The organism is Nocardia sp. NBC_00881 (genome assembly GCF_045207455.1).
Classification (GTDB): Bacteria; Actinomycetota; Actinomycetes; order Mycobacteriales; family Mycobacteriaceae; genus Nocardia.
This window is the reverse complement of record NZ_CP108798.1, coordinates 2,013,701-2,244,386: the sequence shown is the minus strand read 5'-3', so window position 1 is coordinate 2,244,386 and position 230,686 is coordinate 2,013,701. Positions and strand designations below refer to the sequence as shown.

General features: G+C 66.3%; 114 protein-coding genes and 4 pseudogenes (2 of these 118 cut by a window edge). 56 read left to right on the top strand and 62 right to left on the bottom strand.

Annotated features, from left to right (window positions below):
• Nucleotides 1-419: the 3' portion of an FIST N-terminal domain-containing protein gene (locus tag OH799_RS08675; protein WP_406277618.1), read on the top strand. Its footprint begins 736 nt before the window's first position; 419 of the gene's 1,155 nt are visible here — the last part of the coding sequence; its start codon lies off the left edge, out of view; its stop codon occupies nt 417-419.
• Entirely contained in the window at nt 416-1,165 is a 750-nt protein-coding gene (locus OH799_RS08670) for a Mut7-C RNAse domain-containing protein (protein WP_406277615.1), read from the top strand. The genes OH799_RS08675 and OH799_RS08670 overlap by 4 nt, the downstream gene beginning before the upstream one ends.
• Before the next feature lie 219 nt (nt 1,166-1,384).
• Here OH799_RS08670 and OH799_RS08665 read toward each other — a convergent pair whose 3' ends face one another.
• The 3 genes from OH799_RS08665 to OH799_RS08655 form a co-directional block, all read right to left on the bottom strand.
• A complete protein-coding gene (locus OH799_RS08665; protein WP_406277612.1) occupies nt 1,385-2,644 on the bottom strand; it encodes a hypothetical protein in 1,260 nt (419 codons plus the stop codon).
• A gap of 523 nt (nt 2,645-3,167) precedes the next feature.
• Complete coding sequence (locus OH799_RS08660; protein WP_406277609.1) at nt 3,168-3,473, bottom strand: hypothetical protein; 306 nt, start codon at nt 3,471-3,473, stop codon at nt 3,168-3,170.
• A 433-nt stretch (nt 3,474-3,906) separates the two neighbouring features.
• Nucleotides 3,907-4,875: a TIGR03557 family F420-dependent LLM class oxidoreductase gene (locus OH799_RS08655; protein WP_406277606.1), complete on the bottom strand. Its 969-nt coding sequence runs from the start codon at nt 4,873-4,875 to the stop codon at nt 3,907-3,909.
• Between the two features lie 733 nt (nt 4,876-5,608).
• Here OH799_RS08655 and OH799_RS08650 point away from each other — a divergent pair.
• Nucleotides 5,609-7,174 carry an MFS transporter gene (locus OH799_RS08650; protein WP_406277603.1) on the top strand — a complete coding sequence of 522 codons (1,566 nt, stop codon included), beginning with the start codon at nt 5,609-5,611 and terminating at the stop codon, nt 7,172-7,174.
• 438 nt (nt 7,175-7,612) lie between these two features.
• Here OH799_RS08650 and OH799_RS08645 read toward each other — a convergent pair whose 3' ends face one another.
• The gene (locus OH799_RS08645) at nt 7,613-8,203 is read right to left on the bottom strand and encodes a hypothetical protein (RefSeq protein WP_406277600.1); all 591 of its coding nucleotides are present in this window, start codon (nt 8,201-8,203) and stop codon (nt 7,613-7,615) included.
• 412 nt (nt 8,204-8,615) lie between these two features.
• Between OH799_RS08645 and OH799_RS08640 the strand changes: the two genes are divergently transcribed.
• From OH799_RS08640 to OH799_RS08615, 6 genes and pseudogenes are all read left to right on the top strand, one after another.
• Nucleotides 8,616-10,232 carry a hypothetical protein gene (locus OH799_RS08640; protein ID WP_406277597.1) on the top strand — a complete coding sequence of 539 codons (1,617 nt, stop codon included), beginning with the start codon at nt 8,616-8,618 and terminating at the stop codon, nt 10,230-10,232.
• Nucleotides 10,229-10,672: a hypothetical protein gene (locus tag OH799_RS08635; RefSeq protein WP_406277594.1), complete on the top strand. Its 444-nt coding sequence runs from the start codon at nt 10,229-10,231 to the stop codon at nt 10,670-10,672. The genes OH799_RS08640 and OH799_RS08635 overlap by 4 nt, the downstream gene beginning before the upstream one ends.
• A 64-nt stretch (nt 10,673-10,736) precedes the next feature.
• Nucleotides 10,737-11,921, top strand: a complete 1,185-nt coding sequence (locus OH799_RS08630) for a hypothetical protein (RefSeq protein ID WP_406277591.1) — start codon at nt 10,737-10,739, stop codon at nt 11,919-11,921.
• Complete coding sequence (locus tag OH799_RS08625) at nt 11,918-12,463, top strand: hypothetical protein (RefSeq protein ID WP_406277588.1); 546 nt, start codon at nt 11,918-11,920, stop codon at nt 12,461-12,463. Before OH799_RS08630 ends, OH799_RS08625 begins: the two co-directional genes overlap by 4 nt.
• Before the next feature lie 386 nt (nt 12,464-12,849).
• Complete coding sequence (locus tag OH799_RS08620; protein WP_406277585.1) at nt 12,850-13,473, top strand: hypothetical protein; 624 nt, start codon at nt 12,850-12,852, stop codon at nt 13,471-13,473.
• Nucleotides 13,474-13,491: 18 nt separating this feature from the next.
• Nucleotides 13,492-13,606, top strand: a pseudogene (locus OH799_RS08615) (ATP-binding protein); the annotation flags it as partial.
• A 118-nt stretch (nt 13,607-13,724) separates the two neighbouring features.
• On the opposite strand, the gene OH799_RS08610 reads toward OH799_RS08615, so the two are convergent.
• Nucleotides 13,725-14,105, bottom strand: a complete 381-nt coding sequence (locus OH799_RS08610; protein ID WP_406277582.1) for a CHAP domain-containing protein — start codon at nt 14,103-14,105, stop codon at nt 13,725-13,727.
• 149 nt (nt 14,106-14,254) lie between these two features.
• On the opposite strand from OH799_RS08610, the gene OH799_RS08605 reads away from it, so the two are divergent.
• Complete coding sequence (locus tag OH799_RS08605; protein WP_406277580.1) at nt 14,255-14,563, top strand: hypothetical protein; 309 nt, start codon at nt 14,255-14,257, stop codon at nt 14,561-14,563.
• Nucleotides 14,564-15,264: 701 nt separating this feature from the next.
• Here OH799_RS08605 and OH799_RS08600 read toward each other — a convergent pair.
• The 13 genes from OH799_RS08600 to OH799_RS08540 all read right to left on the bottom strand — a co-directional run bounded on the left by OH799_RS08600 (nt 15,265) and on the right by OH799_RS08540 (nt 27,894).
• Nucleotides 15,265-16,017 (bottom strand): FadR/GntR family transcriptional regulator, encoded by a 753-nt coding sequence (locus OH799_RS08600; RefSeq protein WP_406277577.1) that lies wholly within the window; start codon nt 16,015-16,017, stop codon nt 15,265-15,267.
• Between the two features lie 5 nt (nt 16,018-16,022).
• A complete protein-coding gene (gene denD, locus OH799_RS08595) occupies nt 16,023-17,066 on the bottom strand; it encodes a D-erythronate dehydrogenase (protein WP_406277574.1) in 1,044 nt (347 codons plus the stop codon).
• Complete coding sequence (gene otnI / locus OH799_RS08590; protein ID WP_406277571.1) at nt 17,063-17,866, bottom strand: 2-oxo-tetronate isomerase; 804 nt, start codon at nt 17,864-17,866, stop codon at nt 17,063-17,065. The genes denD and otnI overlap by 4 nt, the downstream gene beginning before the upstream one ends.
• A 33-nt stretch (nt 17,867-17,899) precedes the next feature.
• A complete protein-coding gene (locus tag OH799_RS08585; RefSeq protein WP_406277568.1) occupies nt 17,900-19,207 on the bottom strand; it encodes an MFS transporter in 1,308 nt (435 codons plus the stop codon).
• Between the two features lie 75 nt (nt 19,208-19,282).
• Nucleotides 19,283-19,957 (bottom strand): aldolase, encoded by a 675-nt coding sequence (locus OH799_RS08580; protein WP_406277565.1) that lies wholly within the window; start codon nt 19,955-19,957, stop codon nt 19,283-19,285.
• Nucleotides 19,954-21,237, bottom strand: a complete 1,284-nt coding sequence (gene otnK / locus OH799_RS08575) for a 3-oxo-tetronate kinase (RefSeq protein ID WP_406277562.1) — start codon at nt 21,235-21,237, stop codon at nt 19,954-19,956. Before otnK ends, OH799_RS08580 begins: the two co-directional genes overlap by 4 nt.
• A 1-nt stretch (nt 21,238) precedes the next feature.
• Nucleotides 21,239-22,168: an L-threonate dehydrogenase gene (gene ltnD, locus OH799_RS08570; protein ID WP_406277559.1), complete on the bottom strand. Its 930-nt coding sequence runs from the start codon at nt 22,166-22,168 to the stop codon at nt 21,239-21,241.
• 245 nt (nt 22,169-22,413) lie between these two features.
• Nucleotides 22,414-23,703: a PepSY-associated TM helix domain-containing protein gene (locus OH799_RS08565; protein WP_406277556.1), complete on the bottom strand. Its 1,290-nt coding sequence runs from the start codon at nt 23,701-23,703 to the stop codon at nt 22,414-22,416.
• Nucleotides 23,704-23,788: 85 nt separating this feature from the next.
• Nucleotides 23,789-24,178 (bottom strand): D-ribose pyranase, encoded by a 390-nt coding sequence (rbsD, locus tag OH799_RS08560; RefSeq protein ID WP_406277553.1) that lies wholly within the window; start codon nt 24,176-24,178, stop codon nt 23,789-23,791.
• 25 nt (nt 24,179-24,203) lie between these two features.
• A complete protein-coding gene (locus tag OH799_RS08555; RefSeq protein ID WP_406277550.1) occupies nt 24,204-25,148 on the bottom strand; it encodes a ribokinase in 945 nt (314 codons plus the stop codon).
• The gene (locus OH799_RS08550) at nt 25,145-25,915 is read right to left on the bottom strand and encodes an ATP-binding cassette domain-containing protein (RefSeq protein WP_406277546.1); all 771 of its coding nucleotides are present in this window, start codon (nt 25,913-25,915) and stop codon (nt 25,145-25,147) included. The genes OH799_RS08555 and OH799_RS08550 overlap by 4 nt, the downstream gene beginning before the upstream one ends.
• 9 nt (nt 25,916-25,924) lie before the next feature.
• On the bottom strand, nt 25,925-26,902 hold the full coding sequence (locus OH799_RS08545; protein WP_406277543.1) for an ABC transporter permease: 978 nt from the start codon (nt 26,900-26,902) through the stop codon (nt 25,925-25,927).
• Entirely contained in the window at nt 26,899-27,894 is a 996-nt protein-coding gene (locus tag OH799_RS08540) for a substrate-binding domain-containing protein (RefSeq protein ID WP_406277540.1), read from the bottom strand. The genes OH799_RS08545 and OH799_RS08540 overlap by 4 nt, the downstream gene beginning before the upstream one ends.
• Before the next feature lie 165 nt (nt 27,895-28,059).
• On the opposite strand from OH799_RS08540, the gene OH799_RS08535 reads away from it, so the two are divergent.
• A complete protein-coding gene (locus tag OH799_RS08535) occupies nt 28,060-29,064 on the top strand; it encodes a LacI family DNA-binding transcriptional regulator (RefSeq protein WP_406277536.1) in 1,005 nt (334 codons plus the stop codon).
• Between the two features lie 34 nt (nt 29,065-29,098).
• On the opposite strand, the gene OH799_RS08530 is transcribed toward OH799_RS08535, so the two are convergent.
• A complete protein-coding gene (locus OH799_RS08530; protein WP_406277533.1) occupies nt 29,099-30,388 on the bottom strand; it encodes a cytochrome P450 in 1,290 nt (429 codons plus the stop codon).
• Between the two features lie 439 nt (nt 30,389-30,827).
• Here OH799_RS08530 and OH799_RS08525 point away from each other — a divergent pair, with 439 nt between their 5' ends.
• Nucleotides 30,828-31,592, top strand: a complete 765-nt coding sequence (locus OH799_RS08525) for an SDR family NAD(P)-dependent oxidoreductase (RefSeq protein ID WP_406277530.1) — start codon at nt 30,828-30,830, stop codon at nt 31,590-31,592.
• Between the two features lie 34 nt (nt 31,593-31,626).
• Here the strand turns inward: OH799_RS08525 and OH799_RS08520 are convergent, their stop codons facing one another.
• From OH799_RS08520 to OH799_RS08455, 14 genes are all read right to left on the bottom strand, one after another.
• Complete coding sequence (locus OH799_RS08520) at nt 31,627-32,646, bottom strand: MBL fold metallo-hydrolase (RefSeq protein ID WP_406277527.1); 1,020 nt, start codon at nt 32,644-32,646, stop codon at nt 31,627-31,629.
• Nucleotides 32,643-32,978: an EthD domain-containing protein gene (locus tag OH799_RS08515; protein WP_406277524.1), complete on the bottom strand. Its 336-nt coding sequence runs from the start codon at nt 32,976-32,978 to the stop codon at nt 32,643-32,645. The genes OH799_RS08520 and OH799_RS08515 overlap by 4 nt, the downstream gene beginning before the upstream one ends.
• Before the next feature lie 70 nt (nt 32,979-33,048).
• A complete protein-coding gene (locus OH799_RS08510) occupies nt 33,049-33,672 on the bottom strand; it encodes a TetR/AcrR family transcriptional regulator (protein WP_406277521.1) in 624 nt (207 codons plus the stop codon).
• 40 nt (nt 33,673-33,712) lie between these two features.
• Complete coding sequence (locus tag OH799_RS08505; RefSeq protein ID WP_406281925.1) at nt 33,713-35,227, bottom strand: class I adenylate-forming enzyme family protein; 1,515 nt, start codon at nt 35,225-35,227, stop codon at nt 33,713-33,715.
• Between the two features lie 59 nt (nt 35,228-35,286).
• Nucleotides 35,287-36,339: an NAD(P)-dependent alcohol dehydrogenase gene (locus tag OH799_RS08500; RefSeq protein ID WP_406277518.1), complete on the bottom strand. Its 1,053-nt coding sequence runs from the start codon at nt 36,337-36,339 to the stop codon at nt 35,287-35,289.
• On the bottom strand, nt 36,339-37,118 hold the full coding sequence (locus OH799_RS08495; protein ID WP_406277515.1) for an SDR family NAD(P)-dependent oxidoreductase: 780 nt from the start codon (nt 37,116-37,118) through the stop codon (nt 36,339-36,341). The genes OH799_RS08500 and OH799_RS08495 overlap by 1 nt, the downstream gene beginning before the upstream one ends.
• A gap of 13 nt (nt 37,119-37,131) precedes the next feature.
• Nucleotides 37,132-37,890, bottom strand: coding sequence for an SDR family NAD(P)-dependent oxidoreductase (locus OH799_RS08490; protein WP_406277512.1), 759 nt, complete (start codon nt 37,888-37,890; stop codon nt 37,132-37,134).
• Nucleotides 37,887-39,089 carry an acyl-CoA dehydrogenase family protein gene (locus OH799_RS08485; RefSeq protein ID WP_406277509.1) on the bottom strand — a complete coding sequence of 401 codons (1,203 nt, stop codon included), beginning with the start codon at nt 39,087-39,089 and terminating at the stop codon, nt 37,887-37,889. The genes OH799_RS08490 and OH799_RS08485 overlap by 4 nt, the downstream gene beginning before the upstream one ends.
• A gap of 30 nt (nt 39,090-39,119) precedes the next feature.
• Nucleotides 39,120-40,076 carry a phosphotransferase family protein gene (locus OH799_RS08480; RefSeq protein WP_406281922.1) on the bottom strand — a complete coding sequence of 319 codons (957 nt, stop codon included), beginning with the start codon at nt 40,074-40,076 and terminating at the stop codon, nt 39,120-39,122.
• The gene (locus OH799_RS08475) at nt 40,076-41,305 is read right to left on the bottom strand and encodes an acyl-CoA dehydrogenase family protein (protein WP_406277506.1); all 1,230 of its coding nucleotides are present in this window, start codon (nt 41,303-41,305) and stop codon (nt 40,076-40,078) included. Before OH799_RS08475 ends, OH799_RS08480 begins: the two co-directional genes overlap by 1 nt.
• A 7-nt stretch (nt 41,306-41,312) precedes the next feature.
• Complete coding sequence (locus OH799_RS08470) at nt 41,313-42,464, bottom strand: thiolase family protein (RefSeq protein ID WP_406277503.1); 1,152 nt, start codon at nt 42,462-42,464, stop codon at nt 41,313-41,315.
• Nucleotides 42,461-42,835 (bottom strand): Zn-ribbon domain-containing OB-fold protein, encoded by a 375-nt coding sequence (locus tag OH799_RS08465; protein WP_406277500.1) that lies wholly within the window; start codon nt 42,833-42,835, stop codon nt 42,461-42,463. Before OH799_RS08465 ends, OH799_RS08470 begins: the two co-directional genes overlap by 4 nt.
• 37 nt (nt 42,836-42,872) lie before the next feature.
• Nucleotides 42,873-43,661, bottom strand: coding sequence for an enoyl-CoA hydratase/isomerase family protein (locus OH799_RS08460; RefSeq protein WP_406277497.1), 789 nt, complete (start codon nt 43,659-43,661; stop codon nt 42,873-42,875).
• A gap of 111 nt (nt 43,662-43,772) precedes the next feature.
• Nucleotides 43,773-44,915 carry an acyl-CoA dehydrogenase family protein gene (locus OH799_RS08455; RefSeq protein WP_406277494.1) on the bottom strand — a complete coding sequence of 381 codons (1,143 nt, stop codon included), beginning with the start codon at nt 44,913-44,915 and terminating at the stop codon, nt 43,773-43,775.
• A gap of 93 nt (nt 44,916-45,008) precedes the next feature.
• Between OH799_RS08455 and OH799_RS08450 the strand changes: the two genes are divergently transcribed.
• Nucleotides 45,009-45,392 carry a nuclear transport factor 2 family protein gene (locus OH799_RS08450; RefSeq protein WP_406277491.1) on the top strand — a complete coding sequence of 128 codons (384 nt, stop codon included), beginning with the start codon at nt 45,009-45,011 and terminating at the stop codon, nt 45,390-45,392.
• Nucleotides 45,389-45,763, top strand: coding sequence for a hypothetical protein (locus tag OH799_RS08445; protein WP_406277488.1), 375 nt, complete (start codon nt 45,389-45,391; stop codon nt 45,761-45,763). Before OH799_RS08450 ends, OH799_RS08445 begins: the two co-directional genes overlap by 4 nt.
• Before the next feature lie 4 nt (nt 45,764-45,767).
• Here the strand turns inward: OH799_RS08445 and OH799_RS08440 are convergent, their stop codons facing one another.
• On the bottom strand, nt 45,768-46,229 hold the full coding sequence (locus OH799_RS08440) for a hypothetical protein (RefSeq protein WP_406277485.1): 462 nt from the start codon (nt 46,227-46,229) through the stop codon (nt 45,768-45,770).
• Between the two features lie 529 nt (nt 46,230-46,758).
• On the opposite strand from OH799_RS08440, the gene OH799_RS08435 reads away from it, so the two are divergent.
• From OH799_RS08435 to OH799_RS08425, 3 genes are all read left to right on the top strand, one after another.
• The gene (locus OH799_RS08435) at nt 46,759-47,388 is read left to right on the top strand and encodes a GNAT family N-acetyltransferase (RefSeq protein WP_406277482.1); all 630 of its coding nucleotides are present in this window, start codon (nt 46,759-46,761) and stop codon (nt 47,386-47,388) included.
• A gap of 69 nt (nt 47,389-47,457) precedes the next feature.
• Nucleotides 47,458-53,871: an SDR family NAD(P)-dependent oxidoreductase gene (locus OH799_RS08430; RefSeq protein ID WP_406277479.1), complete on the top strand. Its 6,414-nt coding sequence runs from the start codon at nt 47,458-47,460 to the stop codon at nt 53,869-53,871.
• The gene (locus tag OH799_RS08425) at nt 53,868-55,250 is read left to right on the top strand and encodes an aminotransferase class I/II-fold pyridoxal phosphate-dependent enzyme (RefSeq protein ID WP_406277476.1); all 1,383 of its coding nucleotides are present in this window, start codon (nt 53,868-53,870) and stop codon (nt 55,248-55,250) included. Before OH799_RS08430 ends, OH799_RS08425 begins: the two co-directional genes overlap by 4 nt.
• Before the next feature lie 141 nt (nt 55,251-55,391).
• Here OH799_RS08425 and OH799_RS08420 read toward each other — a convergent pair whose 3' ends face one another.
• The 5 genes from OH799_RS08420 to OH799_RS08400 all read right to left on the bottom strand — a co-directional run bounded on the left by OH799_RS08420 (nt 55,392) and on the right by OH799_RS08400 (nt 59,924).
• Nucleotides 55,392-55,718 (bottom strand): hypothetical protein, encoded by a 327-nt coding sequence (locus OH799_RS08420; RefSeq protein ID WP_406277473.1) that lies wholly within the window; start codon nt 55,716-55,718, stop codon nt 55,392-55,394.
• A 377-nt stretch (nt 55,719-56,095) separates the two neighbouring features.
• The gene (locus OH799_RS08415; RefSeq protein WP_406277470.1) at nt 56,096-57,307 is read right to left on the bottom strand and encodes a cytochrome P450; all 1,212 of its coding nucleotides are present in this window, start codon (nt 57,305-57,307) and stop codon (nt 56,096-56,098) included.
• A gap of 268 nt (nt 57,308-57,575) precedes the next feature.
• Entirely contained in the window at nt 57,576-57,728 is a 153-nt protein-coding gene (locus tag OH799_RS08410; protein ID WP_406277467.1) for a hypothetical protein, read from the bottom strand.
• Between the two features lie 61 nt (nt 57,729-57,789).
• Nucleotides 57,790-58,968 (bottom strand): serpin family protein, encoded by a 1,179-nt coding sequence (locus OH799_RS08405; RefSeq protein ID WP_406277464.1) that lies wholly within the window; start codon nt 58,966-58,968, stop codon nt 57,790-57,792.
• Between the two features lie 38 nt (nt 58,969-59,006).
• Nucleotides 59,007-59,924 (bottom strand): MHYT domain-containing protein, encoded by a 918-nt coding sequence (locus tag OH799_RS08400; RefSeq protein ID WP_406277461.1) that lies wholly within the window; start codon nt 59,922-59,924, stop codon nt 59,007-59,009.
• Between the two features lie 1,731 nt (nt 59,925-61,655).
• Between OH799_RS08400 and OH799_RS08395 the strand changes: the two genes are divergently transcribed.
• From OH799_RS08395 to OH799_RS08350, 10 genes are all read left to right on the top strand, one after another.
• Nucleotides 61,656-67,829: a type I polyketide synthase gene (locus OH799_RS08395; RefSeq protein ID WP_406281919.1), complete on the top strand. Its 6,174-nt coding sequence runs from the start codon at nt 61,656-61,658 to the stop codon at nt 67,827-67,829.
• A gap of 130 nt (nt 67,830-67,959) precedes the next feature.
• The gene (locus tag OH799_RS08390) at nt 67,960-84,510 is read left to right on the top strand and encodes an SDR family NAD(P)-dependent oxidoreductase (RefSeq protein WP_406277458.1); all 16,551 of its coding nucleotides are present in this window, start codon (nt 67,960-67,962) and stop codon (nt 84,508-84,510) included.
• Between the two features lie 25 nt (nt 84,511-84,535).
• Nucleotides 84,536-95,452 (top strand): SDR family NAD(P)-dependent oxidoreductase, encoded by a 10,917-nt coding sequence (locus OH799_RS08385; protein ID WP_406277454.1) that lies wholly within the window; start codon nt 84,536-84,538, stop codon nt 95,450-95,452.
• Nucleotides 95,449-107,340 carry an SDR family NAD(P)-dependent oxidoreductase gene (locus OH799_RS08380; RefSeq protein WP_406277451.1) on the top strand — a complete coding sequence of 3,964 codons (11,892 nt, stop codon included), beginning with the start codon at nt 95,449-95,451 and terminating at the stop codon, nt 107,338-107,340. The genes OH799_RS08385 and OH799_RS08380 overlap by 4 nt, the downstream gene beginning before the upstream one ends.
• A gap of 1,609 nt (nt 107,341-108,949) precedes the next feature.
• Nucleotides 108,950-110,008, top strand: coding sequence for a ParB/RepB/Spo0J family partition protein (locus OH799_RS08375; protein ID WP_406277448.1), 1,059 nt, complete (start codon nt 108,950-108,952; stop codon nt 110,006-110,008).
• 88 nt (nt 110,009-110,096) lie between these two features.
• Nucleotides 110,097-127,748 carry an SDR family NAD(P)-dependent oxidoreductase gene (locus OH799_RS08370; protein ID WP_406277445.1) on the top strand — a complete coding sequence of 5,884 codons (17,652 nt, stop codon included), beginning with the start codon at nt 110,097-110,099 and terminating at the stop codon, nt 127,746-127,748.
• Nucleotides 127,749-127,859: 111 nt separating this feature from the next.
• Nucleotides 127,860-138,218, top strand: a complete 10,359-nt coding sequence (locus OH799_RS08365) for a type I polyketide synthase (RefSeq protein ID WP_406277442.1) — start codon at nt 127,860-127,862, stop codon at nt 138,216-138,218.
• Between the two features lie 25 nt (nt 138,219-138,243).
• The gene (locus tag OH799_RS08360; protein ID WP_406277439.1) at nt 138,244-150,132 is read left to right on the top strand and encodes an SDR family NAD(P)-dependent oxidoreductase; all 11,889 of its coding nucleotides are present in this window, start codon (nt 138,244-138,246) and stop codon (nt 150,130-150,132) included.
• Nucleotides 150,129-161,051 carry a type I polyketide synthase gene (locus OH799_RS08355; protein ID WP_406277436.1) on the top strand — a complete coding sequence of 3,641 codons (10,923 nt, stop codon included), beginning with the start codon at nt 150,129-150,131 and terminating at the stop codon, nt 161,049-161,051. Before OH799_RS08360 ends, OH799_RS08355 begins: the two co-directional genes overlap by 4 nt.
• Nucleotides 161,052-161,068: 17 nt before the next feature.
• The gene (locus tag OH799_RS08350) at nt 161,069-161,593 is read left to right on the top strand and encodes a PaaI family thioesterase (RefSeq protein ID WP_357269104.1); all 525 of its coding nucleotides are present in this window, start codon (nt 161,069-161,071) and stop codon (nt 161,591-161,593) included.
• 149 nt (nt 161,594-161,742) lie between these two features.
• Here OH799_RS08350 and OH799_RS08345 read toward each other — a convergent pair whose 3' ends face one another.
• The 3 genes from OH799_RS08345 to OH799_RS08335 form a co-directional block, all read right to left on the bottom strand.
• A complete protein-coding gene (locus OH799_RS08345; RefSeq protein ID WP_406277431.1) occupies nt 161,743-163,773 on the bottom strand; it encodes an FAD-dependent oxidoreductase in 2,031 nt (676 codons plus the stop codon).
• A gap of 112 nt (nt 163,774-163,885) precedes the next feature.
• Complete coding sequence (locus OH799_RS08340; RefSeq protein WP_406277428.1) at nt 163,886-164,047, bottom strand: hypothetical protein; 162 nt, start codon at nt 164,045-164,047, stop codon at nt 163,886-163,888.
• 221 nt (nt 164,048-164,268) lie between these two features.
• A complete protein-coding gene (locus tag OH799_RS08335; protein ID WP_406277425.1) occupies nt 164,269-164,850 on the bottom strand; it encodes a hypothetical protein in 582 nt (193 codons plus the stop codon).
• 562 nt (nt 164,851-165,412) lie between these two features.
• Between OH799_RS08335 and OH799_RS08330 the strand changes: the two genes are divergently transcribed.
• Together OH799_RS08330 and OH799_RS08325 are read left to right on the top strand one after the other, a co-directional pair.
• Nucleotides 165,413-165,679, top strand: a complete 267-nt coding sequence (locus tag OH799_RS08330) for a hypothetical protein (protein WP_406277422.1) — start codon at nt 165,413-165,415, stop codon at nt 165,677-165,679.
• 147 nt (nt 165,680-165,826) lie between these two features.
• On the top strand, nt 165,827-166,579 hold the full coding sequence (locus OH799_RS08325) for a glutamine amidotransferase (RefSeq protein WP_406277419.1): 753 nt from the start codon (nt 165,827-165,829) through the stop codon (nt 166,577-166,579).
• A gap of 61 nt (nt 166,580-166,640) precedes the next feature.
• On the opposite strand, the gene OH799_RS08320 is transcribed toward OH799_RS08325, so the two are convergent.
• The 5 genes and pseudogenes from OH799_RS08320 to OH799_RS08300 form a co-directional block, all read right to left on the bottom strand.
• Nucleotides 166,641-167,990, bottom strand: coding sequence for a family 1 glycosylhydrolase (locus OH799_RS08320; protein ID WP_406277416.1), 1,350 nt, complete (start codon nt 167,988-167,990; stop codon nt 166,641-166,643).
• Nucleotides 167,991-168,161: 171 nt separating this feature from the next.
• Entirely contained in the window at nt 168,162-168,671 is a 510-nt protein-coding gene (locus OH799_RS08315) for a hypothetical protein (protein ID WP_406277413.1), read from the bottom strand.
• A complete protein-coding gene (locus OH799_RS08310) occupies nt 168,661-169,488 on the bottom strand; it encodes an alpha/beta fold hydrolase (RefSeq protein WP_406277410.1) in 828 nt (275 codons plus the stop codon). Before OH799_RS08310 ends, OH799_RS08315 begins: the two co-directional genes overlap by 11 nt.
• A gap of 531 nt (nt 169,489-170,019) precedes the next feature.
• Nucleotides 170,020-170,505 (bottom strand): hypothetical protein, encoded by a 486-nt coding sequence (locus OH799_RS08305; protein ID WP_406277407.1) that lies wholly within the window; start codon nt 170,503-170,505, stop codon nt 170,020-170,022.
• Nucleotides 170,506-170,693: 188 nt separating this feature from the next.
• A pseudogene (locus tag OH799_RS08300) lies at nt 170,694-171,376 on the bottom strand (hypothetical protein).
• A gap of 155 nt (nt 171,377-171,531) precedes the next feature.
• Between OH799_RS08300 and OH799_RS08295 the strand changes: the two are divergent.
• Nucleotides 171,532-172,551, top strand: a complete 1,020-nt coding sequence (locus OH799_RS08295) for a hypothetical protein (RefSeq protein WP_406281916.1) — start codon at nt 171,532-171,534, stop codon at nt 172,549-172,551.
• A gap of 79 nt (nt 172,552-172,630) precedes the next feature.
• On the opposite strand, the gene OH799_RS08290 is transcribed toward OH799_RS08295, so the two are convergent.
• The 7 genes from OH799_RS08290 to pcaH form a co-directional block, all read right to left on the bottom strand.
• A complete protein-coding gene (locus tag OH799_RS08290; RefSeq protein WP_406277404.1) occupies nt 172,631-172,777 on the bottom strand; it encodes a DUF1059 domain-containing protein in 147 nt (48 codons plus the stop codon).
• A 229-nt stretch (nt 172,778-173,006) separates the two neighbouring features.
• Nucleotides 173,007-174,218, bottom strand: a complete 1,212-nt coding sequence (locus OH799_RS08285; RefSeq protein WP_406277401.1) for an acetyl-CoA C-acetyltransferase — start codon at nt 174,216-174,218, stop codon at nt 173,007-173,009.
• Between the two features lie 28 nt (nt 174,219-174,246).
• Nucleotides 174,247-175,026, bottom strand: a complete 780-nt coding sequence (locus OH799_RS08280; RefSeq protein WP_406277398.1) for an IclR family transcriptional regulator C-terminal domain-containing protein — start codon at nt 175,024-175,026, stop codon at nt 174,247-174,249.
• Nucleotides 175,023-176,210: a 3-oxoadipate enol-lactonase gene (gene pcaD, locus OH799_RS08275; RefSeq protein WP_406277395.1), complete on the bottom strand. Its 1,188-nt coding sequence runs from the start codon at nt 176,208-176,210 to the stop codon at nt 175,023-175,025. Before pcaD ends, OH799_RS08280 begins: the two co-directional genes overlap by 4 nt.
• Nucleotides 176,207-177,592, bottom strand: a complete 1,386-nt coding sequence (locus tag OH799_RS08270) for a lyase family protein (RefSeq protein WP_406277392.1) — start codon at nt 177,590-177,592, stop codon at nt 176,207-176,209. Before OH799_RS08270 ends, pcaD begins: the two co-directional genes overlap by 4 nt.
• A gap of 94 nt (nt 177,593-177,686) precedes the next feature.
• Nucleotides 177,687-178,313, bottom strand: a complete 627-nt coding sequence (pcaG, locus tag OH799_RS08265) for a protocatechuate 3,4-dioxygenase subunit alpha (protein ID WP_406277389.1) — start codon at nt 178,311-178,313, stop codon at nt 177,687-177,689.
• Nucleotides 178,306-179,025 (bottom strand): protocatechuate 3,4-dioxygenase subunit beta, encoded by a 720-nt coding sequence (gene pcaH / locus OH799_RS08260; protein ID WP_406277386.1) that lies wholly within the window; start codon nt 179,023-179,025, stop codon nt 178,306-178,308. Before pcaH ends, pcaG begins: the two co-directional genes overlap by 8 nt.
• A 154-nt stretch (nt 179,026-179,179) precedes the next feature.
• Here pcaH and OH799_RS08255 point away from each other — a divergent pair, with 154 nt between their 5' ends.
• The 13 genes and pseudogenes from OH799_RS08255 to paaZ form a co-directional block, all read left to right on the top strand.
• The gene (locus OH799_RS08255) at nt 179,180-179,926 is read left to right on the top strand and encodes a CoA transferase subunit A (RefSeq protein ID WP_406281913.1); all 747 of its coding nucleotides are present in this window, start codon (nt 179,180-179,182) and stop codon (nt 179,924-179,926) included.
• Nucleotides 179,923-180,549 (top strand): annotated as a pseudogene (locus OH799_RS08250) (CoA transferase subunit B); the annotation flags it as partial. The gene OH799_RS08255 and the pseudogene OH799_RS08250, both read left to right, overlap by 4 nt.
• Nucleotides 180,550-180,814: 265 nt before the next feature.
• The gene (locus OH799_RS08245) at nt 180,815-181,579 is read left to right on the top strand and encodes an enoyl-CoA hydratase/isomerase family protein (protein WP_406277383.1); all 765 of its coding nucleotides are present in this window, start codon (nt 180,815-180,817) and stop codon (nt 181,577-181,579) included.
• A gap of 181 nt (nt 181,580-181,760) precedes the next feature.
• Entirely contained in the window at nt 181,761-182,585 is an 825-nt protein-coding gene (locus OH799_RS08240; RefSeq protein ID WP_406277380.1) for a PaaX family transcriptional regulator C-terminal domain-containing protein, read from the top strand.
• A 494-nt stretch (nt 182,586-183,079) separates the two neighbouring features.
• The gene (gene boxC / locus OH799_RS08235) at nt 183,080-184,816 is read left to right on the top strand and encodes a 2,3-epoxybenzoyl-CoA dihydrolase (protein WP_406277377.1); all 1,737 of its coding nucleotides are present in this window, start codon (nt 183,080-183,082) and stop codon (nt 184,814-184,816) included.
• Nucleotides 184,817-184,822: 6 nt separating this feature from the next.
• A complete protein-coding gene (gene boxB, locus OH799_RS08230) occupies nt 184,823-186,244 on the top strand; it encodes a benzoyl-CoA 2,3-epoxidase subunit BoxB (protein ID WP_406277374.1) in 1,422 nt (473 codons plus the stop codon).
• A gap of 12 nt (nt 186,245-186,256) precedes the next feature.
• Complete coding sequence (locus tag OH799_RS08225) at nt 186,257-187,858, top strand: benzoate-CoA ligase family protein (RefSeq protein ID WP_406277371.1); 1,602 nt, start codon at nt 186,257-186,259, stop codon at nt 187,856-187,858.
• Between the two features lie 4 nt (nt 187,859-187,862).
• Nucleotides 187,863-188,924, top strand: a complete 1,062-nt coding sequence (locus tag OH799_RS08220) for an NAD(P)/FAD-dependent oxidoreductase (protein WP_406277368.1) — start codon at nt 187,863-187,865, stop codon at nt 188,922-188,924.
• Nucleotides 188,925-188,942: 18 nt separating this feature from the next.
• A complete protein-coding gene (gene fdxA, locus OH799_RS08215) occupies nt 188,943-189,284 on the top strand; it encodes a ferredoxin (RefSeq protein ID WP_406277365.1) in 342 nt (113 codons plus the stop codon).
• 4 nt (nt 189,285-189,288) lie between these two features.
• Nucleotides 189,289-189,582 carry a hypothetical protein gene (locus tag OH799_RS08210; RefSeq protein WP_406277362.1) on the top strand — a complete coding sequence of 98 codons (294 nt, stop codon included), beginning with the start codon at nt 189,289-189,291 and terminating at the stop codon, nt 189,580-189,582.
• 20 nt (nt 189,583-189,602) lie between these two features.
• Nucleotides 189,603-190,442, top strand: coding sequence for a 3-hydroxyacyl-CoA dehydrogenase family protein (locus tag OH799_RS08205; RefSeq protein WP_406277359.1), 840 nt, complete (start codon nt 189,603-189,605; stop codon nt 190,440-190,442).
• A gap of 12 nt (nt 190,443-190,454) precedes the next feature.
• Nucleotides 190,455-190,637, top strand: a complete 183-nt coding sequence (locus tag OH799_RS08200; RefSeq protein WP_406277356.1) for a hypothetical protein — start codon at nt 190,455-190,457, stop codon at nt 190,635-190,637.
• Nucleotides 190,637-192,181, top strand: a pseudogene (gene paaZ, locus OH799_RS08195) (phenylacetic acid degradation bifunctional protein PaaZ); the annotation flags it as partial. The gene OH799_RS08200 and the pseudogene paaZ, both read left to right, overlap by 1 nt.
• A gap of 277 nt (nt 192,182-192,458) precedes the next feature.
• Here the strand turns inward: paaZ and OH799_RS08190 are convergent.
• The 7 genes from OH799_RS08190 to OH799_RS08160 form a co-directional block, all read right to left on the bottom strand.
• On the bottom strand, nt 192,459-193,925 hold the full coding sequence (locus OH799_RS08190) for an aldehyde dehydrogenase (RefSeq protein WP_406277353.1): 1,467 nt from the start codon (nt 193,923-193,925) through the stop codon (nt 192,459-192,461).
• A gap of 28 nt (nt 193,926-193,953) precedes the next feature.
• On the bottom strand, nt 193,954-195,054 hold the full coding sequence (locus OH799_RS08185; protein WP_406277350.1) for an NAD(P)-dependent alcohol dehydrogenase: 1,101 nt from the start codon (nt 195,052-195,054) through the stop codon (nt 193,954-193,956).
• Nucleotides 195,055-195,140: 86 nt separating this feature from the next.
• Nucleotides 195,141-196,778 carry a sigma-54-dependent Fis family transcriptional regulator gene (locus tag OH799_RS08180; RefSeq protein ID WP_406277346.1) on the bottom strand — a complete coding sequence of 546 codons (1,638 nt, stop codon included), beginning with the start codon at nt 196,776-196,778 and terminating at the stop codon, nt 195,141-195,143.
• A 310-nt stretch (nt 196,779-197,088) separates the two neighbouring features.
• The gene (locus OH799_RS08175; protein WP_406277342.1) at nt 197,089-198,798 is read right to left on the bottom strand and encodes a (2,3-dihydroxybenzoyl)adenylate synthase; all 1,710 of its coding nucleotides are present in this window, start codon (nt 198,796-198,798) and stop codon (nt 197,089-197,091) included.
• On the bottom strand, nt 198,795-201,002 hold the full coding sequence (locus OH799_RS08170; protein ID WP_406277339.1) for an acetate--CoA ligase family protein: 2,208 nt from the start codon (nt 201,000-201,002) through the stop codon (nt 198,795-198,797). Before OH799_RS08170 ends, OH799_RS08175 begins: the two co-directional genes overlap by 4 nt.
• Nucleotides 200,999-202,705 carry an FAD-dependent monooxygenase gene (locus tag OH799_RS08165; protein ID WP_406277336.1) on the bottom strand — a complete coding sequence of 569 codons (1,707 nt, stop codon included), beginning with the start codon at nt 202,703-202,705 and terminating at the stop codon, nt 200,999-201,001. The genes OH799_RS08170 and OH799_RS08165 overlap by 4 nt, the downstream gene beginning before the upstream one ends.
• A gap of 99 nt (nt 202,706-202,804) precedes the next feature.
• Complete coding sequence (locus OH799_RS08160; RefSeq protein WP_406277333.1) at nt 202,805-203,620, bottom strand: PaaX family transcriptional regulator C-terminal domain-containing protein; 816 nt, start codon at nt 203,618-203,620, stop codon at nt 202,805-202,807.
• A 233-nt stretch (nt 203,621-203,853) separates the two neighbouring features.
• Between OH799_RS08160 and OH799_RS08155 the strand changes: the two genes are divergently transcribed.
• From OH799_RS08155 to OH799_RS08095, 13 genes are all read left to right on the top strand, one after another.
• The gene (locus OH799_RS08155) at nt 203,854-204,585 is read left to right on the top strand and encodes an alpha/beta fold hydrolase (RefSeq protein WP_406277330.1); all 732 of its coding nucleotides are present in this window, start codon (nt 203,854-203,856) and stop codon (nt 204,583-204,585) included.
• Nucleotides 204,586-204,703: 118 nt separating this feature from the next.
• Nucleotides 204,704-205,312: a TetR/AcrR family transcriptional regulator gene (locus tag OH799_RS08150; protein ID WP_406277327.1), complete on the top strand. Its 609-nt coding sequence runs from the start codon at nt 204,704-204,706 to the stop codon at nt 205,310-205,312.
• 66 nt (nt 205,313-205,378) lie between these two features.
• Entirely contained in the window at nt 205,379-206,269 is an 891-nt protein-coding gene (locus OH799_RS08145) for an alpha/beta hydrolase (RefSeq protein ID WP_406277322.1), read from the top strand.
• Nucleotides 206,270-206,626: 357 nt separating this feature from the next.
• Nucleotides 206,627-208,792, top strand: a complete 2,166-nt coding sequence (locus OH799_RS08140; RefSeq protein WP_406277319.1) for an acyltransferase family protein — start codon at nt 206,627-206,629, stop codon at nt 208,790-208,792.
• Between the two features lie 293 nt (nt 208,793-209,085).
• Nucleotides 209,086-209,415, top strand: coding sequence for a hypothetical protein (locus OH799_RS08135; RefSeq protein WP_406277316.1), 330 nt, complete (start codon nt 209,086-209,088; stop codon nt 209,413-209,415).
• Between the two features lie 198 nt (nt 209,416-209,613).
• On the top strand, nt 209,614-211,041 hold the full coding sequence (locus OH799_RS08130) for an amino acid permease (RefSeq protein ID WP_406281910.1): 1,428 nt from the start codon (nt 209,614-209,616) through the stop codon (nt 211,039-211,041).
• 566 nt (nt 211,042-211,607) lie between these two features.
• A complete protein-coding gene (locus OH799_RS08125; RefSeq protein WP_406277313.1) occupies nt 211,608-218,177 on the top strand; it encodes an acyltransferase domain-containing protein in 6,570 nt (2,189 codons plus the stop codon).
• Entirely contained in the window at nt 218,170-223,476 is a 5,307-nt protein-coding gene (locus tag OH799_RS08120) for a type I polyketide synthase (protein WP_406277310.1), read from the top strand. Before OH799_RS08125 ends, OH799_RS08120 begins: the two co-directional genes overlap by 8 nt.
• The gene (locus tag OH799_RS08115; RefSeq protein WP_406277307.1) at nt 223,473-226,460 is read left to right on the top strand and encodes a type I polyketide synthase; all 2,988 of its coding nucleotides are present in this window, start codon (nt 223,473-223,475) and stop codon (nt 226,458-226,460) included. The genes OH799_RS08120 and OH799_RS08115 overlap by 4 nt, the downstream gene beginning before the upstream one ends.
• On the top strand, nt 226,457-227,122 hold the full coding sequence (locus OH799_RS08110) for a glutathione S-transferase family protein (protein WP_406277304.1): 666 nt from the start codon (nt 226,457-226,459) through the stop codon (nt 227,120-227,122). The genes OH799_RS08115 and OH799_RS08110 overlap by 4 nt, the downstream gene beginning before the upstream one ends.
• Nucleotides 227,119-228,327 (top strand): cytochrome P450, encoded by a 1,209-nt coding sequence (locus tag OH799_RS08105; RefSeq protein ID WP_406277301.1) that lies wholly within the window; start codon nt 227,119-227,121, stop codon nt 228,325-228,327. The genes OH799_RS08110 and OH799_RS08105 overlap by 4 nt, the downstream gene beginning before the upstream one ends.
• 67 nt (nt 228,328-228,394) lie before the next feature.
• On the top strand, nt 228,395-229,036 hold the full coding sequence (locus OH799_RS08100; protein ID WP_406277298.1) for a hypothetical protein: 642 nt from the start codon (nt 228,395-228,397) through the stop codon (nt 229,034-229,036).
• Nucleotides 229,037-229,379: 343 nt separating this feature from the next.
• Nucleotides 229,380-230,267 (top strand): class I SAM-dependent methyltransferase, encoded by an 888-nt coding sequence (locus OH799_RS08095; protein ID WP_406277295.1) that lies wholly within the window; start codon nt 229,380-229,382, stop codon nt 230,265-230,267.
• A 54-nt stretch (nt 230,268-230,321) separates the two neighbouring features.
• Here the strand turns inward: OH799_RS08095 and OH799_RS08090 are convergent, their stop codons facing one another.
• Nucleotides 230,322-230,686: the end of an MDR family MFS transporter gene (locus OH799_RS08090; RefSeq protein WP_406277292.1), read on the bottom strand. It continues 1,252 nt past the right edge of the window; only the last 365 of its 1,617 coding nucleotides appear in the window; its start codon lies beyond the right edge, outside the window; it ends in the stop codon at nt 230,322-230,324.

The following is a 230,686-nucleotide window of genomic DNA, read 5'->3' as shown; positions in this document are numbered from 1 at the left end:
AGATCGGAATCGTGGTCGACGAGCATTTGGCAGCGCCCGGGCAGGGCGATTTCCTGATCCGTGGGCTCCTCGGTGCCGACCTGTCGAGCGGCGCGATCGAAATCGGCGAGGTCGTCGAGGTTGGCACGACCGTACAGTTTCAAGTCCGCGACGCGGTCGGCGCGGATAGAGATCTGCGTGCGGCCCTCGAGCATGCTAGCTCGGACCTGCCCGGGCGTCCGGCCGGCGCTTTGCTGTTCACATGCACCGGACGCGGCAGGCAGATGTTCGGTATCGCGAATCACGACGCCGCGACCATCGAGGACTTGCTCGGGGGCATTCCGCTGGCGGGTTTCTTCGCCGCCGGCGAGATCGGCCCCATCGCGGGCCGCAATGCGCTGCACGGATTCACGGCATCGATGGCGCTGTTCGTCGAATGAGCGTCGACATCCGGGTCTACGCCGAGCTGAACGACTTCCTGCGGCCCGACGAGCGCTACACGGTGCTGCGCCGACTGTTCCGCCCGCACCAGACCGTGAAGGACGTCGTCGAGGCCGCCGGCATCCCGCACACCGAGGTCGACCTGGTTCTGGTCAACGGGCAACCGGTCGAATTCGACCATCACCCGCAGGTCGGCGACCGTATCACGGCGTATCCCGTGTTCGAGACTCTCGACATCGGCCGGGTTACCAGGGTGCGCCCACGCCCGCTGCGCGAGCCGCGCTTCATCGCCGACGTCAATCTCGGCAGACTCGCCAAGCTGATGCGGCTGATGGGCCTCGACGTTCACTGCCGTTGGGACGCCGACGACGCCCAGCTCGCCGAGGTGTCGGCCGACGAGCACCGGATTTTGCTCACCCGCGACCGCGGACTGTTGAAGCGGCGCAATGTCACTCACGGCGTATATGTCCGGTCGGACCAGCCGATCGACCAAGTCGTCGAGGTGATCCGGCGGCTCGACCTCGTCGCGTGCTTGGCGCCGTTCACCCGCTGCCTGCGCTGCGGCGGCGCCACAGCCGCGGTCGCAAAAGCCGAGGTCGAAGATCGGCTGGAACCGCTCACCCGCCGCTATTACGACACATTCCGGCAGTGTCGCGACTGCGGCCGGATCTACTGGCCGGGTTCGCACCAAGTCCGGCTCAACGCGACGGTGGAGGCGATCCGCGCTGGGTTGGACCAATTGTGACCGGCGTGCCGAGCGGGCTCCGGTGGCGCAGTCAGGTCTGGTGCGCGGCGACCGGTGAGGTGGAGCCAGGCTCGATCGACCGATCCGGATGACGGGCCGCGTCAGCCCATTTCCGGAACGTCGTGGTAGCCGCCGGTCGGACGGTGCGGTGAGACTCTGTGACCCGCACGTGCGCGGCGCCGAGGGTTGTCTCGGCGCAGGCGCGTCCGATCAGGTTTCTCATCTTCGTTGGCGTGCGCGGCGTCGGCGAGGCCGTTGGACGAGCTTCAGACCGAACAGCAGGTCGGTGTTGCGAACGGGTGATGGTTGCTCGGACATCCGGAGAAGCCCAGCTTGTCGAATCCAGCTGTGGTGCCAGTGGTACAGGTCCGGGATGGTCAGCCCGCAGGCCGCCGCGATCTTGCGCAGGCGGAAGCCTGCTCCGCCGATAGCTCCAGCGAACAGTTTGCTGTCGGGTGTGTCGTGCATCTCCCGGTACACGCGCGCGGAGTGGAGCAGCGGCCGTGCCAATGGCGGTATCACCCACACGTATAGGTCGGATGCGTGTGTGTAGCCGATCGGACCGTTGAAGATCAGCGCATCTGCGGTGAGCGCGACGCAAGGAACCGCGTTGAGCTCGATCGCGGTGGCGCCGGTGAACAGCACGGTGGCGATCGCGGCCGCGTCGGCCGGGTTGGCCGTCCCAGCATGGATACGGGAGATGACCTTGTGATCGATCGGGATGGTGGTCAGTCCCGGCCCGACCGAGTACGCCAGATCCGGCGGCAGGTCCAACCGCAGACCGTGAAGTAGAAACGCTGCTTGAGCACCGCGAAGGCGGGTGATGGTATGTCCGCGGCTGGGACTGTCAGCGACGAGACCGCCGAGGAACCGGTACAGGCCCAGGATGTCGTTCCATTCCTCGACCAAGCCGGCGCCGCGGCCGCTACGCAGGTGATCTGCGACGGTGAGACGAGGTTGAAGAACCGTGAGCATGTACTGGGCGAGGTCGGTATGCGTGCCGAGTCCACTCCAATCGCCGTTTTGGTCCAGGTCGTGGTGGCATGGATGACCGCTGTTTTCAGCCAGCCATCGGCAGGTCGCTCGGATTCCTTGGGTGTATACGGCGTCGATGCGTGCGAACTCGGCAGGCGGCAAGCTCCGGTAGGCATCCGCTCGAAACGTCGTGACGTCACCATCGGATATCTGCGGCAACGGCTCGTCTCCGGCCGTCTCCGGCAACGTGACAATGCGTGACTGTCGGACTCTGATTTGTCGGTAGCCGACCTGCTTAGTCGGTGCGTCGGTGAGTTCGTCGAGATCGGCCGGTATGGAACCCGCCCGGCGGGCCTCCAGCCACCGCCATAAGGTTTGCTCGGGCACACCCAGTTTCTGCGACGTCGATCGCACTTGGTCGGCAGAGAGAATCTTGTGCTCGTCGAGCTGGCCCAGTCTGTCCAGCTCGGACAGACGCAGCGTAGGTACGCTTGCGTCGACCACAACTACAACCTCCTGGATCCGTGGACCCGCAACTGAATTCGGGGGTTTCGACATCAGTTGGAACGGGTTCCAGAGCATTCGATCACGTACCCAGCGGTAGTGACGCAATATTTACCGAGTTTTGATGTTGCCTACCTCACCCCTTTACTCTGCGTCGACCGAGGTTTCGGTGAACTCTGGACAACCATCGGGCGTCTCATGCCGCGGCTGATCCGGCTCCAACTCGGCCCGGGCGAACAATACCGGGACAGCGGAGTTCGTCGCCCTCCGGCCAGGCGGGAATGGCTCACCTACTCCGCGACGGCTCCAGCGCGAGAAGGACCGATGGTCGAATGGCCACTCTCCGCAACTGTCGGTATAGGCGGCAGCGTGAGCTACGCTCGCTCGCCCCTACGGGCACACCGAGCCGAGGTTGTTGCCGGTGACAATGTTCACCGTGGTCGAGCCTTCCGATTCCGGCGTGTAGTCGCCGCCGACGTACTTGGCACGTACGACGTGATTTCCGCTGGTAGTCGGCTTCCAATCAATGATTAAGAGAGACCCCGGTCGTCGGCGTCGCGCGATTCACCGTGGGGGTGACACTTCCGAGCAAATTCCAGTCGTCCCAAAACTGCACCGGCGGAATGTCGCTGCCCAGCCCGAGTGCGGAACTGCCCGCCACCGTGGCCGTCACCTGCACCGTGCAGCCGGTAGCCGCTCTACCCGACAGCGCCACCGTGGTCGTGACATCACCAGGAGTCCCGACGGCCGCACCCGGCGACTCGACGAAACGGCCCCGTCGCGACAGCCGCCACAAAAATCGAGGATCCAGCTCGACAACAACGAGCAACTGCCTCAAAACGTTTGACGGACAACGTGTTCAGCTCCTGCACTCGCGAAACTGTCGACCCGGATCAGTGTCAGCGTCGCGCCACCCCGCCGCAAAGTTTCCGATTCGATGAGTAAGCCGGATCTGTACTCTATTTCCCGTCCCTGCGCGGACAGAGAGCAGTTCGCCGCCGCCGAGGTCAGCGCCAAAACTGTCAAGGCCCCTGACGGTCCGTGCGTCCGAGTCGGTCGGAGGGCCGACCTCGGCGACCAGCTGCGATCCGCGGGCGAGGTCGGGGTCGGCTTGCCTGGGGAAGAAGGATGTGGGCCGACCGCAGCTGGCTCGGATATAGCACCCACCTGCCGTCAGGGGTGTGTGCGGCGGATGCCCCGGTTGCCCATGGTCGGACTGGCGGTGTGCATCGAGGTGACGACTCCGGGCAATCGCGCGGCGCTCAGCTTTTCGGGGTGAGTGTGCGGAGGGTCTCGTCGAGTTCGCGGCGGTAGAAGTCCAGGAAGCCGTCGGGGTCGGGTCCCGCGTTCTGCATGACGAGATGATCGAAGCCGGCATCGGTGTACTGCTTCGCTGCGTCCAGATAGCGGGCGGGGTCTGGGCCGCAGGCGAAGTTGTCGTAGATGTCCTCCAGGCGGACCGTGGTGGTCGCCGCGGCGAAATTGGCGGGGTTCGGCAGTTCGCTCATCACCTTCCATCCGGTGACTGCCCAGCGCGTCGTGTCCAGTACTGCCCGTGCTGCCGTCTCCTCGTCCCGAGCCCAGGCAATGCCGACCTCGGCGTAGCGAGGGCCCGCGCCGCCGGCTGCGCGGTAACGGTCGACGAGGTCGGGCTTCGGATCGGTGGCGAACAGGCCGTCACCGAGTTCGGCGGCGATCCGGGCCGCCTCCGGACCACCCCCGGCGACGGCGATCGGCGGAAGCGTGTCGGGCAGGTCGAATACCCGAGCCTCGGAGACGGTCAGAAACTCGCCATCGTAGGAGTGATAGCCGCCGCGCCAGAGCAGCCGGATGATCTCGAGCGCCTCGCGCAGCATCCGCTGTCGGACGCGTACGGGCGGGAACTCACGGCCGACAACATGCTCGTTGAGGCGTTCGCCCGAGCCGACACCAAGGGTGAATCGGCTATCGGAAACGATCGCGATGGTGGCGGCGGCCTGAGCGATGATCGCGGGGTGGTATCGCAGGATGGGGCAGGTCACGCCGGTGGCCAGACCGATACGCTCGGTCTTCGCGGCGATCGCGCCGAGGACTGTCCAGGCGAAAGGTGAATGCCCCTGGTTATCCAGCCACGGATGAAAGTGATCGCTGATCTCGACGAAGTCGAATCCGACCTCTTCCGCCCGAATCGCTTGGCGGACAAGTTCTTTCGGACCGAATGCCTCGGCCGCAAGTTTGTATCCGACGCGCATCGCCACCTCCTGGTTCGGTAGGGAGACGCCGGTCGCCTCGGGGGACCGGCTGTTGGCGGGCGTACCCGGCATCCGGTATGGAAAACCGACTCGGCGAATCCACGCCGCTCGGCGGAGCCCAGGTCGGTCGCGGACTCCACCACAATGACGGTATGGATGACGCGCTGCGTGCGCGAGGAGGGCAGCCCGCGACGGTCGGCACCGGGGCAGCTGGGATAATACGCGTTACGCCCTGTCACATTGAACTCCCAAGTAACGGCACGTTAAATAGTGAGCCAATGCACATGTAACAACAAATGTAACCGGTTCCAGGCTCGCGCGGGGTGATGACGGATGCGACTGCACGTGTCGAGCCTTGACCTGGAATCCTGGCGTTGCTGGTCCAGGACGTCGGACACGGCGTATAGGGGGCCGCGCGCCATGCTGGTGCGATGTCGATACTGGGCCAACTCCTCTCCCGTGCGGCGGATTGCCGTCCGGCTACTGGTCAGCGCGCAGGTTCTGCTGATGGTCTGTACCGCCGCCGGCGGGGTAGCCCGTCGGCGGCGCCGACACGATCACCCGAGACGGAAATATGTCCACGAACCTGGAACGAACTTCGTTCGCAAGGTTCAAAATTTCACCGATGCGATGAGGATCAAGAACAGGGCGGTGATATTGACATGATCCTATCGAATACCCATGCAGGCCCGTGGACGAACTAGAATTCTTACGAAAATGAGGTGATCGCAAGGTGTCGACAGCGCAAACAAAGGTAATTCGAAGTCTGGTCCCCGCCAGGATGGACAGGCTTCCGTGGACGAAGTTCCACTGGCTCATCGTCGTAGGTCTGGGCGTCTCCTGGATTCTGGACGGGATCGAGATCCAGATCGTCAGCAGCATGGCCGGACCGCTGCAGAACGCCGGAACTCTGCATCTGACGAGTGGTCAGGTCGGCGCGATGGCGTCGTGGTATCTGGCCGGCCAAGTCGTCGGCGCACTCGTCTTCGGTCGGCTCACCGACAGGCTCGGTCGCAAGAAACTGTTCATCCTGACCCTGGCGATCTATCTGATCGGCAGTGGATTGGCCGGATTCTCCTGGAATGCCTGGTCACTCTACTTCTTCCGCTTCATCGCCGGCACCGGAATCGGTGGGGAATACACGGCGATCAATTCGGCGATCGATGAAATCATGCCATCGAAGTATCGGGGCCGAGTCGACATCGCGATCAACGGCACCTATTGGGGCGGCGCGGCGTTGGGAGCGGCGGCCAGCCTGGTCCTGTTCAACGAAAGTCTCATCCCGACCGGCTGGGGATGGCGAATCGGCTTCTTCATCGGACCTGTTCTCGGGCTCGTCATCATCTTCCTGCGCAGGCACATCCCCGAAAGTCCACGCTGGTTGCTCACCCATGGGCGGGCCGCGGAAGCCGATCGGACCGTCGACGAGATCGAGGCGCAGGTTCGAAGTCAAGGAGTCGAACTTCCTCCGGTCGACGAGAGCAAAGCTCTGGATATCGTGGATACGGATCGACTCTCTTATGTGCAGATGGGTCGGATATTCTTCGGTCGGTATCCTTCTCGTTCCTTCCTCGGATTCACGATGATGGCCACGCAGGCCTTTCTGTACAACGCGATATTCTTCACCGTAGGATTGGTGCTGATCCACTTCTACAATGTGCCGGATCATCACACTGGTTACTATTTCTTCCCGTTTGCCGTCGGCAATCTGATCGGACCATTGGTACTCGGCCCGCTCTTCGACAGCATCGGCCGTCGGAAGATGATTTGCGCGACATACGTAGGATCCGGTATCCTACTTTTCGTTTCCGCATGGGCGTTCAACGCGGGTATCCTCAACGCCACCACTCAGACTTTGTTCTGGTGTGTCATCTTCTTCTTCGCCTCGGCCGGTGCGTCCTCCGCCTATCTCACGGTCAGCGAGATTTTCCCGCTGGAACTGCGCGGTCAAGCCATCTCGTTCTTCTTCGCCATCTCGCAGGGCGTCGGTGGTGTCATCGCACCGTTCCTCTTCGGTCACCTCGTGGGCGGCGCCGAGAACCCGAGCCCCGACCGGTTCCCGCTCACGGTGGGGTACCTCATCGGCGCGGGGTTCATGATTTTCGGTGGCGTTGTCGCCTGGTTCTTCGGCGTGAACGCCGAAGGTCAATCCCTGGAGGACATTGCGGAACCACTGTCGAAGGCGGAATCGCCGGAAGCCGGTCCCGTTTCGGCGGAATCGCCACAAAAGGCTTCCGTATCCGAACTTGTGGTGGTGACCGAGCCGCTCGAAGAGGAAAATTCTGCCAGCACACTATGAGTGGCCCGTCAGGCGGCAGGCTCCGAACTCTCGGATTCCTCCGCTGTGCGGGAGCGTCGAACTCGTCGAGAACCGTCGGGGCCGCGGTATATCGGGTCCCGGCGGTTCGCTTCGGTACCGACTCGATAGTGCCGGCCCCGGCCTCGGTCGGTAAATGGTTGTTCGACCGCCGAGTGATTTTGCGAATGACGGAGGCGGTCATCGTGGTGGCCTGACCGTACCGACACCGGTTGCCACTGGTCCGGGGCGATGCGCCGGGTGAGTCGTACACCGAATGCCACGGCCGCGATTGCTGGATCGGTGTACAGCGATGACCCGGGCTCGCGGACCTGGTTCCTCCGGGCGTAAGAGATGCTCGCCGATGGTCGCCGCAGACATGCCGCGGTTCACGGGTCGTGAGCGATGGTTCTCGCCTCCACCGTCGCGGAGGCAGATCGTTCAGAACTTGCCCATTTGATGGTCGATTCGGTGTCCCAGTCGCGCACCGAACTCGGTGATGAAACTCTCGGTGAGCGGTGGCCAGCCCCAGAAATCGAAGGCGAGCGCGCCGAGGGCGAACCCGGACGGCCAGCGCCACTCGGTGACCGGAACGGCATCGCCGCAGCAATTGCAGCCGGCAGCCCCGACACCGGTCTGCTTCCATGCGTCGATGCCGTCCCGGAATGGCTGCCAAGCCTCGGGATCGGCCTCCCACTGTTGCGGGTAGTCGATGATCAGAGTCTTCGCCTGGCAATGCGGGCACACGGCCGAGTCCGGCTCGATCGCGCCTTGTCCGCCGAAGTGATCGGCGCGCCCGACAATCACGGCTACCGGGCCAGGAATCCAGTCACCCCATTCCTGGGTGATCTGTGCCCAATCAGGTCCGGGCACATAACCTTTGTCCACGCTGAGGCTGTACATCGCCTCGTCGGACATCTCCCGCGAGAGCAGCCGTCGGGAAATCATCCAATCCAGCATCCGTGCCGCCAGCACGTCCGCCTCCGCAGCGGTCACCTCGACGTCGACGATTCGTTCGAAGTAGTCACCCACGAGTGTCGAGCACCTCCTAGAGCAGTCGTGGACACTCTGTCAGCACTATCCGACAGCGTTATCTGGTGACGGACCCGTACGGCGGTCAGGGCGTTCATTCGAGCGGGTCGTCGAGCACCTGCTCTCAGATCCCGCTGGGTAGGAGGCGCACCGGTAACCGCTCCGCCGCCGCTCGGTGTATAAGGACCAGCCATTTTTCGACAGCCACGCATTATCGGGGGCCACCTTCCGTTCTACACCCACTCCAGCGCCGTCTGTGGGACCGACCCGTGCCCCCAGTGCAGGCGCGTCTATGCACTGGGGCCGCTCAGGGATTCTCCGGTACTTCCGGTGTCGCGGCATCACTCCAGCGGGGGCGGAATCCCCTCTGGAGGTGATGATCTCGTAGATTCCGATCCCTAATATGGCGGTCGTGACTGTTGCCGTCCGCTGCCGCGCTCTGCTCGCCACGGGGCTGTGTACCCTGTTCCTGGCGGCCGGGATCGCTCCCGCGTTCGCCGACTCCCCGTTCTCCGGAGCGGATGTCTCGGTCGCACAGACCCTTGGTGATCGTGAACTCACGATCGTGCTGCGCCAGGTCACCAGCGTGCCTGGACCGCTGCGCGTAGACGTCGTCACCCATGCCGGTACCGCCGCCGGACAGCTCAGGCTCGCGGCGACACCGACGGGGGTGACGACGCAGTCGGCATTGCCCGCACCGGGGGAACCCACTGCCGAGGCCGTTGTCGAGCTCGGCGGCACACCCGGGATGTACTCGACTACCTTGCCAATGGACCGGGCCGGGCCATGGGAACTGACCATTGGTGACGGCGTGCGGGTCGCGCGGCTTCCGTTCATCGTGTCGAAGCAGGTCACCTCTCCACCAGAGCGTCTGGTCTACGGCGGGTTTCTGGTGGCAGGCGTGCTGCTTCCGGTCGCTGTGCTGATGGCAATGCGCGCCCGGCGCAGCGTGTGGGCGTTGCTTCCGGCGGGGGGAATGGTGGCAGGAATTGCCGTGTCGGTGACCGCCGCGTTGCTGTCGGCATCATTGCCGCTGCCCCCGCAGCCCGGTAGCCAGCTCGACCCCTCGATGGACAACGTCACAGATCCGTACACCCTGAATCAGCCGTTGATCTCGGACTTCTCGCGTCCACCTGTGCTGCTCACCGTCGAGGGTGTACCCGTAACCGCCGGGCAGCCAGGCGATCTCGATCTTGCCCTGATCGACGCGGCCACCGGCACACCCGTCGACGATCTCCTCGTCCACGACAGCGCCCTGATGCATCTGCTGGTGATCGGACCGACGGGCCGCTTGTCGCATCTGCACCCGATCCGGACCGGGCCGGGCCGCTATCAGATCCATCTGGCATCACCCGAGCAGGGACGCCATGCACTGTCCGCCGAGTTGGCCCGGCGCGGCGGCGGGGTTCAAATGGTTCGCGTCGTAGCCGGTTTCACTGTGGCACCCAATCAAGCGTCTGGCGTGGCACCGCCACGCCCGGATGTACCGCTGCATCTCGGCGCCGGTGACCGAACCGGGTCGACCGTCATCGAGGCAGTTCCCGTCACCATCAGAACGACGACCCCGTTGGCTGGAACACCCACCACCATCACCGCCGAAGTCGGTGACACCGCCGACCTGCAACCGTGGCTCGGCATGGTCGGGCATATGATCATGGCAGGCCCGCTGCCGGACAGCAGTGCCGCGGATACCGCGGTGGCCGTGCAGAACTCGCCCATATGGGGGCACGCCCACTCGATGGGTTCGACAGCGATGCAAGGCATGTCCGACATGCCGGGGATGAGCATGCCGGAGATGAATGGCATGACCGACACCGCAGCGGGACGGGGAGTCATGCTCATGCCGCCGGTCAACGGTGACAGTGTCCCCGACGAGACTGTGGCCGCGTACGGACCCGATGTTCCTTTCACCTACACCTTCCCCATCGCGGGCCGGTACCGGCTCTGGATCCAGGTCGAACGGCATTACACCGTGCTCACCGTTCCCGTCGTTATCGACGTCGCGGCGGCCTCGGGGGCGCATCGATGAGCGCGTCGACCTCCGCGGAAGGGGCACCCGATCACCGCTCTCGTCCCCGTCGTGTTCTCGTCGCGGGCGGTGTAGTGATCGCCGCCATCGTGTGGCTGGTATGGCCGAACCCGCCCGGCCCACTCGTGCTGAACACCGGTACTTCCCACCACCTCGTCATCGTCACCATCGACAGCCTTCGGGTCGGCCACAGTGACATCGACATCGACATCACCGACCGTGCCGGTGCCCCGATAGACCATGCGGCAGTGCGGATTCAGGCCAATCAGCCGCTCATGGGCTACGCCGGACAGCCCGTCGCGGCGGTACCCGCTGGACGGCATCGCTTCCACGCCGCGGCGCTGCCTTTGATGATGACCGGCCCGTGGGAGCTTCGACTGTCGATCGAAGCGCACGACGGCGTCGACCAACTCATGCTGCCGCTCTGGGTCGGTGGATGAGACCAGGCCTGGCCGTACATCAGCAAGAACCGTCGGAGCACGACCAGAGGAAGGACCGTCCGCCATGAGCACTCCAGCATCGTCCGACGCGACTGAAGGCCGCGCCGGACCGGCAGCGCCTATCGCCCAAGGCGAATCGGCGGCCGCGTCCGCCACCGAATCCGACAACGGCACAGCGGCCCGCGTCGGCGCCTGGGTCGTATTACTGGGCACCGCCGTCACATTGGTGGGTCTCAGTTGGGATATCCAGTGGCACAACGACGTCGGCCCAGACACCTTCTTCACCCTGCCGCACCTGTTCCTGTATTCCGGCAGCGCCATATCGGGGTTCGCCAGCCTCGCCATGGTGCTCATCACCACCTCCGCCCAACGTGCCGGGCGGCCCGTGCCTCGGATGGGCGGTACACCCATCCGTGTGTTCGGCAGTAACCTCGCCGCCCCGATCGGCTACATGATCGCCGGAGCGGGCGCGGCGTTGTTCCTGCTCTACGGCCTGCTCGACCTGGAATGGCACTCGATCTACGGCTTCGACGCGGTGCTGAACACCCCTTCGCATGTGGCGCTGTTCTTGTCGATCACGCTCACTATGATCGGCAGTATCATCGTCTTCGCAGCCCACCGCGACCATCTCTGGGGCAGGATCGGCATTGTCCTCGCGATCCCGATCCTGATCACCTTCGCGCCGATTCCCACCAACGCGTTGAACAACCTGCACTTGCCCGCCGACCCGACCATCCTCGGGATCGTCTTGTTCGGGCCGATGCTGCTCATCCTCGGTGGGGCGTTGCTGGCCCGCTTGGGCGCCACCATCGCCATCGCGGCGGCGCTCGGCGCCATGCAGGCCATCCTGTGGTGGTTCTCGCCGTGGGCCGCGGAAACCTACGCCTCGGCAATCGGGCTCCCGCTGCGTGACGGTCTCACGTCACGTCCGCCGGAACTGCCCGCCATCATGCCGATGTTCCTGATCGTCGCCGCGGCCGCCGTCGAGGGTTTGTTCTGGCTGGTTCGCGCCCGCGGTTTCGACGCGAAGAAAATCGTGTTGGTGGCAGGTGTAGTGACCGGTGTCATCGTCGGCGCGACGTTCCCACTGCAAATGAACCTCACTCATGCCATGCCGCACATCGCGTTCGGCGACATCATGACAATCACGATTCTCGGGGTGCCACTGGGGCTGCTCGCCGGGTTCCTCGGTAGCCGATTCGCCACCATGCTCCCCGTGTTCGCACCCGCGACGACGGCCGTCCGATGACCGTGCTGCGCAGGCTCGTCTTCACTGTGCTGGCGACGGTCACACTCTCCCTGGTGGCGATCGCCCCAGCGTCGGCATACGCGCCGGTCGACATCGTCCACACCGAGCGTGTCCAGGCCGGTCCCTATGGCATCACCGTCGGGTTCTCCACTTGGCCCATCCGCGCGATGAAGTCGCTGGACTTCACGTTCATGCCCGACGGCGGCATCGCCGACAGTTCCGGGACGCTGCGGTTGACCGGACCGGCAATCAAACCCGGCAGACGCGTCAGGCCGCTGGTGCGCCATCCCCGCAAGCGCGACTCCTGGGGCCTGGATGTCAAGGCCTTCGATTCTCCGGGCGTCTACACCTTCACCTTCGCGATCGACGGCCCGCTCGGACACGGGGAAGGGACCCTGGGCAGCGTGGAGGTACTCGACCAGCCAGGACCGCCACTGCCGCTGAGTTGGACGATCGGCACTCTGCCGCTGTTCGGCCTTGTCCTATTCCTCGCTGTGGCATGGCGTCGGACCCGGCCCGGTCGACAACCACTGACTCTTTGACGCGTCACGGCGATCTTGTCGTCGCACGGCCTGAAGTCGTGCCGGCACGACCTCCCGGGGTGGGCTCCTGCCGTACTCCGGGCCCGGGTCTCAGGGAGGCGGAAGCATGCAGGGGTCGCTGAGGGCTCTATCGGAGGTTGGTCGATCGTTCGCGGGCGTGCCGGCGTTCCGCAACGACTTGCCTGTCCGAGGGTTCACCGCCCCAGACGCCGGATCGCCTGGTCGACGGCGTTGCCGCTGAGGAGCCAGCCCATTGCCACGGCGAGTGTGATGTAGCGCACGCCGCGATGATGGCGCACCGGGTGAACCGGTGGTCGCAGCAGTTCGTAGTACGAGTGACGAGATGCACTGTGCGCCTCATCGAACAGCGACGGAAGGTCCGAAACATGAGCTCAGCCCAACGATTCCAGCGTGCCGCAGTGCCGGTCGCGGCGACCGCGGTCGTTCTCGCGGGCCTGCTGAGCGCCTGTGGTGGCGACAAAGGTGGCCAGCCCGAGCCGGCGGCCGCGCCGGCGTCGCAGGTGGCATCGTCGACCATGGCCACCGCTGCGCTGGCGCCCGCCGCGGGGCAGGCCCCCGCAGTGGCGAAGACGCAGGGCTGGCTGAAGATCTACGGCGGAGCAGCCCCGGCCGGGACCGCGAATACGGTGCAGCTCAATGTGACCAGCAATCCGAGTGTCGGACAGTACGTGTCGGACGGGTCGGGCCGGTCGCTGTACCGGTTCGACAAGGACACCGCGAAGCCGTCGGTATCCAACTGTGCCGGTCAGTGTGCGGTGACCTGGCCGCCACTGACCGTGGCCCGTGACCAATCGGTCTACGCGTCGAGCGTCGACCCCCAGCTCGTCGGATTCATCGAACGGGCTGACGGTACATGCCAAATCACCATCGGCGGTTGGCCGGTGTACTACTTCTCGAAGGACCAGAAGCCGGGGGATCTGCTTGGACAGGGTGTCGGCGGGACGTGGTTCGCGGTGGCTCCGAATGGCGGCAAGGCGCTGACGAAGTGATCCGTATGCCGCTGGATCAGCCACCGGCCGTTCGGTCGGTGGGGCGACGTGTTCGGCGATGACATCGTCGCCGCCGCTGATCGACCGGCTGGTCCACCACACGGAAGTTATTTCCCTCAGCGGTAGTTCGTGACGGCAGCCGAGTAGTGTCTCTCGCCGCACTCCGTTGTATCGAGCTCCGATGTCAACACGAGGCTGGTAGCTGCCGCAGATCGCCGGCGCCGACCAGCGGGCATGCCGTTCGAACTCCGCTAGACCGCGACGTTTTGCGCCTGGGTTCCCGCGGGCGGCGGCTTTACGACACCGACGAGACTCGAGGTGCCCACACGATAGTTGTTGCGCCTTATGGCGTCGCTGGAGTTACCTTCGATGGTGGTGATCGAATTGCCGTTGACGGATTCCACGATTCCGACATGGTCGGGGTTCCCGTCACCCTGCCAGTCGAAGATGATCATATCGCCGGGTTGGGCGTTTGCCGCGTTTGCCGCCAATCCCATCCTCTTGGCGTCCGACCAGATGCTGGGCACATAATTCTTGTTGGTCCAGTTGACCTTGTAACCGGCTTTTTCCCACAACCAGCTGGCGAAGGAGGCACACCAGGCGTCGGATATGTTGTACGGCCTCTTCTCCACGAGCCGGCCGTATTTGTCGTATATCCCGGCGACGTTGTTGCCGCCGCTTTCACGGACACCGAGATCCAGCTCGTGCCGTGCTCTGCTGAGGATATCGTCGACAGTGCCGTTTCCGGTCGGGTCATAGCTGGCCTTGCTCGTGGTCCACGGTGTCGAAAGAGTTGGCGTGGAAGAACCATTACCGCGCGGTGCGCTCGCGAAGGACGGCGCGAGCCATCGATGTCGGCCGCTTGATTCCGGATCTGGTCGGACGCACCTTCGACCGCGTCGTGCACGTCCTCGACGGCTTGCAGTACGTAGCGCATCGCACGTGTTTCTTCCGCAAACGTCAGGGGCAGATACGCTCCGCCCTCGTCCGTGCGCTGGTTGATATCACGAAGATCTTTGTCGAGTTTGCCGACCCTTTCCTTGATCGACATGTACGTATCGTTCGAGAGACTGAAGGTCTTGAACGCTGAGTCCTTGACTTTGTGACTCTGCTGATCCATTTCGTCTTTTTTTGTGTTGACTTCGGATTGGCGCGAGCTGTAATTCTCGGCCATCACAGACTCACCCGGTGGCTCGTCGAGTCCGTCGTCGCTGAGCAGGTTCCGCTTGTCCAGCCAACCCACCAGATCCGGTTGTTCGCCACCTTCGCCGGAGGCGAACAGCAGGATCGACACCTCCATGGCCTCTTGCGCTGCGTGGATCACCGACTCGAGGCCATACCTGGCGATCTTGGGAATGTACAGGTCCTCGACGAACCCGATCAGCTCATCGCGGGTAGTGGCCATCCGCGCCCCCTTCCTGCGACCGCCCTGGCATCCCAGTCAGCGGGCTTACGAGCACCATTCGTAACCCTCACTCCAAGACCACCGGATACCAAGGCGGCATTCCTCTCTACCGCCGTAGTATCGGGCATTCCCGGCATTGGTAACTCGCGCCGCACTTTGTCCCGTCGTTCGAGCACCGCTCGCGGCGGCACAGGGCGACATTGTCCACCCGCTGCCGAAATAGTCGGCTCGCCCGTGCATTTCACGCGAAGCCAGTGAGTCCTTCGGTTGTCGGCAACGGAGGCCGGGATGGAGCTGGATCGAGTCAGCGACGTCCCACTGAGCCGGAAGTCGAACCTCTGGTGGAACGGGGAAACGGATATCTGGATCGAAATGGGCTGCGGGGGTCAGGGAGCGGTGTCGAGATCGACCTCGAGGTCATCGGTTTCGGTCCAGAACCGATCATCCGCATCCTGGAGTCGGGCGGCGGCATGCTTCATGTGGCGGCGCGCGGCCGCCCGTGCCGCCCCGGTGTCTCCGGCCTCGATGGCGGCCAGGATGGCGTGATGCTCCTGCCGGACGGCAGCGATGAAATCGGCACGCCGCGCCTCGTTCGCGCGTGTCACGCGGATACCGCCGTGCATCAGGTCGCCCAAGTACCGCACCGTCGAGGCCATCACCGAGTTCCCGGTCGACTCGGCAATAGTGCGGTGGAAGGAGAGATCCTCGTCCACGCCGTCACCGCCGGCTCTGACCGCGGCGTCGATCGCGTCCAATGCCTGACGGATTCGGGCAACGGTATCCGGCGTGACTCGGGTGGCGGCGAGACCGGCGGCCTCGGCCTCCAACGCGCGGCGAACCTCGACGATCTGCAAAACCTTCGACTTTGTGTCGGCGGCCTCGGCCGCCAAGTCGAGCGGACGGGTGCGCCGCGACGTCACGAACACACCGAGACCTTGCCGCGGCTCGACAAGCCCCGCGTTACGCAGCCGCGACACAGCCTCGCGCACCACCGTACGACTGACCCCCAACTGCTTGACCAGCTCCACCTCGGTCGGTAACCGGTCGCCCTCGGCGAGCTGGCCCGAATCGATCTCCTCCGAGAGCATCGCGGCAACCCGATCCGCGAGCCGGACCGGGCCGCGCACCTTGGAAAGCATGGTTGTCAGTCTATCGGCGCCGCGTCGCCCGCTGCCGCAAGGCGATACTTGATCGCATCGGCATTGTCGGCGAGGTAATCCCGTACCACCGCCTCGAAGTCCGGGTCGGCCTCCAGCCCGAGAGCGGCGGCGCGCGCGTTGTCGAAGACCGCGGGCCACGAACCCACGAGTGCCTCCACCTCGGGATCAGGAGCGATCGTCACCAGTTCGGCGATGGTGTCCCCGGCCACCCTCCGCAGCGTGGCCAGCATGTCGGCGACCGAGACCGTGAGCGCTGGAAGGTTGACCGGCCCTGCGCCTTCGAGCCGGCCCGGCCCGGTGCCGCGTTCGACTTCCGCGACGCGCAGGATTCCCTCGACCGTCCGCCGGGGGGAGGCCAAGGCCACACGCAGACCCGGATCGACGGGGCAGATCGCCTGCAGGCCCGCGAGCGGTTCCCGGACGATGCCGGACAGGAAGCCGGAAGCCGCCGCATTCGGCTTGCCCGGCCGCACCGACACGGTCATCAGCCGGGCGACGCGTCCGTCGATGAAGCCACGGCGGGTGTAGTCCGCGATCAGCAGCTCGCAGACAAACTTCTGCGTTCCGTAACTCGATCGCGGCGCGGGCAAGGTCGCTTCACTGACTACCGGCGGTAGCGGCGACATCGGGTCGGACCCGTAGACGGCGACACTGCTGGAGAACACGACCCTCGGCGTCCGCCCTCCGGCATCCGACTGTGCCCGAGCGGCCTCGAGCAGCGCGCGCGTCGTATCCACGTTGGCGCGCATGCCGAGGTCGAAGTCGGCCTCGCACTCGGCCGAGACGGCAGAGGCCAGGTGGATCACCGCATCCACCGGCTCGGCGAACAGCTCCCCGAGGCCATCGATCAGATCGCCCTTGACGATGTCCACGAGGGGATCGGTCGCCACCGACGAGTCGGGCGGCACGAATCGGTCGGCGAGCACCAGGTGCTCGATCGGGGCACCGCGGAATGTCCGGCTGTCGAGCAGCGCGGCGGCGACTTGTCGGCCAAGGAAGCCGAAGCCGCCCGTGATGACGATCCTCATGCGTGTGCTCCTCGGTATGCGTCCAGCCAGCCGAGCCCCTCGCTCGTTCCGGCGAGGGGGCGGTACTCGCAGCCGATCCACCCGTCGAAGCCCAGATCGTCGATGACGCGAAAGAGGTGGTGGATGTCGAGCTCACCGTGGTCCGGCTCGTGGCGCTCGGGTACGCCCGCGACTTGCAGATGACCGACTCGGCCGGTCGGTATGTCTCGGCGCAGAGTCGCGGTGAGGTCGCCCTCGACGATCTGGCAGTGGTACAGGTCGAGCTGCACCTTCAGATTCGCCGCTCCCACGTCCCGCAACAGTGCGTGGGCCTCGGCCTGCGTGGTCAGGAAGTAGCCCGGCATGTCGCGGCGGTTGATCGGTTCGATCAGGATGTCGACACCCGCGGAGGCTGCCCGCTCCGCCGCCCAGGTGAGGTTGGCCAGGTAGGTGTCACGGTGCCCGATCAGCTGCGCCGGAGTGGCGTTCGGTCGGACCAGCCCGGCCATCACGTGTACCCGCGGGCAGCCCAGCGCCGCGGCGTACTCCAGCGCCCGGTCGATCCCGGAGCGCACTTGCCCCTCGCGCCCGGGTAGAGCCGCGATCCCGCGGTCTCCGGCTTGCCATGCCCCGGCAGGCGCGTTGAAGAGCACCTGTCGCAGTCCGTGGTCGTCGAGTCGGCGGCGCAGCTCGGCGGCATCGTAATCGTACGGAAAGAGGTACTCGACGGCCTCGAAGCCGTCCGCGGCCGCTGCGGCGAAGCGGCCTGGAAAGTCGTGTTCGGTGTACATCGTGGACAGGTTCGCGGCGAACCTCGGCATAGCGCCTCCTGTGCTCGGACGCTGACCGTAGGGTCAGCGGTTGACGGCTTGCTTCTTGGTGGTGAGCACCGCCCCGGCGCCGATGACCAGGGCGAACGCCAGGACGTACATCGGGATCGACGTCGAGCCGGTGGCGTCTTTGAGTGCGCCGATCATGTAGGGACTGACGAAGCCGGCCAGGTTGCCGACCGAATTGATCGCGGCGATGCCGGCCGCGGCCGCCGCGCCGCCCAGGAATCCGGTGGGCAGCGACCAGAACAGCGGCGCGCAGGTGAGCACCCCGGCGGCCGCGACGGCCAGCGCCACGAGCGACAGTGCGGTCGACCCGGTCCAGCTTGCCGCGAGCGTGAAACCTACGGCCCCCATGAGCGACGGGATGACCAGGTGCCAGCGGCGCTCGCGGCGCTTGTCGGCCGAACGGCCGAACAGGTTCATCGCGACGAGCGCGGCCAGGAACGGCACGGCGCTGAGCAACCCGACCGCGAGGCCACCCTTGATACCGGTGGATTTGACGAAGGTGGGCATCCAGAAAGTCAGGGCGTACTGACCCATTACGAAGCAGAAGTAGATGACGCTCATCAGCCATACCTTGGGTTCGCGGAATGCTTCCCACACCCGGCCGTGCACCGTCTGGTGCGCGGCATCGGCGGCGACCGCCCGCTCGACGATCGACTTCTCCTCGTCGGTGAGCCACTTCGCACTCCGCACACTGTTGTCGAGGTACAACAGCGTGATCACGCCGACGACCACCGCGGGTAGCGCCTCGAACAGGAACATCCACTGCCAGCCCTGCCACCCGTGCACACCCTGGAACCGATCCATGATCCAGCCGGAGAGCGGGTTGCCGAAGATGCCGGCCACCGGGATGGCGGACATGAACATCGCGATCACTCTGGCCCGACGGTGGGACGGGAACCAGTAGGTGCAGTAGAGGATCACCCCCGGATAGAACCCCGCCTCCGCGGCGCCGAGGAGGAACCTGAGCGCGTAGAACATCGTCTCGTTGGTGACGAACACGAACAACGCCGAGACCAGGCCCCAGCTGATCATGATCCGGGCTATCCAGACGCGGGCGCCGATGCGTTGCAGCAGCAGATTCGAGGGGACCTCGAAGAGGAAATACCCGATGAAGAACAGGCCGGCACCGAGACCGAACGCCGCCTCACTGAACCCGAGGTCGTCGGACATCTGCAGTTTCGCGAAGCCGACATTGACCCGGTCCAGGTAGGACACGACGTAGCAGAGGATGAGGAACGGAACGATGCGGCGCACGACCTTGCGGAAGACGGCGTCCTCGCGGGCGAGGTCGGGCGTCTCGGTCGTCGTGATGGGCAGGGACATGATGGAACTTTCTCGGCGTTGAGGAGGGTACCGGGCGTGGCCGGCAAGGTGATATCAGGACTCTGTCGGCGCCGGTCACCAGGCGGCGTCGAAGGTGGACCTCAGCTCGTCGAGGGCCGAGGCGTGCAGTGGCTCAGGGCGACGGTCGGTCAGCATCCACAGGCGTGCGGTCTCCTCGAGTTCTTCGAGGACGGCGGTGGCGGTAGCCGCGTCGGGGCCCCAGACCACAGGCCCGAGCCGGTCCAGTAGGACGGCTCTGATCGGCGTGCCGCGTGCTGCACGGTCGGCGATCCGAGCGGTCACCACGTCGGCCACGCGCGGGTCGCCGGGCCGGTGGTATGGGATGAGCGGGACGTGTCCGACTTTCATCACGTAGTAGGGGGTGAGGGGTGGGAGCACGTCGTCGGGGTTCCACACGCCGGAGAGGGTGAGCGCGACCAGGTGTGTGGAGTGGGTGTGGACGACGAAGCGGGCCGCGGGGTCGGCGGCGTAGATACGTTGATGCAGGGCCAGCGTCTTGCTGGCGCGGTTCCCGGCGATCTGCTCGCCATCCGCGTCGACCAGCGCGAGCTGGTCGGAGTCGAGGAAGCCGAGAGCGGCGTCGGTGGGTGTGATCAGGTAGTCGTCGCCGATTCTCGCGCTGATGTTGCCAGCGCCGGCGTGGACGTAGCCGCGGGCGAACAGGCTCGTGCCCACCCGGACGATCGCCGCGCGCGCCTCAGCTATCGCGGTGCTGAGCAGCTTTGTCATGTGGCAGCCTCCCGGGCCAGCAAGGCGAACGCGGTGGTGAAGAACTCGGCACCGCCGAAATTTCCGGATTTGAGCGCGATGTGGAGGGTTTCCCCATCGGGGAGGGTTGCCGCGCACCACGGCACACCGGGGTCGATCTGCGGTCCGACTCGAAGCCCGGTGATGCCAAGGGCCTGCACCACCGCTCCCGAGGTTTCGCCACCTGCGACGACGAGCTGGCGAACGCCCTGCGCGACAAGCCCCTGCGCGACGCGGGCAAGGGTCCGCTCCACGAGTTCACCGGCCTCGGCGGCGCCGAGGCGGCCCTGAACGTCGCGGACCACCTGCGGTGACTCGGTGGAGTAGACCAGGACGGGCCGGTCCGCAAGGTGCGCCTCGGCGAAGGCCAATGCCTGGCCGACGACGTCCGTGCCGGCCGCGACGCGCAACGGGTCCACGCTGAACGCGGGGAGCCCGCGGCGCAGGTGCTCGTACACTTGGCGGTTCGTCGCCGCGGAGACCGAACCGGAGACGATGGCCCGATGACCGTCGGGGGGTGGCAGCAGTGTGGCGGTCCGGGACGGTGCGAACCCCCAGTTCGCGGGCAGACCGATCGCCAGACCCGAGCCGGCGGTCACCAGCGGCATTCCCCGCACCGCGGCGGCCAAGTGCACAAGGTCGTCGTTGGAGAGAGCGTCGATGACCGCCACCGCGACACCTTCCCTGCGCAGGGCGTCGATGCGCGACCGGATCGCCTTCGCGCCGTCCGCGACGACCGTGTAGTCGATGAGGCCGACCGCTCGCGTCGTCTGCGCGCCGAGGACCGAGACCAGGTTCGAGTCGGTCATCGGTGTGAGCGGGTGCTGGCGCATGCTGCTCGCGCTGAGCAGCGTATTGCCGACGAACAGGTGGCCTTTGAAGACCGTCCGCCCGTTGTCGGGGAACGCCGGTGTAGCGATGGTGAAGTCGGCGCCCATCGCCTCCATCAGGGCCTCGGTCACCGGACCGATGTTCCCTTCGGGCGTCGAGTCGAAAGTGGAGCAGTACTTGAAGTAGATCTGGTCGGCACCCGCGGACAGCAGCCAGGCGAGCGCCCGGAGCGAGGCGGAGACGGCCTCGGCGGCCGGGATCGTGCGCGATTTGAGTGCGATGACCACGGCGTCGGCGTCGATTTCTCGGCCCGTATCGGCGGGTGGCACCCCGATCAGCTGGACCACGCGCATGCCTGCGCGCACCAGGTTGTTGGCCAGGTCCGTAGCGCCGGTGTGGTCGTCGGCGATGCAGCCGAGTCGGATTCCCATGTCAGACCTCGGCCGGCTCGGGCAGCTCGATGCCTGGGAAGATCTTGATGACCGCGCTGTCGTCCTCGGCTCCCAGACCGGAGGCCGATGCCTGGCGGAACATCGCATGCGCCGTTTCGGCGAGCGGGAGCGGGAACTGCTGCGGCCGTGCGGACTCGAGCACGATACCCAGGTCTTTGACGAAGATGTCGACCGCGGACAGGGGAGTGAAGTCGCCGGCCAACACATGTGCCATGCGATTCTCGAACATCCACGAGTTGCCGGCGCTGTGCGTGATGACCTCGTAGAGCGCCTCGGCCGGTACGCCCGCCTGGATGCCCAGGGCCATCGCCTCGGCCGCGGCGGCGATGTGCACGCCCGCCAGCAGCTGGTTCACGATCTTGACCTGCGAGCCCGGTCCGGCATGGTCGCCCAGGCGGTAGACCCTGCTGCTCATGGCCTCGAGCACTGGGTCGGCGACCGCGTATGCCGCGGCGGAGCCCGACGTCATCATGGTGAGCTCGCCGGCCGCGGCGCGCGCGGCACCACCGGAGATGGGTGCGTCCAGGTAGAGCACACCTTTTTCGGCCAGGCGCCCTTCGAGTTGGGCGGACCAGTCGGGGGGGACGGTGGAGCACATCACGAAGACAGCGCCCGGTGTGAGCTGGTCTGCCACCCCGTCAACGAACAGGACCGATTCGACCTGAGCCGCGTTGACTACCACACCGACCAGGACATCCACTGTGGCCGCCAGGTCCCGGGCGGAAGCGAATGCCGTCCCACCGTCCTGGGCGAATGTCTCGGCCACCTCCGACCTCATGTCGTGGACGCCGACGTCGTACCCGGCGTTACGCAGGCTGCGGGCCATGCCGAGTCCCATGGCTCCGAGGCCGACCACGCCCACTCGTGGCCGGGCCGAGCTGTCCTCTGCTGGTCTGTGCTGGTCGTCCATCGCTCATCCTCGTTGTGTGCCGGTGCAATGCCACGCCAGGCGCAGCCTCTCCTAATGTGACCAGGTCATATGATGACCTGATTTGTGATGGGAGATACTGTGATGTTTATCACATCACCTGGGGGCCGGCTTCCTGGCCGCATGGCGGTCAACCGGAATCGTCACGCTTCCAAAAGAGTGACGCCTGGACTCAACGGCTGGCGGTCAACGCACTTTCGCCTCTCGGACCCACGGTGCCCGCGATGCTAGGCGGCTCGTTTGCGGCGCTGGGTGGCACGCTTGAAAAGCCAGGTGGAGAGGCCGGTGACGGCGAGTGCCAGTGGGGTGAGGCCGAAGAGAAGCCAGATCAGGCGCCACCAGCTGTTGACCAGCCAGCCGAAATGGGCAGGTTGGAAGACCTGGTCGTAGAAGCTGTTGGCGAGCGGGCGCGCCTGGCTGGAGTCGACGGTCTTTGTATCAGTGGGGTCGTTGGCGTTGATGTAGACGAAGACGTCGCCACTGTAGAAGGCTCGGTTTTCGTAGGGGGAGTAGGCGTCGGCGGCGGCGATGGCGGCGCGGTAGTAGTTCGCGGTTTCGGTGGGAAGCATGAGGTAGGCGAGTCTGCCGGGGACTTGATGGAGGGCGAGGTCGGAGGCTTCGGTGATGGAAATCGTCGGGGCCCCGGGGGGCGCTTGCCGGGGGGTGAAGCTGTCTTGTGGCAATGCGGTGACGGGTTCTCCGCCCGTCATGGCCAGCCAAGCTCGCTCCACCGCGGGAAATTCGAAAGCGGCGCCGGTGATTCCCCACATGAGCAGGAAAGGGACGCTGACGATCCCGATGACGTTGTGCAGGTCGCGGTCGCGAGCGAAGCGGCCCTTTCTGGTTCGTACCCGGAAGCCGTGGCGCAAACGCTTCACCGACGGCCACCAAATGACGGCGCCCGACACTGCGAGCAACACCAGAAGTAGGCCCACAGTGCTGAGAATCAGCGCCGCCCAGGTGAAGTCGAGAATCGGTGCGTGTCCGTTGACCGCGGGCACGGCACCCGCGTAGCGGATGCAGCCGAAGGCGCAGTTGTGCAGGTTTTGCAATAAGCCGAGTGCGCCGTCGGTGATGCTTGCGTGTTCGTTGATTCGTCCGGTGCCGGGGTCCACCGAGTAGGCCGCGGTGCGGTCGCGGTTGCCGACGGCGATCACACCGCCGTCCGAGCCGACCCAGCCGACATCGAAGTTCGGGTCGGCTGTTCGCACCAGGTCCACTGCCTGCTCGGTGCTCACCACCGGCGGAGTGTCGGTGTGCTGGTAGAACGAGCGGTGGCTCACGCGGAACAGTTCCGCGTGATAAAGCAGGACTGCTCCGGATGTCGACTGGATCACCAACAGGAGCCCGAGAATCAGCGACGACCAGCGGTGGGACGTGATCAGTGCCCGGCGCACCGGCTTTCGTTTGCGGAAACGAGTCACGGACCTGCTGCCGCGATCTGCGGCCCCGTCTGCCGATCGACGGCTGGATACGGTGTAGTCGACACCATCCGCCCGTACCCTGACTCCAGTCATAGAGGGAAGGCTAACCTAATTGCTTTTGTCCGCGCTCGGTCGCATGGGCATTTCGGGCTTTCCTCGGATCTGGATGGCCAGCCCACTACAGCCAGGGCACCCCCGCTCGCAGCAACACATTCGCGTAGGGCTGGGCCTCTCCAGTGCGTACCACGAAGCGGCAGTGCCCGATGTGCCGCTTGAAGTCGTCGTGGTCGATGAGTTCGGCCCGCAGACGATCCGTGAGCAGCGCTGCCGCTTCAGGGTTCTGGTCGGCGACGTCACGGCTGCCCCAGGCGGCCTCGACGGTGACCTCTCGCAGGATGAGGTCGAGCACCGGCTCGAATCGAGGGAATCCGTAGCTGATTCCCAGATCGATGACCGGCACACCGACGGGCACCGGAAGCCCGGAGTCGCTGACGGCGAACAGGTCAGTGTGGCGCAGGGCGGTGAGCGCCGAAAGTAGTTCGGCATGAATGAGTCCGCTGGTCCGCAAGTTCGTTCCTTTTCGAAGAGAGGATTCAGACGAGCCGCTGGGCCGGGGGAAGGGCCGCGAGCGCGATGACAACCTGATCTCGGGTGGGGTAGGAGGCGTGGGTCCCGGGCGACTGCACCGCGACGGCTGCGGCCGCGGTGGCAAAGGCCACGCAGGCGCCGAGGTCGGATCCGTCGGCGAGTGCGGTGGCCAAGGCGCCGACGAAGGCGTCGCCGGCTCCGGTGGAATCCACTGCATTCACCTGTGGTGCGGGTTGATACGTCCCGACAACGGTCGCTGATTCATCGACGCGGCGTGCCCAGACCGAACCGGCGGCGCCCAGCGTGGCAACCACGGAGGGTATCCCGCGCAGGCATAGGGCGCGGGCCTGGTCGAATGCCTCCGCAGATGTCTCCGCCGTCGCCCCGCTGAACGTCGACAGCTCGGATTCGTTGACGATCAGCGGGTCGCAACGGCGCAGTAGTTCATCCGCCAGCGGCACAGCTGGCGCGGCGTTGAGCACGAACCGGCCGGCGCGGCGCGCCGCCCAAGCCACCACCGGCACCGGCACTTCCAGTTGGGCGACAACGACATCCGCTGAACCGAGCAGCCCGTCCTCGGCCAGCGTGCCGAGTTCGGTCTCCAACTCCCAGTGGAAGTTGGCGCCAGGATCTACGACGATCTGGTTCTCGCCGTCGGCGACGGTGATGTAGGCCCTCCCGGTTCGTGCGCCAGGGACCTCGCGCATCGCGGTGAGTCCGATGCCGTATTCGCGCAACGATGTCCGCAGCTCCGGATCCGCATCCTGGCCGACCCTGGCCACGAATTCGACCTGTCCGCCGGCGCGGGCCGCCGCGACGGCCTGATTGGATCCCTTGCCGCCCAAGTTGGTTCGCGACCGGAGTGAAAGCACCGTTTCTCCTGGCCCGGGCAGTCGCTCCACTTCGCACACCACGTCCTGGTTGACCGACCCCAGGACGACGACCTTCACGAGACTCCCTCGGCCGCGGCGACCTCGAGGTTGCCGGGCGCGGCGCCGGTGATCAGCGCGACCAGCCGGTCGCCGTCGACCTCGTCGATTTTATGTGCCGCAACGGATCTGCCGCGGCGCAGCACCACCACGTTGTCGCAGATGCGCATCACCTGCGCCAGGTCGTGGCTGATGATGAGTACCGTGACGCCGCGGTCCCGCAGGCCACGTACGAGCTTCTCTACTGCAGCGGTCTCGCGCACACCCAGTGCGGCTGTCGGCTCGTCCATGATCACCATCGATTTGCCCCAGGCCACTGCCCTGGCGATGGCGATGCTTTGGCGCTGGCCGCCGCTCATCCGGCGCACAGTGGTGCGGACCGAGGGCACGTCGACGTCGAGTTCGCGCAGGATCTCCCCGCTGCGGGTGATCATCGCCTTGCGGTTGACGATGCCGAGCGGATATACCAGTTCCCGGTTGAGGAACAGGTTCTGCCATACGGCCAGGTCATCGATGAGCGCGAGGTCCTGGTAGACGGTCTCGATGCCCATCTTGCGCGCGTCCTCGGGGGAGCGCAGCCGCACTGATTCCCCCTGGAACAGAATCTGCCCCGAATCCGGCGGCTGCACCCCGGTGAGGCAGCGCACCAGCGTGGACTTGCCGGCGCCGTTGTCGCCGACCAGTGCGGTCACCTCGCCTTTCGGAATTGTCATCGTGACTCCGGCCAGCGCGCGGACCGAGTCGAACGACTTGGTGAGGTCACGGGCCTCGAGCAATGGAATCGACATGACGTCGGCCTACTTTCGGAATCGGGAGATCCCGGCGGCCAGCAACAGCACGGCGCCGACGGCGACCGGCTGGTAGTACTGCGAGATGCCGAGAATGGTGAACCCGTTGATCAGCGAGGTGAACAGCACCGCACCGCACACAGTGCCGAGCACCGATGCCTTGCCGCCGCTGAGCGACGAGCCGCCCAGCACGACCGCCGCGATCGAGCTCAACAGGTAGGTGGTCTGCACGGACGGATCGGCGCCGCCGTTGCGGGCGACAAGCATGACGCCTGCGACGCCGCACAGCAGCCCGGCCATCGCGTAGGCGAACAGCCGGATGCGGTCCACCGAGATACCGGTGTCGCGCGCGGCTTCCAGCCGCCCGCCGGTGGCGAGCAGATGGGTGCCGATCCGGGTGTGGAAGATGATGCCGGCTACGGTGAGCGCCGCCACCAGCGCCAGCAGCCAGAACCAGCGCACCGGGCCGATCCCGTCTAGCGCGAGCCGTTGCAGGAAGCGGGAATTCACCGCGACCGTGTTCCCGTGCGTCAGCAGCAGGGTGCAGCCGCTGAGGACGCTCAGCATGCCGAGCGTGACCACGAAATCGGTCATGTGCAGCCGCCCGACCAGCAGGCCGTTGATCACGCCGACCGCAAGGCCACCGAGAATCGCCACGACCATGCCGACCGTCACCGAATGCCCGTGGCTGGTCATGTAGCCGAGCAGGGCGGCCGACCAGGGCAGGTTGGCGCCGACCGACAGATCGATGCCGCCGACGGCGATCGCGAACTGCTGGCCCAGTGCCAACACGGTCAGGATCGTCGAGGCGACCAGCAGATCGCCGATGTTGTCGAGAGTCAGGAAGTTGGGGGTGGCGATGAAGAACGCTACCCACAGCACGACCAGGGCGAGCGGAGCCGCGAATTCGGCGACCTTGGCGAGGATCCCCGTGCGCCCCTCACGCGCACGGGGATCTGCCGATTCGATGTTTGCCCCGGCCGTCACTTGTTCAGCAGTCCTTCCAGCGGGCTGTCGAACGCGACGATCGGGCGCGGGAACGCGGAGATCTGTTGATCGACGTTGTCCTTGCCGATGAAGGCGATCGGCGAGACCACTCGCTCGGGCAGCTTTTTGCCGTGGTGCTGGGCCAGGCAGCCCTGGACCGCGAGTTGGCCTTCGGCATAAGGGTATTGGGTCACCGTGCCATAGAGGGTGCCCGCCTGGACCGCGTTGAGAGCCGCCTGAATGCCATCTACGGAGATCACCTTGATCCGGTCGGTCATACCGGCGTTCTTGATCGCCTGCGCGGCGCCGAGGCCCATGGTGTCGTTGGCGGCGAAGATGCCGGTGATGTCGGGGTGCGCCTTCAGGATCGCCTCGGTGACCTGCAGTCCCTTGTCCTGTTCATAGTCGGCGGGCGCCTTCTGCACGACGTCCAGCTTGCCCGCGACGATGTCGCTGAAGCCCTGGTCGCGATTGATCCCGTTCTGCTCGCCGGCAATACCCTGCAGGATGGCCACCTTGCCGGTGCCGCCGAGCGCTTCCAGCATCTTCTGGCCTGCGATCCGGCCGGCGTCGAGATTGTCCGAACCGATGAAGCCGGCGTAGGACACCCCGGCCTGCTCGGAGGCTTTCGGGTCGATCTGGGTGTCGAGGTTGAGGATCGGGATGTTCTTGCGGGCCACCGCCGTGAGTGGGGTGATCACATTGGTGCTGTTGACGGGGACCACTCCGAAGCAGTCGTAGCCCTGTGCGGCCATGGTGGAGATCTGGGCGTTTTCGCCATCGGCGTCCGTCTCGGACTGACCGGCCTGCACTGTCACCTTGACCCCGAGCTCGGCCCCCTCAGCGAGGGCGCCGTCCCGCAGCGCCGCCCAGTAGGGGTTGGTGAAGTTGCGGGTGACGATTGCGATCTTGAAATCCTCCGAGCTCCCGTCATCGCCACCGCGACCGCAGGCAGCCGCGGCGAGCGCGCCGACGAGGACAAGCGGCGCCATTGCACGCCTGAGTCCAGCATTCATGGTGTGTTCGACCTATCCGTATCCGATTATCAACTCGTGTTGATCAACTCGAGTTGATGAGTAGTCTGTGACCCGAGTCACCAACTGTCAAGAGGCGTGTGCGAAATGCTCGTCCGGGCGGTCGAACAAGGAGAGATCTCGATGGCAGTCACACGAGCCGACGTGGCCCGCTTGGCCGGCACATCCCCTGCCCTGGTGAGCTATGTGCTCAACGGCGGACCGCGGCAGGTCGCGCCCGCGACCAGGGCCCGCATCGAGGCCGCTATCGCCGAACTCGGCTACCGTCCCAATATGTCCGCGCGCAGCCTGCGCATGAACCGCGGGCACGCGCTCGGCATGGTGATCCCCGACGGGGCGAACCCGTTCTTCGCCGAACTGTCCGCGGTCATCGAGGCGGCCGCGTTCGCCAAGGGGTATCCGCTGTTCGTCGGCAATGCCGCCGGGGACGAGGCGCGGGAACGCGCCTACATGCGCACGTTCATCGATCGCCGCGTCGAAGGAATGCTGGCCATCTCCTCCTCGTGGGGGACCGGTATCGCCGACGCGTGTGAGGAGGCCGGCATGGTGCTGGTCGCCTTGGACCGGATCATCGATCCAGCGCGCTGCGCCCACGTTATGTGCGATTCGGTGACCGGCGCACAAGAGGCCGTCGCGCATCTCATCGGGCACGGCCACCGCGACATCGCCTGCCTGAGCGGTCCGCATGTCTCCACCGCGGAGGACCGCGTGCAGGGCTACCGGGACGCGCTGGCTGCCGCCGACTTGCCCGAAGGTCCCATCGTGCGAACCGATTTCGGCGGTGCGGCCGGGTATCGGGGCCTCACCGAGCTCATGACAGGTCCACGCACACCGACCGCCGTGTTCGTCACCAGCGATCTGCAGGCTATGGGCATGCTTCGCGCGGCCTACGACGCCGGGCTGCGGGTGCCCGACGAGCTTGCGGTGATCGGGTTCGACGGCATCGAGTACTCCCGCTACACCCGGCCGGGACTGACCACGATGGTGCAGCCCGCGCGGCGCATCGCCGAAGTGGCGGTGGACCTGCTGCTGGAACAGATCGAGAACCGCTCGCCCCGGCCCGGTGTGGTGAATCTCGCTGCGGAACTGAAGACCCGTGGCTCATGCGGCTGTCCCGACGAGTTCTGAAGGCCCGGGGTCGCAGGCTATGACCGGCAGCGGGTCACGAACGCGGGGCTGACCAGCGAACCGATTCGCTGTGTGCGTTCAACGGAGCGGAGGGAGGGAATGCGACCGGCAGTGCCGTCAAGGCTCGGTGGAAGGGCCCCGGGCGCCAAGTCGGCGTGCCGTTTGCTGGATCCAGCTGCATCTCGGGCAGCGCATCGAGAAGCTGATCGATGGCGTCCTGCGCGATCAGGTAGGCCAAGGATTGCGCAGGGCAGGCGTGCGGGCCGAGGCCCCATGCCAGATGGGAGCGATTGCCCGTCTGGTCCTCTGCCCGGATCGTGGGGTCGTTGTTGCACGCGGCCATGCTGATGACGACCGGTTGATGAGCGGGCAGCCAGACGCCGTCGACGAGAATCGGCTGACGAGGATAGGTGATCAGGAGGTTTGCCAGGGGCGGGTCGTTGAACAAGACCTCGTCCAGTGCGTCGCGGGAGGACAGGTTTCCGCCCAGGACGCTGCCGCCGAACCGATCGTCGGTGAGGATCAGCAGCAAGGTGTTGACGATCAAGTTCAGCAGAAACTCGATCCCCGTGCCGTAGACCTGTGCCACATGGTTGACCAGCTCCATTTCATCCAGTTCGGCTGGATGCTGGAGCAGGTGTGAGGTGATGTCGCTTCGGGGTTCTGCCCGTTTGAGCATTACCAGTTCCAGCAGCGCCTCGTACATCATTCGATTGCCGTTCTCGGCATCGACACCCTCGACGATCGCGGCCGTAGCGGCAGCGACTCGCTGCCCTATCTCCGGCGGGCAGCCGAGCAAGTCATTGACTGCTCCGAACACCAGCGGGAACACGTACTGACGGATCAAATCGGCACCGCCATTCTGGCAGAAGGAGTTGATCAGCGGGATGGCGATCTGCTCCACGGTGCCGTGCAGCGCATACAGATCTACCGCGTCGATGCTCGCGGTGATGGCCTGTCGGTAGCGCGTGAAGTCGGCCCCGGCGCTTCTACTCGCGGTGGGCCGCCACTCCAAAAGCGGAAGGATGGGGCAGTCGGCGGGGACGTTCTTCTGCCAGGCGCGTGGATCGGCAGGAAAGTGCTCTGGATCGTTGAGGATCCGCACTGCGGTACTGTAGCCGATCACCAAGGTGGCCGGCACACCCGCGGCCAGCTCTACCGGCACCAAAGAACCGTATTGCCTTCGCATTTGCCGGTAGGTGCTGTGGGGATCCGCAGCGAATTCCGGCAAATGCAGGGGCACCCGCGGGTCGTCGGAATCGATCGGTGAGCCGTGGAATACCGGGCAGGATCGGGCCTGTGTTCGGGACAGCGGCGTACTCAAGGATGGAACTCCATACTGTTCGTGGACACTGCGGTGGTAGGGCACGGATTCCGTGCCGATTCGTTGCTCCGGAGAGCGCGTTACCTGAGTTCCGGCCGGAACCGGTCGATGGTACAGCGCCGGCTACGGTGGCGAACGCCCACTGCGCGACAAGGTGTTTCGACTGTCATAGCCGACATCAGCGCCGACCGGTGCGTGGTGATCGCTTTGGCCGCCCGGGCGACTGCGCGGTGCGTATTCACTTCATATATTTGCCGCGCGGCGTTTGACACCCCACTGTGTTTCACCTAAGTTTCAAACTGACATCAGTTCAGTTTAGGCGAGTGGATGCGCTGCTTCTTCTTATTGGTGTTCCTGGTGGCGCTCGCCTACCTGGTGGTACTGCCGATGATCCGCGGGCCCCGGGTCGGCACAATCACCGACAAAGAAAGGCCGCACTATGGCATCGGTCCTGTCCAGACTCCAAGGCAAGGTCGTGCTGGTGACCGGCTCGACCGGCGGGATCGGCGTAGGGATCGTGCGCAGGCTTGCGGATGAAGGGGCGTCGGTGGTCGTGACCGATCTCGACGCGACCGCATGCGCTCGACTGGTAACAGCGTCGGCCCATCCCGAACGGCATCTCGCGCTGGGGCTGGACATCACTCAGGAGAATCAGTGGCGCGATGTCGTCGCCGGTGTCCGCGAGCGTTTCGCCGGTCTGGACGGCCTCGTCAACAACGGCGCCATCGGCAGCCTGGCCTCGGTCGTGGATGAGGATCTCGACCGGTACAACCGGGTGATCGAGGTGAGTCAGACCGGCACGTGGTTGGGGATGAAACACGCGGGCGCGCTGATCGAGCAGAGCGGGGGAGGTGCCGTAGTCAATCTGTGCTCGATCCTCGGCACCGTCGGCGGGCTCGGCAACAGCCTTGCCTACGCCGCGGCCAAGGGCGCGGTCCGCACCATGACCAAGAATGCCGCCCTGCATTGGGCGACGAAAGGCGTTCGGGTCAACTCCATCCATCCCGGATTCATCGAGACCGAGCAGCTGCTGGAGCGGTACGGCGGCAGCGAACGACACAAGGCGATGCTCACGAAGACACCGATGGGTCGGCTCGGCCGCAGCGAGGAGGTCGCGGCGGCGGTCGCGTTCCTTGCGGGGGACGACTCGACCTTCGTCACCGGCACCGAACTCTATGTGGACGGCGGCTGGACTTGCGCCTGAGACAGTCCGTCGACGGCAGGAAGCGACGTCTTCTTCAGCGCGCGATGGAGAAGACGTCCACGCTGTCGTTGTCCTTTACCGTCAGTACGTTCCGTACGACCAAGACGTCGAGATGTGCCATGGTTTCGCAGGTGGCCACCATCTGATTGAAGGTGTCCAGCGTCGTGAACCGGCGTTCGCGCCGGGTCCAGGTCAGCGCCGTGGCGACCGCGAGTCCGGTGCATGGCTCCAGATCCGCGACTACGGCGAGGATCTGGGCGAATCGGCGGTCGTGATGGGCAAGCAGATCACGCGCCCGCCGCCCGACGCTGCCGCCGACCGGTCCGTGTGCGGGCAGCATCGTCTGGTCGTCGTCATCGCGCAGCATCGTCAGCGACCGAAGAAAGTTGTCCAGCGGCAGGTCCCACGAGCCCAGTTCGAATCCGATCGACGGGGTGATCGTGGGCAGCAGGTGGTCGCCGGTGAAGATCAACCGTCGTCGACGATCGTGGAAGACCATATGGCCCTTGGTGTGTCCGGGTGTCGCGAGAACTCGCAGATCGTATCCGGCGAGTGAAACCGAACCCGGGCGCAACCAGTGATCGGGCTTCTCCCAGTCTCGCGGGTCGAAGGGCTCGTCGACGCTGTCGGCGTAGGCGCGCGCGGCGATATCGGCCGCGTCGGCGCGTCGCAGTTCACGCAGCGAACTCTCCGGCACGCTACTGGCCAGCAGTCGGATCGCGTCGAGGCCCGGCGATTCGTCGACGCCGAGATGGATGCGACAGCCGTGCCTGCGGCGCAGCTCGACGGCGAAGGTGTAGTGGTCACGGTGGATATGGGTGACGAACACGTCGTGGATCTCGTCGGGGGAGCGGCCGATCCGCGCGAGTGCGGCGGAGAGTTCGCGGTAGGTGTCCGGGCGGTGCCATCCCCCATCGACGAGCGCGAGACCGTCGTCGGTCTCCAGAACGTAGACGTTGACCGCGCGCAGGCCGTCCTGCGGTAGTCGCAGCGGGATGCGGTGGATGCCTTCGGCGATCGGAAAGCAGCCGGGTTCGGCCCAGTGGGCGCTCATTCGGTGGAACCGGCGAGCGGCACCATAGTCTGCTCCTCTCCGAACCAGATCATGCGCCGCCCGCCCATCGCGCCGACATTCCGGACCGCGGCCTTCCATTCCGGGCTGGCCAGGGCGGCGTCGAGCGCGGCACGGGATTCGAAACTCAATATCGACAGCCCGTCCCAGCCTGCGGACTTCTCGTCGGCCGAATCGAGCAGTTCGGTGTGTTGCCAGCGCAGTAGTCCCGGCAGTGGATAGGTCACTTCGGCGTGTTCACCGCGCCACCACTCGATGAACTGGTCGTGCGACCAATCGCTGGGGCGGGATGCCAGAACGAGGAGGTTGTACATCACTGCTCCTAACTGAATTCTGTTCGGTTTACGGGTCGACGCGGAATCCGGATCCGCGCCCAGGCGGCGCCTACTTCCGAACCATCCGAACAGCCGCGTCGGTGACGGTTTCGGTGATCTGAGCCAGGGTGAGGTCACCGTCGGGCCGGTACCAACGCCATACGCTGATGACCACGCCGAGCACCAGCCGCCCAAGAATGCGTGGGTCCCCGCTGGCGAAAACCCCGGTGTCGATTCCCCGGGCGATCAGCTCGGTCCAATTCTGCTCGATCTTCTGTACCAGTTCCCGGGACCGCAGGCGCTCGGCCTCTTCCTTCGCCGACTGGCGCGGCGCCGCCAGCAGATCCATATGGTTCTGCAGAATTCGTCGCTGGAGGGCATCGGTCGGTGCGGCGCGCAATGCGGCGGCCACCGCGGCCCGCAGGGCTTGTTCGGGCTCCGTTTCGTCCTCGATCGCGGTGAGGAAACGGTCGACGGAATCGGCCAATTCGAGTCGCATGATCGTCAGGAGGCAGTGGGCCTTCGACTCGAAATAGTGGTACAGAGCGGTCTGGCCGATTCCGACCTCGTCGGCGATCGACGCCCATTTGGTGTGCTCGTAACCGACTCGTCCGAATTGCTCGATGGCCGCGGCGAGGATATTGCCGCGCTTCGAGCGCGAACTTTCCCGGCGTACTCCGGCGTCAACGGTCATGAGCGCAATACCCCCGGTCGAGTGTGTGGATGCTTCAACACTACCGCACCTGAGGTGAACTCGGGTCAGCTGCGGCGAGCTTAGATGCCAGGCGGACTGCCTCCAGCCGGGACAATTTGCCGACGCGGTTCTGCGGCAGATCCGCGACTGTGAACAAATACTCGGGCCATTTGAACTTGGGAAAGTCCGCCGCCGCGAGCTGTTCGGTCACGTCGTCCAGTGCCAGCGGTGCACCGTCGGTGACCACCAGCGCGGCCGCGCGCTCACCGAGTAGATCGTCGGGCACCGGGACGACGCACACCTGCACCACACCGGGCAGGCCCGCGATAGCCGCCTCCACTTCGTTGATATCTATATTGCGTCCGCCGCGGATGATGATCTGCTTCTGCCGTCCCGTCACCCGGATCGAGCCGTCGACCGCGACCTCGACCGAGTCACCCGTGGCAAGAAAGCCGTCCGCCGTGAGCTCCGGCGGCACCGGGGCGCCGCCGCGCGCGTAGCCGACGAACAGCGACGGTCCCTTGACCTGGGCATCGCCGATCTCGTCGGCAGGCAGCGCATTGCCCGCGGCGTCGACCGCCCGCACCACCGTTCCCGCGAACGGGCGCCCGTCCCTGCCGAGCCGGATCGCCGGCGGATCGTCCAACCGCGGGGTGGTGTGGCCGAGACATTCCGACATGCCGAACACCCGTAGGAAGGTGGTACCGAGCTTGTGCTCGGCCTCGGCCAGCGACCGCCGGTTCATCGGGCCACCACCCACGGTCATCGCGCGCAGCGTCGACAATCCGCCCGCACTGTCCTCGACGACCGACAGCTGCAGCGCCATGGTCGGAACCAGCATTGTCCAGGCCACCTCGTCGGCTGCCATAGCGGCCAACGCGCCTCCGGGTGACCATTTGCCGATCGCGACCATTCTGCCGCCCAAATATGTCGGCAAATACATGCCGAAACAGAACGCCGCCACTGACGACAGGGGTACGAACGCTCCCACAGCGTCACCAGTTCGCAGACCGACGGCCTCGATCGTGCTGCGGCAGGCGTAGCGGATGGCTTCCTCGGACTGCACCACGCATTTCGGCCGACCGGTGGAACCCGAGGTCATGGCGATGGCGGTACCACCACGCCAGCGATCCACCGGACCGAACGGCCCGGACCGGGCACGCAACAGATGGTCGCCGAACGCGGGCTCGCTGAGCGGGAAGTCGCCGTCCGGAACTTCCCAGCGGCACAGCGCCTCGGGTTCGGCGACCACCAGATCGGGATCGATATCCTCGACGACCAGCCGGAACTCGGACTCGGTGGCGTGCGGGCTGAACACCGCGACCACGCCACCGCGCAGGCCGACCGCGACAGCGGCCGCGAGGGTGTGCCAGGTGTTGTCCGCTTGCACCAGCACCGTGGGGCCGTGCCGATCGAGGCCGGCTATGCGTTCGGCCAGTATGCGCGCCGCCGCCATTATCTCGTCCACGGTGTGCCTGCCGAGTTCGTCGACGACCGCGATCTCCTCCGGTGAGCGCCGCGCCCGTTCGAGCATTTCCTTCGCCAGTGCCTTCATCATCTGTTCCTTGTGCCGCCGTGCTCTCTGGTTTACTCGCCGCTGGTTTCCGCGGGCACTCAGCCGGTCAAAAGTGGGGGAACCAGGACCGCACGACCCGTGATGGCGCCGGCCCGAAGTCGGCGGTAAACCTCGATCGCGTCGGTGAGCGGGTATGTCGCCGCCGTCATGTGCAGCGCGCCACGTCGCGCCAGGTCGACCACAGCCATCAGATCGGAGCGCGGCCCCCAGAACGGTGCCGTGACACGCCAGCCGGCGGCGAGACCGACGTTCTTGCCGACTTCGAGGCGGCCGCCCGCGCTCCCCACCACCGCCAGCCGGCCGCCCGGTGCGAGAGCGGCCGCCGCCGATGCGGTGGTCTCGGGTGAACCGACGAAATCGAAGACCAGATCGGCGCCGTCCTCCATGGTCGAGCGTGCGGAGCCGAGGTTGGCGAGCGCCGTGTCGGCGCCGAGCCGCCGCGCCATGTCCAGGGCATCCGAGCGAGGGTCGACGGCTACGATTCGGCCGACACCCAGATCACGCAGTACCTGTATCGCGAGATGGCCGAGGCCGCCGATGCCGATCACGAGGCAGATCGCGCCTTCATCGATCAGGTCGAGGTGCTCGCGCACGGCGTGGTAGGCGGTCAAACCCGCGTCGGCGAGCGGAGCACACGCAACGGGGTTGACGCCACCGGCTGGGACTACGAACCGCCACGAGGGAACGATCATCGCTTGGGCCAGGCCGCCGTGGTGTCCCAGGCCGTTGCCGATCGGCGCCAACCGTCCGTCGGGTCTCGGCCGCAGCCGCAGGCAGTAGTTCTCGCGGCCGCGGGCACAGTTGCGGCAGGAGCCGCATCCCCAGACGCCGTGCACCACGACCGCTTCATCGAGCAAGGCGCTGTCCGCGTCGGGACCGACCTCGACGACGGTCCCGGCGACCTCGTGGCCGAGGGTGAGCGGCAGCGGGTAGTCGAAGCTCCCGGCTGGGGCATCCATGACGTGCAGATCGGAACGGCACAATCCCGCGGCAGTGACCTGCAACAGAAGCTCCTCGCCGCGTGGCCGGGGAACGGGGATGTCCCGCAGCACCGGCTCGGCGCCCCACGTGGTCAGCTGGACGGCCAACATCAGCGCGCGGTCCAGCCACCGTCGACGACGAGCGTCTGCCCGGTCATATACGACGATGCGTCCGAGGCCAGGAACAGCACAGCGCCGTCGATTTCCCCGGTCACGCCGCCGCGACCGAGCATCGTGTTACGGCGCACCCACCCGGCCGACTTCTCGTTGCTGAACAGGCCGTCGGTCATCTCGGTATCGAACCAGCCCGGTACGACGGCGTTTACGCGGATGCCCCGCCGGCCCCACTGTCCGGCGAGTTCTCGGGTGAGGCCGAGCGTTCCCGCCTTGGAGGCGGCGTAACTCGCGCCGCCGATCGGCGCTGTCGACACCAGGCCGATGACGGACGAGATATTGATATAGGACGCCCGTTCCCCGTCCGGCAGCCGAGCCGTCGCATAGGTGGCCAGGTGGAAGCCGGCGAGCAGATTCACCTCGAGAATGGAGGCGAACCCGTCGGCCGTTTCCTCCTCGGCGTTCGGCGGCCCGGGCTTACCCGCATTGTTCACCAGGACGTCCAGGCGACCGGACTGCTCGTAGCACCGATCGACCAGAGCCCGCCGGTCCTCGTCTCTGGTTACGTCGCAGCGCACCGGAACGATCCGCGGCTCGTTGTCGGCTAGTGCCTCCAACCGGTCCAGCCTGCGCGCCGCGGCGTAGACGGTGGCGCCCGCGCCGGCGAGCACGGTGGCGAAGCCGAGCCCGAGGCCCGAAGACGCGCCTGTGACGACGGCGACTTGTCCCCCCATCCCGAACAGCCTGCTCAGTGTTTCGGTATCCGAGCCAGTCATCTCGACAGCCACCTCAATACACCGCGGTCCGGCCGCCGTCGACGGGGATGATCGCGCCCGTGGTGTACCCGGCGGCGTCGCTCGCCAGGTGCGTGACAAGTCCTGCGATCTCGGCGGGCCTGCCCAGCCTTCCCGCGGGCAGGCGATCAACGATCTTGCCGACGAACTCGTCGTCCCAGTGCTCGGACATATCCGTTGCGAATCCGCCGGGCATGACACAGTTCACCCGGACCGTCGGCGCGTACTCCTGCGCGAAGGCCATGGTCAACGCGTTGAGTCCGTTCTTGGCGGCCGCGTACATCGCCTCGGGCGGACTCGGACGGACCGCGCCGATGCTGGAGATGTTGATGATCGATCCACCGCCCGCGGCAGCCATCCGCGCACCTGCGACCGCCATCAGCCGGAACGGGCCCTTCAGGTTGACCTCTATGGTCTTGTCCCATAATCCCTCGGTGACCGACGCGAGATTCTCCGCGAGCGGCGCGATGCCGGCATTGTTGACCACGACGTCGAGGCGTCCGAACTCCGCGATGACGCGGTCGACGGCGGGCTCGATGGAGTCCCAATTGCCGACGTGTAGTTCCAGCGGATGGGCACTGCCCGGCCTGCAGTCGTCGAGCGATGTCACCGCCTGCTCGCAGGCCACCAGCTTGCGGCTGGAGACGATCACCGTGCTGCCCGCGTCGCACAACCCGCGCGCGATCGCCAAGCCGAGTCCGCGGCTGGCCCCGGTGACCAAAGCGACCTTCCCGGTCAGATCCGTTGTGCTCATCGGTATTTCTTCACCTCGAGACGTGCGATGGTGCGCAGGTGTACTTCGTTGGGGCCGTCCGCGATCTGCAATGCCCGGGTGATGGCATGCATGCGCGCCAGCACCGTGTCGTCGCTCACGCCAGCGGCACCGAAGGTCTGTACGGCCCGATCCACCACGGTGTGTGCCACCTCCATGGCCGCCACCTTGATGGCCGCGACCTCCGAACGGGCCGCGGCATTGCCCTTGGTGTCCATCAGCCAGGACGCCTGCAGGACCGACAGCCGGATCTGATCGATCGCTATGCGGCCGCGCGCGATCCATTCGCGTACCACGCCGCGATCGGCGAGCGGACCGCCGAACGCGGTGCGTTCCAGCGATCGGCGGCACATCAGCTCCAGGGCTCTTTCGGCCATGCCGATGGCGCGCATCGCGTAGTGCATTCGGCCCGGCCCCAGCCTGCCCTGAGCGATGGCGAAGCCGTCGCCCTCGGCGCCGAGCATGTTCTCTGCGGGTACCCGGACATCGGTGAACTGGACCTCGCCGTGGCCGAGGCGGTCACGAAAGCCGAACATGGGCAGGTCGCGCAGCACTTCGATACCGGGCGCGTCGGTGGGTACCAAGATCATGCTCTGCTGGCGATAGGTCTTGGCCTCGGGATCGGACTTGCCCATGAAGATGATGAGCTCGCAATCCGGGTCGAGTATGCCGGAGATGTACCACTTGCGGCCATTGAGAATGTACTCGTCGCCGTCACGGCGGATGGTGGAGGCGATGTTGGTGGCGTCGGAGCTGGCGACTGCTGGTTCGGTCATCGCGAAGGCTGAGCGAATACTGCAGTCCAGCAACGGTTTCAGCCAATGCCGCTTTTGCTGTTCGGTCCCGTACATGGCGAGGATCTCCATATTGCCGGTGTCGGGGGCCGAACAGTTGATCGCCTCGTTGCCGATGACGGACCGGCCGACCACTTCGGCCAGCGGTGCGTACTCGAGGTTGGTGAGTCCGGCGCCGAGGTCGTCGTGGGTCATGAACAGATTCCACAGCCCCATCTCCCTGGCCTCAGCCTGCAGTTCCCGCATGATCTGCGGTTGCTCGTGGGGATTTTCGTTGGCGGCGACCTGCTCGTCGTATATCCGCTCGGCGGGGTAGACGTAGCTGTCCATGAAGTATTCGAGCTTGTCGAGCAGGTCCTCCGTGCGGGCGGAGTAGGAGAAATCCACGGTGCGGCTCCTGAGCTGGGGGAGTGGACGTCAACCGGCGAGTAGCGCGGTTCCGGTCTCGATGAGGCGGTTGATGGTGGCGGGGAGCTTCTCCTGGTCCGGGTCGTAGTGCCTGCCTTCCCGGTGCCGCCGCAGGTTGTGGCCCATGATCGCGGCCATCTTGAGTCGGCCCAGCGCGTCGAACCAGGACAGCTCCGTCAGAGCCGGCCCGCCGTTGCGGTACAGGTCCACCAGTTCTGGCGCACCAGGCAAACCTGGGACTTCCCGGCCCACGCCGGGAAAGTTGCTGCCGTCGGCGAAGACGAGGAACCACCCCAGCTCGACCCGCGGATCGCCCGCGCTCCAGATCTCCCAGTCGATCAGGGCGACCGGTTCGATGCCGTCGGAGATGATGTTGCCGAGCCGGTAGTCGCCGTGCACCAGTGTCGGTGTCACCGGTTCGGGGATGCGTCGTCCGAGCAGACCGAGCAGCCCGTCGCCGCCGGCGACCAAGTCGGCGGGAACCGCGCCGAGCGTGCGTGCCCAGCGGGCTAGTTCGTCGGCCGGGGTGAGAGGTGTCTCGACGCCGGGGACGGTGACCGGGTCGACGGCGTGCAGCCGGGGCAGCACCGCGGCGGCGCGTCGCATCCGGGCCGCCGCCAGCCCAGGCTCGACGGCAGGATCGTCCAGCACCGGCTCGAGCGATTCGCCGACCACGAATTCCATAGCGAACCAAGCAGGTTCACGATCATCGACCGCGACGATGCGCGGCACCGGGACCGAGGTTCCGGCCAGCGCCTGCATGACGCGGGCTTGGCGCAGCATATCGTGACGGCCGATGGGCTTACGCCCCTCGGGCACCGCCTTGATCACGTACGATCCGCCGGACGCGGCAACCCGATAGGTCAGCCCGGAGTGGCCGCCGGACAACGGTTCGAACGTCGTGACCGCGACGTCGAGGTCGGCGCGCAGCCGGTCCCGGACTCGATCTTCCACCGTTGTGCTCATCATCGGCGCGGCTCCTTGGGCAGGCCGAGCACTCGTTCGGCGATGATGTTGTGCTGGATCTCGTCGGTGCCGCCGGCGATCCGGTAGCCGGGCGCCCCGAGAACGTGCTCGGTCCACGCGAAGGTGCCCCACCTACCGGAATCCGTAGTCAGGTCGCGTCCGAGCAACAGCCGCGCCACCTCGGAAGTCCGGGCCATGGTGTCGGTGGCCAGCAGCTTCCCGATCGACGCCTCGGGCCCAGGGGCTTGGCCCGCGAGCATGGCCGCGGCGACCCGCATGGCGGCGACCCGTTGCAGATAGCTGCGGGTGACCAGATCGGCGACCCGGTCTCGCTCGAGCTCAGTCAGGTCACGCCCTAGATGCCGCGCCAAGATGACTGCGTGATCGGCGTTCGCGAGGCCGAGGTTCGCGCTGTCGAGGCGTTCGGCGGCCAGCACCGTGAGCGCGACCGGCCAGCCCTTGCCGACCGGTCCGAGGCGGTGGTCGTCGTGGACCTGGACACCGTCGAGATAGACCTCGTTGAACGAACTTCCGCCGGTCATCTGCCGGATCGGCCGGATCGTGACCCCCGGTGCGTCCATCGGAACAAGGAACACGCTCAGGCCCGCGTGTTTGGCCGCGGACGGGTCGGTGCGGCATACCGCGACACCGATATCGGCGACTCGTGCCCCCGAGGTCCACACCTTGTGACCGTCGATCGTCCAGGTTCCGTCGGTGTTCTGGATCGCGCGGGTGCGAACCGCCGCCAGATCGGATCCGGCCTCGGTTTCGGAGAAGAGCTGGCAGGCGATGATATCGGTCCGCAGCATCGCGCGGACATAGCGTGCCTTCTGCTCGACGGTACCCCACTGCTCGATGGCGGGAGCGACCAATTGCTGTGTCACCGAGAACATCTCGGTCCGTCTCGGCACCTCGAACTCGTCTTCTGCCCGGCGGAAGGCGAGGACATACGACAGGGGCAGCTCGCGGCCGCCGTAGTTCGTCGGCCAGTCCAGGGGTCCCCACCCGGCGTCGAACTTGGACCGTTCGTACGCGCGGATCCGGTCGGTGTGGACGCGTTCTTCCTCAGCGGTCCAGTTCTCGAAGACAGCGACCGAATCCGGTCCGTCGCCCCAGGCGGATGCGGTGCGTGGCGCGGCCACGCCACGCAGCCATGCGCGGGCCTCCCCGGTGAACCGGGCGAGGTCGGGAAGAGTGCGTGCGGTCACTGTGTCACCTCGGATAGACATGCTCGGCTCATACCGAAAGGATGGTGCAGGCACTGATGCCGGGCGCCCCGTACACATGGGTGAACCCGACCTTCGGAGCCCCGGGCACCTGCCGCGCGCCTGCTTCACCACGTAACTGGGTGACTATCTCGTGCACCTGACGCAGCCCCGAGGCGCCGATGGGCTCGCCGTTGGCGATGCAGCCGCCGTCGGTATTGACCGGTAGCCGCCCGCCGATTTCGGTGGCACCCACGGCGATCATGGCCTCCTGCTCTCCGTGCGCGCAGAAACCGCACTCGGCCATGTGCATGACCTCCGCACCACTCTCGGTGTCCTGTAGTTGGGCGACATCGATGTCGTCCGGTCCGATCCCGGCCTGTTCGAACGCCGCTGCGGCCGCGTCCGCGCTCACGCTGGTCGGCTCGCCCGTGCCCTGGATCGCGGGACTGAAGACCTCGAATGAGCCGAACCGACGCGTGCGATGACTGATCGCACGCAAGTGAACCGGTCGCCCGCCGAGTCGTCGCACCACCGACGCACCGGCGACGATTACCGCCGCGCCTCCTTCGCCCGGAGAACAGAACATGTACTTGGTCAGTGGATCGTTCACCATCTCCGCGGCGGCGATCTGTTCCGCCGATATCGGCTCTTGCCGCCAGGCGTTGGGGTTGCGGCTGCCGTTGCGGTAGGCCTTCTCGGCGACCTTTGCCAGCGTGGCGGAGGAGATCCCGTGTTCGCGCATGTAGCGGCCGATCTTGGCGCCGAAGAATTGAGTGGTGACCATCAGCCCTGCCGCGCCGTAGCCCTCGGGCAGACCCCAGTCAGCCGGCCGGGGGTCGAACGCTCCGCGTGGGTGCTTGTCGAAGCCGACGGCCAGCGCCAATTCGGCGGCACCGGAGCGCACCGCGTTGACCGCAGAGAACAGGGCGCTACCACCGGTAGCGCAGCCGTTTTTGACGTTGGTGAACGGTATCCCGGTGAAACCCAGTTCGGCGACGAGGGTGTCGGCAAGCCCCGAGCCATCGCTGCCACCGAAGGCGACCTCGATATCCGGCCAAGTCAGACCCGCGTCGTCGAGCGCGGTGTCGATCGCCGTCACCGCCATCTGCCGACCGGTGACGCCGGGTTGTCTGCCGAACCGGGACAGTCCGCAACCGATGATCGAAACTGGCTGTGTCATCGGGCCTCGCTCCGCTGGGTGGATGATGTGGTGAACCGGGGAACCGGGGCGACCGCGACGAGTCGCACCGGCGCCCCGTCGAGATCGGCGAAGTCTTGGCAGTCGAGTACCGCTTCGACCTTGATCCCCTCGGGAAGTTCGACGTATCCGACCGCGAATGGCGAAAAACCTTCGGCAGGAACGGCATACGGTGGCGATTTCGGTGGGAACCGCTGCACGGTGTAGGCCCAGACCACACCCCCGCCACTCAACGCGAGCGGGATGGTCGTCGGCTTGGCGCAGCGTGCGCATACCGCACTGGCCGGATAGCCGACGGTGCCGCACACCGTGCATTTGCTCCCTTCCAACACCGGAGTCATCGGCTCACCCATGTCTTCATCCTTTCGGCGTCGCCTGAGAGACCGAGAATCAGCGACCGACCCACTTGGGTTCGCGCTTCTCCAGGAAGGCGTTCACACCCTCGCGCGCGTCCTCGGACTGCAGCGCGTTGCCGACGGCCAGGTGCTCCATCACCATCAGCGACTGGATATCGGCGTCCAGGCCGCGGTCGATAGTCATCTTGGTGAGCCTCATCGCGAACGGGCTCTTGTCGACGATGGGTGCGATGAAATCGGCGACCAACTGGTCGAGTTCGTCCGCCGGGACCGAGGCGTTGATGAGATCGAAATCGACGGCCTCCTTGCCGGACAGCAGCTTTCCGGTCAGCATCAATTCCTTGGTCTTGCGAATACCGATCATTCGGGGCAAGCGGTAGATCGGGCCCGCGCCACCGAACAGTGCTCGCCGGATATGGAAGTCGCCGATCTTCGCGTCGTCGGCGGCGACCGCGAAATCGCAGGAGATCATCAGCTCGAACCCGCCAGCGGTGACATATCCCTCCAACACCGCCACGGAGGGGGTGTTCATCGAGTAGAGGCGATCGCACACTTTGGCCGAGAGCACCGCGACGTCCATCGCATTGGTCTTGCCGACGTAGTTGTCGCGCAATTCGTCGAGGTCGAAGCCCGAGCAGAAGGTGTTCGCGCGGCCCCTCAGGACGAGGACCTTCAGATCTGGGTCGTTATCGACCTCCGCGATGATCTCGTCGAGCCGGTGCAGCAGTTCCACGGTGACGGCGTTCTTCTTGCGCGGGCGATTGAGCCACACGCGGGCGACATCGCCGTCCTTCTCGAGCACGATGTGGTCGGTGTCAACCATCTTGACCTCTTCCAAGAAATTGAACTGGATTCAATTCAGTTGTACTCGGCCGGAGGGGCAGCCGTCAATACGGGAGTGACTGCCCGTTTCCCGCTTGTCGATCTGCCCTTCTCACAGGCCGATCAGGGTGGCGATCCTGGCCCGATGGATACGGGCGTCGCCCTGCGCCGCTTCGTTCCCCAACGCCCTGCGGAAGTAGGAGTGTGCAGGGTGCTCCCAGGTGAAGCCGACACCGCCGTGTAACTGGACGGCCTCCGTCGCGGCATGCACAGCAGCATCGGTGCATACCGCGCCCGCCACTGCGACGGCCAAGCGTGCCGAGTCGGGATCCTCGGCGTAGACGGCGGCGGCGTACCGGGACGCCGATCGGGCGCGTTCGAGCAGGACCAGTAGATCGGCCAACCGGTGTTTCACGGCCTGAAAGGACCCGATGGGACGACCGAACTGGTGACGATTTCGTGTGTACTCCACCGTCAGCTCGAGCAGTCGCTCCACGATGCCGGTGTTCTCACAGGCCAGAGCGAGTGTCGCCAGGTCGTGCATCCGCGATGTCACCGCCTCGGTCGCATCCGGCTCCGTGAGAACGATGGCCGGACAGCGGCGCACCGTCACATCCGCTTGTCTCCGGGTCGGATCGAGCACTTGTCGTTCTGTTCGCACCGCGTCCACGTCGGGGCGCAGGGCAAACAACCGGCGTCCATCGAGGCTCGAGGCGGATGCCACGATCACGTCGGCGGTGCCACCGCCCGCCAGGTGGGTGACCGTGCCGTCGACCGACCATCCCCGCGGGGAGCGTTGTGCCCGCAGATCGTCGGTGCTGGGGTCGAGTGCACTGACTGTCGCCAAGGAGCGCCCTGTGAGCACGTCCGGAAGTGGATTGTTGTCAGCAGGATCGGCCTGTAGGAGCGCCTGCGCGCCGAGGACGGCCGAGCTGAAAACGGGCTCGCATACCAACGCTCGCCCGCATTCTTCGAGAACGATCGCGAGCTCGGTCGTGCTGTAGCCGAGGCCACCGCGTTCCTCGGGGATCGCCAAGCCGGCCACCGACATCTCGTCGACGAGTAGCTGCCACAGCTTCGGCGAGTAGCCGAGATCGGACAAGGCCGCTGCGCGAACCTGCGCCATCCCGCTGTGTTTCCCTAGCACGGCTCGGAGTGAGTCGCGCAGGGCCGTTTCCTCGGGAGTGGGTGACAACGCGGCCGGTTCGGAACGAGGCCAGGGAACTTCGGCGGTGGCTACTGATGTCGAAGGCATGATCCTCCGGTCGAGTTGAGTTCAGTTCAATACTTCCGAGGATAACCGTTCCGGTCCTCGACAAGAAGAGGTTTATTGAACTAAATTCATTTCATGAGCTACGTAATCGAGGACTACTACGCGACGGTCGACAGCGGCCGACTGCGTGCCGCGGTGTCCTTGTTGGCCGAGGATGTCGAATTCGCGATGATCCTGCCCACCGGCGTGAACCGTGGCCGTGGTCGCTCGGCCATGCTCGACTACCTGAGCGGCAGGCCTGAGGTGACCCGCAAACACCGGCTGCTGCGGGTGGCCGCCGACGGTGATGTGCAGTTCGCACACGGGGCGGTCACTGAGCACGACGCCGTCACCACCGGATACTTCGTCGGCGTGATGCACATCGGCCTCGACGGCCGAATCGATCGCTACCAAGTCTCGTTCAGTGCGGACTTCGCGCTATTACCGACGCAGTCCACGAGCAAAGGTGCGCGGCAATGATGGCGACGACAGTGCCGGTGCTTGCTCGGTGGTTCGAATACATGGATTCCGACGACCCGGACCGGGTGCTGGATATGATCTCCGACGATTTCGCGATGTCGGTGCAGTTCTCGCAGGGGGGCGGGAAAAGCGCCGAGTTCGTGGGGGACCGGAGCGGGCTGATCGGCTATCTCGCGCAACGGGAGAAGAGCACCCTCGTGCATCACATCGACGTCGGTGCGGTGGTGGGCCGGCATGAGCTGGTGCTGGGCCGGACCACCAGGGCGGGGGCATTCGAGGCGTCGTTCAACGCATCGGCGCAACTGGACGCCGACGGCAACGTGCGGCGGCTGCTCATCGCGCGCACTCCGGAAGTGGCTTTCGCCCACTGACGGGTTACCGCGGCCGGCAGCTCGGGCAGTACAGCGCTGCGCCGATCACCTGCCAGTCCTGTCTGTTGAGCCAACGACGGACGGTGTCGGGCAGCTCACCGGATTCGGTGGCCACGTCCAGGTCCCCGTAGAGCAGTGGACCGTCTCCGCAGATGACGCAGTCGAGCGCGACCGGGCACCGAGTGGGCTGGCATCGCGCGCAATGCTGGTGGGTGCGCAGCTCCTCGGGCCCGCTGGGGTCGGGGTAGAGCCAGGTAACCATGAGGTCTTGGCGTTGCCTGGCTCGTTGCCGTTCATCGTCGGGCAGCCATCCGCAGCTGGGACAACGGGTGCGGCTGTGGGTCGCGGCCCGGCTGTCCATGCGCCGCAGTGAACCGGAATTCTCTCGCGTCGCCGCGAGTGCGGCGCCCGAGGATGCTTCGTCGGGCTGGCCCGATGCGGGCGGATACGGGTCGAGCAACGCCATGGCTCGCTCCTTCGCGCAGGCAATGCGTCGCCGTGTCGCAGATCTCCTTTTGTTCCCGCCATCCCATGACGCCATTCGGTGGAGGCGGGATCTACTCGGCGCAAACCGACGGTAACCTGCCCCACCGCAAATTCCGACGAGGCCGCGCCGAGACATCTGGAACCGCATCCAGGGCTTGCAGTCGGTGCGGTCAAGTGGAAGGAAGCACCTCGCGGCGGAGTCGCGCGGATGGAGCGGAGAAAGCCTCGAGCGATTGACCAATACCACTTCACTGTGGTCTGAATTGCCTGATTTGTCGGAAAGTGCTGGTAGTGAAGAAGTTTAGTTCCCAGAAGTGGCAAGCCGAAAGCTTGTGATGTGACGCACCATACTCAAGACTGCTGCGCAAGGCGACAGTGAAACCCGTTATCCATTGCACGCTACTGACCAGTAGCATCGTGGGTGAGTTGATGTATTCTACTGGTCGGTAGCTTCGCATATGGGCCGCTGGCTAAGTCGGGTAATCGAGATCACGTGAGGACAAGCAACTTTGGAGCAGCCGAATAGGCTGGTCGTGCGGCCGGCCACGCGCGACGATGTGACCGACATGGTGCGTGTGCTCAGCGCCGCCTTCGCCCATGACGATCCGATCGAGGACTTCGTCTTCCCGGATGAGGGATCGCGTCATCGTCGTGCTCCGCGGATGTTGCGGCTGTTGATCGAGCACCGTTTCCTGCCCGTGGGCGGTGCTGAGGTGGCCCTCGTCGACGACAAGTTGGCCGGTGTGTTGCTCTGGTATCCGGCTGGATACCGGACAAACCCCTTGCGCGAGCTCCTCTTGGGCCCCCAGCTACTTCTCGCGATGGGTACCGCGGTGCGACGCGGTATTGCCGTGGACACTGCTCTCGAGCGAACGGCACCAGCGGAACCTCATTTGTGCTGTGTCTATCTCGGCTGCGACCCCGGGCTGCAGCGCAGCGGTGTCGGGCGCGCGTTGTTCGGATCGTTTGTAAAAAGGTCCGACGCGCAATCGGTTCCGTTGTATGGACTGTGTAAGGATGCGAATGTCGACTACTACCGTGCCTTCGGCGTCGAGCCGGTGGCGAAGACGGTCTTGGGCCGCAATGGTCCCGTGATGAATGTGGTGGCTCGTCAGCCACTGCGCAGTGCTGACCCGTAGCGGGGCCGGCAGCGCGTCTCACATTCCCTCGGGGGGAGAATTTTTCCGAGTTCGACCGAGGAAGTTGTTGTGTCCGATATTGCAATCATCGGTATCGGCTGCCGGTACGCCGGCGGCATCGATTCCCCCGAATCCTTCTGGGAATTCATCGTCGGTAAGGGCGACGGCGTAATGGAAATTCCCGCGAGCCGTTGGGATTACCGCCGCTTCTACGACCCTGATCGGCGTACACCCGGCCGGATGTACACCAAGCGTGCGGCTTTCATGACCGGTGACCCGTGGGCGTTCGACCCGGACTTCTTCGGCATCTCGCCGCGTGAGGCGGCGGCGATGGATCCACAGCAGCGCCTCGTCCTGGAGGTCACCTGGGAGGCTTTCGACGACGCGGGGATCGCCGGGCGGGTCAATGGCGCACCGCTGGGCGTCTACGTGGGCGCGTTCACCATGGACCAGCTGGGCGTTTCGGTCGGCGGCCCCGCGCTGCCGTTCGTCGACATGCATACCGCCGTCGGTGCCTCGTACACGATGATCTCGAACCGGATCGCCTACGCGCTCAACCTCGTCGGCCCTGCGATCACCGTCGACACCGCATGCTCGTCATCGCTGGTCGCGGTGCACCTGGCCTGCCAGGCCCTGGACAGCGGCGACTGCGAGGTCGCCGTCGCAGGTGGTGTGACCGTACTGGCCGAGCCCGAGCCGTTCGTCTCCATGTGCAAGGGCGGCTTCCTTGCCGCCGACGGCCGCAGCAAGCCCTTCGACGCCGCCGCCGACGGTTACGGCCGCGGGGAGGGCGCCGGCATGGTGGTGCTCAAGAAGCTGGCCGATGCCGAACGCGCTGGTGACCGAGTCTATGCGGTGATCAAGGCGACCGGATCCAACCAGGATGGCCGCACCACGGCGATCACGGTGCCCAATGCCGATTCGCAGGAGGCCTTGGCGAAGCGGGTGACCCACCGCGCCGGCATCCGGCCGCACGAGATCACCTATGTGGAGGCGCACGGCACCGGCACCCCGGTCGGAGACCCGTTAGAGCTGCGGGCGATCGGCCGTGCCTATGGTGCCGTCGAGGGCCGCACCACACCGCTGGGCGTCGGCTCGGTCAAGGCTCAGCTCGGCCACACCGAGGCCGCGTCCGGCATCGCGAGTGTCATCAAGTCGGCGCTGGCGGTGTCCAAACGGACCATCGCACCGCAGGGTTGGCTGGACACACCGAACCCGGAAATCCCCTTCGACGAACTCGGCATCCGGCTGCAGTTGGAGGTCGAGGAGGTCGATCCCGAGGTCGAGCGGATGACCATCGCGGTGAACGGATTCGGCTATGGTGGCACGAACGCGCACGCGATCCTGCAGGAGTTCTGCGCGCAGGAGGTGCGCGATCGGCAGCCGAAACACTATGGGGTGCTACCGATTTCGGCGCGTAGCGAACAGGCCGTGCGAGATCTCGCCCGCGGTTTCGCCGAGCGAATCGCCGACGGCGCCGACCCGGGGCGCCTCGCAGAGGCGGCGTGGACCCGGCGCAGTCACCATCTGTTCCGGGCGGGGATCACCTTCGGCGACGACATCGAATTGGTGCGCGGGCTGGTCGAATTCGCGGGCGGTGCGGGCCGGGTGAGCCGGACCGTCACCCGCGAGGTGCCCGAGCCGGTGTTCGTGTTCACTGGTATGGGTCCGCAGTGGTGGGCGATGGGCCGCGATCTCCTGCAGGCAGGCGGCACTTTCGCCGCGGAGGCGAAGCGCATCGATGCAGTGTTCCGGGAGGTGGCCGGCTGGTCGATCGTTGAGGAACTGATGCGGCCTGAGGAGGAGTCGTGCGTCACCACCACTGCGGTGGCACAGCCCGCGAACTTTCTCGTGCAGGTGTCGCTTTACGCCATGCTGGAGGAATTCGGCATCAAGCCTGCTGCGATCGTCGGCCACAGCGTCGGTGAGGTGTCGGCCGCCTATGTCACAGGCATGCTGTCATTGCGCGATGCCCTGCTGGTCAGCTATCACCGCGCCCGGTTGCAGGCCACGACCGCCGGATCCGGCGGCATGCTCGCGGTGGGACTGACCCTGGCCCAGGCGCAGGAACTCATCGAGGGTGACGCCCGGGTCGATATTGCGGCCATCAACAGTCCGTCGGCGGTCACCATCGCCGGTGAGGTGTCCCGCCTGGACGAGATCGCGGCGTCAGTCACGGAACAAGGCGTCTTTGCCCGTCGATTACAAGTCGAGGTGCCGTACCACAGTTATCTGATGGATCCCATCCTGGACGAGCTGCGCTCCGTTTTGGCGGATCTGCGGTTGTCGCAGCCTCGAATCCCGGTGTATTCCACCGTCACCGGTGCGCGCGTCAACGAGGCGGATTGGGATGCCGATTACTGGTGTGGGAACGTCCGGCAAGCGGTGCGCTTCGCCGACGCGATCACCGAACTCGTGCGTGCGGGCAGTCGCGTGTTCCTCGAGGTCGGCCCGCATCCCGTGCTGGGCGCAAACATCCGCGAGACCCTCATCGCCGCAGGCGAAACCGGAACGACCGTCGCCACCCTGCACCGCAAGCAGTCCGATGCCGACAGCATCCGACAGACCATCGGCTGCCTGTACAGCGCCGGAGTGCTCGATATCGATGCGCTGTTCGTCGATCTGCCGTCCCCGACACGGCATATCGATCTGCCGGTCTACCCGTGGCAGCGAACCCATCTGCGCAGCGACATTCCGGCGTACCAACGCAAGCGGCACGGCACGCCGAACGCGTATCCGATGCTGGGCGACCAGGATCCGGACGACACCTCGATGTGGCGGCTCGAGCTGGGCATCGAATCGCTGCCGTGGCTGGCCGACCATGTGGTCGGCGGATCGCGGATCCTGCCCGGAGCAGCATATCTGGACGCGGCACTCAGCGCAGCGGTGCTGCGAACCGAGTCCGCGTGCGTGGCGGTCGAAGACGTACGCTTCGTCGCACCGCTGGTCATTGATGAGGGCGAGACGCCGATCATGGAGTTCGACCTCGAGGAGTCGACCCGGCGCTTCACCATTCGGTCGCGCGATGTGGCGGGTTCGGTCTGGACGATCAATGCCATCGGACGGCTCGTGGAGGGCGTTTACGAACCGGCCAAGATCGATGTGCCCGACGACGAGTCGATGCTGGAGATCGATCCCGTCGATTTCTACGCAGGCCTTGCGGCGCACGGGCTCGACTACGGGCCGACTTTCCGCCGCGCGACCTCGATCCGTCTCTCCGGCTCGACGGCCGTCAGCACCGTGGACGGCACCATCGCCCGTCACGCCCGGCATCCAGCGCACCCGGCCGTTGTCGACGCCGCGCTGCAGAGCGTGGCCGCGCTGCTCTCGGGCGGCAGTAAACAGGGCGGTGCGATGGTTCCGGTCACGGTCGGTGCGGTGCGGTTGTTCGCATCGCTCCCCGAGAGGGTCACCGTGGTGGCCCGCCTCGACACGACGGACGAGCCGACGGCGGATATCGAGCTGCTCGACGCCGACCACAACCTGTGCATGCAGATTGTCGGGATGAAGTTCGGATCGATCGCACCGCGACCAGGTCCGATGCAGCGCATGATCGACTTCTTCTATGAGGATCGCTGGGAGATGCGCGAGCCTATCGATCACGCCGCGCTCCCGACGACGGACGGTCTGTGCACCGTGGTCGTCGCGATGGACTCCGCAGCTACCGCGCGTGCCGAGCAAATCGCTCGGATCACCCGCCCGGACGTCGATGCCGAGGTCCCGGCTCTGATCGTCACGGGTGATCCATCCCGCGCGGATCTGGAATCGGTAGTGTCCGAAAGCCTGCGGGCGGCAATGGCGCTCCGGGGTGTCGATCGTCTGCATCTTGTGGTAGTCGCCGGCTCGAGCTACGACGATATGGACAACCTCTGGACCCTGCGCCGGATTGCGCTGGCAGCGGAACGGTTCCTCGACTCGACCGCGGAGAATTTCCTCGACGCCTGGCTGATGGAGCAGGGTTCCGAAGGGAATGTTCTGGGCGACGGTACCTTCTATGCCTCTTTGGTGACTGAACACGCGTACACGCACCCGGAGGGTGATGTCGCACCGAATCCGAGCCATGCCGCGCTGGCGGGCGCCCGGCGTGCGTTGCTCAATGAGCAGACTCGGTTGCGGTGGCGGCTGATCGACGTCGAAGCAGACGTCGCGGATGCGGATCTGGGGGCGGAACTGACCATTCCGGGAGCCTTCAGTTTCGACCATGCCGATGAGGTGTTCCTGCGCGACGGTTTGCGCTGGACCACCGTGGTGAGCCGGACGCTGCAGAATCGTCTGAACGTGCTGGACGAGGCCGAGGTGCTGATCGACTCGGAAGCCGATTTCCGGCTGGAAATTCCCAAGACCAAGACCTTCTCGCGGCTGGGCTGGCGGCGCAGCGATCGGCGCGAGCCCGGCCCGGGCGAGGTGGAGGTGCGCATGGCGGCCGTCGGCCTCAACTACAAGGACTCGCTGCGAGTCATCGGCTTGCTCGGCGAGCGTGAACTCGGCGACACCTTCTTCGGCACTGTGCCGGGTATGGAGGGTGACGGCACCGTCGTCCGCCTCGGCCCGGGTGTCACCGGATTCGAGATCGGTGACAAGGTCAGCTTGGCGTGCAAGGGGATGATCGGCCGATTCAACACTCTCAGTGTGGATTTGGTCTGGCGCGTCGGCGACGGGTTCGAACCCGGTCGATGCAGCAGTTCCACCTCGTTCGTCGCCGCCGAGCACGCGCTGCTGGAACTGGCCCGGCTCCAGCCGGGGGAGACGGTGCTGGTGCACGGCGCGGCCGGCGGTGTCGGCTCGGCGGCGGTGCAGATTGCGAAACTGCATGGCGCACGGGTGATCGGCACCGCGAGCACACCCGAGCGTCGCACCTACGTGTTGGATCAAGGCGCCGACCATGCGCTGCAGTCACGGTCGCTGAACTTCGTCGACGATGTTCTCGAACTCACCAACGGTCGAGGCGCCGATGTGGTGATCAGCTCGGCGCCCGGCGAGATCGTGGTCCAGAACTTCGCCGCGGTCGCGGAATTCGGGCGCATCATCGAGGTCGGCAAGGCCGACATCTATTTCGGCGGCGTCCTGGAGCTGCGGCACTTCGACAAGAACGTGGCGTACTTCTCGTTCGACCTCGACCGGATGATGAAGCTGCGGCAGCACAAGGTCTTCGATTTCGTCAAAGCGGTCAATGGCAGGCTTTACGACGGCACCTACCGGCCGCTGCCCTTCGACACGTTCGGCACCGCCGATGTCGCCCAGGCGTTCGAGGAGGTGGCGCGATCCACTCGGATCGGCCGCGTCGTGTTGCGGATGGACGAGGAGGCACCGCATGTGCGCCCGCAGATTCCCGATGTCGTCATAGACCCAGACGCTCAATACCTGATCACCGGCGGTTTCGGTGGGTTCGGGTTGGCGATCGGGCGCTGGCTGGTCGGTAAGGGCGCGCATCGCCTGACGCTGCTGGGACGCGCAGGCGCCGCCACGGAGGAGGCCCGGCAGCAGCTGGCCGTCTGGGAGCAGCAGGGAGTCGGGGTGACCACGGAGCTGGTCGATGTGACCGATGCGGTGGCCGTGGGTGAGGTGATAGCGCGGGCGCACCGGCCTGAGCATCCGCTGAAGGGCATCTTCCACACGGCGGGCGCGGTAGACGACAAGCGGATCGGTGTGATGGATCGCAACAGCTTGGCCAAGGTGTTCCGACCTAAGCTCGACGGCGCGCGGGCCTTACACGCCGGTGTCGTGGCGGCCGGTGCACAGCTCGAGCAGTTCGTCCTGTTCTCTTCGGGCAGCGCCATATTTGGTGGTATCGGCCACTACTCCTATACCGCAGCCAATATCGCGGTGAACGCGTATGCCGAAGCCCTCGCCCGCGAGGGGGTCAACGCGCTGGCCGTCGGCTGGGGCCATATGACCGGGGCCGGTATGGCTGCGGCCGACGAGAATCTTGCTCGGTACCTGGTCACCACGGGATTCGACACGATCGAGATGGACGATGGTCCGCGATATCTGGAGGAAGCATTGCGACTCGGCGTCAGCCGGGTCGACATTTTCCCGATCAACTGGCCCCGGGTCGCGGCCACGGGACCTCAGCTGGCACTGACCGGCCGGATCGAGGCCATGATCGCTGCGGCGGCGCAGAACGATTCCGCCGCGGCACGGTTGCGATCCGAGCTCGCCGCCCTCGACGAGGCCAAACGCAACGAAGTGGTCACGCACATGCTCGCCGAGCAGTTGGCCTCGGTGATGGGTGTGGCCGCCGAATCGATCGACCTGACTGTGCCGCTGCCCGAATTGGGCCTGGATTCGCTCATGGCGGTGGAATTCGGTTCGCTGGTCACGCAAACCCTTGGTGTCGAATTGATTTCACTGAAACTCGGGCGTTCATTCAGCCTGAGGCAAGCCGGCGCGAAGGCCGCGGAGGTAATCGTCGAGGGCGCCGGATCGCACGGAGCTCCACACACATCGGTCGGTGCTCCGACAGTGACCGAGGTGTCGGCATGACCGAGTCTGCGCGCGACTTGGCGCGAAAGCTACTGGCAGGCAGCAGCTCCGGAAATCCAGCGGCTTCGCCGCTCACGCAGCATGTCCGGCCGGTGGCGCAGTCCCGTTCGCGTCGCGGGCCGGGACGCCAGTTCGCCGATCATCCAGACGTGGTGGCGGCCGTGCAGAAGCGGGCGATGATTGCGTCATTGTATGAGCAGACTCGGCTGGTGAATCCACTGTTCCTGCCACGAACGGGGCCAAATGACACGGTAATCCACGTCGCGGACCCGAGAATGGCGGACGTGGATGTCGTGAACTTCAGCGCTTACAACTATTTGGGGTTGGCCAACCATCCGCGGGTGGTCGCGGGCGCCAAGTCGGCCCTGGATCAGTTCGGTGCGTCGGCGTCGGCCAGTCGCATCGTCGCCGGGGAGATCCCCCTCTACCAAGAGCTGGAACGCCGCCTTGCCGACATCTACGGTGTCGGCGACGCCATGGTGACCACCAGCGGTTACCTCACCAACGCTGGTGTGATCGGATTCCTGCTCAGGCAGGGCGACGTCGCGATCTGCGACACGCTTATCCATGGCAGCGTCATCTCCGGCACCCAATGGTCCGGTGCGCGGCGAATCAGCTTTCGCCACAACGACCCGGAGTCGCTGCAGTCGGTGCTGCGTACCTCCCGCACCGGGTTCGACCGTGCGCTGGTGGTGCTCGAAGGCCACTACAGCATGGACGGCGCCGTCGGCCGCATCGACGAATTGGCCGCCATCGCAAGAGAATACGACTGTGCGGTGATGGTCGACGAGGCCCACTCGTTCGCGGTCTTCGGTGACAAAGGCCATGGCATGCGCGAGTATTACGGTCTTCCCGGTGATGCCGTGGACATTTGGATGGCCACGCTGTCCAAGGCATTGGGCAGCACCGGCGGATTCGTCGCGGCCGATGCTGATCTGATCGGTGCGATGAAGTCGTCCGCCCCGGGCGTCGCAATGCTCACCGGTGCGCCCGCACCGGCGGCCATCGGCGCCGCCCTGGCGGCACTCGATGTGCTGGAGGAGGAGCCGGAGCGCCTGACCCGCCTGTGGGCGAATGCCCGCTTGTTCCATGGTGCGCTGTCCGAACGCGGCTTGAATCTCGGTGTTTCCCAAGGCACCCCGATCGTGCCCGTCGTCGTTCCTGGCGAGATTCGTGCCGGCTACGTATCCTCCAGGCTGCTGGAGAACGGCGTATACGCCGGCCTGATCTCCTCGCCCGCCGTTCCTGCTGGACAGGAACGCCTCCGCTTCTTCGTCACCTCGGAACACACGGAGGAGCAGTTGTCGACAACGGTGGATCTGCTGACGGAGACGATCGGCCAAGCCGAGAAGATCCCGGACATCACGGCCGACGGATAACCACCGCCGGCCATGCCCTTCGCGGCCCGTGGACTGCCCGCAGTCGGCGGGCCGCGAGCTTTTTCCTACTCCGGGAGTCGGATTTCGTGCTCGAGTGCGCGGGCATGGTGCCGCACGCTATTTCGTCGTGGCGGATCAGACCTACGCCCAGATCCGCGATAATACCGATCGAGAGAAAGTCTGTTCCGGCGTCACCGTGATCAGATCACACACCTCGACCAATTCATCGGGTACCGCATCGTCGAAGTGATGCAGACTCGGGGAGATCACCGCATCGACATCACAGTGCCGGGCGACGTCGATAAGTCGGCCCACCGGCTCGTCGGTGGTGGCGCCGAAGGTCAGGGTCTTGGTCAGCTCGTAGCCCAGCCGTTTCGCCAAGCTTCGCATCTGCGCCTCGTCCCAATCCTGGGACACACCTGACACGTCTTTGCGGAGATATCCCAGCGCGGATGGTTTCGCTCTCATCGGGACTCCTTTGCCACGTTCGTTGCTGAATTGGTGAAAGTGCCTGTGTGCCCGAAGCTCTCGCGGTGTTGTCTGGGTCGAGTCGATCAGGCTGAACATCTGTTGACATCATATGTTGTCAACAGCAGTTGATGTCAACATCTGGGGCGGTCACGGCCAAAACGCGCGACTCCTGCCTCGCGTGCTGCGCTTGGTCGTAAAATTCGGCGAATTGTTGGGCTCGACAACCTATTACGCGTCCAGGGTGACTGCCCACGCACGCGTGCACGTGGACACCGCCGCGCCGCGCAGCGTCGTGCCGCCTCGGGTGCGGAGCGGCATCCTTCTCCTCGCCCGTCATACGAGTCGTGCTCGGCCGTCCGATCAGCCGGCACTGGTCAATTGGCGGCGGTGTCGAGGAGCACGGGCAGAGCGAGGGGCCCGCAGGTGATGAACTGCGGGCTGTGGGGGATCAGTCCGGGGTCGCACGCCAGGCTCAGGCGGGGAAATGTATTGAACAACGTGGACAACGCAATTCGGCTTTCCAGTCGAGCCAGAGGTGCGCCGAGACAGAAGTGCGGTCCGCGACCGAAAGCCAGTTGGTCCCGGTGATCGTGATCGATGTCGAAGCTATCGGCGTCCGGATGACGTCGCAGATCCCGTCCGACACCGGCGTACCACCCCACGATGGCACCAGCGGGAATATCGACACCTGCGATGGTGACGTCCTGCAGCGCGTACCTGTTGAACATGACGCAGGCAGACGTACGGAAACGCAGTATCTCCTCGACGACATCTGCCCACCGGTCCTCGGCCTGCGCTTTGGCAAGTTGCTCGGGATGGGAGCACAACGCGATAACCGCGTTTCCCAGCAGGTGCACTGTCGTCTCGTGTCCAGCGATGATTACCAGCCACAACGTTTCGACCAGCTTGTCGTCGGCCAATCCGTTCTCGCCGTTGGCGTGCAGCAGCGCGGAAGTCAGATCGTCACCGGGTGCGCGCCGCTTGCGGTCCAGCAGTTCGGTGAGATAAGCGATCATCTCCGTCACCGCGGTCTGCGTTTCCTCGCCTGTGCTGGTGTGCGACACGACCGTCGTGGCCCAGCGCCGGATTTGTGCGTGTTCTCCTGCCGGCACGCCGAACAGCTCACAGATCACCCGAACCGGTAGCGGCGTGGTGAAATGGGAAACCAGATCGATTTCGGTGTTGTGATCGCGAAGATCATCGATGAGTTCGGTGGTGATCTGCCGGATTCGGGGTTCGAGCGCGGCGACCCGGGCGGGGGTGAATGCCTGGCTGATCCCTTTGCGTGCCCGCCGGTGATCGTCACCATCCTTGTTGAGCATGTGATCGATGTCGGTCAGTGCACGCAGGGGCCAGTCCGCCGGAATGGTCCCATCGTGCAGTGCGGGGCAATTGCGGGCGTTCTTGCTGAACAGTGTGCCGTCGCCGGCGAGGATTTCGCTCACCGCCTGGTGACTGACCGCGAGCCAGGCCGCGACTTCGCCCGGCAGCTCGATCGGAACGACCGTGCCCTGCTGGCGGATTCGCTCATAGGTGTCGAAGACTGATTCTCCAGCGGTCGGCAGATGGACAACGGACTCGGTCATGTTCTCTCCCACAGCGCGAACGGTTGGCCCGCACGCATACGGACCGGCGGTACCAAGTGAGTGTGGATCACCACTGCCAGCCGTGTCGCTGAAACCGAGTTCCTCTGCCCCGGAACAGAACTCCGCGGCGGAAACCGATGGAAACCTGTCCCGGATACGGATGGTGGTGTCGGCGGCGATCACTCGCTCAGCGCGCAACGGCCGGTAGTCGGCGTGGGTGGTGGTCACCGTGCTTCATCCAGAAACGCTGCGTGGTGACGGCCTGTAGTCAGCGAGCGAGATACGCCGGGTCAGGGCAGGTTCCGCGCAGCGAGTTCGATGACAGAGTGCGCTGCCGGTTCAGGTCGGGGTACTCGACCGACCGGGTGGTGGTCACGCCTTGGCAGTGACGGGTGTTCCAGGTTTCGGTCCGGGCTCCCATCCAGGCAAGCGTCACAGCGGACTTCGCCGCGACGGTGCGCGCAGGTGATGGCGCGAACTCGTTATCGCACGGGGAGCTGTGGGGACGGTGCATCGGCCGGGTGGGCGACCCAGCCAGCGGCGACCGCCAGCCCGGTCGGGCGGTGGACGGCGAGGAAGCCGAACGGGCGGTCGAAGGTCACTTCCAGCACGGTGGTGTGGCGCTGCGCACGGATCGCCGGCGCCGCACCCGGTGCCGCCATCAGCGCGGTGACGGCTGTGGCCTCGAACCCGTCGCGCGTGAACCTGGCGAGCACATCCTGCGCGCCCTGCTCGATCGACAGCGGGACCGGCGAGATTCGAGGGAAGTGGCCCCGGCCGGCATCGGTGGCCGCCCGCAGTCCGAATAGTTCGGCACGCGCGATGAGGTCGTGCTTCGATCGGATCGCGAATGGTGGCAGGCGAACATGCAAGGTGTCGCGCTGTGCGTAACCGAACATCCGCCGCATCGTCAGCCCCGGCGCGCCAGGCCCTGCGTCGAGTCCGGTGCGGTAGGGCGCCAACCCGCCGAGCGCGGCCAATCCGCTGGCCAGCACATCGCCGGGGCTGTCCGACCCCACCAGCAGATGCACATCGACGTCGCCCCGCCCGGTGACGAGCACCCGGGTCACCGGCCGCGGTCCGTCCAAGACGGCGACTTCGTTCGGTTCGGTGTCGACGCGGGTGAGCGCGGCGAGCCGGCGTCCTTGCCACGGGCCGGCTTCCGGCACCATGACGGTGTCGCGGAACGGAGCCCGCCAGCTCGTCTTGGCGGCCAGCGCTGTGGCCAGCACCAGCAGCGTGTCGGAGGTGACGGAAAGGGGAAACCGTTCGATCAACCCGTCGGTGTACCGCCGCGTCCACTCGTCCAGTGCAGCTTGGCTGGTCAGCAGATCGACCGTGCTGGTGGGCAGTGCGTGTAGCCAATCATCGTGGAGCGGAAGATCTCCGCGGATCCAGATGCCGAGCGCAGCCGACACGTCGACGGCGTCGGCGAGAATGTCCAGCGTCCGCAGCGCCGCCGCGTGCGCCGCGTGCGCGGACACACCGACCGCGGCCTCCAGTTCCGACCGCGCGGGTCCGTCGGCCGCGGTGGCGAGCAGGGCCAGCAGCGGCCACACCCCGGCTCCGGAGACGACGAAGTCGTCGTCGCCCGCGACGGCGCACCACCGCGCGGTCAACTCGTTGACGGCGCCGACGTGTGGCGTCAAAAAAGTCTGCACCGCATAACGGTACGGACCGCCTCCAGGTTGGAGGGAAGTCAGCGCTGGCCCGGCGGTTCTCGCCGCGGCCACTCGCGGCCACTTCGGGGCAGATCGGCGGGAGCGGTTGTCAGCGTGGCGGATTTGCGCTGGGTGGACCCGAACCGGGCAGATCGAAGCTGGGCGGATTCGGGCTGTACTGATTCGGGCTGGGCGGGTTCGGGCTGGGCAGGCGCGGGGAGTGGATCGGTCTTGCCGAGCTCGTCGAGTTCGGCCAGGCCGACCATGATGATCAGCATGATGGTGACCACGGTGACGGTCATGATCAGCGGTGCGAGCAGCTGCATGGGGTCGGCACCGTCGGGCACGACATGCTGACCGACGTGCTCGGCGCGCATCGATGCCATTCCGGTGTAATGCATGCCGCACACCGCGAGGCCCATGATCAGCGCCGCGCCGATGGTCGCGCGGATGCCTTTCACGTGCAGCATGAACCACAGCGCCGCGGTCGCCGCGACCACGGCGATCACGAGTGACAGCACAACAGTTCCGAGCTTGTAGCCGACGATCGCATCGGTGTTCATCGCATGCATGCCCAGGTAGTGCATAGCGGCCACGCCGAGCCCGGTGATGGCACCGCCGATCGGCAGCGCCAGGACTTCCCGTCGCCAGCGCACGACGACAGACAGCCCGATCCATACCACCACCATCGCCACGGCCGCGCTGAGCAGTGTCATCGGCACGTTGTAACGAATGGTTCCACCATGGATGGAGAAGCCGAGCATCGCGGTGAAATGCATCACCCAGATCCCGGCGCCACCGAGGGAAATGGCCGCGGCGATGAGCCAACCTGTGGGCCAGCGCGACGATCGGGCGTGCACCGCACACCGAAGGCCGAGCAGCGATCCGACGACGGACATGATGTAAGCCAGGACGGGGGTCACCCACCCGTAGCTGAAGTGATCGAGTTCCAGCACGCACACGCTCCGTAGCTAGGGGCTGGCTTCTTGCCAGCAAATCGAACTGCGACGATAGCGCAACTCGCCGAGGGTTGCATAATGCACAGTTCGTATCGTGTGATTGCGCTGCTGGCACCCTGTCTGGAGCTGCCACTCAGTTTACGGCAAAAGAGGCAAGTTTCCTGGGAGATCACCCCGATCTTGTGGCCGTAGCGGCGCAAGGGATCGCCCTGAGGCGCACCGCCCGGCTGGTCGTCGGCTGGTGCATTACCGCCGCGGTCCGCGTTGGCCATACTGATGGGCTACCACATCAGAGCAGTGCGGTAGATACACGCGCTAAGTACTGGCAAAGCCACGCGCAGGGTGTCGGCAGATCCACACGCAAGACAGCAGCAAATCCGAAGCCAGCCCATGCACATGATCGAGAAGTCCTTGCGCATCTTCGCCTTCGACGGGTCGGCAACCGGCAACCGAGATTGCCCAGTAGTCGACGACGGGATCAACATCGGAATCGTCGATTGGTTGCACACCCGCTCCGGTTCTGGTTGGACGAAGGAACTGCCAGCGGCGTGTCAGTGATCGGCTCGGAGGTCGGCGGCCGGGCGTCGCCATCGACGCGCCTGGGCCTGCGGTTGAACGAGGCCGGCGTCGACGTCACAACCGGGACCTACGCTGCTCATCTCGGCGGACGCCGATGCCATCGCCTCCGCACGAGGCCGAGCCGTTCGGTCCGGTCACGTCGGTGCTGGCACGCCGCGACACCGCAATTGGTGACTCCGATCGACCGCGAACCGGAGGATCATGTCCGCGAAGCTGGTGAACGGTTCGATGAGGGTGCGGGCATAACGGATGAGTATGGTTGCCTTGCTGTTGTTTTCGTCTGGCCCGTGTCGTAGTGCACCGTAATAGTGGTTGTCGGACAACCGCATCACCACCGACGATGACCTCGGCTTAGTCTGTGACCGGAAACCTCGACGCCCCAACGGCTTCATCGTCGTCGTCTTGCTCAACGGCGCATTCATCCACAGTGGACGCGAGGAACTCGACAAATTCGCAGGCTCGAACTCCGTGATCCGGTCCGCCTGCGCTGCCATCAGCTTCGCCTGCTCGGCATGCCGCTCCAACAGCCCGTTACCAACGCCAACGGATGCGAAACCAGCTCCAGCAGCCGCAAATACGACGGAGCGCTGCCAAAACTGCTAGCCACCACCATGATCAACCCGACAGAAATCAAACATTAAGGGATGCAAGTGAGTAGCTACGACCGCTCCCTCCCCAGGGATGGTTCATCGGTTGCGAGAAACTGATTCGGCTGGCAAGCTGACTGCTCAGCAGGCAACTTGTACGCATGTCCAGCAGCTTGCTTGGCCGAGAGAGATATTGAATGAGCACTGATTTCGTCTTCTGGGCGGGGGGAGTCGGGCACTGGCAGCGGGTGGCGAGTCGGGTAACGGCGACGTTACTGACACACCTTTCACCGCAGTGAAAGGACCATTCACCCATGGACCACATCGACCTATGGCTGGCCGCCTCGCTCGAGTCGCCGCCTCGTAACCGATACCTCACCAAACGATATCGGTAGCTCGGTGGGCCTGCGTCGCCGCTTGCGCCACTGGGCTCTTTCGACAACCTGAATACCGGTAGCTCGGTGGGCCTGCGTCGCTGCTCGCGCCACCGGCGCCTTTGGCAACCTCGTAATACCTCTGGATGTGAGACGTGGACACAAGCACCGGCGATTCGTCCGAACGCATGATGGAGTACCTGAAAAAGGTCACTGTGGAGCTCATGGCGACCCGCGACGACCTGACGCAGCTTCGGGAGCGGATCGACGAGCCAATTGCGATTGTGGGGATGAGCTGTCGGTATCCGGGTGGTGTCGAGTCGCCGGAACAGTTGTGGGATTTGGTGGTGTCCGGCACGGACGCGATCACGCCCTTCCCCACAGACCGCGGCTGGGACCTCGAACGGCTGTTCCACCCAGACCCGGACAAGCCCGGCACCACCTACGTCCGGGAAGGCGGATTCTTAACCGAAGCAGGCGCTTTCGACGCCGGGTTCTTCGGTATCAGTCCACGCGAGGCGATGGCAATGGATCCGCAGCAGCGGCTGGTTCTGGAGGTCGCCTGGGAGGCATTGGAAGACGCGGGTATTGATCCGGTGACGTTGCGCGGCAGCGACACCGGTGTGTTCGTCGGTGCTACCCCGTCCTGGTATGGCGAGCGGGTGGGCGGCGAACACGAAGGGTTTCGGCTGACGGGGAATTCGGACAGCGTGATCTCCGGCCGGGTTTCTTATGTGCTCGGTTTGGAGGGCCCGGCCATGACGGTGGACACGGCGTGCTCGTCGTCGCTGGTAGCGCTGCACCTCGCGTGCCAGGCGTTGCGGAAGGGCGAGGTGTCGCTGGCACTGGCGGGCGGTGTTTCGCTCTCCGGGGCCCCAGAGCTGTACGTGGACTTCGCGCGTCAGCGGGGTCTGGCGGTCGACGGCCGCTGCAAGTCGTTCGCTGCCGCTGCGGATGGCGTGGGTTGGTCGGAGGGTGTGGGTGTGTTGGTCGTCGAGCGGTTGTCGGACGCGCGGCGGTTGGGACACGACATCCTTGCTGTTATTCGGGGTTCGGCGGTGAATCAGGATGGAGCATCGAATGGCCTCACCGCGCCGAATGGTCCGTCGCAGGAACGGGTCATTGCGGCTGCGTTAGCGGCTGCCGGACTGGGACCGGCTGATGTGGATGCAGTGGAGGCGCATGGAACGGGGACGCCGCTGGGTGACCCGATTGAGGCGCAAGCGCTGCTCTCCGCGTATGGGCAGGGTCGGTCGGCGCCGTTGCGAATCGGGTCGTTGAAGTCGAATATCGGGCACGCGGTCGCGGCTTCGGGTGTGGGTGGCGTGATCAAGATGGTGCAGGCGTTGCGGCATGGGATGTTGCCGAAGACGTTGCATGTGGATGCGCCTTCACCGCATGTGGATTGGTCGGCGGGTGATGTGCGGGTGCTGGTCGAGCCGCAGCCGTGGCCGGCTTCTGCTGGTCGGGTGCGGCGGGCGGGGGTGTCGTCGTTTGGGATCAGCGGGACGAACACACACGTCATCATCGAAGAAGCCCCCGAGCCCGCCGAGGAGACCGCGGCGGGCGATGTGGTCGCGATGGAAGCGGTGCCGCTGCTGGTATCGGCAAAGTCCAGCGATGCGCTTCGAGCCCAGGCGAATCGATTGCGGCAATGGCTGATCGACAATCCAGCTGCCGACGATCTGTGGAGCGTGGCATCGTCACTGATCGACACCAGGACGCAGTGGGATTGGCGCGGCGCGGTGGTGGGTCGTGATCGGGAGCAGTTGCTGGCGAGGTTGGCCGATCTGGCCTCGGGTGTGTCTGCGGGCAGTGTGGTTGAGGGGAAAGTCGGATCGGGCACCACTGCTTTTCTCTTCACCGGCCAGGGTGCGCAGCGGGTGGGAATGGGCGCGGGCTTGTATCGCGGGTTTCCGGTGTTCGCGGCGGCGTTGGATGAGGTGTGTGCGGAGTTGGAGCCGTTGCTCGGGCAGGCCCACCCGTCGCCCGACCGCCACGTCTCGAGGAGCTCCGCGCTGTCGTTGAAGGACCTGATGTTCGCCGAGGATTCAGCGGCGCTGCTGAATCGGACGGAATTCACGCAGCCGGCGCTGTTCGCGTATGAGGTCGCGCTGTTCCGGCTCGTCGAATCGTTCGGGATCACCCCGGACGTGCTGGCGGGGCATTCGATCGGGGAACTTGCCGCTGCTTATGCGGCCGGGGTGTGGTCGCTCCCGGATGCCTGTGCGCTGGTGGCGGCGCGAGGTCGGCTCATGGGTGCGCTACCGACGGGTGGGGCGATGCTTGCGGCGGCGATCACCGAGGCGCAGGCGGTGGAGATTCTGGCGGAATACCGAGATCGTCTGTCGATCGCGGCGGTGAACGGACCGGAGTCGGTCGTGTTGTCCGGTGCCGCGGACGCGGTCGAGGCGGTAGAGAAGCTGCTGGTCGGTGACGGCGTCAAGATCTCCCGGTTGCGGGTCAGTCATGCGTTTCATTCGGTGTTGATGGAACCGATGTTGGCCGAGTTTCGTTCCGTCGCCAAAAGCCTGACCTATCAGTCGCCGTTGATTCCGATCGTGTCGAACACCTCCGGCGCCGTCGTCGGCATGGAGGTGACCGATCCCGACTACTGGGTGGACCAGGTTCGGGGGTGTGTGCGGTTCGCGGCGGGTGTGGACGCGCTCGTCGAGTCGGGGGTGCGGCGTTTTCTGGAAATCGGTCCGGACGCGGTGTTGGCTGCGATGACGAGGGAGTGCCTGACCGGTCATCCAGAAGTGGAACCCGGGTCGCTTGTGGCAGCCGCGTCCCGGCGATCGACCGACGAGGCTACCCAGTTTGTGACGTTCCTCGTGCAGGCTCACATCGCGGGCATCCGCGTCGCGTTGCGGCCGTTGTTCGCGGGCCGGGTAATACGTCGCGTTCACCTCCCGACCTATGCGTTCCAGCATCAACGGTACTGGCTGGAGCCGAGGCCCGCCGCGGCGACGCACTGGTCGGATCATCTCCTGACCAGTGCGGTGCCGGTGGTGGGTCGGGACGAGTGGCTGTTCACGGGACAGATTTCGGTGCGGACACAGCCATGGCTTGTCGACCACGCCGTTTTCGGGTCGGTATTGATCCCGGGCACCGGGTTCGTGGAGTTGGCGTTGTACGCCGGCGGCCGGCTGGGACTGGACGTGGTCCAGGAACTGGTGCTGGAGTCGCCGCTGTTGCTCGACGACGAGGCTGTTGATGTTCAGCTCGTTGTCGAGCCCGCCGACAATGCGGGATGTCGACGGTTCGTGGTGCACTCCCGGGTCGCGTCCGGTGCGTATGTCGACGATGCGGGATGGGTGTCACATGCGGTGGGGGTGCTGGCCCACGCCGGAGTCGGTGCGGCGGACAGCGACACGGTGTGGGATGGGCGGGTATGGCCGCCGTCCGGGGCCGAACTGGTGGATCCCGTGCGGTTGTACAAGCGGTTGGCGGATATGGGTTTCGGATACGGCCCAGCCTTTCAAGGAGTCCGCGCGGCCTGGACATCTGGTACCGAGGTGTACGCGGAACTGTTACTGCCCGAAGACATTGAGGCGCAGCAGTTCCGGATTCATCCGGCGTTGTTGGACGCCACCTTTCATCCTGCGCTGGACCGGCTCTCCGATACCGGTGCCGGGAGTGTGCCGTTGCCGTTCTCATACGCCGGAGTGCGTGTGCACCAGGACTCGGCTACCGGTCTACGGGTGCGCGTCGGTCTCGTCGATAAAGACACCGTCCGCGTTGATGCCGTCGACACCTATGGGGAACCCGTAGTCACGATCGACGCCGTTCTCGCCCGTCCAGTCGACACCCGAACGCTGCACCGCGCTCGCGCCACATCCAACCCGCTCTACACCGTTGGCTGGACATCGATGCAGACCTCGATTGCCGTGCCACAGCGCGCGGTAGCGGTGCTGGGTTCGGTGACGCTGCCGGGTTGTGTCGAGGCATACCCGGATCTCAATGCTCTGCTCGCCGCGGCATCCATTCCCGACATCGCTGTCTGGCATTCGGACGAGGTAGCGGCGCAGGGGGATATGGCCCAGGTCGCCCGGCTGCGCGTCGATGCGGCGCTGACAGCAGTGCGGGACTGGATCTCCGACGAACGAACCGAGAAATCCACGCTGGTCGTGGTAACCCGGAATGCCGCCGAAATACCAGGGGAGTTGTGCGATCCGGCGGCAGCGGCCGTATCCGGTCTGATCGCGTGCGCTCAGTCGGAATATCCCGGGAGGATCATCCAGATCGACCGTGACGAGGCGACCGCGTTGACATCCGACGCGGTGGTCGAAGCTGTGGGTCTGGGAGAGCCGCAGGTGGCATTGCGTGGCTCCGGGGCACTGGTGCCCAGGCTGGTACGGGCCGGTGCGTCGGGCGCGGAACCGGTTTCGTTCGGCACTGGAACGGTCCTGATCACTGGTGGTACCGGCGGACTGGGCGCGTTGGTGGCGCGGCATCTGGTTGAGGCGCACGGTGTCCGGCGACTGCTCCTGGTCTCCCGGCGCGGACCAGCTGTCGAGGGCGCGGCAGAACTCGTCACCGAACTCACAGCAGAGGGCGCGGACGTTCGGGTCGCCGCCTGCGATGTCTCCGACCGTGAGGCGCTGGGCGAGTTGCTGCGGACCATTCCGGCCGAACACCCGCTGACTGCCGTGGTGCACAGCGCCGGTGTGATCGACGACGGCACGATCGAGACGTTGACCACCGAACAGGTGAACCGGGTCATGCGGCCGAAAACCGATGCGGCGCTCAATCTGCACGAGCTTACCCGGGGGCACGATCTTTCGGCGTTCGTCATGTTCTCGTCCGCCGCGCCCTTGCTCGGGGGGCAGGGCCAAGGCAACTACGCGGCTGCGAACCGTTTCCTCGACGCACTCGCTCATCACCGTCGGGAATCCGGCCTGCCCACGCATTCCCTGGCGTGGGGTCTGTGGACCCTTGGTATGGCGAGCGCACTCGATCAGGAAGGCGCCGAGCATGTGGTTCGCCAGATCCGCACCCGCCTCGGTCTGGTGCCGATCACTCCGGAGCCGGGATTGGAGCTGTTCGACAAGGCTTTGGCGACCAACCATTCACTCGTGCTGACCGCGTTGCTCGATATGGACGCACTCACCGCGCTGTCACGCTCCGGAGTACTGCCGTCGGTGCTGCGCGATATCGTGCGCAGGCCGGCCGCTGCGCAGTCGGACAACGAGCGCGGTTCGCTTGCACGACGTCTGGCGACATTGCCGGAGTCCGAACACGGCGACGTCATTCTGCACGAGATCCGGTCCCTCGCCGCCGTGGTCCTGGGACACCGTTCGGTTGAGGCCGTAGCCGCCGATGCACTGTTCGCGGAACTCGGGTTCGACTCACTGGGTGGGGTGGAATTCCGTAACCGGCTCGCCGCGATCACCGGCCTGTCCTTGCCGTCGACGCTGATATTCGAGTATCCGACCGCCGCCGCTGTCGCGCAGATGTTGCAGTCGCAGCTGGGCGTCGCCGTTCGGGTCCCGGACCAGGCGCCACCCACCACATCGGGACCGCGCGGCAGCATCACAGAGTTGGTCCTGGAGGCGCATCGGCGCGGTGACGTGAACGCGGCGCTGCCGTTGTTGATCGAAAGCGCCAAACTGAGCGCCGTTTTCGATGAGCAGGCCGATCCGGAAGGTTCCTCCAAACCCATGCTGTTGGCGCGCGGCGGTGCTGGACCCCAACTGATCTGCGTCCCATCCTTCTTGATCGGCAATGGGCCACACCAGTTCGGCCGATTGGCGCGCGAACTCGGCGGCGACTTCGGCGTATCCGCATTGTGGTTGCCCGGGAAGCGAGCGGGCCAACCGCTGCCATCTACTTGGGATGCCTTGCTCGACCACCTTGCCGACGTCACCCTCGACACCATCGGTGCGGATACTTTCGCGCTGGCCGGCTACTCGATTGGCGGAGCGATCGCGCATGGGCTCGCCGGACGACTCGCGGAGCGCGGTAGGGGCCCGTTGGGTGTCGTGATGCTCGACACCTATTCGCCTCATGACGAGGACGGTAACCGCGCTGTTCTCGCGAGTGCGATGGGCTTGGTGCTCGATAGTGGTCACGAGTTGATCTCCGTAGACGACCGTGCCCTGGTCGTGATGGCGAACTATGTGCGGATCTACGGCGAACGCCCCGCCCGGTCGATAGCCGCTCCCACCTTGGTTCTACGCGCCACCACCGCAATGCCGGGCCTCGATTTGTCCGAACCGATTCCGGCTTGGCAACATCACGGCGACACGATCGAGATATCCGCCGACCATCTCTCCCTCATCGACGAGGCGGCACCAGTTGCGGCGGTGCAGATTCGGCAGTGGCTTCGCTCCATCTCGAGTGATGTAGGCAAAAGGTGAATCGCGATGGTGATCCGCGGCGATCAGCTCGATAATCCGACCGGACCGATTCGGCGAGGGCTGATATGGCTGATGGAATTAATTACCGCATAGTCCTTTACAGCGAATAAGGCTAGATTGAGGGAATCGCATGGTCGAATCAGCGAATGAGATCGCCATCGTCGGAATGTCGTGCCGGATGCCGGGCGCTTCCGACCTCGAAAACTTCTGGCGGCTGCTGCGCGATGGTCGCGATGCCATCGGCTCCGCACCCGCCGACCGTCCGGAAATCGACGAGACGGCCGGATTCCTCGATACGGCATCGGAATTCGATGCCGACCTCTTCGGCGTGCCCCCGAATGAGGCACGTTCGATCGATCCGCAACAGCTGCTCGGTCTGGAGCTGAGTTGGGAGGCGTTGGAGGACGCCGGCTACCGCGACCGGACCGGCGCGCGGGCAGGGGTCTTCCTGGGGAGCGCCGGAACCGATTTCGCCGAAATTGTGGCATCGCAAGGCAAACCCGGCGTCGGCAGGCATTCGTTGTGGGCCGTCGGACGGGGAGTCGTCGCCAACCGAATCTCCAATCACTACGGATTTACCGGCCCGAGCATCGTCGTCGACAGCGGGCAGTCCTCGTCGCTGGTGGCGGTGCACCTGGCATGCGAATCGTTGCGCAGCGGTGAATGCGACGTGGCGCTCGCGGGCGGACTGAATCTCATTCTCTCGCCGTTGAGCGGCGAGCGCTATGAACAATTCGGTGCGCACTCGCCGTCGGGGAAGTGCTATACCTTCGATGAACGCGCGGATGGCACGGTGCGCGGTGAAGGTGGCGGCATCGTCGTGCTCAAACCGCTTGCGCGAGCGGTCGCCGACGGAGACCGCATCTACGCCGTGATTCGTGGCAGTGCGGTCAACAGCGGCAACGAGCGCCAAGTGTTGAGCGCGCCCAGCGTGGCTGCGCAGACGACGGTCATCCGGGCCGCGCTGGCGGCCGCGGATGTGGAACCGGCGTCGGTACATTATGTGGAGTTGCACGGAACCGGCACGCCAGCGGGCGATCCGGTGGAGGCGACGGCTCTCGGGGAGACCTATGGTGTGGGGCGGGCCGAGGGCGCGTCGCTGGCCGTCGGTTCGGTCAAGACGAACATCGGACATCTGGAAGGCGCTGCGGGGATCGCCGGCCTGATCAAGACGGCGTTGTGCCTGCGGCATCGGCAACTGGCGCCCAGCCTGAACTTTCACATCCCGAATCCGCGGATTCCGCTCGACGAGCTGGGTTTGCGGGTGCAGACCGCGGCGCAGCACTGGTCTGCCGCGGCAGTGCGCCGAGCGGGGGTGTCGTCGTTCGGTATGGGTGGCACGAACGCGCATGTGATTTTGGAGGAAGCGCCTGCCGCGGCTGCGGGCGAAACGACCACAACCGCGGGCGGCTCGCAACCTCTGGCGTGGGTGTTGTCCGGACAGAGTCCGGAGGCACTGCGGGGGCAGGCTGTTCGGTTGCGGGAGTGGATGGCCGATCATCCGGAGGCCCACGCCGCCGAGGTGGCGTATTCGCTCATCCATTCGCGCACGCCGTTGGAGTGGCGGGGCGCGGTGGTCGGGCACGATGTCGACACGATGAGTGTGGGGTTGGCCGCGTTGGTCGATCCGGCGGTGGAACCGGCCGAGGGCGTGCCCTACGTGGTGACGGGTCGTGCCGTGTCGCGTCGGGTGGTGTTCGTATTTCCGGGGCAGGGGAGTCAGTGGCTGGGGATGGGGGCGGAGTTGTTGGCGTCGGGTGGGGTGTTCGCGGAGTCGATCGCGGAGTGTGAGGCGGCGTTGGCGCCGTTCGTGGATTGGTCGTTGACGGGGGTGCTGCGCGGGGAGGCGGGTGCGGCGTCGCTGGACCGGGTGGATGTGGTGCAGCCGGTGTTGTTCGCGATGTTGGTGTCGTTGGCGCGGTTGTGGCGGGCCGGTGGGGTGGAGCCGGCCGCGGTGGTGGGGCATTCGCAGGGCGAAATCGCGGCGGCGGTGGTGGCCGGCGGGTTGTCGTTGGCCGATGGGGCACAAGTGGTGACGGCGCGGTCTCGTGCTGTCGCGGAGGTGTTGTCGGGGTCGGGGGGTATGGCGTCGGTCGGTTTGGCGGCGGACGCGGTGGCTGATCGCTTGGGTGAGTTCGGTGGTCGGTTGTCGGTGGCGGCGGTGAACGGGCCTGGGCAGACGGTGGTATCGGGCGAGTCGGGTCCGCTGGCGGAGTTTCTTGCCGGGTGTGCGGCCGATGGGGTGTGGGCGAAGCAGGTTCCGGTGGATTACGCGTCGCATTCGGTGGCGGTGGAGCGGATTCGGGATCGGGTGCTGGCCGAGTTGGCGTCGATTCGGCCGAGGGCGGGTTCGGTTCCGTTCTTTTCGACGGTGACCGCGGAGTTCGTGGACACGGCGGGGTTGGATGCGGGGTATTGGTATCGGGGGCTGCGGGAGCGGGTGCGATTCGCCGAAGCGATCGAGACGCTGATGCGGTCGGGGATGAATGCATTTATCGAAACCAGCCCACACCCGGTAGTTTCCACCGCCGTCGAGTTGACCGCGGAGTCGATCGGCAAAGCCGACCACGTGGCTGTTTTGGGCACACTGCGGCGTGGCCACGGCGGCCCGGAGCAGTTCGCCGCGGCGTTGGCACGTGCCCATTGCGTCGGCATCGACGTCACACCAGATCTGTTGGCCGCACGGGCCGCGCGGGTGGAGCTGCCGACGTATGCGTTCCAGCGGCGGCGGTGCTGGACGCCGGGGGTGGTGGCTGTCATGGGGCCGGGTGACGTGAGTCGCGCGGGGTTGATACCTTCGGATCATCCAGTGCTGGGTGCCGCGGTGTCGGTGGCAGGCCGGGCGGAGTGGCTGTTCACCGGTCGTCTTACGCCCGAGACCCACCCGTGGCTTGCCGATCATGTGATCTTCGGGTCGACGGCGGTGCCTGCCGCCGTGTGGCTGGAAGCCGCCCTGAGTGTGGGTTCGCGGGTGGGTGCCGGCTCGGTGACGGAATTGCGGCTCTCGTCGCCACTTCCGCCGCGAACTGTGGCGTTGCACATCCAGGTGAGCGTCGCCGCGCCGGACGACCGCGCGCGCCGGACATTCACCATCCACGCCCGTCCTGACAGCGCCGCACTCGTCAGTGAGCGGTCGGGTGACGGGTGGGCCGCCGCATCCGAAGGCGACATGCCGCAATGGCGGCAGTATGCGACGGGCGTTCTCGCTCCGCATTCCGACGACACGCCGTTGTGGTCGGGTGGCGACTGGCCGCCCGCGGCGGCAGAGCTGGTGGCAGCCGAGGAGCTGTACGACCGGCTGGCCGCCCGCGGTTTGGGCTACGGTGTGGCGTTTCAAGGAGTCACGGCGGCCTGGCGACGCGGTCGAGAGATGTTCGCTGAAGTATCGCTCGATGAGAGCGTAAGTGATCGAGACAGGAGTTTCGGCATTCACCCGGCATTGCTGGATGCGATGCTGCACGTCGGCGTGGAGGTGCTCGACGAGACCGGCGACGGCGCTGTGATGCCGTTGGCGTTCAACGGTATTCGACTTTATCGCGACGGCGTCGACGCGGCGCGGGTCCGGATCGACCGGGTGAGTCCAGACACCGTTCGGGTCACGGCCGTCGCCGCCGACGGTGAGCCGGTCCTCACTATCAAGCAGCTGGTGCTCGAAGCAGTCGAGCCTACGGCTGCGGATGCGCTTTCGTCGGATAAAAGCACGCAGGGGCAGGCGACGCCGCAGCGCACTGTTTCTCGGACCCGGAGGCGGCGCGCTGTGGTGGCGGGTCCGTTGGCGCCACGGTTGTTCGCCGTTTCCGGGCACGAACGCGACGCGCTGGTGTTGGCGGTGGTGGCCGAGCAGGCGGCGGCGGTGCTCGGCCATGATTCGGCCGAGGCCATCCATCCGGATTTGCCGTTCACCGCGTTCGGGTTCGATTCGTTGAGCGGACAAACGCTGCGGAATCGCCTAGTAGCGGCCACCGGGGTGGGGTTGCCGACGACGTTGATATTCGACCACCCGACCCCTACGGCGGTGGCACGGTTGGTGCGTTCGCGGCTCGAAGGCGTGGATCTGGATGTGCCGCGGGTGACCCGCCGGACTCGCTCCGATGAGCCGATCGCGATCGTCGGGATCGGCTGCCGGTTTCCGGGTGGTATCGGGTCGGTCGAGGACCTGTGGGACCTCGTCGCGGCGGGTGGGGATGTGATCGCGCCGTTCCCGTCGGATCGGGGATGGGATTTGGAGCGGTTGTTCGATCCTGATCCGGACAAGCCGGGCACCGTGTACACCCGCGAAGGCGGGTTCCTGACCGATGCGGGCGCTTTCGACGCGGGATTCTTCGGTATCGGTCCGCGTGAGGCGGCCGCGATGGATCCGCAGCAGCGGCTGATGCTGGAAGTCTCCTGGGAAGCATTGGAAGACGCGGGGATCGACCCCGCCGCACTGCGCGGCACCGACACCGGCGTGTACGTCGGCGCCTCATCGTCGGGGTACTCGCGCGGGGTGACCGGCGAGTATGAGGCTTTCCGGTTGACCGGGACGTCGCACAGTGTGATATCCGGGCGTGTCGCTTACGTTTTCGGCCTGGAGGGGCCTGCGGTCACGGTGGATACCGCGTGCTCGTCATCGCTGGTCGCGCTGCATCTAGCTTGCCAGGCGCTGCGTCAGGGGGAGGCGTCGTTGGTGCTGGCGGGTGGTGTGAGTGTCGCGGCGAGCCCGAGTTTGTACGTGGATTTCGCGCGTCAGCGGGGGTTGGCGGCTGATGGGCGGTCCAAGGCGTTCGCCGCCGCCGCCGACGGTGTGACGTGGTCGGAGGGTGTGGGTGTGCTGGTGGTCGAGCGCCTGTCGGACGCGCAGCGTTCGGGCCACAATGTGTTGGCGGTAGTGCGGGGCAGTGCGATCAATCAGGACGGTGCGAGTAATGGTTTGACCGCGCCGAACGGTCCATCGCAGGAGCGGGTGATCGCGGCGGCGTTGGCCAGTGCCGGCCTGGAGCCATCGGATGTGGATGCGGTAGAGGCGCACGGCACCGGAACGAGGTTGGGTGATCCGATCGAGGCGCAGGCACTGATCGCCGGCTATGGGCGGGATCGCGAGCAGCCGTTACGGATCGGGTCGGTGAAGTCGAACATCGGGCACGCCGTCGCTGCCGCGGGCATCGGTGGTGTGATCAAGATGGTTGCGGCTTTGCGGCACGAAACACTGCCGAAAACACTGCATGTCGACGCGCCGACACCACATGTGGACTGGTCCGCGGGATCGGTGCGGCTGTTGACCGAAGCCGAGCCCTGGCTCGCGAATGGGCGGGTGCGCCGGGCCGGGGTGTCGTCATTCGGGATCAGCGGCACCAACGCGCATGTGATTCTCGAACAAGCACCACCGACCGCACCGTCGCACGACGAAGGCTCCCCCGGCGATCCCGAACTCGCCGCAGTCGGCGAGGTGGTTCCGCTGCTGATCTCGGCCAAATCCGACGACGCGTTACGTGCACAGGCGGGTCGCTTGCGGCGGTGGCTGATCGACCGACCGGAGGTCGAAATCTGGAGCACCGCGCATTCGTTGATCGAGGCGCGGGGGCATTTCGATCACCGTGGCGCGGTAGTCGGCGGCGATCGGGAACAGTTGTTGGCGGGCCTCGCGGATATCGCCGCGGGCCACGCGGCGTCCGCCGTCATCACGGGGCAGATCACAGCAGGTAAGACAGCTTTCCTGTTCACCGGCCAAGGGGCGCAGCGCGCCGGTATGGGTGCGGGGTTGTACGCGGCGTTCGACGTGTTCGCGGCGGCGTTCGACGAGGTGTGCGCCCAGTTCGACCCCTTGGTCGGGAGCTCGTTGCGGGAGTTGATGTTCGCCGACACCGAAGGATTGTTGGACCGCACCGAGTTCACCCAACCGGCGCTGTTCGCGTTCGAGGTGGCGTTGTTCCGGCTGATCGAATCCTTCGGTGTCATACCGAATGTGTTGATCGGGCACTCGATCGGGGAGTTGGCAGCCGCGTATGTGGCTGGCGTGTGGTCGCTGACAGACGCATGCGCGCTGGTGGCGGCTCGGGGACGGTTGATGGGCGCGCTACCCGCGGGCGGCGCGATGCTCGCCGTGGCGATCACCGAACAATACGCGGCCGACATCGTCACCGATTTCGCCGACCGGGTGTCGATCGCGGCGGTGAACGATCCATTCTCGACGGTGCTGTCCGGAGATGCCGACGCCATCGACGAGATCGAACGCCAACTCGTATTCGACAGGGTGAAGACAAATCGTCTGCGGGTCAGCCACGCGTTTCATTCCGCGCGGATGGATCCGATGCTGGCCGAATACCGGTCCATCGCTGAAAGTATCGCCTACCAGCCGCCGACACTGCCGATCGTCTCCAACGAGTCCGGCGAACTCGCCGGGAACGCGGTCACCGATCCCGAGTACTGGGTGGCGCAGGTCCGCGGCTGTGTCCGGTTCGCGCCCGGCGTGGATGCGCTCGTCGCCGCAGGGGTGCGGTGTTTTGTCGAGATCGGTCCGGATGCGGTGTTGGCGGCGATGACGCGCCAGTGCCTGGCCGGAAACCCTGCTACTGCGGCGGTGTCGTCGGTGGCAGCGGTTTCTCGTCGGTCGGTTCATGAGGTGGCGCAGTTCGTCACATCGCTGGCGCAGGTTCATGTGGCGGGTGTACGGGTGGATTGGCGTCCGTTGTTCGCCGACCGCAGGGTGCGTCGGGTTCCATTGCCGACGTACGCGTTCCAGCGCCAGCGGTATTGGTTGGCTGCCGCGGCTGGTGGGGGTGATGTCCGGGGGTCGGGTCTGGATGGTGTGGAGCATCCGTTGTTGGGTGCGGCAGTGTGGTTGCCGGACTCCGAGGGAGTGGTGTTGACGGGTCGGTTGTCGTTGTCGAGTCATCCGTGGTTGGCCGATCATGTGATCGGTGGGACGGTGTTGTTGCCGGGGACGGCGTTTGTGGAGTTGGCGTTGCATGTCGGGGCGATGGTCGGCAGTCCGCGACTGGCCGAACTGGTCCTGGCCGCGCCGTTGGTTGTGCCGCCGGTGGGTGCGGTCGAGTTGCGGGTGATGGCGGCCGGACCCGATGACGCGGGCTCGCGAGTCGTGTCGGTGTATTCGCGTCCGCAACCCGATGGTGAGCCGGATCAGGCCGAGTGGGTTCGCCATGCGACCGGAACTGTTGTCGCGCAGTCGCCGTCGTCTCAGGTCGAGCCGACAGCAATGACGGAGAGTTGGCCGCCGGTTGGGGCATTGCCGGTGGCGTTGGGTGATGTCTACGGGGAATTGGCTGAGCGTGGTTATGGGTATGGACCATTGTTCCAGGGGTTGAGGGCATTGTGGCGGCTCGGCGATGAGGTGTTCGCGGAGGTGGCTTTGCCGGAGCAGACGCGGTCGTCGGTGGACGGGTTTGTGGTGCATCCGGCGTTGTTGGACGCGGCGCTGCACGCGATTGGTCTCGGCGGGTTGACCGAGCCTGCCGCGGCGGGTGAGGTTCTGGTGCCTTATTCGTGGGAGAACATCGACGTACACGCCGTCGGTGCCGTATCGGTGCGGGTCCGGTTGCGGGCCGCTGGGCCCGAGGCGGGTAATCAGCGGATCACGTTGACGCTCACCGACTCTCAGGGTGCGCCGGTCGTCGAAGTCGGGGCGTTGACTCTGCGTCCGATCCCGGTCGGCGCTTTCGGCGCGCCGAAAGCGCCGACCGCGGGTAGCGGCCTGCATCAGCTGCGTTGGGTTTCGTTGCCTGCGCCGGAGCCGAGCGACCTCATCGCGGACGAGCATTGGGTGAGCATGGACGCCGGTGAGACGGTGATCGTCGACGGCATGCCGGTGGCTGTGTTGCGAGTCGAGGACGCGGGTGCGGGTGGGGATGTGCCGGATGCGGTTCACGGTCGGCTTGTCGAGGTAGCGGCGCGGGTGCGGGAGCTGCTGACGGAGCATGAGCGGATCCTGGTCGTGACCAGGGGTGCGGTCACGGTGGATGCCGGTGAATCGGTGGATCCGGCCGGTGCGGCGGTGTGGGGTTTGCTCCGGAGCGGACAAAACGAGAATCCCGGCCGGATCGCGATCGTCGATGTGGACCGTTGGCAGGACTATCGCGTCGGCGTGGCTGTTGCGTTGGCCATCGCGGACGAACCTCAGCTGGCGTTGCGGCAGGGTGTGCCGTATGCGGCGCGGTTGAGTCGTGGTGTCGGCGATATGGTCGGTGCGAGTGACCTGCTACACGCTCCAGCGTGGGCGTTGACCCAGCTCGGCAAGGGTACTTTGACCGGTGACAACCTCGCTCTGGTCGAAACGCCCGCCACGCTGGGGCCGCTGCAGCCCGGGCAGGTTCGGGTGGGCCTGCGCGCGGCGGGTATCAACTTCCGGGACGTGCTGATCGCGTTGGGTATGTATCCGGACACCGATGCCGTGATCGGTGGTGAGGGTGCGGGTGTGGTGTTGGAGGTGGCCTCCGACGTCACCGAATTCGCGGCGGGTGACCGGGTTTTCGGGTTCGTCGCCGATATCGGTTCGGTAGTGGTGACCGACCACAGGATGCTGGCCCCGATGCCGCAGGGCTGGTCGTTCGCGCAGGCCGCCGCCGTACCGGTGGTGTTCGTGACGGCGTATTACGGCTTGGTCGATTTAGCGGAGGCCAAACCCGAGGAAACGTTGCTGCTGCACGCCGCGACCGGTGGTGTGGGCACAGCTGCTGTCCAGTTGGCGCGCCATCTGGGTTTACGGCTGTTGGTGACCGCCAGCCAACCCAAATGGGATGTGCTGCGGAGTATGGGATTCGACGATGCGGTGATCGGGGATTCCCGCACCCTGGACTTCGAGCGCAAGTTCCTGGAACTCACCGACGGACGCGGTGTCGATATCGTGTTGGATTCGCTGGCAGGTGAATTCGTGGACGCGTCGCTGCGACTGTTGCCACGCGGTGGACGGTTCCTGGAGATGGGATTGATCGATCGCCGCGACCCCGGTGAGGTCGCCGAGCAGCATCCGGGCGTGCACTACCGGGGTTTCCACCTCAACGAGATCAGCGCGGATCGGGTGCGCGAGATTTTGAGTGTTCTCGTCGGTTTGTTCGATACCGGCGTGTTGGGGCTGCCGCCGGTCACGGGGTGGGATCTACGGCAGGTACCGGAAGCGTTCCGGTACTTGAGTCAGGCCCGGCATATCGGCAAGAACGTGCTCACCATTCCTGCCCCGTTGCGACCTGAGGGCACGGTGCTGGTTACGGGTGGTACCGGTGGGTTGGGTGCGGTGACGGCTCGACACCTCGTCACCGCGCACGGGGTGCGGAGGCTGGTGTTGGCCAGTCGGCGTGGTTGGGCCGCGCCTGGTATCACCGAGCTGACGGCCGAACTGACCGGGCTCGGTGCGCAGGTCGATGTGGTGGCGTGTGATGTGGCCGACCGGGCGGCGCTGGATGAATTATTGGCGGGAATCCCTACGGAGTACCCACTGACCGGTGTCGTGCACACCGCGGGAGTGTTGGCCGATGGTTTGTTGGCCGACATGACACCGGAGCAGTTCGCGACGGTGTTGCGCCCGAAGGTGGATGCCGCATGGAATCTGCACGAAGCCACCAAGGATCAGGATCTGTCGATATTCGTGCTCTACTCCTCCATCGCTGGCACACTCGGCAATCCAGGCCAGGCCAACTACGCCGCAGCTAATGTCTTCCTCGACGCGTTGGCCCACCACCGCCACCGCGCCGGGCTGCCCGCGACGTCGGTGGCGTGGGGTCCGTGGCGCGGGACCAGCGGCATGACCAGCACCATCACCGAGGCCGACTTCGCGCGCATGCGACGCGAAGGTTTGATCCCGCTCGATGAGAACGACGGAATGTCGCTGCTCGACTCGGCCCTCACAGTCGGTGTCCCGATGACCGCCGGGGTGCGTCTCGACGTGGCGGCGCTTACCACGCAGGCCGCCTCCGGGTCGCTGCCCAGAGCGCTCAGCTCCCTGGTCACCGTTCCCGCGGTGCGCCACGCCAGCAGTGCGGGGTCGTTGGCGAGGCGGCTCGCCGCCACACCCGAACCCGACCGTGAGAGTGTTGTGCTGGCCGTCGTCCGGGAGCACGTGGCTGCCAGCCTCGGGCATCAGTCCGGGGACACGATCGATCCGGCGGCGCCGTTCAACGAACTGGGATTCGATTCACTGACGGGCGTGGAGTTCCGTAACCGGTTGGGCAAGGCCATAGGTGTGCAGTTGCCGTCCACACTGGTGTTCGACTATCCGACCTCGGCGGCAGTGGCGAGGCTGGTGCAGTCCCGCGTCGAACCGAAAACGGTGGGCGAACCGGTCAAGAAGGCCGTGTCCCGGGTTCGGGCGGATGAGCCGATCGCCATCGTGGGGATGAGCTGTCGGTTCCCCGGTGGGGTGGCATCCCCAGACGGGCTGTGGGGTCTCCTTGTTTCCGGGACCGACGCTACAGCTGGTTTCCCGTCGGATCGGGGTTGGGATCTGGAGCGATTGTTCGATCAGGATTCGGACAAGCCTGGCACCACCTACACTCGTCGCGGCGGATTCCTCGACGATGTCGGTGGTTTCGATGCCGGTTTCTTCGGCATCAGCCCGCGGGAGGCGTCCTCGATGGACCCGCAGCAACGTCAGTTGCTGGAAGCATCCTGGGAGGCGTTGGAGGATGCGGGCATCGACCCGGCCTCGTTGCGCGGCAGCGACACCGGAGTGTTCGCCGGGGCGATCTTCTCGGGCTACGTCGATCGGGTGACGGGTGACCTGGAGGGCTATCGGCTTACCGGCACCCAAAGCAGTGTGATCTCCGGCCGGGTGGCCTACGTCTTGGGCCTCGAGGGGCCTGCGGTCACCGTGGACACCGCGTGTTCGTCGTCGTTGGTCGCGCTGCATCAGGCCTGTCAAGCGTTGCGGCAGGGGGAGAGCTCGCTGGCGTTGGCGGGTGGTGTGACGGTCGCGGCCAGTCCCTATCTCTACGTCGATTTCGCGCGGCAGCGTGGCTTGTCGCCCGATGGACGGTGCAAGTCTTTTTCTGCGGCGGCCGATGGGGTTGCTTTCTCCGAGGGCGTCGGGATGCTGGTGCTCGAGCGCCTGTCGGATGCCCGGCGGCTCGGGCACGATGTCCTGGCCGTGGTGCGCGGGACAGCGGTGAATCAGGATGGTGCGAGCAATGGTTTGACGGCGCCGAACGGTCCGTCGCAGGAGCGGGTGATCGCGGCGGCGTTGGCGAATGCCGGACTCGAGCCGTCGGATGTGGATGCGGTGGAGGCCCACGGCACCGGGACGCCATTGGGTGATCCGATCGAGGTGCAGGCGCTGATACGCGCATACGGGCAGAACCGTGCGGCGCAACCGCTGCGGATCGGGTCATTGAAGTCGAACATCGGGCACACCGTGGCCGCGTCAGGTGTCGGCGGCGTGATCAAGATGGTGCAGGCGCTGCGGCACGAAACGCTGCCGAAGACACTCCATGCGGATGAGCGGAGCCCGCACGTGGACTGGTCGGAAGGCGCTGTCGAGGTGTTGAGCGAGGCCCAGCCGTGGCCACGCAACGGGCGCGTTCGCCGTGCCGGGGTGTCGTCGTTCGGTATCAGCGGCACAAACGCCCACGCCATCCTGGAAGAGGCGCCACCCCAGCAAGTCCCGGTGCCGCAGCCCGCGTTCCGCCCCTCGGTGGCCGCGCCGTGGCTGGTGTCGGCGGCTTCCACTTCGGGTCTGCGGGCGCAGGCGGATCGACTGCGGCGGTGGGCGATGGACAATCCCGACGCGGACGTGCGAGATGTTGCTTATTCGCTGGTGGACTTCCGGTCCCAGCTGGAATACCGGGCCGCGATTGTCGGCGCGGACTGGGACGAGTTGCTTTCCGGTCTAGCGGATCTGGCAGTAGGCACGGCGTCTTCCGGCGTAGTCGAGCGAGTTGTGGGTTCTGGCAAGACGGCGTTTCTGTTCACTGGGCAAGGTGCGCAACGGACCGGTATGGGTGCGGGGTTGTACGCGGCGTTCGATGTGTTCGCGGCGGCGTTCGACGAGGTGTGCGCCCATATCGATCCGCTGCTCGACTGGTCGCTGAAGGACCTGGTGTTCGATCCGAGTAACGCGGCACTGTTGGACCTCACGGAGTTTACGCAACCTGCGTTGTTCGCGTTCGAGGTGGCGTTGTTCCGATTGATGGAGTCGTTCGGTGTGGTGCCGGACGTGCTGATCGGACATTCGATCGGGGAGCTGGCCGCCGCGTATGTGGCGGGGGTGTGGTCGCTCGAGGACGCGTGCGCCCTGGTGGTGGCACGCGGGCGGTTGATGGGGGCGCTGCCGCAAGGCGGGGCGATGCTGGCGGTGGCGGTATCCGAGGACCGGGTGGCCACGGTGGCGGCCGAGTTCGCCGACCAGGTGTCGATGGCGGCGGTGAATGGTCCGTCGTCGGTGGTGTTGTCCGGGGATGTGTTCGCGATCGGCATGATCGAGGACAAGCTTGCGGTGGAGGGGGTGAAGACTTCCCGGTTGCGGGTCAGTCATGCGTTCCATTCGGTGTTGATGGAGCCGATGCTCGATGAGTTCCGGGGTGTGACTGAAGGTTTGACCTATCACCAGCCGACCGTCCCTATCGTGTCGAACGTTTCGGGAGTCGTGGTCGGTGCCGAGCTGACCGACCCCGGCTACTGGGTCGAGCAGGTGCGTGGCTGTGTGCGGTTCGCGCCGGGGATCGACACCCTGGTCGAGGCGGGGGTGCGGCGGTTTGTGGAGATCGGACCGGATGCGGTGCTGTCCGCGATGACTCGGCAATGCCTTGCCGAGACTTCGGACATCGAGGCCCGCTCGACAGTGATCGCGGCCAGTCGACGCTCGACCGACGAGCCGACCCAGTTCGTGTCCGCGCTGGCGCGAGCACATGTCGCGGGAGTCCGGGTGGACTGGACGCCGTTGTTCGCCGGCCGCGCCGGGAATCGGGTGTCGCTGCCCACGTATGCGTTCCAGCACCAGCGGTACTGGTTGCGGCCGGTCGGCGTGCCGGACGTGTGGCAGTCGGGCCTCGACGATGCGGGACATCCACTGTTGGGCGCGATGGTGCGGCTGCCGGATTCCCAGGACGTGGTGTTCACCGGCAGGCTGTCGCAAGCCGGTCATCCGTGGCTGGCCGACCATGCTGTCGCCGGAGTGACATTGCTGCCCGGCGCCGCCTTCGTGGAGCTGGCGCTGCACGTGGGGACGATGGTGGAGTGCCCGCGACTGGCGGAGCTGGTGATCGAGGCGCCCCTGCCGGTGCCGTCCGCCGGAACCATCGAGCTGCGGGTGGTGGCGGGCGGACCGGATGAGACGGGCGTGCGGACAGTGTCGGTGTACTCGCGCTCACGCGGCGACGACGAATCCAATCGAGCCGAGCACAGCGACGGTGACCGATCACAGTGGGTCCGTCATGCGGTCGCATCGGCAATTGCCGGGTCGGACGCGCCGTCGGTGGACATCAGTTTGGTGAGTTGGCCGCCGACCGGTGCGACGGCGATAGCGATCGAGGACGCCTACGCGGATCTGGCCGAGCGGGGCTATGAGTACGGACCGGCGTTCCGGGGACTGACCGCCCTGTGGCGGCGCGACAGCGAGGTGTTCGCGGAGGTCGCGTTGCCGGAGTCCGCCGGATCGGGGGCCGTCGAATTCGGCGTGCATCCGGCATTGCTGGATGCCGCGTTGCACGCGATTCTGCTCGGTGAGCTGGTTCCCGGCACGCGGGCCGGTGAGGTCGCCGTTCCGTTCTCCTGGGAGAACGTCGCGCTGCACGCGACGGGGGCGAGCGCACTGCGCGTCCGCGCGGCCGTGACCGGCTCGCCGGGAGGCGAGCGGATCGCGGTGACCTTCGCCGATCCGGCGGGCATGGCCGTGGCCGAGGTGGAGGCGTTGACACTGCGGCCGCTGTCGACCGACACGATCGGACCGGCGCAGCAACGGACCGCCGCTGGCGGTTACGGCATTGACTGGGTCGCGCTCCCCGCGCCCGCGGGCGAACTCGCCGTAGCCGCAGCCTGGAGCTCTGCCGAGGACGGTGAAACCGTCACGATTGCGGGACGGGTCGTGACCGTGCTGCGGATCGAGGCGGACGTCGACGGTGATCTCCCTGCGACGGTGCGGGATTCGGTGACCGCGCTGGCGGCGCGTGTGCAACGCCTGCTGACGGGAGACCGGCTCGTCGTGGTGGTGTCCCGGCAGGCGGTGGCGGTGCATCCCGGTGAGCCGGTGGACCTGCCTGCGGCGGCGGCGTGGGGTCTGCTGCGCACCGCGCAGACCGAGAACCCGGACCGGATCGTCCTCGTGGACCTCGACGACTGGGCCGACTATCGGAACGCCGTGGCACTGGCATCGACCCTCTCTGGTGAACCACAGCTGGCCGTGCGGCGCGGGTCGGCGCATGCACCGCGGCTGAACCTCGGCGGCTCGGATTCGCTCGAGGTCGGGTCGCGAAACACCTCGGCCTGGGCGTTGACGCTGCGGGGTAAGGGCACATTGACCGGAGACAACTTCGGCCTGGTCGATGATACGGGTGTGGCGGAGCCGCTCGCGGCTGGGCAGGTTCGGGTGAGTGTGAGGGCGGTTGGTCTCAACTTTCGAGATGTGTTGATCGCGCTCGGCACCTATCCCGACGCGAATGGTCGTATCGGTGGTGAAGGGGCCGGAATCGTGGTGGAGGTTGCCCCTGATGTGACTGAATTCGCCCCTGGGGATCGGGTTTTCGGGTTGATCGCGGGTGTCGGGTCGGTTGCGGTGGCCGATGCCCGGTTGCTTGCGCGGATGCCGCGTGGTTGGTCGTTCGCGCAGGCCGCTGCGGTGCCGATTGTGTATGCGACCGCCTATTACGGCCTGGTCGACTTGGCTGGGGCGCAACCTGGTGAGACCCTGTTGCTGCATGCGGCTACCGGCGGTGTCGGGATGGCTGCTGTGCAGCTCGCGCGGCATCTGGGGTTGCGGCTGCTGGTCACCGCGAGTGAGCCCAAGTGGAATGTGCTGCGTGATATGGGGTTCGACGATTCGGAGATCGGTGACTCGCGCACTCTGGATTTCGAGCGGAAGTTCCTCGAGGTTACCGACGGTCGCGGTGTGGATATCGTGCTGGATTCGCTGGCCGGCGAATTCGTGGACGCGTCGTTGCGTTTGTTGCCGCGCGGCGGTCGGTTCGTGGAGATGGGGATGATCGATCGGCGTGATCCGGCCGAGGTGGCCGGCGAACACCCGGGGGTGAGCTACCACAGTTTCATGCTGATGGACGTGGGTCCGGATCGGCTGCACGAGATCCTGGCGGCTCTCGTCGAACTCTTCGACGCCGGGATGTTGGCGCCGTCTGCGACCACCGCGTGGGACCTGCGGCAGGCGCCCGAGGCCTTCCGGTACCTCAGCCAAGCCCGGCACATCGGCAAGAATGTCCTGACTGTGCCGACGCCGTTGCGGGCCGAGGGCACCGTGCTGATCACCGGTGGTACCGGGGGCCTGGGTGCGGTGGTCGCGCGGCACCTGATCACCGAGCACGGTATTCGCAGATTGGTGTTGGCGGGCAGGCGTGGTCCGGACACCCCCGGTGCGGACGAACTGCGAGCTGAGCTTGTCGCGCTCGGCGCGCAGGTGGACGTGGTCGCTTGTGATGCGGCCGACCGGGTCGCGTTGGAGGCGGTGTTGGCGGCGATACCGGCGGAGCATCCGTTGACCGGCGTCGTGCATGCCGCGGGTGTGTTGGCCGATGGCCTGCTGGCCACCATGACGCCGGAGCAGATCGCGGAGGTGCTGCGGCCGAAGGTGGACGCGGCGTGGAATCTACATGAGGCGACCAAGGACCTGGATCTGTCGGTGTTCGTGTTGTATTCCTCGATCGCGGGTGTGATCGGTAATCCGGGGCAGGCCAACTATGCCGCCGCCAACGTCTTCCTCGATGCGTTGGCGCAACACCGGCATGTGACCGGTCTGCCCGCGACGTCGGTGGTATGGGGGCCCTGGCAGCAGAGCGGTGGCATGACCAGCGGACTGGCGGAGGCGGACTTCGCCCGGTTGCGGCGTGAAGGGTTTCTTCCGCTGGGCGAGGAGCAGGGCATGTCGCTGTTCGACGCGGCATTGGAGGGCGGGCGATCGGCGTTCGTGGCGGTCCGGCTCGATCGGGACGCTCTCGCCGAGACAGATCCCGGTGATGTTCGCACGGTCATGCGCGGCCTGTCGCGGCCATCGCACCGCCGCGTGGCCGGAGAGCAGAGCGGATCGCCGAATCTGGCGGCGCAACTGCTCGGCCGCTCGACAGTCGAGCAGGAACGGGTCATCCTCGACGTGATCCGGGTCCAGGCCGCGGCCGTCCTGGGACGCAATGGGGCGGACTCGACCGCTCCGGACAAGCCGTTCAAAGATCTCGGTTTCGACTCGCTAGGCGTGATGGAATTCCGTAACCGGCTGAAATCGGCTGTCGGCGTGCAGTTGTCGCCGACTGCGATGTTCGACTATCCCACCCCGGAGGCGCTGTCTGGCTTTATCCGCCAGGAGATCGTTCCGGTCGATGACCCCGCGGAGCGGATCGCGGCCGAGATCGAATCGCTGACAAGTAGTTGCGCCGCGGCCGAGCTGTCGCCCGCGGACCGTTCGGACATCGCAGGCAGGTTGACCGCGTTGTTGCGCAAGCTCGAGGGCAAGGACGCCGGCGAGATCGATCCGGGTGGCAACGCCGACACCCTCGAAAACGCAGACGACCGCGAGCTTTTCGATTTCATCGACCACCTCAGCTGAAGTAAGACGATCAGGAGTTTCACCGATGGCCGATAACGACGAGTTACGCCGGTATCTGAAGAAGACCGCGAAGGAGCTGTATGAGACCAAACAGCAACTTCGCGAGCTCACCGACCGGTCGCAGGAGCCTATCGCGATTGTCGGTATGGCGTGCCGGTACCCGGGTGGTGTGCGGTCACCGGAGGATTTGTGGCGTGTGACCGCGAACGGTGTGGACGCTGTGGGGGACTACCCGTCGGACCGGGGGTGGGATTTGGAGCGGTTGTTCAACCCGGATCCGGATGTGGCGGGCACTGTTTACACCCGTGCGGGCGGGTTCCTGGACGCTATCGGTGATTTCGATGCCGGTTTCTTCGGGATCGGTCCTCGTGAGGCGGCGGCGATGGATCCCCAGCAGCGGTTGATGTTGGAGGCGTCGTGGGAGGCGTTGGAGGATGCCGGGATCAACCCGGTGTCGCTGCGCGGTAGCGACACCGGGGTGTTCGCTGGGGTTATCCACCAGTACTACGGTCCCCGTATCGGGTCCCCGGCTATCACCGCGGAGACCGAAGGGCACGCCTATCTGGGTGTTTCGAACAGTGTGTTGTCTGGTCGGATCGCCTACACCTTCGGTTTCAACGGCCCAGCCATCTCGGTCGACACCGCGTGCTCGTCGTCGCTGGTGGCTATGCATTTGGCGTGCCAGGCGTTGCGGCAGGGTGACGCGACGGTGGCGTTGGCCGGCGGGGTGACGGTGATGTCGGACCCGTCGCTGCTGATCGCGTTCGCGCGTCAGCGTGCGCTGTCACCGGATGCGCGGTGTAAGGCGTTCGCGGCAGCGGCTGATGGGACCGGTTTCTCCGAGGGGCTGGGGATGCTGGTGTTGGAGCGGTTGTCGGACGCGCGGCGCCTCGGCCACACCGTGCTGGCGGTGGTGCGTGGCAGCGCGGTCAACCAGGACGGTGCGAGCAACGGTTTGACCGCGCCGAATGGTCTGTCCCAGGAACGGGTCATCGCGGCGGCGTTGGCGAACGCCGGTCTGGAGCCCTCGGATGTGGACGCGGTGGAGGCGCACGGCACAGGCACGATGCTGGGGGATCCGATCGAGGCGTCGGCACTGATCAGTGTCTACGGGAAGCGGCGTGCGGACGGGCCGCTGCGGGTGGGTTCGCTGAAATCGAATATCGGTCACACCTCGGCAGCGGCGGGAGTCGGTGGCGTGATCAAAATGGTCCAAGCGATGCGACACGGCGTGCTACCGAAGACCCTGCATGTGGATACGCCTACCCCGCACGTGGATTGGTCCGCCGGTACGGTGCGGCTGCTGCAGGACAGCGAGCCATGGCCGGCGGGGCAACGGGCGCGACGGGCGGCTGTGTCATCGTTCGGGGCCAGTGGCACCAACGCCCACCTCATTCTCGAGGAAGCACCCACCGAACCGGTCACCGCCGCGGCGGAGTCCGGAGGCGAGTCCCCGGACAAGACCACCCTGGGCGAGGCCGACCGGGTGACTGCTACGGAGCCCATCGCGTCGCGGGTCGCGCCGCTGGTGATATCGGCCAAGTCGAGCGAAGCTTTGCGTGCGCAGGCGGATCGGTTGCGGCAGTGGTTGATCGGTGAACCCGACGCGGATGTGTGGGATGTCGCACATTCGTTGGTGTCGTCGCGGGCACTGCTGGACTGGCGTGGTGTGGTCGTGGGAGGTGACCGGGGCGACCTGCTGGCCGGCCTGGCCGAGTTGGCGGCCGGTGCGCCAGCCGCGATCGAGGGATACACCGGTTCCGGGAAAACAGCGTTCCTGTTCACCGGCCAAGGAGCCCAACGCGCCGGGATGGGTGCCGACCTGTATCGGGTGTTCCCGGTGTTCGCGGCGGCGTTGGACCAAGTGTGCGCCCAGTTCGACCCACTGTTGGGGCGGTCGCTGAAAGAGTTGATGTTCGCCGACACCGAAGGGTTGTTGGACCGCACGGAGTTCACCCAGCCTGCGTTGTTCGCGTTCGAGGTGGCGATGTTCCGGCTGATCGAATCATTCGGTGTCACACCGGACGTCGTTGCCGGGCATTCGATCGGGGAGTTGGCCGCGGCGTATGCGGCCGGTGTGTGGTCGCTGCCGGATGCGTGCGTGCTGGTGGCGGCGCGGGGCCGGTTGATGGGTGGATTGCCGGCGGGTGGAGCGATGCTGGCCGTGGCGATCGGCGAAGCACGGGCGGTGGATGTCGTCGCTGGTTTCGGTGACCGGGTGTCGATCGCGGCGGTGAACAGCCCATCCTCGACAGTGCTCTCGGGGGATATCGATGCGATCGAGGAGATCCAGCGGCAACTATCGGCCACTGGAGTGAAGACGAGTCGGTTGCAGGTCAGCCACGCTTTCCATTCCGCTCGGATGGATCCGATGCTGACCGAGTTCCGTGCGGTAGCCGAAAGTGTCGCCTACCAGCCGCCGAGCGTGCCGATCGTGTCGAACATCTCCGGTCAGCTCGCTGGTCACGCGGTGTGCGACCCACAGTATTGGATCACGCAGGTGCGGAACTGTGTCCGGTTCGCTCCCGGTGTGGACACACTGATCACAGAGGGTGTGCGCAAATTCGTCGAGGTGGGACCAGACGCGGTGCTGGCCGCGATGACCCGCCAGTGCCTGGCACAAAACCCTGAGGTCGAGTCGGTGGCGGCCGTGGCGGCGGCCTCCCGGCGTTCGGCCGATGAGGTGAGACAATTCATCACATCCCTGGCACAAACCCACGTCGCGGGAGTGCCGGTGGACTGGAGGCCGCTGCTCACCGGTCGTGGAATGAGCCGAATTCCGTTACCGACATATGCCTTCCAGCGTCGCCGGTACTGGCTCCAGCCCAGCAGCGACACATCGCAGTCATCAACCGACCACCCCATCCTGACCGGTGTGGTCGGGTTGGCAGGAACCGACGAATGGTTGTTCACCGGCCGATTCTCCTTACGCACCCACCCATGGATCGCCGACCACATGACCTACGGCGTGGTGGTCGTGCCGAGCGCGACGTTGATCGAGTTCCTTCTCGTCGCAGGTGGCCGGATCGGTTGCGAGGTGGTCGAGGAACTCACGTTGCAGGCGCCGATACTGCCGACCGGAGACGACGAGGTCGAGCTGCAGGTGTTGGTGCAAGCGCCGGATGAGTCGGGGCGACGTTCGTTCGAGTTCTATTTCCGCACGTCGTCCGACGACGAATGGACCCACAATGCGACCGGTGCGCTCGCGGCGCACTGGGACGGCGACTCGGCGTTGTTGTCCCGGTTGCGGGACGAGGCGTGGCCGCCGACCGATGCCGAACTCGTGGACAGCGCGGCGCTTCCGGAGCGGATTGCGAAGGACACCGGACTCGAGTACGGTCCGGCGTTCATCGGTGTGCGTGCCGTGTGGCAACGCGACGATGCGGTCTTCTCGGAGATCGCACTGGACACCGACGCGGCGCCGGAGCCGGGACGGCACGACCTGCATCCGGCCCTGCTGGATATGGTGATGCACGCGGGTTTCTCCCGTTTGATGTGGCGTGATGCGGATTCCGATCCGGATACCGGCAGGCTGTTGTTCCGGTGGGGTGGCGCGCGATTCCACAAGCCGACGACGGACGGCGAGTGGCCTGCGGAAGTGACGTCGCTTCGGGTCATCGTGGTCGCGACCGGAGCGGAGACCGTGTCTGTCGCGACTGTCGATCCAGACGGCAATCCGATTGTGTCCGTCGATGCGGTCGTGATGCGTCCGTATGACGTCAAGGAATTCCGCAGCACTCTGTCCGGTGATGAGGCTGGTTTATACCAGGTGCGCTGGGAGCCCGCCGTAGTAGGACCTGCCGACCGGTCCGCGTTGTCGATGGCGGTGCTCGCGGACACGACGGTGTCGGGGATCGATGCGTCCTATGGATCGGTTGCCGAAGTTTTTGCGGCCGAACGTGTCCCCAGTGTGGTCGTGTGGCAGGCGACCGAGCCGTCCGCCGATGATTCGGCCGACGATCCGGCAGCGGCGCGGGCGAGGGTGTACGACACGCTGGCGATGTTGAAATCCTGGCTTGCGCAAGAACGTGTGGCCGATGTCCGGCTGGTTGTGGTGACGGCGGGCGGTGCGGGGCTGCCTGGTCAGGTTGCGGGTCTGGCTGCTGCTTCGGTGTGGGGATTGGTTCGGAGCGCGCAGTCGGAGAATCCGGAAAGGTTCGTCCTTATCGACGAGGATCCGGCCAGGCCGTTGGATGTGGATCGGATCGCGGCGGTACTGCGGTCAGGTGAGCCGCAGGTGGCGGTGCGTGGTGCGGAGGTCCTGGTTCCGAGGCTGACGCGCGTGTCCGTCTCTGAGGAGACCAGTGCACTGTCGTCGTTGGGGTCCGGGATGGTGCTGATCACGGGCGGGACGGGTGGGCTGGGTGTATTGTTCGCCCGCCACATTGTGGCCGAACACGGTGTGCGCAGGTTGGTGTTGACATCGCGGCGAGGCCCCGCGGCACCCGGCGCCGCCGAGCTGGTCGCCGAACTGGCGCAGGCGGGAGCCGACGCTCAGGTGGTCGCGTGCGACATCGCGGACCGCGATGCGGTGCGGAAGCTGTTGGACACCGTCGATCCCGATGCCGGATTGACCGCTGTCGTGCATACCGCAGGGGTTCTCGACGACGGCACCATCGAGTCGTTGACCGGCGAACAAGTGGATCGGGTGTTGGCGCCGAAAGTCGACGGGGCGTGGCATCTGGACGAACTGACCCGTGACCGCGACTTGTCGGCGTTCGTGGTGTTCTCCTCGATCGCGGGGGTGCTCGGGTCGGCTGGGCAGGGCAATTATGCTGCGGCGAACGGTTTCCTGGATGCGTTGGCGCAGCGGCGGCGGGCCGCGGGGTTGGCCGCGACGTCGCTGGCGTGGGGGCCGTGGAACCAGGGCAGCGGGATGACTGATGGTTTGGATCGTGCTGCTGTCGCGAGGTGGGATCGGTTGGGGCTGGTGCAACTCGGTCATGGCGAGGGTGTACGTCTATTCGACGCCTCTCTCGCTCACTCGGAGGCGCTGCTCGCGCCGATCCGGTTCGACGCGAGTGTGTTGAGTCGTGAGTCCGAAATCGACACTGTTCCGGCGGTGCTGCGTGGATTCGTGCGGCGTTCGGCACGCCCAGCGCAGGCTGCCAGAGACGTCTCGGCGGGACATGCGGCGAGTTCGTTGGGCGCCCGGCTCGCCGGGGTGCCGGAGGTCCAACGCGGCGAAGTAGTGCTGGAGGAGGTGCGTAACCAGGTCGCCGCAGTGCTCGGGCACGACTCGGGTGACGACATCAGGCCCGAGCAGCGCTTCGACGAGATCGGTTTCGATTCGTTGGGTGCGGTGGAGTTCCGTAACCGGCTGGCCAAGGTCACCGGTGTGCAGCTGCCGTCGACCTTGGTGTTCGACTATCCGACCCCAGCGGCGGTGGCGAAGCTGGTGCAGTCAAGGGTCGAACCGAAGACGGTGGGTGAACCCGTCAAGAAGACTGTGCGCCGGGTTCGGGCGGACGAGCCGATCGCGATCGTAGGCATGGCCTGCCGGTTCCCCGGCGGTATCGCATCACCGGATGAGCTCTGGGACCTCGTTGCTTCCGGAACCGACGCGACCGGCGAGTTCCCGTCGGATCGTGACTGGGATCTGGAGCGATTGTTCGATTCGGACCCGGACAAGCCCGGCACCGTCTACACCCGCCGCGGCGGATTCCTCTATGACGCGGGTGATTTCGACCCGGGCTTCTTCGGTATCAGCCCGCGGGAGGCGTCCGCGATGGATCCGCAGCAGCGGTTGTTGTTGGAAGTGTCGTGGGAGGCATTGGAGCACGCGGGAATCGATCCGATGTCGTTGCGGGGCAGCGATACCGGAGTTTTCGCCGGAGCGGGCTACTCGGGCTACATCGATCGGGTAGTTGGCGATCTGGAGGGGTACCGGCTCACCGGTACCACGAGCAGCGTGATCTCCGGGCGGGTGTCCTATGTCTTCGGTCTCGAGGGGCCTGCGGTCACCGTTGACACCGCGTGCTCGTCGTCCCTGGTCGCGCTGCATCTGGCCTGCCAAGCGCTGCGCCAAGGGGAGAGCTCGCTGGTGCTGGCGAGCGGGGTCACGGTCGCGGCCAGTCCCTACCTCTACGTCGATTTCGCGCGGCAGCGCGGTCTGTCGCCCGATGGACGGTGCAAGGCGTTTTCCGCCGGGGCCGACGGCGTCGCCTTCTCCGAGGGCGTCGGTGTGCTCGTGCTGGAACGGCTCTCCGACGCCCGGCGGCTCGGGCACAACATCCTTGCCCTCGTGCGTGGGACGGCGGTGAACCAGGACGGTGCAAGCAACGGTTTGACGGCGCCGAATGGTCCGTCACAGGAGCGGGTGATCGCTGCGGCGTTGGCGAATGCCGGACTCGAGCCGCCGGACGTCGATGCGGTGGAGGCGCACGGCACCGGGACGACGTTGGGTGATCCGATCGAGGCGCAGGCGTTGATCGCTGCCTATGGCCAGGATCGTTCGGATCGTCCGCTGCGGATCGGGTCGATCAAGTCGAATATCGGACACACCGTGGCTGCGGCAGGTGTCGGCGGCGTAATCAAGATGGTGCAGGCGTTGCGGCACGAAACCCTGCCGAAGACCTTGCATGTCGACGCGCCGAGCCCGCACGTGGACTGGTCGGCGGGCGATGTCCAGCTGTTGACCGAGGCCCAGCCATGGCCGGCGGGCGGGCGGGTTCGCCGTGCCGGGGTGTCGTCGTTCGGTGTCAGCGGTACCAACGCCCACGCCATCCTGGAAGAAGCACCTGCGCGTCGAACTCCGGCGACGCAGCCCGCGTCCGAGGACCGGCCCCACACCGCGACAGCCGCTGCGTGGCTGGTGTCGGCGAATTCCGAGTCGGGCCTGCGAGCGCAGGCAGAGCGATTGCGGCAGTGGTTGATTCGCGATGCCGAAGCGGATGTGTGGGATGTGGCCCATTCCTTGGCGACGTCGCGGGCTCGGCTCGACTGGAACGGAGCCGTCGTCGGTCGTGATCGCGACGAGCTGCTGGCCGGTCTGGCCGAGTTGGCGGCCGGTTCGCCGGGCACTGTCGAGGGAGTTGTGGGTTCTGGAAAGACAGCGTTTCTGTTCACTGGGCAAGGTGCGCAACGGACCGGTATGGGTGCGGGTTTGTACGCGGCGTTCGATGTGTTCGCGGCGGCGTTCGACGAGGTGTGCGCCCATATCGATCCGCTGCTCGACTGGTCGCTGAAGGATGTGGTGTTCGATCCGAGTAACGCGGCACTGTTGGACCTCACGGAGTTTACGCAACCTGCGTTGTTCGCGTTCGAGGTGGCGTTGTTCCGGCTGATGGAGTCGTTCGGTGTGGTGCCGGACGTGCTGATCGGACATTCGATCGGGGAGCTGGCAGCCGCGTATGTGGCGGGGGTGTGGTCGCTCGAGGACGCGTGCGCCCTGGTGGTGGCACGCGGGCGGTTGATGGGGGCGCTGCCGCAAGGCGGGGCGATGCTGGCGGTGGCGGTATCCGAGGACCGGGTGGCCACGGTGGCGGCCGAGTTCGCCGACCAGGTGTCGATGGCGGCGGTGAATGGTCCGTCGTCGGTGGTGTTGTCCGGGGATGTGTTCGCGATCGGCATGATCGAAGACAAGCTTGCGGTGGAGGGGGTGAAGACCTCCCGGTTGCGGGTCAGTCATGCGTTCCATTCGGTGTTGATGGAGCCGATGCTCGATGAGTTCCGGGGTGTGACTGAAGGTTTGACCTATCACCAGCCGACCGTCCCTATCGTGTCGAACGTTTCGGGAGTCGTGGTCGGTGCCGAGCTGACCGACCCCGGCTACTGGGTCGAGCAGGTGCGTGGCTGTGTGCGGTTCGCGCCGGGGATCGACACCCTGGTCGAGGTGGGGGTGCGGCGGTTTGTGGAGATCGGACCGGATGCGGTGCTGTCCGCGATGACTCGGCAATGCCTTGCCGAGACTTCGGACATCGAGGCCCGCTCGACAGTGATCGCGGCCAGTCGACGCTCGACCGACGAGCCGACCCAGTTCGTGTCCGCGCTGGCGCGAGCACATGTCGCGGGAGTCCGGGTGGACTGGACGCCGTTGTTCGCCGGCCGCGCCGGGAATCGGGTGTCGCTGCCCACGTATGCGTTCCAGCACCAGCGGTACTGGTTGCGGCCGGTCGGCGTGGCATCGCCGACGGCGTCGGGCCACCCGGTGTTGACCGGTGTGGTGCAGGTCGCGGGGAAGGACGAATGGATGCTCACGGGCCGGCTCTCGCGGCGGACCCATCCATGGCTCGCGGACCATACGAGCTACGGCGTGATGGTCGTTCCGAGCACGGCGCTGTTGGAGATGCTGTTGGTCGCGGGACCGCGGTTCGGCTGCATCGGAGTGGATGAGCTCACGCTGGAGGCCCCGGTCCTCCCGCCCGAAGACGGTGACATCGACCTGCAAGTGTTCGTCGACGAGTCGGACGAAACAGGGCGGCGTCACTTCACCTTCCACTACCGCGTCGCCGGTGACGACGATAATGAGTGGATACGCAACGCCAGTGGCATTCTGGCCGGCGACCGACCGGCCGCCGAGCCGCTGATGGAACGACTTTGGGCCGAGCCGTGGCCGCCGTTGGACGCCGACCCGATCGACCCCGAATGGATCCCCGCACACATCTCGGCCGCGGTCGGGCTCGAGTACGGTCGTTCCTTCTGCGCCACCGAACGCGCGTGGCGGCGTGGTGACGCTGTTTTCTCCGAGGTCGCGTTGGATCCGGCCGTCGACCCCGACGGTTTCACTCTGCATCCGGGCCTGATGGATGGTATCGGACACGCCGGGCTCGCCTGTCTGATGTGGCCGGAGCTCGGTTCTGATCCGAACCTCGGCAAGCTCCTGTTCCGTTGGGGCGGTGCCCGATTCCACGATGTCGCACGGCCCGGACCGCTGCGGGTGATCGCAGTTTCGAAGGGCGAGGACACTATCGCCATCGCGGCGATGGACGGCGACGGCAATCCGGTTCTCTCCATCGACGAGGCCGTCATGCGGTCATATAACGTCGCCCAGCTCCGCGATTCCCTGTCGGGCGGCGACACTGGGGCGTACGAACTGCATTGGACAGAGGTCCGCGCTTCGTCGGCCGACATGGTTTCCGGTGAGATCGCGGCACTGGGCTCGATCTCGATAGACGATGTGCGGGAAAGATATCCGGACATCGACAGCCTGGTAATGACCGACGACGTGCTGCCTGAGGTCGTGGTGTGGTCTGTCGCCGCGGACGCGATTCCGCGAAACGGTGACGCCACGGCCGCGACGCACGACCAGGCGCTCTCGACGCTGCACACGCTCCAGGCGTGGCTCGACAAGGATGCCTTGGAGCAATCGCGATTGATCGTTGTGACCCACAACGCCGCCGGACTGCCCGGGGAGACGCCGGACCTCGCCGCAGCCGCGGTGTGGGGGTTGGTTCGCAGCGCGCAAACCGAATACCCCGCTCGAATCGTCTTGCTCGACTGGCAGTCCTCGCCAGGCGTGCAGCCGCTATCGGCCGACGCCGTGCGGACGGTGCTCGCAACCGACGAGCCCCAAGTGGCCGTTCGTGGAGACACGTTGGTGGCGCCGAGACTGGAACGCATGGACGCATCCGCCGAGAGAAGACCGTCGTTCGGTTCCGGCACCGTGATGATCACCGGAGGCACCGGCGGGCTCGGCGCGATGCTGGCCCGGCACCTGGTTGTCGAGCATGGTGTGCAGCAGTTGCTCTTGGTGTCCCGCAGCGGCGCGAATGCCATGGGCGCAGTGGAATTGGCAACAGAACTGAGTGAGCTCGGCGCACATGCGCGCCTGGCGGCCTGCGACGTCGCGGACCGGACGGCATTGCGGGCGCTGCTCGATTCGGTCCCGCCGGAACAGCCATTGACGGCCGTGGTCCATGCGGCGGGCGCGCTCGACGACGCAACGATCCGCACGCTCACGGTCGAACAGTTGGATCGCGTGCTCGCGCCGAAGGTCGACGCGGCGTGGAATTTGCACGAGGCGACGCGGGGCTCGGATCTATCGGCGTTCGTGCTGTTCTCATCAATTGCCGGTGTACTCGGGTCAGCGGGTCAGGCCAACTATGCCGCCGCCAACAGCTTTCTGGACGCGTTGGCCGCCCGGCGTCGTACCGAAGGTCTGCCCGCCGTAGCACTCGGATGGGGTCCGTGGGAGCGGACCGGAACGGGATCGGGCGGCATGACGGACACCCTCGACGAAGCGGCAGTCGCACGACTTGCCCGCCTGGGTTTGCGTCCGCTGACCCAGGCGGGCGGCCTTCGGCTGTTCGACACCGTCGCCGGCATCGGATCGGACCCGGCAGCCGCATCGGCATTCGTGCCGTTTCGCTTCGACGTGAACGCCCTTGAACGAGAAGCTCGGGCTGACACGCTTCCCGCAGTATTGCGAGGATTTGTTCGGCATTCGAGGGTGGAGGCCGCGAGCCGGGCGCAATCGCGCGGCTTTACGCTGAATCGGATACCGGAGGCCAAGCGGAAGCAGGCCGTACTCGACCTGGTTCTCGAGCAAGCCGCCGCTGTACTGGGCCACTCGTCGATCGGTGATCTTCGGCCCGACAAGGGATTCGACGAGATCGGATTCGATTCGCTCGGAGGAGTGGAGTTCCGGAACCGCCTTTCGAAAGTTACCGGCCTCCAGTTGCCCTCGACGCTCGTGTTCGACTACCCGACGCTGGACGAGTTGGCCCGGTATCTGCACGACGAATTGGCTCTGACGGTCACTGCGGAGCCGCCCGCCACCGTTTCCGCGTCGGACGACCTCGCCCGTCTGGAGGCGATGGTCGAACGCATCCTCGCCGCAGCGGGCAACGACGATGCGACCGTCACCGCGCTGCTCGGCATCGGCGACCGTCTTCGGTCCCACCTTGGTGACAAATGGCAGAGCGACGAATACGACGATCTTGCCGCACATTCCGGCAGCGAACTTTTTGACCTGATTGACGAGGAGTTTGGTCGACCATGAGCAACGAGGAAAAACTCACCCGCTATCTGCGGAAACTCACGGGTGACCTACGCACCGCCAACAAGCACATCCACGAGTTGGAGGAGCGTGCGCGGGAACCGATTGCGATTGTCGGTATGAGCTGCCGCTATCCGGGCGGCGTGGATACCCCGGCGCAACTGTGGGATCTGGTCGCCTCCGGCACCGACGCGGTCGGCGGTCTTCCGACCGATCGAGGGTGGGACCTCGAGCGGCTGTTCAACCCGGATCCGGATGTGCCGGGCACGATCTACACCCGTGAGGGTGGGTTTCTGTATTCGGCAGCCGATTTCGATGCGGGCTTCTTCGGAATCGGTCCTCGGGAAGCCGCAGTGCTGGATCCGCAGCAGCGTTTGATGCTCGAGGCATCCTGGGAGGCGTTGGAGGACGCGGGTATCGACCCGGTGTCGCTGCGCGGCAGCGATACCGGGCTCTTCGCCGGAGTCTTCCACCAGTACTACGGTCCGCGCGTCGGCTCTCCGACGTTGACGGCCGAGGCGGAAGGCCATGCCTACCTGGGCGCGGCGAGCTGTGTGTTGTCCGGCCGGATCGCTTACACGTTCGGCTTCAAGGGCCCCACTTTGTCGGTTGATACTGCGTGCTCGTCGTCGCTGGTGGCGTTGCATCTGGCGTGTCAGGCGTTGCGGCAGGGCGATACATCGCTCGCGTTGGCGGGTGGGGTGACCGTGATGTCGGATCCGTCCTTGCTGATCGCGTTCTCACGTCAGCACGCGCTATCGCCGGATGCACGCTGTAAGGCATTCGCGGCGGCCGCTGACGGGACGGGTTTCTCCGAAGGTCTCGGGATGCTGGTGTTGGAGCGCTTGTCGGACGCACAGAGGCTCGGTCACACCGTATTGGCGGTGATTCGGGGCAGCGCGGTGAATCAGGACGGTGCGAGCAAGGGGATGACCGCGCCGAATGGTCCTTCGCAGGAGCGGGTGATCACGGCGGCGTTGGCGAGTGCGGCGTTGGATCCGTCGGATGTGGACGCGGTGGAGGCGCATGGGACGGGCACGATGCTGGGGGATCCGATCGAGGTGCGGGCGTTGATCGGTGTCTATGGGCAGCGGCGTGAGAGCGGGCCGTTCCGATTAGGTTCCCTCAAGTCGAATATCGGTCACACTTCGGCTGCGGCTGGGGTCGGTGGTGTGATCAAGATGGTGCAAGCTATGCGGCACGGCGTGTTGCCGAAGACGTTGCACGTGGATGCGCCTACCCCCCATGTGGATTGGTCTGCGGATACGGTGCGATTGTTGACCGAGGCCGAGCCGTGGCCTGCGGGGGAGCGGGTGCGTCGGGCGGGTGTGTCGTCGTTCGGGGTCAGCGGGACCAACGCGCATGTGGTTCTGGAGGAGGCGCCCCCCGCTCCGGTCACCGCCGAGTCCGAGGGCAGTTCTGAGCAGCCCGACTCCGAGGAGATGCCGTCGACGCGGCCGAGTGTCGCGTCGGATGTCGTCCCGTGGATCGTGTCGGCGAAATCCGAGTCGGGCCTACGGGCGCAGGCGGATCGACTGCGGCAGTGGGTGATCGGCGAACCCGACGCGGACATGTGGGATGTGGCGCATTCCCTGGCGACCTCGCGGGCGCTGTTGGACTGGCGCGGTGTGGTCATGGGGCGGGACCGAGCGGAGTTGCTGGCAGGTCTGGCGGCGCTCGCCGAGGGTGCGTCCTCCGACGGCGGTGGCGTGGTCAGCGGCGTCGTGGGTACGGGGCGCACCGCGTTCCTGTTCACCGGTCAAGGCTCCCAGCGGCCCGGAATGGGCCGGGAACTGTACGCGGCGTTTCCGGTGTTCGCGGCCGCGCTGGACGAGGTGTGCGCCGCGTTCGATCCACTGCTCGGACGGGTCCACCCGTCATCCGACGGCCACCCGTCGAGAACCTCCGCGCTGTCGTTGAAAGATCTGATGTTCGCCGAGGAGGACACGACGCTGCTGGATCGGACGGATTTCACGCAGCCGGCGTTGTTCGCGTTCGAGGTGGCACTGTACCGGCTCGTCGAGTCTTTCGGTCTGACCGCGGATGTGCTGCTTGGTCACTCCATTGGTGAGTTGGTCGCGGCGTATGTCGCTGGAGTCTGGTCGCTGTCGGACGCCTGTGCGCTGGTGGAGGCGCGCGGGCGGTTGATGGGCGCGTTGCCTTCGGGCGGGGCGATGCTGGCGGCGGCCGGATCCGAAGACGAGGCGTTCGCAATGGTGGCCGGATACTCCGACAGGCTTTCGGTGGCCGCAGTGAACGGCCCGTCGTCGGTGGTGTTGTCCGGCGACGTGGACGCCGTCGACGAGGTCGAGCGACTGCTTGCCGACCAGGGCCGCAAGACGAACCGGTTGCGGGTCAGCCACGCGTTCCATTCGGCGCGGATGGAGCCGATGCTCGACGAATTCCGCGTGGTAGCCGCAGGTTTGACCTATCGAACGCCCACGATTCCGATTATGTCGAACGTGACCGGTGAGGTGGTGGATCGTGAGCTGACCGATCCGGAGTACTGGGTGCGACAGGTACGGTCGGCCGTGCGGTTCGCTCCGGGGGTACGGGCACTGGCCGCGGCCGGGACCCGGCGGTTCCTGGAGGTGGGCCCGGATGCCGTCCTGGCGGCGATGACGCGCCAGTGCGTGGCCGAGGAACCCGAGGTCGAGGCACGGTCGATGGTGGCTGCCGCCGCGCGGCGCGGTGCGGATGAGGTTGCGCAGTTCACCGCGTTTCTGGCGGCTGCGCATGCCGCGGGTCTCGAGGTGAACTGGTGCTCCCTGTACACAGGACGGTCGCTGCGTCGAATTTCCTTGCCGACCTACGCCTTCCAACGCACTCGGTACTGGCTGCCGCCGAGTGGTGACGTCGCCGACGTGAGTCGTGCCGGTCTGATCTCGATGGACCACCCCATGCTGGGTGCGGCGATCTCAGTGGCCGGTAAGGACGAGTGGTTGTTCACCGGCCGACTTTCGGTGGCGTCGCATCCGTGGATTGCCGATCACATGGTGTTCGGCGGGGTGTTGTTACCAGGAACCGGTTTCGTGGAGCTGGCTTTGGCGGTCGGTGCTCGATTGGGCGTCGAAATCGTCGATGAGCTGGTTCTGGAAGCACCGCTGCGGTTGGACGACAAGGTCGAGATCGACATCCAGATCGGTGTCGAAGCGCCGGATGAAGACGGGCGAAGGCGGTTTGTCGTAGCGTCCAAGGCCATTGGTGAGCAGTCGGACGACGGATTCGGAATCACCTACGCGCGTGGCATTCTCGCGCCGGGCGTGGTGATCGACATTCCGGCGTCCCGCAGCGACAACGGGCTGTCCTCAAAGGAAGAGGCGACGCCCGGCGAGGCGTTGTACGACCAGTTGGCCGCGCGCGGATTCGGTTACGGACCTGCGTTTCAAGGCGTGCGCCGGGTGTGGCGCGACGGCGACGACGTTTCGGCCGATGTGGTGTTGAGCGCCGAAGTCGCTGCAGAAGCGTCTCGGTTCGGCATGCATCCCGCCCTCTTGGACGCCGCGCTGCATGCCGCCGCGCACGAATTGGCCACCGACTTGCCGCAGGACCACCTACCGCTGCCGTTCTCCTTCAACGGCGTGCGGTTGCTCCGCCCCGGAGCGACGGCCGTGGAGGTTCGAATCCGGCGTACCGGAGCCGACAACGTGCGGCTCGAGACCGTCGATGACGCGGGCGCTCTCGTGTTGACCGTCGAATCACTGCAGTCTCGCCCGGTGAACAGCCAGGCACTGAACGATGGTCGATCTGTCGGGCGGAACAAGCTCTACGAGCTGCGATGGACCGCAGTCGAATCGCCGGCGCAGGTCGGCACGGGCACCCGTCGGATCGCCGCCGTCGGATCGTTGCCGACGCCCGGTTTCGACGAAAGTCACCGGGATATGGCCGCTCTGATCGAGGCCGCCGGGGAGAACGGTCAGGACCCGAGCGATGCAGCGGAGCGGTCGCACATCGACGCCGTGGTGTGGTTCGCCGACGACGTCGACACGGGGTTGTCTGCCGTGGAGACGTCATCGGTGGATGTCGTGCGCGGACGCGTACAGGCGGTCTTGACGGCCGTTCGTTCGTGGTTGCGCCTGGCTGCGGCGGGGAATCCTCGGCTGGTCGTCGTGACGCGCAACGGGGCGGGCCTGCCGGGTGAAGATCCGGATCTGGCCGCTGCGGCGACCTGGGGATTGCTGCGGAGCGCGCAGTCGGAGCATCCGGGCCGGATTGTGTTGGTGGACATCGATGTCGACGGCGAGATGACGCCCGAGCTGATATCGTCCGCCCTCGCCGCCGACGAGGCGCAGTTGGCGGTGCGTGCGGGTGCGCTGCTCACGCCGCGGCTGACCCGTCGCGAATCGCCGGCGGCCGAGTCGGGTATCGCACTCGGCACCGGTGCGGTGCTGATCACTGGCGGCACCGGCGGGTTGGGCGCGCTCGTGGCCCGGCACCTTGCCGTGGCACATGGTGCGCGTGATCTGGTGCTGGTGTCCCGGCGCGGTGAGCGAGCCGAAGGCGTCGCCGAACTTGTCGCCGAGCTGGCTGAACTCGGGGCTCGGACGCGGGTGGTGGCCTGCGATGTGAGCGATCGCGTCGCCGTGGCGGCAATGCTCGACGACATCTCCGACGGTCCCGCACTCACTGCCGTCGTGCACGCGGCGGGTGTGCTGGCCGACGGCACCGTCGGGACGCTCACGCCCGAGCAGGTCGACCGCGTGCTCGCTCCGAAAGTCGGCGCTGCGCTGAACCTGCACGAACTCACGCTGGATCGCGACTTGTCGGCGTTCGTCATGTTCTCCTCGGTCGCGGCAATCCTCGGATCGGCGGGTCAAGGTAACTATGCGGCGGCGAACTCGGTGCTGGACGCCTTGGCGCGCCGCCGCGCCATCGCCGGCCTTCCCGCGGTTTCCGTGGCGTGGGGTCCGTGGTACCAGGGCAGCGGAATGACGGCCGACCTTGGCAAATCTGGCTTGGATCGGCTGTCGCGCATGGGTTTTCGACCGCTGTCCGAAGCCGACGGTCTCGCACTGTTGGATTTGGCGGGCGGTGCGAATACACCGTTCGTCGCCGCGGTCGACTTCGACATGGCGTCCTTGGCCATCCAGGCGCGCGCGGGCCTGTTGCCGGGGATGTTGCAGTCGTTGGTGCCTGCATCACGCCGCACCGACAGCGGTGGTGGGGATCTGGCGCGGCGGTTGGCAACGGCCTTGCCGGACAAGTACGACGCGACTGTTCTCGATTTCGTGCGGGACCATGTCGCCGCCGTGCTGGGACATGCCTCCGGTGGGTTGATCGATGCCGAGAAGCCGTTCAGCGAATTAGGTTTCGATTCGCTGGGCTCGGTGGAATTCCGCAACCGGCTCACCAAAGCCACGGGTCTACAGCTTCCGTCGACCCTTGCCTTCGACTATCCGACCGCGACGGCGCTGGCACGGTACCTCCGCTCGCGGGTCGACGGCGCGAAGACGGCCGGTGCGCACACCCGGCGTCGGGTGCAAGCCGACGAGCCGATCGCGATCGTGGGCATGGCCGGCCGGTTCCCCGGTGGTATCGGGTCTCCGGATGAGTTGTGGGACCTGGTGTTGTCGGGCACGGACGCCATCAGTGAGTTCCCTTCGGATCGTGGCTGGGCTTTGGATCGTCTGATTCATCCCGACCCCGACCATTCGGGCACGTCCTACGTCCGGGAGGGCGGGTTCCTGACGAATGCGGCCGATTTCGATGCGGGCTTCTTCGGGATCGGTCCTCGTGAGGCGATCGCGATGGATCCGCAGCAACGGTTGCTGCTGGAGGTGTCGTGGGAGGCGTTGGAACACGCGGGGATCGATCCGACGTCGTTGCGGGGCAGCGATACCGGTGTCTACACGGGTGTGATGTATCAGGACTACGACGCTGTGACGCGCAAGGCCGGACCGGAGATCGAGGGGTATGTCGCGACCGGTGCGGCGGGGAGTGTGGTGTCGGGGCGGGTGGCCTACGCGTTGGGTTTGGAGGGGCCCGCGATGACGGTGGATACGGCGTGTTCGTCGTCGTTGGTGGCGTTGCATGTGGCGTGCCGGGCGTTGCGTCAGGGGGAAAGCTCGCTGGCGTTGGTGGGTGGTGCGACGGTGATGGCGACACCGATGGTGTTCGTGGAGTTCTCCCGGCAGCGCGGTTTGGCTCCGGATGGGCGGTGCAAGTCGTTTTCGGCAGCGGCCGACGGGGTGGCCTGGTCCGAGGGTGCCGCGGTGTTGGTGGTGGAGCGCCTGTCGGACGCGCGGCGTTTGGGGCACAACGTGTTGGCGGTGGTGCGCGGCAGTGCGATCAATCAGGACGGCGCGAGCAATGGTTTGACGGCGCCGAACGGCCCGTCGCAGGAACGGGTGATCGCAGCGGCGTTGGCGAATGCCGGGTTGGAGCCGTCGGATGTGGATGCGGTGGAGGCGCATGGGACGGGGACGCGGTTGGGTGATCCGATCGAGGCGCAGGCTTTGATTGCGGCCTACGGGCAGGGTCGGGCGGGTGAGCCGTTGCGGATCGGGTCGTTGAAGTCGAATATCGGGCATTCGCAGGCGGCTTCGGGTGTGGGTGGCGTGATCAAGATGGTGCAGGCGTTGTGGCACGAGACGTTGCCGAAGACGCTGCATGTGGATGCCTTGTCCCCGCATGTGGATTGGTCGGCGGGATCGGTACGGGTGCTGACCGACGCGGAGCCGTGGCCTGCCGGCGACCGGGTGCGGCGCGCGGGAGTGTCGTCGTTCGGGATCAGCGGCACGAACGCGCACGTGATCCTCGAGGAGGCGCCATCGGCCACCAACGCCGGATCACCGCCTAGCGGCGGTGAAGGCGGCTCGGTCGTGGCGGGTGTCGATGACCCGGTGGTGTCGTGGGTGCTGTCGGCGAAGTCGGAGGAGGCGTTGCGCGCGCAGGCGGACCTGTTGCGGGCATGGTTGGCCGACCGTCCGGATGCGGATGCGTGGGCGGTGGCGCGGTCGTTGCTGGACTCGCGGGCGTTGCTGGATCGGCGGGGGGTCGTTGTCGGGCGGGACCGGGAGGAGTTGCTTGCCGGCTTGGCCGCGCTCGCGTCGGGTTCGGTGCTGCCGGGTGTGGTCGAAGGCGTGACGGCTCAGGGAAGGACGGCGTTCCTGTTCACGGGTCAGGGTGCGCAACGGGTGGGTATGGGCGCGGGACTGTACCAGGCATTTCCGGTGTTCGCGGCGGCGTTGGACGAGGTCTGTGCCGAGTTCGATCGTCATCTGGGTGGGTCGTTGCGGGAGGTGATGTTCGCCGATTCGCGGGGTGTGTTGGATCGGACGGAGTGGACGCAGCCTGCGTTGTTCGCGTTCGAGGTGGCGTTGTTCCGGTTGGTGGAGTCGTTCGGTGTGACACCGGATGTGGTGATCGGGCATTCGATCGGTGAGCTTGTCGCCGCGTATGTGGCGGGGGTGTGGTCGCTCGAGGATGCGTGTGTGTTGGTGGCGGCGCGTGGTCGATTGATGGGGGCGTTGCCGGAGGGCGGGGCGATGTTGGCGGTGGCTGTGTCGGAGGCGGAGGCGGAGGCGGTGATCGCTGAGTTCGGCGGTCGGGTGTCGCTTGCGGCAGTGAATGGTCCGGAGTCGGTGGTGTTGTCGGGCTATGCGGATGCCGTCGAAGAGATTGCGCAACGGGTTTCCGGTACAGGCCGGAAGAACACGCGGCTGCGGGTTTCGCATGCGTTCCACTCGGTGTTGATGGAGCCGATGCTGGAGGAGTTCCGTTCGGTGGCCGCGGGTTTGGTATATCGGGAGCCGTTGTTGCCGATCGTGTCGAATGTGTCGGGTGCACAGGTCAGCGACGAGGTGTGTGATCCGGAGTACTGGGTGGCGCAGGTTCGCGGTTGTGTGCGGTTCGCTCCCGGCGTGGACACGTTGGTCGCCTCCGGTGTGCGGAAATTTGTGGAGGTGGGTCCGGACGCGGTGTTGGCCGCGATGACTCGGGAGTGCTTGGCGGAGCGTTCCGAGGTGGAGGCGAAGTCGATGGTGGTGGCCTCGTCGCGGCGTTCGGTCGATGAAGCGGTCGGGTTTGTCATATGCCTGGCACATGCGCACGCTGAGGGTCTGCCGGTGGACTGGATGCCGATGTTTGCCGGGCGCACTGTGGGTCGGGTTCCATTGCCGACGTACGCGTTCCAGCACCAGCGCTACTGGGCGCAGCCGGTCGAGGTGCCGGATGTGTGGCAGTCGGGTCTGGACGATGCGGGGCATCCGTTGTTGGGTGCAATGGTTCGGCTGCCGGATTCCCGAGACGTGGTGTTCACGGGCAGGCTGTCGCAAGCCGGTCATCCGTGGTTGGCCGATCATGTGATCGGTGGGACGGTGTTGTTGCCGGGGACGGCGTTTGTGGAGTTGGCGTTGCATGTCGGGGCGATGGTCGGCAGTCCGCGACTGGCCGAACTGGTCCTGGCCGCGCCGTTGGTTGTGCCGCCGGTGGGTGCGGTCGAGTTGCGGGTGATGGCGGCCGGACCCGATGACGCGGGCTCGCGAGTCGTGTCGGTGTATTCGCGTCCGCAACCCGATGGTGAGCCGGATCAGGCCGAGTGGGTTCGCCATGCGACCGGAACTGTTGTCGCGCAGTCGCCGTCGTCTCAGGTCGAGCCGACAGCAATGACGGAGAGTTGGCCGCCGGTTGGGGCATTGCCGGTGGCGTTGGGTGATGTCTACGGGGAATTGGCTGAGCGTGGTTATGGGTATGGACCATTGTTCCAGGGGTTGAGGGCATTGTGGCGGCTCGGCGATGAGGTGTTCGCGGAGGTGGCTTTGCCGGAGCAGACGCGGTCGTCGGTGGACGGGTTTGTGGTGCATCCGGCGTTGTTGGACGCGGCGCTGCACGCGATTGGTCTCGGCGGGTTGACCGAGCCTGCCGCGGCGGGTGAGGTTCTGGTGCCTTATTCGTGGGAGAACATCGACGTACACGCCGTCGGTGCCGTATCGGTGCGGGTCCGGTTGCGGGCCGCTGGGCCCGAGGCGGGTAATCAGCGGATCACGTTGACGCTCACCGACTCTCAGGGTGCGCCGGTCGTCGAAGTCGGGGCGTTGACTCTGCGTCCGATCCCGGTCGGCGCTTTCGGCGCGCCGAAAGCGCCGACCGCGGGTAGCGGCCTGCATCAGCTGCGTTGGGTTTCGTTGCCTGCGCCGGAGCCGAGCGACCTCATCGCGGACGAGCATTGGGTGAGCATGGACGCCGGTGAGACGGTGATCGTCGACGGCATGCCGGTGGCTGTGTTGCGAGTCGAGGACGCGGGTGCGGGTGGGGATGTGCCGGATGCGGTTCACGGTCGGCTTGTCGAGGTAGCGGCGCGGGTGCGGGAGCTGCTGACGGAGCATGAGCGGATCCTGGTCGTGACCAGGGGTGCGGTCACGGTGGATGCCGGTGAATCGGTGGATCCGGCCGGTGCGGCGGTGTGGGGTTTGCTCCGGAGCGGACAAAACGAGAATCCCGGCCGGATCGCGATCGTCGATGTGGACCGTTGGCAGGACTATCGCGTCGGCGTGGCTGTTGCGTTGGCCATCGCGGACGAACCTCAGCTGGCGTTGCGGCAGGGTGTGCCGTATGCGGCGCGGTTGAGTCGTGGTGTCGGCGATATGGTCGGTGCGAGTGACCTGCTACACGCTCCAGCGTGGGCGTTGACCCAGCTCGGCAAGGGTACTTTGACCGGTGACAACCTCGCTCTGGTCGAAACGCCCGCCACGCTGGGGCCGCTGCAGCCCGGGCAGGTTCGGGTGGGCCTGCGCGCGGCGGGTATCAACTTCCGGGACGTGCTGATCGCGTTGGGTATGTATCCGGACACCGATGCCGTGATCGGTGGTGAGGGTGCGGGTGTGGTGTTGGAGGTGGCCTCCGACGTCACCGAATTCGCGGCGGGTGACCGGGTTTTCGGGTTCGTCGCCGATATCGGTTCGGTAGTGGTGACCGACCACAGGATGCTGGCCCCGATGCCGCAGGGCTGGTCGTTCGCGCAGGCCGCCGCCGTACCGGTGGTGTTCGTGACGGCGTATTACGGCTTGGTCGATTTAGCGGAGGCCAAACCCGAGGAAACGTTGCTGCTGCACGCCGCGACCGGTGGTGTGGGCACAGCTGCTGTCCAGTTGGCGCGCCATCTGGGTTTACGGCTGTTGGTGACCGCCAGCCAACCCAAATGGGATGTGCTGCGGAGTATGGGATTCGACGATGCGGTGATCGGGGATTCCCGCACCCTGGACTTCGAGCGCAAGTTCCTGGAACTCACCGACGGACGCGGTGTCGATATCGTGTTGGATTCGCTGGCAGGTGAATTCGTGGACGCGTCGCTGCGACTGTTGCCACGCGGTGGACGGTTCCTGGAGATGGGATTGATCGATCGCCGCGACCCCGGTGAGGTCGCCGAGCAGCATCCGGGCGTGCACTACCGGGGTTTCCACCTCAACGAGATCAGCGCGGATCGGGTGCGCGAGATTTTGAGTGTTCTCGTCGGTTTGTTCGATACCGGCGTGTTGGGGCTGCCGCCGGTCACGGGGTGGGATCTACGGCAGGTACCGGAAGCGTTCCGGTACTTGAGTCAGGCCCGGCATATCGGCAAGAACGTGCTCACCATTCCTGCCCCGTTGCGACCTGAGGGCACGGTGCTGGTTACGGGTGGTACCGGTGGGTTGGGTGCGGTGACGGCTCGACACCTCGTCACCGCGCACGGGGTGCGGAGGCTGGTGTTGGCCAGTCGGCGTGGTTGGGCCGCGCCTGGTATCACCGAGCTGACGGCCGAACTGACCGGGCTCGGTGCGCAGGTCGATGTGGTGGCGTGTGATGTGGCCGACCGGGCGGCGCTGGATGAATTATTGGCGGGAATCCCTACGGAGTACCCACTGACCGGTGTCGTGCACACCGCGGGAGTGTTGGCCGATGGTTTGTTGGCCGACATGACACCGGAGCAGTTCGCGACGGTGTTGCGCCCGAAGGTGGATGCCGCATGGAATCTGCACGAAGCCACCAAGGATCAGGATCTGTCGATATTCGTGCTCTACTCCTCCATCGCTGGCACACTCGGCAATCCAGGCCAGGCCAACTACGCCGCAGCTAATGTCTTCCTCGACGCGTTGGCCCACCACCGCCACCGCGCCGGGCTGCCCGCGACGTCGGTGGCGTGGGGTCCGTGGCGCGGGACCAGCGGCATGACCAGCACCATCACCGAGGCCGACTTCGCGCGCATGCGACGCGAAGGTTTGATCCCGCTCGATGAGAACGACGGAATGTCGCTGCTCGACTCGGCCCTCACAGTCGGTGTCCCGATGACCGCCGGGGTGCGTCTCGACGTGGCGGCGCTTACCACGCAGGCCGCCTCCGGGTCGCTGCCCAGAGCGCTCAGCTCCCTGGTCACCGTTCCCGCGCGCCGCGCCGAGAGTACGGGGTCATTGGCGCAAAGGCTCGCCGCCACACCCGAACCCGACCGCGCGGGCGTGGTACTCAGCATCGTCCAGCAACACGCCGCGGCAGTCCTGGGACACCCGTCGGCCGCTGCCATCGAGCCTGAGACCCCGTTCAACGCCCTGGGATTCGATTCGCTCGGCGGCGTAGAGCTGCGGAATCGCCTCGTCAAGGTGACGGGCATGAAACTGCCTTCGACGTTGGTGTTCGATTATCCGACCGCCGCCGCCGTCGCGACCTTCTTGCGCTCGCAGTGGGAAGACACGTTGACCACATCGGCGGTCGACGACCAGATCGCTGCGCTCCGATCGCTGTTGGCGACCATCCCGTCCGCGGGGGACAAGGCCAACCTGGTCGAGCGGATCCGCGCGACGTTGGCTGAAGCCCTGGAGGAACGCGAATCCACGGCCGACAGCGGCCGCGCGGCCGTCGAGGAGGCGGCGAGTGCTGACGAGCTCTTCGCGCTTATCGATGAGCAAATAACAAAACGGTAAGAAATGTCATGACCGTGCAGACCAGGACTTGCGACTGGACCGACCCGATGGTCGAGATTGCCGAGTTGCCCAGCTCAGCGGTCTCGAGTAGGTCCAGGCGATCGCCGCCGGCCGGGTCTCGAAGAGTCCCGCGGTGAATATGATCGACGGAGGATGAAGGCCCGCGAGGGCGGGCCGAGGTGACCGCCCAGGCCCAGGTCGTTGACGAGGCAGGGCGTCTCATCGCCTACGCCACCTCGAGTTGCATGATCATGAACCCCGGCGCCTGAGGCCGAAGGCGGTCTCCTCGGGTTGTCCAGTTGGGCGTGCCGGTGCCCAGCGTCGTGGTCAGCAAACGGCTCTGCGCTCGCTACGGCGGTCGGGCTCGCGGGCGTCTCATTCCGGGTTCGGTCTTGCCCGACGTATGGCCGGTGTTGGGCTGATGCGCGTGCAGAGCCGGCGGCGCAGGATGTCGTAGCAGCATGGGTCGATCAGCGCCGACTCGGCCAAGCGCCGGATGAGCGCCGATCAAGATGCCTCATTTCCATTTCAGCGGAACGAGATTCAGTAGAGATGGCACTGGAATTCCCTTACATCGCCGAACGGCAGCGGCCGGGGGAGTTCAGCGCGCTCCCAATGTCGAGGGCAGTCAACGATTGTCGAACGTACTCCGCCTACTTCACCGATGAATCCGCCTACATACGAACTCGTTTGTACGCGAGATGCATTGTAATTCTAGTGATTCCGGACCTGGATACGATGGCACAATCGCCTGCCGCCCTATCGCTCACCGCCGTGTCTTCGGAGGCGACGAGCTCGACGGATCTGTCCTTCAACTGATGTTCCATCTCCGTGATCGGTTCCATCTGTGCGGGAATCAGTTCCGCGTGATTTGCCACCTGCCGCCAACCCTGCGTCGCGCTCCAGCAGCGGTTCGACCGATGGCGTTTCAGGTACACCCCACTGTGAACTACCCACGACGGAGTGGAACCGATCGCCGTCAAAAACGTTGAGAGACAGATAAATAGCTACGACACGCCGACAAATCCACTGTGAAGCAGGTTGCTAGCTATAAAACGCGGTCAAACCCCTTGGGTAACAACGAGATAGCTACAGCACGATGAATCTATTATCAAACTGCCGCCTAAAATATCAGGCTACATATGAACACGCACCGGAGAACAAATTTCTGCGCCGTCCGTGTAGCTACTTTTCCGCCTATGGTCAAGCGCGGAATCCACGCCTTCGAAACCCTCGACATGCTCGCTGGGAGGCGGCCATGGCCGCCTGAGTCAGCTGGCCAGTTATCTGTGGGAGACGGCATCGATTTGTGTCTATCATCCATTGATCGCCTGTCTCGCCTGGACCACGAGCCGCTGGCGGACGGTACATCGGTTGCGAGAAATCGATTCGGCTGGCAAGCTACTGCTCAGCAAGTGACTTGGGCAACCGCCCAGTCTCACGTCCTGTCATGTGAGTGTTTCTTGCGGCTTGCTTGATGAGAGAGATATTGGATGAGGGCTGATTCCGTCTTCTGGGCGGACCTAGTGGGGCACTGGCCGCGGGTGCCGATTCGGGTCACTATAACATTGCCAAGCTGCCTTTCACCGAAGTGAAAGGAAGTTCGCCCATGGACTACGTCTCGTTGGTTATCGAGCCACCCGTTCCTGGCGAGCTGTGCGATCGGGCGGCTGTGCGCCAAGGACTATTGTCGGGGATTGCGGAGGTCGCGGTCGAGCGAGTTCGCATGTCGGAGACCGTCCGGCTCGGCGGTGTGAACCCTCGACATGTCGCTTTGCTGGCGCAGCTGCCCGGGCCATTGCCGCCGATTGTCGTGCACCGTGCGACGATGGAGGTGATCGACGGCGTCCACCGTCTGATGGTCGCCCGTCGGCGGCAGGCAGCGTCGATCAATGCCGTTTTTTTCGACGGTGAACCGCGGGAAGCGTTTGTGCTCGCCGTTGAGCTAAACAGCGCCCGCGGACTCCCGTTGTCGTTGACAGACCGCAAAGCTGCGGCCGTGCGGATGCTCGCGGATTTTCCCGGATGGTCGAACAGACGGCTTGGTGAGGTAGCCGGACTGTCCGATAAGACCGTCGCCGCGCTGCGACGGCGGTCGGGTGCGGAAATTCCGCACCCGACCATGAGGCGGATCGGGCGAGACGGCGCGGTGTACCCGGTGGATGCGAGGGAGCGACGCCGGAGGGCGCGAGAATTCCTGGAGGCGAACCCGGCGGCGTCGACCCGGGAAATCGCATTGGCCGCCGGCGTCTCGCCGACTACCGCGAAGGACGTGCGGCGACGTCTGCGGGCGGAAGACAGCGCGATGCCGAAACATCGACAGGATGGTGGCGCGACCACGGCCAGAGCTTGTCCCAGTGGTCTTCTGGCCGGGAGCGCGCCGGTGCAGGTATCAAGACCGGGGACACCGGCATTTGCCGAGTCGCCCGATCTCACAATAAGGATGCGTCGGCTACGCGCCGATCCGTCGCTGCGTTTCACCGAGGTCGGCCGAAAGTTGTTGCGATTGTTGGAGATCTCCGGAACCGAGTCGGTCGAATGGCAATCGATGGCCGATAGTCTGCCGATGCACTGCGCGCCCGCGGTAGCCGAGCTGGCGAGACATTACGCAGAGAACTGGCTAATGCTGGCCGACTCATTGAGTCGCCGCCTCGTAACCGACACCTGACCGAACAGTATCGGTAGCTCACTGGGCCCCGCGTCGCCGCTTGCCGCCGGGCTGCTTCGACAACTTTGAATACCCCTGGATGTGAAACGTGAACACAAGCACTGGCGATTCGTCCGACCGCATGTTGGAGTACCTGAAAAAGGTCACTGTCGAGCTCATGACGACGCGCGACGATCTGACACAGCTGCGGGAACGGATCGACGAGCCGATTGCGATCGTCGGTATGAGCTGCCGCTACCCGGGTGGCGTCGAATCGCCGGGACAGTTGTGGGATCTGGTCGAGTCCGGTTCGGATGCCGTGAGCGAGTTTCCGGTGGATCGGGGTTGGGATGTGGAGGGATTGTTCGATCCTGATCCGGACCGGTTCGGGAAGGTGTACACGCGGGAGGGTGGCTTTCTGCGCGGTGTCGGTGATTTCGACGCGGGGTTCTTCGGGATCGGTCCGCGTGAGGCGGCGGCGATGGATCCGCAGCAGCGGTTGTTGTTGGAGGCTTCGTGGGAAGCCTTGGAGGACGCGGGTATCGATCCATCGTCGTTGCGAGGCAGCGACACGGGCGTATTCGCGGGGGTGATGTACGAAGACTACGAGCACACGGCCAGGGCGGCGGGTCCGGTCGCCGAGGGGTACGCGGGTACTGGTTCGGCGGGCAGTGTGGTGTCGGGGCGGGTGGCGTACACGTTGGGTTTGGAGGGCCCGGCGGTGTCGGTGGACACGGCGTGCTCGTCGTCGCTGGTGGCGATCCATCTGGCGTGCCAGGCACTGCGGCGGGGAGAGGCGTCGATGGTGTTGGCGGGTGGTGTGACGGTGATGTCGACGCCGTTTTTGTTCGTGGAGTTCTCGCGGCAGCGGGGTTTGTCGCGGGATGGGCGGTGCAAGTCGTTCTCCGCCGGCGCGGACGGGGTGGGTTGGTCCGAGGGTGTGGGTGTACTGGTCCTCGAGCGTTTGTCGGATGCGCGGCGGTTGGGGCACAACGTTCTCGCTGTGGTTCGGGGGTCGGCGGTGAATCAGGATGGCGCGTCGAATGGTTTGACCGCGCCGAATGGTCCGTCGCAGGAGCGGGTGATCGCGTCGGCGTTGGCGGCGGCGGGGCTGGATTCGTCTGACGTGGATGCGGTGGAGGCGCATGGGACGGGGACGCCGTTGGGTGATCCGATCGAGGCGCAGGCGCTGATCTCTGCTTATGGGCAGGGTCGCGGCGAGCCGTTGCGGATCGGGTCGTTGAAGTCGAACATCGGGCATCCGCAGGCGGCCGCGGGTGTGGGTGGGGTGATCAAGATGGTGCAAGCGCTGCGGCACGAGATGCTGCCGAAGACGTTGCACGTGGATGCGCCGTCGCCGCATGTGGATTGGTCGGCGGGGTCGGTGCGGTTGCTGACCGAGGCGGAGCCCTGGCCTGCCGGTGAGCGCGTGCGTCGGGCGGGGGTGTCGTCGTTCGGGATCAGTGGGACCAATGCGCACGTGATTCTCGAGGAAGAACCTGCGTCCGTTGTCGCGCCGGCGGAGGGGACTGCCGCGGATGACGCGGGCCCCGCTTCCGCGGCGGATGTGGTGCCGTTGCTGCTGTCGGCCAAGTCCGGCGAGGCGCTGCGCGCCCAAGCGAATCGGTTGCGGCAGTGGCTGCTCGACCATCCGGACGCGGATGTGTGGAGTGTGGGGTCGTCGTTGATCGACACCAGGGCCAGCTGGGACTGGCGCGGCATGGTGGTGGGTCGCGATCGAGAGCAGTTGATGACGGGGTTGGCCGATCTGGCGTCGGGGTCGTCGTCGGTGATCTCCGGTGTGCCTGTCGAGGGGCGGACGGCGTTCCTGTTCACGGGTCAGGGTGCGCAGCGGGTGGGTATGGGTGCGGGGTTGTACCAGGCATTTCCGGTGTTTGCCGCGGCGTTGGACGAGGTGTGTGGGGAGTTCGATCGTCATCTGGGTGGGTCGTTGCGGGAGGTGATGTTCGCCGATTCGCGGGGTGTGTTGGATCGGACGGAGTGGACGCAGCCTGCGTTGTTCGCGTTCGAGGTGGCGTTGTTCCGGTTGGTGGAGTCGTTCGGGGTGACACCGGATGTGGTGATGGGGCATTCGATCGGTGAGCTTGTCGCCGCGTATGTGGCGGGGGTGTGGTCGCTCGAGGATGCGTGTGTGTTGGTGGCGGCGCGTGGTCGCTTGATGGGGGCGTTGCCGGAGGGCGGCGCGATGCTCGCGGCGGCCGTGACCGAGGAGCGGGCCGTCGAGATCGTGGCGGCGTACGGGGATCGGTTGTCGGTGGCGGCGGTGAATGGTCCGTCGTCGGTGGTGCTGTCCGGTGACACGGATGCCGTTGACGAGGCGGAACGCAGTTTGTCCGACGAGGGAATCAAGACGTCGCGATTGCGGGTGAGCCATGCGTTCCACTCGGCGCGGCTGGACCCCATGCTGGCCGAATTCCGCGCCGTGGCTGGAAGTCTGACGTATCGAGTGCCGAATGTTCCGATGGTGTCGAATGTCTCCGGTGCTGTTGTCGGCGTCGAGGTGACCGATCCCGGGTATTGGGTCGAGCAGGTGCGCGGTTGTGTGCGGTTCGCGCCTGGCGTGGACGCTCTCGTCGCGGCAGGGGCGCTGCGATTCGTGGAGGTGGGCCCCGATGCGGTGTTGGCATCGATGACTCGCCAGTGCCTGGCCGAACACCCGGACATCGAGACGGATTCTGTGGTGGCCGCCGCGTCTCGACGCTCGGTTGAGGAGGTGTCGCAATGTGTGACGTCGTTGGGCCAAATGCATACCGCCGGCGTCGACGTAGATTGGCGACCGTTGTTCGCGGGCCGGCGGCTGAGCCGAGTGTCGTTGCCCACCTATGCGTTCCAGCGCCAACGGTACTGGTTGGAGCCAATCCGGGGTGACGCAGCGGCGGGGTCATCGGATCATCCGATCTTGACCGGCGTCGTACCACTGGCGGGCAAGGACGAATGGCTGTTCACCGGACGGGTGTCGTTACGTACTCATCCGTGGCTCGCCGATCACGCGGTTTTCGGCTCTGTGTTGTTGCCCGGAACCGGCTTTGTGGAACTGGCGCTGACCGCGGGCGCGCGGACGGACGCCGAGTTCGTCGAGGAACTGCTGCTCGAAGCGCCGCTGCTGCTCGAGGGTGACACCGCGGTCGATATTCAAATCGGTGTCGATCCTGCCGACGGTGCGGGGCGACGCCGGTTCGTGATCCACTCCCGTGCTGTTATCGACGGGGATTCCGACGCGGGCGAGTGGGTATCGCACGCCAACGGCGTGCTGACTCCAGCCGCGGACGCCGTTCCCGGGTGGGTCCGGGACGGATCGGCGACAACCGAAGACTGGCCGCCCGCGGGGGCCGATCCGGTGCCGAACGACGGGCTTTACGACGAGTTGGCAGAACTCGGTTTCGGCTACGGCCCCGCGTTCCAGGGGGTCACGTCGGTATGGCGCGACGGCGACGATCTGCTCGCCGACGTGTCTCTTTCGGCCGAAACCGATACGCAGGCACCGGCGTTCGGGATTCATCCCGCGCTGTTGGACGCCGCATTTCACGCGGCGATCACCGAGCTGGCGCAAGATATTCCCTCGGGTCGGCTGCCGTTGCCGTTCTCCTTCGCGGGCGTGCGGTTGTACCGCGCCGGGGTGACGGCTGTCCGCGTTCGACTCATGCGGTCAGGAACCGGGCGGATGCGGGCCGTCGTCCTTGACGACACCGGAGCGCCGGTGCTGAGCCTCGATGCGCTCGCCGCTCGCCCCGTTGATGCCAAGGCACTGAATTTCGGGGCCGGTCGTCGTGCGTCGCTGTCCGATGTCGAATGGGTATCGGTGTCCTCGGGATCTACCGGCACTGTGCCGTCCATGGCGGTGCTCGGCGCGGAGAGCATTTCGGGGATCGTTCGTGCTCGTGCCGGGCTCGGAGAATTGTTCGACGACCAGGTGACGCCGGCGATCGTCGTATGGTCGCCGGGCGGGGAGGGTTCGAACGTCGACGATGTGGCGGTGCGGACTCGTGCGTGGGTGCACTCGACGTTGGGACTGTTGCAGACGTGGCAGGCCGAGGAGCGGTTGAGCGGCTCGCGGCTGGTGGTGCTGACGCGGGGCGCTGTGGGCGTGTCGGGTGAGTCGCCGGATCCGGCAGGCGCGGCGGTATGGGGCCTGGTACGCAGTGCTCAGTTCGAATATCCGGGTCGGTTCGTTCTCCTCGACGTCGGCGTGGAGGAGAACGTGACGGTCGATGTGATCGCTGCGGCGCTGGGTTCGGACGAGCCGCAGCTGGCTGTGCGTAGGGGTGGGCTGCGGGTGCCGCGGTTGCGACGGCACGCGGGTTCTTCCGTGGCGGGCGGGTCGGCGTTGGGTGCGGGCGCGGTGTTGATCACCGGTGGCACTGGTGGTTTGGGAGCTGTGGTGGCTCGGCATGTCGTCGAAACACATGGTGTGCGGCGGTTGGTGTTGGTGTCGCGGCGGGGTGAAGAGGCCGACGGTGTGGCGGAATTGGTGGATGGGTTGACGGCCTTCGGCGCGCAGGTGCGGATTGCCGCGTGTGACGTGAGCGATCGTGCGGCGTTGGCGGCCCTGCTGGCGGAATTGCCCGACGAGTTCGCGCCGAGCGCGGTGATCCATTCGGCGGGTGTGCTCGATGACAGCACCATCGAGACCTTGACCACCGACCAGGTGGACCGAGTGTTGGCGTCGAAGGCGGATGCCGCGTGGCATCTGCACGAGTTGACCAGCGATCGGGATCTCTCTGCCTTCGTGCTGTTCTCGTCGGTCGCGGGGGTGGTGGGTACGCCGGGGCAGGGCAACTATGCCGCGGCGAACGCGTTCCTGGACGCGCTCGCGTCGCGTCGGCGGGCAGCGGGTTTGCCCGCGGTGTCGATCGCGTGGGGGTCGTGGAACCAGGGCAGCGGCATGACCAGCGGTCTGGGAAGCGCCGCGATGGCGCGGATGGGGCGGCTCGGGGTGCGTCCGCTGGAGACAGCGGATGGCTTGGCGTTGTTCGATCGCGCGATCGGCGCGGCAGCACCGGTGGTGGTCGCAACCGAGTTCGATACCGAGGCGTTGTCGGTTCAGGCGCGCGAGGGATCTCTGCTTCGGATGCTGCATTCGATCGTCGCGGTGCCCGTGCGTCGGGCCGCGGACACGAGCGGGACGTTGGCGCGGCGGCTGGCCGTCGCCCCGGCGCAGGAACGCGAGGCGATCGTGCTGGACGCCGTTCGTGAACAGGTCGCCGGAGTGCTGGGGCACATCTCCGGTGACGCCATCGACCCGACCGCACCGTTCACCGAGCTCGGGTTCGACTCGTTGGCCGGAGTGGAGTTCCGCAATCGGCTGGCCAAAGCCACCGGCGTGCAATTGCCGTCGACGCTGGTGTTCGACCACCCCACCGCGGCGGCGGTGGCGGTGTTCGTGCGATCTCGTGTCGGCGACGTGGAGGCGGACACCGGCCGTGCCGTCGCACGGGTGACGCGTCGGATCCGTACCGATGAGCCGATTGCGATTGTGGGGATGAGCTGCCGATATCCAGGCGGAATCACATCCCCGGAGGGATTGTGGGAGCTGGTGGCGTCCGGGACGGATGCGATCAGCGAGTTCCCGGCCGATCGCGGCTGGGATCTGGATCGATTGTTCGATCCCGATCCCGACCACACCGGCACATCCTATCTACGGCACGGGGGATTCCTCTCCGATGTCGCCGATTTCGACGCGGGGTTCTTCGGGATCGGTCCGCGTGAGGCGGCGGCGATGGATCCGCAGCAGCGGTTGTTGTTGGAGGCTTCGTGGGAAGCCTTGGAGCACGCGGGTATCGATCCCGCCACGCTGCGGGGCAGCGACGCCGGTGTCTTCACCGGCGTCTCGTATCAGGATTACGAGGAGATCGCCAAGGCGGCGGGTGCGGCCGTCGAGGGGTACGTGGGCACCGGTTCGGCGAGCAGTGTGGTGTCGGGCCGTGTGGCGTACACGTTGGGTTTGGAGGGCCCGGCGGTGACGGTGGACACGGCGTGCTCGTCGTCGCTGGTGGCGATCCATCTGGCGTGCCAGGCACTGCGCCAAGGCGAATGCTCGATGGCGTTGGCCAGTGGAGCCCAAGTGATGTCGACGCCGTTCTTGTTCATCGAATTCTCGCGGCAGCGGGGTCTGTCACGTGATGGTCGGTGCAAGTCGTTCTCCGCCGGCGCGGACGGGGTGGGTTGGTCCGAGGGTGTCGGTGTACTGGTCCTCGAGCGTTTGTCGGATGCGCGGCGGTTGGGGCACAACGTTCTCGCTGTGGTTCGGGGGTCGGCGGTGAATCAGGATGGCGCGTCGAATGGTTTGACCGCGCCGAATGGTCCGTCGCAGGAGCGGGTGATCGCGTCGGCGTTGGCGGCGGCGGGGCTGGATTCGTCTGACGTGGACGTCGTGGAGGCGCATGGGACGGGGACGCCGTTGGGTGATCCGATCGAGGCGCAGGCGCTGATCTCTGCTTATGGGCAGGGTCGCGGCGAGCCGGTGCGGATCGGGTCGTTGAAGTCGAACATCGGGCACTCACAGGCCGCATCGGGCATCGGGGGCGTGATCAAGATGGTGCAGGCGCTGCGGCACGAGATGCTGCCGAAGACGTTGCACGTGGATGCGCCGTCGCCGCATGTGGATTGGTCGGCGGGGTCGGTGCGGTTGCTGACCGAGGCGGAGCCTTGGCTCGCGGGTGAGCGCGTGCGTCGGGCGGGGGTGTCCTCGTTCGGCATCAGCGGCACCAACGCGCACCTCGTTCTCGAGGAAGCACCCGCGGGCCTGGAGCGCGCGGCGGAGCCGGTCGCGGCCCACACTCCGCCCGTGGTTTCAGGGATGGTGCCGTTGGTGGTGTCAGCGAAATCTGAAGCGGGACTGCGTGCGCAGGCGGCTCGATTGCGCGAATGGTTGGTGGCGCATCCGGAAGCGGAACCGGTGGATGTGGCTTATTCGTTGCTGACGACGCGAGCACGGTTGGATCGGCGTGGGGCGGTCGTCGGGGGCGACCGGGATTCTGTGCTGGCCGGCCTGGCGGATCTGGCGTCGGGGTCGGTGTCGTCGGGCGTGGCCGAGGGCACGCCGGTCAGGGGGAAGATCGCGTTCCTGTTCACGGGGCAGGGCTCGCAGCGTGTCGGCATGGGTGCCGGGTTGTATGCGGCGTTCCCGGTGTTCGCGTCGGCGTTCGACGAGCTGTGTGCGGAGTTCGATCGTTTGCTGGGGGCCACGTTGGCGGGAGTCTCGTTCAAGGACATCGTTTTCGGCGATGCGGGCGCGGATCTGCTCCATCGGACGGAGTTCACGCAGCCTGCGTTGTTCGCCTTCGAGGCGGCGTTGTTCCGGCTCGTCGAGTCGTTCGGGGTTGTCCCGGACGTGCTGATCGGACATTCGATCGGCGAGCTGGTCGCTGCGTACGCGGCAGGGGTGTGGTCGGTGGCCGACGCTTGCGCACTGGTCGTGGCGCGGGGCCGATTGATGGGGGCGCTGCCGGCGGGCGGTGCGATGCTGGCCGCCGCGATCACCGAAGACCGGGCGGTCGAGGTTATCGCTTGGTTCGATGGGCGGCTGTCGATCGCGGCGGTGAACGGCCCTTCCTCGATCGTAATTTCCGGTGACGAGGACGCCATCGCGGAATTGGAGCCGATGCTTGTCGCGGACGGGGTCAGGACTTCACGGTTGCGGGTCAGCCACGCTTTTCATTCCGAATTGATGGATCCCATGCTGCCGGAATTCGAGACCGTGGCGGCTGGGGTGACCTACGGTCGTCCGCTGTTGCCGGTGGTGTCCAACGTGTTCGGTGTCGTGGGAGGCGAGGCTTTCGCCGAACCGATGTACTGGGTCGGTCACGTGCGCGACACCGTCCGTTTCGCGCACGGTGTCGACGCCTTGGTGGACATGGGTGTCCGGCGGTTCCTGGAAGTGGGTCCCGACGCCGTGCTGGCAGCGATGACCCGGCAGTGCCTGCCCGAGGACATCGAATCGCGGTCGTTGGTGGCGGCGGCGGGCCGGCGCGGTGTCGACGAGGTGACGCAATTCCTGACGTTCCTCACGCACGTCCACAACGCAGGCATCGAGGTGGACTGGGGGCCGTTGTTCTCCGGTCGTTCCCCGGTCCGGGTTTCCTTGCCGACGTACGCGTTTCAGCATCAGCGTTATTGGCTGGAGCCCGCCGCTCGTCCGGTCGTGCCGGGTGGTGTCGACCATCCGATCCTGATGGATGCGGTGCCAGTGGCAGGCAAGGACGAATGGCTGTTCACCGGAAAGCTGTCGGACGGCGGTCATCGGTGGATCGCTGATCATGTGGTGTTCGGGACGGCAGTTGTGCCCGCGACGACCTACCTCGAGTTGGCGTCGGCGATCGGTGCGCGGCTGGGCGCGCACATTGTCGAGGAACTGCTGCTGGACATTCCGCTGGCTTTCGGAGAGCAACCGGTCGATCTGCAGGTCGGTGTCGGGGAGACCGAACCGGATGGCCGCCGGCGCTTCACCATCTATTCCAGGGCCGAGCGGATCGACGATGTCGACGCGTGGGTGCCGCATGCTCGCGGTGTGCTGACTCCCGTCTCGACCGCGGATACCGCCCCGAGCTGGGACGAGCCGGTGTGGCCGCCTGCGGGGGCGGAGCAGCTCGATGAGCAGGTGCTGTATCGGCGGATCGCGGGTCTGGGACTGGAGTACGGTCCGGTGTTCCGCGGTGTGCGCGCGGTGTGGCGGCGCGGGGAGGAGATATTCGCCGAGGTGTCGTTGGACGAGACCACGGCTGGACAGGCGTCGGGGTTCGGAATCCATCCGGCATTGTTCGACGCGTGCCTGCACCCCGCTCTCGACTTCGTCATGGAGGACATCCCCGCAGGTCGGGTTCCGTTGCCGGTGTCGTTCGGCGGCGTGCGGTTGGCGCGGACAGGCTCCGGGCCGGTCCGGCTTCGCGCGGTGCTGCAGGGCGGCTATCGGGTTCGGATGGACGTGGTGGACGAAGTCGGCGAACCGGTGGTGAGCGCGGACTCCATCGTGGTGCATCCCGTCGAGCGCCGCACGGTGGACCGCGTTCGGGCCGGCACGTCATCGCCGCTGTACGGCATGGAGTGGGTGCCGGTGTCAGCGCCCTCGCGTGGGGACAGCGGGTCCATGGCAGTGCTCGGCGACGGGAGCGTGCCGGGGATCGAGACCCGATTCGCTGAGGTACCCGAACTGGCAGACGCCGATCACGGGGCGGGAACGGTCGCCTGGCTGGTCGATGGCGACGAATCAGCGGCGGCGTTGGCCAATGCCGCGGAGGCGAGTCGGCGAACCGTGCAATCGGCCGTGGGTCTGTTGCGGTCGTGGCTGTCGGACTCGCGGCTCGCCGAGACGCGGCTGGTCGTGGTGACGAGGAATGCGGTTGGCCTGTCGGGAGAGTCGCCCGCTCCGGTGTCCGCGGCCGTCGCGGGCTTGGTGCGCAGCGTGCAGTCGGAGCATCCGGGTCGGCTCGTGCTGCTCGATCGCGACGGTGACATCGACGCCGGGGTGGTGTCGGCGGTCGTGGCGACGGGTGAGCCGCAGGTGGCGGTGCGGGATGGTCGATTGTCGGCGCCGCGGTTGCGCCGGGAATCCGCGTCGGGTGCGGCCGGAATGTCGTTCGGGACCGGGACGGTGTTGGTGACCGGGGGTACCAGCGGGCTGGGTGCGCTCGTGGCGCGGCATCTTGCGGCGGAGCACGGGGTGCGCCGGTTGTTGCTGGTATCGCGGCGTGGTCGCGCTGCCGAGGGTGTGCGGGAGTTGGTGGCGGAGCTGTCCGCGCTGGGCGCCGAGGTGGACGTGGCCGCGTGTGACGTGGCGGATCGGGGTGCCGTTGAGGCGGTGCTCGCGGAAATCCCGTCGGAGTTCCCGCTGTCCGGAGTCGTCCACGCCGCGGGTGTGGTGGATGACGGCACCGTCGAGACGTTGACCGCCGAGCAAGTGGATCGGGTGTTCCGTCCGAAGGTGGACGGGGCGTGGTTGTTGCACGAATTGACGCGCGGCTCGGATCTGTCGGCGTTTGTGATGTTTTCGTCGGTCGCGGGAGTGGCGGGTTCACCGGGACAAGGCAATTACGCGGCGGCGAACGCGTTCGCGGACGCGGTGGTCCGGCTGCGGCGAGAGGCAGGCCTGCCAGGTGTGTCGGTGGCCTGGGGTCCATGGAACGCGGGCAGCGGGATGACCGGCGACCTGGGCGAAGCCGGATTGGCACGGTTGCGGCGGTTGGGTTTCCGCGCGCTCGGCGACACGGCGGGGCTGGCATTGTTCGACGCAGCGATTGCCGCGGACGCGGCGCTGGTGGTGGGTGCCGAGTTCGATGCGGCGGGATTGGCGGAGCAGGCCGAGACGGGGTCGCTGCCGAAGGTGCTGAGTTCGCTGGTGTCGGTGCCCGCGCGGACACGCGTAGACGGCGGGTCGCCGGTGGGGCGGCTGGCGTCGGCGTCGGCCCGGGAGCGCGACGACGTGGCGTTGGCGGTAGTGCGTGAGCAGGCGGCGGCGGTGTTGGGGCACGCCTCGGTCGAGGCGATCGAGGTGGGGATTCCGTTCACGGAGCTGGGTTTCGACTCGCTGGCCGGAGTGGAATTCCGCAATCGGCTCGCCAAGGCCACGGGATTACAGCTGCCCTCCACCCTTGTCTTCGACCACCCCAGCGCCCAAGCGGTAGCGGCGTTCATCGTGTCCCGGCTCGGAGACGCGCCCGACGCCGCGCGACGGACGACGAGAACCCCCCGCCGCATGCGGACGGACGAGCCGATCGCCATCGTCGGGATGAGCTGCCGGTATCCCGGCGGCGTCGGGTCTCCGGAGCAGCTATGGGATCTGGTGGCGTCCGGCACGGACGCGATCACGCCTTTCCCCACAGACCGTGGCTGGGACCTCGATCGGCTGTGGGACTCAGACCCGGACAAACCGGGCACCACCTACGTCCGGGAAGGCGGATTCTTGACCGAAGCGGGCGCTTTCGACGCCGGGTTCTTCGGTATCAGTCCGCGCGAGGCGACCGCGATGGATCCGCAGCAGCGGCTCATGCTGGAGGCTTCCTGGGAAGCCTTGGAGGACGCTGGTATCAACCCGTCGTCGCTGCGCGGCAGCGATACCGGTGTGTTCGTCGGTGCTACCCCGTCCGGCTATGCCGAGCGAGTGGTTGGAGAACACGAAGGTTTTCGGATGACCGGGAATTCGGACAGCGTCATCTCCGGCCGGGTCGCTTACGTGTTCGGTCTGCAGGGACCGGCGATGACGGTGGACACGGCGTGCTCGTCGTCGCTGGTGGCGCTGCACCTGGCATGCCAGGCGGTGCGGCAGGGGGAAGCGTCGCTGGCGCTGGCAGGCGGTGTCACGGTCTCGGGGAGCCCCGAGCTCTACGTGGACTTCGCCCGCCAGCGGGGTTTGTCGCGGGATGGTCGGTGCAAGTCGTTCTCCGCCGGCGCGGACGGGGTGGGTTGGTCCGAGGGTGTGGGTGTACTGGTCCTCGAGCGTTTGTCGGATGCGCGGCGGTTGGGGCACAACGTTCTCGCTGTGGTTCGGGGGTCGGCGGTGAATCAGGATGGCGCGTCGAATGGTTTGACGGCGCCGAATGGTCCGTCGCAGGAGCGGGTGATCGCGTCGGCGTTGGCTGCGGCGGGGCTGGATTCGTCTGACGTGGATGCGGTGGAGGCGCATGGGACGGGGACGCCGTTGGGTGATCCGATCGAGGCGCAGGCGCTGATCTCTGCTTATGGGCAGGGTCGCGGCGAGCCGTTGCGGATCGGGTCGTTGAAGTCGAACATCGGGCACGCGGTCGCGGCTTCGGGTGTCGGGGGCGTGATCAAGATGGTGCAGGCGCTGCGGCACGAGATGCTGCCGAAGACGTTGCACGTGGATGCGCCGTCGCCGCATGTGGATTGGTCGGCGGGGTCGGTGCGGTTGCTGACCGAGGCGGAGCCCTGGCCTGCCGGTGAGCGCGTGCGTCGGGCGGGGGTGTCCTCGTTCGCCATCAGCGGCACAAACGCGCACGTGATCGTGGAGGAAGCCCCAACGCCAGCGATCGCGCGGGACGAGCGGGGATCGACCACGGACGTCGGGTCCGCGGCGGAGGACGCGGTGGCGTGGCTTGTGTCGGCGAAATCCGAGGCCGGCCTGCGGGCACAGGCGGATCGGTTGCGGTCGTGGTTGGTCGACCATCCGGATGCCGATGCGCGCAGCGTCGCCCGGTCGTTGGTCGATGCGCGTGCGCAGTTGGAGTGGCGCGGTGCGGCCGTCGGTCGCGATCGGCAGCAGCTGCTGGCGGGGTTGGCGGATTTGGCGTCGGGGTCGGTGTCGTCGTCGGCCGTGTCCGGTGTGCCGGTCGGGGGTCGGACGGCGTTCGTGTTCACGGGTCAGGGTGCGCAGCGGGTGGGTATGGGTGCGGGGTTGTACCAGGCGTTTCCGGTGTTTGCGACGGCGTTGGACGAGGTGTGTGGGGAGTTCGATCGTCATCTGGGTGGGTCGTTGCGGGAGGTGATGTTCGCCGATTCGGGGGGTGTGTTGGATCGGACGGAGTGGACGCAGCCTGCGTTGTTCGCGTTCGAGGTGGCGTTGTTCCGGTTGGTGGAGTCGTTCGGTGTGACACCGGATGTGGTGATCGGGCATTCGATCGGTGAGCTTGTCGCCGCGTATGTGGCGGGGGTGTGGTCGCTCGAGGATGCGTGTGTGTTGGTGGCGGCGCGTGGTCGATTGATGGGGGCGTTGCCGGAGGGCGGCGCGATGCTCGCGGCAGCGGTGTCGGAAGCCGAGGCAGCGGAGGTGCTGACCGGCTTTGAGAGTCGGGCGTCGATCGCGGCGGTGAACGGTCCGGACTCGGTGGTGATCTCCGGTGACGCCGACGCCGTCGACGAGGTGGAGCGCAGGTTGTCCGGGCAGGGCCGCAAGACGTCGCGATTGCGGGTCAGCCACGCGTTCCATTCGGCACGGATGGAACCGATGCTCGCGCAGTTTCGCACCGTCGCTGAGGATGTGACCTATCGGGAGCCGCTGCTGCCGATCGTGTCCAATGTGACCGGTGCGGTAGGCGATGGTTTCACCGATCCCGCGTACTGGGTCGGGCAGGTGCGCGCCGCGGTCCGGTTCGCACCTGGAATCCGGTCGCTCGTCGACACGGGCGTGCGCCGGTTCCTCGAGATCGGACCCGACGCCGTGCTGACGGCCATGACCCGCCAATGCCTGAGCGACGATGGCGAGGCCGCGGCCGGATGGCTGGTGTCGGCGGCGGGTCGTCGTGGGGTTGATGAGGTGGTTTGGTTTGTGGGGTTTTTGGCGCGGGTGCATGTTGTTGGGGTGGGTGTGGATTGGGGGGTGTTGTTGGCGGGGGGTGTGGTTGGTCGGGTTGGGTTGCCGACGTATGCGTTTCAGCATCAGCGGTATTGGTTGGCTGCGGCGGGTGTGGGTGATGTCCGGGCTTCGGGTGTGGATGGTGTGGAGCATCCGTTGTTGGGTGCGGCGGTGTGGTTGCCGGAGTCCGGGGGTGTGGTGTTGACGGGTCGGTTGTCGTTGTCGAGTCATGCGTGGTTGGCCGATCATGTGATCGGTGGGGTGGTGTTGTTGCCGGGTACGGCGTTTGTGGAGTTGGCGTTGCATGTGGGGGCGATGGTGGGTAGTCCGCGGTTGGCGGAGTTGGTGGTGGCGGCGCCGTTGGTTGTGCCGTCGGTGGGTGCGGTGGAGTTACGGGTGATGGCCGCTGGAGCCGATGAGGCGGGCTCACGAGTGGTGTCGGTGTATTCGCGTCGGCAACGCGAGGGTGAATCGGAGCAGGCGGACTGGGTTCGTCATGCCACGGGAACGCTTGTCACGGCGTCGTCGTCGGGTCGGGTCGGGTCGATGGAGGCGAGTTGGCCGCCGGTGGCGGCGTTGCCGGTGGAAATCGGTGATCTCTACGGCGAACTCGCCGAGCGGGGTTACGGGTACGGACCCCTGTTCCAGGGGTTGACCGCGTTGTGGCGGCGTGGGGGAGAGGTTTACGCGGAAGTGGATCTGCCCGAGCAGGCGCAGTCCTCGGCGGGCCGGTTCGGAATACATCCGGCGTTGCTGGATGCGGTACTGCACGCGGTGGCTCTGGGCGGGCTGGTCTCCCCGGCCGCTGCGGGAGAGATCCTGGTGCCTTACTCGTGGGAGAACGTGGATCTACACGCTGTGGGGGCGGGGTCGGTGCGGGTGGGGTTGAGCGTGGCCGAGGCTGATTCTTCTTCTGGTGTGGATAGTCGACGGGTCAGGTTGACACTCGCTGATGCCGGGGGCGTACCGGTGGCCGATGTCGCGGTGTTGACACTGCGCCCGGTCCCGATCCGCGCACTGGGATCTTCTGCTGCTGCAGTGACCGGTGGCGGTGTCCACCGGCTCGGTTGGATCGCGTTGCCCGTCGCCAAGCCCGGTGATGTCGGTGCCGACCCGCAGTGGACACGCACGCAGCAAGGGGAAACGGTGACCGTCGCCGGCACGCCTTCCGGGGTGCTGCGCCTCGAGCAGGCACCTGCGGGTAGGGATATGCCCAGCGCGGTTCATGACCGACTTGTCGAGGTAGCCGACGCAGTCCGGGAACTGCTGGCACGCCATGAGCGGATCGTGGTCGTGACCAGGGGCGCGGTCGGGGTGGATCCCGGCGAGGCAGTGGATCCGATCGGCGCGGCGGTGTGGGGCTTGCTGCGTAGCGGCCAGAATGAGAACCCCGGCCGGATCACCCTCATCGACGTGGATCGTTGGGACGGCTACCGCGACGGTGTCGCGGCTGCTTCGGCCCTCGCGGACGAACCTCAGATCGCGTTGCGACACGGCCTACCGTTCGCGCCGCGATTGACCCGCGGTATCGGTGACACAGTGGGGGCCAGTGAGTTGTCACACGCTCCGGGGTGGGCGTTGACCCAGCTCGGTAAGGGCACTTTGACCGGGGACAACCTTGTTCTGGTCCAGACACCGACCGCATGGCGGGCGTTGGGACCTGGCGAGGTTCGGGTGGGTTTGCGTGCGGCGGGAGTCAATTTCCGGGATGTGTTGATCGCGTTGGGTATGTATCCGGACACCGATGCCGTGATCGGTGGTGAGGGTGCGGGTGTGGTGTTGGAGGTGGCCTCCGACGTCACCGAATTCGCGGCGGGTGACCGGGTTTTCGGGTTCGTCGCCGATATCGGTTCGGTAGTGGTGACCGACCACAGGATGCTGGCCCCGATGCCGCAGGGCTGGTCGTTCGCGCAGGCCGCCGCGGTACCGGTGGTGTTCGTGACGGCGTATTACGGCTTGGTCGATTTAGCGGAGGCCAAACCCGAGGAAACGTTGCTGCTGCACGCCGCGACCGGTGGTGTGGGCACAGCTGCTGTCCAGTTGGCGCGCCATCTGGGTTTACGGCTGTTGGTGACCGCCAGCCAACCCAAATGGGATGTGCTGCGGAGTATGGGATTCGACGATGCGGTGATCGGGGATTCCCGCACCCTGGACTTCGAGCGCAAGTTCCTGGAACTCACCGACGGACGCGGTGTCGATATCGTGTTGGATTCGCTGGCAGGTGAATTCGTGGACGCGTCGCTGCGACTGTTGCCACGCGGTGGACGGTTCCTGGAGATGGGATTGATCGATCGCCGCGACCCCGGTGAGGTCGCCGCGCGGCATCCAGGTGTGGACTATCGAGGTTTCCACCTCAGCGAGATCGATCCGGACCGCACCCGAGAGATCCTGAGCGTGCTGGTCGAGCTGTTCGACACCGGGGTGCTGGCCCCACCACCGGTGACGGGCTGGGACGTGCGTCAAGCCCCCGAAGCGTTCCGGTACCTCAGCCAGGCACTGCATATCGGTAAAAACGTGCTCGCCATTCCAGCGCCGCTACGGCCCGAGGGCACCGTGTTGATCACCGGTGGTACCGGTGGGCTGGGTGCGGTGGCGGCCCGGCATCTCGTCACCGAGCACGGTGTCCGCAGACTGGTGTTGGCAGGCAGGCGTGGTTGGGCCGCGCCTGGTATCACCGAGCTGACGGCCGAACTGACCGGGCTCGGTGCGCAGGTCGATGTGGTGGCGTGTGATGTGGCCGACCGGGCGGCGCTGGATGAATTATTGGCGGGAATCCCTACGGAGTACCCACTGACCGGTGTCGTGCACGCGGCAGGGGTCTTGGCCGATGGTTTGCTCACCGACACCACCGCCCAACAGTTCGCGACGGTGTTGGGTCCGAAGGTGGATGCAGCATGGAACCTGCACGAGGCCACCAAGAATCTGGATCTGTCGATGTTCGTGTTGTACTCCTCGATCGCGGGAGTGATCGGCAGCCCGGGTCAAGCCAACTACGCGGCAGCGAACACCTTCCTGGACGCATTCGCCCAATACCGGCATCGCAACGGCTTGCCCGCGACATCGATCGCGTGGGGTCCCTGGCGCGGCACCAGCGGAATGACCAGCACCCTGTCCGAAACCGACTTCGCCCGTATACGCCGAGACGGTCTGGTTCCCCTCGACGACCAACACGGAATGGCACTACTGGACACCGCCCTGGGCCTCGGACTCCCCACCATCACCGGAGTACGACTGGACATGGCAGTACTCACCACCCAAGCCACCGCAGGAACACTACCCAAAACACTCAACTCCCTGGTCACCACCTCCACACGCCACGTCGACACCGTACGATCACTAGCACAACGACTGGCGTCCACACCCGAAGCCGAAATCTCGGGTGTCGTGCTGGCCGTCGTCCGGGAACACATCGCCGCCATACTCGGACACGAGTCCAAGGACATGATCGATCCGGACGCCCCATTCCCGGAGTTGGGATTCGATTCGCTGGCGGGAGTCGAGTTCCGCAATCGACTCGCCAAGGCCACCGGACTGCCACTGCCCTCCACCGTCGTCTTCGATCACCCCACCGCTCGGGCGCTGGCCGACTACCTGTGGTCCCGGATCACCGAAACCACGCACACCACGGTGGACACTCCCACCGCGGCGCCCATGCAATCCGCGATCCGGGGTGGGCTCACCGAACTGGTGCTGGCCGCACATCGGCGCGGTCGAGTCGAAGCCGCGATACCGATGCTGCTGGAGAGCGCCAAGCTCGCCGAGACGTTCGCCACCGGCGCCGAGTTGCTCGTCAAGCCGGCGCCGATACCGCTGAGCAGAGGGACGTCCCGACCCTCGCTCATCTGTGTTCCGTCGTTCGTGGTCGGTACCGGACCGCACCAGTTCGGTCGGCTGGCACGCGAGCTCGGCACCGACCGCACGATAGCCGCGCTGCGCCTTCCGGGAACTCAGCCCGGGGAACCCCTGCCCGAGTCGTGGGATGCGTTGCTGGATTGTTTGGCGACGACCGTGGAGGGGGTCGATGATCTGCAGCCGATCGTTCTTGTCGGCTATTCGGCAGGCGGCGCGATCGCGCATGCGTTGGCGCATCGCCTCGAGAAGAGCGGGCGTGGGCCCGTGGCGGTGATATTGCTCGACGCCTATTCGCCCGACGATGCGGAGCAACGTCGTCGGGTACTGGTGAGTGCGATCGGCTCTGTGCTCGACCTCGAACACGAGATGACTGAGATCAGTGATCACGGCCTGGTCGCCATGGCGAAGTACATGCAGATATTCGACGAGCGGCAACCCGCATCGATCGCCGCGCCGACGTTCAACCTGCGGGCCACGACGCCGCTGCCCGGCCTGGATCTCGTCGAGCCGGTGCCCACGTGGCAGCACACGGGCGAAACGGTCGAGATCGACGCGGACCACTTCTCGATCATCGAAGCGGCCTCCGCCGCCGCGGCGGACGAGATACGGCGCTGGCTCGAGGCGAGGGACGATGACGATTCGAAATAACTATCCCGACAAGCCGCCTGCCCTGATGTGGCGGTGTCTGACGTGGCTGCTAGAGCGCATGAGCGCGAAATAACAATGCTTGGTATCGGATAAGGCGAGACAGGAATTCCCATGGTCGAATCGGCGAATGAGATCGCTATTGTCGGAATGTCGTGCCGGCTGCCGGGCGCTTCCGACCTCGAGAGCTTTTGGCGGCTGCTGCGCGATGGTCGCGATGCCATCGGCTCCGCTCCCGCCGACCGTCCTGGAATCGACGAGACGGCCGGATTCCTCGATTCGGTATCAGAATTCGATGCCGACTTCTTCGGTGTGCCGCCCAACGAAGCGCGGTCGATCGATCCTCAGCAGCTCCTCGGGCTCGAGCTGAGTTGGGAGGCGTTGGAGGACGCCGGCTTCGGCGACCGGACCGGCGCGCGGGCAGGGGTGTTCCTGGGCTGCACCGGAACCGATTTCGCCGAAATAGTGGCCGCGCAAGGCAAATCCGGTGTCGGCAGGCATTCATTGCAGGGTGTCGGTAGGGGTGTGGCCGCCAACCGGATCTCCAACTACTACGGGTTCACCGGCCCGAGCATCGTCGTCGACAGCGGGCAGTCCTCGTCGCTGGTCGCGGTGCACCTGGCCTGCGAATCGGTTCGCAGCGGCGAATGCGACGTGGCGCTGGCAGGTGGGCTGAACTTCATTCTCTCGCCGTTGAGCGGCGAGCGCTATGAACAATTCGGTGCGCACTCGCCGTCGGGAAAGTGCTATACCTTCGATGAACGCGCTGATGGCACGGTGCGCGGTGAAGGTGGCGGCGTCATCGTGCTCAAGCTGTTGGCGCGTGCGATCGCCGACGGAGACCGGATCTACGCGGTGATTCGGGGTAGTGCGGTCAACAGCGGCAACGAACGTCAGGTGTTGAGCGCGCCCAGTGCGGCGTCGCAAAAGACAGTTATTCGGGCGGCACTAACGGCGGCCGGGGTGGACGGCTCGTCGGTGCAATATGTGGAGTTGCACGGAACCGGCACGCCGGCGGGCGATCCGGTGGAGGCGACGGCCCTGGGCGAGACCTATGGCGTGGGGCGGCCCGTGGACGCGCCGTTGGCCGTCGGTTCGACCAAGACGAACATCGGACATCTGGAAGGCGCCGCGGGGATCGCCGGCCTGATCAAGACGGCGTTGTGCCTGCGGCATCGAGAACTGGTGCCCAGCCTGAACTTTCACACCCCGAATCCGCGGATCCCGCTCGACGAGCTGGGTTTGCGGGTGCAGACCGCGCCGGACCACTGGTCTGCCGCGGCGCTGCGCCGAGCGGGGGTGTCGTCGTTCGGCATGGGCGGCACGAACGCCCATGTGATTCTGGAGGAAGCTCCCGTGCCCTTTGCGGGCGAAGGGCCCGCCGGGCGGTCATCCGGCTCGCGGCCTCTGGCGTGGGTGTTGTCCGGACAGAGTCCGGAGGCACTGCGGGGGCAGGCTGTTCGGCTGCGGGAGTGGTTGGCCGATCATCCGGAGGCCCGTGCCGTCGATGTGGCGTATTCGCTGTCGCGTTCACGCATGCCGTTGGAGTGGCGAGGTGCTGTGGTCGGGCACGAGGTCGACGCGATGGGCGCCGGGTTGGCCGTGTTGGCCGATCCGACGGCGGCACCGGCTGCCGGTGCTGCCTTGGCAGTGACGGGTCGCGCCGGGTCCCGGCGGGCGGTTTTCGTGTTTTCGGGGCATGGAAGTCAATGGGTGGGGATGGGCGCGGCGTTGTTGGCGTCGGGGGGTGTGTTCGCGGAGTCGATCGCGGAGTGTGAGGCGGCGTTGGCGCCGTTCGTGGGTTGGTCGTTGACAGAGGTGCTGCGGGGGGAGGCGGGTGCGGCGTCGCTGGACCGGGAGGATGTGCTGCAGCCGGTTTTGTTCGCGGTATCGGTGTCGTTGGCGCGGTTGTGGCGGGCCGGTGGGGTGGAGCCGGCCGCGGTGGTGGGGCATTCGCAGGGCGAAATCGCGGCGGCGGTGGTGGCCGGCGGGTTGTCGTTGGCCGATGGGGCACAAGTGGTGACGGCGCGTTCTCGTGTTCTCACCGAGGTGTTGTCCGGTTCGGGCGGCATGGCGTCGGTTGGTCTGGCGGCGGACGCGGTGGCCGACCGTGTGGCGCCGTTCGGTGATCGGTTGTCGGTCGCGGCGGTGAACGGACCGGGGCAGACGGTGATATCGGGCGAGTCGGAGGCGTTGGCCGAGTTTCTTGCCGGGTGTGCGGCCGATGGAGTGTGGGCGAAGCAGGTTCCGATCGATTACGCGTCGCATTCGGCGGCGGTAGAGCCGATCCGGGATCGGTTGCTGGCCGAGTGGGCGTCGATCCGCCCGAAATCGGGTTCGGTGCCGTTCTTTTCGACGGTGACCGCGGAGTTTATGGACACAGCGGGGTTGGATGCCGGGTATTGGTATCAGGGCCTGCGAGAACGGGTGCGCTTCGCCGAAGCGATCGAGGCGTTGATCCGTCTCGAGATGAACGCATTCATCGAAACCAGCCCGCACCCGGTGGTATCGGCGGCGATCGAGTTGACTGCGGGCTCGGTCGGCAAAGCCGACCACGTGGCTGTCCTGAGCACGCTGCGGCGTGGCCATGGCGGCCCGGAGCAATTCGCCGCCGCACTGGCACACGCCTACTGCGTCGGGATCGACGTGACACCGGAGGTGTTGGCCGCACCCGCCGCGCGGGTGGACCTGCCGACGTATGCGTTCCAACGGCGGCAGTGCTGGACGCCGGGGGGCGTGGCAGTCACGGGGTCAGGCGATGTAAGCCGCGCCGGGCTGATCTCCCCGGACCATCCGGTGCTGGGCGCCGCGGTCTCGGTGGCGGGCCGGGACGAATGGCTGTTCACCGGTCGACTCACGCCCGACGTGCACCCTTGGCTTGCCGACCACGTGATCTTCGGGTCGCCTGTGGTGCCCGCCGCGGTGTGGCTGGAAGCCGCGCTGAGCGTAGGCGCGCGCGTGGGCGCCGGATCCGTGACGGAACTGCGGCTCTCCGCGCCGCAGGCCCCGCTCCTGCCGCCGCGCGCCGCGGCGTTGAACATCCAGGTGAGCGTCGCCGCGCCGGACGACCGCGCGCGCCGGACATTCACCATCCACGCCCGTCCTGACAGCGCCGCACTCGTCAGTGAGCGGTCGGGTGACGGGTGGGCCGCCGCATCCGAAGGCGACATGCCGCAATGGCGGCAGTATGCGACGGGCGTTCTCGCTCCGCATTCCGACGACACGCCGTTGTGGTCGGGTGGCGACTGGCCGCCCGCGGCGGCAGAGCTGGTGGCAGCCGAGGAGCTGTACGACCGGCTGGCCGCCCGCGGTTTGGGCTACGGTGTGGCGTTTCAAGGAGTCACGGCGGCCTGGCGACGCGGTCGAGAGATGTTCGCTGAAGTATCGCTCGATGAGAGCGTAAGTGATCGAGACAGGAGTTTCGGCATTCACCCGGCATTGCTGGATGCGATGCTGCACGTCGGCGTGGAGGTGCTCGACGAGACCGGCGACGGCGCTGTGATGCCGTTGGCGTTCAACGGTATTCGACTTTATCGCGACGGCGTCGACGCGGCGCGGGTCCGGATCGACCGGGTGAGTCCAGACACCGTTCGGGTCACGGCCGTCGCCGCCGACGGTGAGCCGGTCCTCACTATCAAGCAGCTGGTGCTCGAAGCAGTCGAGCCTACGGCTGCGGATGCGCTTTCGTCGGATAAAAGCACGCAGGGGCAGGCGACGCCGCAGCGCACTGTTTCTCGGACCCGGAGGCGGCGCGCTGTGGTGGCGGGTCCGTTGGCGCCACGGTTGTTCGCCGTTTCCGGGCACGAACGCGACGCGCTGGTGTTGGCGGTGGTGGCCGAGCAGGCGGCGGCGGTGCTCGGCCATGATTCGGCCGAGGCCATCCATCCGGATTTGCCGTTCACCGCGTTCGGGTTCGATTCGTTGAGCGGACAAACGCTGCGGAATCGCCTAGTAGCGGCCACCGGGGTGGGGTTGCCGACGACGTTGATATTCGACCACCCGACCCCTACGGCGGTGGCACGGTTGGTGCGTTCGCGGCTCGAAGGCGTGGATCTGGATGTGCCGCGGGTGACCCGCCGGACTCGCTCCGATGAGCCGATCGCGATCGTCGGGATCGGCTGCCGGTTTCCGGGTGGTATCGGGTCGGTCGAGGACCTGTGGGACCTCGTCGCGGCGGGTGGGGATGTGATCGCGCCGTTCCCGTCGGATCGGGGATGGGATTTGGAGCGGTTGTTCGATCCTGATCCGGACAAGCCGGGCACCGTGTACACCCGCGAAGGCGGGTTCCTGACCGATGCGGGCGCTTTCGACGCGGGATTCTTCGGTATCGGTCCGCGTGAGGCGGCCGCGATGGATCCGCAGCAGCGGCTGATGCTGGAAGTCTCCTGGGAAGCATTGGAAGACGCGGGGATCGACCCCGCCGCACTGCGCGGCACCGACACCGGCGTGTACGTCGGCGCCTCATCGTCGGGGTACTCGCGCGGGGTGACCGGCGAGTATGAGGCTTTCCGGTTGACCGGGACGTCGCACAGTGTGATATCCGGGCGTGTCGCTTACGTTTTCGGCCTGGAGGGGCCTGCGGTCACGGTGGATACCGCGTGCTCGTCATCGCTGGTCGCGCTGCATCTAGCTTGCCAGGCGCTGCGTCAGGGGGAGGCGTCGTTGGTGCTGGCGGGTGGTGTGAGTGTCGCGGCGAGCCCGAGTTTGTACGTGGATTTCGCGCGTCAGCGGGGGTTGGCGGCTGATGGGCGGTCCAAGGCGTTCGCCGCCGCCGCCGACGGTGTGACGTGGTCGGAGGGTGTGGGTGTGCTGGTGGTCGAGCGCCTGTCGGACGCGCAGCGTTCGGGCCACAATGTGTTGGCGGTAGTGCGGGGCAGTGCGATCAATCAGGACGGTGCGAGTAATGGTTTGACCGCGCCGAACGGTCCATCGCAGGAGCGGGTGATCGCGGCGGCGTTGGCCAGTGCCGGCCTGGAGCCATCGGATGTGGATGCGGTAGAGGCGCACGGCACCGGAACGAGGTTGGGTGATCCGATCGAGGCGCAGGCACTGATCGCCGGCTATGGGCGGGATCGCGAGCAGCCGTTACGGATCGGGTCGGTGAAGTCGAACATCGGGCACGCCGTCGCTGCCGCGGGCATCGGTGGTGTGATCAAGATGGTTGCGGCTTTGCGGCACGAAACACTGCCGAAAACACTGCATGTCGACGCGCCGACACCACATGTGGACTGGTCCGCGGGATCGGTGCGGCTGTTGACCGAGGCCGAGCCCTGGCTCGCGAATGGGCGGGTGCGCCGGGCCGGGGTGTCGTCATTCGGGATCAGCGGCACCAACGCGCATGTGATTCTCGAACAAGCACCACCGACCGCACCGTCGCACGACGAAGGCTCCGGTGCCACCGTTGAACCGGCCGTGGTCGGCGAGGTGGTTCCGCTGCTGATCTCGGCCAAATCCGACGACGCGTTACGTGCACAGGCGGGTCGCTTGCGGCGGTGGCTGATCGACCGACCGGAGGTCGAAATCTGGAGCACCGCGCATTCGTTGATCGAGGCGCGGGGGCATTTCGATCACCGTGGCGCGGTAGTCGGCGGCGATCGGGAACAGTTGTTGGCGGGCCTCGCGGATATCGCCGCGGGCCACGCGGCGTCCGCCGTCATCACGGGGCAGATCACAGCAGGTAAGACAGCTTTCCTGTTCACCGGCCAAGGGGCGCAGCGCGCCGGTATGGGTGCGGGGTTGTACGCGGCGTTCGACGTGTTCGCGGCGGCGTTCGACGAGGTGTGCGCCCATATCGATCCGCTGCTCGACTGGTCGCTGAAGGACCTGGTGTTCGATCCGAGTAACGCGGCACTGTTGGACCTCACGGAGTTTACGCAACCTGCGTTGTTCGCCTTCGAGGTGGCGTTGTTCCGGCTGATGGAGTCGTTCGGTGTGGTGCCGGACGTGCTGATCGGACATTCGATCGGGGAGTTGGCAGCCGCGTATGTGGCGGGGGTGTGGTCGCTCGAGGATGCGTGTGCCCTGGTGGTGGCACGCGGGCGGTTGATGGGGGCGCTGCCGCAAGGCGGGGCGATGCTGGCGGTGGCGGTATCCGAGGACCGGGTGGCCACGGTGCTTGCCGAGTTCGCCGACCAGGTGTCGATGGCGGCGGTGAACGGTCCGTCGTCGGTGGTGTTGTCCGGGGATGTGTTCGCGATCGACAAGATCGAAGACAAGCTTGCCGTGGAGGAGGTGAAGACCTCCCGGTTGCGGGTCAGTCATGCGTTCCATTCGGTGTTGATGGAGCCGATGCTCGACGAGTTCCGGGGTGTGACTGAAGGTTTGACCTATCACCAGCCGACCGTCCCCATCGTGTCGAACGTTTCGGGAGTCGTGGTCGGTGCCGAGCTGACCGACCCCGGCTACTGGGTCGAGCAGGTGCGTGGCTGTGTGCGGTTCGCGCCGGGGATCGACACCCTGGTCGAGGCGGGGGTGCGGCGGTTTGTGGAGATCGGACCGGATGCGGTGCTGTCCGCGATGACTCGGCAATGCCTTGCCGAGACTTCGGACATCGAGGCCCGCTCGACAGTGATCGCGGCCAGCCGACGCTCGACCGACGAGCCGACCCAGTTCGTGTCTTCCTTGGCGCGAGCACATGTCGCGGGAGTCCGGGTGGACTGGACGCCGTTGTTCGCGGGCCGCTCGGTGGATCGCGTGCCATTGCCCATGTATGCGTTCCAACATCAGCGGTACTGGTTGCGGCCGGTCGGCGTGCCGGACGTGTGGCAGTCGGGCCTCGACGATGCGGGACATCCACTGTTGGGCGCGATGGTGCGGCTGCCGGATTCCCAGGACGTGGTGTTCACCGGCAGGCTGTCGCAAGCCGGTCATCCGTGGCTGGCCGACCATGCTGTCGCCGGAGTGACATTGCTGCCCGGCGCCGCCTTCGTGGAGCTGGCGCTGCACGTGGGGACGATGGTGGAGTGCCCGCGACTGGCGGAGCTGGTGATCGAGGCGCCCCTGCCGGTGCCGTCCGCCGGAACCATCGAGCTGCGGGTGGTGGCGGGCGGACCGGATGAGACGGGCGTGCGGACAGTGTCGGTGTACTCGCGCTCACGCGGCGACGACGAATCCAATCGAGCCGAGCACAGCGAGTGGGTCCGCCACGCGGTCGCGACGGTCACTGCCCAGTCGGACATACCGTCAGTCGACCCGAGTGTGGCGAATTGGCCGCCGGTTGGCGCGACGGCGATGGAGATCGCTGACGCCTATGCGGATCTGGTCGAGCGGGGCTATGAGTACGGACCGGTGTTCCGGGGACTGACCGCCCTGTGGCGGCGCGACGGCGAGGTGTTCGCGGAGGTCGTGCTGCCGGAGGCCGCGCGATCGGGTGCCGTCGAATTCGGCGTGCATCCAGCATTGCTGGATGCCGCGTTGCACGCGATTCTGCTCGGTGAGCTGGTTCCCGGCACGCGGGCCGGTGAGGTCGCCGTTCCGTTCTCCTGGGAGAACGTCGCGCTGCACGCGACGGGGGCGAGCGCACTGCGCGTCCGCGCGGCCGTGACCGGCTCGCCGGGAGGCGAGCGGATCGCGGTGACGCTCGCCGACGCCGCGGGTATGACAGTGGCCGAGGTCGGGGCGCTGACGCTGCGGCCGATATCAACCGACGCGCTGGGCTCGGCGCAGCAACGGACCGACGGCATCGGCTACGGTGTGGACTGGGTCGCGCTGCCAACGGTCGAGGTCACCGCCGCCGAAGCTTGGAGCTCTGCCGAGGACGGTGAAACCGTCACGATCGCGGGACGGGTCGCGACTGTGCTGCGGCTCGACGCGGCTTCCGACGGTGGTGATCTCCCTGCGACGGTGCGGGATTCGGTCACCCTGCTGGCGGCGCGAGTGCAGCGCCTGCTGACCGGAGACCGGGTCGTCGTGGTGGTGTCCCGCCACGCGGTGGCAGTACACCCAGGTGAGCCGGTGGACCTGTCAGCGGCGGCGATGTGGGGTCTGCTGCGCACCGCGCAGAGCGAGAACCCGGACCGGATTCTTATTGTCGATATCGATGACTGGGCCGACTATCGGCACGGCGTGGTACTGGCCCTCACCCGCACCGGGGAACCCCAGCTGGCGCTGCGGCGCGGGACGGCGCATGCGCCGCGGCTGAATCGAGGTGGCTCGGATCCGCTCGGGGTCGCCGCAGTAGCGAACACCCCGGCGTGGGCCCTCGGGCTGCTCGGCAAGGGCACGTTGACGGGGGACAACTTCAGCCTGGTCGATGATCTGGGCGCGTTGGGACCGCTTGGGGCGGGGCAGGTCCGGGTGGGTATGCGGGCGGTCGGCCTCAACTTCCGAGACGTGCTGATCACGCTCGGCACGTATCCCGACGCGGATGCCCGAATCGGCTGCGAAGGAGCTGGCGTCGTGCTGGAGGTCGCGCCCGATGTGACCGAATTCGCGCCCGGCGACCGGGTTTTCGGGTTCATTTCGGGTGCCGGGTCGGTTGCGGTGACCGATCGCCGACTGCTCGTGCCGATCCCACGTGGCTGGTCGTTCGCGCAGGCCGCCGCGATACCGATCGTCTACGCGACCGCCTACTACGGCCTGGTCGACCTGGCCGAGGCGCAACCCGGCGAGACACTGTTGCTGCACGCGGCTACCGGCGGTGTCGGCATGGCGGCCGTCCAGCTCGCACGGCATCTGGGTCTGCGGCTGCTGGTCACCGCGAGTGAGCCCAAGTGGAATGTGCTGCGTGATATGGGGTTCGACGATTCGGAGATCGGTGACTCGCGCACTCTGGATTTCGAGCGGAAGTTCCTCGAGGTTACCGACGGTCGCGGTGTGGATATCGTGCTGGATTCGCTGGCCGGCGAATTCGTGGACGCGTCGTTGCGATTGTTGCCGCGCGGCGGTCGGTTCGTCGAGATGGGCATGATCGACCGGCGTGATCCGGCCGAGGTGGCCGCCGAACACCCGGGGGTGAGCTACCACAGTTTCATGCTGCTGGACGAGGATCCGGATCGGCTGCACGAGATCCTGTCGGCGCTCGTCGAACTCTTCGACGCCGGGACGCTGGCGCCGTCTGCGACCACCGCGTGGGACCTGCGGCAGGCGCCCGAGGCCTTCCGGTACCTCAGCCAAGCCCGGCACATCGGCAAGAACGTCCTGACTGTGCCGACGCCGTTGCGGCCCGAGGGCACCGTGCTGATCACCGGTGGTACCGGGGGCCTGGGCGCGGTCGCCGCGCGGCACCTGATCACCGAGTATGGCGTGCGGAGGCTGGTGTTGGTGGGTCGGCGTGGTCCGGACACCCCCGGTGCGGACGAACTGCGAGCTGAGCTTGTCGCGCTCGGTGCGCAGGTGGACGTGGTCGCCTGCGACGCGGCCGACCGGGTCGCGTTGGAGGCGGTGCTGGCGGCGATACCGGCGGAGCATCCGTTGACCGGCATCGTGCATGCCGCGGGTGTGCTGGCCGATGGCCTGCTGGCCACCATGACGCCGGAGCAGATCGCGGAGGTGCTGCGGCCGAAGGTGGACGCGGCGTGGAATTTGCACGAGGCGACCAAGGACCTGGATCTGTCGGTGTTCGTGTTGTATTCCTCGATCGCGGGTGTGATCGGCAGCCCTGGGCAGGCCAACTATGCCGCCGCCAACGTCTTCCTCGATGCGTTGGCGCAACACCGGCATGTGACCGGTCTGCCGGCGACGTCGGTGGCGTGGGGGCCCTGGCAGCAGAGCACCGGCATGACCAGCGCCCTCAGCGACGCTGACCTCGCCAGGTGGCGGCGCGACGGTTTCCTTCCGTTGGGCGCCCAGGACGGCATGTCGCTGTTCGACGCGGCATTGACCGCGGGGCGGTCCGCGTTCGTAGCTGCCCGGGTCGACCGGAACGCGCTCGCCGAGACTGGTTTCGATGATCTGCGCGCGGTCATGCGCGGCTTGTCGGGGCCGTCGCGGCGTCGCGTGAGCAGCCCGACGAGCCAGGCGCCGAATCTGGCGGCGCAACTGCTCGGCCGTTCGGCAGTCGAGCAGGAACGCGTCATCCTCGACGTGATCAGCGTCCAGGTCGCGGCCGTCCTGGGCCACAACGGTGCGGACTCGAGCGCCCCCGACAAGCCGTTCAAAGATCTCGGATTCGACTCGCTCGGTGTCATGGAATTCCGCAATCGGCTGAAATCGGCTGCCGGCGTGCAGTTGTCCGCGACCGCGCTGTACGACTATCCCACCCCGGCGGAACTGGCCGGCTACATCCGTCAGGATATCGCTCCGACCGACGACTCCGCGGAGCGCATCGCGGCCGAGGTCCAGACGCTGGCGCGCAGTTGCACATCGGCCGATCTGTCGCCTACGGACCGTTCGGACATCGCAAGCAAGCTGACCGCGATCCTGCACGAACTCGAGGGCAGGGGCGGGAGCGAGATCGACCTGGCCGGCAATGTCGACGGCCTCGAAAACGCAGATGACAGTGAGCTTTTCGATTTCATCGACAATCTCGGCTGAACTTACACAATCAGGAGTCCCACCAATGGCTGACAACGACGAGCTACGCCGGTACCTCAAGAAGACCGCAAAGGAGCTGTACGAGACCAAACAGCAACTCCGCGAGCTCACCGACCGGTCGAATGAGCCGATCGCCGTCGTCGGCATGGCCTGCCGATACCCCGGTGGCGTGCGATCACCGGAGGATCTGTGGCGCGTGGTAGCAGACGGCGTGGATGCTGTCGGGGACTACCCGTCCGACCGGGAGTGGGACCTGGAGCGGCTGTACAACCCGGATCCAGATGTGCCGGGCACGATCTACACCCGTGAAGGTGGATTCCTCGACGCCATAGGTGACTTCGACGCGGGCTTCTTCGGGATCGGTCCACGAGAGGCCGCGGCGATGGACCCGCAGCAGCGTCTGATGCTGGAGGCGTCTTGGGAGGCGCTGGAGGATGCCGGTATCGATCCGACCACGTTGCGCGGCAGCGATACCGGGGTCTTCGCCGGGGTCATCCAGCAGTACTACGGTCCCCGCATCGGCTCGCCGACCATCACCGCCGAGACCGAAGGCCATGCCTACCTGGGCGCTTTGAACAGTGTGCTGTCCGGTCGGATCGCGTACACCCTCGGCTTCAAGGGTCCGGCCATCTCGGTGGATACCGCGTGCTCGTCGTCGCTGGTGGCTCTGCATCTGGCGTGTCAGGCGTTGCGGCAGGGTGATGCGTCGTTGGCGCTGGCGGGCGGGGTTACCGTGATGTCGGATCCGTCTTTGCTGATCGCGTTCGCGCGGCAGCGTGCGTTGTCCTCGGATGCCCGTTGCAAGGCGTTCGCGGCGGCTGCCGACGGGACGGGTTTCTCCGAAGGCCTCGGGCTGCTGGTGTTGGAGCGTTTATCGGACGCACAGCGGCTCGGGCACACTGTGCTGGCGGTGGTGCGTGGCAGCGCGGTCAACCAGGACGGCGCGAGCAACGGGCTGACGGCGCCGAACGGTCCGTCGCAGGAACGAGTGATCGCGCAGGCGTTGGCCAATGCCGGTCTGGATCCGTCGGATGTCGACGCGGTGGAGGCGCACGGCACGGGCACGATGCTCGGGGATCCGATCGAGGCGCGGGCGTTGATCAACGTCTATGGTGCACGGCGGGAGAGCGGGCCGCTGCGCCTGGGATCGCTGAAATCGAATGTCGGTCACACTTCGGCTGCGGCGGGTGTCGGTGGCCTGATCAAAATGATCGAGGCTATGCGGCACGGTGTATTGCCGAAGACGCTGCACGTGGATGCGCCGACGCCGCATGTGGATTGGTCTGCGGGTACGGTGCGGCTGCTTCAGGACAGTGAGCCCTGGCCTGCGGGTGAGCGGGTGCGGCGCGCAGGTGTGTCGTCGTTCGGGGTCAGCGGTACCAACGCGCACGTGATTGTGGAGGAGGCGCCCGCCGATCCGGTCGCCGCCCAGGCGGGAGGCGAGTCCCCGGACAAGAGTGCTCCGGGGCAGGCTGATCAGGTGGCGGCTGCGAAGCCCATCGCGCCTGCCCAACAATCTTCTGACGCGGCATCAAATTTCGTTCCGCTGTTGATATCGGCCAAGTCCGACGAAGCGCTCCGTGCCCAGGCGGTTCGTTTGCGGGAGTGGCTGATCGGCGATCCCGACGCGAACGTATGGGATGTGGCGCATTCTTTGGCGACGTCGCGGGCACTGTTGGACTGGCGCGGTGTGGTCGTGGGGCGGGACCGGGAGCAGTTGCTGGCCGGTCTGGCCGACCTGGCGGCGAGTTCGCCAAGCGCGATCCAGGCGAAAGCGGGTTCCGATAAGACAGCGTTCCTGTTTACGGGCCAGGGTGCGCAGCGTGTGGGTATGGGTGCGGGTTTGTACGCGTCCTTCGACGTGTTTGCGTCGGTGTTGGATGAGGTGTGCGCCCAGTTCGATCCCTTGCTGGGGCGGTCGTTGCGGGAGTTGATGTTCGCTGACCCGGCCGGGGACGCCGAGGGGTTGTTGGATCGGACGGAGTTCACCCAGCCCGCGTTGTTCGCGTTCGAGGTGGCGTTGTACCGGCTGGTGGAGTCGTTCGGTGTGACGCCGGATGTGGTGATCGGGCATTCGATCGGGGAGTTGGCGGCTGCGTATGTGGCTGGTGTGTGGTCACTTGCGGATGCTTGCACCCTGGTGGCGGCGCGTGGTCGGTTGATGGGTGCGTTGCCGGTGGGCGGCGCGATGCTTGCTGTGGCGACCGGCGAAGCACGAGCAACGGATGTCGTTGCCGGTTTCGGCGATCGGGTGTCGATTGCCGCGGTGAACGGTCCGTCCTCGACGGTGTTGTCGGGGGACGCCGACGCCATCGAGGAGATCGAGCGGCGGCTGTCCGGCGAAGGGGTCAAGACGAATCGGTTGCGGGTCAGTCACGCCTTTCACTCGGCGCGGATGGATCCGATGTTGGCCGAGTTCCGATCGGTGGCCGCGGGTGTCGCCTATCAGTCACCGACATTGCCGATCGTGTCGAACGTGTCCGGTGAGTTCGCCGGTGATGCGATGACCGATCCGGAGTACTGGGTGCGGCAAGTGCGTGGATGTGTGCGGTTCGCGCCGGGTGTGGACGCCCTCCTTGCGGGAGGTGCGCGGCGTTTTGTCGAGGTGGGACCGGATGCGGTGCTGGCGGCGATGACGCGTGGGTGTCTGGCCGAGAACCCGGAGATCGAGTCGTCGTCGTCGGTGGCGGCGGTCTCACGCCGGTCAGCCGATGAGGTGGCGCAGTTCGTCACGTCGCTGGCGCAGGTTCATGTCGCGGGTACGCGGGTGGATTGGGATCCGTTGTTCGCGGGTCGCCCACTGCGTCGGGTCCCCTTGCCCACGTATGCGTTCCAGCATCGGCGTTTCTGGTTGCGGTCGGGCGGCGTCGACGCGTCGCCGTCGTTGACGGATCATCCGATTTTGACGGGGGTGGTCGGGCTGGCGGGTACCGACGAGTGGTTGTTCACCGGCCGGTTCTCGTTGCGCACCCATCCGTGGATCGCCGACCACATGACTTACGGCGTAGTGGTCGTGCCGAGCGCGACACTGATCGAATTCCTCCTCGTCGCGGGCGGCCGGATCGGTTGCGGGGTGGTCGAGGAGCTCACACTGCAGGCGCCGATCCTGCCGACCGACAACGACGAGGTCGAGCTACAGGTGTTGGTCCAGGCGCCGGACGAGAGCGGACGACGGCAGTTCGAGTTCTACTTCCGCAAGTCGGGCGAGGACGAGTGGACCCACAATGCTACCGGCGCGCTCGCGGCCGAATGGCACGGTGATTCGGCGTTGTTGTCGCGGTTGCGGGACGAGGAATGGCCGCCGGTCGATGCCGAACCCATTGACAGCAGAGGGATTCCGGAGCAGATCGCGAAGGGCTCCGGACTCGAATACGGTCCTGCGTTCATCGGCGTCCGCGCCGCGTGGCAACGCGACGACACCGTTTTCTCGGAGATCGCACTGGACACCGACGCGGCGCCGGAGCCGGGACGCTTCGACCTGCACCCGGCGCTGCTGGATCTGGTGATGCACACCGTCCTCGCCCGGTTGGCGTGGCGCGATATGGACGAGGATCCGGACGCAGGCAGGCTGCTGTTCCGGTGGGGCGGTGCGCGATTCCACAAGCCGACGGCAGACGGCGGACAGTGGCCTGCCGAAGTGACGACGCTTCGGGTCATCGGGATCGCGACCGGAGCGGAGACCGTGTCCGTCGCGACTGTCGATCCGGATGGCAATCCGATCGTGTCCATCGACGCGGTCGTGATGCGCCCGTACGACGTCAAGGAATTCCGGGCCAGCCTGTCCGGTGACGAGGCGAACCTGTACCAGGTGCGCTGGGAGCGCACCGCGATATCACCGGCCGACCGCCCCGTACCGCCGATGGCTGTGCTCGCAGGCACACCCGTGCAGGGTATCGATGCACGCTACCCGTCGGTCGCCGATGTTGTTGCGGCCGAAGGTATTCCCGGTGTGGTGGTGTGGCGGGCGACCGAGCCGTCCGGTATCGAGTCGTCCGCCGACGATCCGGAAAAGGTTCGGGCGACGGTGCACGGCACGCTGGCGACGCTGAAATCCTGGCTTGCCGAAGAACGCGTGTCCGGTGTCCGGATGGTCGTGGTCACGACGGGTGGCGCAGGGCTGCCCGGTGAGGCTCCGCAGCTGGCTGCCGCCGCGGTGTGGGGACTGGTCCGCAGTGCACAGTCCGAACATCCGGAACGGTTCATCCTTGTTGACGAGGACCCGGCCAGGCCGCTCGATGTCGACCGGATCGCCGCCGTGCTGCGGACAGGCGAGCCACAAGCCGCGGTGCGCGGTGCGGAGGTTTTGGTTCCCAGGCTGACGCGCGCATCCGCTTCGGACGACACCGGCGTGCCGCCGTCGTTCGGGGACGGGACGGTGCTGATCACCGGCGGCACCGGCGGACTCGGTGCGTTGTTCGCCCGCCACCTCGTCATCGACCACGGCGTGCGCCGGCTGGTGCTGACATCGCGGCGGGGCCCCGAGGCAGCCGGTGCCGCCGAGCTGGTCGCCGAGCTGGCGCGAGCGGGGGCCGAGGTCCGGGTAGTCGCGTGCGACGTCGCCGACCGCGATGCGGTGCGGAATCTGTTGGACACCGTCGATCCCGACGTCGAATTGACCGCCGTCGTGCATACCGCAGGGGTTCTCGACGACGGCACCATCGAGTCGTTGACCGGCGAACAAGTGGATCGGGTGTTGGCGCCGAAGGTCGACGGGGCGTGGCATCTGGACGAACTGACCCGTGACCGCGACTTGTCGGCGTTCGTGGTGTTCTCGTCGATCGCGGCGGTGCTCGGGACATCCGGGCAAGGAAACTACGCCGCGGCGAACGGCTTCCTGGACGCGCTGGCGCAGCGGCGCCAGGCTGCCGGGCTGCCCGCGACGTCGCTGGCGTGGGGGCCGTGGCACCAGGGCAGCGGTATGACCGGTGGTCTGGACCGCGCCGCGCTCGCGCGCTTTGATCGGCTCGGGCTCGGCCGGCTCGACGACGGCGAGGGCGTGCGGCTTTTCGACAACGCCGTCGCTCGCGCCGACGCACGACTGGCTCCGCTCAGGTTCGACGCGAGCGCGCTGCGCCGCGAGTCCGAGCCCGCCGCGGTTCCCGCGGTGCTGCGCGGATTCGTGCGGCGGGCGGCGCGCCCGGCGCAGGCCGCGGCGGACCCGTCGGCGGGACTCGCGGCAGCGGGTGCGCTGAGCGCCCGGCTGGCACAGGTGCCGGAGGCGCGACGCGGCGAGGTGGTGCTCGAGGTGGTGCTGGCGCAGGCTGCGGCGGTGCTGGGGCATGACTCGGCGGAGGACATTCGGCCAGATCAGCGCTTCGACGAGGTCGGATTCGATTCCCTGGGCGGCGTGGAGTTCCGTAACAGGCTGGCCAAGGCCACCGGTCTCCAGTTGCCGTCGACCTTGGTATTCGACTACCCGACCGCGGCGGCGGTGGCGAAGCTGGTGCAGTCCCGAGTCGAGCCGACAACGGTCGGCGCCCCCGTCAAGAAGGCTCCGCGCCGGGTTCGGGCCGACGAGCCGATCGCCATCGTGGGGATGAGCTGCCGGTTCCCCGGAGGGGTCGAATCCCCGGATGCGCTGTGGGACCTCCTCGCGTCCGGAACCGACGCGATCGGCGAGTTCCCGTCGGATCGTGGCTGGGACCTGGAGCGGCTGTTCGATCCCAATCCGGACAAGCCCGGCACCGTCTATGCCCGTCACGGCGGATTCCTCTACAACGCAGGCGATTTCGACGCCGGCTTCTTCGGCATCAGCCCGCGGGAGGCGTCCGCGATGGACCCGCAGCAACGTCTGTTGCTGGAAGCTTCCTGGGAGGCTTTCGAGGACGCGGGCATCGACCCGATTTCGCTGCGCGGCAGCGACACCGGAGTGTTCGCAGGAGCGTCCTCCTCGGGCTACGTCGATCGAGTGACCGGCGATCTGGAGGGCTACCGGCTTACCGGCACCACGCACAGCGTGATCTCCGGCCGGTTGTCTTATGTCTTCGGCCTCGAAGGGCCGTCCGTCACCGTGGACACCGCGTGCTCGTCGTCCCTGGTCTCTCTGCACCTGGCTTGCCAAGCACTGCGACAGGGGGAGAGCTCGTTGGCGCTGGCCGGCGGCGTGACGGTCGCAGCCACTCCGTACCTCTACGTTGATTTCGCGCGGCAGCGCGGTCTCTCGCCCGATGGACGCTGCAAGTCGTTCTCCGCCGCGGCCGACGGCGTCGCCTTCTCCGAGGGCGTCGGCGTGCTTGTGCTGGAGCGCCTGTCCGACGCCCGGCGCCTGGGCCACAACGTCCTCGCCCTCGTACGCGGGACGGCTGTGAACCAGGACGGCGCGAGCAACGGTTTGACCGCGCCGAACGGTCCTTCCCAGGAACGGGTGATCGCGGCGGCGTTGGCCAATGCCGGACTCGAGCCGTCGGACGTCGACGCGGTCGAGGCGCACGGTACCGGAACGACATTGGGCGATCCGATCGAGGCACAGGCGCTGATCGGCGTCTACGGGCAGGACCGCGTAGGGCCACCGCTGCGGATCGGGTCGATCAAGTCGAATATCGGACACACCGTGGCTGCGGCAGGCGTCGGCGGCGTGATCAAGATGGTTCAGGCGCTTCGGCACGAAACTCTGCCGAAAACGCTCCATGCGGACGAGCCGAGCCCGCACGTGGATTGGTCGGCGGGGTCGGTGCGGTTGCTGACCGCGGCGGAGCCCTGGCCTGCCGGCGGACGCGTTCGCCGCGCCGGGGTGTCCTCGTTCGCCATCAGCGGCACCAACGCACACGCCATCCTCGAAGAAGCACCTGCCCGTCGAGTTCCGACATCGCAGCCCGCGCACACAGACCGGCCCCGCACCTCCGCGGCCGTGCCGTTGCTGGTGTCGGCGACGAGTGAGGCCGGTTTGCGGGCGCAGGCGGACAGGTTGCGGCAATGGCTGCTCGATAGGCCGGAACGGGACCTGGCCGACGTCGCCTATTCGCTGGTGAACGCCCGCGCCCAGCTCGACTGGCGCGGAGCCGTCGTCGGTCGCGATCGGGACGAGCTGGTGGCCGGTCTGGCCGATTTGGCTGCTGGTTCGCCGGGCACGATCGAGGGCACAGCGGGTTCGGGCAAGACTGCGTTCCTGTTCACCGGGCAGGGTGCGCAACGAGCGGGGATGGGTGCGAGGTTGTACGCGGAGTTCGACGCGTTTGCGGCGGCGTTCGACGAGGTGTGCACCCAGTTCCAACCGCTGCTCGGCCGCTCGCTGAAAGATCTGGTCTTCGCCGAGGACGCCGCGCTGTTGGATCGGACGGAGTGGACGCAGCCTGCGTTGTTCGCGTTCGAGGTGGCGTTGTTCCGGTTGGTGGAGTCGTTCGGTGTGACACCGGATGTGGTGATCGGGCATTCGATCGGTGAGCTTGTCGCCGCGTATGTGGCGGGTGTGTGGTCGCTCGAGGATGCGTGTGTGTTGGTGGCGGCGCGTGGTCGATTGATGGGGGCGTTGCCGGAGGGCGGCGCGATGCTCGCGGTCGCCGTCACGGAGGACGAGGCGCGGGAAGTCATCGCCGGATACGGCAACAAGGTCTCGATCGCGGCGGTCAACGGTCCCACCTCGGTGGTGGTATCCGGTGATGAGGACGCCATCGATGAGGTGGAGCGCCTCATGGTCGGGCAGGGCCACAAGACGTCCCGGCTGCGGGTCAGCCATGCGTTCCATTCCGCCCGAATGGAGCCGATGCTGGCCGAATTCCGTTCAGTAGCCGAAGGATTGAGCTACAGCCTGCCGAATGTGCCGATTGTGTCGAACATCTCCGGCGCGATCGCCGGGAAAGAGTTGACCGAGCCGGCCTATTGGGTCGAGCAAGTGCGGGGGTGCGTGCGGTTCGCTCCGGGAGTAAACGCTCTCGGCTCGGCAGGTGTGCGGCGGTTCCTGGAGATCGGCCCGGAGGCGGTGCTTGCGGCCATGACTCGGGAATCCCTCGCCGAGAATCCGGAACTCGAAGCAAAGTCCACGGTGTCGGCGGCGGGTCGTCGTGGGGTTGATGAGGTGGTTTGGTTTGTGGGGTTTTTGGCGCGGGTGCATGTTGTTGGGGTGGGTGTGGATTGGGGGGTGTTGTTGGCGGGGGGTGTGGTTGGTCGGGTTGGGTTGCCGACGTATGCGTTTCAGCATCAGCGGTATTGGTTGGCTGCGGCGGGTGTGGGTGATGTCCGGGCTTCGGGTGTGGATGGTGTGGAGCATCCGTTGTTGGGTGCGGCGGTGTGGTTGCCGGAGTCCGGGGGTGTGGTGTTGACGGGTCGGTTGTCGTTGTCGAGTCATGCGTGGTTGGCCGATCATGTGATCGGTGGGGTGGTGTTGTTGCCGGGTACGGCGTTTGTGGAGTTGGCGTTGCATGTGGGGGCGATGGTGGGTAGTCCGCGGTTGGCGGAGTTGGTGGTGGCGGCGCCGTTGGTTGTGCCGTCGGTGGGTGCGGTGGAGTTACGGGTGATGGCCGCTGGAGCCGATGAGGCGGGCTCACGAGTGGTGTCGGTGTATTCGCGTCGGCAACGCGAGGGTGAATCGGAGCAGGCGGACTGGGTTCGTCATGCCACGGGAACGCTTGTCACGGCGTCGTCGTCGGGTCGGGTCGGGTCGATGGAGGCGAGTTGGCCGCCGGTGGCGGCGTTGCCGGTGGAAATCGGTGATCTCTACGGCGAACTCGCCGAGCGGGGTTACGGGTACGGACCCCTGTTCCAGGGGTTGACCGCGTTGTGGCGGCGTGGGGGAGAGGTTTACGCGGAAGTGGATCTGCCCGAGCAGGCGCAGTCCTCGGCGGGCCGGTTCGGAATACATCCGGCGTTGCTGGATGCGGTACTGCACGCGGTGGCTCTGGGCGGGCTGGTCTCCCCGGCCGCTGCGGGAGAGATCCTGGTGCCTTACTCGTGGGAGAACGTGGATCTACACGCTGTGGGGGCGGGGTCGGTGCGGGTGGGGTTGAGCGTGGCCGAGGCTGATTCTTCTTCTGGTGTGGATAGTCGACGGGTCAGGTTGACACTCGCTGATGCCGGGGGCGTACCGGTGGCCGATGTCGCGGTGTTGACACTGCGCCCGGTCCCGATCCGCGCACTGGGATCTTCTGCTGCTGCAGTGACCGGTGGCGGTGTCCACCGGCTCGGTTGGATCGCGTTGCCCGTCGCCAAGCCCGGTGATGTCGGTGCCGACCCGCAGTGGACACGCACGCAGCAAGGGGAAACGGTGACCGTCGCCGGCACGCCTTCCGGGGTGCTGCGCCTCGAGCAGGCACCTGCGGGTAGGGATATGCCCAGCGCGGTTCATGACCGACTTGTCGAGGTAGCCGACGCAGTCCGGGAACTGCTGGCACGCCATGAGCGGATCGTGGTCGTGACCAGGGGCGCGGTCGGGGTGGATCCCGGCGAGGCAGTGGATCCGATCGGCGCGGCGGTGTGGGGCTTGCTGCGTAGCGGCCAGAATGAGAACCCCGGCCGGATCACCCTCATCGACGTGGATCGTTGGGACGGCTACCGCGACGGTGTCGCGGCTGCTTCGGCCCTCGCGGACGAACCTCAGATCGCGTTGCGACACGGCCTACCGTTCGCGCCGCGATTGACCCGCGGTATCGGTGACACAGTGGGGGCCAGTGAGTTGTCACACGCTCCGGGGTGGGCGTTGACCCAGCTCGGTAAGGGCACTTTGACCGGGGACAACCTTGTTCTGGTCCAGACACCGACCGCATGGCGGGCGTTGGGACCTGGCGAGGTTCGGGTGGGTTTGCGTGCGGCGGGAGTCAATTTCCGGGATGTGTTGATCGCGTTGGGTATGTATCCGGACACCGATGCCGTGATCGGTGGTGAGGGTGCGGGTGTGGTGTTGGAGGTGGCCTCCGACGTCACCGAATTCGCGGCGGGTGACCGGGTTTTCGGGTTCGTCGCCGATATCGGTTCGGTAGTGGTGACCGACCACAGGATGCTGGCCCCGATGCCGCAGGGCTGGTCGTTCGCGCAGGCCGCCGCGGTACCGGTGGTGTTCGTGACGGCGTATTACGGCTTGGTCGATTTAGCGGAGGCCAAACCCGAGGAAACGTTGCTGCTGCACGCCGCGACCGGTGGTGTGGGCACAGCTGCTGTCCAGTTGGCGCGCCATCTGGGTTTACGGCTGTTGGTGACCGCCAGCCAACCCAAATGGGATGTGCTGCGGAGTATGGGATTCGACGATGCGGTGATCGGGGATTCCCGCACCCTGGACTTCGAGCGCAAGTTCCTGGAACTCACCGACGGACGCGGTGTCGATATCGTGTTGGATTCGCTGGCAGGTGAATTCGTGGACGCGTCGCTGCGACTGTTGCCACGCGGTGGACGGTTCCTGGAGATGGGATTGATCGATCGCCGCGACCCCGGTGAGGTCGCCGCGCGGCATCCAGGTGTGGACTATCGAGGTTTCCACCTCAGCGAGATCGATCCGGACCGCACCCGAGAGATCCTGAGCGTGCTGGTCGAGCTGTTCGACACCGGGGTGCTGGCCCCACCACCGGTGACGGGCTGGGACGTGCGTCAAGCCCCCGAAGCGTTCCGGTACCTCAGCCAGGCACTGCATATCGGTAAAAACGTGCTCGCCATTCCAGCGCCGCTACGGCCCGAGGGCACCGTGTTGATCACCGGTGGTACCGGTGGGCTGGGTGCGGTGGCGGCCCGGCATCTCGTCACCGAGCACGGTGTCCGCAGACTGGTGTTGGCAGGCAGGCGTGGTTGGGCCGCGCCTGGTATCACCGAGCTGACGGCCGAACTGACCGGGCTCGGTGCGCAGGTCGATGTGGTGGCGTGTGATGTGGCCGACCGGGCGGCGCTGGATGAATTATTGGCGGGAATCCCTACGGAGTACCCACTGACCGGTGTCGTGCACGCGGCAGGGGTCTTGGCCGATGGTTTGCTCACCGACACCACCGCCCAACAGTTCGCGACGGTGTTGGGTCCGAAGGTGGATGCAGCATGGAACCTGCACGAGGCCACCAAGAATCTGGATCTGTCGATGTTCGTGTTGTACTCCTCGATCGCGGGAGTGATCGGCAGCCCGGGTCAAGCCAACTACGCGGCAGCGAACACCTTCCTGGACGCATTCGCCCAATACCGGCATCGCAACGGCTTGCCCGCGACATCGATCGCGTGGGGTCCCTGGCGCGGCACCAGCGGAATGACCAGCACCCTGTCCGAAACCGACTTCGCCCGTATACGCCGAGACGGTCTGGTTCCCCTCGACGACCAACACGGAATGGCACTACTGGACACCGCCCTGGGCCTCGGACTCCCCACCATCACCGGAGTACGACTGGACATGGCAGTACTCACCACCCAAGCCACCGCAGGAACACTACCCAAAACACTCAACTCCCTGGTCACCACCTCCACACGCCACGTCGACACCGTACGATCACTAGCACAACGACTGGACCTGATGCCGGAGGCCGAGTGGCAGCAGGCTCTGCTCAACATCGTCCTGGAACAGGCAGCCGCGGTGCTGGGCCACTCGTCCGTCGGCGACATCAGACCGGAGAAGGGATTCGACGAACTCGGATTCGATTCGCTCGCGGGGGTGGAACTCCGGAACCGGCTCGCCAAAGCCACCGGCTTCGACCTGCCCTCCACGCTGATATTCGACTATCCCAATCCGGTCGACCTGGCCGGCTATCTGCACAAGCAGGCAAAGGTGACGCTGCGGCCGACCGCGCAACCGTCCCTCGTCGCGATCGTGCCCGACGATCTCGCTCACCTGGAGGCGATGGTCGAGCGTGTCGTCACGGCAGGAAAAGACACCGCGACCGTTACGGCGCTGCGTGTTATCAGCGATCGGCTGCGTTCCTATCTCGGCGACAGTCGAGGGGACGACGACTACGACGACCTCGCACTGCATTCCAGTAGCGAGCTCTTGGATCTGATCGATGAGGAGTTCGGTTCAGCATGAGCAACGAGGAACGGCTTACTCGGTACCTGCGCAAGCTCACTGGAGATCTGCGCTCGGCCAACAAACACATTCGCGATCTGGAAGACCGCGCCAGAGAACCGATCGCGATCGTCGGCATGAGCTGCCGCTACCCCGGTGGCGTCGAATCACCAGCACAGCTGTGGGATCTTGTCGCCTCCGCGACCGACGCGGTCGGCTCGTTCCCGACCGATCGCGACTGGGACCTGGAGCGACTCTTCGACCCGGACCCGGATACGCCGAGCACCATCTACACCCGTGAAGGCGGATTCCTCGACGCCATAGGCGATTTCGACGCGGGCTTCTTCGGAATCAGTCCACGAGAAGCCGCGGCGATGGATCCGCAGCAGCGTCTGATGCTGGAGGCGTCTTGGGAGGCGCTGGAGAACGCCGGTATCGATCCGACCACGCTGCGCGGCAGCGATACCGGCGTCTTCGCCGGGGTCATCCATCAGCATTACGGTCCGCGTGTCGGTTCTTCGGCCATCACCGCCGAGACCGAAGGCCATGCCTACTTGGGTGTTTCGAACAGTGTGCTGTCCGGTCGGATCGCGTACACCCTCGGCTTCAAGGGTCCGGCCATCTCGGTGGATACCGCGTGCTCGTCGTCGCTGGTGGCTCTGCATCTGGCGTGTCAGGCGTTGCGGCAGGGTGATGCGTCGTTGGCGCTGGCGGGCGGGGTTACCGTGATGTCGGATCCGTCTTTGCTGATCGCGTTCGCGCGGCAGCGTGCGTTGTCCTCGGATGCCCGTTGCAAGGCGTTCGCGGCGGCCGCCGACGGGACGGGTTTCTCCGAAGGCCTCGGGCTGCTGGTGTTGGAGCGATTATCGGACGCACAGCGGCTCGGGCACACGGTGCTGGCGGTGGTGCGTGGCAGCGCGGTCAACCAGGACGGCGCGAGCAACGGGCTGACGGCGCCGAACGGTCCGTCGCAGGAACGAGTCGTCGCGCAGGCGTTGGCCAATGCCGGTCTGGATCCGTCGGATGTCGACGCGGTGGAGGCGCACGGCACGGGCACGATGCTCGGGGATCCGATCGAGGCGCGGGCGTTGATCAACGTCTATGGTGCACGGCGGGAGAGCGGGCCGCTGCGCCTGGGATCGCTGAAATCGAATGTCGGTCACACTTCGGCTGCGGCGGGTGTCGGTGGCGTGATCAAAATGGTCCAGGCTATGCGGCACGGTGTATTGCCGAAGACGCTGCACGTGGACGCGCCCACCCCTCATGTGGATTGGTCTGCGGGCACGGTGAAGCTGCTCCAGGAGAGCGAGCCATGGCCTGTGGGAGAACGGATCAGGCGCGCGGGTGTGTCCTCCTTCGGGGCCAGCGGCACGAATGCCCACGTCATTCTCGAGGAGGCGCCCGCCGATCCGGTCGTCGGGGAACCCGAGGCCTCGGGCGTCGATTCGAAGCAGACGGCGTCGGCGGAGCCGAGCGTTGCGTCGGATGCCGTGCCGTGGCTGGTATCGGCGAGTTCCGAGTCGGGTTTGCGGGCGCAGGCGGATCGACTGCGGCAGTGGGTGCTCGAGGATTCCGACGCGGACGTGTGGGATATCGCGAACTCCCTGGCGACGTCACGTGCCCAGTTGGATTGGCGCGGAGCCGTCGTCGGGCGCGACCGCGAGGAGCTGTTGGCGCGTTTGGCGGCCCTTGCCGATGATGCGTCCGCTCTCGGCGCCGGTGTGGTTCGCGGCATCGTCGGCTCGGGGCGCACGGCGTTTCTGTTCACCGGTCAGGGCGCGCAGCGTGTCGGGATGGGCGCGGAGCTGTACCGAGCGTTTCCGGTGTTCGCTGCGGCGCTGGATGAAGTGTGCGCTGCGTTCGATCTGCTGCTCGGGCAAGCCCACCCGGCACCCGACCGCCACATCCCAGGGAACTCAGCGCTGTCGTTGAAGGATCTGATGTTCGCCGAGGACGACACGGCGCTGTTGGATCGGACGGAGTTCACCCAGCCCGCGTTGTTCGCGTTCGAGGTGGCTTTGTACCGGCTCGTCGAATCCTTCGGCCTGACCGCGGATATGCTGCTCGGCCACTCTATCGGTGAGCTGGTTGCGGCGTATGTCGCTGGGGTCTGGTCGCTGCCGGACGCGTGCGCGCTGGTGGCGGCGCGCGGGCGGTTGATGGGCGCGCTGCCCCACGGCGGTGCGATGCTGGCGGCAGCCGTATCCGAAGACGAGGCGGTCGCCATGGCGGCCGAATACCCCGACAGGCTGTCGGTGGCCGCGGTGAACGGTCCGTCGTCGGTGGTGCTGTCCGGCGACGCCGACGCAGTCGAGGAGATCGAGCGGCTGCTCGGCGATCAGGGGCGCAAGACGAACCGGTTGCGGGTCAGTCACGCCTTCCATTCGGCGCGGATGGAACCGATGCTCGACGAGTTCCGGGGGGTGGCCGAGGGATTGACCTATCACCGACCCACCGTCCCGATCGTGTCGAACGTCTCGGGAGTCGTGGCCGGTGACGAGCTGACCGATCCGGCGTATTGGGTCCGTCAGGTACGGGCGGCCGTGCGGTTCGCTCCAGGGGTACGGGCACTGACCGCGGCCGGGGTCAGGCGGTTCCTGGAGGTGGGCCCGGACGCCATCCTCGCGGCGATGACACGCCAGTGTCTGGCCGAGGAACCCGATGTCGAGACGCGGTCCGTGGTGGCCTCCGCCGGTCGGCGCGGCGCGGACGAGGCCACGCAGTTCACCACATTCCTGGCCGCCGCGAACACTGCGGGACTCGAGATAGATTGGCGCTGCTTGTACACGGGCCGGTCGACGCGTCGGGTTACCTTGCCGACCTATGCGTTCCAACGTCAGCGGCATTGGTTGTCCCCCAGCCACGGACTCGGCGACGTGGGTCGTGCCGGTCTGATGCCGGTCGATCACCCCATGCTGGGTGCGGCGGTCGCCATTGCCGGTAAAGACGAGTGGCTGTTCACCGGCCGATTTTCGACGGTGTCGCAGACCTGGATCGCCGATCACACAGTTTTCGGCGCGGTACTGCTGCCGGGGACCGGTTTTGTGGAGCTGGCGTTGGCGGTCGGTGCTCGATTAGGTGTCGACATCATCGACGAGCTGGTTCTGGAAGCGCCGCTGCGATTGGACGACCACACTGAGATCGACGTCCAGATCAGTGTCGAAGCGCCCGATGGCGACGGGCGCAGGCGGTTCGTCGTGGCGTCCAGGACAGTCGACCAACCGTCCGCGGACGCAAGCGGAATCACGCACGCGCGCGGCATTCTCGCTCCCGGCGCGGCGATCGATGCTCCGGCGTACGACAGCGACCACGGCCCGGGCGACGCGACGCCTGGCGACATGATCTACGACCGGTTGGCTGCGCGCGGACTCGGTTACGGACCCGCGTTCCAAGGTGTGAGTCGTCTCTGGCGTGACGGCGTCGACGTCCTGGCCGATGTGCGGTTGCCCGTCGAGGTCAGTGCGGACGCCTCCCAGTTCGGTATCCATCCCGCGCTGCTGGACTCCACGCTGCATGCCGCGGTTGAGGAGTTGGCCGCCGACCTGCAGGCCGATCAGGCGCCGCTGCCGTTCTCGTTCAACGGCGTGCGGTTGTACCGCCCGGGAGCGACGGCCGTGCAGGCGCGAATCCGGCGTAGCGGAGCCGACAGTGTGCGGCTCGAGCTCGGCGACGAAGCGGGCGCCCTCGTGTTGACCGTCGATTCGCTGCGGGCGCGTCCGGTGAACAGCCAGGCATTGCACGATGGTCGATCTTTCGGTCGCCACGGGCTCTACGACATCCAGTGGAGCGCCGTCCAATCCCGTTCGACGGTCGATACCGGCACCCGGCGGACCGCCGTCGTCGGCTCGACGTCGGCGTCCGGGTTCGAGGAGAGCTACCCGGACATGGCCGCGCTGGCCGAGGCTGTCGGGGACAACGGTCCGGATGTAGTGGTGTGGTTCGCCCATGACGACGCCGACTCGGTGTCCGCCGACGACAGATCGATGTCGGCGGACACCGTGCGTCGGCGCGTGCACACGGCGCTGGCGACGGTGCGGTCGTGGTTGCGCCTTCCCGCCGCGGCGGCTGACGCGCGACTGGTCGTGGTGACGCGTAATGGCGCGGGTTTGCCGGGGGAGGATCCTGATCTGGCCGCGGCGGCCACCTGGGGTCTGCTGCGCAGCGCGCAATCGGAGCATGCCGGTCGGATTGTCTTGCTGGACGGCGACGGTGAGGTGACCCCGGAACTGATCTCGTCGGCCGTGGCCGCCGACGAGGCGCAGTTGGCGGTGCGCTCGGGTGTGCTGCTGGCGCCGCGGCTGACCCGTCGTGACATACCTGAGGGCGGGTCGAGCATCGAGTTCGGTTCGGGTGCGGTGTTGATTGCCGGTGGTACCGGCGGGTTGGGTGCGTTGGTGGCGCGGCATCTGGCCGGGACGCGTGGAGTGCGTGATCTGGTGTTGGTGTCGCGGCGCGGTGAGCGGGCCGAGGGTGTCGCTGAGCTCGTGGCCGAGTTGAGCGAGCTCGGGGCTCGGACGCGGGTGATGGCTTGTGATGTGAGCGATCGCGCCGCGGTGGAGGCGATGCTCGATGATATTTCTGATGGTCCCGCGTTGACGGCTGTCATTCATGCGGCGGGTGTGCTGGCCGACGGCACTGTGGAGACGCTTACGCCGGAGCAGGTCGACGGGGTGCTCGCGCCGAAGGTTGATGCGGCGTTGAACCTGCATGAGCTGACTTTGGATCGTGAGTTGTCGGCGTTCGTCCTGTTTTCTTCGGTTGCGGCGGTTCTGGGTTCGGCGGGTCAGGGTAACTATGCGGCGGCGAACTCGGTGTTGGATGCGCTGGCGCGTCGTCGTGTCCACGCGGGTCTGCCGGCTGTGTCGGTGGCATGGGGTCCGTGGAACCAGGCCGGCGGGATGACCGCCGAACTGGGTACGGCCGCAGTAGAGCGGCTGTCGCGCATGGGCTTCCGCTCGTTGGCCGAAGACGATGGGCTCGCGTTGTTCGATCTGGTGGGTGGCGCGGATGTCCCGTTCGTCGCCGCGGTCGACTTCGATACGGCATCGTTGTCGGTTCAGGCGCGTGCGGGTCTGTTGCCGGGTTTGATGCAGTCGTTGGTGCCGTCCGTGCGTCGTGCCGACCGGGGTGGTGGGGATCTGGCGCGGCGGTTGGCATCGGTGTCGCCGGATAAGCACGACGCGATCGTGCTCGATTTCGTGCGGAGTCAAGTTGCCGCGGTGTTGGGTCATACCTCCGGTGAGCTGGTCGATGTCGAGAAGCCGTTCAGTGCCATGGGTTTCGATTCGCTGGGTGCTGTCGAGTTCCGTAATCGGCTCGCCAAAACCACCGGTTTGCGGCTGCCCTCCACCCTCGTCTTCGACTATCCCACCACCCGGGCCGTGGCGACGTTCATCAAGTCGCTAGTCGGGGAAACTCCCGACGCCGCGGGCGGGGCGGCGAGAACCGCGCGCCGGGTGCACACCGACGAGCCGATCGCGATCGTGGGTATGGCCTGCCGGTATCCCGGCGGTGTCGAGTCGCCGGATGAGCTGTGGGATCTGGTGTTGTCGGGCACGGACGCCATCAGTGAGTTTCCGCCGGATCGTGGCTGGGACCTGCGTCGCCTGATCCATCCGGACCCCGACAACTCGGGTACGTCCTACGCCCGCGAAGGCGGATTCCTCACGAACGCGGGCGATTTCGATGCGGGCTTCTTCGGGATCGGTCCTCGTGAGGCGATCGCGATGGATCCGCAGCAACGGTTGCTGCTGGAGGTGTCGTGGGAGGCGTTGGAACACGCGGGGATCGATCCGACGTCGTTGCGGGGCAGCGATACCGGTGTCTACACGGGTGTGATGTATCAGGACTACGAGGCCGTGACGCGCAAGGGTGGGTCCGAGGTCGAGGGGTATGTCGCGACCGGTGCCGCGGGGAGTGTGGTGTCGGGGCGGGTGGCCTACGCGTTGGGTTTGGAGGGGCCCGCGATGACGGTGGATACGGCGTGTTCGTCGTCGTTGGTGGCGTTGCATGTGGCGTGCCGGGCGTTGCGTCAGGGGGAAAGCTCGCTGGCGTTGGTGGGTGGTGCGACGGTGATGGCGACACCGATGGTGTTCGTGGAGTTCTCCCGGCAGCGCGGTTTGGCTCCGGATGGGCGGTGCAAGTCGTTTTCGGCAGCGGCCGACGGGGTGGCCTGGTCCGAGGGTGCCGCGGTGTTGGTGGTGGAGCGCCTGTCGGACGCGCGGCGTTTGGGGCACAACGTGTTGGCGGTGGTGCGCGGCAGTGCGATCAATCAGGACGGCGCGAGCAATGGTTTGACGGCGCCGAACGGCCCGTCGCAGGAACGGGTGATCGCAGCGGCGTTGGCGAATGCCGGGTTGGAGCCGTCGGATGTGGATGCGGTGGAGGCGCATGGGACGGGGACGCGGTTGGGTGATCCGATCGAGGCGCAGGCTTTGATTGCGGCCTACGGGCAGGGTCGGGCGGGTGAGCCGTTGCGGATCGGGTCGTTGAAGTCGAATATCGGGCATTCGCAGGCGGCTTCGGGTGTGGGTGGCGTGATCAAGATGGTGCAGGCGTTGTGGCACGAGACGTTGCCGAAGACGCTGCATGTGGATGCCTTGTCCCCGCATGTGGATTGGTCGGCGGGATCGGTACGGGTGCTGACCGACGCGGAGCCGTGGCCTGCCGGCGACCGGGTGCGGCGCGCGGGAGTGTCGTCGTTCGGGATCAGCGGCACGAACGCGCACGTGATCCTCGAGGAACCACCGGCGGCACCGTCGCCGCATGCCGTATCAGAGCATGGCGGCGGCGAACCAGTGTCGGCAGTGTCGGACATCGACATCGACGTGGTGCCGCTGGTGGTGTCGGCGAAGTCGGAGGAGGCGTTGCGTGCGCAGGCGGACCGGTTGCGGGCATGGTTGGCCGACCGTCCGGATGTGGATACAGGGGCCGTGGCGCGGTCGTTGGTCGACTCGCGGGCGACGCTGGATCGGCGAGGGGTCGTTGTCGGGCGTGATCGGGAGGAGTTGTTGGCCGGCCTGGCTGCTTTGGCGTCGGGTTCGGTGACGTCGGGTGTGGTCGCCGGCGTTGCGGGTCCGGGAAAAACAGCGTTCCTGTTCACGGGTCAGGGTGCGCAGCGGGTCGGTATGGGTGCGGGGTTGTACCAGGCATTTCCGGTGTTTGCCGCGGCGTTGGACGAGGTCTGTGCCGAGTTCGATCGTCATCTGGGTGGATCGTTGCGGGAGGTGATGTTCGCCGATTCGCGGGGTGTGTTGGATCGGACGGAGTGGACGCAGCCTGCGTTGTTCGCGTTCGAGGTGGCGCTGTTCCGGTTGGTGGAGTCGTTCGGTGTGACACCGGATGTGGTGATCGGGCATTCGATCGGTGAGCTTGTCGCCGCGTATGTGGCGGGGGTGTGGTCGCTCGAGGATGCGTGTGTGTTGGTGGCGGCGCGTGGTCGGTTGATGGGGGCGTTGCCGGAGGGCGGTGCGATGCTGGCAGTCGCTGTTCCGGAGGCCGATGCGGCGGAAGCGATCGCTGGGTACAGCGGTCGGGTGTCGCTCGCGGCGGTGAATGGTCCCGATGCGGTGGTGATCTCCGGTGATGAGGATGCCGTCGGCGAGATCCAGCAAGGCCTTTCCCAGGTCGGCCGCAAGAACACGCGGCTGCGGGTCTCGCACGCGTTTCACTCGGTGTTGATGGAGCCCATGCTCGACGAGTTCCGTGTCGTGGCCGAAGGATTGACCTATCGGGAGCCGTCCCTGCCGATCGTGTCGAACGTGTCGGGTGCGCAGGCAGGCGATGAGGTGCGTGATCCGGAGTACTGGGTGGCGCAGGTTCGCGGTTGCGTACGGTTCGCTCCCGGTGTGGACACGCTGGTCGAGTCCGGTGTGCGCAGGTTCGTGGAGGTCGGCCCGGACGCGGTGCTCACCGCGATGATCCGTCAATGCCTGGCGGAGCGTCCGAATGCGGGGATGGTGGCGGCGTCCTCCCGGCGATCGATCGACGAGGTAGTCCAGCTCGTTACGTGCCTCGCACACGCGCACACAGTGGGAATGCCGGTGGACTTGCGGCGCTTGTTCGCCGGACACGCCGCGAGCCGGGAGGCATTGCCCACCTACGCGTTTCAGCACCAACGCTACTGGCTGCAGCCGGCATCCCAAGTCGTGGCAGGTTCGATCGGGCATCCGCTGCTGACGAGCGCAGTGCAGCTCGCAGGAAAAGAAGAGTGGCTGTTCACCGGGCGGATCTCGGTGCGCACTCATCCCTGGATCGCCGACCATGCGGTGTTCGGCTCGGTGTTGCTACCCGGGACGGCATTCGCGGAATTGGCCTTGGCCGCGGGTTCGCGACTGGACGCCGGCGCCATCGAGGAACTGCTGCTGGAGGCCCCGCTTGTGTTCGCGGGCGACGCCGAGTTCGACCTGCAGCTGAGTGTCGGGGCGCCCGACGGCGAGGGTCGGCGCACGTTCGCGATCTACTCTCGCTTCGAAGCCGCCGACCGGGACTCGAATGATGTGGAGCCGTGGGTGCTGCATGCAGGCGGTGTCCTGGCCGCCGCCGCTGACGCCGCCCCGACCTGGAGCGAACAGACCTGGCCCCCCGCCAGCGCCCATGCGTCGGCCGACACATCCCTCTATGACCGACTTGCGCAGCTGGGTTTCGAGTACGGACCGGCGTTCCAGGGCGTGACCGCGACGTGGACGCGCGGCGAGGAGACATTCGCCGAAATCTCCCTCGACGAATCCGTCGTCGGTTCGGCATCCGCGTTCGGCATCCATCCCGCGTTGCTGGACGCATGCCTGCACGTCGCCATCGACGAGCTGACCCACGATTTGCCTGCGGGTCGGTTGCCGCTGCCCTTCTCGTTCACCGGAGTGCAGCTGTGGCGCTCCGGCGTCGGCGCGGTGCGCGCGAAAGTGGTCCGGGATGACAATGGGAAGGCCGGGATCGTCGTTGTCGACGACACCGGTTCTATCGTGCTGACCATCGATGCGGTCGTTACGCGTCCGGTCGACGCCGAAGTGTTGAACGCGGTAAGCACAACTCGCCGCTCGTCGCCGCTGAACCTGCAATGGATCGAATCGGCGCTGCCTGCTCCGGGGTCTGCCGGTGCGCTGGCGACGTTGGGTTCGGCGCGGGTGCCGGGGATCGACCGCCACTACACCGACATAGCTGAGCTGGCTGCGGCCGAGGAGATTCCGGACGTGATCGTCTGGTCGCTCGCCGAAGAGCTCACCGCGACCAACGGTGAGCGCGCCGGAGCGATTCGGCGGTCGATCCACACAACCTGGGATGTGCTGCGATCCTGGCTGTCGATCGAGCGGCTGGCGGACACCCGCCTGGTGGTGGCGACCCGTCGTGCGACGGGCCTGCAGGGCGAGTCTGTGGACCTGGCCGCCGCCGCGGTGGCAGGCATGGCCCGCACCGCCCAATCGGAAAACCCCGGCCGGATTGTGCTGCTGGACTACGACGGCGAGCTGGGCGCCGAAGTCGTGCGGAGTGTGGTCGAGTCGGATCATGCGCAGGTAGCGGTACGCGCCCGGAGGATGTTCGTGCCGCGTCTGGCCGACGGCGGTGTTTCCGCCGCGGCTCAGTCGTTGGAAAGGGCTGACACCGAGGCCCTGTCATCCGACTCCGCCACGTTCGGGGACGGCACAGTGTTGATCACCGGCGGCACCAGTGGGCTGGGCGCGGTGATGGCTCGGCATCTGGTGGCCGCGCACGGCGTCGAACACCTGCTGCTGGTGTCCCGGCGAGGCGCGGCGGCGGCGGGAGTCGCGGAGCTGGTCGCCGAGCTGACCGAAATGGGAGCCGAAGCCCGTGTCGCCGCATGTGATGTCGGTGACCGAGCGAGTTTGGCGGCTGTTCTCGAATCGGTCAGGACCGAATATCCGTTGACGGCGGTGATTCACTCCGCGGGTGTGGTCGATGACGCCACGATCGAAAAACTGACACCGGAACAGATCGATCGCGTGCTCGTACCCAAAGTCAACGGCGCACTGAACCTGGACGAGCTCACCCGAGGCCACGACCTGGCGGCGTTCGTGATGTTCTCCTCCGTTGCGGCGATGCTCGGTGCGCCTGGACAAGGCAACTATGCGGCGGCGAACTCGTTCCTCGACGGACTGGCCCGCGCCCGCCACGCCCAGGGGCTGCCCGCGTTGTCGGTGGCCTGGGGACCCTGGAGCCAGGAAGTGGGCATGACCGGCAAGCTGGATCGGGCCGCAGTGGCACGGTTGGAGCGGATGGGCATCAAGGTGCTCGGCGACGACGACGGGATCGCGCTGTTCGACGCCGCGGTCGCCGCGGGTGAGGCTGTGGCCGCCTGCGTCGAATTCGACAAGCCGACACTCTCGGCCCAGGCCCGAGCCGGGCTGTTGTCCGATGTGCTCAGTGGCCTTGTGCCTGCGCGGGCACGACGCGCGCCCAGCGACGTCGCCACCGGCGGCCAGTTGGCTGGGCGGCTCGCCGCCGCGCCGGAGGACCAACGGGATGCGCTGGTACTCGGATTCGTGCGGGAACACGCCGCGGCTGTTCTCGGATACTCCTCGGCCGCTGCCATCGAGCCCGAGACCCCGTTCAACGAACTGGGATTCGATTCGCTCGGCGGTGTCGAGTTACGGAATCGGCTCGCCGAGGCGGCGGGCATGAAACTACCGTCGACGCTGGTATTCGACTACCCGACCGCTACCGCGGTGGCGAAACTGTTGCGCTCGCGGTGGGATGCCACCTCGACCACATCGGCGGTCGACGACCAGATCACCTCGCTTCGATCGTTGTTCGCGACCCTGTCGTCCAGCGGGGACAAGGAGCGCCTGGCCGAGCGGATCCGCTCGACGCTGGCCGAAGCTCTGGAGGACCGTGAATCCGCGGCCCGCGGCGACCGCGTCGCCGTCGAGGCGGCGAGCGCCGACGAGCTCTTCGCTCTCATCGACCAGCAGATTACAAAGCAGTAAGACAAGAAGGGAATGGTATGACACACAACGACTTGGCCACGATCGAAATGTCCAACGGATCACGGACACTGCATATGGAGTGGGACGATCCCGGACTCGCGGTAATGGGCCTGATGCAGCTGTCCCGCGACGAACTGTTGGAGCGTCTGCGGTCCGGCGATCTCCCGCAGCCGCCGCTGGCCAGGCTGCTCAACATCGCGGTCGTGGAGGCCGAGCCGGGCCGGATGGTCTTGAGTCTCACTCCGGACGAGCGGCATGTGAACTTTCTCGGCGTTGTCGGTGGCGGCGTCGTCACCACTGTCCTCGACATCGCGACGTGGGGTGCGGTCCATTTGTCGTTGGAAGACAAGTCCCTGGTCACGACGGTGAGTATGAACACGAACTTCCTGCGCGGAGTCTCCCACGCCCAGGGGACACTGCACGCGATCGCTCGGACCGTGCACGTCGGCCGGACGACGGCAGTTGCCGAAGCGCGTCTCGTCGACGCAGCCGACAAGACCTATGCGACGGCGACCGCCAGCTTCGTCCGGATGGGAGGCTGAACCGCGTAATTCCCTTCTTCATCCCGGCGGACGCCGGAACCCAGGAGAGTGTGGCTCTCCTGCCGCTTCCGCAGGTTGACCGCGTTACGCGGTCAACCTGCGGGAACGTGCAGCTCGATGACGGGAGAAGTTGGGTGCCTACCCGCAGTTCAGATCTCGGCCGCCAGGCGGGTGCCCTGCTCGATGGCGCGCTTGGCATCCAATTCACCGGCCGCATCGGCGCCGCCGATGAGATGCACACGCACACCTAGGATTTCGAGCTGTTCTTTCAGGTCTCGGACAGATTCCTGGCCAGCGCAGACGATGACGTTGTCGACGTCGATCACACGCCGACCTTCCCGCTTCTCGCCGAAGCTGATGTGCAGACCGCGATCGTCGATCCGCTCGTAGTTGACCCCGCCGATCTGCTTGACCCCCTTGGCCTCCAGAGCGGCGCGATGGATCCAGCCGGTCGACTTGCCCAGCGTCGTTCCGAACGGGCCCGACTTTCGTTGCAGTAACTTCACTTCCCTGATGGCAGGGGCGGGCTTGGGCGTCGTCAACTGCCCAGGGGCGTGATCGTCGTCGGTGACACCCCACTCCTCCTGCCACTCCTCGAGTTTCAGCGCGGTATGCCCGGCGACCGTGAGGAATTCGCTGACGTCGAAACCGATTCCACCCGCGCCGACGACGGCGACGCGCTTGCCTACGGGCCTTTCCGCCCGGATCAGCTCTGGGTAGGACAGCACCATCGAGTGGTCGATTCCCGGGATATCGGGAATACGTGGCCGCACGCCGGTGGCCAGCACGACCTCGTCCCAGTTACCCGCCGCAAGCTGCTCGGCTGTGGCGTGGGTGTTCAAATGTACTGTGATACCGGTGAGTTCGAGCTTTCGGTGGAAGTACCGGATCGACTCGTTGAACTCCTCCTTACCGGGAATACGGCGAGCCAGGTCGAACTGGCCGCCGATCTTGTCGTCGGCTTCGAAGAGCTCGACGTGGTGACCGCGCTCGGCCAGACCGATTGCCGCCGACAGTCCTGCCGGGCCGGCGCCGACGACGGCGACGCGTTTGGCGCGGCGGGTGGGCAGGAGCTGGAGCAGTGTTTCGTGGCAGGCGCGCGGATTAACCAAACAGGACACGGTCTGTTTGGTGAAGGTGTGGTCGAGGCAGGCCTGGTTGCAGGCGATGCAGGTGTTGATCTCGTCCACCCGGGATTCGGCGGCCTTGTTCACCCATTCCGGGTCGGCCAGCAGCGGACGGGCCAGCGAGATGAGGTCCGCGTCGCCCCGCTCCAGGATCTCTTCGGCGACCTCGGGCATGTTGATCCGATTCGACGCACACACCGGAATCGACACATGCGCTTTGAGTCTGGCGGTGTATCCGACGAACGCGGCCCGCGGCACGGAGGTGGCAATGGTCGGTACCCGCGACTCGTGCCAGCCGATGTCGGTGTTGATGATGTCCACCCCGGCGGCTTCCAATTCCTTCGCCAGCTCGATGATGTCCTCGAAAGTCTGTCCATCCTCCACGAACTCGGCTAACGACATTCGGAACATGATGAGGAAGTCCTCGCCGACCGCGGCCCGGGTCCGGGCGGCGATCTCGACCGGGAACCGCCGTCGGTTCGCCGGCGAACCGCCCCAGCCGTCGGTTCGGGTGTTCGTGCGCGGCGCGAGGAACTGGTTGATCAGGAAGCCCTCGCCGCCCATCAGCTCGATGCCGTCGTATCCGGCCGATTTCGCCAACTCCGCGCAGCGCACGTGATCAGCGATCGTCGATTCGACGCCCTGCTCGGACAATGCCCGAGGCTCGAACGCGACGAGCGGCGACGCCACCGTCGAGGCCGACACATTGTTGGGAATATTCGAATCGCGGCCCGCATGCAGGATCTGCAATGCGATCTTGGCCCCCGCCTGGTGTACCGCCGTGGTGATGCTGCGGTGTCGCTTGGCATCGGCCCCGGTGAGCATTCCACAGGCGAATGGCCACAGCCAGCCTTCACGGTTGGGGGAATACCCGCCGGTGACGATCAGACCCACGCCGCCGGCGGCCCGTTCGGCGAAGAATGCGGCCAGCCGGTCGATGTGCCAATCCCGGTCCTCGAGGCCGGTGTGCATCGAACCCATCACCACGCGATTGCGCAGTGTGACGCGCCCCAGCTGGAGCGGCGACAGCAAGCGCGGAAAAGCTGAACTCATGCGATGAACCTAATGACACGCGTCCACTCGCGCAACGGGAGCGAACGGCCATCCAGTGCACCCACGGAATGTGTCTAGATGATATAAGGGCTTGGATGTGGGCGCGGAGGTCTCATACTGCACGATGTTCGCGCAGGTCGGCTCCATTCCGCAGCGTGAGGTAGCGCAGGACCACGCGGGCCAGCGACCCGATCGAGAAGCCGAGATCTGCTGGATCCTGGAAAGCTTGGGGCGCCACCCCGGTGCTCAGTCGTCGCTGTGCGATGCCGGACACCCATCAGTGCTCGATGGCAAACTACCTTCTCAGCCTCGCCGCCGCTCGGCCCTCGTGGGGATGCGGTGCCCGTCACCACAACGACACAGCGCGCCCCGACTGGTGACTACACCTCGTCCCCTCGGATGTCCCGAGGCCGCTCAGGCAATACGGATCACCGCATGCCGGTGCGACCTCGGGTACATCCACGGTCGGTGGAATCTATTCCACCCTGACCTGACTCAGAGCACGACACCACCGACGAAGGCGCCGATCACGGCACCGGCGACGAGGCCGATGAACAAGCCGGGAATAGCGCCGACCACCAGGAACAGAGCACCGACCAGCGTGCCGATGACGGCGCCGATCGCGGCACCGACGACGACGCCGCCCACGACACCGACGGCGCCGATGTCCTTCAACTGAGCGACATTCTGGTTGTACTCCGCGATGTCGCCGACGGCGGTGGACTTGTCTGCCGGCCTGAGTGTCAGGGCCGTGCCTTCCGTATTGATGTCGGGGCTCAGCCGAACCTGCTGTCCCGAAGCCTGGAAGGACATCGGCAGGCTCGCGACTACGACACCGTCGGGAGCTGTCACGGTAATCGCGGTCGCGTCGGGGGTCAACGCGAACCGGCCGGACTCCAAGGTGGTCGTCACCCCTGTGCGGTCCTCGGACAATCCACTGGTGTAGGTGACTCCTCGGTCGGTTCCGCTCGTCGAAGTGGAGGTGATGGTGCCTGGACCCGCGTGGGCAGTACCGGCCGCGATCCCGGTAGCCGCGATGGCCAGCAGCGATGTGACGACGAATTTCTTGATTCTCATGTGATGACCTCACTCTCGGTGCCGGTCGATCGATCGGCACCGCCGTTGAATCGGAAAATTCCAGCGGCTCACATCATTCCACCGAAGTGGCCGGATGAGAAGACTTAAAAAAGCTCTTACCGTTCGAGATGATCGCTTGTCCAAGTTGGCATCTCGCGCGGAGCGGCCATCCGCGTCAGTCCCGCCGGTTTTGCCCGCCTTGCCCGGTGATACTTCGACCAACCCATGACTTCGGTCCGGCCGATCTCGCTTGACGGCCGGCCGGACCGACCACGTCGAGCCTCGGTCGCCGGACTCGTTGGAGGGCACCACCAGCGCACGTCACGAGCCGCGGCGTCCCCGGATGGATGTAGCCGATATGGCACTCGCAGACCGCGAGCGGATACGGGCACGGTGCCAGCACCGCGCTCGAGTCCGACAGCTTGAAACAAGATCGTCATATGGAGAGAGAGGTTAAACTTGCAGCAGTTGAGCGCCTCACGCCGACCGCCGGTCGTTCCTGCGGGATCGGGTATTCCTCGCGAACGCCGGCATCTCCTGGACCGAGAACGGGGTTACCTAGGTGGCTCGGGCGGAGGTGGATGAGCTCGACTGGCTCACCGGCACGGTCACCGAGATCTACGCCCTCGACCGAAGTGCCGGCGTAGGGAGCGAAGGGGGCACCGGGGGCCGAGTGAACGACGTGAATCGACGCGGCGCGGACCGACTGGCCCAGATCGCAATGAAGGACCATGTCGGCGGCGGGCTCGGCGTCCATCCCAGCGAAATCCACGCTGAGGTCGCCAGATCCCGGGCCAGTTACAGCGACGATGTCTACTACCTGCGGTAACCGTCCTGGCCACATCCGGTGGTTGGAGACACATGGCCGGTCCTCCAGGTAGCGGCCACCTGAAATTCCTGGTGTTCCGGCACACCATTGGAGGAGTTTCGGGCAAGAACGCCACCTCGTGGCCGTTGATATTCCACAATCTGATACATGCCCAAGCCCTGCCTGCTACTGCAGTTGCGGCCCGAGCGAGTGGCCGCGGACGACGAATACCACGCCATCCTGCGCGCGACCGAGCTCGACGTCGGCGACTTCGTGCGGGTGCAGATGGACCAGGCATTTCCCGACATCGACTTCGACGATTTCTCGGCGATCATCGTGGGTGGTGGCCCGAGTAACGTCAGCAGTCCCGACGACAAGAAATACGACTACCAGAAGAGGTTCGAGCCCAAGCTGAAGGACCTGACCAGCGAGATCGTTCAACGAGATTTCCCGTATCTCGGCGCGTGCTACGGATTGAGCACCCTGGCGGACGTGCTCGGTGGAAAGGTCAGCGAGGAACGGTACGGTGAGACCGTCGGCGCGCAGACGATCGAATTGACCGACGCCGCCCACGACGATCCTCTCCTGCGGAGCATACCGCGGTCGTTTCGGGCGTTCGTCGGCCACAAGGAGGCCTGCCAGGAGGTTCCGCCCGGCGCGGTATTGCTCGCCGGGTCGGCTGGTTGCCCGGTACAGATGATCCGAGTCGGGCGGCACGCGTATGCCACTCAATTCCATCCGGAACTGGACGGCAACGGACTCGCACTGCGCATCCAAACCTACCGGCACGCCGGCTATTTCGACCCGGGTGAGGCGGACTATCTCACCGCCCTCGGCCACCGAGAATCGGTCACCGTGCCGAGTGAGATTCTGCGTCGATTCACCACCCGATATTGCGGCAGCCGCAGCATCACCGCCTAGTCTCGAGCTCCTTTTTTCGCGGTGGCCTTGTCTGGATCATCGGCTGCGGTCCGCCTGCACGCTACGGGCCCGCGACCGGGGACAGGCAGCTGGCCGGTGGATCGACAAGAAGGCAGATGGCCGGGCCGCGGGTGGGGCGGTAGTCGGCGGGGACACCGCCCTCGGCGACGATCCGGGTGTAGGTGCCGACGGCGTCGGTGGGGCGGCGAGTAAGGGTCGGGTCGGTGCGCACGTCGACGGTGTAGAGGCCGAATCGTGGTGTGTAGCTACCCCATTCGTAGTTGTCGGTGAGGCTCCAATAGTTGTAGCCGATCACGTCGATACCGTCGGCCTTGGCGCGCTGGATCCAATAGACGGTGTCGCGGAGATGATCGCTGCGGGTGTAGCCGTCGCCGCGGGGACGGCCGTTCTCGGTGGGCATGCCGTTCTCGACGATGTAGAGCGGCTTGTTCGGGAAGCGGCGCGAATAGTATTGCAGCGCATAGTAGATGCCCTCAGTGCGCAAGGGCAGCTCCCAGATGTGCGGCCCAGGCATGTTCGGCATCGCCGATCCGCTGGCCCGCGCGATGGACGAGAGCAACGATTGCGCCGGATCGTAGGCGAAGTAGTAGTCGACGCCCACATAGTCGAGCCGGTCGCCGATGCGGTCGACGAGCGCACCGTTGACCTGGGCCTCCGAGCCGGCGACATAGCCGACGTTGCTGGTCACCTGGGCGCCGGGCCGGATCTGGTGGATGTAGTCGTAGATGATGTTGTGTGCCTGCGCAACCCGCTCCAGCATCTCGGGCGCGTCGGCGGCGCCGTTGCGGGCCTCGTGCACGATGTAGGCGACCGGCTCGTTCACGGTGACCCACAGCGGATTGTGGGATGCATAGCGGTCGACGACCTTGCGCATGTTGGTCAGCCAGTCGTCGACCATGCCCGGACCGCGCCAGCCACCGCGGTCGGCGGCCCATCCGGGGTACACCCAGTGGTCCAAGGTGATCATCGGCCGCATCCCGGCCTGCTCGATACTCGCGATGACCGCGTCGTAGAAACGGAACGCGGCCTCGTCCCAGACCCCCGGAGCGGGCTGCAGCCGGGCCCATTCGATTCCGATCCGGAACACCCGCACGCCAAGGTCGGCCGCCGTGCCGACGTCCGACGCATAGCGGTCGTAGAAATCGACCGAATCGTGAAGGGCGTCGTAATCGTGGTTCGCGGAAATGTAACGTGTCCAATTGCTATCGGGCGCATGGCCTTCGGACTGGAATCCGGAGGCCGCGACCCCCCAGAGGAATCCCGCGTCGAGTGGCGGTAAGGCGGCGGCCGGCCGAATCAGTGGGGCGGCCGGGGAGTGCGTGCAGAGCAGTAGGGTCGACGCGGCGGCGGCGAGCGCGGCCAGGACGTACCGACGGATCCGGGATCGCATCAGCTCAGAGTAACTGGATACGCTCCGAATCGTTGGAAGATCCGCGTGTCCCGATATGCTCTACCGCCGCGCGGAGGATCATGTGGGTGGACATGCCGCGGCCGCGTCGTGGATTCCCACTCGACACAAGTTGAGTCGAGGATATTGGTCCACATGGCCGACGTCGAGCGATCAGGGCGGATCGGCTATCGACGGATCTTCCACCGCCACTGAAGAAGCCACTTTCCCACTGAGGTAACCCGTGCGTGTAGCGGAGTCTTCGGTGCGGATCTCGCCTCGTCTTCGTTGTGCTCGCGGTGCGTGGATCGGTTGCGCGGCAATGTTTGCCGTGGTCGATGAGCCTGAAGCGGCCACTGCCCGCTCGAATTCAGTCCTCCCCGGATTCGTTGTGCGCAGCATCCGATCATTCATGCCCGAAACGCGTATGAGCCGACCCGCCGTGCGGATAGCTGCAAAGTAGCTGATGGATGTGAATGTCGGGCGCATCCTGCGCCGATTGATCGACTCGACGTCATGCAGTCGCGGCACCGACCGATGAATCCCGACGATCAGGCTCGCCTGCACTTTTTCCGGCACTTCCTGGCAGTGGTCGACCAGGGCGGCATCGACCGGTTCATCGCGGCGCAGCGCGGATCGTTGATGCGAACCCTGGTCGAGGTGACAAGTGATCTCAGGACCCATCCGCCAGAGCGAATTGTTCGACGAGGTGCGGCAAGACCAGATCGGTTTGTTCGATCGCCGCGGAGTGGCCGGCCTTGGGAATCGTGACGGTACGGCCGTGTGGGCTCGCGTCGGCGATGTTGTCCGAGGAGATCGGAGTCGGGTACGCGCTGTCCTCCTCACCGGCGATGGCGAGCACCGGCACCGTGCACTGGTGGAGTTCCTCGACTACTCGCTTCCGGGTGACGACACCGTAGGCGGCGTCTCCGATGGAGGGGCCGAGTTCGCGGATTCTTTCCCGCCAGGTGGAGATGAGCGAGCTGTTGTTCTGCAGGGTCCAACGGCCGAACATGATCGCGAGGATGGAATCGATCACCTGCGCCGCGCCGTGCTCGGTGAGATGAGCGACCAACGGCTCGTAATCGGCGCGCCGGTACTCTTCCTCAGCTGAGGACCCGATAACCGTGCAGGTGCGAATGAGATCGGGGCGCCGTGCCGCGAGCCGCAACCAGACGAAGCCACCGAGGCTGTTGCCGATGACGTGGCACGGTCGCCATCCTCGAGCCTCGATGAACGCCGCGGCATCGGCGGTGAGGATCTCGACGTCCAGATCTTCCCGCCGCTCGGCGCGAGCGCTGTCGCCTTGCCCTCGATGGTCATAGGCGATCACCAGATAGCCGCGTTCTGCGAGCAACTCCATGAGCGGGTACCACATTCGTCGGTCGAGGAACAGGCTATGGCTGCACACGACCGGCCTGCCCTCCGCCGGTCCCGCCATGCTGTAGGCCAGCGCCGTTCCATTGACCTGAGCAGTTTCATGAACCAGATCGAATGCCATGAAGATTCCTCCCTGAGGGCAGCTCGAGCGGTATGACCGTGTCGGGGTCGGTGGAATGTGTTGCGGACCTCTAGTATTCGATGCGCCAGGGTGTGGGGATGGCGATGTCTTCGCCGAGGCCGCCTCAACCGAGTCCCGGAACAGGGCTTGTCCATCCACCGGAGGGTTCGACGGCACTGTGCGACGCGAGCAGATCGATCTTTGTTGTGGGTGCTGACTTGCCGGTGGCGTGCGTGCACCGCACTCGCGTTGCGCGGGCACTCGATCGTCACTCCTGCATCGGGAGGGCCGGACAGTCGCGGGCACGTTCTTCTGCCGGCCGCGGGGGTTGGCTGGAATCGCTCGGGGATCGTAGCGGGGTGGTTACAGGAGTTGCTGTGGGACAGAAGAATTCGCGATAGTTCGCCCGAGTTCCGTGCGGCCGCGACGGAAGTGGTCGATCGGTCGCGCTCGGTCGCGGAGGTGACTCGAGAGGTGTACTTGCGAAAAGGTGCTGGAATACCGGGTGTGTGACCGTTCCGCCGATACGGCTCAGCGCATGAGACCAACCAGTGTCCTCAGAATCATAAAGATGGCAGTCATGCCGAAACATGCCAGTCCAATGACCCAGACGGTAAACATCTGCTTCATTGGTATCAGCTTGCCCACCCACCCGGCGTCCAGATCCGCGATGTCCTGGTGTGTTTCGAATGCTGTGCCGTGTGCGCCCCAAGCTCCCGCGTGGAGCTCATGCTGTTCAAAGCGCTCGAGCCACAGCGCGTCTTTGCGTCCGGCGAGGCGATGGCTCGCCATGAGCATGATCGAGATCAGTGAGATGATCAGCGCAAGGATCGACGAAGCTATCCGCGCGAGGGGTTCGTTGTCTGCTCCCATCACTATACTGAATAAGAATGCCTGGGCAGTCAGGCTGACGGTAGGCACCTGCCAGAGTAGGTTTTCGTATTGAAGACGTCGGTTCGCCACGGTCTGGTAGACCATTTTCAGATCGGGCGAAATGGGTGAAGACGGCTCGTCCACCTGGGTACTGTGGCACAGTTCTGCAGGCCCGGTGGCGGGTTTCTTCCGGAGGTGCTTTACCCGTTATCCGCTCGCGTCGTTCGGCATATCCTCACCAGCATCTGAACCTGCGCGCCAGCCGGTTCAGCCGCGCGCGACCGAATAGGGTCGAATCAGGCGATTGTCATCTGATCGTAGGGTTGCCGGGTTCAATCGCCATGGTTACGCAGTTGTTCGATGAGTCCGGAGCGCGTCAAGATGAGGCTACTGACCACCAGCACCCATGTGGGAACGCAAGCGTCACCCACATGCTTGTCTCGCCGGCGATGAGCATCGCCAGAGCGGGTAGGTAGCTGAGGCCGGCGAGCCAGCGGGGTATCAGCCCGGTCTTCAGCCAAATCGTCGCGAGCGAGATCATGAATACGGCGGCCATCCGCAGTGCGTAGGTCTTGGTGACCGACAGCACGACCATCTTGCCGAAGCTGATCACCTCAGCGTGGGCGGCTGGGTCGGTGACGCCGGTGTTGCTCGCGACCAGGCCGGCGGCGAGGGCGGTGGCGACGAACATCATCGCCACGAACAGCAGTCCGCTGCCGAGGAAGACGGATACGAAGAACCGGTCTTCGTATCGTCCGAATCTGTCGCGCACGACGGCGATGAACCATAGGAAGCTGATACCGGCGAAGGGCATCAGTACCGTCGCGGTGGTGATCGCTCTGTGTTGGCTGCTCAGCCACTGTGTCGAATCCTGAAGGCCTTCGGGCATTTCGGCGCGGATCAAAATCAGCGTTGTGCCGAACAACGCCGCGAAGATCACTCCGGCCAATGGGGCGGCTCGCGGCGTTGACAACTGGCGCGGCGCCGGCTCGACGTGCTGCGGCGGTATCGACATTACGTCATCCTGTCGAACAGGGGCCCGCGGACGAGATTTTCGCCGCTTACTGCCGAACTGGATAGTGAGGCCGGATCGCAATGCGCCGGTCGGTAATATATTTGAATTGTCAAGCACATGCACGAGGAAGTGCGGAAGGGGTTAGGGTCAGCGTAATCGACCGAAAATATGTTAATCACTATTTTTCCAGACGCACGTCGAACGTCTCACGCAGGCACGATGGGCGACGGCGGATCAGCATTTATTGGACGTGGAGCTATCCGTGGGAGTCTCAACGCGATCCCGCCGAAATGTATAACCGCTTCTCCACGATGACCGAAGTCCGCAACGTACTGTGGCCGAGCTACGAGATTCCCGAGTACGACGCGGAGCACTTTCTGCAAGGCATTGCCGGCACACTCGAGCTGTTCCATCGCTCCACGCTGGCGTTTCAGCAGCTGGCCGGTGCGGTGACCGGGCATCCGGTCGCAGTGTTCCAACGTATCGACCAGGCCGGCTACACCTTGCCGATCGACGAGCGGATCCTGGCCGACACCGACACGCTGATGGTGTTCGGACTCGATCACGTCCTGTCCGAGCAGGAAGCCGCACCCGAAGAAAGCGCCGCAATCCAGGTGTGGCTGCAACGGGAAGGCACCTGCCTGCTGTTGGCGCCGCACCACGACGTCGGCTTCACCGACGACTACACGCAGCGACAAACCGAATACGCGCATCACAGCGACCGCCTGGTGCCTCGTCAGCAGCGATTCGGCCAGTACACGCGCTCGCTGATGAAAGCGCTCGACATACCGGTGCACAACAAATGGGGGCTACGTCCCGCGGTCGTCGACGGCACCGGTGAGATCGCCCCCCTGACCGGGTTCCGCGATCTGGACGCACCCCGGCTGCTGGACAACGTCACCACACTCAACTTCCACCCCCATCTGCCGCACTACGAACTCACCGCGCCCGAAAGCGACTCGCTACGTGTCCTGGGCCGCCAACGCGTCGACCCCACCCGGCCCCACCCCTTTACCGCGGCCGGTAACACGGAGTTCAACGCGCTGATCTGGATACCACCCACCGGCCCACGTGCCGGCGACATCGTACTCATCGACTCCACCAACTTCACCACACTGTTCGGCGGCACCGACAGCCTCGAAAACCTCTGGCACAACCTCGCCACCATGAAATGACCGAGGATTTCGTCGGCATCCCTACCACCCCTGCTACCTCACGGAGGTCCGCGCCGCTGAACGCTTGTTCGGCCCGGCGTCAGTAGGCGATGAAGAGGATTTCGTCCCGTGTGTAGTCGTGGCCGGGGTGGTTGGCGGCGAGGTGCGCATGGGTCTTCTCGACGAGGTCGTCTTCGTCGACGCCGGCAATGAGTTCACCACAGGGGCAGCTGAGCCTGGTCTTCATATCGTCTCTTCGAGTGGTCGGGACATCAACGTCAGTCAACCCGCACCGAATTCTGTGCACCTCGACAGCTCGAGCCTGAGATGACCGGCATGCAGCGCAAGCCTGTGTTCAAACCGGAGGACTCGGGCCGGCCCTGACCTGTGTGGTGGCGCGGCCGAGAGCACCGTGCGCATCCTGCTGAACATGGTGCCGGGCAGTGTCTCCGGCACCGCGGACCTGCCCATCGTGGCTAAACCAGTCGTTCGAAGACCGCCGCCAGTCCTTGTCCTCCGCCGATGCACATGGTTTCCAGGCCGTATCGACCCTCGCGTCGGTCGAGTTCGCGCAGCAGGGTGGCCAGGATGCGGGCGCCGGTAGCGCCGACCGGGTGGCCGAGGGAGATGCCGGAACCGTTGGGATTCAATCGGTTGTCGCCAGGATCGAGCTTCCAAGTGCGCAGTACGGCGAGGGTTTGGGCGGCGAAGGCCTCATTCAGCTCGATGACATCCATGTCGTCGAGGGTGAGGTTCAGCCGGGCGAGGGCCTTTTCGGTGGCGGGTACCGGTCCGATACCCATGGTGCGTGGGGGGACTCCCGCCACTGCCCAGGAGGCCAGCCGGGCCAGCGGGCGCAATCGGAGTTCTCTGGCCTTCTCCGGGGTCGTGACGACACACATCGCGGCGCCGTCGTTCTGGCCGCTGGCGTTGCCCGCGGTGACGGTCGAGTCCGGGTCGATGCTCGCGCGAATCGGACGCAGGTCGGCCAGGGTTTCCAGGGTGGTGTCGGCGCGCGGGTGTTCGTCGGTGTCGACCAGGAGCGGATCGGATTTACGTCGCGGTACCATCACTCCCACGATTTCCTCGGCAAAACGTCCGGAGGTTTGGGCGGCGACGGCACGCTGATGCGATTGGACGGCGAGGGCGTCCTGATCAGCTCGGCTGATAGCGAATTCGGTGCGCAGGTGCTCCGCGGTTTCGATCATGCCGCCGGGGACCGGGAAGTTCTTGCCACCCGCGGTGACTCGAGCCCTGGCCAGTCGGTCACTGAGCGCCACGCCCTCGCCCTTTATGCCCCAGCGCATGCCGGTCGCATAGAACTCGGCCTGGCTCATCGATTCGACACCGCCCGCCAGCACTAGGTCGCTGCCACCGGTGGTGACCTGCATGCAGGCCTGGAGGATGGCCTGTAGCCCAGATCCGCAGCGCCGATCCACCTGCAGGCCGGGCACCTCGACGCCGAGTCCGGCGTCTAAGGCGGCTATGCGGCCGATCGCGGGGGCTTCGCCGTTGGGTGCGGCCTGCCCGAGGATGACGTCATCGACCTGGTTGCCGTCGATTCCGGTGCGAGAAAGTAGCTCCGAGATGACTGTCGCGGCGAGGGCTTCCGGCGGGATGTCTTTGAAAACTCCGCCGAAACGGCCGACCGGGGTCCGCAGCGGCTCGCAGATAACGGCTTCGGGCATAACAGTTCCTTTGCGGTGAAAAGGGGGTTCACGTTTGCGTCTGGACACGGGTGAGATCCAGAGCGATGGCCTCAGCGGTCGCCAGCAGCGGTGGTACCAGATCCTTGCGCACGGCCGCTGCCGAGTATCGGGCGGCTTGGGTGGAGATGTTGACCGCGGCGACCACCGTGCCGGTGTTATCGCGGATCGGTGCGGCCAGTGACCGCAGCCCCTCCTCGAGTTCCTGGTCGACGATGCAGTAGCCGTCGGCGCGTACCTTGGCCACTTCCTTGCGCAATCCGTCGACGGTGATGACGGTCCGTCCAGTGAGCGGGGTGAGCATGACATGCGTGAGGTAGTCCTCGAGCGCGGCGTCGGACAGCCCGGCCAACAGCACCCGGCCCATCGAGGCGGCGTACGCGGGGAAGCGGGTGCCGATATTGATAGATACTGTCATGATCCGGCTGACCGGCACCCGCGCGACGTACACCACGTCCGCACCGTCGAGGATGGACACCGAGGTCGACTCGTGCACTTGCTTGGCCAGCGATTCCAGATGGGGCCCTGCTACGTCCGGCAGCGTGAGGCTGGAAAGATAGCTGTAGCCGAGCTCCAGCACGCGAGGGGTCAACGAGAACAGTGAACCGTCGGTGCGAACATAGCCGAGTTCGACCAGGGTGAGTAGAAAGCGCCGGGCGGTGGCCCGAGTCAGGTCGGTGGCTTTGGCGACCTCGCTGAGGGTGCGGCGCGGGTGTTCGGCGTCGAAGGATCGGATGACGGCCAGCCCGCGGCCCAGCGATTGCACATACTCCGGTGATGGTTCGGTCATGGTCGGTGCGGTTCCTCCTCTGCGGTGGACCCGGCCGGTCCGACGCCCTCCGCGAGCGCCGCTTTGCCTAGTCCGAAGGCGAGGTTACTGTTCGGCACGCCCGCATAGATCGCGGTGTGCAGGAACACCTCCGCGAGTTCGGCGGGCGGCACGCCGGCCCGCAGCGCCGCGCGGATGTGCATATCCAGTTCGTGGGTGTTGCCGACCGCAGTGAGGATGGCCAGGGTCAGCAGCCGCCGGGTGTGCTGGTCGAGCCCGGGCCGGTGCCACACATCACCCCATGCGGTGCGGGTGATGAAATCCTGAAACGGAGCGGTGAATTCGGTAGTGGCGGCGATTGCGCGATCCACGTGCGCGTCGCCGAGTACCGACCGGCGCACCCGCATCCCCGCATCGAATGCGGCTGCGCGCTGCGCGGGAGCGGCGATGTGCGCGGCGATCAGGGCCGACACCGGCCCAGCCTGCTCGACACTGGCCAGGTGCGCGGCCGGATCCAGCACGTGCAGTGCGGAATTCGTGATGCCCTCGGCGACGAGGCGCAGATCAGCCGGGGTGGTGGCTGGATCCTGCGCGCCCGCGATCACCAGGGTGGGAGCTGTGATGCGGGCCAGATCCGCGCGGCCGTCCCAGCGCGCGATCGCCTCGCAGCAGGCGGCATAGCCTTCGGCGTCGGTGGTCGCGACCATGGCCCGGCAGCGCGCGATGAGCGCTGGATCTCGTTCGGCCAGTCCGCCGGAGAACCAGCGGGCCACCACCGCTTCGGCGATCGCGGCGGTGCCGCTCGCTCGCACCGTCGCCGCGCGGTCCAACCACTCTTGCGGCGCATCGAATTTCGCGGCCGTGCACAGCAGTGTCAGCGTGCGCACCCGAGCCGGTGCGTGCGTGGCGATCCACTGCGCGACCGCGCCGCCGAGCGACAGCCCGACCAGGTGCACCGCACAGCGATCGAGTTGATCGAGTAGTGCGAGGACATCACCGGCCAGTTCATCGATTGTGTAGGACCCTGCGGGCGTAGGGGATTCACCGTGACCGCGCAGTTCCACGACGATCACCTCATACGCGGCCGACAGGGCGGCAACCTGTGGATCCCACATGGTGCGATCGGATCCGAGCGACCCGAGCAGGACCACGGACGGGGCGCCGCCGTCCGCTCCGGTTCGGTGATGTGCGAGTGCAACGGTCATGATGATGCCTCCGGCGTGGTCGGTCCGGGATCTACGGCCGCTGGGGGGACGGTGCGGGATTCGAGTCCGGCCACGCCGCCGCGTTCGGTCAGCACCCGATCGACGAGTTCACGAGCGTGACCAAGGTATTCGGCGGCGTCCAGCAATTCGCGCAACCGGGCTGGTCCCAGGTGCTCGGTGATCGCGGGATCGGTAGCGAGTTCGGGGTTTTCCTTGGTGGCGGCGGCGGTGACGATCTCCCGCGCCGCGTCGGTATGCGCCGAGAGCGCTCCGGTGACCCGCTCGGCAAGCAGTAGCCCCTTGCTGACCGCGAGATTGCGGGCCATCGCCTGAGGGCGCACGTGCAGGCCGGTCAGGCTCTGCGCCAAGCGATGAGCGGCACCACCGGTGAGCCGCAGCAGGTCGGTTGTCGTCTCCCATTCGGCGTGCCAGGCACCGGCGCCGCGCTGCAGTTCGTGATCCATCGACCCGAGGGCGTCGGCGACCAGTCCGGGCACCCGGCGAGCAGCCGCCCGAGCGGTGATCGCGGCGATCGCGTTGCGCTTGTGTGGCATGGTCGAGGAGCCGCCGGGGGAGTCCTCACTGACCTCGCCGACCTCGCTGGCGGCCAGGGCGATGATGTCGGTCGTGGTCTTGGCGATCGCCCCGGCGGCGACACCGAGCGCGGCCGCCAGCTCACCGATCCGCGTCCGCTCGGCATGCCAGGGGAGGCCTTGATCGGCCAATCCGAGTTCGGTGGCAAGTTCGGCCGCGACGGCCAAGCCGTTAGGGTGCAGCGCCGCGAGCGTGCCCGCGGCGCCACCGAATTGCACCGGCAGCTCGGCCAGCACCGCGGTGAGTCTGCCCGCGGCGCGGTCCAGGCCCGCGCACCAGGTCGCGGCCAGTGTCCCGAAGGTGGTGGGCAGGGCCTGCTGTCCCAGCGTGCGGGCGGCCATCAAGGTGTCGCGGTGCGCGCGCGCCAGTGCCGCCGCGGCGTCGGCGGCGGCCCGCAGATCCGTGACCACGAGGACGCCGGCGCGCCGGGCGAGCAGCATCAGCGCGGTATCGAGGATGTCCTGGCTGGTGGCGCCCTTGTGCACGGCTGCCGCAGGCACCCCCGCCGACTCGCATGCCGCGCGCAGCTGTCCTACCAGCGGAATCACCGGGTTGCCGCCTGCCATTGCCGCCCGCCCCAATTCGGCCGGGTCGGTGCGCTCGGCCAGCTCTTTCGCGGCCGCGTCGATGGCAGCCGCGTGCCCGGACTCGATGACGCCGAGGTCGGCCTCGGCCCGTGCCAGTGCCGCCTCGACGTCCAGCAGCGCCGTGATCCAGGCGCGGTCCGACAGCGCGGGCCCGACCGCGGCGGCCCCGAAGAGGGGATCGAACAGCTCTCCACGTGACACGCAGGCTCCTATAGGGGGTTGAACTTGTCGGTGTCTACCTGTAAGCGGTCTCGCGTCGGAAACGGCCTTTCGGAGGTCCGAGCGGGAGGCCGGGTCAGAGGTAGAAGAACGGCGTCTCGTCGCCGTCCGGGTCGGGGTCCTGCACGAGGATGTCCAGGTGGTAGCCGTCGGTGGTAGCGATGGCGATCAGCTTGTGTCGCTGTGCGTCCGACAGTGATCCCAGAACTGGGTCGGCGGCATTGGCGGCGGCCTCGTCCGGGAAATACAGCCGGGTGATGAGCCGGTTCAGCATGCCGCGCGCGAAGATCGACACGTCCAGGTGCGGCGCCTCGGTCGTGCCGTCGCCGGCCGGGTTGGTGCCCGGTTTGACGGTGATGAACCCGGCGGTGCCCGCGGTGTCGGTGGGGCAGCGCCCGAACCCGCGAAAGGCCGGATTCGTTTGGGGCCGTGGATCGTCCGGGTGCGCGAAGACGCCCTCGGCATTGGCTTGCCAGAGCTCCACGAGCGCGTCGGCGACCGGCTCCCGTCGGCCGTCGATCACCGTCACCGTGATCGTGATCGTGCCCTCGGCGCCGGGCGTGACCACCTCGGGTCCGTCCGGCCAGAGCAGGCCGATGTGCAGGTAGGGGCCCACGGTCTGGGATGGGGTCGGCCCGAATTCGACGGTGCTGAAGTCGCCGGGTACGACGGGGTAGCGGGGTGCGAGGCCGGTGTCACTCATCGTGGTCGTCCTCCTCGAACGGCGTCTCGTCGCGGCCGCGCAGCACGATGTCGAAGCGGAATCCCAGCGTCCAGTTGTCGGTGGTAGCCGCATAGTCGAAGACGCTGATCATGCGCTGGCGGGCGCCATCGGGCACTGAGTTGTAGATCGGGTCCTGGAAGAACAGTGGATCGTCCGGAAAGTACATCTGGGTGACCAGGCGCTGGGGGAATGCCCGGCCGAACAGGGAGAAATGGATGTGGGCCGGCCGCCATGCGTTGTAGTGATTACCCCACGGGTAGGCGCCGGGCTTGATCGTGGTGAACGAGTAGTGGCCGTCGGTGTCGGTCAAGGTCCGGCCCACACCGTCGAAGTGCGGATCCAGTGGCGCCGGCCACTGGTCGCCCTGGTGCCGATAGCGTCCCGCGGCGTTGGCCTGCCAGATCTCGACCAACGTGGTCGGTACCGGCTTGCGGTCGCTGTCCAGCACCCGGCCGTGGACGACGATGCGCTGCCCGCTGGCCTCGCCGCCGTTGACGAGGGTGAGATCGGCGTCCGCGGCGGTGACCCGGCCTTCGCCGAGCACCGGACCGGTCAACTCCCCGAGCCCCTGCGGGAGCAGGTTCAGCGGCTGCTTCGGGTGGCGTAGAGCGGTCGTCCGGTAGTCCGGAAAGTCGAGGGGCGCCTCCTCGCCCTTCTCGATCCCGCGGTACCGCGATGGCAGGTGCAGCATGCTCGATACCTCGCGTTCGTAATGTGGACATATTTGCGGTATACGAACAGCATAGGGCTCGACGCGTGGCCTAGGCAACGCGTCGGAGTGGAAATGTTCGGTATACGGATTTGTGTTCACATTACGTACAGCTTCGGTTATGGTGGTGCTCGTGATGGACAAAGTCATTGCCGCTGCCGCCGACGCGGTCGAGGACATACCGGATGGCGCCTCGCTCGCAGTCGGCGGCTTCGGCCTCGTCGGAGTTCCCGGAGTGCTCATCAACGCGCTGCTCGCGCAGGGGGCCACCAGCCTGGAAGTGGTCAGCAATAATTGCGGTACTTCGGGTTTCGGGCTCGGTGTGCTTCTTGCCGCGCATCGGATCCGGCGCACCATCAGCTCCTATGTCGGCTCCAACGAGGAGTTCGCGCGCCAGTATCTGGCCGGTGAGCTCGAGGTGGAACTGACACCGCAGGGCACCCTCGCCGAGCGCATGCGAGCCGGTGGTGCGGGCATCCCGGCCTTCTTCACCCCGGCAGGCGTTGGTACCCAGGTCGCCGAGGGCGGACTTCCGCTGCGCTACGACGGCAATGGCGGTATGGCGATCGCGAGTCCGCCGAAGGAGACCCGCGTCTTCGACGGGGTCACCTATGTGATGGAGCGTGGCATCGTCACCGACTACGCCTTGGTACATGCCTGGAAGGGCGACCGCCACGGCAATCTGCTGTACCGGGCCAGTGCCCGCAACTTCAATCCACCCGCCGCCACCGCGGGCCGTATCACCATCGCCCAGGTCGAACATCTGGTGGATCCGGGCGGGCTCGACCCGGACGAGGTGCACACCCCAGGTATCCATGTGCAGCGCGTCGTGCCCGTGGGCAAGGTGGAGATCGGAATCGAGAACCGGACGGTGCGGCTATGAAGCGGACTCGTGAACAGATGGCGGCCCGGGTCGCCGCGGAACTCGCGGACGGCCAATACGTCAACCTCGGGATCGGCATGCCCACGCTGGTGCCGAATTATCTGCCTGACGACATCACCGTAGTGCTGCACTCCGAGAACGGCGTGCTCGGTGTCGGCCCGTACCCGACCGAGGACGAACTCGATCCCGAGCTGATCAACGCGGGCAAGGAAACCATCACCGTGCTGCCGGGTGCCTCCTACTTCGACTCCGCACAGTCGTTCGGCATGATCCGCGGCGGCCAGGTCGACGTCGCCGTGCTTGGCGCCATGCAGGTCAGCGCCCGCGGAGATCTGGCCAACTGGATGATTCCCGGCACAATGGTCAAGGGTATGGGCGGCGCAATGGATCTGGTGCACGGCGCCCGCCGTGTGATCGTGATGATGGAACACGTCTCCCGCAAGGGTGAACCCAAAATCCTCGAGCAGTGCACCCTGCCGCTCACCGGCCTGGGCTGCGTGCACCGGATAATCACCGACATGGCGGTGCTCGACATCGCCGAACATGGTCTGCTGCTGGTGGAAACGGCACCGGGAGTCACCGTCGACGAGGTGCGCACAGCCACCGCCGCCGACTTTACCGTCGACTCCGCATCTCTCGCCCAGTGTCCCGGCATGGCCAACGCCGCGATGGAGGTCTACGAGGCGGTTGGCTCCACCGCTCCATTCGACCCCTCCAACGTTCCGTAGGAGTCCAGGCGGGACGGTGACGGTCAGGCGCGAGGTTGGTCGCGACCATCGGGGTCACCTTGTCGCAATATTCGACATAACATGTAAGGTTCGTTAATGTTATGTTGAATTTATGCGGGGCAGGTGAGCATCCCACTCGCCGGAGCCGACGGGAGTGGGCATGGCGGATTTCGCCACATTGCGCATCGAGCGCCGTGTCGACAGGTTGTGGGTCACGCTGCATCGGCCGGCCGAGCGCAATGCCATCGACGCAGCCATGGTCGCCGAATTGCACGAGATTTGTGCCGAGCTGGAAGCCGAACCAAAGGTGCTGGTGCTGACCGGCGGCGTCGAGGGGGTCTTCGCGGGCGGCGCCGACATCGGACAATTGCTGCGGCGCCGCTGCGAGGATGCGCTGGATGGCATCAATCTGCGGCTGTTCGAACGCATCCGGGCGCTGCCGATGCCGACGGTGTCGGCGGTCGACGGCTGGGCGCTGGGCGGCGGCGCCGAACTGGCATATGCCTGCGATATCCGCGTGGCCACCGGGCGAGCCAAGTTCGGCCAGCCGGAACCGCAGCTGGGCATCCTCCCCGGCGCGGGCGCCGCGTTCCGGCTGGTGCGCCTGCTGGGAGAGAGCGTCGCCAAACAGGTGCTGCTGGCCGGCCGCACGCTCGCTGCCGACGAGGCGTTGCGGCTGGGCCTGCTGCTCGAGGTGACCGAACCGTGGCAGCTGTTCGAGACCGCCGATGCGGTCGTGGACCGGATGCTGCGGGGCTCGGCCATGGCGCTGCGCCTGACCAAGCTGGCCGTAGATGCGCCCGAAGGAGCGCACCCGCACGTGGATCTGCTGGCCCAGGCCGTGCTCTTCGAGGACGCGGAGAAGTTCGAGCGCATGACGGCGTTCATGAATCGCAAGCGGGACAAGGGGATTCGGCGTGGGTGACGATGTGTTCGTCTGGGCGGTGCATCCGCGACCGTGTCTCGACGCCGTCGGATCGGTTACCGATAGAAAGTAATGCGAAACTTCTTGTTCGGACGGTGTCGGTAGCGAGGGAGGCTCTGACGTGGCGAGCGCATCACAGGGCGCTGGTAGTTCCGGTGGACCAGCCGGCGCAGTACCCGCGGTGAGCCGACGGCGTGAGGTCGGTGAAGGCAGTGCGCGCTCGCTGTTGATGACGATCCTCGGCGAGTTCACGCTCCCGTTCGGTCAACCGGTGTGGACCGCCACCTTGGTCCGTGCACTCGGGTTGGTGGGTGTGGAGGAGAAGTCTGCGCGTCAGGCCTTGGCGCGGACCGCCGCGGAAGGCTGGCTGGCCTCGGATCGCGTCGGCCGTCGAGTGCGGTGGATGCTGACCGACGCGGGCCGGCGGCTGCTCATCGAGGGTGCGCAGCGGATCTACACCTTCGGATCCGGCGAGCAGTCATGGGACGGCCGCTGGCTGGTGGTACTGATCTCCATCCCGGAATCGATGCGATCCCTGCGGCATAAACTACGCACGCAACTCAGCTGGGCTGGGTTCGGCTCGCCTTCACCCGGCGTGTGGATCTCGCCGCGCACGGCGGTGGAGGCGGACGCGAAGGCGATCCTCGACGACCTCGACCTCTCCGGCAAGGCTCTTTCCTTCGTTGCCGAATACGGCGCGCTCGGCAACCAGCGGGACATGGTCGCCGCCGCGTGGGACCTTGCCGAGATCGAGCACGACTACGAGGAATTCATCGCTGAATTCGCCGATCTCGACCCGCGGTCGTCCAGCGACGTCTTCCTCGCCCAGATCCGGCTGGTGCACGAATGGCGCCGATTCCCGTTCCTGGACCCGCAACTGCCGCAATTGCTCCTACCTCCGCAGTGGAGTGGCACGGCGGCGACCAGGCTGTTCGAGGACAAGCACACCCGGTGGCGGGAATCCGCGCGTCGGCGGTGGAGCGAGCTGGCCGCCGAGGATCACTGAGCGATGGTTGGGGTTGCGAAGCCCCGTCCGTGAATCGCTGGTGAACGTAGTTCGAGTCTGGCAGGCGCTGTCGCTCGGATCCCATGCACGGCAAGGATTTCCGCTTCGTCGGAGTGGATTCCTTTCGCGCGCCGGGAGCGGCAGTCCGCGCCGCGAGCACTGATCATGATGCCCGTCGCCACGTTGCGGCTCCTGCGGTCGTTCGCCGGACTCGCCTGCGAAGGCGGTTGGCTGCCACGCAGATCGCGTGCGGGATGCCGTGTTCCCGCCGTTTCGCAATGGCGCGGTGGCGATGCGCGCGAGTTGCACTTCCAGTGGTTCGCCGGCGCGGCGAGCGGAGGTGGCATGCCCTGCCCCCCTGCCCCGAGATCGTAGATGTCGGGACCCGCGCCGCGTGCGGCCGCGAGCCATTATCTACAAATATATGTCGCATAGCTGAATTGATGTAGTATATATTCATCGAGAAAAGGTGATGGCCACCACGAGGAGGATTCATGGCAGTCGCTACCGATGTGGGTCACGAGCCCCTCGTCTCAGCCACCGGCGCTGCCGGCGCCGTCGCAGCACCGGAGGTTTCGTTCGACACCCACCCGGACCGCTATCGGCATTGGCGATTGCGCGTCGACGGGGCGGTGGCCTGGCTGATATTGGACGTGGCCGAGGACGGCGGACTGGTTCCCGGCTACGAATTGAAGCTGAACTCCTACGACCTCGGTGTCGACATCGAGCTCTACGACGCGACGCAACGGCTGCGTTTCGAATACCCCGCAGTGAAGACGGTCGTTGTCACAAGCGGCAAGGAGAAGGTGTTCTGCGCGGGCGCCAATATCCGGATGCTGGCCGCCTCGCCGCATGGGTGGAAGGTGAACTTCTGCAAGTTCACCAACGAGACCCGCAACGGCATGGAAGATGCGACCGCGAACTCCGGGCAGACCTATCTCGCCGCGGTCAACGGTGCCTGCGCGGGCGGCGGCTACGAGCTGGCGCTTGCCTGTGACCACATCGTGCTGGTGGACGACAACTCCTCGGCGGTGTCGCTTCCGGAAGTGCCGCTGCTCGGGGTGCTTCCGGGCACCGGCGGACTCACCCGGGTGGTGGACAAACGTCGGGTGCGTAAGGATCTGGCCGACATCTTCGCCACCCGATCCGACGGTGTCCGCGGCAAGACAGCCGTGCAGTGGGCACTGGTCGACGAGTTGGCGCCGCCGCGAAGGTTCGAGGAAGTCGTGCGGGAGCGGGCTACCGAGCTCGCGGGACGGTCGAACCGCCCATCGGACGCCGACGGCGTCGAACTGCTCCCCTTGAATCGCCGGATCGGCCCGAACCTCATCACCTACGATTTCGTCACCGCCGAGTTCGATCGGGCCAACTCGGCCGTGACGATCACGGTCCATGCGCCGGTGGACCGGGCCCCGGCGCACATGGACGCCGCCGCCGAGCAGGGCGCCGCGTTTTGGCCGCTGGCGCTCACCCGGCAGCTCGACGATTTGATTCTCCGGTTGCGCACCAACGAAACAACCATCAGTACCTGGATTTTCGAGACCAGGGGCGATCTCGATACCGTCGAAGGCTACGAGCACCTGTTGCTGGTCAACGCTGAATGTCATTGGCTGGCGAATGAAATCGTGCATTACTACAAGCGTACGCTGAAGCGCCTGGACGTCACCAGCCGCAGCCTGATCGCCCTGCTCGCGCCGGGCAGCTGCTATACCGGCATGCTGGCTGAGCTGGCGTGGGCCTGTGACCGGCAGTACATGCTCGACGGCCCGCCACTCGACGACGAGGGCAGCGAGGTGCGGGCATCGCTGCGGTTGACGGCGGCCAACTTCGGTGTCTTCCCGATGGGCAACGGCCTGTCCCGATTGGAGTCACGCTTCTACGGGCACGTCGATCACCTGAATTGGTTGCAGAACAAGGAAATCGGCAGCCAACTCAGCCCGGCGCAAGCTGCCGAGCTGGGCTTGGTCACCGCCGCGCCGGACGACATCGACTGGGAGGACGAGATTCGCCTCGCGGTGGAGGGCCGCGCCGCGCTGTCACCGGATGCCTGCACGGGCATGGAGGCCAATCACCGGTTTGTCGGACCGGAAACTCTGGAGACCAAGATCTTCGGTCGGCTGTCGGCTTGGCAGAACTGGATCTTCGTCCGGCCCAATGCATCCGGCCCGGATGGCGCACTGCGTCGTTACGGCACCGGCAAGAAGGCCGTCTTCGACAGGAAGCGGGTGTAACCCATCATGACCACGTCGATCAACTACGAGGACAAGATCCCCAACAACGTCGATCTGTCCTCGGATCGCAGGCTGCAACGCGCCCTCGAGGGCTGGCAGCCGAAATTCCTGAATTGGTGGGGTGAGATGGGTCCCACGCTGGAGGCACACGGCGTCTATCTGCGGACCGCGGTATCGGTCGGCCGCGAGGGCTGGGCGCATTTCGACCATGTCGCGCTGAACCAGTATCGGTGGGGGATCTTCCTGTCGGAGCCCAAGCCGGACCGTCGTATCGCCTTCGGTGAACACATGGGCGCGCCGGCCTGGCAGCAGGTGCCCGGCGAGTACCGTGCCGATCTGCAGCGGTTGATCGTGGTGCAGGGTGATACCGAGCCCGCCTCAGTGGAACAGCAACGGCTGCTCGGGCTGACGGCGCCGTCGCTGTACGACTTGCGAAACCTATTCCAGGTCAACGTAGAAGAGGGCCGGCACCTGTGGGCGATGGTGTATCTGTTGCACGCCTTTTTCGGCAGGGAGGGTCGTGAGGAGGCCGAGGCGCTGCTGTTCCGCAACTCCGGCAGCCCCGACTCGCCGCGCATCCTCGGCGCGTTCAACGAGAAGACCGCCGACTGGCTGGCGTTCTACATGTTCACCTACTTCACCGACCGCGACGGCAAATACCAGCTGGGCACCCTGAAGGAGAGCGCGTTCGACCCGCTGTCGCGTACCTGTGAGTTCATGCTCAAGGAGGAGGCGCATCACATGTTCGTCGGCACCACAGGTATCGACCGGGTGGTGCTGCGCAGCGCCGAACTGATCCGCGAGCACGACACCATGGACATCGCGTCACACGGCGGTATTCCGCTGGAGATCATCCAGAAGTACATCAACTTCCACTACAGCGTTTCGTTGGACCTGTTCGGCAGCGACACCTCCACCAACGCCGCGAACTACTTCACCGCGGGCTTGAAGGGGCGCTGGCAGGAGGAGCGCCGCACCGACGACCATCAGCTCACCAACGACAGCATGTTCATGGACGTGCCCAATGCCGACGGCACCTGGGGGCAGGAGGAGCTCTCCGCGTTGCTGGCGCTGAACCTGGATCTGCGCAGCGAGTACATCGCCGACTGCCGCAGCGGTCTCAATCGGTGGAACAAGATCCTCTCCGACAGCGGGATCGACTTCCGGTTGAGCCTGCCGAACATCGGGTTCAACCGCGAGGTCGGCGCCTACGCCGATTTCCACATCAGCCCGGCCGGCGCGATCCTCGACGCGGCGACCTGGGAGCAGGCGCAGCGGAATTGGCTGCCGACCGACGAGGATCTGTTCTTCGTCCAGTCGCTGATGCAGCCGGTGTACCAGCCGGGCAAGATCGCCAGTTGGGTAGCTCCGCCGGTGCATGGCATCAACGGCAAGCCGTTCGACTACGAATACGTCTATCTCGCCTGAGGCGGCTGCGCGATGAGTTCTATAGCACCGGCGACGACTGCCACGCCGCTGTTCAATGCCGCCGAATACCTGGTGGATCGGCACATCCGGGAAGGAAGGGGCGCCCGCACCGCGGTCGTCGCCGCCAGCCGCACGCTCACCTACCGGGATCTGGCCGACGAAGTACACCGGGTCGCGGGCGGGTTGCGGATGCTGGGTCTGCGACCGGAGGAACGGGTGCTGTTCTGCATGGCAGACGATGTGGAATTGCTCACCGGGATCCTGGCGGCAATGTATGTCGGGGCGATTGCGGTGCCGGTGTCGACCATGCTGACCGGGCCGGAGCTGGGAAAGGTGCTCGCCGACTCGAGGGCCCGAATCTTCTGTGCGTCAAGCGAATTCGCCGCAGCAGCAGCTCCGGCAGTGGCGGCTGCCCCCGAGGTCGTCGATGTGGTTTTCGACGGTGCTGGAGATATTGAGGTGGCCGCGGGAGTAGCGGTGCATCGCTGGAAGGACCTTGTCGGCGGCGAGCCGGTCGCGACCGCCTACGGCACTTGGGTGGACTCGCCAGCGCTATGGCTGTACACCTCCGGCACCACCGGTACCCCGAAGGCGGCCATGCACCGGCACGGCAGCATCCGCGACGTCGCGGAGTACTACGGCCGTGGGGTGCTGGACATCGCGCCGAGCGATCGGTGCTTCTCGGTGGCGAAGCTGTTCTTCGCTTACGGTATCGGAAATTCGTGCTTCTTCCCGCTCTCGGTCGGCGCTACCACAGTGCTGGAACGCGCCCGTCCCACCACTGCGGTCATCGCGGAGCGGATCCGGACCGCGCGACCGACGTTATTCTTCGCGGTCCCCACGTTCTATGCGTCGCTGCTGGGCAGCGATCTGCCGGACGATACCTTCGCTACGGTGCGGCAAGGTGTTTCGGCAGGTGAAGCACTACCTTCGGCACTGTTCGAACGGTTCCGCGACCGGTTCGGGGTGGAGGTGCTCGATGGCATCGGGTCGACCGAGGCGCTGCACATCTTCCTGTCCAACCGGCCGCGGCAGGTGCACCCCGGTTCGTCCGGGGTGCCGGTGCCCGGTTACCAGGTGCAGTTGCGTGACGATAACGGCGTCGTCCTCGATGCGGTGGGGGACTCTGGGACTCTTTTTCTCAAGGGCTCGTCCGTCGCGTCGGGCTATTGGTGCCGGGCCGAGACGACCCGGCGGGTATTCCAAGGCGAGTGGCTGTGCACCGGCGATGCCTACCTGCGCAACGACGACGGTACCTACAGCTGTCTTGGTCGTTCCGGGGACATGCTCAAAGCCGGCGGCATCTGGGTGTCGCCTGCCGAGGTCGAGGAGCGGTTGCTGCAGCATCCAGACATCGCAGAGGCGGTGGTGGTCGCCGCACCGGACAAGTCCGGCTTGGACAAGCCCGTGGCCTGCGTGGTCGTGCACGCCGGCCGCAGCGTGGACGCGGAGGAGCTGATCGCGTGGTGCCGGGACGGATTGGCGGCGTTCAAACGGCCGCGCGCGATGGTGGCGATGGTGGAACTGCCCAAGACCGCGACCGGCAAGATCCGCCGCAACGTGCTGCGCGAGCAGGTGGCCGGCGTGCTGACCCGAACTGGTGAAGTGACGTAAGGCAATGGTGGACAACGACTGTCGAGCAGGAGTGAAGAGAATGTCGGCAACCGAAGGGGATGCGACGGCCGTCGACGTGCTGATCGTCGGTGCCGGACCGGCCGGGCTGTTCGCCGCGTATTACGCGGGCTTCCGAGGACTGTCGGTGGCAGTGATCGATTCGCTGCCGGAACCAGGCGGCCAGATCAGCGCGATGTATCCGGAGAAGCAGATCTTCGACATCGCCGGATTCCCCGCGGTGCGCGGGCGGGAATTGGTGGAGCGCCTGCTCGAACAGGCGGCGTCGTTCGACCCCGTTTATCTGCTGGGGCAGCGCGCCGACCGCTTGGAGCGCATTCCGGGCAAAAACGAGCGTGATTCTTTTGTCGTAACCACTTCAGAAGATATCGCGATCCAGGCGAAGTCGGTGATCATCACCGGCGGCATCGGAAACTTCACACCGCGGCCGCTGTCTACCGCCGCTGCCTTTCATGGAGCCGGGCTGGCCTATTTCGTGCGGCGGCTCGACGAATACGCCGACAGGGATGTCGTGATCGTCGGCGGCGGCGACAGCGCCTTCGACTGGGCCCGGGCGCTGGATCCGATCGCCAGGTCGGTCACGGTGGTGCACCGCCGCGACATATTCCGTGCCCACCCCGGCACGGTGGCTGCCGTCCAGGCGTCGGCGGTCGAGGTGATCACGAACGCACAGATCCAGCATGTGGTCGGCGACGCCAGTATCCACGCTGTCGAGGTCGTCTCCGACGACGGCGCTGTTCGGTCGGTGCCCTGTCAGCGGATCATTGCCGCGCTCGGTTTCACCGCAAACCTGGGGCCGTTGCTGCAGTGGGGTATCGAGATTCGCAACCGCCGCCACATCGTCGTCGACTCGACGATGCAGACGACGATGCCGGGTATCTTCGCCGCCGGCGATATCAACGATTACCCGGGCAAAGTCCGGCTGATCGCGGTCGGCTTCGGTGAGGCCGCGACCGCGGTCAACAATGCCGCTCACTACATCGATCACGAACAGCCGCTATTCCCAGGGCATTCCACCGACGTCGCGCCGGTCGCGGTCCCTGTCTGAGCAAGGAAGGAAACGGTCATGCCATACGTGATCGCCGAAGCGTGCATCGATGTGATGGACCGCTCCTGCATGGAGGAATGCCCGGTCGACTGCATCTACGAGGGCGAGCGCAAGCTCTACATCAACCCACTGGAGTGCATCGATTGCGGCAACTGTGAACCGGTGTGCCCGGTGCAGGCCATCAGTCAGGACCGGCGAGTGCCCGACGGCCAGCACCAGTTCGTTGCCGACGCCGAACGGTTCTTCACCGAGCCGCTGCCCGGGCGCGACGATAGCCTGGGCGCCCCGGGCGGAGCGGTGAACATCGGGCCGATCGGCACCGACACCGAGTTCGTGGCCGGCTATGTCAAGCACGGCTGAGCGAATGCTGTTGGTGGACGCACACATGCACGTCGCGCGGCTGTCAACGCTCAAACCGGCCGGGCGCGAGTGGGCCGACGAGTTCGGAGCGCCGGGCTGGCGGGAGATGATCGACGCCGAGGGAGATCCCGTTCCGAAGCGGTTGGATGCGCTGCCGGATTTCCGAACCGATTGGCCAGGGGTGTCGGGGATTCGGCGCAACGCGGCCGCACTGGCCGAGATCGATCTGCCCCACAGTGTGCTGCGTGACGTGTATGCGGGCAACGCCGCGACGGCTTTCGGCGGCTTGGACATCTGACGGAAGGCAGGAAACGACTGATGATGCAGACGGTGGGCGTAGTGGGCGCCGGCACAATGGGGGTCGGCATCGCCTACGTTTTCGCGGCAACGGGCTCGGAGGTGACGGTTGTCGAGCCTGACCGGGAAAGAATTCGTCTCGCGCGGAAGACGATCCAGGAACAGGCTGCGATTGCCTATCAGCGTGGGAAACTCGATGGCGCCGCGATGTCGTCGATAGCCGAGCGCGTGCGATGGGTGTCGGCGACCGACGACCTGCCCGCTGGACTCGAGCTTGCGGTGGAGGCGGTGCCTGAGCGCGCCGATCTGAAGCGCGACGTGCTGGCTCGAATGGAAAGCCGGGAACCGGTTGTGCTTGCCACCAACACCAGCGGTATCGGCATCGGTGAACTGGCGGCCGGGCTGCGCTGGCCAGGGGCGTTCGTGGGTCTGCACTTCTTCAATCCGGTCTGGTCGATGCCGCTGGTGGAGATCGTGCGCGGGCGACAGACCGGCGATGTGGCCCTATCCCGAGCGGGGATCGCGGTCGCGCAGATCGGCAAAGAAAAGATCATCGTCGCCGACGCACCCGGCTTCGCGACCAGCCGCCTCGGTGTCGTGATCGGCTTGGAAGCCATGCGCATGCTCGAGGACGGTGTCGCCAGTGCTGAAGATATCGACCGCGCAATGGAACTCGGCTACCGGCATCCGATGGGGCCGCTGCGGCTGAGCGACCTGGTCGGACTGGATGTCCGCCTCGACATCGCCACCCACCTGGTGAAGACCTACGGGTCCCGTTTCGAGCCGCCCGCGATCCTCGTCGACAAGGTGGCCGCCGGTGACCTGGGCCGCAAGACCGGCCGTGGTTTCTACACCTGGTGAGCGCGTCGAGTCATGGCGATCTGTGCGATCGGCGACGGCGGCGTGGTCGGGGCGCCGGTCCGGCTGTGGTCGCTGGGCATGGACACGTCGTGGATCGACTACGCAGAGCGCACCTATCTCCAACTATCCGGGCAATCGCCCGCAACCGCAGCGACTCGGCTGACGGCCACGGTTCGCAGGAAAGAGAAGCACTGATGACATCGTTACTGCAGAGCTACCTGCTGGGGAACTGGCAGGTCCCCACTGATGCTGGGCGTCCGCTCCACGACGCGGCGACCGGCATCGAGGTGGCTCGATTCTCGACCGAGACTCCGAATTACGACGCGGTGCTGGGCTATGCCCGTACAGTGGGTGGCCCCGCGCTACGCACGCTGAATTTCGCTGAGCGTGCTCGGATTCTGAAGGACCTGGGAAAGCAACTCAGCGAGCACACCGCGGAATTCTCTGCGTTGTCCACGCAAAGTGGTGCGACAAAACGTGATTCGCGTGTCGATGTAGACGGCGGCCTCGGGGTGCTGTTCGTCTACGGCAGCAAGGGCGCCCGGGAATTGCCGGAGTCGGGCCCGCTGCTGGATGGTGGCACCGAATGGATCGGGAAGACGGGATCCTTCGGTGTGCAACATTTCTACTCGCCGCTGACTGGAGCTGCGGTGCAGATCAACGCCTTCAACTTCCCGGTCTGGGGCATGCTGGAGAAATTCGCCCCCGCCTTCCTGGCCGGGGTGCCTAGTATCGTGAAACCAGCAAGCCAGACCGCCTATCTCACCGAGCTGGTGGTGCGCCGGATACTCGACTCCGGACTGCTGCCCGAAGGTGCGTTGCAACTGGTCTGCGCGCCCCCTGGTGACCTGGTCGACCATCTCACCGGCCAGGACCTGCTGTCGGTCACCGGTTCGGCGGCCACCGCCGCAGCCCTGCGCGCGCATCCGGCGATCACCCGTCACGCCGTCCGGTTCAACGCCGAGGCCGATTCGCTGAACTGCTCGGTCCTCGGACCCGACGCCACCCTCGGCTCTGACGAATTCGACCTGTTCGTTGAGCAACTCGTCACCGAGATGACGGTAAAAGCCGGGCAGAAGTGCACGGCGATCCGGCGAGCGCTGGTGCCACGCGTGCTACTTGACGACGTCACCGAGGCCGTCGGCGCGCGATTGGCCGCTATCCGGGTCGGCAACCCGGCGCGCGACGATGTTGACATGGGTGCCCTGGCCAGCCTCGCGCAACGCGAGGAAGTTCGCCATGCGCTGGCCACTCTGACCAGAGAATGCGAACTGGTGCATGGCAATCCGGACACATTCGACCTGACGGACGCCGATTCGGAACGCGGTGCATTCCTTCCGCCGCTGCTGCTGCGCTGCACCGAACCGAACGCCCGCGCGCCACATGAGGTCGAGGCATTCGGTCCGATCAGTACCCTCGTTCCCTACGAATCCACCACGCACGCGATCGAATTGGCGGCACGCGGTGCGGGTAGCCTGGTCGGATCGGTGGTCAGTCACGACGGCGCGTTCGTTCGTGACATCGTGCTCGGCCTCGCGCCCTGGCACGGCAGACTGCTGGTACTCGACCGCGACGACGCCGCCGAATCCACCGGCCACGGCTCACCACTGCCGCACGCCGTGCACGGCGGGCCTGGCCGCGCCGGCGGCGGCGAAGAGCTCGGTGGCGTCCGGGCCGTACTGCATCACCTGCAGCGAACCGCGATTCAGGGTTCGCCCGCTGTGCTGGATGGACTCACCGAGAAGGTGAAGCAATGAGTGAGCCGCGTTCCACCGGTGGCGATCCGGGCGTTCGCCGGTGTTATCGGGGTGGTCGGAGTTCAGCGGTCTCGGCAGCACTACCACTGACCGCATGCACAGCCGGTGGCCATCACACTTGTCGGGCGGCCGGGCAGATTTCCGTGGGTGCCAAGGCTTCCGATGGCAACGACACATGCAGCGAGGTTCTGTGCAAGTCGGGCTCCGTTATACAAGCGGTTGGTCGCGGCATCGAACGCCGCGCCCCAACCGCTCGCGGCTACCTGTAGACGGTCTGAATCTGCAAGTAGCCGGCCAGTCCTTCCGGGCCGAGCTCGCGTCCGAGGCCGCTGGCCTTGACGCCGCCGAACGGCGCGGCCGGGTCGGGGATATAGCGGTTGACACCGATGGTGCCGGTGCGGATCCGCTGGGCGACGGCAGCGCCGCGCTCGGGGTCCGCGGTCCAGACCGTGCCGCCGAGGCCGAAGTCGGAGTCGTTGGCGATCCGGACTGCGTCATCGATGCCGTCGTAGGGGATGAGCGACAGCACAGGGCCGAAGATCTCCTCGCGAGCGATGGTGGCGCCGTTGTCGACGTCGGCGAAGACAGTGGGTTCGACGAACCACCCCTGGTCCAGGTCCTTGGGGCGGGCGCCGCCGACGGTCAGGCGGGCGCCCTCGGCGCGTCCCTTCGCGATGTACGACTCGACGCGTGCTCGCTGTCGCGCGGTTGCCATGGGTCCGATCTGTGTGGTGGGATCCGAGGCGATGCCGACGGTCAGCGACCCCGCGAGCGCCGTGAATGCCTCGACTACCTCGTTATAGCGGTTGCGTGGTGCCAGCACCCGGGTGCCGAGGAAACACGTCTGGCCGTTGTTCAACAGAGTCGAACCGAATAGCCCCGCACCAATTTTCGCCAGATTCAGTTCGGCGTCGTCGAGCACGATTGCCGCCGACTTGCCGCCGAGTTCCAACGTGACCGGACGCAACAGCCGACCACACACCTCGGCGATCGAGCGGCCCGCCGCGGTCGATCCTGTGAAGGCGACCTTGTCCACGCCGGGATGCGCGACCAAGTACGCTCCGACTTCGCGCCCGGCCGGCACGATATTGATCACCCCGTGCGGCACCTGCGCCTCATCGATTGCCTCGGCGAGCAGGTACGCATCCAGCACGGTCTCCGGTGAGGGTTTGATGACGAGCGTGCAGCCGGTGGCCATCGCGGGTGCGATCTTGAACATCGACAGCGCCTGCGGGAAATTCCACGGCACTATGGCGGCGACCACACCGACCGGATACCTGCGGACATCGATGGGGCCGCCGAACAGGCCCTCTCGGGTCTCGATGGTCGACAGCTCGCGCGCGAGCCCGGCGTAGTAGCGCAGAACAGCACTGGGATAACCGATTTCGAGCTGCTGCGCTACCGCCACCGGCATACCGTTCTGAGCGCTGACCCGCTGCACGAACTGATCGGCGCGCTTATCGATCGCCTCCGCCAACCGCTCCATGACCTCGGCGCGGCGGCGCGGCTCCCACTGCGCCCAGCCCGACGGGTCGTCGAAGGCCGCTCGAGCGGCGGCGACGGCACGGTCGATATCGGCCTCGGCACCCTCGGGCACGCGACCTAGCGGCTGCTCGGTGCTGGCATCGATCGGGGTGATCGTGTGGTCGGTGCTGGGCTGCACCCATTCGCCACCGATGTAGAAGGTGTCGTAGGTGGTGAAGGTGTTCTCGTTGACGACGGTCATGACTGTCTCCTGGAATCGTCGAAGAGGCTCAGGCGAACGTGAGGACCGGCTTGAGGGTGATCCCTTTTTCCGAGTCCTCGACGGCCTGGTTGATGTCGTCGAACGCGTAGGTCTTGATCAGCTTGCCGATGGGGAACCGCCCCTGCTGGTAGAGCTGCACGAGTTTGGGAATGAAGATGCGCGGCACGCTGTCGCCTTCGACGATGCCGCGGACGCTGCGGCCGAACAGAAGACTGGACATGTCGATCGACGCCTCGGTGCCGAGCGCGGCCGCGCCGATCAGTCCGCAGGTTCCGCCCTGGTTCAGCGCATCCACCGCCCGCCGCAGCACGGCCGGAACCGCGGTGGTCTCGATGGAGTAGTCCACCCCCAGCCCGTCCGTGAGCTCTTGGATGGCCGCCACCGTGTCGTCGGCGGCGCCGTCGATGGTGTGGGTGGCCCCGAGTTCCTTGGCCAGCTCCAAGCGCTCGTGGTTGAGGTCGATGGCAATGATCGTGGTGCAGCCGGAGACGACGGCGGCCATCACCGCACTGAGCCCGACCGAGCCGGCGCCGAAGACTGCCAGACTGCTGCCCGTCGGGGGCCGCAATGTGTTGAGTACGGCGCCGGCGCCGGTCTGGATGCCGCAGCCCAGCGGACCGAGCAGCTCCAGCGGCGCAGCCTGGTCGACCTTGACCACATTGCGTTCGGTTGCGACGGCGTAGGTGGCGAAGGCCGACTGCCCGAAGAACACGCCGTGCACATCGCCGCTCTCGCGATGCAGGGGAGTGCTGGAGTCGGCGCGGGTACCGGCGAAGTTGTAGGCGAAGAACTGGTCACAGTAGGCGGGCCGGCCGGCGACGCACATTCGGCAATCGCCACAGGAATTGAAGGTGAGCACGACATGGTCGCCGGGCGCGACATAGCTGACTCCGTCACCGACGGCAGCCACCACGCCGGAGCCCTCGTGGCCGAGCACGGCCGGCAACGGTACGGGGTACCACTGATCGCGGACGATGAGGTCGGTATGGCAGACGCCGGACCCGACCATTCGGACCAGGACTTCACCGGGTCGTGGATCATCGAGTTCCAGCGGTGTGAGCGTAAAAGGCGCGCCTTGGGTTTCGGTGAGGGCGGCGGTGATCTGCACGATCCGGCTCCTTTGCCGTGCGGGTGTGACGACTGTCACGTTAGGAGCTCGCGATCGTGCTGGAGTGTTCAAATTCTGGACGCTTTTCAGGCGGTGAGGTGTAGTGCGCGCAGCCGGTTGTACAGCGTGGTCCGGCTGATGCCGAGTCGTTCGGCGGCCCGCTGTTTGTTGCCGTTGCACGCGCGGAGGGCGGCGAGGATCGCGTCGTGTTCGGCGCGCTCGAGAGGAGTCATGGTGCGCAGTCGCGGGCTGACCTGATATCGGTTTGGCAGATCGAACGGGGTTATGTCCCCGGCCGAACGACGGCTGGCAACGCTGCGCACGACCGCCGACAGTTCCCAGAGGTTGCCGGGCCACTGGTGGCCGGCCAACGCCGCCAAGGTCGCCGGCGTAAAGCGCAGCCGGTCGCCGACGCCGAGCTGATCGAGCATTACCCGGATGAGCCGCGGCAGCTGCTCGGTTCGCTCGGCGAGCGCGGCCAGGTCACGGTGTGTCGTGCACGCCGCGGCCAGTAGTGCTCCCTGTCCGGCGAGCTCGGCGAGCGGGGCGCCGGTGAGGACGACGCGCAGCCGGGGCTGATCCACCACTCGGCGCAATCGCACAGCGCAGATCTCCGGTAGCAGATGAATGTTCTCGACGAGCAGGGTCGGGCCGTGGCACGCGGCTCGTTCGAGACTGTCCAGCCACGTCGTCTCCTGGTGTGCGGCGTCGACTGCGTCGAGCACGACGACCTCGGTGCCGCCCAGCATCAACAGCGCCAAGGTGGTCCGGCCCGTGCCGGGAGCACCTCCGATGTAGACGGGCCGACCCGGCAGACCCTCCGAACTGATGGTATCGGCGGTCGGTGTGGCCGGATGACGGTCGGCGCTGCCGAATTCGAACAGTGTGCCGTCGAGTCCGGATTCGATCTCACGCACCCGCACGGTCACGCACTGCCCCGACACCAGCTGGACAACATGGGATTCGGCGTCGCTACCGCCGGCCGCGGCAAGGTCCCGCAGGCGGAGGTGATCGAGCGGGTCGAGCAGTTCGGTGGCAGCGCGGTTGGCCAGGGTTACCTCGGTGCCGAGTACCAGCACCGGCCGGTGATGACCGCCGCAGGCCACCTGGAATGCGGCCAGCAGCCGCTGCTCGCCGCGGCGGCTCGCGGCCAGCAGGCGGTCCTCGATGTCGCGCGCGGTGCGGGTGATGAGCGGACCCAGCAGCGGTGAATCGTGTACCTCCAGGCAGGTGATGTCGATGACCCCTTCCAGACGCCGGGTCACCGGGTGGGTGATCGGGTGTCCGTAGCAGCTGAAGGCCTTGAATGGCTCCAGGTAGTGTTCGTCACCGTGGACGGCGACACCGCGGTGCAGTTCGTGTGCAGTGGCGATGGAATTCGTGCCGGTGGTCTCCTCGAGGAAAACCCCACCCGTGACGACGCCGAGCCGGTCGAGCCGGTCACGGAGCGTGCGCGACCCTGTCGGCATGCCGACGATGCGCGATTCCCGGTCGGCGAACAGTACGCAGAAAGGCGTGTCGGCGAGTTGCTCGGCGAGTTTGGTCAGCACCGGTGCCGCGGCGGCGACCAGACGGCTCCGACGATCCACCGCATCGGAATCCACCCGCAGGTTGGGGGTGCCGGGGCTGAGTCCACTGAGCCGGGAGCGTTGCCAGGACAGAGCTATCTCGGGACGTAGCGGGTCGCGGCCCGAGTTCAGCGACATGGTGTCGTCGGGTTTCACGGAGATCCGAGCCGATGGCGAACGCCCGCTGTTGTGACTGTGATCACGTACTTCAACCACCCAACTATTGCTACATAAAAATATCGTAACGTCAACAATTTGTCACAAAATAAGGTGAACCGCACGAGAGACGTGGATGAACATCCAAGCAAAGCGTGCGGCCGGACCTGCCGGGCTGGCTCATAGCCAGCCCGGCAGCCCATCGAGGTGGTCTTCGATGCGCACGGAGGCCTCGCCGCGGCCAGCCCACCAGGCGACGGCGGCGGTCCGGCGACCCTCGCCGTGAGAGTCGAACCCTCGTGTACCGCCGCTATTGGTGTGGCTTCCTCGGCCGAGGCCCCGGTTCCGCGTGGTCCCAGGCGACGCGCTCGCGGATGTCGTCGCGGAGCGCTTTCTTGTCGATCTTGCCGACCTTCGTTGTGGGCATCGTTGCGATGACCTCGAGCCGTTCCGGAATCTTGAACCTGGCCACCCCGGCAGCGTTCATGACGGCGAAGACATCGGCAAGAGATACCGAATGTCCTTGCACTACAGTCAGATACAGGCAAAGTCGCTCACCGAGGACGGGGTCGGGCATGGCGACGGCGGCCGCCATCTCGACGCCGTCGAGTTGGTATGCGAAGTTCTCGACTTCTTCGGCGGAGATCTTCTCACCGCCGCGGTTGATCATGTCCTTGTCCCGGCCCTCGACGACCAGGTTGCCGTCCGGGCGGCGTCGGACGACATCCCCGCTGAGGTACCAGCCGTCGGTGGTGAATGCGCGCGCATTGTGCTCGGGCGCGCGGAAATACCCGCGCGGGGTGTAGGGGCCACGGGTGAGCAGCGCGCCCGGAATGCCGTTGGGCGCCGGATTGCCGCTTTCGTCGACGACCCGGATCTCGTCGGCGTCGCTGACCGGCCGACCCTGGGTGGTCAGAATGATCTCCAGGTCGTCGTCGAGCCGGGTCATGTTGATCAGGCCCTCGGCCATGCCGAACACCTGCTGCAGCCGTGCGCCGAGCACCGGTTCGACCCGGGCGGCAAGCTCGTCGGGCATACGTGAACCGCCAACCTGTAACACGCGCAAGCTTCTGCCGCGCAAGACGTTTCGCTCACGCTGATACTCGATCCACCTCTGCGCGATCGCCGGCACGACGGCCGTGACGGTGACGCCCTCGGCGTCGATGGCGCGCAGCGCGCGCTCGGGGGACGGCGAAGGCAGCATCACTGCGCGGCCACCGGCGACCAGTGTGCCCAGCACGCCGGGACAGGCCAGCGGGAAATTGTGGCTGCAGGGCAGCGCACCGAGATAGACCGTGCTCGAATCGAATTCGGACACCGCATTGCACTGCAGAATGTTGTAGGCGTAGTCGTCGTTGGTGCGGACGATCAGCTTGGGCAATCCGGTGGTGCCGCCGGAGAGCAGCATGCAGGCGACATCGGCGCCCATGGGCTCGTAATCGGTAGCGGCGAACCGCACGGTCGTGTCGTAAGTAGCCCCAAGGCTGTTCTCGGGAGCATATTCGGCTGTGCCAGAGGACAATTCACCATGTACCAAGACGGAGCGGAGGCTGGGCACCTGGACCGCGACCTGCTGGGCGACCTGCCGCAGATCCGTGTCACGGTCGATGTCGGCCACCACGATCGCGACAGCCCCGGCCACCGCAGCCAGATGCGTGAGCTCGTGTTGCCGGTGCGCAGGCAGTGCCATCACCGGCACCACACCGACGCGCAGGCAGCCGAGTGTCAGCGCGACGAACTCCCAGCAGTTCGGCAGCTGCAACACGATGCGGTCGCCCGGTGCGATGTGCAGATCGAGCAGCGCCTGCGCGCAGGACGCGGCCCGATCCCACAGCTGCCGGTAGGTCAGCCGGGTCGGGCCATCCACGAGGGCCTCATCATCCGGGCGCCGGGCGACCTGCTCCGCGATGTGGGAGGCCAGCGATCTGTCCTGCCAGTACCCTGCCCTTCGGTATCTCGCTGCGACGTCGTCGGGCCAGGGCACGACACCGTCGATCGACACGGGAACTCGGGTGTTCACGGCAGCTCTCCTTCGAGCCGGTCCTGCGTGGCCACGACGACCGAGTCGAGCGCGATCAGGCCGGTCGCGGTCAGCCGCAGGGGATTGATTTCGATATCGCTGATTTCCGGGTGGTCGGTCAGGTAGCGCGCGAGAGTTACCGCCATACGGGCGAATTCACCCCGATCGAGGACCGGGCCGCCGCGCCAGCCGTCCAGCAGGGGCGCGCATTGTAGGTCGTCGAGCATGGCGGCCGCGCCCGCGAGGGTGACGCGGTGGCTGCGGATGGCGACATCCCCGATCGCCTCGGCCGCTGTGCCGCCCGAACCGGCAACCACGATGGGGCCGAACACCGGGTCGCGGCGGAGGCCGAGGAACAGGTCGACACCGGGCTCGGCCATACTCTCCACCAGATAGGCGGGTGCGCTGATCGCGTGGAGAGCGTCGAGCGCCGCATCGAGTTCCGTGGTGGTGCGAATGTTCAGGTGTACCCCGCCGATCTCGGTCTTGTGCAGTACCGCGGGGTCGAGAATCTTCACCACCACCGGAAGCGGAAGGTCGGTCAGTGCGCGGTGGGCCGCGGCCCGGTCGGTACACACTCGCCGAGGTGGGGTGGCAATTTCCAGTGCGTCGAGCAGATCCTTGGCCGTCGCCTCGTCGGCGGGCAAGGCGATGGCCGGGGCCGGCTTGTCTGTGTCCGCCGAGCCGGGCGGCCGGTCCGGAGTCCCGGCCGGTTCCGCACTGGTGGATTCGTCAATCGGGAGAACGACGGCCGGAGCGCATTGCGGAACTGGCGTCTCACCGTTTCCGGAGTGCAGATACCGAGCCCGCGCATCTGCCACGAGTGCCCGGATCCCGATGGCGAGCGCGGACGGACTCGCCAGTACGGGAACGGCGAATATCGCGGCCGCAGAGGCGGTTTCGGCGACAGCGGAGGCAGGACCACCGATGCCGAGCACAACCGGAAGCCGCTCGTGGACCCCCGAGCGGAACACCGCGTCGGCGAGATCGACAGCATCGGGCTCGGCGAGCGCATAGACCGCCAGGGCATCGATCCCGGGATCGGCGGCGGTGGCCGAGAGCACGGCATCGAATGTCGGTCCCGGTCGGCCGGTATCCACCGGATTCGACTGGTAGGTCATCGAGGGCAATAACCGCGCGAGGTGCTGCTGGGTGGGTGCAGCGAGCGTAGGTACGCGAACTGCGTCTGCTAGGAGCTGATCCAGTACCACCAAGCCGGGGCCCGCCTGCGCGGTGACCACGCCGATGCCCGGCTCGGCGGAGGCGGGCAGTCTGGTGCGGCTCAGCACCGCCAACGCGTCGGCCAGCTGATGCTCCGAATCCACCACAACGGCGCCGGCTTCCGCGAGCAGAGCACGCGTCGTGCGCCACGAGGTGGCGAGCGCGCCGGTGTGGGATTCGGAGAACGCCGACACGTCGCTGCGTCCGACCACCATCGCCACCACCGGCTTGTCCGTGGTGACCATGTGCAGCGCGGACAGCAGCGCGCCGCCGTCGTCGACCGACTCGATATGCAGTGCGACGGCGGTGATCGACGGATCGGTGTGCAGATATTCGAGCACGTCGACCTGAGTGACATCTACGCAATTACCCAGTCCCACACCGAATCCCACGCCGACGCCGTGGTCGGACAGCAGGAACGACAACGCATGATTCATCCCGCCGCTGGTCGCGACGACGGCGACCGATCCTGGGGCGATGTGCCGCACGGTCGGCACGAAGCTGACCATCGCCTCGCCGGGCCGGAAGAATCCCGAGGTGTTCGGTCCCAGCAGCCGAATACCTGTCGTGGCAATGATCTTCGCCAACTCCTCCTGCAATCCGACACCCTCGGCGCCGACCTCGGCGAATCCGCCCGAGCAGATCACGGCAGCGCCGACACCACAATCCGCCGCCTCGCGCAACGCGTCGGGAGTGGCCGCGGCGGGAACGCACAGCACAGCCAAATCAAGTGGACCACCATGGAATTCGGTGGCCGCCCGCAGGGAGGGATGCATGCCCTCACCCGCGATTCTCGGGTTGATCCCATAGGCGGCTCGGATGCCGGTGCCGCCGTATGCGACGGCTTCGAGCATCACCGACCCGAGTTTGCCTGGCACCGCTGAGGCACCGATCACTGCGACCGAGGACGGACGGAAGAGCCGGTCGAGCCGCGGCCGCGCCACGGACGAGCCATCGGTGGGGAAGGTCCGTGTGCTGGTCATCGTGCCGCCTCGACATCGGCCAGAATCCGGGGGACATGCTGCGGATCCGGTTCGAACGCCACCGCATCGGCGCGCCCGGACAGAATCAGTGTGGCCGCACAATCACGCTCGTCCACGGCCCGGCGCGTACGGACGGCGGCGGGCGCGTCGACGACGATCGCCGGGATGTGCCGGTTCAAGCGCACATGCTCCGAGCACAGGACTCGTGACAGCGGGGTGCCTCCGCGCACGACAACCGCGTTGGGCCGCGACGCGCACAGCCGGTCCAACTCGGCGCGAACGTCGGCAGGCAGCGAGCTGGCTTCGATGTCCGGGGCGATGACGAGGGGCACCGTGCCGTCACCGCCTGCCGCCCCACGCGCCGCGGACAGTGCTGTGTTGCCGTCTCCGAGTCGTATTCGGTCGTCGCCGCACTCGGTCAACCGAAGCATCCGGGAGCCGAACATGGTCGACCCCAGCCGCAGCGGCGTGTCGAGCGGGGCCGCGCCGAATTCGGCGTACCACGCATGCTCGGTGGCGGCGATGAACTCGCCGTCGCGCACGCGGATCTTCTCCGCCGAGATGGACCGGCTGAAGAAGTGGAATCCGAACTGCCACGGCTCGAAGGCGCGGTAATACTCGCCGAAGTGGTCCCACCACGACAGGCTCGGCATAGACGAGTCCTGGATCTTGCCCACCTGCGGACTGCGGATCTCCTGGAATCGCGTGAGCGCGGCTTCCAAGTCGGCGGGCTGCTCAGCCACGGTACCGGCCAGCACGGCGGCATCCTCCATGGCCATCTTGGTGCCCGAACCGACCGAGAAGTGCGCGGTGTGTACGGCGTCACCGAGCAGCACCACCGGGGTGCCGTAGGTGCCGCGGGTGTGCCAGCGGTCGGTCCGGCGGGTGCGGAAGTTGGCCCAGCGCGAGTTGTTGGCCACCAGTGCCCGTCCGTCGATCTGGTCGGCGAACAGCCGCTCGAGGTAGCGCTGGGTCACCTCATCCGAAACTCCTGGCGGGGCGGACATGTCGAATCTTTCGAGACCTGCACGTCGCCAGGTGGTTTCGTCGGTCTCGACGATGAAGGTGCTCAGACCCGAGCCGATCGGGTACCCGTGCACGGCGAAATTGCCGTGCTCGGACTGTTCGTGCAGAAAGGTCAGCCCTCGGAACTGGTAAGTGGTGCCGAACCAGATGAACTTGACGGCCGCCTGCTCGACCGAATGTCCGAGTTCATTCAGGAATCTTTGCCGCACAGTGGAGTTGGTGCCATCGGCCGCCACGATCAGGTGGTATTCACCTCGGGCGTCGAGCTCATCGACATCCGCCTCGGTCGAGAAGTGCAGCCGCGCGCCCAGCTCTGTCGCCCGCTGTCGCAGAGCACCGAGCAGTACGCGACGGTGTATGGCCGACATCCCGTTGCCGCCGGCCGCGACCGTGGCGTCCTTCAGGTGGACCTCGATGCTGTCCCAGTGCCGCCCGTGGGTGGCCAGCGCATCCCGCAGCACCGTGTCGACCGCGTCGACGTTATCCAGTGTCGCGTCGGAGAACACGACCCCGAAACCGAACACATCGGATTCGCTGTTCCGTTCGAACACGTCGATGACGGAGCCCGGCACGGCGTGCGCGAGCGCGATGGCGGCGAATAGACCACCGGGGCCACCGCCTATACACGCGACGCGCAGGGGCGGCGGGGGAGCGGGGCGCTGCTCTGGGAGTGACATCGGGGTCGCCTTCTCTGACTGTGGCGCGGATCGCATACGCGAAGCTAGCGGGCATTATGTAACAGCGGTACGCGAATGGTCAAAATATGTGTTACATATCTAGGTGACGTCGGTCGGCGAGGTGGCGGCAGCGATCGACGCGACGAACGACTCGGCTTCGACGTGCAGGACGTCGTGGCACTCGGTGAACACCTCGTGTGCGGCCCGGCCGCGCCAGCCGGTGGGCAGCAGCATCTCCGGCAGATCCGGATCGCGGAACGGGTAGCGCCGGTAGTGCTGCACCAGCATCATGTGCTCGATCAGCGCGGTGCTGCCGGTCAGGCCGCGCCGGTAGCGGGCCAGGCGTGGGCGGAACTCTTCGATGAACGTTTGATAGTCGGCGCCGAGCTCGCCGAGATCCCAGCAGCGCTGGGCGATCAGGCGGTCGCTCGGCAGGCCTGCGGTCCTACTGCGCAGGAACTGAATCCGCACGTCGTCCTCGCCGTCCAGCGCCTCGCGCAACTGTTTTTCCCGGTCGTGCGGCGAGAACCAGATCGTGCCACCGTAGGTGCCGAAGCCCCACCAGCTCAGCGACTTCTCGATCCGCTTGCGCTGCTCGCGGTCCAGGCCGGAGTCGTCGACCAGCGCTTGAGTCCAGGTGCGGTCCCATTCGTCGGAGTTTCGCTGGAAGATACGGCTGCGGCCGTCGTCGAGCAGCTGCCAGCTCTTGTCGTTGAGTAGGTAGGACACCTCACGACCAGACTTCGTGGAATCGAACCAGCCTTCCTTGCGTAGGCGGGTCATGACCACCCGCACCGTCGCCGATTCGACGCCGAAAACGCCCATCAGCTCGGTGAGGGCGCCGAGCTTGGCGGCGCCTCCCGTGTAACGGAAGAACTCGCCGTATAGGTCGAACACCAGTGCGCGTGGTCGCATCGCACTCCCTTCGGGCCGCGATCAATCGCCGGAATGTGTTTCACTTATATTGACATTTCATAGATACATGTTACATAGTGACAGGGCTCACAGATCGCCGATTCCGAAAAAGTCGCCCTCCGGGTGTCCGTCGTCCGCGCGAGATCGAGAGAACCGAGTCGTAGGAAAGTCTGCCCGCACTTGCGGCGGCGTCTCGCTTTCCCGACTGTCACCACTTGTAGAAGGAGACAACGATGTCGCGTACGTTCGTCCTCGTCCACGGCGCCTGCCATGCCGGATGGAGCTGGCGGCCGGTGGCCGAGCACCTACGGGCGCACGGCCACGTCGTGTACACGCCGACACTGCCGGGCCTCAACGCCGGCGACCAGCGCGCGGATGTGCACCTCGCCGACGCCGTCGATTACCTTGTCGACTACGTCGAACGCGCCGACCTGCGCAATGCGGTCCTGGTCGGGCACAGCTGGGGCGGATTCCCGGTGTCCGGGGCGGCAGTGCGGCTTGCCACCCGCATCTCCCGCCTCGTGTACTGGAGCGCATTCGTTCCGCGCAGCGGCGAGACCCTGATCGACCTGTGCCCGCCCGCCTACGGCGAGATGTTCCGCGCGTCGGCCGCAGGGTCGCCGGACAACTCGGTGATGTTCCCGTTCGAGGTCTTCTGTGCGGCATTCATGCAGGACGCCTCGCCCGAGACTCAGAACGTGGTCTACCCACTACTCGAGCGCCAGCCGTTCCACACCATGAACGAAGCGCTCGACCTCGACGAATGGGAACGGCTACGACTGCCGTCCGCGTACGTACTCTCCAAGGACGACCTCGCCCTGCCGCCTGGCGAGTTCGCTTGGGCGCCAAGATTTCCCGAGCGTCTTCCAGGAGCTCCGGTGATCTACACCCCGGGCAGCCACGAGTCGCAGCTGACTCGACCCGAATCGCTCGCGGAGGCGATGATCCAGGCTTCGGACGGCTAGCGGCACCGGCACGTCATGACGCCGACCGTGCGCAGCGGCGAACGATAGTCGAGACGGTCGCCACGCCATCGGGCTCGTGCTCGTTCGCCGGTGTTAGCGGCCGTCGTACGGTGGTCGGATGCCTGAGGGTCACGACTTGCCGAGTGTGGGGCGGCCGCGGAACCGCACGGTGGACAGGGCGCTGCTCGACGCCGCCGCGCGGCTGATCGCACAGTGTGGTTACGGTGCGCTCACCCTGCAGGCGGTGGCGGATGAGGCGGCTACTAGCCGACCGGCGCTGTACCGGCGTTACGCGGACCGGGCCGAGCTGGTGGTCGCGGTGTTGATCGACCGCTACGGGCTGCATCCCGGCTCGGCGGATCTGGGCGGTATCGAGGCCGAATTATTCGCGATCCAGCGCCACCAGATGGAGTTGTTCACCGACGATGTCCTGGGCAACGCATTGCCCGGCCTGCTCGACGACCTGTCGCGCAACGAGGCACTTGCCGCCAGTTTCTACGAGCGATTCCTGCGGCCCCGCCGCAGGTCCACCGCCTCCATCCTGGATCGGGCGGTGGCAAGGGGCGAGATTGCGCCGGGAACGGACCCGGAATGGATCTGCGATCTCATCACGGGACCGATGCTGATGCGTGCGCTGTTTCCTGCCGTCGGACCGATCGATGAGTGTTTGGTGCGGCTGACGGTGCGATCCGCGCTGGACGCTGTTGGGTTCTCGGGACGTGATTGACGCCACTCGGGTATGTCATTACTCTTCGAATAATTACGTTCCATATCGTAACGAAAGGGGCCGGTCTTGCGCGCCGACGTGGAGTTCGTCAGCCAGGGTGTGACATTGCGGGGATGGCTGTACCGCCCGACCGATACCGCGGCCGACGCGCCGCTGGTTGTGATGACCCACGGTTTCGCGGGGGTGAAGGAGTGGGTCGCCCCCTTTGCCGAGGTGCTGGCCGATGCGGGTCTAGCGTGCTTGGTCTACGACCATCCCGGATTCGGAACCTCCGACGGCGAGCCCCGTTTCGAGGTGGATCCGGTGGCGCAGATCGATGGCTATCGCGATGCGATCACCTTCGCGCAGCAGCTCGACGGCGTGGATCCGGAACGAATCGGGGTGTGGGGGACAAGCTACGCGGGCGCCCATGTGCTCGTGGTGGCGGCCACCGACCGCCGGGTGCGCGCGGTGGTATCGCAGGTGCCCCTGACCCAGGGCTGGGCGACTTTCACCCGGTTGGTTCCGTCGGTGCAATTGCCTCACGTGCGCGAGGCGATCGCCGAGGATCGGAAACAGCGCTTCGCCGGTGCACCGCATGCCACGATCAAGGCGGCGTCCGACGATCCGCTGGAAATGGTCGCCATGCCCGGTGCCGAGGTCTACCGGTGGCTCATGGACAACGGGCCTCGAGTTCCCACCTGGCGTAACGAGGTGACTGTCTCCAGTATCGATAAGTTCCAGTCCTACGCTCCCGAGGCCTTCATCCGCCGGGTTTCCCCCACCCCGCTGCTGATGATCGTTGCCGAGAACGACACGCTGACACCGGCCGATCTGGCGTTGCAAAGCTACGCCGAGGCATTGGAACCCAAGCAGCTCGAGCTCGTAGAGGGTGGGCATTTCTCGGTATACGAGGAACGGTTCGGCCAGGCATCGACCGCCGCGCGCGACTTCCTCGTCCGCCACCTGCGTAAGTGATCCCAACCGACCTGAGCTGATCGGCCGCTGCTCCGGGCCACCGATACTTGGGAGTATCGAAAGGGCGCGCGGACCAGGCTGATACCGAGTCACTGTGTCGTTGTCAGAATTACTCTTGTGGCTTGTGATACATCGTGAAACGGCGAGTTCTATTGCAGGAAACCGGAATGTATGGAAATAGATTTTTGTGCGGAGTCACCTCGTCGGCACGCTGGCTGATCAACATTCGTGGGTGACTCGATGCCCAGCGGACAACCGCTCCGATCATGCCGGGGCTGCCTGAAACATCGAGGCCAGGAGCCCGGCAAGCGGCGAGTCGTCGCGACATAGGCGACGAGACCGATAACAATGCTGCCCATGACGGCCACGGTCGGAAGCGGATTGCGAAATCGGCGGGCAGATCGGGTTCACCACGCGTCGCCACAGCCGGAATTCAGGCCCGATATCGAGGGATTTCGAGCGGTGGCCGTACTGGCTGTCGTGCTTTTCCATGCCGGTGTGCCGGGAATCAAGGGCGGATTCGTCGGTGTGGACATCTTTTTTGTCATTTCCGGCTTTCTCATCACCGGAATACTCTGCCGCGAAGCAGCGAGCACCGGCATTGTCGGGCTGGCCCGGTTCTACGGCGCCCGCGCCCGCCGGCTGCTGCCCGCGGCAGGCATCGTGCTGGTCGCCACCGCGATCGCCTCGGCGATGCTGCTGTCGCCGCTGGAAGCCCGTCGAGTTCTCGGCGACGGGATCGCCAGCGCACTGTATGCCGGGAACTGTCGACTCGCCCTGCACGACACCGACTACCTTGCCGCCGACACGCCTCCCTCGCCGTTTCAGCACTTCTGGTCGCTCGGCGTGGAGGAGCAGTTCTATCTGGTGTGGCCCGCGCTCATCATCGCTACGGCCTGGCTCATGCGGCGGAGCCGAACCGGTTCGGCCTCCCCGCTCCCGTACCTGTTCGTCCTCGCGGTCGTCGCCGCGGTCTCTTTCGCGACCTCGCTGATCTGGACCGGCGCGCTGCACCCCTGGGCATTCTTCTCGCTGCCCGCACGGGCTTGGGAGCTGGCCGCGGGCGGCGTGGTGGCGCTCTCGGCCGTCGTATGGTCCCGGCTGCCGAAATCGGTGGCCGCCGCCGCCGGATGGGTCGGGTTGATCTTGATCGGCGTGGCCTGCGTTCACCTGAGCGGGACAACTCGGTATCCCGGCACGGCGGCGCTGGTGCCCGTCCTGGGAGCGGCCCTGGTGATCGTATCCGGCTGTGCCGAACCACGATTCGGCGTCGGTCGCGTCCTGGCTGTGCCCGAGATGCGGGCGATCGGCACCGTATCCTATTCCTGGTACCTCTGGCACTGGCCGGTGTTGGTGTTGGCACCGCAGGTGCTCGGCCACCCGCTTGGTCTGGTCGGCTCGCTGGGCGCGGTTGCCATGGCCGGCGGACTCGCCATGCTCACCCACTGGTTGGTCGAGAATCCGGTCCGCTTCGCCCCCCGATTGCGACGTTCGGCCACCCTCAGCCTCGCTTGTGGCGGCGCGAGTACCGCAGTCTCCATCGGTGTGGTGCTGGCGCTGATCGTGCTCGTGCCCGCCCCGGTCGGCCGTGGCATGGCGGCGCCGACCCTAACGCTCACAGCACCCGAGACGCCGGCCGTTCCCGCCACCGCCCCGCACGACGAGGCGGTCGGGCAGCTGGTCGCGCAAGCGCAGTCCGTGATCGCTGCCTCAACGGAAATCCAGGCAGTCCCCTCGAATCTCACCCCTTCGCTCGCCAACGCGGCCAGCGACAAGGCGGAGGTATTCGTCAACGGCTGCGTACGGTCCTGGCATGAGGTGGGCAGCGGCGAGTGCGCCTCCGGCGATACGGGATCCGCTACCACAGTGGCCTTGGTCGGCGACTCGCATGCCGCGATGTGGACTCCGGCGTTCGAGCAGATCGCCGTGCCGCGGCACTGGCGGCTGGAAACCATGGCAAAGGTCACCTGCCCACTGCTCGACCTGCCCATCACCAGCCCCTATCTGGGCCGGGAGTACACCGAATGCGATCAATGGCGTGGCCAGATCCTGGCCAGGCTCCGGGACGAACGCCCGCGGCTGATCGTGGTGAGCATGTCCCGGCGCTATGGTGGCGACTTCGGCTTCGTCTCCTATGACCAGGCATGGATCGATGGTCTGAACCGCATGGTTGCCCAGATGAGGGAGTTCGGCTCGGCCGTCCTTGTTCTCGGGGGGATCCCCGATCCACACTCCACCGTGCCGGCGTGCCTGTCGGAACATATCGACGATGCCGCCGCATGCACCCCCGCGCGGCCGGTCGCGGTGAACGACGCTGGTATAGCGGCCGAGCAGGCGGCGGCGACTGCCAGCGGCGGGCAGTACGCAGACCTGACCCCGCTCTTCTGCACCACCGCACGCTGCCCCCCGATCGTCGGCAACAACCTGGTGTACCGCGATGACAATCACCTCACAGTCAGCTACGCCCGAACCCTCGGACCGGTCATCGGTGCGCTTGTCGACCGCGCGCTTGCCCATGGCTGAGCTGCGCCTACCGGCTTCGAGGCCGAGGGGCTTTTCGGTGACTCGAGTGGCGAATCCCCCGGCGTTTACCTGTTCGACTGCCCGGATCTAGCCGTCACCCCGGCGGTGCAGTTCCAGCGAAAGGATGATGGATTCGCTGAGCCCTCGAACCGATACTGGTACAACATATTCCAGCGATGTCGGTGACGAGGGTAACCGGCGCTGGGATGCGGCCGAAAGCGCGGAAGGGATCGTCGAGGGTGATCGCGACGCGGATCTGGGCGATGCCGGCCGGTCCGACGAGAAGCTCGGACGTGCCCGGTTCGAGCACGTGCCGCAGTTTCCTCCGGCTGTCCGCATCGGCCCTCGCCACGAGCGCACTGGCTGCCTGCGGCGGGGCGCCCGACACCCCCGGCGTCACCTTCTGGACCACCCTCAACCGCTCTGACCAGAAGGGCTACGTGGAGCGCGAGCTGGTGGCAGCCTTCAGCTCCGCAGCGGGAGTGCCGGTTTCGATGCGTCGAGGCCAGCCGCGGTCGAACAATCACATGTACCGCGGCATGGACAAAGTACTGATCGCCGCCAGCTGCCGACTGCCGCACGGGGTCGAGCGTCGCTTGCAGGCGGAAGGTGCGAAAGACTGAGATCGAGCGGTGGTTCGGACGATCATGCGGGACTCCGCTTCGGAAGGCGAGCACTGGAGGACACCTACAGATCGGCAATCTTTACAGTATTGATCGAGCCATTAAATGGCGGTACATTATCTGGCGATATAGTTCATCGCTCGAGAGGTCTCGGCCGTGGCAATCGATCGACCTCTTTCGGATGCTTCCGCGGACGCGATGTACGCCGAGGACGCCGGCTATCACAAGTCGCTGCGCCCGCGTCAGCTGCAGATGATCGCGATCGGTGGCGCCATCGGCACCGGGCTGTTCCTGGGCGCGGGTGGGCGTTTGGCCAGTGCGGGCCCAGGATTGTTCCTCGTGTACGCCATCTGTGGCGTGTTCGTATTCTTCATCCTGCGGGCGCTCGGCGAGCTGGTGTTGCATCGCCCCTCCTCGGGATCGTTCGTCTCCTACGCCCGTGAGTTCTACGGCGAGAAGCTGGCATTCGTGGTCGGGTGGATGTATTTCTTCCACTGGTGCATGAGCGGGATCGTGGACATCACCGCCATCGCTACCTATGTCCATTACTGGGGAGCTTTCGAGGTGATTCCGCAGTGGCTGATCGCCCTGGTAGCCCTCGCGCTGGTGGTGAGCGTCAACCTCATCTCGGTGAAGTGGTTCGGCGAGCTCGAGTTCTGGGCCGCGCTGATCAAAGTGGTCGCGCTGGTCACCTTCCTGATCGTCGGCACGGTCTTCCTGGCCGGCCGGTCCACACTGCAAGGTATGCCGACCGGTGTCGGTGTGCTCGTCGAGCACGGCGGCCTCTTCCCGGTCGGTCTGCTACCGCTGGTGACAGTGACGACAGGTGTCGTCTTCGCCTATTCCGCAGTGGAATTGGTCGGCACGGCGGCCGGTGAGGCGGAGAACCCGGAGAAGATCATGCCGCGCGCGATCAACTCCGTGATCGCCCGGATCGCGCTGTTCTACGTCGGATCGCTGGTGCTGCTCGGTCTGCTGCTGCCGTACACGGCGTTCAAGGCGGGGGAAAGTCCCTTCGTCACGTTCTTCTCGAAACTCGGGATCGGTGGGGCCGATTCGATCATGAACATGGTCGTATTGACCGCAGCCTTCTCGAGCCTGAACGCCGGACTGTATTCGACGGGTCGCATTCTGCGCTCGATGTCGATGAACGGCAGCGCACCAGCGGCGGCGGCGCGAATGTCGAAGGGCGGTGTGCCGTATGTCGGCATTCTCGCCACCGGGACGATCGCGCTGATCGGCGTCGGATTGAACGCGGTGGTGCCGGAGAAGGCATACGAGATCGTGCTGAACATGTCGGCGCTCGGCACTATCGCGTCGTGGATGGCAATCGTGATGTGCCAGTTGCAGTTGTGGCGTCGGTCGCGCCGCGGGCTTGTCGAGCGCCCGTCTTTCCGGTTGATCGGCGCGCCTTATACAAGCGTGGCGACATTGCTGTTTCTGGTCGGCGTTGTCCTATTGATGGCATTCAGCGACGATGACGTGCAGCGCGGCGCCGTGATCGCAGCCGTGGTCATCATGATTCCAACGCTCGTCGTCGGCTGGCTCCTGGCGCGCAAGAACGTAGCGAGCATCGCTCGGCATCGTGCGGGCATCACGGTCGGTTCCCCTGACCTGACCCCCTAGGTCCGGTCCTACCTGCTCGAACTCCTCGCCCACTCAGACCCCGGCCTGGTCACCCTCACGCGCGAGGCCCGAATCCGAACGCATCCAACGCGTCTCGCCAGTCAACGCACCGTCGATGCCAGGTCGGGCGACAGTGCACCGTCCTGCGCTGGTTGGAGACTTCGAGTCTCCACCGGATCCCGGACGGTTCAAAGCAACCGATCTTGCGGTAACGGAGCACTTGCCCGAATCCTACGCAGGTTAGGGTAATCGCTCACACCGCAACCGAGGCGATTACCTGCAGACGGCATCGTTCGCGGCACTGCTCGAGCTCGAGGCAGCGGCCGCTCGCGCCGGTGAGAACACCTCAATGATCATGAACTACCAAGGTTTTGACTGCTGGCAGCGATTGCAGGGGCACAGATCCAGTCGGCGTAGGTACCGCAGGCGACAGGCCTGAACCCAAACCGACCAGACGGATTTCCCCCTTTACATGGCGAATTCAGCGGGGATACTATTCGGTCCGATTCGGGCGAGCCGCCGGCGACGCGCCAAGATCTAGTTGGTTGCTGGAGGTAACCCTATCCATGCTGGCATGGTCTATGGATGCTGTGCGGGACTGGCTCATCGCCAGAATCGCCGCACTGAGCGGGCTGGATCCCGCTGCGGTCGACGGCCGCGAGCCGTTCACCCGCTATGGGCTCGATTCACTGACGTTGACGGCGCTCGCCGAGGAATTGAGTGAGGCAGGCGGCCATCCGGTGCCGCCGATCCTGTTATGGGCGCATCCGACGCCGACCGCATTGGCCAGCCAGCTCACCGGAGCCGGATCCACACCATCGGCGCAGCACGAATCGCCGGATCCGGAGCAGCCCATCGCGATCGTCGGTCTGTCCTGCCGGTTCCCCGGCGCTCCCGACGCGGCGGCATTCTGGCGATTACTCAGCTCGGGCGCGGACGCGCTCACCGAACCGCCGGACGGCCGATGGGCTGGAGAGGGTCCGCCGCGCGGCGGATTCCTCGACCGGATCGACGAGTTCGACCCGGAGTTCTTCGGTATCTCTCCCCGGGAGGCTCCGCACGTCGACCCGCAGCAACGGCTCATGCTCGAACTGATGCAGGAAGCCCTCGATGACGCGGGCATTCCGCCGCACAGTCTCGGAGGCAGCCGGACCGGCGCGTTCGTCGGTGCGATGTGGAGTGAGTACGGGGCAGGAATTCGGGCGGACCCGGACCTGGTCACCCAGCACACGTTGGCCGGCGGCGACCCGAGCATTATTCCCGCCCGGCTGTCCTACACACTGGGTGCGCGCGGGCCGAGTCTTCAGGTGAACACCGCTTGCTCATCGTCCCTGGTCGCGGTGCACCTTGCGGCGCAGAGCCTGCGCGGCGGCGAGTGCGATCTCGCGCTCGCCGGTGGCGTCAGCCTGATGCTGGCGCCGGACACGGTGCACGCGCTGGTCCGGCTCGGTGCGCTGGCACCGGACGGGCGGTCCAAAGCGTTCGACGCGCGTGCCGATGGATACGGCCGCGGCGAAGGCGCCGGGATGGTCGTGCTGAAGCCGCTCGACCGGGCACTCGCCGACGGTGATCCGATTCATGGCGTGCTCAAGGGCAGCGCGGTGAACCACGACGGGTTCAGTAATGGGCTGACCGCGCCGAGCCCGCTGGCCCAAGAGTCCTTGCTGCGCACCGCTTATCGCCGAGCGGGAGTTGCACCGACCGACGTCGGGTACGTCGAGGCGCACGGGACGGGAACGGCGCTCGGTGATCCGATCGAGGCAAGCGCGCTGGGCGCGGTGCTCGGCACGGGCCGGGCTGGTGACCAGTTGCTGCCGATCGGTTCGGTCAAGAGCGCGATCGGGCATCTCGAAGCGGCGGCCGGGATCGCCGGACTGATCAAGGTGCTGCTGGCGATGCGGCATCGCACCGTGCCACCATGCGGCCAGTTCGAGGAAGCCAACCCACATATCCCGTTCGACGAATGGGGTCTACGGGTGCCTTCGCGGTCGGAGGAGTGGCGAGGTGACGCGGGAGGTCGCCTCGTCGCCGGGGTGAGCGCGTTCGGGTTCGGCGGCACGAACTGCCATGTGGTCCTCGAGAGCGGCGAGGACGCTCCGGTCCACCTGCTGCCTCTTGCCGCGGATACCGAAGACGGGCTCCGTGCCACGGTGCGGGAGCTGGCGACCACTCTGGACCGGCCCCCGATCGCCCGCTTGTGTGCCGCCGCATCGGCGAAGGCGGACGGCTCGCACCGGCTCGCATTGTCCGTTCGCGACCATGACGAACTCGCCTCGGGCGCGGCGAGATTCCTCAGCGGCCACACAGGCGCCGGGATCAGCACCGGAAAGGTCGACGGCGCCCGGCCGACAATCACGTTTCTGTTCGGCGGTCAGGGCGCGCAGTGGGCCGGGATGGGTGCGCGGTTGCTGCGCGAGCCGGCGTTCCGGTCGGCAACCATGCGGTGTGAGACCGCGCTGCGCCGGCACGTCGACTGGTCCCTTACCCGGCTGCTGACCTCCCCCGACGAGAGCTGGATCGAGCGCACCGAGCTGGCCCAGCCTGCGATCTTCGCGATGCAGGTCGCTTTGACCGGCCTGTGGCGATCATGGGGAGTCGAGCCGGATGCTGTCGCCGGGATGAGCATGGGCGAAGTCGCCGCCGCGCACGTCGCCGGGGCGATCAGCCTCGATGACGCCACATTGATCATGTGCAGGCGTAGCGCGATCGCCGCCGGACTCTCCGGCCACGGCGGCATGGCCGTTCTCGACCTGTCCACCGAAGCCACGAATGAGCTGCTGTCCCGGCACGGCGGCGACGTATGGGTCGCGGGCAGTGCGAGCCCCGGAAGCACGGTGATCTCCGGCGATCGAGCAGCTATCCAGGTGATACGGGACCAACTCGCCGCGCGATCGGTCGCGTCGGCGCGGATCAGGGTCGACTACGCCTCGCACAGTCCCTATGTCGACCCGGTGCTGCCCGATTTGCGGGCCGCGCTCGCCGATTTGCGGCCCGGCGAGACCCGAATACCGTTCTACTCCTCGGTCACCGGGGCGCGGATGGACGGCGCGCTGCTCGATGCCGAGCACTGGGTGCGCACCGAACGAGAACCATGGCGATTCGACACCGCGATGGGAAACCTGCTCGCCGGGGGCTGCCAGATTTTCGTCGACGCCGACCCCCATCCGATTCTCACGTCGGTGGTCGAACAGCACGGCGGCACGGCGCTGCCGACATTGCGCCGGGGGGACCGTGACCGCTCCACCTTGATCGACTCATTGGGCGCGCTGTACACCCTGGGCGCCGCCGAGCCGCCGACACCGGCCCAGGGCCGGACGGAGTTGCTGGTGCTTTCCGCCCGCTCACGCGATTCCCTGCTGGCATCGGCGACCACAATGGCGCGCGAGTTCAGCACTGGCAACGACATCGCGCTGCGCGACCTGTGTTACACGGCCGCCGTGCGGCGGGACCACCACGAACACCGGCTCGCGGTGACCGGTTCGACTCCGAAGGAGCTGGCCGATTCGTTGCGTGCGACGGTTGCGGGCAGTATGCCCAGCAACACGTGGATGGGCAGCGTGGCACATGACGAGTCGCGAGGGATCGTGTTCGTATGCTCCGGCCAGGGTTCGCAGTGGGCCGGAATGGGCCGGAACCTGTTGCGTGCCGAACCGGTGTTTCGCGCCGCCGTCGAGGAATGCGAGAAATTGTTACGGCCGCTGACCGAGTGGTCGCTGACGGCCGAGCTGACCGCGCCGGCGGAACGTAGTCGCCTCGATGAGACCTCGGTCGCGCAACCGGCCCTGTTCGCGATCCAGGTGGGAATCGCGCGGCTGTGGCAGGAATGGGGACTCGCGCCGGAGGCGCTGATCGGCCACAGCGTCGGCGAAGTCACCGCCGCGCACCTGGCCGGGTCGCTGTCCATCGCCGAAGCGGTCGAGGTGGTGTATCACCGGGGCCGGTTGATGCAGGCCGCGGCCGGGGCAGGCGGGATGGCCTCCGTGGAACTGCCCGCCGAGCAGGTACACGACCTGCTGAGCGGGTACCAGGGTGAGCTCACGATCGCCGCCGTCAACGACCCCGATTCGGCCGTCGTGTCCGGCGACGCCGCCGCACTGGCCGACTTGCTTGGACGGCTGCGCCACGACGGGGTCCCCTGCCGAGAGCTCCGGGTCGGTTACGCGTTCCACAGTGCGCGGATGGACGCGGCCGGGCACGAATTGTCGCAGGCGCTCGGCACGCTCGCTCCGGGGCCGAGCCGGTTGCCCGTCTACAGCACAGTTTCCGGAAAGCTCGTTGATGATCAGCCATTCTCCGCGGACTACTGGGTGCGAAACGTGCGGGAGACCGTGCGGTTCGCGGACGCGATGAACGGCGCGATCTCCGACGGGTACCGGAATTTCGTGGAGATCGGGCCGCATCCGGTTCTGCTGGAGAACGTCCAGCGATGCCTTGCCGCCCGCCGGGTCGATGGTCACGCCATCGCTTCGCTGCGCAGGGGCGAAGACGAACGATCCGCGCTGCGCCGCGCGGCCGGCGCACTGTACGCCGGTGGCTGCTTGCCGGACTTCGACCGGCTATTCGATACCGGCCGGGTCGTTTCGCTGCCCGCTTACCCGTGGCAGCGGAAGCGATACTGGCTCGCGGCCGACCGGCGAACCGCGCTCTCCGGCGGCGACGGAGGCCATCCGCTGCTCGGCGCGGGCTTGATCTCGGCGGTAGAGCACGGAACCCGGTACTGGCAACGCGCGCTGGACCCCGCGAGGCTGCCGTATCTCGCCGACCTCGCGGTGCGCGGGAGCACCGTACTCTCGGCGGCCACCTTCGCCGAAATGGCACTGGCTTCGGGCGCCGAGGCGTACGGAACCAGCGACATCGCTGTTACCGACCTGGCGTTCGAGCGAATGCTGGAACTTTCCGGCGCAGTTGTGCCCGCGACCCAGGCAGTGATCAGCACGCGGGATGAACTCTTCCAGGTATTCAGCCACCACGGTCCGGACTGGATACGGCACGCGCTGGCCACCGTAGGCCCGGACACCGGCGAGCCGAATGTGCGCGAGGAACCCGCGGCGATCAGGCACCGCTGCACCGCATACCGGGATGGGACTCAGCACTACCATGCGCTGGCCGGGGCGGGGCTGGACATCGGTCCGCACCTTCGGCTGGTCTCGGAGCTGTGGTTCGGCCATGACGAAGTGCTGGCCCTGGTCGTGCCGCCGGAGCCGGCACACCATCGAGGTGCCGACTACCGCATCCACCCCTCGGTGCTGGACGCCGGGCTGCAGGCGCTGATCGCTCTGTGCAACGGTTCGTCCGGCAGCAACGTGGTGACCGGGATCGGTCGGTTGCGAGTGCATCGGACGCCGACGGGGCCGGTATGGGCCCACGGCCGATCGGCGGGGCCGGGCTTCCACCTCTACCTACTCGACGACGCCGGCCGAGTACTGGTGGAAGCCGAGGACGTGCGCTTGCGGCCGCTCCACTATCCCGACCCGGTCGCGGACTGTTTGTATACCGTCGAATGGCGCGAACGAGCACACCGAGAACCGGTGCGAGACTGTGTTGAGCCGTGGATCGTCTTCGCGGGCGACGATTGCCTCGGCGCCGAACTCGCGGACGAACTGCGAGCTCGAGCCAAGCAGTGCGATCTGGTGACTGCGCGGACAGCGGACCTGACTGGAACAGCGTCCCTGCGGGCGGTTCTGGCCGGGCCGGCGCCGGCCGGGGTGGTGCACATCGGAAGTCTCGGCAGCGTGAGCGCGCGGGTGCTGGCCGACGCGCTGGCCGGAATGGGATGGCGCGATCAGCCACGGCTGTGGCTGGTGACCCGTGGCGCACAGGCGGTCGGCGAGCACACCTCGGTGGTGGGTGTCGACCAGGCGGCGTTGTGGGGACTCGGCAGGGAGATCGGGCTCGACCATCCGGAGCTGTGCGTCACGCGGGTGGACCTTGCCGCGCGGCCGACATCGGATGAGGTGGCCACGGTGGTGTCGGAATTGCTCAGCGATGATCGGGAGACCGATATCGCCCTGCGTCCCGGTGGCCGGTTCGTGGCCAGGCTGGTCCGCGTGCCGGATGTCGGTGAGCGGGCGGCGACGTTGCGGGCCGACGGCTCATATGTGATCGTCTGCGAGGACGCGGCACTCGCGGAGTCGTTCGCCGGGTGGCTGACCGACCGCGGTGCGCGCAACATCGTGATCTTGGATCGGTCCGGTGCTATCGGGCCGATCAGCTGTCCCGGGGCACGGATCTCGATCTTCGACACCTGGGTTACCGACGACCGCGAGATGATCAGGCTGATCGCCGAGATCGAGGCCGCCGCCGGTCCCTTGTGCGGCCTCATCCACGCCGGGGGTGACGACAGCGCGTGGCGGTGGCATCAGCAGACGCTCGAGCGCAGGCTCGATCTTTTCGTCCTCTGTTCTTCGGTCGCCTTGTTGTTCGGATGCCTGGGTGACCCGATGGGAAGCGCGCGGCTGGACGCGATCGCACACCATCGCCGCGCCCTCGGGTTGCGGGCACTGAGCCTGCATCTCGCGCAGGACGGCATGGCGGCATACGGCATCACCGATGCGTCCCCGGTGGGTCTCGCGCGGGCATTGGACCACGGGGTGCGCGCGGACTTCGTGCAGATCGCGGTCATGAAGCTGAATCTCCGGCACTGGTTCGAGTCGTTTCCCGGCACGACGGGGACACCGCTGTTCGACGAGATCGAATCCGGCGCCTCGGACATCGCCACCGCATTCGCCGGCAGGCTGGCCGCGACCAGCGCCCCGGAACGCTCGGGGTTGATCGAAGAGCATCTGATCGAGCAGGTTTCGCTGACGTTGCACCGAGATCCCGCGAGCCTGAGCCGGAAGGCGACGTTCCAGGACATGGGCATGGACTCGTTGATGGCGGTGGAGCTACGCAACCGGCTGGAATCCACGCTCGGCGTTCGGTTGTCCGTCGCGCTGGTCTTCACCTACTCCACCATCGCCGCGCTCGCCGAATTCATCGCGGACGAATCAGCGGTGGCCGAACCTCCGGCTGCGGAATCGGAACCGGACGATTGGTCTTCCGTCGCAGCGGACATCGATCTGCTCTCCGACGAGGAAGCCGAGGCCATGCTGTTGGACAGTATCCGGCTCGTCGAACAGGAACAACACGATGACTGAGCAGGCGTCGCCGGTGAAGCAGGCCCTGGCGGCAATGCGTACCCTGCAGACAAGGCTGGACCGGGAGCTGCTGGCGAAGACCGAGCCGATCGCGATCATCGGCATGGGGTGCCGGGTGCCGGGTGCCGGCACCAGCCCTGAGGAGTTCTGGCGGCTACTCGATGACGGCGTCGACGCTATCACCGAAGTGCCCCCGGACCGGTGGGTGGGCGAGGACGCCGGAGCTCCGACACGCTGGGGCGGTTTTCTGTCCGATGTGGACAAATTCGATGCGGCTTTCTTCGGTATCGCGCCTCGGGAGGCCGAGGCGATGGACCCCCAGCAGCGCCTGCTGCTGGAGGTGGCCTGGGAGGCGCTGGAACGGGCCGGGCATGCTCGGCCCGACCGGCTGACCGGCTCGAGGACAGGTGTGTTCGCCGGCGTTGTCGTCACCGACTACGACCGGCTCAGCGTGGGAAGACGGGACATCTATACCGTGACCGGCAACGGGCACTCGTTCCCCGCGGGACGGCTGTCCTACGTGCTCGGACTTCAGGGCCCGAGCATGGTCGTGGACACGGCGTGCTCGTCGTCGCTGGTCGCCGTGCATCTCGCCGTCCAAAGCCTGCGATCCGGAGAGAGCACGATGGCGCTGGCCGGTGGGGTCAACCTGATGCTGGCCAGAGACATGACCGACATGTTGGCCAGTTCCCGGGCGCTGTCCGAAGACGGGCGATGCAAGACTTTCGACGCGCTGGCCAACGGCTATGTCCGAGGTGAGGGCTGCGGGATGCTGGTCCTCAGACGGCTTTCCGACGCGGTGGCAGACGGCGATCCGGTGCTCGCGGTGATCCGTGGTTCCGCGGTGAACTCCGACGGCCGTTCCTCCGGGCTGACCGCGCCCAATGTCTCCGCGCAGAAGGCATTGCTCCGTCAGGCCTTGCGCAGCGCTCGCGCCGACGCGGCCGACATCGGCTATGTCGAGACGCACGGCACCGGAACGCCGCTCGGTGATCCTATCGAGGTGGACGCGCTCGTCGACGTGCTCGGCGAGCTGCGGGACGACGGTTCGCGCTGTGTGCTCGGCGCGCTGAAGACCAACATCGGGCATCTCGAGGCGGCTGCCGGGGTCATCGGGCTGATCAAGGTCGTGCTCGCGCTGCGGCGCGAGCGTATCCCGGCGAACCTGCACCTGCGCACCGTCAACCCCAGGATCGATCTCACCGGAACCGCCCTGGTATTGCCGAAGAATCCGGTCCCGTGGCCGAAACAGGACGGCGCGACTCGGATGGCGGGCGTCAGCTCGTTCGGTATCAGCGGCACCAACGCGCACGTCATCGTCGCCGATCCGCCGGAGCACGCCGAGTCTGCGAGGACCGAATCAGGACCGGCGCTGGTGCCGATCTCCGCTCGCCATGCGGGCGCGCTGACCGATCTGGTCGCCGCCTTCCGGGCCGGCCTCGCCGAGCGGCAGGCCGAGGCCGCCGATATCGCCTACACCGCGGCTGTCCGCAGGCACCATCATGAGTACCGCGCCGCCCTGGTCCTGCCCGGCGACGGGCCGCCGCGACTGGTGCCGGGCACCGAACCGGACGAGCGGCCGCGAGTGGTGTTCGTGTTCCCCGGGCAGGGCTCGCAATGGCTCGGCATGGGACGCGCACTGCTCGCCGGTGAGCCTGCGTTCCGCGCGGCTGTCGATGCGTGCGACGACGCGATCCGGAATGAGACCGGTTGGTCTGTTATCGAAGAAATGACCGCCGAGCCGTCCAGGTCTCGGCTGGACCGGGTCGACATAGTGCAGCCGGTGCTGTTCGCGATGGAGGTCGCCTTGGCGGCTCTGTGGCGGTCGAAGGGCATCGAGCCGGACGCGGTCATCGGACACAGCATGGGCGAGGTGGCCGCCGCGCATGTGGCCGGCGCGCTCACGCTGGCCGACGCGACACGGATCATCTGCCGCCGCAGCCGGTTGCTGCGCGGACTGGCCGGGCGCGGCGCGATGGCGTTGGTGGACCTGCCGATGGAGCGGGCGCACACGGTGCTGTCCGGATTCGCCGATCGGGTGTCGATCGCGGCGAGCAACAGCGCACGCTCGACCGTGCTCTCCGGTGACCCGGCCGCGCTGGACGAGCTCCTGGCCGAGCTGGCCGGTGCGGGGGTGTTCTGTCGTCGGATCAAGGTCGAGGTCGCCGCGCACAGCCCGCAAGTCGACGCCATCACCGATGAGCTGAGTCGCCAGCTCGGTACGCTGACGCCGGAGGCCACCACGGTGCCGATGTGGTCCACCGTGCTCGGAAAGGTCTGCGCCGCGCCGGAGCTGGATACCACGTACTGGATACGCAACCTTCGTGAGCCCGTGCTGTTCTCAGAGGCGATTCGTGACTGCATGGCGCTGGGGCGCACGGTATTCGTCGAGCTGAGCCCGCACCCGATCCTGCTGCCCTCGATCGAAGAGGATGGGGGCACGGTCGTTCCGTCCGGGCGGCGCGAACACGATGAGCGAGCGGTGTTCCTCGAATCGCTTGCCGCGTTGTATGTCCGGGGTTGCCAGGTGGACTGGCCCGCGCTGCACCCGAAGGGCGGGCGCTGCGTGCCGCTGCCTGCTTACCCGTGGCGGCGCCAGCGGTACTGGGTGCACGGAACTCCGGGGCCTCGCACCGACCATGGGCATCCATTGCTTGGTGAGCCGGTCAGCCCCGCGACCTCACCGGGCACACGGATCTGGGAACGCGAACTGGATCTGCCGTGGCTCGCCGACCATACGGTGGACGGCGCGGTGGTGTTCCCGGCGTCGGGCTACGTGGAGATGGCGCTCGGTGCGTCCGGTCGATCGTCGGTGCTGGAGGACCTCGCATTCGACCGGATGGTGATTCTCGGGAAGGACGGTTCCGGACACGTCCAGTTCATCGAGGACTCCGGCCGTTTTCAGGTGTATGGCCGAGCGACGAGGGACGAGCCGTGGGTTCCGTGCGCGCACGGAACGGTCCGTCATGGCGACGACGGGCCACCGCCGGCCGAGTCGCCGTCGTCGGTGCGGGACCGGTGCCGCACCGAGGTCGCCGTGGCGGAGCACTACGAACGGTATGCCAGTCGAACCATCGGCTACGGCCCGGCTTTCCGCGGTGTGCAACGGATCTGGGCCGGTGACGGTGAGGGCGTTGCCTTGGTCGAGCTGGCCGGGTCGTCCTCGGGGTACGTCTGCCACCCGGCGCTGCTGGACGCATGCTTCCAGGTACTCGGGGCTGTGCTGCTCGCCCGGCGCGCGACCGGCGGGGTCATTCCGGTGCGGATCGACCGGCTGCGCGTGCACCGGCCACCCGGTGGCCGCGTGTGGGTACACGCGCGCGCGGGGTCGACCGAGGACAGTGGGGATCTGCTGGTGCTCGATGCGGACGGCGCGGTGCTGGTCGAGGTCGAGGGGCTGACGGTGGCAAGGCCTGCCGAAGCAGAACCGTACCGGGACTGGCTCTACCAGGTGGCATGGCGCCCGGTGCAACGGCTCGTGGCACCGGATCCTGGTGAAAGGGCTCCCGGGACATGGCTGGTGCTCACCGATTCCACCGGTGTCGGCACGGCGCTGGCCACGCTGCTGCAACAGCGTGGCCAGACCTGCGTACTGGTCGACAAGGAGGATATCGACATCGGCGACGACGACGCGTGGAGCGCGCTACTCGACAACGTCGCCGCCGGCGGAAAAGCCTGCATCGGGGTGGTGCACCTGTGGAGCATGGACACCACCGGTACCGAACACGTCACCGCCGACACGCTGACCGCTGATCAGCAGATCACCGGACTCAGCACGGTGCGTCTGGTCCGCGCGCTCGCTCGCCTCCGCCTGCGGGACCAGCCCCGGCTGTGGCTGGTCACCAGGGCAGCGCAGCAGGTAGGCCGCGAACCGGTCGAGGTGTCTCAAGCGCCGTTGTGGGGACTGGCAAGGACACTGAGTGTCGAGCATCCCGAACTGGAGTGCACGCGGGTCGACCTCCAATCAGGATGGGCGCCGAGCCGTTCCGCTGAAGAACTCCTCCCCGAGCTGGTCGGGGCGGACGGCGAAGACGAGATCGCGTTACGCGAGGAAGGGCGGAACCTGGCGAGGTTGGTACGGGCCTCGTTCGAGACCAGGAACGCCGAGCCGACCCTGCCCCAGGGGACGTACCTCATCAGCGGCGGTCTCGGCGGTCTCGGCATCGGCCTGGCACGCTGGCTGGCCGCGCGCGGGGTGCGGCACCTCGTGCTGGCCGGACGGCACGATCCGGCGCCGGACGTGCAGGCCAGGATCGCCGAGCTCAGAGGAGACGGCGTCGAGGTCGTGGTCGCCCGGGCGGACGTGGCCCGGCGCCAGGACGTCGCCCGAGTCCTCACGGACATCGACGAGCGGATGCCGCCACTGCGTGGAGTGCTGCACGCGGCCATGGTGCTCGACGATCGGACCATTCTGGAACTGGACGCCGAACGGTACGAGCGTGTGCTGGCACCCAAGATGCGGGGCGCGTGGAATCTGCATGAGCTGACCGGCGAGCGGAAGTTGGAGTTCTTCGTCATGTACTCGTCGGCCGCGGCTTTGCTCGGCTCGCCGGGACAGGCCAACTACGCGGCCGCCAACGCATTTCTCGGCGCGCTCGCGCGACATCGGAAACACGGTGGCCGAACGGCATTGTGCGTGGACTGGGGGCTGTACTCGCAGGAAGGCATCATGGCAGGACGGAACGCGGAAGGGGAGCGGCTCGCGCACCGAGGGGTCGGCACCCTGACCCCCGAGCAAGGCATGGAAATTCTCGGTCGGCTGCTGAGCGGCAGTACCAGCCAGGTCGCGGCGGCCAATCTCGATCTCCGACAGTGGCTGGCGTTCTACCCGGCCTCGGCAGGTGCGTCGCTGTTCGGCGAACTCCGGGACGACGGCCGCGAGAGCGACAGAAGGCCATCAGCTCCCTGGTTCGCAGACCGGCTGCGTGCGGCCACCCCTGCTGAACGCCCGAGCTTGATCGACGCCCTCGTGACTGAGCAACTAGGCCAGATCCTGCACCTCGACGCCGCTCTTATCGACCGGAAGGCGCCGCTGGCCGCCACGGGAGTCGACTCGCTGATGGCGCTCGAACTCCGGAACCGGCTGGAGTCGGCGCTAGGCATCCGGCTGTCCGCGACGTTGCTGTACGCCGCACCGACGGTGCGAGCACTGACCGAACAGCTACTCGGCGTACTCGGCATGGCCGAGCCGCAGGCGGCCACCGACGAGCTCGATGACCTCGGCGACCTTGCCATAGACGACCTTCTGGCGCGGATCGACGGTTCGATCGACCGGCTCGAAAACGGGGAGCTGCCATGACCCTCGTCGACGAGGAAGGCTACCGCTCGCGTCTTGTCAAAGCCGCTTCCGCGCTGCGCAGTCTGGAGGCCGAGGTCGCGCGGTTGACGCGGCAGCACACCGAACCCATCGCGGTGATCGGTATGGGTTGCCGCTTTCCCGGCGGTGTCGATGATCCGGAATCATTCTGGACACTGCTTTCCGACGGCGTCGACGCGGTGTCCGAGCGACCAGCCCCCGCCACCGAAGATGCCACGCGAACAGGTGCCTTTCTGTCCGATGTGGACGGTTTCGACGCGGCGTTCTTCGGGATCTCGCCGAGGGAGGCCGCCGCGCTGGATCCGCAACACCGGCTGCTGCTCGAAGTCGCATGGGAGGCGCTGGAAGACGCCGGAGTGGTGACCGAGCGGCTGGCCGGCAGCAGAACCGGGGTGTTCGTCGGTATGAGCAGCAACGACTACTTGCTGCTCAGCGCCCGATCCGGCGCCTTGGGTGGGTACACGGGCACTGGAACGGCCCACAGTTTCGGCGCGGGCCGGTTGTCGTACCTGCTCGGGCTGCGCGGGCCGAGTCTGTCGGTGGATACCGCGTGCTCGTCGTCACTGGTCGCGGTGCACCTGGCGATCCGGAGTCTGCGAACAGGGGAGAGCTCGCTCGCGCTGGCCGGCGGAGTGAACCTCGTTCTCGACGACTCGGTCACCGAGATGGTCGCCGATCTGCAAGCGCTGTCACCGGACGGCCGGTGCCGCACGTTCGACGCGCGCGCGAACGGGTTCGTCCGGGGCGAGGGTTGCGGAATCGTTGTGCTGAAGAAGCTGTCCGACGCACTGGCCGACGGTGATCGGGTGCTCGCCGTGCTGCGGGGCTCTTCGATGAACTCGGATGGTCGCTCGGCCGGGCTGACCGCGCCGAACCCACTGGCGCAGCAGGACATGCTGCGCCAGGCGTTCGCCGATGCGCGCGTGCGCCCCGGCGACATCGGATACGTGGAGACCCACGGCACCGGCACCGCGCTCGGCGACCCCGTGGAGATCGAGGCCTTGACTGAGGTTTTCGGCGAGCCGGACCCGGACAGCGGCAGTTGTGTGCTCGGCGCGGTCAAGACCAACATCGGGCATCTCGAGGCCGCTGCCGGTGTCGCCGGACTGATCAAGGCGGTGCTGGTCTTGCGGTACGGGAAGATTCCCCGCAACCTGCACTTCAACACACTGAATCCGCGGATTTCCCTTACCGGAACTCCCTTCGTGATACCGAAGACGGCCGTCGCGTGGCCCGCAGGCGAGCGGCCACGGATTGCCGGCGTCAGCTCGTTCGGCATGAGCGGCACCAACGCGCATGTCGTCGTCGCCGAAGCGCCCACGGCAGAGCCGGTGCCACCGCGCGCCGGACCGATCCTTCTTCCGCTGTCGGCACGAAGCCAGGCAGCACTGACCGACCTGGCTTCCGCACACGCGAGTGTCCTCGCGCGGGACAGCGATCCGCACGACATCGCCTACACCGCGGGCGCCCGGCGTGATCATCATGAGCGGCGGATCGCGGTGGTCGGCGAGTCCGCAACCGAGCTGGCCGAGAAGCTGCACGCCTTGGTTCGGGACGGTGTCACCGCGGCACGAGCCGACACACCGCCCGCGCTCACCTATGTCTTCTCCGGACAGGGCGCGCAGTGGATCGGCATGGGACGGCAATTGCAAGCCAGCGAGCCGGTCTTCGCCACCACGCTCGGTAGATGCGATGAGCTCATCGCGCAGAACGCGTCGTTCTCGCTGCTCGCGGAACTGGCCGCGCCGCCGGACAGGTCGAGGTTACAGCGCACCGAGATCGCCCAGCCCGCGCTGTTCGCCATTCAGATCGCGCTGTCCGCCCTGCTGTCCTCATGGGGCGTTCGACCAGACGCGGTCATCGGGCACAGCGTCGGGGAGATCGCCGCCGCGCAGGTTGCGGGCGCGCTGAGTCTCGCGGACGCCATCAGGATCGTGGTGTCCAGGGGCCGCATCATGGCGCGCGCCGACGGTTCGGGGGCGATGGTCTCGGTCGCGCTCAGCCAGGATGAGATCGCGGCCTCGATGTCGACAACGGACACCTCGGTCGCGGTGGCGGCGGTCAACGACGACAGATCCGTCGTGCTCTCCGGCGCGGTGGACGAGCTGCGCACGGTGCTCGACCCGCTCCAGCGACGAGGCGTTCGCTGCCGCCGGCTACCGGTCGACTACGCGTTCCACTCGCCGTCGATGGCGCCGCTGGCCGTCGAACTCGCGGAGGAACTCCGCACGGTCGAGGCCAGCCGGACCTTGTGCCCGCTGTACAGCACGGTCCGCGGCGACCGGATCGGCGGACATGAATTGACCGCGGACTACTGGGCGGACAACGTTCGGCATCCGGTCCGGTTCGCCGAAGCCGTGCACGCCGCGGCAAGAGATGGGCAACAGGTTTTCCTCGAGATAGCACCGCATCCGGTGCTCTCCGGCCATGTGGCGAACTGTCTCGGCAGGGGAGCGGCGATACCGACGCTGCGCAGGGAGCGGCCGGAACTGCACGGCATGCTCAGCTCGGTCGCCGAACTCTATACCGCGGGGTATCCGGTGGACTTCGCCGGCCTTTACCGGGATCGCCGCCCGGTGGTGTCGTTGCCGCGCTATCCGTGGCAGCGCAGACGTTACTGGCTCGACACCCCAGAACCGCCAGGGGAACAGGCGGCCGTGGAGCCGGTGCACTGGGTCGATGAGCTGATCGGATTGCCGGACGGCGAGAAGGAGGCCGCGATCGAGTCAGCCGTGCGCACGGACACGGCTGCCGTGCTCCAGTCTTCGCCTTCGGATGTGCCGGTCGACGGCATGTTCATGGAACTGGGCATGGATTCGCTGATGACCGTGCAACTGCGGCACGAACTGGCCGCCCGAACGGGCCTCGCGCTGCCGGCGACCCTCGCCTTCGACCATCCGACCCCACGGGCGATCACCCGGTACTTGCTGAAGGTGCTCGCCGAGCATGTAGAAAATGGATCATGATGAAGGTATACGGGACGGCCACCAGCGCGTGTACGCACAAGGTGCTGATGGTGCTCGCGGAAAAAGACCACCAAGCCGAACTGATCGAGGTGAGTGTTCTCAAAGGACACGACAAATCCCCCGAACACCGGGAACGCCAGCCCTTCGGAGAGATTCCGGTACTCGAGGACGACGGGTTCCTGCTGTACGAATCGCGGGCGATCATCCGCTATCTCGATCAGCGGCTGCCGGGCCCCGCGCTGACGCCGGATAACCTCCAGCTGCGCGGGCTGATGGAACAGTGGATCAGCATCGAGCAAAGCTATGTCAGCGGCCCGGTGTGGGAGCTGGTCCGCGGCGGCCCGGTCTACGAGATCATCCGGGAAAGTCCCGCCGCGCCGCTTTTGCCACCGCCACCGGACCAGGACGCGATCGTCGCTGCCCGCGCTGCGCTGGCCACACCGTTCGATGTTGCGGACGCCACGCTGGCCAGGCAGGAGTTCCTCGCCGGTCCTGAGTTCTCTCTCGCCGAGGTCACCTGGCTGCCCTACTTGCAGTATCTGGTCGCCTCCAACGGCGCTGACCTGATCGATGCGCGGCCGAACCTGGCGCGGTGGTGGCGGGAGATCAGCGGAAGGCCCACCTGGCTCCGGGTCGGCAAGGTGCTGGAGCGGCCGGAATGAACCGGTTCGATCTCTGGGGCGAGCAGATGCGCGTCGATCCGTTGCCGACGCTGGCGCTGATGCGTGCCGAGGCACCGATCGTCCGGCTGTTCAATCCGCACCAGGGGGCGCCCGAGTGGCGTGTGACCCGCTACGCCGACGTGGTCGAACTGCTCCGCGACCCCCGTTTCACCAAGGACAAGCGGAAACTGTCCGATCAGGTGCGCTCCCGGTACTTCCGGGTCACCGAATTCGACCGGCTGGACAAGCACATGCTCTACGCCGATCCGCCGGAGCACACCAGGATGCGCGCATTGGTGGCCAAGGCCTTCACGCCCCGCCGGGTCTCGGAGCTGCGCCCCCGCATCGCCGAAGCGACGGCGAAGCTGCTGGACCTGGCCGAGCGCCAGGACTCGGTGGACCTGCTCGACGCCTTGGCCTTCCGGCTGCCGATCACCGTGCTGGTCGAGCTGATCGGGGTTCCGCTCGAAGACCAGGAGCGCTTCCGGGAGTGGACCAGGATTCTGATCGCTCCGCCGTCGGAAGGAGACTTCGACGCTTTGCGCCGCATGGCGATCGAGTTCCAGCAGTACCTGGAGGAATTCCTCGCGCTGCGCCGCAGGCGGCCCCGCGACGATCTCACCAGTGCGTTGATCGAAGCGGAGACGCATGGCGACCGGCTGTCGTCGGTGGAACTGATGAGCATGGTGTTCCTGCTCATCGCGGCAGGTTTCGAGACGACGGGGAACCTCATCGGCAATGGGGTGTGGGCGCTGCTGCGGCATCCCGCGGAACTGAGTCGGCTGCGCGCCACGCCGGAACTCATCGAACCGGCCATCGAAGAGGTGTTGCGATACTGCCCGCCGGTGGCGAACAGCACCGGGGCCTTTCCCCTGACCGATGTCGAGTTCCGGGGCACGGTCATCCCGGCCGAGGAATTGGTCGTCGCTTCGCTGCTGTCTGCACATCATGATCACACGCAGTTTCCCGAACCGGACCGGTTCGACATCACCAGGACACCGAATCGGCACCTGGGTTTCGGCCTCGGCCTGCACTTCTGTCTCGGTGCGTCACTGGCACGACTCGAGGCGACGACGGCGATCGGCACCCTGGTGCAGCGCTTTCCGGGACTGCGATTCGCGGCCGATCCGGACACGTTTCGGTGGAAGAACGGCGTATTCGTCAATGGCCTGGAATGCCTTCCCGTGACCTGGGAGGCGCGGTGAGGCACAATCGCGCAGCGCTCATCGAGCCGACGGGGTGCGGGAACTCCCGCAGGACACAGGAGGCGCGATGACGATCCGGGTGCGGCAGGCGGCGCTGGACGATCTGGACGAGATCATGGCCGTCGAGCAGGATTGGGAGGAATCTCAGCGGGCGAGCCGAGACCAGATGGTGGCTCGCCTGCGCGCGTTCCCCGAGGCGTTCTGGATTTTCGAGCAGCACGACGAGGTTGTCGGCACCTTGATGGGCTTCCCCATGCGGTACACGGCGGACAGGATTTCCGAGCTCAGCGATTGGGACTCCGTGACCGGCAACGGCTATTACCCCGAGATCGACCTGGACACCGCGAACGCCATCTACCTTGCTTCCGGCTCACTGAAGCGCACTGCGCGCGGCGGCACGGCATACGCGGTGATGATGGAGACCCCCGTCGAGCTGGCCGAGCGATTCGCGCTGAACTATGTCCTCACCGGAGCAAAGATTCCCGGTTACGACGCCTACTGCCGCCGGTTCGGCGAGATCGACGCCCGCGACTACGCGTTTCGCAGGCTCGGTGGCTGCCTTGTCGATCCCTTCCTGGAAATGTACCGGGGGCACGACTATCTGGTGCCCGACCGGAAGCACATTGTCCCCAACTACTATCCGGATCCGCCGAGCAGGGATTACGGCGCGATCGTGGTGCGGCGCGTGCGGGGAACGCCTGGGCGATGATCGTCATCGAGCCGCCAGGGAAGGCCGCCGGCATGGGCCCGGACTCCGGCTGAGTCGGGATGCCCAGCAGGTGAGGCCGGGCGCCGACCCGGCTCAGCCATGGATGTCTACGGTGTGGGCGCCGGGACTGTTCTGCGGGAGCGAGATGCCGCGTTGCTGCAAGGATGCGGCACATCATGTCGATGACCCGGTTGTCGTAGAATCACGAGTAGATGGATGATTCCGGGTTGGTGCGAACGAGTAGCTCGGTGCGAGGCCGTCGAGTTTTGCGGCCCTCTTCGCCGTCCTGCTGGTTGATTGTCACGTCCACGTATGTCGACAAAGATCGGTAGGTGTTTCGGCTATGCGAACTGAGGGAGACGTGTGGGACATCGTCAGTAGCGTGGGGCTCACCGCGTTGGGGGTCGCGACGTTTCGGGCGTTGGAGGCGGCCGATCCCGATCCGTTGATCGAGGACGATTACGCGCCGCTGTTCGTCGAGGCTGCGGGCGAGCCGCATTTCACCGGTTTGTTGGCCGACCCCTCCGCGCTGGCTGGTACGCCGCTGGTTCCCGGTTTCATGGGTTTTCGGACCAAGTTCTTCGATGAGTTCTTCTTGTCGGCCGTCGCGACCGGGGTGCGGCAGGCGGTGATCGTGGCCGCCGGGTTGGATGCGCGGGCGTATCGCCTCGACTGGCCGGCGGGTACCACGGTATTCGAGATCGACCAGCCGAAGGTGTTGGAGTTCAAAGAGAAAGTGCTCGTCGAACATGATGCGCAACCGAAGGCCGATCGGCGGGCGGTGGCGGTGGACCTGCGAGAGGACTGGCCCGCTGCCCTCCGGGCGGCGGGCTTCGATCCAGACAAGCCCGCCGTGTGGTCGGCAGAAGGGCTGCTGCCGTATCTTCCCGGTGCGGCACAGGACGCATTGTTCGAGCAGATCGTCGAACTCTCCGCACTCGGCAGCCACCTCGGGGTGGAGAGTTTCGTGACCGGAACCGATGTCAAACGCTTGGCGACCATCGAGTCGAAGTATTTTGACAAATCCCTGTTCGGCGATATCGACCTGGCCGAGCTGTTCTACGACGACGAGCGGGCCGATCCGGCGCAATGGCTGACCGAAAGTGGCTGGACTGTGCGGGCATTCAGTCCAGCCGAGCTGGCCACAGCCTACGGTCGATCGGCTCCGGAACTCCCCGACGAGCTTACCGACCTGTGGCAGCAGCCCAGGTATCTGACCGCGGTGCGCTAGCCAGGTCAGCGCCCCACCGGTTCTGCTCAGAGGGCTTCAGTCGGCGCCTGCGCCTCAGGGCTCGGCCACGAGTTCCGGTTCTGGATCCGGATCCGGCTGCTGCGCGTCTTCCGCCATCACCGCTTCGCCGCGGGCGACCATACCCGCCTCGTCGGAGAGCTTCATGTGCGGAATGAATAGCGCGAGCGCGAATGCGATCACCACGCCCGGAATCAGGTACCAGAAACCGGGGACAAGGGCGTCGACGTACGACCCGACAATCGCATCGTGCAGGCCCTGCGGCAGGTTCTTGACCACCGATGGCACCAGCGCAGTCGGGTCGAGTTTCGCCTGGACCGCCTCCGGACCGTGCGTCCGGAACACATCGGTGAGGCCCTCGGTCAACCGGTTGGTGAAAATCGAACCGAAAATAGCGACAC

What these genes read in the sequence shown, in the direction of transcription:
- OH799_RS08535 (WP_406277536.1), top strand. Translation starts at nt 28,060, where the DNA reads ATGGCAGTCACACGAGCCGACGTGGCCCGCTTGGCCGGCACATCCCCT.
- OH799_RS08415 (WP_406277470.1), bottom strand. Translation starts at nt 57,307, where the DNA reads ATGACCGAGTCCGTTGTCCATCTGCCGACCGCTGGAGAATCAGTCTTC.
- OH799_RS08360 (WP_406277439.1), top strand. Translation starts at nt 138,244, where the DNA reads ATGGCTGACAACGACGAGCTACGCCGGTACCTCAAGAAGACCGCAAAG.
- OH799_RS08475 (WP_406277506.1), bottom strand. Translation starts at nt 41,305, where the DNA reads ATGTCTATCCGAGGTGACACAGTGACCGCACGCACTCTTCCCGACCTC.
- OH799_RS08245 (WP_406277383.1), top strand. Translation starts at nt 180,815, where the DNA reads ATGGCGGATTTCGCCACATTGCGCATCGAGCGCCGTGTCGACAGGTTG.
- OH799_RS08225 (WP_406277371.1), top strand. Translation starts at nt 186,257, where the DNA reads ATGAGTTCTATAGCACCGGCGACGACTGCCACGCCGCTGTTCAATGCC.
- OH799_RS08450 (WP_406277491.1), top strand. Translation starts at nt 45,009, where the DNA reads ATGAGCTACGTAATCGAGGACTACTACGCGACGGTCGACAGCGGCCGA.
- OH799_RS08460 (WP_406277497.1), bottom strand. Translation starts at nt 43,661, where the DNA reads ATGGTTGACACCGACCACATCGTGCTCGAGAAGGACGGCGATGTCGCC.
- OH799_RS08325 (WP_406277419.1), top strand. Translation starts at nt 165,827, where the DNA reads ATGCCCAAGCCCTGCCTGCTACTGCAGTTGCGGCCCGAGCGAGTGGCC.
- OH799_RS08285 (WP_406277401.1), bottom strand. Translation starts at nt 174,218, where the DNA reads ATGCCCGAAGCCGTTATCTGCGAGCCGCTGCGGACCCCGGTCGGCCGT.
- OH799_RS08210 (WP_406277362.1), top strand. Translation starts at nt 189,289, where the DNA reads ATGCTGTTGGTGGACGCACACATGCACGTCGCGCGGCTGTCAACGCTC.
- OH799_RS08315 (WP_406277413.1), bottom strand. Translation starts at nt 168,671, where the DNA reads ATGGGTCCTGAGATCACTTGTCACCTCGACCAGGGTTCGCATCAACGA.
- OH799_RS08165 (WP_406277336.1), bottom strand. Translation starts at nt 202,705, where the DNA reads ATGTCACTCCCAGAGCAGCGCCCCGCTCCCCCGCCGCCCCTGCGCGTC.
- OH799_RS08350 (WP_357269104.1), top strand. Translation starts at nt 161,069, where the DNA reads ATGACACACAACGACTTGGCCACGATCGAAATGTCCAACGGATCACGG.
- pcaD (WP_406277395.1), bottom strand. Translation starts at nt 176,210, where the DNA reads ATGACCGTTGCACTCGCACATCACCGAACCGGAGCGGACGGCGGCGCC.
- denD (WP_406277574.1), bottom strand. Translation starts at nt 17,066, where the DNA reads ATGAGGATCGTCATCACGGGCGGCTTCGGCTTCCTTGGCCGACAAGTC.
- OH799_RS08160 (WP_406277333.1), bottom strand. Translation starts at nt 203,620, where the DNA reads ATGCGACCACGCGCACTGGTGTTCGACCTATACGGCGAGTTCTTCCGT.
- OH799_RS08510 (WP_406277521.1), bottom strand. Translation starts at nt 33,672, where the DNA reads ATGACCGTTGACGCCGGAGTACGCCGGGAAAGTTCGCGCTCGAAGCGC.
- boxC (WP_406277377.1), top strand. Translation starts at nt 183,080, where the DNA reads ATGGCAGTCGCTACCGATGTGGGTCACGAGCCCCTCGTCTCAGCCACC.
- OH799_RS08290 (WP_406277404.1), bottom strand. Translation starts at nt 172,777, where the DNA reads ATGAAGACCAGGCTCAGCTGCCCCTGTGGTGAACTCATTGCCGGCGTC.
- OH799_RS08355 (WP_406277436.1), top strand. Translation starts at nt 150,129, where the DNA reads ATGAGCAACGAGGAACGGCTTACTCGGTACCTGCGCAAGCTCACTGGA.
- OH799_RS08255 (WP_406281913.1), top strand. Translation starts at nt 179,180, where the DNA reads ATGGACAAAGTCATTGCCGCTGCCGCCGACGCGGTCGAGGACATACCG.
- OH799_RS08310 (WP_406277410.1), bottom strand. Translation starts at nt 169,488, where the DNA reads ATGGCATTCGATCTGGTTCATGAAACTGCTCAGGTCAATGGAACGGCG.
- OH799_RS08425 (WP_406277476.1), top strand. Translation starts at nt 53,868, where the DNA reads ATGACCGAGTCTGCGCGCGACTTGGCGCGAAAGCTACTGGCAGGCAGC.
- OH799_RS08500 (WP_406277518.1), bottom strand. Translation starts at nt 36,339, where the DNA reads ATGTTGGCCGTCCAGCTGACCACGTGGGGCGCCGAGCCGGTGCTGCGG.
- OH799_RS08565 (WP_406277556.1), bottom strand. Translation starts at nt 23,703, where the DNA reads ATGACTGGAGTCAGGGTACGGGCGGATGGTGTCGACTACACCGTATCC.
- OH799_RS08520 (WP_406277527.1), bottom strand. Translation starts at nt 32,646, where the DNA reads ATGAGCGCCCACTGGGCCGAACCCGGCTGCTTTCCGATCGCCGAAGGC.
- OH799_RS08455 (WP_406277494.1), bottom strand. Translation starts at nt 44,915, where the DNA reads ATGCCTTCGACATCAGTAGCCACCGCCGAAGTTCCCTGGCCTCGTTCC.
- OH799_RS08335 (WP_406277425.1), bottom strand. Translation starts at nt 164,850, where the DNA reads ATGAGAATCAAGAAATTCGTCGTCACATCGCTGCTGGCCATCGCGGCT.
- OH799_RS08190 (WP_406277353.1), bottom strand. Translation starts at nt 193,925, where the DNA reads ATGACCGTCGTCAACGAGAACACCTTCACCACCTACGACACCTTCTAC.
- OH799_RS08480 (WP_406281922.1), bottom strand. Translation starts at nt 40,076, where the DNA reads ATGAGCACAACGGTGGAAGATCGAGTCCGGGACCGGCTGCGCGCCGAC.
- otnK (WP_406277562.1), bottom strand. Translation starts at nt 21,237, where the DNA reads ATGGGAATCCGACTCGGCTGCATCGCCGACGACCACACCGGCGCTACG.
- OH799_RS08495 (WP_406277515.1), bottom strand. Translation starts at nt 37,118, where the DNA reads ATGACTGGCTCGGATACCGAAACACTGAGCAGGCTGTTCGGGATGGGG.
- OH799_RS08130 (WP_406281910.1), top strand. Translation starts at nt 209,614, where the DNA reads ATGTACGCCGAGGACGCCGGCTATCACAAGTCGCTGCGCCCGCGTCAG.
- ltnD (WP_406277559.1), bottom strand. Translation starts at nt 22,168, where the DNA reads ATGGACGACCAGCACAGACCAGCAGAGGACAGCTCGGCCCGGCCACGA.
- OH799_RS08550 (WP_406277546.1), bottom strand. Translation starts at nt 25,915, where the DNA reads ATGTCGATTCCATTGCTCGAGGCCCGTGACCTCACCAAGTCGTTCGAC.
- OH799_RS08390 (WP_406277458.1), top strand. Translation starts at nt 67,960, where the DNA reads ATGGTCGAATCAGCGAATGAGATCGCCATCGTCGGAATGTCGTGCCGG.
- OH799_RS08105 (WP_406277301.1), top strand. Translation starts at nt 227,119, where the DNA reads ATGAACCGGTTCGATCTCTGGGGCGAGCAGATGCGCGTCGATCCGTTG.
- OH799_RS08200 (WP_406277356.1), top strand. Translation starts at nt 190,455, where the DNA reads ATGGCGATCTGTGCGATCGGCGACGGCGGCGTGGTCGGGGCGCCGGTC.
- OH799_RS08365 (WP_406277442.1), top strand. Translation starts at nt 127,860, where the DNA reads ATGGTCGAATCGGCGAATGAGATCGCTATTGTCGGAATGTCGTGCCGG.
- OH799_RS08375 (WP_406277448.1), top strand. Translation starts at nt 108,950, where the DNA reads ATGGACTACGTCTCGTTGGTTATCGAGCCACCCGTTCCTGGCGAGCTG.
- OH799_RS08440 (WP_406277485.1), bottom strand. Translation starts at nt 46,229, where the DNA reads ATGGCGTTGCTCGACCCGTATCCGCCCGCATCGGGCCAGCCCGACGAA.
- OH799_RS08140 (WP_406277319.1), top strand. Translation starts at nt 206,627, where the DNA reads ATGACGGCCACGGTCGGAAGCGGATTGCGAAATCGGCGGGCAGATCGG.
- OH799_RS08540 (WP_406277540.1), bottom strand. Translation starts at nt 27,894, where the DNA reads ATGGCGCCGCTTGTCCTCGTCGGCGCGCTCGCCGCGGCTGCCTGCGGT.
- pcaH (WP_406277386.1), bottom strand. Translation starts at nt 179,025, where the DNA reads ATGCTGCACCTGCCATCGCGGTACCGCGGGATCGAGAAGGGCGAGGAG.
- OH799_RS08155 (WP_406277330.1), top strand. Translation starts at nt 203,854, where the DNA reads ATGTCGCGTACGTTCGTCCTCGTCCACGGCGCCTGCCATGCCGGATGG.
- OH799_RS08280 (WP_406277398.1), bottom strand. Translation starts at nt 175,026, where the DNA reads ATGACCGAACCATCACCGGAGTATGTGCAATCGCTGGGCCGCGGGCTG.
- pcaG (WP_406277389.1), bottom strand. Translation starts at nt 178,313, where the DNA reads ATGAGTGACACCGGCCTCGCACCCCGCTACCCCGTCGTACCCGGCGAC.
- OH799_RS08320 (WP_406277416.1), bottom strand. Translation starts at nt 167,990, where the DNA reads ATGCGATCCCGGATCCGTCGGTACGTCCTGGCCGCGCTCGCCGCCGCC.
- OH799_RS08380 (WP_406277451.1), top strand. Translation starts at nt 95,449, where the DNA reads ATGAGCAACGAGGAAAAACTCACCCGCTATCTGCGGAAACTCACGGGT.
- OH799_RS08120 (WP_406277310.1), top strand. Translation starts at nt 218,170, where the DNA reads ATGACTGAGCAGGCGTCGCCGGTGAAGCAGGCCCTGGCGGCAATGCGT.
- OH799_RS08525 (WP_406277530.1), top strand. Translation starts at nt 30,828, where the DNA reads ATGGCATCGGTCCTGTCCAGACTCCAAGGCAAGGTCGTGCTGGTGACC.
- otnI (WP_406277571.1), bottom strand. Translation starts at nt 17,866, where the DNA reads ATGCCGAGGTTCGCCGCGAACCTGTCCACGATGTACACCGAACACGAC.
- OH799_RS08385 (WP_406277454.1), top strand. Translation starts at nt 84,536, where the DNA reads ATGGCCGATAACGACGAGTTACGCCGGTATCTGAAGAAGACCGCGAAG.
- OH799_RS08490 (WP_406277512.1), bottom strand. Translation starts at nt 37,890, where the DNA reads ATGAGCACAACGGATCTGACCGGGAAGGTCGCTTTGGTCACCGGGGCC.
- OH799_RS08095 (WP_406277295.1), top strand. Translation starts at nt 229,380, where the DNA reads ATGCGAACTGAGGGAGACGTGTGGGACATCGTCAGTAGCGTGGGGCTC.
- OH799_RS08110 (WP_406277304.1), top strand. Translation starts at nt 226,457, where the DNA reads ATGATGAAGGTATACGGGACGGCCACCAGCGCGTGTACGCACAAGGTG.
- OH799_RS08125 (WP_406277313.1), top strand. Translation starts at nt 211,608, where the DNA reads ATGCTGGCATGGTCTATGGATGCTGTGCGGGACTGGCTCATCGCCAGA.
- OH799_RS08585 (WP_406277568.1), bottom strand. Translation starts at nt 19,207, where the DNA reads ATGTCCCTGCCCATCACGACGACCGAGACGCCCGACCTCGCCCGCGAG.
- boxB (WP_406277374.1), top strand. Translation starts at nt 184,823, where the DNA reads ATGACCACGTCGATCAACTACGAGGACAAGATCCCCAACAACGTCGAT.
- OH799_RS08625 (WP_406277588.1), top strand. Translation starts at nt 11,918, where the DNA reads ATGACCGTGCTGCGCAGGCTCGTCTTCACTGTGCTGGCGACGGTCACA.
- OH799_RS08635 (WP_406277594.1), top strand. Translation starts at nt 10,229, where the DNA reads ATGAGCGCGTCGACCTCCGCGGAAGGGGCACCCGATCACCGCTCTCGT.
- OH799_RS08505 (WP_406281925.1), bottom strand. Translation starts at nt 35,227, where the DNA reads ATGAAGGCACTGGCGAAGGAAATGCTCGAACGGGCGCGGCGCTCACCG.
- OH799_RS08100 (WP_406277298.1), top strand. Translation starts at nt 228,395, where the DNA reads ATGACGATCCGGGTGCGGCAGGCGGCGCTGGACGATCTGGACGAGATC.
- OH799_RS08515 (WP_406277524.1), bottom strand. Translation starts at nt 32,978, where the DNA reads ATGTACAACCTCCTCGTTCTGGCATCCCGCCCCAGCGATTGGTCGCAC.
- OH799_RS08445 (WP_406277488.1), top strand. Translation starts at nt 45,389, where the DNA reads ATGATGGCGACGACAGTGCCGGTGCTTGCTCGGTGGTTCGAATACATG.
- OH799_RS08420 (WP_406277473.1), bottom strand. Translation starts at nt 55,718, where the DNA reads ATGAGAGCGAAACCATCCGCGCTGGGATATCTCCGCAAAGACGTGTCA.
- OH799_RS08115 (WP_406277307.1), top strand. Translation starts at nt 223,473, where the DNA reads ATGACCCTCGTCGACGAGGAAGGCTACCGCTCGCGTCTTGTCAAAGCC.
- OH799_RS08655 (WP_406277606.1), bottom strand. Translation starts at nt 4,875, where the DNA reads ATGCGCGTCGGATACAAACTTGCGGCCGAGGCATTCGGTCCGAAAGAA.
- OH799_RS08470 (WP_406277503.1), bottom strand. Translation starts at nt 42,464, where the DNA reads ATGACACAGCCAGTTTCGATCATCGGTTGCGGACTGTCCCGGTTCGGC.
- OH799_RS08630 (WP_406277591.1), top strand. Translation starts at nt 10,737, where the DNA reads ATGAGCACTCCAGCATCGTCCGACGCGACTGAAGGCCGCGCCGGACCG.
- OH799_RS08395 (WP_406281919.1), top strand. Translation starts at nt 61,656, where the DNA reads ATGATGGAGTACCTGAAAAAGGTCACTGTGGAGCTCATGGCGACCCGC.
- fdxA (WP_406277365.1), top strand. Translation starts at nt 188,943, where the DNA reads ATGCCATACGTGATCGCCGAAGCGTGCATCGATGTGATGGACCGCTCC.
- OH799_RS08150 (WP_406277327.1), top strand. Translation starts at nt 204,704, where the DNA reads ATGCCTGAGGGTCACGACTTGCCGAGTGTGGGGCGGCCGCGGAACCGC.
- OH799_RS08600 (WP_406277577.1), bottom strand. Translation starts at nt 16,017, where the DNA reads ATGCTTTCCAAGGTGCGCGGCCCGGTCCGGCTCGCGGATCGGGTTGCC.
- OH799_RS08410 (WP_406277467.1), bottom strand. Translation starts at nt 57,728, where the DNA reads ATGGGAGCCCGGACCGAAACCTGGAACACCCGTCACTGCCAAGGCGTG.
- OH799_RS08580 (WP_406277565.1), bottom strand. Translation starts at nt 19,957, where the DNA reads ATGACAAAGCTGCTCAGCACCGCGATAGCTGAGGCGCGCGCGGCGATC.
- OH799_RS08345 (WP_406277431.1), bottom strand. Translation starts at nt 163,773, where the DNA reads ATGAGTTCAGCTTTTCCGCGCTTGCTGTCGCCGCTCCAGCTGGGGCGC.
- OH799_RS08465 (WP_406277500.1), bottom strand. Translation starts at nt 42,835, where the DNA reads ATGGGTGAGCCGATGACTCCGGTGTTGGAAGGGAGCAAATGCACGGTG.
- OH799_RS08620 (WP_406277585.1), top strand. Translation starts at nt 12,850, where the DNA reads ATGAGCTCAGCCCAACGATTCCAGCGTGCCGCAGTGCCGGTCGCGGCG.
- OH799_RS08205 (WP_406277359.1), top strand. Translation starts at nt 189,603, where the DNA reads ATGATGCAGACGGTGGGCGTAGTGGGCGCCGGCACAATGGGGGTCGGC.
- OH799_RS08670 (WP_406277615.1), top strand. Translation starts at nt 416, where the DNA reads ATGAGCGTCGACATCCGGGTCTACGCCGAGCTGAACGACTTCCTGCGG.
- OH799_RS08220 (WP_406277368.1), top strand. Translation starts at nt 187,863, where the DNA reads ATGGTGGACAACGACTGTCGAGCAGGAGTGAAGAGAATGTCGGCAACC.
- OH799_RS08170 (WP_406277339.1), bottom strand. Translation starts at nt 201,002, where the DNA reads ATGACCAGCACACGGACCTTCCCCACCGATGGCTCGTCCGTGGCGCGG.